Consider the following 223,217-nt stretch of genomic DNA (forward strand, 5'->3'; position numbering starts at 1 on the left):
AGGAGAGGAAGAATCAGCGGAGGAGTCCTCCGGAGAGGAAAGCACAGAAGAATCCTCTTCTGATGAGAGCCGCTCTGTAACGATTGAGGACGCTTCAGGAGAAAAGACGATTGAAGGCACTCCTGAGAAAGTGGTCGTATTAGAGTGGACCTATGCAGAAGATCTACAGGCGCTTGGCATGGAACCTGTCGGCGTTGCTGAACTGGACGCCTACGGGGACTGGGTGAACGTCGGGATTCCATTCAGCGACTCTGTTGAGAATGTAGGGACACGTCAGGAGCCGAATCTGGAAGCGATTTCCCGTTTGGAGCCTGATTTGATCATCGGTGTCCAGTTCCGTCACGAAGCGATTAAAGAAGAACTTGAGAAAATCGCTCCAACGGTCATGTTCGCTCCTTATTCTGAGGAAGCGGCTCAGGATCAATTTGCCAACATGAAGGAAGAATTCAATACGGTTGCAGAAATCGTTGGTAAACAGGATAAGGCTGAAGAAGTCCTCACTAATATGGAGGATACGTTCTCCGAGCAGCAGTCCCGTTTAGAAGAAGCTGGTAAAGAGGGCATGAACTACGTGCTCAGCCAGTCCTTCACCCTGCAGGATACGCCGACACTGCGTTTGTTTACAGACAATTCCATGGCCGCTCAAGTGATGAACAATATGGGCATGACGAATGATCATGAATCGGAAGAACTGGAAGTGTACGGGTACACGGAAACAACGGTGGAAACCCTGCAGAACTATCAGGACACGAACTTTTTCTACATCGTGCAGGAAGAAGACAACATCTTCGAAAACCAGCTGGCCGGCAACCCGGTATGGGAAGAACTGGCCTTCGTAAAAGAAGACCGCACCTATCAAATGCCGGGGGATGCCTGGACATTCGGTGGACCGCTGTCTGCGGAAGTGCTGGCTGAACAGGTCGTGAATGCGGCACTGGAAGAAGAATAAAGTGAGTGTGTGCACATGAACACAACGATGAAGAACACAATAATGGCGGTCTCCACCTTCGGGGGTGGAGCCGCATTGTTGTGTCTTTTAACTTTTATACATATCAATCAAGGAAACGTGGATCTTCCTTTTGCTACGGTGATGGATGCACTTTTCCGCCCGGAAAATACGTTGGAGCACCATACGGTAAGGACGCTTCGATTACCCCGGGCCGTTATGGGGATTCTTGCCGGTGGAGCTCTTGCTGTATCCGGTGTCATCCTGCAGACGGTCACGAAAAATCCGCTTTCTTCATCAAGTACGCTCGGCATCCACTCCGGTACGTACTTTGCTGTAGTCGTCACAACGATTTTTCTGCCGGCTGCATTGGTCGGTAATGGCATTCTCACGGCCTTTCTGGGCGGGATATTGACATTCGGTTTTGTCTACGTTCTATCCGGAGGTGGAGATGCGACTCCGGTGCGTATGGTACTGGCGGGGATGATTGTCACCTTCTTGTTTTCCTCCCTGACATCGGTCCTTCAAATCTTTTATGAGAATGAAACGCGTGGTCTCTTCCTGTGGGGATCAGGGACTCTCGTTCAGAACGACTGGGGCGGAGTGGTCTTTTCGCTTCCGCTTATAGCCGTGTGTGTGCTGATTGTTCTCGCTTTTTCAGGGAAATTAGACACACTGACTCTCGGCGATGACGTGGCGACGGCGTTAGGGCAGAATGTGAGAAACGTGAAGCTCATCACCATCCTGGCTGCGGTGCTGCTGACGAGTGTGACCGTCAGCATTGTCGGACCGATTGGATTTGTCGGTCTGATCGCCCCCCATTTAATGAAGCTGATCGGCTACAGGTCACATCTGCTGCTTATTCTCGGCTCCTTTTTGTGGGGAGGAAATGTGCTGCTGCTTGCAGATGTTCTCGCCCGTATCATCGATCCCTCTTTTTCTGAGCTTCCTGTTGGGGCGATCACGGCGCTTGTCGGTTCGCCATGGCTCATCTGGCTTGTCCTGCGGATGAAGCGCAGCAATTCTCAGGACAGCGGAGCGGTGATGGCCGGCCGGAACTCGATCAGCATGCCTCTTGGAAAAGTGCTTCCTGTTCTGGCAGCCATTATCCTGGTGACTGTTGGTGTCAGTCTCGTATCAGGGAACTACGGATTTGAGCCGCTCGTCGGTTTTCAGGCTTTCTTCGGGGAAGGCAGCACGTTTATGCAGGACATGATCGTGAACTTGAGGCTGCCGAGGGCCCTCGTGGCCTTGTTCAGTGGAGCGGTCCTTGCATTGAGCGGACTCATTTTTCAAGGGGTGCTGAGAAATCCACTCGCCGACCCGTCCGTCATCGGTATAACCTCTGGTGCCGGAGTAGGGGCGCTTATGACGATGTATTGGTTCAGTGTATCTGCCATCTGGATCCCTGTCGGAGCTATGGCCGGAGCGGTGGTCTTTTTCATCATCGTGATGGTTCTCGGCGCCAAAGCTGAGTTCCAACCGACGGTGCTCGCCCTGCTCGGCATCGGTATTTCTGCTTTCGGGTCTGCGCTTATCCAGATCATGGTCGTGCAGGCTGATCTTGGTGTGGCCTCTGCGCTTACATGGCTGTCCGGGACAACCTATGCAAAAGGGTGGGACGAGCTTATCCAGTATTTGATCTGGCCGATGCTGCTCCTTGTCCCTGTTCTTGCCTTTTCCATTAAAACGCTTGATGTTTTAGGTCTTGGGGATGATACAGCCAAAGGGCTGGGGCTGCGTGTAGTGAATGTGAGGTTCCAAATGGCACTGATGGCTACGCTTCTCGCAGCTTCCAGTGTGGCGGCTGTTGGTTCCATAGGTTTCGTAGGATTGATTGCCCCGCACCTGGCCCGGCTGCTGGTGGGTAGTGCCAATCAGAAGCTGCTGCCGGTCACCATGCTGATTGGCGGCGTGCTCCTGGTGACGGCGGACTTATTGAGCCGGACGCTTTTGGCACCTAACGAAATTCCATCAGGAATCCTGGTGGCCATCATCGGGGCCCCATACTTCCTTTGGTTGATGAAAAGAAGGTCTGCATGAGGGTATCATGCCTTCAATCAATCGTGAAGGATGGGTGGTTGAACAGCAGGAAGACAGGGGATCAGCGCCCCTGTCTTCTTTCTTACGTTCACCTCGGACTTTTTACAAAATTCAAACGCTCACGCTTCATTTCCGAATGAAATATGCTAAGATAGGGAGAAAAAAGAACGTGAAAGGGAGAGGATTATGAAGCTGCCATACATCAAATGCCACGGGTCAGGGAACGATTTCATCCTCATCGATGAAATCGAGCATGACTTTACATTTACCGAGGAAGAAAGAAGAGAGCTGTCGCTTTTGTTATGTGATCGAACGAATGGCATCGGCTCCGATGGCATTTTATTTGTCATGCCGAGTGAGAAAGCGGAAGGCCGGATGCGGATGTTCAACTCCGACGGATCGGAAGCGGAAATGTGCGGCAACGGTCTCCGTTGTGTAGCCCGCCATATGATCGAAAAGCTCGGACATACATCGATTGCGATCGAAACGCAGGAAGCGGTCCTGCCTGTAAGCCAGGTCGCTGAAATTTTCCCGGATATCGATACGTTTTCGGTTCAGATCGAGCCGGTATCGTTTGCCCCTGCTTCCCTTCCTATGATTCATGATGGAGAGCAGGCGGTGGACAGTGCTATCCCTGAACTTTCTGATAAGCGGACATTCACTGCCCTCAGTGTGCCGAATCCCCATATCGTCAGCCTGATGGATAACGTGGATCAGGTTGAGCTTGAACGAATCGGCCGCCGCGCCAACGAACTGCCTGAGGTTTTTCCGAAAGGGGTGAACGTCAGCTTTGTCCAGGTGCTGGAGAAAAATAAAATCTTCGTCCGCACGTATGAACGAGGCGTAGGACTGACGAATGCCTGCGGTACAGCCATGTCCGCCTCGTCGCTCGTATCCACCATCCTGGGTCCGAACGATCTTGATACACCGATTGTCGTCATTAATAAAGGTGGTCTCGTCAACTGTGTTGTTGAAAAGAACGACGGACGTTTCTCTATCCAGCTGCGCGGGAATGGAACGAATGTATACGAAGCTGTGGCTGATGTTGATCTTGAAAACAGCCGCTTCGGGGTAACAGGACAAACGTTTTTTGATAAGGAAAACGAAACGTATGAAAAACTGGAAGCTTATGCTGCTTCCGAAATTGGAGGGTAACCGATGTTGAAGACGTTTCATGTACGCACGGATCATCATGACCAAATGATTGATGTGACCAGCCAGGTGCAGGACTGGATCCGTGAAGAAGGTGTGAAGGACGGCGTCGTCATCGTCTCTTCCATGCACACGACCGCCGGGCTCACGGTAAATGAAAATGCCGATCCTGATGTGAAAACCGATATGCTCCGCCGTTTCCGCGAAGTGTACCCGTGGGATCAGGCCGAAGATAAACATGCAGAAGGCAACACAGCTGCGCATATGAAAACGAGCACCGTCGGTCATGCACAGACGTTGATTGTAGAAGACGGCCACCTTGTACTCGGCACGTGGCAGGGACTGTACTTCTGTGAGTTTGACGGCCCGCGCAGCCGTAAATTCGTAGCTAAAGTGTTATAAGTGAAAGAGCAGGCACTGCGCCTGCTCTTTTTTTAGGTAGAAAAGCCTGTCACATTCGGGCAGCAGGCCATGCTATAATTTAGAAAGGATAGTGGTTCCTGCCAGTTGAATAGGGTGTCGGCTGATCCCCATGTCTCAAAGATGGAGGGGGTGATGCCTCTGAGTATGTATGAATCGCTGATGGTGATGATCGCGTTCAGTTCCCTGATCGTGTCTTTGCTTGGTTTGATTGTAGCGATTTTACGCATAAAAAAATAGACTCCCTATTCTGACGTGAATGCGGGTGAGTCTATTTTTCATGTAGGCTGCGCCCTTTGGCAGGCCAGCTATCCGTAGAGGGGATCACAGTGCCAGCTGTGGTCCCTTTTCTTATGTGTATCCTTTATCTGCTTTTATCATACCACATTTTCCGGAAAAAGAAACCTGAACGAGCGTTCCTGTCCTTTGCCAGACTGCGGGATATCGGTCTTTTTTCGGTTATATCAGCCGAAACGGCGCTGATATCGGTCTTTTTGTGGATATATCGGTCACATCCGCAGCATATCAGTCAAACCGCGGATATATCGATTTTTTACCTCTGACGCAGCCATATAAAAATATCCAGCACGCCTGAACAAAGGCATGCTGGATAATCGATCAGCAGATCGAATCTTTCGGGTTCGGGTTTTTCAATCCGAACAATGGCCGCAGGAAGAGGGCGAGATACGTTCCGATCAGCGCCATAATCATCCACACCCAGCCGTGCAGGCTGAAGGAGGCAATACCGCCGAAATACGCACCTATGTTACAGCCGAAGGCCAGGCGGGCGCCGTATCCCATGAGGATTCCGCCGATGATGGAAGCGAAACCGATCCCCGGTTTGATTTTACCCGGCTTGAAGTTCCCCTGCGCACTGGCAGCGATAAAGGCACCAAGGATGATGCCGAAGTTCATGACACTTGTAGAGTCTGCAAGCACCGTCTGATTAAGGGGCGCTGGGTTCTCAGACCAATACTGCCAGCTCGCCACATCGACACCGAACATCTGGATGAACTGGGATCCCCAAAGTGCAAACGCAGATGTAATGCCCCACGGGTTTCCGCGGACAGCAAGGGTGATGGCGTTCAATACACCGAGGGCGACAGCGGCGGCGAGAAGCGGCCACGCGCCACGCCATAGACGTTTAAGCCCGGTGGTCGTTTTCAATGGTTCCATCCGCGGCGGGTTCTTTTTCCTGGCGAACTTCACCGTTACACCGTAAATGCCGAGGAAGATGAGAAGCTGGAGAATCCACCCTCCGAAGTAGCCGAGTCCTGTGGATTCAGCAAGAGAAATCGCAGGAAGGGCCGGAGTTTCCCGCCAGAATCCGATGTGATAGGCACCGAGGACAGACCCTGCGATAAAGCCGAGCAGAGTCAGAACCATGGAAGACTTTCCACCACCGACCGTGTAAAGAGTACCAGATGCACAGCCGGAACCCAGCTGCATCCCGATACCGAAGATGAAGGAACCGAATACAACACTCACGCCGACAGGGAAAACGTACCCTTGCGGAGTGGTTCCGGTGAAGCTGAAGCCTGTACCTAAAATGATGGCAAAGCCTGTCGTTGCGACAGCGAGCATCAGCATGTGTGACTGCAGTCCCTGGACGTTACCGACAGAAAGCAGCCGCCGGAAGGCTGATGTAAAGCCGAATCGTGCGTGAAGCAGCACGAGACCGAAGGCGAGTCCGATGATAAACAGAACCCCCTGCGTAACATTGGTCATGCTGATAATTGTTATGAATAAAAGCAGGGAAGCGATGATGCCAGCCCACATGAACGGCTTTTGGACCGGATCAAGCTGGGCAGGAATCGTAGACCGGCTGGACGCCGTCTGATGAACTGCTTGTTGCTGCATGTGCTATTCCTCCTAATTCCGATTTGTTTAATGAGCTTTAAACATTCTAACCGACCAGTCTTCTATTTGTAAACCAGTTTGCATACAATGGTTGTACAAAGAGAACACAGATCATTCTTTACGGAGATTTAACACTATATGGCAGATACAAGTGGTACACTCAAAGTGTGGACAGGAAGGTTGAATACAATTATTGGAGGGATGTCTTATACCTGTCGTTCGCTCATATGTCACTCGCTGGTTTTTCTTTGTTTGTATCAACTCAAACCGAAGAACTTCTTGGCGTACATCAGGCGCACCTCCCCCTACATAAAATATAATGAAAAGCGGCGCGTTACGCGTGGCTTTTTTTGCTTGATCTGCATAATTTTCATGCAGGAAAGGGAATTCTACGATTAGCAGACAAAAAAGCCGGGTATGGGTACATTAATAAGCCTACATAGGAAGGAATGAATGCAATGCCGAAGAAGAAGGAATGGCACGTAATTTTCCTGTTGGACAGCAAGAGGGTCGTCACCCACGATCTTGAATTGAGTGAGGAAATGGACGAAAAAGAAACCTCCGAATTTATTGTCAAACAGCTGGACCGTGGCACATGGTGGTTCCTTGAGGATGGCGTAGCGCTTCACACAAGCGGAGTGGAAAGCTTCTATCTTGACCGCTGTGCCCGACGCACACGTTTCAGCAGAGATTGACGCCCACCTTTCTAAATTATGGGGAACGATTGAGAAGTATGATAAAAAGACCGGATGATGTTCATCCGGTCTTTTTCATGTTTCCAGAAAAGGCTGGGAATAATGGACAGTGCCGTTGATGTCTTTCAGGACGCCGGGCTGCAGTTCAAGAGCCATGAACGACTCTCCCGGTACTTCAAATGGCGCTTCAATACCCCAGTGGGAGGCGGGTTGGAAACCGAACTTCGGATAGTAATCCGGGTGGCCGAGGACGATGACAGAAGAAAAGCCGAGCGCTCCGGCTTTTTTCAGGCCGTGTTGAATGAGCGATGAACCGATTCCCTCGCGCTGCCTCTCCGGGTCCACGGCTGCCGGTGCAAGGGCGAGGGATACGTTATCTCCAATCGTGATTTTGGTGAGCAGGAGATAACCGATGATTTCACCGTCATCAACGGCTGTTAAGGCCAGTTCAGGAATAAAAGCTTCAGAGGTGCGCAGTCTTTCGACCAGCAGGTGCTCGGTATGATCGCTGTGCTCTTCCAGCGCAAATGCACGTTGAATAAGTTTTCCGACGGACGTTACGTCAGACGGCTGTTCCTGTTGAATGAGTACAGGCATAAAAAAACTCCCTTCGTTATCTAAAAGGGAGTTTCTCACAATCGGTGTCTATTTAAAAGGATTATTCCAGAATTTCCACTTCGATCTGACGTCGCCCGTAATCAAAGGCATCTCTTTCCTCTGCCATAAATAAGTCGATCCGGTGACCTTCGATATCTCCCCCGATGTCTCCGGCTGTGGCTGTTCCGTAGCCGGGAACCCGGACGGTCGAGCCGAGCGGGATGACGGAAGGATCGACAGCAATGACTTTCTTGTCAGGATTGGCGCGAAGATCGATGCCGGTGTAGGTCGTTCCACTGCAGCCTTCACAGAAAGCGGTATAGGCTGTCGCTTCAACGGCTACCGTCCGTTTCACATCATCCTTTTTGTTTTGCGAAGCAAAGGAGGCTTCTTTTTCTTCTTTATCTTCAAAGCGGTTGTGCTGGTCTTCTTTTTCATCGAGGATGGTTGCTTTTTTATCAACAGGCTGGGCCGTCTTATCGGTTTCCTCAGCACTTGAAATATGGTCGATTCCGGAAAACAGGGTAAGCATGACAGCAAAGGATAGGAAAAATTTCATCATGTCATCCACCTCTTTCGCATTAGATCTGAGAGCAGTATAACAGGTGTGTCTGTAGATAAACAAATACAAAATACCTACAGATTGATTACAGTTCCATGACATTCGACGGACGCGGGTTTTCTTTTGGAAGACGGGACCGGGACGCAGGGAGCATTCGTGAAAAAAACGAAAAAAGGGACGATAGACGTTTACGAATCTATCAATGGTCATGCTATAATAGTTGAGGATTATGTACGATTCTGGATCACAAGAAAGCTGTGAAAAAAGGAGGACCAGACCATGATCACATGTCCTCAATGTAACCATGAAAACGCCGAGGGATCGCGTTACTGTTCCCAGTGTGGAGCATCCTTATCAGAAGAATCCCCGGCTGATGCTGAGAAGAAACGATCGTGGCTGCCCATTCTTACACCTGCGATAGTCCTTGTTGTGGTGGGGGCGGCCCTTTATTTTGTCTATGACCAGGAAACAGGGATAAATGAAGATGCAGCCTCGTGGAAGACGGAAGCAGAGGAAGCAGCCCTTGCCGGAGATTACCGGGAAGCAGAGAAGCTGCTTACGCGTGCCATCCAGGAACGTCCGGATGCAGAGGCGCTGCAGGAGGAGTTGACCCACGTACAAAGTGTGCTCCGTATGGAAAAGGAACTGGAAGAAGTGTCCAAGCTGCTCGAAGAAGGCAGCCTTTCAAAAGCGGATGACCAGCTGTCTGAAGTCCAAACAGCCTTAAGACAGGAAAACGGGCGGATCTATCAGACACTTGTACCAACAGTGAATGAGATGGATTCCAGATTCACTCTACAGGAAGTGAACGAGGAACTTTCCAAAATTACAGATGTGGATGAGCTGGCTGCCAAACTGAATACCCTTTCGGATTTGAATTTGGAAGAAGCAGCCAAGGTCCGGGAAAAGATTTATGAAAAAATCGTCAACCGTTCCACGAAAACGGCAGAGGCAGCGGCTGAGAACAAACGATACACTGAAGCCATCGCTCTGATTGATGAAGGTCTTCAGTACGTCTCGAACGATGAAAAGCTGATCCAGCTGAAAGAACGGGTGCAGCAGGAGAAGCAGGCGTTTGAACAGGCCGCTCAGGAACGTTTGGAAAGTGCGATGCAGCAGGCCGCCAAGGATGAGCTTCGTAATGAAACCGAAGCCTTGGAAGTAGTGGATATCCAAATGGAAAAAGATGAATTCGGTGATTATAAAATCAGTGGCGAATTGAAAAGTCTGGCCACCCAGGTGATCAGCACAATCAGTGTGAAATATGACATCAAAACACAGGACGGAGAAGTCGTCCGGTCAGAATCCGCCAAGGTGTACCCCAACTACTTAAATCCAGGCAGTACAGGCAAGTTTGAGAAAATGTACTACAACCTGGAAGAAGGGGAATACATGGTGGAAATGACAGAGCTGGAATGGTTAGTAGAATAGGAGGATGCGGCAATGAAACGCTCCTGGATGATCAGCCTGATCGTCTCTTTACTTATCGTCGGAGGCGGTACGGCGGGCGTTTTCTATATTCTGGACACGGTGCCGGAACAATTGGCGGTGTCGGCTGTACTCAATCAGCCTCCTGAAGAAGATGAGAAAAACGCAGAAGTGCCAAAAGAAACACAGGACATTATCTATGAATCTCAAAAGCTTGTCGTCCAGATTGAACTTCCGGACGGCACGATCGGCTCCGGGTTTTTATACAATGACAAGGGTGATGTGATTACGAATGCCCACGTCGTCGCCAACGCCGAAGAAGTCTCTGTTATTACGACGGACAGTAAAAAGATGCCGGGGGATGTTATCGGGGTGAGCCGCGATACAGATGTTGCGGTTGTCCGTGTACCCGGCCTTGAGGGGCGCGATCCGCTCCCGATCCGGACAGAGGGCTATGCCGAGCTGCTGGACGAAGTGCTGGCGCTTGGAAGTCCACTCGGTCTGCAGAATACGGTGACACGCGGTGAAATCAGCGGCGTGGACCGGACGCTGGATATCGAGCCGTTCCATTACGAAAACATGTATCAGATTTCTGCGCCGATTTCCCCGGGGAACAGCGGTGGTCCGCTGCTTGACCGGAACACGGGCGAAGTAGTCGGAATCAATTCAGCCAAGCTGGATGAGGAAACGATCGGTTTCAGTATCCCGATTGCGGATGTGCTGCCGATGGTGGAGCGCTGGAGCGAAACGCCGATGGAATCGCTGCCTGAATTCCCTGAGCTGAATGAACAGGTGCAGTCTCCGGTTACCGGTACAGATGCAGAACAGGCGACGTACATGGTGCAGTATTTTTATGACAGCATCAACCAAGGCGACTTTGTGACGGCCTATTCCCTGATCAGTTCAAGCTGGCAGGAGAAGACGTCGTTTGAAGAGTTCCGTTCAGGCTATTACAATACGCTGAGTGTATCCGTCGATAACCTTGTCGCTGATCCGAAGGACGATCAGGTTGTCGTGACCGCCTTCATCACTGCTGAAGAAACCGTGGATGGAGAAGTCAAGGTTAAGAAATATAAAGTGGTGTATCCGATTCAGAAGGAAAACCAGTCGGTGAAGATCATGCAGGGATCCGGCGAGGAAATCAGTAACGAATCCAAAGAAGAAGAATGACGAAACCACCGCTCATGATAAGAGCGGTGGTTTTTTTATCGGTTATGGATTTCTACAGCGCCCCGGATGCCTGATTCAATAGCCCCTTCAATCCATCCGTGGTAGGAGGAGGTGTGTTCGCCGGCGAAATGGATGCGGCCTTCCGGCAGAGGGATGATGTCCTCCAAATCCCTGCTCTGACCCGGAGTGAAAAGGGTGAAACAGCCCGCAGAGTATGGGTTTCGGCTCCAGTTGTAGACGATGCTGGTCATATACGTATCATAGACGACCCGTCCGTATACCTTGGCAAGGTCGCTCATCACTTCCTCTACGGCCTGCTTTTTACTGAGGCTGTTGAATAACAGCGCATTCTGTCCCCACGTGTAGCTGGCAAGCAGAATTCCCGGCCCAGGTTTTCCACCGTCATGGCTGGGCTGGTAAATGAAGCGGGAGGGATAATCGGTGATGATGTTCCCGACCGGATACTGCTCCCAGAATTTATATGAAAATTCTATGCCTATTTTTACAGCTGGAACATTGATGATTTCGTGGATCGCCGCCCATTTTTTTATGGAAATCGTGTCATACGGACGGACGTCGATCCATTGGAAAGTCGTAAAAGGAATGGTCGTCAGGACATAATCTCCGGTCCAGGTGGAATAGCCTCCGGTTTTTTCATTCTTTGACACGACCTGTACGCCATCTTTGTAATGATTGATTGCAACGGCCCGTTCGCAGAAGTAGATGGCGGAGGAGAGCTCCGGGTAAAAGGCCCATGGCAGCCGGTCATTCCCGCCTTTGATTTCCCTGAATTTCGTATCCCCTTGGAAGATTGGAAACGTAATGTCAGTGAGGATGTTCAGAAATGCGAATTCCGGGAAACCTTCAATTCCAAGCAGGACCTTGATTTTCCTCACAGCATTTAAAGACATGGAGGGGCCGTAGGGGTTGTTCCTTAAATATTCACTCATGGAAAGGTCCGAATAGCGGTCTCTGAGGTGTTCTTTTTCAGCATCACTGCTGTGGTTATAAACATCAAGAAACGGCTGGACGGCTGACAGAAACAGTTCTTTGGCCGTTTTGCCCTGCTCCTCCGAATCTACAGGAAAATCAAGAATGGCAGGGTTTTGTTCATAAATGCGGTGATACACTTTTTTTCCATTAATCAACAAGAGGTCATTTTTCCGCGTGTTTTGAAAAGGATTGGTTTCCAGTCCGAATTTGTCGACATACGCATATACAAGCTTATGATTGGTCGGTATCCGCATCGCTCCGACATCGAGGTAATTGCCATTCGTGAACGGGGCACGGACCGTATAGACTCTTCCGCCCAGACGGCTGTCAGCTTCAAGGATGGTCACCTTATGACCGGCATCCTTTAATAAACCAGCTGCCGACAGTCCGGCCATGCCGGCACCGATAATGATCACCCGCTTCTTTTGAGCAGACGGCGAAAGACCCTTATGGATGATACGGAGAAAATCATCTGGATATGTAAAGCCCTCGGATTGATAATTCGTCATGGAAAACACCCCCTTTTATGGTTATTCAGTCCATTTAATGAACAGTACGGTTCTATGGATGTAATTTCCAACGTGCATATTCATAGTGAGCCGCACATGAATTAGTAAAGGGGGGGGAATGGCCGATGTATCAATTATTCCGACAGGACGGATCTGACAGGCAGATCCGAGTCCAGGGATCAGGAAGTGTTAAAGTGAAGCCGGATACAGCCGTTGTTCAGCTCGGTGTTGTGACGGAAGGGACCGATCTCACCTCGGTTCAGAATGAAAATGCAGCGGTCACCAGCATGGTGAAAAATCAGCTGATGGCTGCAGGTGTGGACGAGACGAATATTCAAACATCCGATTATTCCGTGTTTCCGCAGTACGATTATGTGGATGGGAAACAGGTGTTCCGAGGATATCAGGTTTCCCATATGTTGACCGTGACCGTAGATGATATTGAACAGACAGGCGCAGTCATTGATGCTGCCGTCCAAAGTGGTGCCAACCGGGTGACGAACATCGAGTTTACGGTGAGTCAGTCTTATTACTATTATCAAAAGGCCCTTCAAATCGCCCTCGGGCAGGCTCTTGCCACAGCACAGACGATCGCGAATACGATGAATGTGAGGCTTGACCAGCAGCCGGTCCGTATTGTCGAGGAAAAAAGTCCGGACGTCTCTCCTCTTCAGCCTTATGCCAAAACACAGGCGCTCAGTGAGAGTGCTGTACCGATCGAGCCGGGGATGATGGAGATTACAGCCCGGGTGGATGTCTGGTTTCCATTTTATCCTTAAAACACAGGGACTTTGACTGTGTTTTTTTATATGGAGAAAAAGGTCTTGGTTTAAAATGTTGTGCCGAGGAAAAACATCCATTACAATGGGCAGTAACAGATGTTCGCAGGTAAGGAGAGGTCACATGGAAAACTTACTGCTCGCTTTCGGTCTCACCCTGTTTGCAGGGCTTGCTACCGGAGTAGGGAGCATACTCGCATTTTTCACATCAACAACAAACACACGATTTTTATCTTTGTCACTCGGTTTTTCGGCCGGAGTGATGATTTACGTATCCATGATCGAAATTTTCTTCAAGGCCCAGGACTCCCTCATAAGTGCGCTCGGAAATGAAATGGGCCAGTGGATTACAGTGGTGTCCTTTTTCGGAGGCATGCTGCTTATTGCTCTCATCGATAAAGTGATCCCGAAAGCAGGCAACCCTCACGAAGTGAAAAAGGTCGAGGATATGACACAGGACAAGCAGAAGGACCGCGATCTTTTGAAGATGGGAACGTTCACAGCCCTCGCCATTGCGATCCACAACTTTCCGGAAGGGATTGCCACCTTCACAGCGGCATTGAATGACCCGGCACTTGGCATTGCCATTGCCACCGCTATTGCGATCCATAACATCCCGGAGGGAATTGCGGTCTCTGTACCGATTTATTTCGCCACAGGGGATAAGAAAAAGGCGTTCAACCTGTCCTTTTTAAGCGGGTTATCCGAGCCGATCGGGGCCATTCTTGCCTATCTTGTGCTTATGCCGTTTTTGAATGATATGGTTTTCGGAATCCTCTTCGCCGGAGTTGCCGGCATTATGGTATTTATATCTCTTGATGAACTGCTTCCGGCCTCAAGAAGGTACGGGGAGCCGCACTTATCTATTTACGGCGTTGTCGCCGGAATGGCAGTCATGGCCCTGAGCCTGCTGTTGTTTATTTAATGGCTCTGTTATTGCTTGGTGTTGTTATTTAACATGTGAGCTCCTATCACCCCTTTCTGTCATGGGATTTGTATGAGGCGGCCTTGGGAATGACTCCCTTTCCGTGGGGTACCGTGAGCCTCCTCAGGCTGCGCCTTCCGGGGTCTCACGATGCACCTTCATCCCACAGGAGTCTCGCCATTCCCAAGGCCGCCTCTTCAAAGAAGGGTAGTTAGAAAGGATATAACCGAAGTCCGTTACACCACTACGAAAGGGATGGCAGGGAAAACAGGTAGACTCCTGCGGGAAAAAGGAACAAGGTGAGACCCCGGAGAACGAAGTTCGAGGAGGCTCATCGTTCCCCGCGGAAAGCGGACGGTTTTCCCTGCCATCCCATGCTCTGAGTAAATAGCGGACCGGACCCCTACCAGACGGAAACGATTTAGTAATCGTTTAAAATATCAACCACAGACTTTAACAAAGCTTATTTAATAAAAATCCCCCGGCTGCCTGATGGCGTCCGGGGGATTTTTTAATACGTCTTTCCTGTATAAAGATCTTCGATGACGCTTTGGATAGCCGCTTTTTTCCGCTGGATCAGCCGCCAGTTGATGGTGATGGATTCCTCCTGTCTGCTTCCAAGACGGGTAAGGTCATCCTCGACTTCGACCGTATGCGTGCTCAGTGCCTTGAATTTTTCAGCGGCTTTATCCTTGAGCCAGGCGGTCATGTGCTCATTCAATTGAGCAGTCTGCTCATCTTTGGAAGCGGGGGAGGTGCAGAATTTAAACTTTCCCTGCTGGAATGAAAGGGTCGTCTTTTCTGAGTCTGTCTGCTCAAATAACAGCTTATAGGAGCGGCCGAGATAGGTGATTTTCTGTCCTTCTTCCAATGAGAAAGGTCCAAGGTAGAGGTCTTCGTGCGTTTTCTGCCAATGATTGATGATCCAGTCGGCTTTCTTTTCTACAAACGCATGGACTTTCTCATCCGATTTCTCCTCAGGCGCCGTCACCTGGACCCCGTTCAGATCATCCAGGTAAATTTTCGTGAACTGCAGCTGCGGCTGTTTATGGACGGTATATTGGATCGTTGTCTGATTATGCTGTAGGAGCGGCATATCAAGACCTCCTTTACATGTCGGTGATGTTGTAAAAAAACAGTGCCCCTGAATAGAGGAGCACTGCTTGGAGATTACAGGGTGATTTTCGCTTCCCGCTTCTGAAAATCGACGTCCTGGTAATACGAGTTCTTCACAAGAACGTTTGGACCGAGGCATTCCACCGCCGGGCAGTGACAGTTGAGGCTTTTCGCCGTGTCGGTCTGCATCCACTGTTGGTATGCGTCTTCCAGGGAAGTGTCCTGAATGTTGCCAAGACCAGGCTCGTCCCCGAAGTCGGTGACGATAATGTCGCCGCTGAATATGTTGACATTCAAGCGGGAGCGCCCATCCGGGTCGTTCCTTACCGTCACATTTTTCGCGCTGTACAGGCGCTTCAGCATGTCCAGATCCTCATCATTGGTGCTGCATGGATAATAAGGCAGGGTGCCGAACAGCATCCACGTATCTTCATCGCGGTGATCAAGCAGACGGTTGATTCCTGTACGCATATCCTCAAGGCTCAGCGTTTCAAGAGCACTGGCGAAGTCCACCGGGTACATCGGATGGATTTCATGCCTTGCACACTTCATTTCCTTCACATGATCGTGGATCGCTTCCAGGTAAGGGAAGGTGCGTCGGTTCAGCATCGTTTCCGCGGATACCATCACGCCTTCATCCGCGAGACGCTGGGAGTTCTCCACCATCCGGTCGAAGAATTTCTTCCGGTTTTCCTCGGAAGGCTTGCGCTCCATGCGGGCGAATCCGGTGTGGATGAATTCTTCAAGCGTTCCCCAGTTATGCGAAATATGTAAAACATCAAGATAGGGGATGATCGGGATATAGCGCTCATAAGGAAGCGTCAAGTTGGAATTGATCTGTGTGCGTACGCCGCGTTCATGAGCGTATTTCAACAGGGGCAGCACATAGTTTTCGACGGATTTTTTCGACATCATCGGCTCCCCGCCGGTAATGCTCAAAGTCCTCAGATGAGGAATCTCGTCCAGTCGCTTCCGGATCAAATCCATCGGCAGCGCTTCGGGGTCCCTCTGCTGCAGGGTATATCCGACCGCACAGTGCTCGCAGCGCATATTGCACAGCGTCGTCGTCGTAAATTCAATATTGGATAACGTCATATGCCCGTGTTCCTTCACGTCCATGTAGGCTTCCCACGGGTCAAACTCAGGTGTAAGCTTCTGAAGCTTCATGTTGGTACTCATAAAATATGAAACTTCCTTTCTATTTAATTGATTCGGTCTTAACCTTTCCTATTCTAACATTATTCAAGCTCGAACTATACCATTCCTTCTTGACGAACGTGAAAAAGAAGCAGGAAACGCCTGCATATCGAAAAAGGAGTTTCCCCGTGTGACAACGAAAGGAAAAGGGTAGACGAATAGATAAAGGAGGACACCATCGATGCAGCCAACCGTTATGATTACCGGATCCTCCAGCGGATTCGGACAGCAGACCGCTGTGAAATGTGCAGAGAAAGGCTTCCGTGTCATTGCAACAATGCGGAATATGGAAAAAGCGTCGGTTTTCCAAAACGCAGACCTGACGGAAGACGTGAAGCAGAAGATTGAAGTGTGGCAGCTGGATGTCACGGATGATACCTCGATTGAACGTTTTAAGGAAAAAGCAGAACAACTGGAGCGGGTGGATGTGCTCGTGAACAACGCGGGCTATGCGGTAGGAGGGTTCCTGGAACAGGTCCCACTTGAGGAATACCGCCGGCAGTTCGATACGAACGTCTTTGGTGTTATAGCCGTCACGAAGGCTGTTCTGCCCGTCATGAGGCGCCAAGGGTCCGGAAAAATACTAAATGTCAGCAGTGTCAGTGGATTGATCGGTTTTCCGGGGCTATCGGCGTATGTATCGTCCAAGCATGCGCTGGAAGGACTTTCTGAAAGCCTGCGCTTTGAACTGCAGCCATTCGGCATTGATGTCGCGTTGATTGAACCAGGCTCTTTTCAGACGAATATCTGGTCGTCCGGTATGAAGCTTCCAGAGGAAGTACACAATCCTTCGTCGCCTTATGCTTCCTACATAAAAGGACTGTGGAGCGCTTTGAACGAAGAGTCACGGGCCCAGCCGGCTTCCGTCGCCGACCTCATGACAGGACTGATCCAAAAAGACAAGCTGAAAAAACTGCGTTATCCAGTCGGAGCGGGCGTCCGGACCAACGTGCTTTTGAAAAGGCTTCTTCCATGGGCATGGCTCGAAAAGGCGGTATTGAAACGGATATTAGGTTCCACCAAAACAAAAGGAGGAAAACCAGATGGCCGAGTACAGCATTCTTGATGGGGCAGAGGAAATCAAATACGAGGGCAATGAGGTGGGGATACTCGTCTCCCACGGGTTCACAGGGACGACCCAGAGCATGCGTCCGCTCGCAGAAGCATACGCACGCGAAGGCTATACCGTTTACTGTCCACGGTTGAAAGGACACGGCACAGCACCGGAGGATATGGAGACGACGTCCTATAAGGACTGGATCGAATCAGTGGAGAGCGCCTATCAATGGCTGAATGAACGGTGCAGTTCTATATTCGTCGTCGGTTTATCCATGGGAGGAACGCTTGCCCTTTATATGGCCGGTGAGCATAAGGACATCCAGGGGGTTATTCCGATCAATGCAGCAATCGACATCCCGGTGATGGAGGAGAGTGCGGCGACAGACGAACGTTTTCTTGATGCCATCGGCTCCGATATTAAAGACCCCGGCCAGGATGAACTGGCCTACGACAAAACACCGGTCAAATCCATTACCGAAATCACGGTCTTAATGGATCAGGTGAAAAAGCGGCTTGATACGATTCACTGCCCGATTCTGGTTTTCGTCTCGGATGAGGATCACGTCGTGCCGCCCAATAATTCAGAAGTGATCTTTGATTCGGTCTTTTCGGAGCACAAGGAGCTTGTCCATTTGGAAAACAGCTACCATGTCGCAACACTGGATCATGACCAGGATTTGATTGTTGAGCGCAGTCTGGAATTCTTCCAGATGTATACGAATACAAAATAGACTCCATTGCCCGGGAAATAAGTTTTGTCATCGGAGAGAAGTTTGATATAATAGAAGCATAGCAAGAAGAGTAATCGGTACAAAGCCTACAAGGGGAGCCTAGCGGCTGAGAGTGAACCTCGTTCAGACCCTTCGAACCTGTCAGTTAGTACTGGCGCAGGGATGGCGGCTTTTTTGATGGTGCAATGCATTCGGGATCCCTCCATCAGGAAGCGTCCCTGTCTGCATTGCTTTTTTTGTGTCTTTTTTTAAAGGAGGAATGCTGGAATGAGAAACCGCAGAGTCCTATTTTTAGTAGAAATTGCGATCTTTTCCGCATTAGCACTACTACTGGATATCCTTCCGTTTTTATCATTTAAATTATGGGCCCAGGGCGGTTCCGTTTCGTTTGCAATGGTGCCGGTCTTCATTATGGCCTTCCGCTGGGGCGTGAAGGGAGGCGCGGCGACTGGACTGCTGCTCGGCATCTATCAGATTTTGACCGGTGCCTATATCATCACCCCTTTGCAGACGCTGTTGGACTACATTGTGGCGTTTGCGGTGATCGGTGCGGCAGGAATCGTGGCCAAACCGCTTTGGAATGCGATCCGCTCCAAGGAAACGAAAGCTCTCGTCGGGTGGATCATCGCGGGGTGCTTTATCGGCAGTGTACTCCGCTTCTTCGGTCACTTCGCAGCAGGGATCATCTTTTACGGTGAGTTTGCGCCGGAAGGACAGCCGGTCTGGCTGTACTCCCTCGTTTATAATGGCGGATACATGCTGCCTGCGTTTATCTTAAGCGCCATCGTAATCAGCCTTTTGTTCATACAGCGTCCAAAGCTTGTGCTTCATTAAATGAGGAAAGTCTTCTGCCCCTGCGGTAGAAGGCTTTTTTTTCCATGTTTGAAACACCCCCGGGTAGTGAAAAGACAGGCAGAGACCAGGGGGGATAAGAATGAAAAAAATAAAGGGGTTATTAAAGAAGAAATGGGTCTGGCTGCTGCTTTTGATCGTGCTGATCCTTTCGGTCATGATTGCCTATCATACCTCATGGAAAGCGCTCCCGGAAGGCGTTTCCTACGAGGGCGGTGTCCATCAGATGGAGGATATCGAGTTTTTCCGTGACCTCTCCTATGAGAATCAAGAGGGGGATACGGTTCATGATCTTCAGGTTTTTGAGGAGATGTATGCCACTATAGGGGAAGCGGATGATTTTATTGTCGCTGATATGTTTCTTTTCAACGGCTACACGAACGGGAAAAATGAATTTCCCGAAATCAGCAGTCGTCTCGTGGACGCTGTATTAGAAAGAAAAGAAGAAGTGCCTGAGCTTGAAGTCGTGTTTATTACCGACCAAATCAATACCATTTACGGCTCCTATGAATCGGAAACAATCCGCCGCCTGGAAGATGGCGGGGTGAACGTCGTCTTAACCAATCTGGACAAACTGAGAGATTCCAATCCGTTATACTCGAGTGCGTGGCGTCTGATGTTTTCCTGGATGGGTAACGGAGGAGAAGGGTGGATCGGCAATCCGATTGCCAAGGAGGCCCCTGACGTGACGCTTCGATCCTACATGAAGCTGTTGAATATTAAGGCGAACCACCGGAAGCTGCTTGTGACTGAGGATTCAGCCGTTGTATCCACGGCTAACCCTCATGATGCCAGTGGGTACCATGAGAACGTCGCTTTCAAAATGGACGGTCCGATTATAGAGGATATTTTGGAAGCAGAAGAAGCGGTGGCCCGCTATTCCGGCGGGGAATTCATCGACTACAGCAGCTATGAATGGGAAGAGCAGGAAGGACCGCTTCAGACACAGTTCGTGACCGAAGGAAAGATCTATGACGCCGTGCTGGAAGAGCTGGAGGACGCTGGTAAAGGGGATGACGTATGGATCGGGATGTATTATTTAGCGGATAAAAAGGTGACCGCCCGGATCGATGAAGCGGCCAACCGCGGGGCTGAAGTACGCATCATTATGGATCCCAATAAAACCGCGTTCGGCCATGAGAAGCCGGGGCTCCCCAATTTGCCGGTGGCTGCCGAGCTGAAGAACCTCGGAAATGAGAACATCAAGCTGCGCTGGTATGACACGAACGTCGAGCAGTATCATACGAAAATGCTGTATATAGATGGGCCGGATGATGACGCCATCGTCGCCGGTTCCGCCAACTATACGAGAAGAAACCTGTCCAACCTTAACCTGGAAGCGGATGTCGTCATCCACGGGCCCGGGGAGGAGGAGGTCTTCCAGGAGGTCAACGATTACTTCACGAGGATCTGGTCCAATGAAGACGGCCATTATACAACCGACTATGAAACCTACCAGGACAATCTGACGTCCATCCGCTATGCTACGTATTATCTGCAGAAGTGGACATGGTTTACAACTTATTAAACAGAAGCCCCTGACGCATGTTTTGCGTCAGGGGCTTTTTTATCAGGAGAGAATTGCCTGAGCTTTTGCAGGATTGGTTATGATGAGAAGTACTTTTCCTTCATCCAGGTCTTCTTCATATTGTCCAGCTTCTTCTTTGGAGAATCCGATTTCCTGCATCTTTGTGCGGAGCTCATCGCCTTTTTTACTGAAGATATTCGTGATGACGCTTTTCGCATCCTGCTCGGAAGCACCAATCGTATTCGCATTCACACTCTTCGAAATCCGTTCGGTCCGGTCATCATCATGGGACAGGATGTAAATCTCTTCGTTATCAATGCCTTCGTTCTTCAGTTTTTCTACCATATCCTTCAACTGTTCATCATTTGTGTATTCACGTACAAGTGGTTTCATTTTTTCACCGCTCCTTTTTTTATATCATGTTCTACAGTGAAATTACCCGTTATTTTCTATTGTTAATCGGAATATGGGAAGAGAAGGAAATCTGAATGTGTTGTCGAATGGTAAGGATATTGGAGGGAAAAGAGATGAACAATCAGATCATTGCTACATTTTCGATCGCCGCCTGTGACCCCGGCCGTGAGGAATGGGGCGTGGCCGTACAGTCCAAGTTTTTAGGCGTCGGCTCCGTCGTTCCATGGGCGAAAGCAGGTGTGGGAGCGGTGGCCACCCAGGCTTTTGCCAACCCTGCCTACGGTCCGGAAGGGTTGAAACTCCTTGAGGCAGGGTTGTCTGCGGAGGAAGTCATCGAAAAGTTAACGGACGAAGACCTTCAAAAGGAAGACCGTCAAGTCGGAGTTGTCGACCGTTCCGGTCAGGCAGCGACTTTTACCGGGAAAGGCTGTTATGACTGGGCTGGGGGAATCACAGGGAAGCATTATGCGGCTCAAGGAAACATATTAGTAAATGAAGAAACGGTGACCCATATGGGACATGCGTTTGAACAATCGGAAGGCCCCCTGGCCGAACGTCTCATTAGAGCCATCCAAGCGGCGCAGGAAGCAGGGGGAGACAGCAGAGGAAAGCAGTCGGCGGCCGTGCTCGTCGTTCGTGATCAAGCAGGCTACGGCGGACTAAGCGATGTCGCTGTAGATCTCAGAGTGGACGATCATCCTGAGCCGATCAAGGAACTGGAGCGGATTTACCAGCTGCACCAATTGTACTTTGGTGAAACGAAGGAAGAGGATGTCCAGCTGATCGATGAAGATGTAAAAAGGGAAATGGTAGGCCATTTAGTCCGTCTTTGCTGCCTTGAAAGTAAGGAAGTTGATGACGAGGTGTTCTATGAATCCTGGACGACGTACCTGCATACCGAAAACTTCGAAGGTCGTGAGCTGGACCAGGGGAAAGTCGATCGGAAGGTGCTGGATTTTATGAAGAGTCAGCCAGGTAAAAGCGAAAGAAGATAAAGGAAGAGGGGATGGGGCATGGAGGTCGCAGCGATTACATCGGCCGTTTTATTTTGTTTCGTGGCTGTGTTTCAAGTGTTACTCGCGTCCGGTTTTCCGCTCGGGGAAGCGGCCATGGGGGGGTCCCACCGCGTCCTGCCGGCGAATTTGAGAGTCGCCAGCGCACTGAATGCCCTGCTGTTGGTTTTTATGGCCGGTATCGTTCTTCAGCATGCATTTCAATTCTCTGATCTGCTCCGATTTTTACCCACTACGATTCTCATGTGGGTAATCATCATTTTCATGGGCATCAACACATTGATGAACTTAATCTCAAGGAGTAAAAAGGAACGTCTGATCATGACTCCTGTTTCAGGCCTGTTGTTCATCCTATGTTTATGGGTGGTGTGATTTAAGGCGTCTCTTTGAGATAGGGAGAATGATCAACATAAGGGTTCCGGTTATTCTTACCAGCACCGGAACCCTTATTTTAAGAGAAAGCTACATAGCGATCCTTGTGGGGGATCAAATCAGGACGTCTCTTTGCGGATGTTTACGTATTTTTTTACATAGATCAACAAACTTAAAATAAACAAGGCTTGAATCAATCTAGTCAGCAGTCCGACTGAAATATGGGTGTTTATCGAGAATAGTATGAGGGGTTTTTGTATATTAAAGCCTAAAAAATATGGAGAAAGGTGTAGATTCCTGTCAGCCACATGAATACAAGCAGTGTTTTTTTCATAGTGGTCACCTTCCATCATGGTTTTATAAAAGAAAATTTGTCCTGTTTATATGGTAACATTACCCATTTTATGTATACTAGAGGAACGGCTGAAGGAAGCTCTGGATGATATTCATAACCTTTGGGAGGTGATTGAATGGGATTTTATTACTTTATTTTACTTGGCGTGGGGGTCGCGCTGGGAGTTTTGGGAGGAAAAAAACTCTTCCATTCCTCCACGAATCCTGCTGCTTGGGCTCAACTGGTCATTGGAGTCGTGTTCGCCGCTTCGTCTATCGTTTTGTTTCAGCCGGGCAGCTCAGATGTTATTTCACAGATGCTGCTGAAGCTGCAGGACTTTTTCTTTTGAAATACATGAAAAAAGAGAGGTTTTTCTTTGGAACTCATTGTATTTGGAGTTATCGCACTAACCAGTGTGTTCGTTATTATCCTTGGTCTTTTAAGCCTCAAGAGTGAAAAGGACACAAAGATCATCCGGCCGAGAACAATGGATATGGAAAATGCCCGTGTAATAAGAAGCTTCAATAAATTCTGTAAAGGATGATGATATGCCTTTCAGCCTTGATAAAGCAAGCTTCGGCATGAGGGTGCTGGCTGAAGTCATCGATGTCCTGCTTATCTATATTCCGATTGGAGTCTTTATACCATTCTTTTTTGGTATCCATAATGGTCCATATCAAGACATTTTGACAAGTGTCTTCTATATGATTTACTGCATCCTTTTACCAGTAGCGTGGCAGGGGTATGATGTTGGCAGAAGGATGATGTCGATAAAAGTGAAAAAAGAGAACGGGAATAAGCTGAACCTTCTTGACATGGTTTTTCGAGAGCTTTTAGGGAAGTATCTGCTTGGGGTGATAACGGGAGGACTCTCGATTATCATCAGTGCTCTGATGGTTGTGTTTCGTAAGGATAAAAAAGCTGTACATGACATGATCGCAGGAACTTATGTATCGAATGAAGGGTAGAAGCTGTTCCCAAGGGAGGGGTGCTTTTGAAATACACGTGGTGGTTTGTCATGGGAATTGTAGTTGGAGGGACCATTTCTTACATAGTAGGTCTTGAAGGTTTGGAGAGCATACAGGAAGCGCTCAAATCGTGGTGAATAGAGCAAAGAAGAAAAGCAGCGTCCTTCCGACGCTGCTTGTATTTTATTTTTTTATATGAACTTCTTAATTTCTGCACTGAATTCTTTCGGTGCTTCCTGAGGAACCCAGTGGGCGGACTCGTCAAATCTTACGAGTGTGCTGTCAGGCAGATCTTTAATGAGTTTTTCTGCTGTTTCCACCGGCTGCCACTCATCTTTTGTTCCCCATAGTAAAAGAACGGGCTGCTTGATGGTGGAAAGCTTCGACGTAATCGCAGTCGTTTCATTTGTATTCAATGCTGCGGCGTTACGTACGAGACTCAGTTTGCCTTCCTCGTGCAGGTAAGGGGCCATGATGCCCTGTAAAAAGGTTTCAGTCAGCTGTTCCGGATGAGCGAACACTTCTTTGTACGCTTTGGATAGAAAGGCTTCGAATTCCTGCGTGGACTCGTTCTTCTTGGAAGGGTGTCCCATCACGAGCATATCTTGAATCGGCCAGGAATCATAAGCGACGGAATTAGAAAGCACGAGCTTGTTAATACGTTCCGGTGCTTGAAGAGCAAGAAGCAAACCAACGCCTCCACCAATATCATGGGCAACAAGATTCACTTGTTCTAATTCCAATTCATCCATAAGCTTGAGTACCATATCCGCCTGTACATGAAGAGAGCGGTCGAACTGGTCACGCTGATCAGACTGTCCATAGCCGAGCAGGTCAGGTGCAATGACACGGTAATCCTCTTCAAGCTCCGGAATGACGCTCTGGTATAAGTAGGACCAGGTCGGGATGCCGTGTAAAAGCATTACAGGCGTACCTGAGCCCACATCCGTATAATTGACTTTAACCGGTTCCTCGACGATGCCTTCCAACATAACCGATTGTTGTCTTTGCTTAAACGTTTCTTCATTCATAGTTGCAGGTTGGTTCATTCTTATACCTCCCAGGATAATCGTATGATTGAGTTATTTATTTACGAATGTTTCTCGGCGATGCTGACAATTTCTTCTTTCGGTTTGAAACCGACTGCCTGATCGACAAGTTCTCCATCTTTGAAGAATAAGAGGGTTGGAACGCTCATCACACCATATTTCTGAGCAGTTTCCATATTTTCATCAATATCTACTTTTACAATGTTCATGTGATCTCCTTGTTCCTCATCAATTTCTTCCAGAACAGGAGCGATCATTTTACAAGGACCACACCATGGGGCGCCAAGGTCTGCGATAACGAGTCCGCTGCTTGTCTCCTGTGCAAATGTTTCATCTGTGGCGTTTCGAATAGCCATATTCCATTCCTCCTTGCATCGGTATAACCACTAAATAAATATTTAGTAGTTAGAAGGTTACATGATGCTGAAACTGACGTCAACTGATGAGGCATGGACTTTTTTAAGTATTTGATAAGATACGTCTGAATAGGGAGAATGGTTAAACGTACGATTTGTCTTCCACAGGCTTATCTGCTATTTTTTGTAAAAACAGAAATAATAAGAAAATGGCAGTTCAAATCGGTTAAGGTGGTGATTATTTGGTGGTTACAGAAGTGAATAGAAAACTTGGATTCTTGGTTATCAGCTTAAGTATTGCCTTGTTATTGCAGGGGTGCGGTATCGGTAATGGAAACTCGGCTCATGTAGATACCGCTGTTCAAAAAGTAAGCCATTTATACGAAACAAATGATTCGGAAAAGGTCAAGCAGGGAGAAGTTAGTAAGATTAAGCCATCGACAGACCAAGAAATGATAAATGAAGCTTTAGAAGCTATTGATAAGATTGACACAGGTGAGGGTGAGACTGATAAGAATGCTATAGTCGCTTTTGCACTCCGTTCTTCTGTTCAAAATGCACAAATCCAATTGAATGAACGAGAAGGTACTTCTAAATCCCTGGATAATCATTCAGGAAGTGGAGTATTAGAAAATGAATACCAACCAAGTAAGGAAGATGTGGTGTTGAAAGACAATCAATTGAAAAATAAAAATATATTGGAAGAATTCATGAATTCTGCTGGTGGTGAAAACGAAAACAATGACAGCGAAATCAGAGTAGTAAAGGATGAGGGGGACAAAGGTGTGCTGATTTATGATTTAGAGGCGAATTATGATGAAAATGCCGGTCAGAGCTGGATTTCAGTGAAACCTGATTTAAGTTATTACAGCGCTTCTGAAAATAGAGTGCAGGATGTTTTTAATACAAGACAACAATGCGGATATATGTCCAAAGACGAACAAAAAGGTTTTTATATATTGAATAATTGTCGTACACACTTGGCCTATCGATTTCTACCCATTGCAAATGGTGATGGATAGTCATGTATCTTAACCTAAATCTATGAAGCTGCGTTTTTACTGAGTAGGAATTTCTGTTTCTGTACTCTTGTGTAACGTAAAGAAGTACGATCTCCTGCTAAACGGAAGAACGTGCTTCTTTTTAACTTAAGATCTGTCTCTGATGAAGGGGATCTACTTATACACGACCCGTGACCATTATGAAAGGTACTCCATGACCCGTACTTTTTTAAAATTGGCTCTGTTATTGCTTGGTGTTGTTATGTAACATGTGAGCTCAGATCACCCCTTTCTGTCATGGGATTTGTAGGAGGCGGCCTTGGGAATGACTCCCTTTCCGTGGGGTACCGTGAGCCTCCTCAGGCTGCGCCTTCCGGGGTCTCACGATGTACCTTCATCCCACAGGAGTCTCGCCATTCCCAAGGCCGCCTCTTCAAAGAAGGGGAGTTAGAAAGGACATAACCGAAGTCCGTTACACCACTACGAAAGGGATGGCAGGGAAAACAGGTAGACTCCTGCGGGAAAAAGGAACAAGGGGAGACCCCGGAGAACGAAGTTCGAGGAGGCTCATCGTTCCCCGCGGAAAGCGGACGGTTTTCCCTGCCATTCCATGCTCTGAGTAAATAACGGACCGGACCCCTAATTCCAGACAGAAACAATTTAGTAATCGTTTAAAATATCAACAACAGACTTTAACAGAGCTTTTTAATTAAGTCTTTTCCACTACACCTGACATAACAGGGATGTGGTCATTTTCAAGGAGAAGTTATTAAATTATCCCTTGAGATATATAAGCATTTAATTATATAATGATGCTGTAATCTTTAAATGGTGATACTGAACAGAAGATGGAAGATCAAAAAAGCCGGCATCAGCATGCGTGGTTTAACATTTACGAACCCCTAAGGAGGTTTTACATATGAAAAAGGTAGAAATATTCGACCCGGCCATGTGCTGTTCCACAGGCGTCTGCGGACCGAGTGTCGACCCGAACCTGACACGAGTGGCTTCAGCCGTTTATTCATTGGAGCAAAAAGGTGTGAACATTACAAGGTTCAACCTGGGCAATGAACCAGAAGCTTTTGCTGAGAATGGAGCAGTGAACGAGGTACTGCAGGAAAAAGGAGCAGATGCTCTTCCTGTTACTCTTCTGGACGGTCAGGTTGTCAAAGCAGGCGAATACCCGACGAATGATGAGTTCAGTGAATGGCTTGAAATCAAAGGAGAAGAATTGACGCAGAAACCGAAAGTCCGTGTTTCTATCAATATGGACAAATAAAGGAGCCGTAGAAATGCAGACATCCTACCATCCACGTACACATGTTCAAACGCCGTACCTGTTTTTCACTGGAAAAGGAGGGGTTGGAAAAACATCCGTCGCCTGTGCCACAGCGATAAGCCTGGCGGATCAGGGGAAGAAGGTTCTGTTGGTGAGTACGGATCCAGCTTCCAATCTCCAGGATATCTTTAATATGGAACTGAACCGTGAACCTGTGGCCATTCCAAGTGTGAACAATCTGTACGCCAGTAACATTGATCCGGAAGAAGCAGCAAGAGCCTACCGGGAAAAGACGGTGGGCCCGTATCGGGACAAGCTGCCTGAATCGGTCGTCAACCAGATGGAAGAGCAGCTTTCCGGAGCGTGTACCGTTGAAATAGCAGCCTTTGATGAATTTTCCCATCTGCTCGCAGATGATGAGATATTCAAAGACTTTGATCATGTCTTGTTTGATACAGCACCTACGGGGCACACGTTAAGGCTTTTGACCCTTCCAACAGCATGGTCCGGATATTTGGAAGAATCCACACACGGAGCGTCCTGTCTGGGGCCATTGTCCGGACTCGGCGACAAAAAGAATATGTACCAAAAAGCCATGGATTCTCTTTCGGATAGAGAGAAGACGACATTGGTCATGGTAGCAAGGCCGGAGGCATCCACGATTTTTGAAGCTGAGCGGGCAGCCGTCGAGCTTGGCAAGATCGGGATTGAACATCAAATGCTGGTGATCAATGGTGTATTCCAGTCGTATGATGCCGGGGATGAAGTAGCTTCTGCGTTCTACAGTGAGCAGCAGGAAGCCCTGAAGGAGATCCCTCAAGCCCTGCAGAATATCGATACGTATGCTTTACCTTATGTTCCTTATTCCTTAACGGATATTCAGCACATGCGTCAGATTGTGAGTGAGTCTCCGCATGCTGAGGTGGAGAGCGCGGACGAAGGCATGGATCTGTCACCGCTCCCATCATTAAAAGAGGTCGTGGATGACTTCTCAGCGAAAAACACGCGTGTCATTTTCACCATGGGGAAAGGCGGCGTCGGAAAAACATCCACTGCGGCTGCGATCGCCGTTGGGTTGACTGAAAAAGGTCACCGCGTCCACTTAACGACGACAGACCCGGCTTCTCACGTAGCGGATATGTTCAAGGACAGCCGGGTCCATAGTAACCTCACCATCAGCAGCATCGATCCGGAAGTCGAAGTGGAAAAATACAAGGAAGAAGTCATAACGAAGGCTGGTGAGCTGAATGAAGAGGAGCTCGCCTATCTGAAAGAAGACTTGGATTCGCCCTGCACCGAAGAAATCGCCGTTTTCCGAGCCTTTGCCGATGTTGTAGATTCCGAGGAGGAAATCGTAGTCATTGATACGGCTCCTACCGGTCACACCCTGCTTTTACTTGATTCGTCTGAGGCCTATCACAAGGAAATGAGCCGCTCCACAGGTGACATTCCTGAGAGCGTAACGAAATTACTGCCGAGACTGCGGAACCCGGAAGAGACAGGTGTAGTCGTCGTAACTCTGCCGGAAGCGACTCCTGTATTTGAAGCAGGGCGTCTGCAGGAAGACTTGAAGCGGGCGGACATTACTCCGAAATGGTGGGTCATCAACCGAAGCTTCTATGCAGCTGGAACGAAGGACCCTGTTTTAGAGGCCCGCGCAGCAACGGAAAAACAATGGATCAGAAAGGTACAGGAAGAATTATCCGCACGAAGTGCGCTGATTCCATGGGGAGCCGGAAAACATGCGGCCTATGAACAATGGAAAGCTTACATTCAATCCTAATGAAGAGGTGATGAACATGAAAATTACAGAAAATGCAAAAAGTACACTACAGGGCATGATTGAAGAAAATGGAGCAGAAGGGGTCCGTTTTTATTCCATGGGGGACGGATGCTGTGGTCCACAACTCGGTATTTCTCTGGATGCACCAGAAGAAAACGACCTTGTTAAAGATATGGACGGCCTGAAGGTTTCCATTGATCAGGATGTCAAAGATACAGTGGATAGCTTAACGTTAGATCAGGAAGATACACCAGAAGGAGCACAGTTTGTCCTGCTCGGCATGGATCAGTGCTGCTAAGAAAAACATCAAGAGAAACCTGGAGGGTTGCACCCAAATGAAGATCATTATTATTGGATCCGTTGCAGCAGGTACATCTGTCGCTGCAAAGGCACGAAGAAACGATGAGAACGCAGACATTACATTATACAATGCCGATTACGATATCTCCTATTCCATCTGCGGGATTCCTTACTTTTTAGGAGGCGAAGTGGACGAACTTGAAACACTCACTCCTAGGAGTTCCGGATGGTTCAAAAAGCGCTACAACGTGGACATTCACACCCGTCATGAAGTTGTAGAGATTAACCCGGATCAAAAAGTGGTCACTGTGAAGAATCTGAACAACAATGAAATCATTGAAGATCATTACGATACACTGGTCTTTGCTACCGGGGCGGCTCCAACGACGCCGCAGGTGGACGGAGTGGAGATGGAGCATGTGTTCCATGTCCGAAATATCCAGAACACAGCATCCATCCATTCTTATATGGAAGCGAACCACCCGGAAAAAGTGACGATTATCGGTGCGGGCTTCATCGGACTAGAGATGGCTGAGCAGTTGAAGCATAGAGGACTGGATGTAACGATTGTCCAGCGCAGCAATCAAATTATGCCGCACTTGGATAAGGATATGGCCTTCCGGGTGGAAGAGCACTTGAGAGCAAACGGGGTCAACCTATTACTCCATGAAGAAGCGGCAGCCATTACAGAGACTTCCGTAGAAACAACCAAGGGAAGCGTCATCGATGCGGATATGGTCATTTTAGCGACAGGTGTACGCCCGAATACGAAGCTGGCTGAACAGATCGGTGTAGAATTAGGCGTATCCGGGGCCGTCCAGGTCAACGAAAAGATGCAGACGAATCTCCCTGATGTTTATGCCGTTGGAGATGTCGCGGAGAGTTATTCCATCGTTACAGGAAACCCGCTCTATCGTCCGCTTGGGTCGACAGCGAATAAAATGGGCAGGATTGCCGGAGATGTCATCACCGGCGGAGATCTGGCCCACCGCGGTATTTTAGGGACAGGAATTTTAAGAGTCTTTGACTTAGCTGTCGGCTATACCGGCTTAAGTGAAAAAGATGCGGTTATGGAAGGCTATGACATTGAAGTTCTTCACAACATTAAACCGGCAAGAGCCGAATACCTTGGTGGGAAGGAAATGGTGATCAAAGCGGTCGCCGATCGTAAAACAAACCGGATTCTAGGTGTACAGATTGTCGGGGAAGACGGCGTCGATAAGCGCATCGATGTGTTTGTGACGGCGATTTCCTTAAAAGCGAGTGCCGAAGATCTCTTCCATTTGGATTTAGCTTATGCGCCACCATTCAGTACCACTAAAGATCCGGTCATGTATACAGGTATGGCTCTTCACAATGCGATGGACAAAAAGAACCGGATCATCACGCCGCAGGAACTGACGAATCGAATCCAGAACGGGGAGAAGATTCAAGTCATTGATACACGTGCGCCGAAGCAGTACGAAGTATCCAATGTGGAAGGAGCGGTCAACATTCCATTGGCTGAATTGCGCGCGGAAGCGAAACAGCTGGACCCGAGCATCCCGACAGTGACTTACTGCAATAAGGGTGTAACGGGAAATGCTGCCCAGAACGTGCTGATCAACATGGGATTTGAGGAAGTTTATAACCTTTCCGGGGGAAATAAGAATTACCAGAGTTTCTCTAAATCCAATCAATAATGAGAGCATTCACGAGATTACAAGGTTCGTTCACGATACTATGATCACTTATCAAGGAGCAGCTGTTTGCATGCAAGCAGCTGCTCCTTTTGTTGTGCTTTTATCCATTAAATGGTTTTATTTGAAACCAATTTCCTTTTTGACCGTATAGGATGGAGGGTGATTTCTCAACCGCACTTCATGAAAACTCGCAGAGGAGAGAGGAGGACGTTTTATAGTGAAAAAGCTGATTAGTGTGGTATCTATTCTGATTCCAACCGTTTTAACGACTTTGATTGTAAACTTTTTGTTCGGTATCGTTCCTTTGAACATACAGGGACTGCCTCTCGTCCTTCCATTTGTCATCTGTCCAATAGGAGCAGCCCTTGGTTTGATCGGCTATAAAATGAACCGTGACAACCTGGCACGGGCAGGAATGATTTTTAACATTGGTCTCTTCTTGTTCCCGATTGCTTTTAACATCATCGGGACAGTGAGCGGAGGCGTTTGAAACGGTGAATTATAAACCAACAGCCGGCAAAGAAAGGGGTTCTTCATGGTTCTTATTTTAGGTGCAGTCCTCATCCTTTGGGGTGTCTTTATCCTGTATGCGTCCATATTCAAGATGAAAGAACAGAAAGATTATGTGGATGATGGGAGACTTGGATCAAGCGGATATCTGGAGTGGGAAAGTCTGATGAAACTCCTGAACAAGCTTCCTTATCCTCTGGCAAAGACGGTTGTCATGACTATCGGAAGTGGATTCATTCTACTGGGTGCGTGGGTCATGTAGAGAGTGATGGTCAGGCAGGAGACACAAGATCAATAGCCTGGATCTGTCCTTCAAAAATGAGCAAATGTATGACAGCCGATATTACGGATGTTCAGGAAAGGGGAGTCTTATGATAAAACCAAATGCATTACGTGCAGGCGACCGTGTTGCAGTCGTTGCACCTGCCGGGAAACCAGATCACGAACATTTAAAGCAGGGCATAAAAGTGCTGGAAAACATCGGGCTTGAGGTTACTATTGGTCCCCACGTCTTTTCAGATGAGGAGGGGACAGGAGCGATTGAACAACAGGTTAAGGACCTGCACGAAGCTTTTGCGGATCCGTCTGTACGGGGAGTTTTCTGTGCCACCGGAGGATTTGGATCAGCAAAAATTGCTTCTTTACTGGATTATGAAGGCATAAAAAAGAACCCGAAAATATTCTGGGGTTACAGTGACATTACATATCTATTGAATGCGATTCAAAAGAACAGCCGTCTAGTTACTTTTCACGGTCCCATGGTGGCGTCTGATTTAAACGATGAACTAAGGACTAAACAGACAGAGTCTTCGCTTTCCATGCCGTTTATTGAAAAAACAATGGTTTTTAGTGACCGGCACTCTTCCCTTCAGGTGTTGGCAGAAGGGGAAGGAAGAGGGCATCTGGCAGGTGGGAATTTAACATTACTTACCAATGGCCTGGGGACGCCTCATCAGGTCGATGCAGACGGAGCTGTACTCCTTATAGAAGAAGTCGGTGAGCCGGCCTTCCTTATTGACTTAAAACTTACACACCTAAAACAGGCTGGGGTTTTCGACTCCATACGGGGAGTTGTGTTAGGGAATTTCCAGGTGGAGGCTGATGAAGAGGAGAAAGTCAGCAAAGTCCTTCGTGATTTCTTTGCCGACGCATCATTTCCAGTCGTGAAGAATTTTCCTTTTGGACATAGGCAGCCGAACTATGGTGTACCATTGGGGGTAAACGTGAAGCTTACCACATCTCCACCTCAATTGGTTGTGGATTCCGGTGTGAGTCGTTAAACTTCTGTCTCACTTGGAGAGGAGGAGGATGGTTGGATCGTCATATCATTTCCTATGCAGTGATCAGCGGGGGGACAGCTCTTTGGATTTCCCTTCTTGAAGGAGGATTGTATGAAAACACACCTTTACTTAGTCCGGCATGCCCATTCGGTCTATACACCGGACGAGCATGGAAGACCCCTGTCAGAAAAGGGACAGAAGGATGTTGATAAAGTTACAGAACAGCTGATAAACGAAGGGATCGACGAGGTTGTATCCAGTCCTTACTTAAGGGCGGTACAAACAGTGGAAGGGATTGCTGCTGCTCTCGGAAAACCCGTACATCAGATGGAAGAGTTGAAGGAACGGAATTTTGATGGATGGATCGGCCCGCCATTTTGAAGAAGCTATCACGAAGCTGTGGGAGAACCCTGATTTTTCGTGGGAATGTGGAGAATCCAACCATAAAGCCAGGTATAGAGGCGTGCAGGGCATCCAAGCCCTCCTGGAACAATATCCCGGTCGTCGTATCGTCGCAGGCACGCATGGCAATATTATGGTGCTTATAATGAATTTTTTCATGAACGATACGATTTTGAGTTTTGGAAGCAGCTTTCGATGCCGGATATTTATAAGCTTTCTTTTGAAAATGGCCGGCTTATCGATTGCTGTAGGGTATGGATGGATGAGGAATGATTCCAGGTGCGTTTGAACCGGTGAAGCGGTTGGTCATATATCAGCTGTTTACCGGTCTTTGTTTTAGGCTCTGTTTGTTATTTAACATGTGAGCTCCTATCCCCCCCTTTCTGTCCTGGGATTGGTATGAGGCGGCCTTGGGAATGACTCCCTTTCCGTGGGGTACCGTTCCCCGCGGAAAGCGAACGGTTTTCCCTGCCGTACCATGCCCTGAGTAAATAACGGACCGGACCCCTAATTCCAGACGGAAACGATTTAGTACTCGTTTAAAATATCAACAACAGACTTTAACAGAGCTTTGTTTTAGAAAAAGCAGCAGTACCTTGAATGATAGAGAAGATGAAAGGGTGGAAGAATGGATCCATTGATGAAAAAGAAAGTGGAGTCATTGAGTGGAGAAGAAGTTCGTTCAATGGTTTTACACTCATGGTTGATGCTGGAGTACGTGGACAGCGGACATCTATCGCCAGATGAATATGTAGAACGGATAAAAACCGTGAAAAAAAGTGTGGATCAGGTGTATAAACAGCAAATGAACCCTTTATCCGGCGATCAGACAGATGTGAAAGAGGTCCATATCGTGTTTGGCCACTCCGCATATGGGGCGCTCAAAAATACGCTTGAAAATCTTAAAAGAGACAATGACATGGTCATCAACCTCCCTTTGATGTTTTCTATCGGGCCGGTCCGGAATCTTGATCAGCCAGAAGGGCTGCAGGAACGCCTGGACTGGCTCTATGATCGCATTCACATGGATGACGAAGAGATTTACACGTATGTTCAGGAAAACAAACAGGCAATGGAAGGCATCCGGAACATTCCTGATCATGTCCAGATGACCATCTGGGTTGGAAATAATGCCCATGAACAGCTTGGCCTGCGCTTCGTTCTGCAGCTACTGAAAGCATGGAACGGTCGTGTGAGGACAATCAACGTAAGTGAAAGCCATATGAAACGTTCCAAAGGATATCCCATCCATACAGGTGAAATCTCCCCTGACCAGTTCGGGGAGATGATTCATCACGCTTCAAATGAGCCCATTCCTTTTGAAGCGAGGAATCGTTTGGAGAAAGACTGGCTGCGGTTATCCTCGGAAAACAGCGAGCTGAGAATATGGAATGAAGGAGTCTTTTCAAAAGCGGTCGACTACTTTGATTCCTTCATTCTTCAAAGCGTAAGAAGCCTTCATGAAGATGCCGGATGTGTTGATTTCATCCCAGCAGCCAGGATCATAGGAGAAGTGATCGGGCATTCGAGGCAGGGAGTCAGTGATGCTTTTATAGAGTACCGATTGATTCAGCTGGTTCTTGAAAACAGATTGGATATCAAGGGGATTCCGAGAGGCATGCGGTCCTTTTCCGTGAAAGTCAAAGAGGAACCGGAAAGATCATGTTGGTAAAAAGTGGACATCAGGGTATAGAAATATAAAAGGAGAGTGGATCAATGATGCGTGCGTCTGTATCTTTACTCTGTATCGTGACTGCCTTCATCCTGATGATCATCAATCCTGAAGCTCCCCCGGGTTCTTTCATCGTGGAGTACCGTCTGATTTTTATCATGACGATGCTGCTGCCGGTCATCGGGTTGTTGATTGGCCTGAAGGCTCGGCGGTGGAAGACGTTTGTTCTTTTAGCGAACATCCTCGGCATTTTGACGATTACCGTTGTCCATGTCATGACTGTTCTTTCCTTTGCATGAAAAGGATAGAATCAAAAAGTTTCGTATCGAAGGGAAGTATGTGGAACCAAAAGGAGGTGATGACTATCAAAGTTTTCGAGGTTGTGCTGCTCCTCTCCGCTATAGCTGCCGTTTGTACATATCTTTTTTATCGGGCAGATTTTCTAGTATACACAGCCCTGGCTGGTGGCATCGGTTATTCGGTCCTTCACCTCATCCGCACCTATGAAAGAAGGAAAAACGCTGTATTAGGACATCCGGACGCCAAATACTACAATACTTTTAATTCCTATGATGACGATCTTATTACGGGAGATCTTTTTGACGATATCAGCGATCATGACGGTTCTTGATCCTATATATGGAGGTGAGTCTATGTCCAACCATTCCAACGATGATTCATCTTTTAATGATGCTATCGATCATCAAAAGAAAATCGAAGGGTATCCAAAACCGAGTGAGGGCGGACTGCCCGGCCCGATTAAATGGATTGGGTATGTTTTGTTCGGAGGTATTGCCTTGATGATGCTTTTTGCCCTTATTGGAAATGTCATATGGAACTGAAGGAGTTAGGAACATGTTCAGCTTTACAAAAGTGCAGGAGGCTCATATCCAAAAAGAGTGTAGGGTTCACAACTCAAGTCCTGCCTACAATAAAATCGCTTATGACAAGGAATTTCTAGCAGCAGATGACATAAGAGCGCAGTGGAGAGAAGCGGATGAACTCGGGAATGAGAGATATTTGGTTGGTCATGGTGAAAGTTTCATCGGAATCATTGAATACGGCATGCAGTCGCCGAACTCCGGAAATCCATGGCTGAGTCTGCTGCTGATTGACAGCACCTATCATGGTCAGGGTTTTGGGGAAAAGGTGTACAGGGTTTATGAGGAACTTATGAAAAAGCGGCAGGCGGACGTGATTGAAATGGCTGTTCATGCGGACAATCTCCCTGCCGTAACGTTCTGGACTTCTCTTGGTTTTCTTATATACAGAGAGAGGATCTATGAAAAGAAACGGATGTATAGTTACCATAAGCCGCTGAATGGTAGAGGGGGAACTCGGTGTGAGTGAGGAAAGGAACGCTGTTTTAGAAACTCCGCGCTGTTATGTAAGACCTTTTACTTCCGTGGACATCGAGGCGTTCATGAGCTACCGGAATGATCTGGACTGGATGAAATACCAGGGGTTCAAAGGATTCACCCGTCAGGTCTATGAAACGACCCTGCTGAATCCGCAGAGAGTGGAAGATGGTTCTCAGCTGGCTGTGATAAGAAAAAAAGACCAAGTGCTCCTCGGTGATGTATTTCTGCTGAAGAAGCAGGATGATTTCTGGGTGGGCTATACGATTGATCCTTCGTATAAGCGGCAGGGCTATGCGTATGAGGTTGTCCAAGCCCTGACTCACTGGATCCGATCCAAAGGGGATTACGTGATCAAGGCCGGTGTGGAAAAAGAAAACCTTCCATCGATCAACCTGCTGGAGAAATCAGGGTTTCAGAGGATGGAAGAGGAAGACGGCGAATTCGTCTATGTATGGAACGGCGGTTAAGGAGTATCCATCATCATCCAGGCGAAGACGATAAAGATGATACTGTAGAAAAAGGCCAGTACAGCAAAACCCGTGATAAGCAGATCTTTCTTATTCTGCGACTTTGAGAACGAGACGATGGATAATGCGAGAGCGGATGCCGGCAGCATCCAGTTGAACAGGAATAATACATTCTCGTGGAAGGAAACGACATCCAACAGGCTGAGATTCTGGACGAGCAGAGACAGTAAGATACATAGAATGGCCAAGTATCTGAATCCTTTGTGATTGCCAGTCATGGATATAACCTCCTTTTCTCTATTCATGTTAGCAGTGGGCGTTTGTCGAGGCAAGAAGGGGTCAATTCCATTGACCTGTTCATAAACGGCTTCCGTGTCTGTAAAGGAGGCCGCTGTTTTCTTTTCGTAATTCTTATATCAAATTCCTATTCCTGCTATATCAGTAATGGAAGCGCAGTCGGAGGCATGTTCAATAACCCCTCTTAGCTTCGAGATGTTTTGTGTAGAGCGTTAGCGGTAATACATGATTAAACAAAGCAAACTACACAATTCTTATAAAGGAGAATTTGAATATGCGTACGATTTTGAAGCATTACATTAACGGTGAATGGGTTGAATCCACGGGAAATGACACCGAGGATGTCATAAACCCTGCCACGGAAGAACCGATGGGTCAAATTAGTTTAGGTACGAAGGAAGACCTGGATAAAGCTGTTAAAGCCGCCCGCGATGCTTTCCCGAGTTTCTCTCAAACTTCTAAAGAAGAGCGTATTGAAATGCTTGAGAACATAGCCGAAGCCTATGCACGACGCAAAGATGAATTCATCGATGTGATGACGGAAGAGCTGGGTGCACCTCTTGAAATTTCGGAGAAGATTCACTACAGCATGGGCTACAATCATTTTGCTCAAGCGGCTGAATCTCTTAAAACTATTGAATTCATGGAGCACCGCGGCAACCATACGGTAGTCAAGGAATCTGTCGGGGTCAGCGGCTTAATCACCCCATGGAACTTCCCGACCAACCAAGCTTCAACAAAAATTGCCAGCGCATTTGCAGCCGGTAGCCCTGTTGTATTAAAACCTTCTGAAATGACGCCGTTCGCTGCCATCATGTTGGCAGAAATCTTTGATGAAGTAGGCGTACCTAAAGGAGCGTTCAACTTGGTTAATGGTACAGGCGAAACGATTGGTGACGGCATCAGTTCACACCCTGATATTGACTTTGTATCATTCACCGGTTCCGGGGGCGTTGGAACGAAAATTATGCAGAATGCTTCTGAAACGATTAAAAACGTCGCTCTTGAGCTGGGTGGTAAATCTCCATTGATTGTTCTGGAAGATGCGGATATGAAAGATGCGGCCCGAAATGCAGTAAGCAATATCGCCACGAATACCGGGCAGGTTTGTTCTGCTGCGACCCGGATGATTGTTCCAGCTTCCAAGAAGGAAGAATTTGAACAAGCCGTCTTAGATGTGCTTCCTGAATTCCCGGTTGGCCATCCTCGTGAAGGAAATTATGTCGGACCCCTTGTATCCAAGAAGCAGTGGAACACCGTTCAATCCTATATTGAAAAAGGGATGGAAGAAGGTGCAAACTTAATTGCCGGTGGTACAGGACTTCCAGAAGGACTGGATAAAGGGTATTACGCTAAACCAACCATTTTCACGGATGTAACGAATGATATGGTCATAGCACAAGAGGAGATCTTTGGACCTGTGATGAGTATCATTACGTATGACACCATCGATCATGCGATTGAAATCGGGAATGATGTTGTCTATGGTTTAGCAGGGTACGTCTATGGTAAAGATCCGGAAACCCTTAAAAAAGTTGCCACATCCATCCGTGCCGGGCGCATCAAGGTCAATGATGCCTCTCATGATTTCAATGCCCCATTTGGCGGCTATAAGCAGTCTGGTATTGGTCGTGAGTGGGGCGATTATGGAATTGAAGAATATCTTGAGAAAAAAGCGATTCTTGGATTCCCGTCTTAATTGGTCATGGCTTATAAAAGAGCTGTTCTCTCTTCCAGGAGGACAGCTCTTTTTTTTAGTAGGGTCTACACCGAATTTTATCAGAATCTTTATAAAAGAAGTCTTGAGCCGTCTGAGCTTAGGGCTTCTTTTTATTTCGGTTCCCGAAAAAAGTCGGAAAAAGTAGTTGCAAAATGGTCATTTTGTGCTAGTATCATTAGTAATCATAAAATTCAGAATATTGGTTCGATTATAGAACCACTTAGAAAGCGGTGAAGCCGAGTGAGTTCAAAAACCGTCGATAAGGCGCTGCAGGTCCTTGATATGTTCACGCTGGAACATCCGAAGTGGGGACTACGGGAATTGTCCCGGGCGCTTGATATGAGTCATACCATTGTCCACCGGATGCTGACCACCCTCGAAGAACGGGGGTATGTGTACCGCAGCGTGGATACGCAGAAATATGAGCTCGGCATTAAATTCCTTGAGCTCAGCAACATCGTCGAACAACATTTTCAAATCTCTGAGATCATCCATCCCATCATGCATAAGATTGCTTCCGAAACCGGGGAAAGTGTCGTTATGACACTTCTGGATAACGAGGAAGGAGTCTTCTCCAAGATTGTAGAAAGCAGCCGCCTTGTCCGTTTCGCGGGCTCAGTCGGCCGTCGTTCCCCACTTTATATCGGGGCTTCCCATAAAGTCATCCTTTGTCACCTGCCTAAAGAAGTACAACGAAGAATTGTTCATGAAGGGGCTGTCCAACACCCCGGCCTCATCCCATCAGAAACCGATATGCTGGAAAAACTTGAGGACATCGAAAGAAAGCGGTGGGCGTATTCCTCCGGTGAAACGATCAGTGATGTAGCTGCGGTTTCTATTCCCTTGTTTGATTACGGACACATGGTCCTCGGATCGTTATCGATAGCCGGCCCCAGCTACCGTCTCACAGAAGAAGTAGCGGAACAGATTTTACCTGATCTCATTCGTCACAGAGGAGAGCTTGATTCTGTTTTAAGCAAAGTTTGTTTTCCGACCAGAAGGAACTATCTTCTTGAAAGTCTTCATTAAAGGAGGGGATCACACATGTTGAAGGTGGAAGGCCTCGTGACGGGATACCAGGGAAAGGAAGGGTTTGTCCGGGCGGTCGACGGGGTGAGTTTTGATATTGAAAAAGGAGAAACCGTCTGCATCGTCGGGGAATCCGGCAGTGGTAAAAGTGTCACATCGATGTCTGTGATGAGACTGGTCGAGTTTGAAAATGGGGAAATCGTAAGCGGATCGATTGAGTATATGGGAGAAGAACTGACAACCAAGACGAATGAGGAAATGAGGAAAATCAGAGGAGTAGAGATTTCAATGATTTTCCAGGAGCCGCTGACCGCTTTGAACCCTGTCTTCACCATCGGGCAGCAGATTGTTGAAGCGATCCGTTACCATGAGCCGCTGAAGAAAAAGGAAGCGATGGACAAGGCGGAGGATTTGCTGACCCTTGTCGGGCTTTCTGAACCGAAAACAAGATTGAAGCAGTATCCCCACGAATTGTCGGGAGGGATGAGGCAGCGGGTCATGATTGCCATTGCGCTCGCTTCCAAACCGAAGCTTCTCATTGCAGATGAACCGACAACAGCGCTTGATGTCACAATCGAAGCGCAGATCCTCGAGCTGCTCCGAAAGTTGAGGGATGAAGAAGACATGTCCATCATGCTCATTACCCACGATATCGGGGTAGCGGCAGAGCTTTCCCACAGGATCATCATCATGTATGCCGGGAAGGTGATGGAGATTGCAGAGACCAGCGATTTGTTTGACCTCCCGCATCATCCTTATACAAAAGGGCTGCTTGAATCGATTCCGAAAATGAGCGGTGCCAGAGGGGAGCTTCTTCCGACCATTGAAGGAACGATTCCAGGCGTGAACCAGATGCCTGAAGGCTGCCGGTTTGCGCCGCGCTGCAGCTTTGCCACAGAAAAGTGCCATCAGGAAGAACCCCCGCTTCAAAAAATGGGCCGGCGTGACGTCGCGTGCTGGCATGTGGAAGAGTTCACTGCCTCGCAGCTTGACCTTTTTCATAGAAAGGAGGATCCCGTTGAATCAAAATCATAAAGAAAAGCTGTTGGAAATTCAGCATTTGAAGAAATACTTTGAGATTAAAGGAGGTGGGGCCTTAGGGAAACGGAAGCAGACGCTGAAGGCGGTGGATGATGTTTCTTTTGATATTTATAAAGGAGAGACTCTCGGACTTGTCGGAGAATCCGGCTGCGGGAAATCGACACTCGGCCGGAACATTTTAAGACTGCAGGATCCGACGGACGGTCAGGTGCTTTATGGTCAGAGTAATATTCTTGAATATTCGAAGAAAGACATGCGCAGACTCCGCAAGGACATGCAGATCATTTATCAGGATCCATTCGGCTCTTTGAACCCGCGTTTCACAATCGGGCAGATTATCGGGGAGATGTATGAGATTCACGGTCTTGCCAAAGGCGCGGAAAAAGAAAGAAAGGTTAAGGAATTGTTGGAGCTTGTAGGATTGGATGCGAGCCGTTATCACAGCTACCCCCATGAATTTTCCGGAGGACAGAGGCAGCGGGTGGGTATAGCGAGGGCGCTTGCGCTTGAGCCGGAATTCATCGTTGCGGATGAACCGGTGTCCGCTTTGGATGTGTCGGTCCAGTCCCAGGTCATCAATCTGTTGATCCAGCTGAAGCGTGAAATGGGATTGACACTGTTGTTCATTGCGCACGGACTGAACGTTGTGCGTCATATTTCCGACCGGGTGGGTGTGATGTACTTAGGAAAACTCGTCGAACTGTCCGATACGGATTCGATCTTCAATGATCCTGCGCATCCGTATACAGCAGCACTCTTGTCGACTGTACCAGAAGCCGATCCCGAAGCAAGAAAAGAACGCATCGTTCTTAAAGGGGAAGTGCCTTCACCAGCATCTCCACCTTCAGGGTGCAATTTCCGGACGAGGTGTCCACTTGCAACAGAACGATGCAGTCAGGAAGTTCCAGCATGGCAGGAAACGCGAAACGGCCATTTCACAGCCTGCCATTACCCTTTGGAAAAAGGGCAGACGTTAAAAGAAGCTGTCGCTCAACGTCAGAAACCATCTGACAACAAAACTAACAACCTTATTATGGCATAAACAGTAAATAAAAGGAAGGGGAATATCCTTTGGCTGAACTCATTCAAAAAGGCAACCAAAAAGTCTATGACGGCTATAAGTCTTTTCAATACCTGGAAGCGGGCGTCGATTATAAATCTTACACCCTCGCAAAAGAGGTGGACCGTGTCCCGAGCTTTTCCTATCCTGTGACGAATGAGCAGGAAAACGAGGTCCAGACGATCCTGGAAGAGGACTTGATGATCTCCATGCATGAACACACATTCATCGCACCGGAAGATCTTAACCAGTTTTACGAATTCCGCCGGCAGGGCAGGGACTTTACAGCGTTTGAAGCGCTGAGCCATTCCGGACTTGATGTCATCTTTGAGAACTTCATGGACGGAACAGCGATGATCACCTCACTCGCAGGGTGGAAATGGTCGGATGTCATTCACGACCTGGGCATCCGCTTCAGCGACATCGCTCATCAGGATATGGTGATCAAAGCCGAGCGTATCGAGGATTTGTCCAGGGCGAAAAGAGAAGGGAAAATCGCTTTTGTCGGAGCTTTGGAATCGGCATCCATGATTGAAAATGAGCTGGACCGGCTTGATGTGCTGTATGGATTCGGCATCCGCACGATGGGCGTGTGCTACTCTGAATCGAATATGCTGGGCTCGGGCCTTCGTGAACCGAAGGATGCCGGTCTTTCCGTTTTTGGAAAACAGGCGGTCGAACGGATGAACAAGCTCGGCATCACTGTGGATGTTTCTCACGCTGGTGACCAAACGGCGCTTGACACGATTGAAACGAGTACAAAACCGGTCACCATCAACCATGCCGGTGCTCGTGGTGTATGGGATACGAAGCGTATGAAGCCGGACAGTGTCATCCGAGCCTGTGCTGAAAAAGGCGGGGTGATAGGAATTGAGGCAGCTCCGCATTCCACCATATCGGAAAATCATCCGCACCATAATATCGATTCGTTCATGGAACACTTCGAATATACGGCGAACCTGGTAGGGATCGAGCATGTAGCCTTTGGGCCGGACACCTTATTCGGTGACCATGTCGGCCTTCATGATACACTGGCCGGTCAATTATCCATCAAAAGTGCACAGAAATCCTCGATGGAGCGTGTCGATTATGTCAAAGGGCTGGAAAATCCGGCGGAATGTTTTCCGAACATTGTCCGCTGGCTTGTCGCTAAAGGATACAGCCGGGAACACATCCGTAAAGTCACCGGCGGAAACATTATGCGTGTGCTGAAAGAAACGTGGGCGAAATAATAAGAGAGGGACGATGACGATGAATAAAAAATGGTGGGTCTTTTTATCAGCTGCACTAATGGCGTTGTTCCTGGCCGCCTGTTCCTACGGAGGGGAAGAGGAGGCAGAGGGAGAAGCGACGGCGTCTTCTGAAGAGGCCGTTTCCGGCGGAAAGGTATCGATTCCGATTGTCGCCGATCCAACCTTTAATCCGTGGCACCCGAGTGCCTATGCAGAGTCCAATGTCATTAACCGTGTCATATTCGACGGGTTGACGAAACCTGGGAAAGACCTGGTGCCTGCACCGGATCTGGCTGAATCGTGGGAAACGTCCGAGGATGGCCTGACCTGGACCTTCCAGCTCCGTGATGATGTCACATGGCACGACGGCGAACCGTTCACATCAGAAGACGTCGTGTTTACGTTCAATGATATTACGTTGAATGAAGAGCTTGGAGCGAACAGTGCCTCCTATTTCGGACAGGTGGAAAGTGTGGAAGCAGATGGTGACTACACCGTTATGTTCAACTTATCGAGTCCGGTTGCCGCGCTTCCGGCTTACCTGAGCTTTAACACAGAGATTATTCCTGAACACATTTTTCAAGGAGAAGACCCATGGGATCTAACAAGCTTTAACAAGGAGAACCCTGTAGGAACAGGACCTTTCAAGCTTAAATCCTACACTTCCGGCCAGAGCGTCGTGCTGGAGCGGAATGAGGAGTACTTCGGAGATGCCGCGAATCTGGACGAAGTGGAATACAAAATCCTTCCTGATGCCAACACCCATGTGGCGCAGCTGTTGAGCGGAGAACTTTCCATTTTCGCTTTGGATGACACCTCTGCTGTCGATCGGATTGAAAGTGCGGACGGTGTGGATGTGAACGGGCGCGATACGAACCGTTTCTTCTGGCTGATCGTCAACCAGCAGGAAGAAAGGTTCCAGGATGTGAAGGTACGCCAGGCGATGGAACATGCGCTTGACCGTCAGAACATCATCGATACCGTCCTTCAAGGCTATGGAACGATTGCAGATGCAGGAATTACGCCGGCGTTGTCGGAGTATTACACCGATGATGTGAAGCAGTATCCCTTCGATCCGGAAGAAGCGAAAAAACTCCTTGCTGAAGCAGGGTGGGAGGATACGAACGGTGATGGATTTGTCGATAAGGATGGAGAAAACTTCGAAATCATCTTTGATATCGGTATTCAAGGGGATTTAGAAGCGATCGCCCAGCTTGTTCAGCAGTACTTGATTGATATCGGGCTGGATGTACAGTTGAACACGATGGACTGGAATACGATGATTGACAAAGTCGTCATCCAAAGGGATTATGCGATGACCTTGAACTGGTGGCGCTATCCGCCGGATCCGGATTTGAAGGCGTACATGCACTCCGATTTTGCTGAGCAGGGGAACAACATCCCGGCTTATCGAAATGAAGAAATGGACAAGCTTTTGGACGCTGGTGCGGAAACGAGCGATGTAGAGGAGCGGAAGGAAATCTACACAGAAGCCCAGAAGCTGATGGCTGAAGAACTTCCTTACATGTTCCTCTGGTACCCGCAGGAAGTACAGGTGAAGCGCTCGGATATCGACGGCGTACCTGAACTGGCCTTCGGAGATACGCTTCACTATATCCAGGAATGGTATATGGCGGAGTAAGTCATGGGAGAAGTGCACCACCGCGTGCACTTCTCTTTTATAAAAAGGGGGGACCTGTGTGATTCGATTTTTACTCAACCGCTTTGGACAAAGTATCATTTTATTGTTCATTGTGACCGTCATTACCTTTTTTCTTATCAATCTCGCGCCAGGTGGGCCCACAGGGGTCATGCGTATGGATGCATCACCCGAGGAGCGTCAGGCGGTAATCGAACGTCTCGGCCTGGATCAGCCGGTAATCGTCCGCTATTTTGAGTGGGTGGGGAATGCTGTCACCGGTGATCTCGGCACATCATTTAACTCCAGTGAAGCGGTCGTGGAAAGGATTGCAGAACGTCTGCCTTATACGATGGAACTGACCGTATTCACGATCATCTTTTCAGTCATTGCAGGCATCATCCTTGGAGTCATCTCCGCCTTGAAACGAGGAAAAGCAGCGGATCACGTGATCAACTTTTCGAGTGTCATCGGTTTGTCGGTTCCTTCCTTCTGGCTCGGGCTGATGCTGATTCTCTTATTTTCTGTTGAACTTGGCTGGCTGCCATCGTCCGGTGTCGGACCGAGGGGCGCGGACTTTGACTTTTGGGGCTGGATGGCTCATTTAGCCATGCCAGTACTGATTTTATCGACGACCGTGCTTCCGAATATCGTCCGCTTCACGAGATCATCGATGCTGGAAGTCATTTCACAAAACTATATCCGTACCGCCCGTTCCAAAGGGACGAAGGAATTTGTCGTTTTGTATGTGCATGCGCTTCGGAATGCGATGATTCCGATCATCAGCATCATAGGCGTGCTGATTCCGAGACTGCTGAGCGGTGCTGTGATCACCGAAGCGATTTTTGGATGGACAGGAATCGGGACGTTGATTATTGAAGCAGCCAATGGCCGTGACTATCCATTGATCATGGGCATTACCGTTGTCATTACGCTTGTCGTTATCATCAGCAATCTGCTTGTCGACATCATTTATTCTCAAGTCGATCCGCGTGTGAAAAACATGGCATAGGAGGGGACCGAATGTTAGGAGCTTCTATAAAAGAAGATATGGAAGAGCAGCACCGGAAAAAGGAAAAGCGGCGCTTCGTATTACTTACAAGGTTGAAGCAGAACAAAGTGGCGTATCTATCGTTATGGTTTTTAGTCGTTGTCCACGCCGTTGTCTTTCTCGGTCCTGTCCTGTGGCCGATTACTCCGGATGAACTGACCGATGCAGGGGCCCTTGCCGGCTGGACGCTGCAGCACCCCTTCGGAACGGACGACCTGGGCAGGGATGTTTTCGCACGCATGCTTCACGGCGGGCGTGTGACACTCTTAGTCGGGTTATGTGCGATGCTTTTCTCCTTGATCATTGGCACGATCATAGGCGCCTGCGCCGGATTTTTTGGAAAAGTGGTCGAAGCGGTCCTCATGCGTATTACAGAAGCGATGATGGCGATTCCGAACTTTTTCTTCGTCCTTGTTGCTCTTACGGTGCTTGGGACGACGCCATTCATGGTCGTAATCGTCATTGCACTGACCGGCTGGGTGGAAATTGCCCGTGTCGTTTACGGAGAAACGTTGAAGTGGAAAGAATACGAGTTTGTTGAAGCGGCCAATGCGGCCGGGGCTTCTGCGAAAAGGATTCTCTTAAAATATGTCGTTCCGCAGATTCTTCCCTCGATCATTGTCTCCGGAACACTCGCTATTGCCTGGGCCATTCTCACGGAAAGTGCGATCAGCTATCTCGGTCTCGGCATCCAGCCACCAACGCCGACATGGGGGAACATGCTCCAGAATTCCCAGCAGTACATCTGGACGGCTCCAATTTTAGGTGTGCTTCCGGGTGTAGCGATCACCATCGTTGTACTGGCCTATAATTTTCTTGGTGATGGACTGAGGGATGCCCTGGACCCGCGTTTTGCGAAAAAATAAAGAGGAGGAAGCGCCTTGTTCATGAACGTGAATGATAATGAGTTGTATTATGAAGTCCATGGAAATCCCGAGGGAGAGGTGATTTTCTTCATCCACGGAGCTCCTGGTCTGGGAGACTGCCGTGGTGATATCAAAGCCTTTTCCGCCTTGGGAGATACGTACAAGCTCGTTTTTATGGATATGAGAGGTTCAGGAAGATCGGAGGGCCGTCCCCCTTTCACTCATGAACAGTGGACGGCGGATATTGAAGCTGTCCGCCTGGAGCTTGGCGGAGGTCCGATCACCATTTTAGGCGGCTCGTACGGCGGATTTCTAACGCTTGAATATTCCATCCGCTACCCTGACAGTGTCACCCGCGTGCTGTTGAGAGATACCGCAGCAAGCAGTGACTTTGACTACCTTTCCATCGACCGTGCTCTTGAGAGTGGAATTGACGGCATTACAAAAGAAAACATGACCCGCCTTTTTGAAGGGGAGGTACACTCCGATGAGGATTTGAAAGAGCTGTTCACTTTGATCCAGCCCCTGTATACCGTTGAATACGATGAAGAAGCCGTGCGTCAGCGCCTCGAGCAGATTTACTACAGGCACGAAACCCATAACTTCGCTTTCCGGCATAATAAACCCGCGTTTAATCTGGTTGATCAATTGGCAGAGATCCACGTACCGACGCTTGTGACAGTCGGAAGGCATGACTGGGTCACTCCTGTGATCTGTTCGGAGACCATTGCATCGTGTGTGCCGAATGCTGAGCTTGTTATCTTTGAAAACAGCGGTCACTCTCCCCAGCTGGAGGAGAATGAAAATTACTTAGAACTGGTCCGTCGTTTTCTCCATAAACATAGAGCTGTACAGACTCTTTAAAAGAAGCATGAGACGACTGTAAAAAATAGAGATGAAAGATTGTCAGATTACATCCGGCACTCTTTCTTTTTTTGAAGTCTACAAGGGTTTGGGGCCGGAGGTTGGAAGATAAATGGGCATGAGTACATCGCAGGCGGCGGTATTTTCAGCAACCTTCGCATCCGATTCTTTTCATTTTTATATCCCCGATTGCAGCGGGGATTCTCTCAAGGTTGATGTTTTTACAATATCCTCCATATTCTGAAACTTTTTCGGGTAGGAACACGTATAGATGGTGGAGGTGATGGACGTGTATTTTCCGTCCAGAAAAGACTTGTTGTTTGTGCTTATGTACGGAGGAATCATTGGAAGCATTGTTCTACTCTATTTATTTGGGGGAGAAGCGGCCGGTTGGCAGTTGATTACATATAAAAGCGTGCCTGGGTACCTTCTTAGTGCAGGTATCATAGGAGTCCTTTTATGGATCTGGTTTTCGACCGGATACAAAATCATACATGGCTGTCTGCACATTCAATTTGGTCCGATGAGAAAAAAGATCCGCATCGAAGATATTCATAGAGTGGAGCAGAGAAACAGTCCGTTTGCCGCTCCTGCACTCGCGGTAAGGCGTCTCGAAATCCATTCGTCCGACCATGCCATTACACATATTTCTCCCAAAGATGAGAAGGCTTTCCTTCGCCTTCTGCAGAGGAATAATCCAGGGATTGATATCAGCCGGACGTTGAGGGAGGCGGGGACATGAGTTTGAAGAAGAGAATCATGTCCGTCCTTCTGATGTGGGGCATACTGGGCCCGTTTTCTGTTATCCTGGGATACATAAATGATGGTGCGATCGACTGGAATCATTTAATAGGAATGCTGGTTGCCGGCTTTGTCATTGGCTTCTGGATTGCTCCTCTCAGTGATCGGAAAAAAACAAAAAAAGGCAGGCATAAATGATCAATTAGTCATCCTGAAAGAGGTGCTTGAACTTCCTTTTTTCACCATGATTGGAATGGAAGTTGTTTGGAGGAAGAATATCGCGGGTAAAGTCATACTTATGTGAAACTCACATTAATCTGATCCGGGAGGTATGGAATATGCAGAAGAAAACAGCTGTCGTTGCCGGAGCTACAGGAGTGATCGGCAGTTACATTGCCAGGCACCTGAGTAAGCTGGAGGGCTGGGATGTTATCGGCATTGCCCGTCATATCCCTGATGATCCATCGGATATCACTTATGTTTCAGCGGATATGATGGATGGTCAGAACGTCCAGGAGAATCTGGAATCGTTCTCAGAAGTGACCCATTTCATTTATGCGGCATATCAGGACTATGAATCTGATCCTCAAAAGCAGGTGGAGGTCAATCAGACGATGTTTGAAAATACATTAAATGCCGTAGAAAAAAACGCGGACCACTTGGAGCGTGTGATTTTGATGCAGGGGGCAAAAGCCTACGGCGTGCATCTCGGACCTATTAAAACGCCAGCCAAGGAAACGGACGCCCGCCATATGCCGCCGAACTTCTACTTTACACAGGAAGACTATATGCGCCGGGCACAGGAAGGGAAAGATTGGAGCTGGACAATCCTCCGTCCAGATGTCGTCTGCGGGTATTCAGTCGGAAAGCCCATGAACCTTTCTATGGTGATCGGCGCCTACGCTTCGATATCCAAGGAACTGGGTCTGCCTCTTCGTTTTCCTGGAAAAGCGCATCCGTATCTTGCTCAGGTAACAGATGCGACCCTTCTCGCTCAGTGTGTGGAGTGGGCTGCGGTTGAGGAATCCTGCGCATTTGAAATATTCAATGTGACGAACGGGGATTACTTCCGCTGGGAGCACATGTGGAAGACGATTGCCGACTATTTTGATATGGAAGCAGCAGGAGCAGAGCCGCCAATCCAACTCTCTGAGATGATGGCCGACAAGCAGGAGTTATGGGAGCAGATGAAAGAGAAATACCACCTGCAGGACATTCCTTATGACAAATTGGCCTTATGGGGCTTTGGAGACTTCATTTTCAATTGTGATTATGATGTGATGACATCTACAACAAAACTCAGAGAATATGGATTCCACAAATTTGTAGACAGTGAAGAAATGTTTACCCGCCTGTTCCGTGAATTCCAGCAGGAAGGCGTTCTTCCGGATTTCTCTAAGCAGTAAAGGCTTAAGATCCACTCGACATCCGGGTGGGTCTTTTTTAATAACCGTTTTTAAGCAGTAAGGCTGTTTTTGTGATAAATGGAATATATGCATTGCATTATGTAACTTATATGTTACATTGATGAGGAAGGGATAGATAATTATGGAAAATAAAGTGAAGATCGCGCGTGTCACCCTCGATTTAACTCAGCAGGAACTTGCAGAGAAGGTCGGTGTAACGCGTCAGACAATCAGCTTGATTGAGAAAGGCCGTTACAACCCAACGTTGAAGCTGTGTCTGGAGATCTGCTATGCCGTTAACCAAACGTTGGATGAAGTATTCTGGCAGGAACGAAAGGAGTGAAAATAATGGAAAAAATTAAAGATGAACGTCTGCAGTTGAAAAATTTAAAGAACATCAGGATTACTTTTATTGTCCAGACTTTAGGAATTATCGGAATCCTGCTTTATGTTCTGATTAACTATGGGATGGACGGGATGACGGATAACCCTGTCTGGTTTGTTTTCATTATGACAGGAGTGATTAATGCCTACCTTTCCATGAGTATCAGTGTGGAGCATGAGAAAACAAAACGGTCCCCCGTGACACGGTTGTACATATCTCTCGGTGTAATCACATTGATTTCTCTTTTATTTGTCACTTTCACCGCCTTGACGAATGGGTACAACGTGATGGACGGTCTGCTGGTTGGAGGAATCGTTTTTGTCTGTTCGGTCCTCCCCGCTTTTTATATGTACGGTCTCCGGCAGAAAGAGCGCAACGAATAGTCTTTTCTTGTACGGTTTTTCCAAAAAGGATTGAGGTTCCAGGGAGGTTTTGGAATAATAGGGCCGTAAAGGAGGATGGTCATGAAAGAATTAACGACCAACATGTCATTATTAATTGTAGGCGCCTGCATCTTGTCAGGAGCGATTATTCTTTCCAATGCCCTCACGCAGAGCTCCCATGAGGCTGGTGAACAGGTTATAGTCCGCGAACAGCCTGAGGATCCTCAGCTGATGAGTTATTTGGAACTTCAGGATTACCTGGGTCTCAGTGACGAGCAGATAGAAAAGGTTCTTCCGAAGAAAGAGGGCGATGTTGTGAAGAGTCAGATCCCTTATGTGAAAATCGGCTACGAATATTATTTCCCTGTCAAAGCTGTCGATAAATGGCTGGCCGAAACCGAAGCCGCTAGTTTTCCTTGATTGAGATCTCGGTGGTTCATTCGAAACAAAATGGAGCGGAGGAAATCGATGAGAATACATAAAGAGCTGCAGGAAGTGATCCACGATAAATGTAAGGAAATTAACTTTTCCGGAGTCGTCTATGTAAAGGACAGGGAACAGGTGCTTTTGAAGAAGGCCTATGGTTATGCAGACAGAGCGGAGAAAAGGCTGAATACATACAACACCCGTTTCGGGACAGCCTCCGGATGCAAACTGTTCACCGCTGTGGCCGTCTGCCGGCTTGTGGAAAAAGGACAGCTGGAGTTCGATACACCACTGGCCGACTGTCTGGCGATTGAATTCCCTTATTTTGATAAGGATGTAACCATTCATCACCTGTTAACACATACGTCCGGCCTGCCGGATTATTTTGATGAAGAAGTAATGGAGGATTATGAGAATTTATGGAAGGATGTGCCTGTCTATAAAATCGAAAAACTCAAGGATTTTCTGCCCCTTTTTCAAAAAAAACCGATGAACGGCAGGCCTGGTGAGCGGTTCCACTACAACAATGCGGCCTATATTCTGCTTGGGTTAATCATTGAGGAACAAACAGGACGGACGTATACGGATTATGTTCAATCAGAGATTTTTGATCACTGCGGGATGTATGACTCCGGGTATTTTTCTCTCGATCAGCTCCCGGTCAATACAGCGATCGGCTATATCGATGACAAGGAAAAGGGTACATGGCGGACGAATGTTTATTCGATACCCAAACAAGGCGGTTCAGATGGCGGCGCGTTTTTATCAGCTCCGGATATGGCGAAGATCTGGGAAGCTTTATTCCAATATGAACTGCTGAGCGAAGAGATGACCAATGAGCTTCTGCATCCTCACGTGCAGGTGAATGAAACGATTCATTACGGGTACGGGATTTGGATGAACCAAAAAGACGGGCATATATACAACTACCACGTCACGGGCTTTGATCCCGGTGTCAGCTTCCGTTCCTCCTATTATCCGGATGCAGGCCTCATCACAGTGGTTCCTTCCAATCAGCAATCCGGACCGTTCGAAGTTACGAATGTTATCGAGGAATTCCTGCTGGGTTGGAATAGCGGATCGTAAAACCATGCTATAATACTGATACAGATCCTGTTAAAAGGAAGGTGTCGTGGAATGACCAAACATAAAATCTACAGTATGAGCTTTGCCAGTGTCTATCCTCATTACGTCGCAAAAGCTGAGAAAAAAGGACGCACCAAAGAAGAAGTGGACGAAATCATCCGCTGGCATACCGGGCTGTCCCAGGCACAGCTGGAGGAGCACTTGGAGGAAAAGACGGATTTTGAAACCTTTTTCGAGGAAGCGCCTGAGCTTCACCCGTCACGTAAGCTGATCAAAGGGGTTGTCTGTGGTGTCCGGGTGGAAGACATTGAAGAACCCATCATGCAGGAAATCCGCTATTTGGATAAGATGGTGGATGAACTGGCGAAAGGCAAGGCTATGGAAAAAATCCTGCGCGGGTAACAGGCAGAAAGAGAGACATCGCTCTTCTAACAGAGCTGGTGTGTCTCTTTTTTATTTACTTTAGACTTTAAGTCTGCGTTCCACAATAAATCCAACGATTAAGCCGATAACAATCGGTGATATTTCAATATCCACATCGAAAAAAAACCCATTTTCCAGTGGTTCATTTAATTCGAATGAAAACCTGAAAAGAGATACATGAAATAGATCTCCAATCCAATATAATAGAGCCATTGTCCCAACGGATGTTAATAAAGGGAGCCATATTCTCCTCAAATAAACACCTCTTTCCATTACTTGTAACTGAATCAACCTGTTCTCTCAATGGTTACATCGTGAAAGTAGATAATCCAAGGGTATCATAGGTTTCATCACTTGGAAATAAATTCCTGGCTGCCGTCGTATCATTCATCGTCACTCCATTCTAATACCTGAGAACAGGTCAGGTAATGATTGAGATTCTTCGCTGCCACTGTATGAAGGAAAAGACACTCCCTTTGAGGAAAAAGCGTAAAAAGCCTGTAACCAGTTAGAGTTGTCCATCTGTTGTGTAAAGGGTCACACTCCGCTTGTTGGTGGATGAATGCCGGGGGCACACCCTCCCCTGACTTGGTCAGGAAGCTCGGGCGCTCGTCCGCGGAAAGGGAAGGGGCTTTCGCTCCTGGCGGTAAGGAAGAAAAAAGCTCGTAAAGAAACAGGAATTTCTATACGAGCTGACACTCTTTTTGATGAAAAAGAGTGTTTGATCTGTCGGAATATTATGTGAAAAGATGTATAGTAGAAATGGTGACGAGAATAAATGGAATCGAGGGACGGGGACCGAGCTGATACACGCAAAGGAAGCATGCGTACATACTCAAACACAGGGCCGAGGGCCGGATAAAAAGAAGAGGAGGTTTTGCTATTGAATTTTGACTACTACTGCCAGACTAAAATTGTGATGGGACCTGGACGTTCCAAGGAAGTACCGGGACTGCTGAAGGAGATGACAGAGCCGGGGACAACCGTGATGGTCGTGAGCGATCCAGGTGTGAAAAAGGCTGGAATCGTAAAGCCTGTTTTAGATTCTCTTGAAGATGCGGGCTATCGTGTGGTGGATTTTGACCAGGTATCTCCGAACCCACGCGATACGGAATGCCTGATGGGAGTGGAAGTGTTTCAAAAAGAAAAAGCTTCGGCTGTCATTGCGATTGGCGGTGGAAGTCCCATCGATACGGCAAAAGCGGTGGCGCTTCTTGGCCCGAACGGCGGCCGTCCTGAGGACTATGTAGAGGGGAAGAGGGCTTATATGAATGCAGCACCGATCCTCTGTATTCCAACGACGGCGGGAACCGGATCAGAAGTCACCCGCTCTTCGGTCATTACACTCGCGGACTCGTACCGGAAAATCACGCTGAAGCACGCGATGCTCCGTCCGGTAACAGCCGTACTGGACCCGGAACTGACGTTGACGGTACCAAAGGACGTAACGGCAGCAACAGGAGTCGATGCCCTTGTCCATGCTATCGAGGGGTATTCGTGTAAGGTGACGAACCCTGTATCACAGGCGATGGGAGCAAGAGCGATGGAGGTCATTGTCGAGCATCTTCCTCAAGTGTTTGAACACGGAGCAGATCTTCAGGCACGGGCGAAAATGCAGGAGGGAAGCCTGCTTGCGGGTCTATGCTTTGGGTCAGCGGATGTAGCGGCTGTCCACTGCTTGGCGGAAGCGCTTGGCAGCCTCTATGATACCCCGCACGGCGTAGCGAATGCCATATTCCTTCCTCATGTCATGGAATTCAATGCGCAGGAAAACGTGCCGCTGCACGCGGAAATGGCCCGGCTTATGAAGATGGCAGAAGATAACGATTCGGATGAGGAGGCCGTAGAGAAATTCGTCCGTCAAATCTATGCGTTCACAAAACAGCTGGACATTCCTCTTTTGAGTGAAATACCTGCGGTTCAGGAAGAGGACTTCGAGCGGATGGCTGAACTTGCGGAACGCAATAACTCGACCCCGAGCAATGCCCGGACGATTACGAAAGAAGATTATCTTCAGATTCTAAATGCTGCCTTTCAGTCTCCAATTCTTTGAGAAATACAGCACAGAAGGATAGAATAGGAGAGAAGGGAGTTGGTAGCATGAACGAAGAACAAATCTTTCAACAAATAGCATTAGTGAGAAAAGCAACATTGAAAATGTTAGATGGAATCACGGAAGAGCAGGCGGATCTCCAACCGAAAGGATTTGCCAACAATATCCGATGGAATCTCGGCCATATTGTTGCTGCTCAAAATGGGATGATAGCCAAGTTCGCCGGTACACAGGTCGACACGCCTCCGCGCTTTTTCCAGCTGTTCGCTCCGGGAACGAAGCCGGCGGATTGGGAAGGCAGTGTTCCTACTCTTGATGAATTGAGAAAACATCTCGAACACCAGCCGGAACTTCTGAAGGAAGCTCTCACAGGAAAACTTGATGACGAGGCAGCAGAGGAGTTTCTATCCATGAAAACCGTTGGTGAAATTTTGAATTTCACGCTGTATCACGAAGGGGTACATACGGGCACAATAAAAGCGATCAAAGCACAGACCGATCAAAAGTAAGAAGCAGACCGGCCGGATTTCCGGCCGGTTTTTTAAATAGGAATGGAGGTGGAAATATGGACGACAACGTATTCGAACAATTAGCGGCAACTTACGATTCGCCCGAGAGGAAAGAAACGGCCGGTTATATCGTTCAAGAAGTAAGAAAAGAACTGGAAGACAGTTCTACCAAGTTCCTTGTAGATTATGGAGGAGGGACAGGTTTGGTGGGGCTGGCATTGGCGGATCTAGTGAAGTCCGTCCAGCTTATCGATTCTTCTGAACAGATGCTGAAAATCGCTGAAGAGAAGATCAAACGCAGCGGCATCACCAATGCCTCTGTTCTTTGTGCAGATTATACTAAAGAAACACCGGAACCACAGGCGGATATCGTACTGGTCTCTCTTGTGCTGCTCCACATCCCGGACACCAAGGACATTTTACAGAAGCTGTTCCACCTCTTGAACAGGGGCGGGAAGCTGCTCATAGTCGATTTTGATAAAAACGAACAGATCAACCACCCTAAAGTGCATAACGGTTTTTATCACGAAGATCTACAGAATCTTCTAAAGGAAGCAGGCTTTGTGTCTTCCCATGTTCACACGTTTCACCACGGGGAGAAGATATTCATGAAGCAGGACGCTTCAATGTTCCTGGCTGCGGCTTTTAAAGAAGACTGATCTTTTGAAGGTCGGCTCACATATGGATATCGGTTTTTTTCTGCGTATATCGATTATTTTTCGGATATATCGACTAAATCTGCAATATATCGATCTTTTTCTGAATATATCAGTCAAATCTGCAATATATCGGTCAATTCCTGCATCCACCCTGAAGAATTAAACGAAATCAGGTTAGCGGCGACCGTTCAAGGGAAGGAATTAGAAGAATTCCAATACTCTAGAACAGAATGGTGTGCCGCTTATGGGTTTCTTCTACTATATAAAGAAATATTTTAACATGTCCAAACGTCAGCGCAGGAGTGAGCTGAAATCGACGCTGTGGTTTATGCCTTTTTGGTATATTCTCGGGGCGGTCGGATTGTCCGCCTTCACTTTTTACCTCGACTACATCGTGGATGTCAGTTTATATCTGCCACCGGCAATCGGGTTCAGCGGGCAGACGCTGCAGGTGCTGCTGAGTGCGCTCGTCGGAGGCGTCCTTACACTGAGCGCCTTTACAATCAACTCTCTGCTCGTCGCTTTAACAACGTTCAGCGGGCAGTTTTCATCAAAAATGCTTGTCAACTTCGTGAGTGACCGGGCGACCCAGCACGTGCTCGGTATTTTTAACGGAAGCTTCATTTATGTGCTGCTGAACTTCCTGTATGTGACGCATGAGGAAGAGGAGTACATTGCCGCAACGCCGGTCCTGTCAATCCTGACTGCGATTATAGCTGCCGTCACCTTCATCTATTTCATCAACCATACGACGACATGGATGCAGGTTCATAACATCAGCTACAATATGAACGCCAAATCTCAATCAGTCCAGACGGCTTTGGAAAAGGAGCTGGCTCCTTTTCACCTTGATAAAGACGTCGATCCTGACTCACTCCCGCCTGAAGAGGATAGGAAAGTCATAACCTCCCCTCAGTCCGGGTATCTGCAGGTGGCCGATTTTGCAAGGCTCGTCAAGCAGGCTTCCAGAGATGAAGGGATCCTGCGGTTCGATGTCCGGATTGGTGAATTTGTGGTGGAGGGGACACCGGTGTTCAGCTACTGGGAATCCGGTTCTAAGGTTGATCCGGAACGGTACTTCAAGTCGATTGAAATCGGTGTGAAACAAACGGAGATTCAGGACCTGGAGTATGGTTTAATCAAACTTGCAGAAGTCGCCATCAAAGCGCTCGGTCATAACGACCCGCTGACGGTGACCAATACCATCCACCAGATCACAGATCTTTTGAAGCGGATCGGTCAGTCGACCAATTTTTCCCCTTATCTCTTTGATCAGGAGGAAAGCCTCAGGGTCATTTTGAACCAGAAGGACTTCCGCTACTACCTTCATAAAGGGTTCGCATCCATCAGGGAATATGCGGACCAGAATTCGACGGTCATGACGGAACTGCTGACGATGGTTTCTCTGCTCAGTAAAACGATGGAGAAGGACGTCCACGAAGATTTATGGGAGTTTGCGCGCCAGACGATCCTCGGTTTTGATAATTACAGCCTTTATGAAAATGACTGCCTGTATATTATTGAACAGCTGTCCGAGCTTTCGAAGAATACAGGACATCAACAGGATTACCTGTTTCTGCTTGAATATATGCTGCAGCGGGTCAGTTCGAAAAGTGCGGCCACTGTACCCGTGAAAGAATCATTACAGAATGAACAGGATTTTTCTTCATAAGAAAAAGGCTTATCCATGAGTGGATAAGCCTTTTTCAAGTTGCGCATCATTGTTCATTTTGAAATAATTGGAATTTGAAGCGGGATGTATTATAAAGGGAGGGGACTGCCGGGAATCCCGCGGACCCCCGGTATGCCCAGGTCATGTAGTAAGGAAATAAGTTTGCGAATGGTGTTGGTCTGAACAAATTAAGTACGGATTTCTTTCCATGGGAAAGTACTTTACTGTCGTTGGTTTTAATCTCATAAAGAGTAAAAGCTGCTCGTTAGAGGTCAACGCCCCCAGGTCACAGCAGACAGGATTGTTATGTTCGTTGTGAAAACTTATTCCAGTATACATTTCCCCCCTAAGGAATTGGAGTAATTCCATTTTGAATTCCCCCTCAGAACATACTTTCCCGTCACTTGGTTTAGTAAACGTTTTTGGAATATAATTTTTTGTTGTTTTCCTATAACAAGTGACTGTTTATAGAAACGATCATCTGAAGAGGTTCCCGGTATTTTATCTATATCTTGGTGATGAAATCATCGAATCTCTTACAAGGGGGAAGATGTCGTGGAGACGGTTATTTCAGCGATTATTATAACATTCATCGTTGTCATCGGATGGGGAGTGATCATGTTGAACGATCTGCCTGTGAAAATCCATGGGCATTGGATGTATGTGGCCATTGGTGTATTGAGCGGACCTCTTTTGATTTTAATTGCTTTCCATTTTTAGTAGATTTATCTCTTTGATGAGGAAAACAATTCCAATTTGTATTACAATGAAACCATTGCATCTACATATAGGATATCTATGAATCTTCTACAAAAGTGGAGGGATGCCTATCGATAAATTTTTCGATTTTTTGGACTGATTGTGTTGTCTATAACTGCTGATCTTTTTCTGATTGACTTGTTTATAGAGCATGATTTCCTTGACTACCGGGGAGGTGGCGTCATCTTTATAACTTCACTAGCGGCTGTCGCAACAAACTTGTAGAAAAAAGAAAATGGCTGGGACTGATTATTATAGGGAGAATCGTCCTGGTGTTCGGACCTTTCCTCATCCACCAACCGGCCTGAGTAGTGGGCCCTTTTAATGGACCAGAAAAAAACTGACTGAAAAGCGAAAGGCAGGATACTATGACAAAAGCCATTATTTTTGATATGGACGGAACACTATTTCAAACCAATCAAATTCTGGAAGCCTCTCTTGAAGATACTTTCCAGGAACTGAGAAAAATCAACAAATGGAAAGGAGCAGCTCCGCTGGCTGAATATCAGCGGATTATGGGCGTGCCTCTTCCGAAAGTGTGGGAGACCCTGCTGCCTGAGTTCACTACGTATGAAAGAAACGAAGTGGATGCGCTCTTTTTAGACAGGCTCATCAGCAATATTCAGAATGGCAGGGGATCCTTGTATCCAGGGGTGGAGGAAACGATGGAAGACCTGAAAGGTCAGGAGGTTTCGGTATACATAGCCAGTAATGGTTTGAAAAGGTACCTGAAGACCATTGTAGAATATTATCACCTTGACCGGTGGGTATCGGAGACATTCAGCATAGAACAAATCGACTCTCTTGATAAATCCAGGCTCGTTCAGGAAATTATCCAAAAGCATGCTATACAGGAAGGGGCAGTCGTCGGTGACCGACTGTCTGATATCCGGGCAGCCAAGGAAAATGGATTTACAGCCGTGGGATGCCGCTTTGATTTTGCGCGGGAGGAAGAACTGGCACAGGCGGATGTTGTCATTGAAGATCTACGTGATTTAAAGCGGGTCATGCCTTTACTGGAAGGAACCCCCTATCAATAAGTACCGGGATAAGAGTGAGGCTGTACATACAAATGTAGTACAGCCTTTTTATTTCTTGAAGGGGGAGACCTTTGGACAAAAAAACGCGTGCTACCGAGGTGTCAGGATGGTGTTGGTCAGTGCTCCCAATGTTGTGGTAATGGTTATCTTTATCGGGACCGCATCTGGAGGAAAGATGATAATTGAACATAACCAGGGGAGAAAAAGATCGTTCTTAAGGACCGTTCTTTTTTTGTTATTCACTTAACTATCACGAGAGAATGATGAAAGGAAAGCGATGAGAGGGTGTGACAAAAACATCCATAACTTATAGAATTTAGGTATATATCTATTGAGGAAAGAGAGGCTCATCATGAAATTCAATGAAAACAAGACGTGGAAAAGGAAGCTAGGCTATATAGGTTTTGCACTGGCTGCCTTCGGTCTTTCCTTCCTCCTCGCTTATTCGCTCCACTATTATCCACTCGGCTACGACACAGTCGGAATGAAAATGGTCAATGAAGATTATACAGCTCTCACTTTGGAGAAAAACAACGCTTACGGAGTGGCGGAGGAAACGGTGGTGTATGAGCCGCCTGAAGAGGATCAATGGAAAGTCAGTATGCTTGTGGATTTGGTGAACGACCAGTCCATCCACTACTGGGTGTTTTTTACTTCCATCTTCGCAGCGTTGTACTGGATTGCCGTTGATGTAAAAAAAGGGGAGAGTGTTCGGAAAACCATCCTTTACAGTTCTTGGGGGGTTGTGCTGACAGGTCTTTCTTTAATGGATCATCTGTATGATATTAAAGACATCCTGCCATAAATAAGATAAGGAGGGGGAGTCCACATGTACGGATGGCTGACAGGGATATCGATTCTTTTACTTGCTTTCATGCTGTATCTCAATCGCAGGACGATGTTTAGGGATGTGGAAAACGTGAAGGTGCTGATCATGATTTTTGTTTTCCTCCCTCTTCTTGTCTTATTGATTGTGGGGGCGGCGTTTTTATAAGAAATAGAAGGGGTGGAAGCGGATGTATCGGTTCAAGGAGACGATTTCGGATGAAAAAGAGCTTCAGAGTCATGTCGGAGATCCAAGTGATCTCGTGGTAAGTAAGGTTATTTCCTTCCTTGATGACGGCTGTATGGATTTTATCTCTAAATCTCCGTTTCTAGTACTTACGACCTCAGGTGAAAAGGGGCAGCCGGACGCATCGCCAAGAGGGGATCATCCCGGCTTTGTCCATATCTTAAACGAAAAACAGTTTGTGATACCGGAAAGACCCGGGAACAAGCGAGTTGATTCCCTGCGTAATATTATCACCAATCCACGTGCCGGTCTGCTCTTTTTCATCCCGGGACTTGGAGAAACACTCCGAATCAAAGGGCATGCGCAGATTATAAAGGATAAGGATATGCTGAAAAAAATGGCGGTCAAAGGACGTCCGCCTGAGCTCGGCATTGCAGTGGAGGTGGAGGAGTGTTTTATTCACTGTGCCAAAGCCCTCATACGCTCAAAACTCTGGCAGCCGGAAGCTTGGATCGCAGAAGGGGAACGTCCTTCTGCCGCCCGCATGCTGTTTACACATGCCAAGCTTCCGAACTCCACGGTGGATTCGATTCAGGACCGGCTCGATGAGAGCTATAGAAACAAACTCTATTAATTGGAGGAGGGCGTACGTATGGATGTAGTCATGAACATATTGATCGGAGTAGGCCTTGTGTATTTTGTTTTCTTTCTTATAGCTGTCATTTCCGGAGTGAAAAAGGAATAAAATTTAATAGATATAAAAAAAGCCGTCCAGTAACTGGATCGGCTTTTTTTGGATTCAATCTTGAGCCTGTTTAAAGGAAAGCAGCGTGATCGTCATCAGGATAATAACCATGCCGGCACCTTGGATGAGCGATAAGCTGTCACTGAGGATAAGGACGCCGAAAATGGAGGCTGTGACCGGTTCCACCATAGCAACAATGGAAGCTGTAGTAGGAGCTGTCCGTTTAATCCCGTATACATAGAGGACGAAGGAAATACCTGCACCGATCAATCCGAGTACGATGAACAGAGGCAGATCCTCTGATGTAAGAACAGAAGCTGCTTCCTGAATATCCATATAGAAAAACAACAGGATGCTGAAAACGATGAAGGAAATCGTCAGCGTCGTTGGTGCGCTTCCTTCTGCGGCCGCTTTTTTAAAGGCGAAAATGAACAGAGCGTAGGACAGGCCTGAGCCCAGTCCAGTGAGTGCTCCGGTCAGATTGACGGATGCCCCGCTGCTGCTATAGGCTCCGGTAAGCAGTACGATCCCGATCAATACGGAAACGATACAGCCCCATTTCAGCCAGGAAGACCGTTCGATTCCGAGAAAGAAAGAAGCAAGCAGCACAAACACAGGTGCGGTGTACATGAGTGTTGCCGCTACCGCAATACTGGATGATTCTATACTAAGAAAATAAAGTGTGAAGTTCCCAGCGACGCCGACACCAGCGAGAGCTGCCCATAAAACGAGCGAATATGTGCGTGGCATATGCTGGCGCGGCTTGATGATAAACCAAATGAAAACACAGACGAGACCGATGGCTCCCCTGTAAAAGGAAATGACCCCAGGGCTCCATCCTTTATCCATTAAAATGTCTGCCACACCACCGGTCATACCCCATAAGACAGCGGCGGTCAAAATGAATGTGACACCGATATATTTCATAAGCTTCCTCCTCTATTTACCAGATCTATTTAGGGCATATTCCATCAGGAAACCTTTATTAAACGTAGAATCATCAACAACTATAACAATCGGTATAATGGAGTAGGGACTTTGGGGGATGAAGATATTCTGAGATAACATATTGGATTGATTTTTTAGATTTTTTAATGCGTGCAATACCTGTAACGATTCCTTTCCATGGAGGTCCGAGATTAAGAAGTCCTAATCGGTCCGACGTTGATAGGAACTTCCTTATGATACGAGAGGAGCTCAGTTTGCCTTGTAAACGGGCAAAAGGATAGCTTGGATAAAAATGGAGCGTATGCATTGCAGAAAACATGCCCTTGCTGTACATTGGTCCCAAGGTGGTGGATGAAGATGGATGTGAAGCAGCGGTGTGCGGAGAAGGCACTGGAATACATAACCGAAGGCAGCATCATTGGGCTTGGTGGAGGAAGTACAATCAAGCACTTGATTACGCTGATTAATGAAAACAAGATGTATGTGAAAGTAGTGACGCCGTCGTGGGAGACGAAACAGCACTGCATCGACGCCGGCCTGGAGGTCGTTTCCATCACAGACGTTAGTAAGATCGATACAGCATTTGACGGCTGTGACCAGGTCGATGAGGAGTTTCACGCCTTGAAGAGCGGGGGAGGCATTCATTCGATGGAAAAACTGGTCGCTGGACTCTCAGAGGAATATATTCTGCTTGTCGATGAGACAAAGGTTGTCCCTTTATTAACCTATGACCATCCGGTCGTTTTGGAAGTGCTGCCCCAGGCGCTGCATTTTGTAAATCAACAGTTGAAATCGTTTCCGGCCCGCGCATCTCACGTCCGTCAAAGCAGCGGACAGGATGGACCGGTATATACCGGGAATGGAAACCTCTTAGTAGACGTTTATATGGAAGCGGGGCAGGACAGTGCTGATCTGGAAAGCCGTTTCAAAGGGGTGACCGGTGTGGTCGATACCTCGCTGTTTACGTCTGTCGTTACCAAGGTACTGATGGCCGGAGAAACAGGAGTACAGGAAATGAAAAGAGGAGGAGATGTAAGATGAGACAAGTGAATTGGGGAATTGTAGGACCCGGCGGGATTGCCGGCAGCTTTGCCAGAGCGATCCAGGAGGTGAATGGAAGCGTATACGCAGTATGGGGCCGCAATCCTGAGAAGACCCGAGCCTTTGCCGATGAATATCAAGTGGAGCACGTCTATGAAGAAACGAAGCAGCTGATGCTGGATGACAACGTGGATGTCGTGTACATAGCCACCCCACACAGCATTCATTATGATTATATTATGGACGCATTAAAGCACGGCAAGCACGTTTTCTGTGAAAAGGCGATTACGATGAACGGAAAACAGCTTGAGGAAATTGTCGAGGTTGCAGAAGCTGAAAACCTCATCGTCGCAGAAGCGATGACCCTGTATCATATGCCTTTGTATCAGAAGCTGGACGAAATCATACAATCTGGAAGAATCGGGAAGGTGAATATGGTCAACGTGACGTTCGGAAGCTGTAAGGAGGATGATCCATCCAACCGTTTCTTCAACCCTGATCTGGCCGGCGGCGGAATGCTGGATATCGGCACCTATGCGCTGTCGTTTGTCCGGTTCTTCCTTTCCAGCCAGCCGACAGAGCTTCATACGACCGTGAAAAAATATCAAACGGGCGTCGATGAACAGTCCGGCATCGTCATGAAAAATGATGATGACGAAATGGCCGTCGTCTCCCTTGCGATGCGTGCGAAAATGCCGAAGCGCGGGATTATCGCTGGTGATGAAGGCTTCATTACCGTGGATGATTTCCCGAGAGCCGAAAAAGCGGCGATCACGTATACAGCAGATGGCTCTGTTGAAACGATCGAGGCCGGTGAAACGAAGCAGGCCCTGCAGTATGAGGTCGAGGCCGTGAACCGTTTGATACTGGAAAAAGGGGAAAACTGGACCCTTCCGCTTTCCCGCCAGGTGATGGAGTTAATGGATGAAGCCCGCCAGCAGTGGGAGTTAACGTACGACTTTGAATAAAGGAAAAAGGCAGCGCTCCACGTGGAGCGCTGCCTTTTTATGATCAGTACGCGTCAAACAAATCCTGCTGATCCGGAATGTTTTCGAGGTAGGTGATTTTCCCATTTTCATTGAGCATCGCCTTGTCGATGCCGGTCTGGGTGTAGACTTTGCCGGAAGCGAGTTTTCCGCAGACGGCCCATCTCGTTATATATAAATCCGTCCCCTCGTGCTTTCTCCAGCCTTCATACATATGCTTCAAATCCACGTTGTTTTCATAAATGCTGCGGACGAAGGCTTTCCAGTTCTCCAAGCCTTCTTTACGGTCACCGTTCAGAACGAAAATGATATCTTCACTGAACAGCTGGTGAAGCTCTTCTTCCGCTTGTTCACTCGTTCTGGAGCGGTCGAATAAGTCGAAATACAAATCCAAATTTTTCATGATGTCTCTCCTTCAGTAGATCAATGGGATACGGGTTTAAACATATAGAAAAAGAAACCCCCTTGTCAAAAAGCCGGCCTGTTTTTCCGCTTTTTCCTCTGGGTCTGTGTGGTAAAATGGACGGTATATGGTTCGATCACAAAGGGGACGTACGTATGATTTCATTTCTATTAACATTGAAGAGGCTGTTAAGCGCCTTATTCCGGAGTATGAAGGAGCCCGTCTTCCGCTCGCTGCTGACGACACTAGCTTTCATTCTGCTGTCCGGTACGTTATTTTACAGAGGGGTGGAGGGCTGGACGTATCTGGATGCCTTTTATTATGCCTTCAGCAGTCTGATTCCAACCAGCGGCAATACCGGCCTTGTCCCGCAGGAGGATTTGAGTAAATGGTTTACGATGATCTATCTGTTTGTCGGGATGGGCGTCATGGCTATGGTGTTAATCAAAGTGGGATTGGCGGTTGCGGATTTCGAGAAGCATGATGAAAACCAAACCCAGCGCAGAAAGACATTATAAAATTTTTGTTGACCGGACAACCGTCTCTGCTTACAATAGAAAACAATATCTTAAAACACAACTTCAGAACGACTCGTATAACGTTGGAAATAAGGTCCAAAAGTCTCTACCAAACTACCGTAAATAGTTTGACTACGAGGAAGAAATGAGAGGGGAACGTCTATCTATGGACAGGTTCCCGTTTATTCATTACTCCTTAACGTCAAACTCCAGGTCTGTTTCCTGGAGTTTTTTTATATCGATGACCAGCCGGCGGTACGTGCTTATCTCGTTCGAAGAAAGGGGCAGAAGCATGGATCAACACAAAGAGCAGTTACGAAAACGTATAGAGGTGTCAGCCGGAAAACGCTCCGCTGACATGGTCATCAAGAATGGCCGGGTGATCGACGTCTTTAACCAGCGGGTGGTGCAAAAGGACGTCGCCATCGTGGATGGTCTCATTGTCGGTCTGGGTTGCTATGATTCGGCTGCAGAAATCGTGGATGCCGCTGGAATGTACGTCGCGCCCGGCTTCATCGACGGACACGTTCATATGGAATCGTCCATGGTGAGACCGAGTGAATTTGCCAAAGTCGCTCTTTCCTGTGGTGTGACGTCTGTGGTGACGGATCCTCATGAAATCGCCAACGTCTGTGGAAAAGAAGGGATCCAGTTCATGATGGATGATGCCGCAGACTGCCTGCTGGATGTTTATTTTATGCTGCCGTCCTGTGTGCCCGCTGCAAGCCTTGAACAGAACGGAGCGCATCTTACAGCTGATGACCTCGAGGGCTTTTATAAACATAAGCAGGTGCTCGGACTCGCTGAAGTCATGGACTTCCCGGCTGTCGCATCAAGAGCAGAGGATATGATGGACAAGCTGCTTACCGCTTCCCGTCTCGGTGTTCCGATTGACGGCCATGGTGCAGGATTTGATGAGAGGGCCCTGAACATTTATAAGGCCGCCGGCATCACGACGGATCATGAATGCAATACAGGCGAAGAAGCCCTGGAGCGGATTGAACGGGGCATGCATGTCCTCATCCGGCAGGGATCGGCCTCCAAGGATCTTTCATCTATTGTTCCTGTCGTAAACGAGCGCAATGCGCACAGGTTCCTTTTCTGTACGGATGATAAAGGTCTTGACGAATTGATGGAGGAAGGCAGCATCGATGATAACGTCCGGTTGAGCATAAAACATGGGATCGACCCGATTCAGGCCGTGCAGATGGCGACAATCAACGCCGCGGAATGCTACGGCCTGGAGCAGAAGGGAGCAGTCGCCCCGGGATATGAGGCGGACCTTGTTTTCTTTGAGGATTTAGAGAACATAAAGGTTCAAACGGTCTATAAAGCAGGAGTGAAGGTGGCGGAGGCAGGGGCCTATGCCGGTGATCCGCGTGAAGCTGACCCTGTCGTTCCATCGGTCTGTGACACCGTTCGTATTCCTGAAATGAAAGAAGGCTCCCTTGATATCCCTGTCTTTCACAAGCAAGGTGCGGTCATCGAAGTCATCCCCAACCGGCTGCTGACACATAAACGAATCGAACGTGTGGATGTCGAAAACGGGCTGTTTGTCCCTTCACAGGAACGTGATCAAAGCAAACTCGTCGTGGTCGAGCGTCATCAGAACACGGGAGATACAGGTCTTGGAATCGTAAAAGGGCTGAAAATGAACAATGGGGCCATCGCATCGACAGTCGCTCACGACTCTCATAACCTGGTCGCGGCAGGAACGAGTGACAAGGATATTCTGACTGCGATCCATCATCTCCACGACATGGGCGGAGGTCTCGCCGTCGTTCAAAACGGGAAGGTTCTGGCTTCCGTGGAGCTTGAAATTGCCGGACTGATGTCCAAGCAGGACGCACCAGCGCTTTATGACGGTTTGAAAAAAATCGATGTTGCGTTGGAACGCGTGTTAAAGAATGATGTCGATATCCATCCGTTTTTGACCTTATCGTTCTTAACCCTCCCCGTCATACCGGAGTTAAAGCTGACAACGAAAGGATTGTTTGATACGACCCAGCAGAAGCATATCCCCGTCAGTTCACACTGAACACGCACGAAAAGCTGAAGAAGGACGTGTCTTCAGCTTTTTTTCTTTTTTACAGAGAGGATATTGAGGATTGTGAGGGATTCTGAAATAATTATCATAACCTGGGTTTCATCTTTTGCAGACATCGCTTCCTCTGCAAACTATATAGAAAGAAGGGGTGTTATGAAAAAGAAGGGATGGGTCATGACGGCCCTTCTCGGTTTACTCATTCTGAGCAGCTGTTCCAATCAGGAACGCTATATTTATGAAGGGGATAGTGAACATTGGCATGGAGAAATGGAAGTGAATGTGACGGAGAAGGAAACGACTGAAGATTTTGCTTTGATATTCAACGGAGATGTTGAGCAGCTGGGGGAAGCTGGTTATTTAGAATACGAGTATGAAATGATCACGTCTAAAGGGCGTGGAGAAATCAACTTCGAGAATACCCCGGAAAGCAGAACATTCACACACCATTCCGGCAGTAACTCTTCCGTGTTCACCAGTGATCAGACCATCCGAGTGACCGTCGAATGGGGAGAAAACAAAGAAGAATTCGTATTGAAAAAATGACGGCTGAGCCTTTGTTCCTCAGCTGAAAAACAGGTTTATCTATGGATCTTGAAGTGAATCATTTACAGATCCGTCTTTTCTATTCGCTTTTTATAAAAGAGTCTGTTTAGAAAAGGTGGATGACATTTTGGTTGGAGATGGGAGGAAAATCTATGAAAAACACCCTGTACATTATTATTGGATCTCTTTTATTTGCGTTGGCAGTGACGCAGCTGGCGATGCCGAACTCCATCGCTGAGGGCGGTATTGTCGGTGCTTCTCTTTTGATTTACTACGGCACCGGAATCTCCCCCGGAATTACGACACCAATCATATTCGTCGCCCTGCTCGGTGTCGGCATAAGGTATCTTCCGAAGCCGATGGTAATCAAAACCGTTTTTAATGTGGCCTTATTTTCCTTTTTTCTATGGTTTTTCGAACACATCTGGGCGTATCCGATCGAAGATGCCCTGCTTGCCGCCATTTTTGCCGGGGTTATTACCGGAATCGGTTTCGGCTTCATTTATCAGGCCGGCAGTTCGGTCGGAGGGACCTCTATTATCGCCCGGATGCTCAACCATCAGCTCGGGTGGGATTTGACCGGAGTGACGTTCGCGCTTGATGCGATGGTCGTTGTTGCAGGTATCTTTATTATCGGTCCCATCTCCACCATGTACACGCTGATCACCTTGTACGTCGGAAAGATCGTGACAGACTTTGTGCTCGGTGGCTTTGACTCGAAAAAAGCCATCAATATCATTTCTCCAAAGACAGAGGAAATTTCTCAACGGATTACGACGGAGCTTGCTTCCAGTGCGACGCTGTTCTATGGAACAGGTGAATATTCCAAGGAGGAGCGCCGGGTGCTGTACATCATTGTCCATACCCACCGTCTTCTTAAGTTGAAGCGGGTTGTAAAAGAAACCGACCCTGACGCCTTTATTGTTGTGCACAACGTGAAAGACGTGTCGGGTGGATTTATTTCATAGGTTCGTAGAAGAGCAGTTATTCGTTTTGAATAGCTGCTTTTTTTATGCCATAGTTCTTATCAGCTGTTATTGGTATGGATGTTTACTTATAATACACAACTCCCCGTAGAATCAGGAAATTTACATTCCCCATATTTAAGTTGAATAATCGAACTGTGTCAGACCACGTGAATATGATATTTTCTAAGTTTCATACTTTCTTGGAATCAGGAAGGTGATTTTGATTCTTTGTCGAAGAGGAGCGTAAGAAGAGAAAGGATATAGGGTAAACAAGGAAGCATGGAAAAAAGACCAGATCCAGCTCACGACCATTGGGGTCACGTTAAAAAGGTTTGTGAACCAATACGGGTGAACGATGCCATTTAAGGCCATTCCGATCCGTTTCTGCAAGCGTACATTTTTCCCCAGCGTTGAGTGGGAGTCAGAAGCACGAATTCCTTATCTTTCTGTCAGTACCCGGAAGATCAAGGGCAGGAGAGAGTTACCTGTATACGGAGGAATGGTGAGTAAAAACAATGAAACGATTTACTATGAAAATCGTAGAATGAATGGAACAAGCTTATATGTTAGACAACATCTAAAGATAAGGAGAGGGGTGTCATCAATTTCGCTCTTTTATTTGGTGTGCTGCTGACCTTGTTTTCGCTCGTTACCATTCGGAAGGTAAAAAAGAAGAAAATACGTTTCAACGGATCATTCACATCGGATGTCTGGTTACAGGGATCGTTTTATTAAACGGTTTTAGCATTCAGTTCCAAGAATTTATTGGAAAGTATTAAAAGGAGGCTCATGCTTGATTACCATTGCTTTAGCATTCATCGCTATCGTTCTTATTGTCATTGCCCGCAACCTGCAGTTTATTGGGAAACAGTTGAAAAAGATTGCGGAAAGTGATCATCAGGATGGATAAAGGATCCTTCCGTGTCTTCGTCTGTCCTGATCACCCGGCCTCCTATTTGGGAAAAGGGGAGCACTGAATTTTGGACTGCGATAGGATCGGAACAAAGAAACGTTAAAGGAGGAAAAAGCATGTCTAAGGAAAAGCTTTTATCTCAAGAGGAAAGCGATCAACTTCGATCTTCATTGAAGCAGCGTTTTGACAAGCACCCGGAACGTCATCAGGGAATTCAGTGGGCTGATGTAGAAAGAAAGCTGAACACTCACTCTGAAAAAAACGCTGTGCTTTATCGTATGGAAGAGACGGGCGGTGAGCCGGATGTGGTTTTTTACGATGAAGAGAAAGATGAGCTTGTCTTTTTTGACTGTGTGAAGGAAAGTCCAAAAGGACGGAGGAGCGTCTGCTATGATCGGAAGGCGCTGGAAGCGAGAAAGAAATACAAACCGGAAACATCAGCAGTGGACCTGGCCGGGGACATCGGCATCGAAATGCTTTCTGAACAGGAATACCGTTTTCTTCAGGAAACGGGAGAGTATGATACGAAAACATCCAGCTGGGTAAAAACGCCGGATGACGTCCGCTCCAAAGGCGGGGCGATTTTCTGTGATTTCCGCTACGGGCGTGTATTCACCTATCATAATGGGGCGGAATCCTACTATGCCGCCCGCGGATTTAGAGGGTCACTCCGGTTTTAAAAGAGAAAGGGGATTCGATGAAATACGCCGTATCTGTAACCGACACATCCCATGTACAATCCATCGAAAAAAGCGGGAAGCTGATGCTGGAAGAGCTTGAAAGGTTTTCTGAACAGCTCAGGACAATTTCCTCGTATGAATCACCGCGGGGCATCGTTTTTCATGATGTTCCATCAGCAACAGAACTTTATTCGACCATTCCACTTCCGGCGTATACCTCCAGGGATCTGATTCACCTTCATCCTGTGGTAGAGACGTGGAAAGAGTTGTATAGACCAAGTGCAGCAGGAGTACCGGAAGCGGAGAGGTATTATGACAGCCTGACCGTAAAAGATGTGGCTGTAATTGCCGCTCATGAACTTACTCACCACGCCGATGTTTTTCATTCTGAGTTTGAAACATGGGAGGATGAAGATGCCCGGGATATGTGGTTTGAAGAGGGTCTCTGCTTTTACATACCAAGAACACTGATGTTGAGTAAAGACCGGTGCCAGACCATCAAGGAAGTCGAACGCTTATTGATCGACAAATATAAGGAAGAATACGGAACATATCCGCTTGATCAATTTGGTGCGGCGGGATACCGGGGAGGAAGCAGTGAAGCGCTATCCGCCGCTTTTTATGATTATTGGAGAAGTACCCACGTCGTTTCCGAGCTCGTAGAAAAATACTGCGGAGGAAGTGTCCATACATTACTGGATATCTATCGTGAATGGGTGGAGGGGACTTCGGATGAGAGTCTGCAGCAGTTTTTTGTGACGTACTTCTCTTTTACAAAAGAAGAAGGGAAAGCGCTGTGGCTGATGTAGATCAGACGATATCTTTGATAAAAGTGCCGGCGGCGATGGCCCTGACAGGGAATTTGACTGCTTTGTCCATAGCGTGGGAAATTGCCCCTGGCATTCGTTCATTGTTAACATCTGTTTGAGGTAGAATGATTAAAATCATTAAATTGTTACATTTGGAAGGTAGGAGGGCTGTAATGGCGAATAAATACATACATATGATAAATATAATTATAGGCGTATTGGCTGTAGGTTTTAGCGTTTTCTTAGCCTGGGCTGTCGCAGCATTTGCTCCTGAAGAAAATGCTGCAGTAATTATGATTCCAATACTGGTAACGGTAGTTTGGGGTATAGGTTATTTGGTGCAGCTTAAATATCATACATTAAAGAATGTGTTGATTATGGTCCCTGTTGAAGCCATCATATTTTACCTGATCATAACAAAAACCTCGTCACTTATGAATTAAATGTGAACGAAAACCCAACCTCATGAAAGGGGGGCCTTTAGCTCGCGGGCTTGCATGGCAAAGATAGATTCAAGAAGTCAGAGGTCCTGCAGGATAAAAGATGATTGATAATATTGTTCTTTTTAATCTTGTAAACAACGATCTACTTAACATTTAATTTAGCAGCTTTGGAAACACTGCCTTCAAACTTTCCATTTTCATATTCCCATTGTGCTGTTAAAAGAATACTGTACTCCCCCTGACTGCTAATTACGAATGAATGACCATCGACAACCTCCTCCGAAATAGATGCAGTATCGTTCTTTAGCGTTTTTGTTATATAACTTATTTTTTGGGGTTGTGGGCCGTCAATGTTAACGATGATTTCTTCATCTTCTTTAACAGGAGTGATCCTTACATTTTCAGTCATTTCATTTAAATGAACATTATTTAATTCTCGCTTTACAGTTTCTTCAGAGCATTTGTTTGATGAGAAACAGTTTAGAACTGATTCAGAGGTAATGTTCTGCTCATTTTGGGACAATGAAACTTTAACATTGTCTGGAGTTATTGAGTTCTTTTCATTTTCTTCATACGCTTGTTCATTTTTTGTTATGTTTTCGGTATTATTCCTAAAACTAAAGAAAGACGCATCATAAAAAGTATTTTCTTAAGCATCCTATTCATCGTTTTTTTTAGGCGGCTGCTACTTGTTATTCCGATAATCTAATTATTGTATTTAGAAGAAGTCATGGAGAAGTTGACCAAAAAATTCTTAAGCATAAGAGCAGGTTGGTGCCATTGATGCCAAAGGACGAGCTGCGAGTTTTTAAGGGAACGAATCCTTTGAATCGATGGTGTCCTTTTCAGTAGCAAAAAACGCACGTTCTTAGGAAGAGCATGCGTTTTTTTGCTTAGTTTACCGATAGATCATGGATAGATGTTTTCATGTGTTTGGATAGTTCCTCGAACATGTCATGATCAAATTCCTTCATAGGGAGAATCTTGAAATCCTGATCATTTGCAAAGTCTACATACGTAAGTTTAAACCGTGGTTCCCTTATATCGATGGATGTTCCCTCTATACCTTTCACTTTCTGCACAGTCACTCCAGCTATGCCACCCATCCGCCGGTATTTTTCCTCCTGGCCGGAGAGAAAATTACCGAGAGAATAAAAAACGAGACTCTGAGACCCATCTGTATTTTCAATCCATTCCGGTGGCTGCAGCACGTGCGGGTGATGCCCGAGTATAATATCTGCTCCTTGTTCGGCCGCAAAGGCTGCCAATTCCTTCTGATCTGTACTCGGGTTTCTTTCATATTCATTGCCGAAATGTAAACTCATGACGACGACATCAGATTCTCCGGCGGCCTTCTCAATGTCAGAGGCAATCAGATCTTTATCAATCCTGTTCACCAGGTATGGTTTTCCATCAGGGGTCGGGATTCCATTTGTTCCATAGGTGTAAGCCAGAAAGGAGAAAGTGATGTCATTCTTTTTGATCGTTGTGATCCTATCTCTTTCCTCCGGTGACAAGTAGCCCCCCACCTTTTTAATTCCCAGTGAATCCCATTGATTAATCGCGTTTTCAATCGCAGGAACTCCCCGGTCCAGCGTATGATTGTTGCTCATGGAAATAATATCAATGCCGTTAGCTTTTAACGCATCCCCTAATTCAAAGGGGGTGTTGAATGAAGGGTAGGTGGATACGCCGATGGCCGCACCGCCCATGATGCTCTCTGAATTTGCAAAGGTAATGTCGGCATTGGAAAGATGGGGGGAGACCTCTTGAAACATCGGATTAAAATCATAGCCTGAAGAAGTTTTCGCATCATTGTATACTTCTTTATGGATTAACAGATCCCCCACAGCAGCGAGTGAAACTTCCGTCACATCGGTCTTGTTCGTTGGTTTGTTGAGCGTTCTCATATTGGATGACACACGTTTTTCCGTGTCTTCTTCGTTCGGTTGGGAGAAGATGGTGGAAGCGCCAATGAAACTAATAACCAAAATGATCGCTGAAATGATAAGCAGGCTTTTCCTTTTCATCAAACCCTCCTGTTGTCGATATTTTGATTGCTTGGTCCCATAAACCACCACTCATACCTTTAGAATAATGATAAAGCGTCATTACAGGACCTAGATAAGCAGGCCTGTGAGGTTTGTTGGACATAAGCGGAATAGTTTCGACATCATATGACTTTTATTATAAAATAATTGTTAAATCCAGGCAAATCTCCCCATTGAAATTTATGGTTTTTAATGTGTAAAGAAACCCTTGCTTTAGGAGGAGATTTCTTCACGCCTCTTTAGTAAGGTCGTGTACCTATCCTTTTGAATGATGAAAGGAAGGTTCTACTGGAAAAGATGATGAAGCAGAATAATGGTGAAATATAGTGCTGTTCGTGTTTTCTCATTGCTCACTTTAAGGAAGTTAAAGAAGGTGGAGAAACTTCGGAGAGAGTTAAGAGAACAACTGGAACCGGCCAACGATTTCCATAGAATATGAGGAATAACAAAAATAGGATAGCGGCGATTTTTCAATAGAGTATCCACCTTTTAGTAAAGGGGCAGAACAATCACAAAGGATGGCCTCCCATACAATAATATGGAATACTATACCTATAAGGAAATGGGAAGAATCTCTTGATAAAAAGGAAAAACAGGTTCATAGACTCGATAGTTTAGGAAGTGATTACGATTATCCTACATACGATTTTACTCTTTGTCCTTGCAGGTATAGCGGAGATAGGGGGAGGGTATTTGATCTGGCTGTGGCTGAGAGAAGGTAAACCGCTGTATTGGGGATTGGGCGGAGGTGCAGCTTTAGCGTTGTATGGTGTGATTGCTGCATTCCAAGCTTTTCCGTCCTTCGGGAGAGTTTATGCGGCATATGGGGGAGTGTTTATCATTCTCTCTGTTTTATGGGGATGGGGCGTAGATAAAAAAACACCTGATTTATATGATTGGATTGGTGCAGGAATATGCATGGTCGGTGTAGCGGTCATGTTACTCGCCCCACGGGAGTAGTTCCATATATTCGAAAAGAAAAATGGCTGGAGTTTGTGTTATCCGTGTTTAAAAAAGAGGAACGTCCAAAAGTGGAGGTTCCTCTTTTTTAGTAAGAGTCTTTAACAAAGTCTATCGGTTAAAATACGTCAAGCACATCCAGCATGACGATGATAATCAGAAGCGGCGCCACATAGCGGAGCAGGATAAACCATGTTTGGAACAACCCTTTTTTCATCCGGCTGCCGCTTTGCAGTTCTTCATACAGCGCTGACTTTTTCATTTTGTTCGGTACATACAAGGCGATCAAAAGCGACCCGATCGGGAACAGGATGTTGCTGACTACATAATCCATGTTGTCAAAGAACGTCCGTCCGAACAGGGTGGCGTCTGCCAGGACTCCGTAGGACAATGTCGATGGGATCCCGACAGCGAAGATGGCGAGGCCGATGATCCACGCCCATTTTTTCCTCTTCGCCTTGTCGCCCTTCGAGAGCACGGATACGATGATCTCAAGCATAGAGAAAGCCGAGGTCAACGTCGCAAACAAGAACAACAGCAGGAAGCCGGCAAAGAAAATCATGCCGCCCGGCAGCTGGCTGAATACAGTCGGAAGCACCTGGAACAACAGGACAGGTCCGGCATCCGCCTGGAGGTCAAATGCGAACACTGCGGGGAAAATGGCCAGTCCCGCAAGCAGAACGATGAAAATGTTCATGCCACCGATGGATAAGGCAGCGCGGGGCAGGTTTTCTGTTTTAGGCAGGTATGAACTGTACGTTACCATAACGGAAACTCCGACACTCAAGGTGAAGAAGGACTGCCCCATCGCCTCTAGAATCGTCTGCGAGGTTACTTTGGTAAAGTCAGGCATCAACAGGAAGGTGATGCCTTCCAACGCGCCATCAAGAGACACGGCCCGGATGACAAGCAGGATAAACAATACAAACAAGGCAGGCATCATGATTTTACTGGCTTTTTCAATGCCCTGCTGGACACCCCGGGAGACCACAAGAATGGTCATGACCATGAAGATCAGCTGGACAAGCACACTTCCGAACGGATGGGAAATGGTGCTTCCGAATATCTCTGCGTAGGAGGAGGCATCCACGGACGCCAGCTGCCCGGTGAGTGTTTTATACAAATAAGCGACGATCCAGCCGCCGATCACACTATAGAACGACAAAAGCAGGAAGGATGTGATCATCCCCATGATGCCGATCCAATGCCATTTCGTTCCTGGTGAGATCGTTTTGTAGGATTCTACAGCATTTTTCTGAGCGGTGCGTCCGATGGAGAACTCTGCTAACAGCAGGGGCAAACCGAGAAACAATGTAAAGATAATGAATAATAGAAAGAATGCTCCGCCTCCGTTCTGGCCGGCGATATAAGGGAATTTCCAGATGGCGCCGAGTCCGATGGCGGAACCGGCGGCAGCTAATATAAATCCGATCTTGGATGTCCACTGCTCTTGTTGTTTCATAATGACATAAGCTCCTTTACCTTCTTTTTTACTTTGACGCATCTATGCGCCAAAGGGCTGACAAATAAAAAAACCGCCCCTACATGACGTAGGGACGGTTGGACCGCGGTACCACCCTTGTTATGAGCATACACTCATCACTTGTGCGTATAACAGTCGCCACTGTTTCCCACCACGGTGGAAAAAGCTCCAGAAGTGAAATTCACAGTCAGGATGTGTGCCGGTTTTCACCACGCACCGGCTCTCTGGGACAGGGATCCTGACGGCTACTTGATTTCTCTCTCAGCCGTTCTTTTTATTAACAGTTGGATACTATTTTAATCATGGGTCATTCTTCTTGTCAATGTAAAAAATATGAAATTACCCGATTGAACGCTTCTCTTCCGGGTATACCTTTACAAAAGGGGGGAAGTCATATGACGACAGGTGCTGTCATTGCTTTTGCTGCTGCGCTCATTCTGGCCGCGGTCGGATGGAAGAAATGGAAGTCCTTGACACATGGGCGTTCGGTTATTTTGACGCTGCTGTTTGTTACTTTTGGCATCGGCGGGGCTATCCTGCTTCTGTTCTACCTCGGATCCTCCGGTGTTCCGGGCGCGCTGGTCATCACGGTTGCTGTGTTTGCTATTGCGGTGCTGGGGGCCAGTGAATACTTAAGCAGACGTACATGAAGAGGGACAGCCTGAAACCTATGAAACTTTTTCCATTGCAGAACGTATAGATGATTAAAGAGCGTCATCGTTCTAATTTGGCGAAGGGAATGATTGGTTGATCTGGTTTCAGGCTTTTATCCACCTCGTGCTGCCCGTACTATTGTTTGTCCATTTATTGAAATCAGCGTATTCGAAACGTACATACCTCTTGATAGACTGGGCTGCGGTTCTCATGTTCATGGCATTTATTTTTGTCATCGGGCCGTGGCACATGTTTACCCACTACATGCGCTGGCTTCTGCCTCTCAGCTTTCTCATAGTAAGCGTTTTTGTCTACAGGCGTTGGCGCAGTCTGCCTGAGAAATCGGAAAAGAAGAGGAAAGGGGCTGTATTTTCCATGGTCATCAGCCTTCTTCTTATCCTTTATTTTGGATCCATTGCGGTCTCCGGACTGTCGGGATACGCCCTGCCGGAAGAAGACAAGGCCGTCGACATGGAATTTCCAATGAAGCACGGGGTCTATGCATTGGGTCACGGGGGAGCCAGTACGTCGATCAACTATCACTATGAATCCAAGACACAGGCCTATGCTTATGACATTCTTAAAGTCAATGCGCTCACCGTCCGTGCTGACGGCTTATCTCCCGCCAGCCTGGAAGACTATGAAATCTACGGTGAGCCGCTGTACAGTCCGTGCACAGGTGAAGTGACAGCAGCGGTGGACGAATATGAAGATATTCTCCCGCAGGCGGAGCCGGACAAGGAGCAGCATCCCGCTGGTAACCACGTCATTCTTTCCTGTCAGGGCGTGGACGTTCATATCGCCCACATGAAACCGGGCGCAGTCCATGTCCAGGAGGGAGATGCGGTTGAGGCGGGCCATCTCTTAGGGGAAGTGGGAAACACAGGAAATACGACGGAGCCGCACCTTCACATTCATGCAGAAAAAGATGGAGAAGGCGTGCCTCTGACGTTCCATGACCGATTCCTGAAACGAAACAGCCTCGTATTTCAGTGAGGACATCCGGAATGGAGCCATCTTTGATGGCCTGCACCGGACGTTTTGGCCTGAGACAGCACACTTCGTGCTGTCTTTTTTTATTTTTGTAAAACTATTTCCAGACCTGTATCGTTTAATGGGGCAGGAGGGGACAATGTGGAACACTCAATGAATACACCGATTGAACATGAAAACAGAGAAGCAATCATCCAGGAACTGATGGAAAACTACGGAACAGCCATCCTCCACCTTGTCTATTCCTACGTCAAGGATGCGGCACTGGCGGAGGATTTAACGCAGGAAATTTTCGTGAAGGGCTATCACCACCTGCATACATACAATGGAACGTCGAAAATGACAACGTGGCTGTGGCGGATCGCCATCAATCACTGTAAGGATCACTTGAAAAGCTGGTACAACCGGAAGGTGACCGTCTCCGAGCAGGAACAGCTTGAACAGACAAAAGATGCTTCCAGTACAGAAGACACGGTTATCCAGAACCATGTCGACCACGAACTGGCCGCAGCGGTGATGGACCTGCCTGAGAAATACAGGGAGGTCATCTATCTTCACTACTACGAGGACTTATCGACGAGAGAGATGGCCGATGTTTTGAAGAAAAATGAAAATACATTAAAGACACGATTGAAGCGAGCAAAAGTTCTACTTAAACATCGCCTGGGAGGGACACTTTGATGGAAAACCGAATAAGAAAGTTGAAGCAGGCACTCGATCATACATCATTCAAGCCGTTGACATTTGATCAGGCGCGTCGAAATGAAGTGATGGAGAAAATAGCCGAACAGGAATGTAGCCCGGAACAAATCCGCCTGTCTATTTTACAGCTCCTCGTACAGGAGGAGACAGGCTATACGCTGGCTGGTAAAATCCGGGCAAGAGGGATTAAAACGTTTGAAAGCGATCAAGGTGCGCTGTATACGACGCTTCACATTCTTGAACAGAAGCGGTGCATCCAGTCGGAGTGGAGAGAAGAAGAGCAGAAATATTATCAACTGACGAGAAAGGGAAGGAAACTGCTTAAGAAATATGAGTCCTCCCCCGACAAACCGCAGGTGCTGCGAACGCTCGTGGAGGCGGGACAGATATGAGATCACGAAGCGATTACCTTCAAACCGTCCAGTCCTTTATTAAAGACAAAGAAACCGGGAATAGGATTGCCTGTGAGTTGAACAGCCATATCCAACAGGAAAAAGAAAGCCTGCTGAACAAGGGGTTCAGTCCGGAAGCGGCTGAGGCGGAAGCAGTCCGCCGGATGGGGAGTGCACCGGAAACCGGCCGTCATTTCCAGGACGTGTACAAGGAAAAAATCGACGGATGGCTGGTCTTTCTTCTGGCTGCATTGATGGCCTGCGGTTTTCTGACGGCCCTGATCTTCAGCTGGGAAAACGGCTACTCATTCAACGGGAAAGTCTTCTTCACGGCAGCCGGTGTCGTGGCAGCAGGGGGCCTTCTGTTTGTTGACTATAGGAAGCTAAGGCCGCTCGGGTGGCTGTTTTACGGGCTGGGTCTGGCAGGAGCCATGTTTCTGACGTGGGGACCGATGTCGATGACCACGCTTATTCTGGGAAGCGTAGGTGTGCAGGTCGGCCCCTTTCATGTGACCAGCATCGATTTTATTCCGATGCTTCTCGTTGGTCTTGCTGCCATCGGCAGTAACGGACCGATGAAGGTGTGGAAGGGGATCGTGTTGTATATGCTTCCTGTCTACTTTTTCATGGGAGCTGCGGATCCGAATGCTGCGTTCATTTATACCCTGCTCTTTACAGCCCTGTTCCTCCATAAACAGGTGAACAAAAAAATCCTCTGGTCGTTGGTTTCGTTAGCCATCATCGGAGCTGTATATGCTGGCTGGTGGTTCTTTGCAGCTGCTGCCAGCTATCAAAAGGATCGGCTGCTGTCGTTTTTATCCCCGGAGAAATTCTCGAATGGGGGCGGGTCTATGTATCTGCGGATGGAGGAAGTCATCAGTCATGCCGCATGGATAGGGGAGAGCTCACAAGCGGAGCCGCTGCCTTCCGGCCACACCGATTTTGTCTTTCTTTCAATAGTGAATCAGCTGGGCTGGGCCGCTGCCCTTATTCTCCTGACCCTTCTGATACTTGTGATTGGCCGCCTGTTCTGGATGACAAGGGAGATTAAAGAACCCTTTGGTCAGCTGCTTGTAAGAGGGAGCCTGGTTTTCTATGCTGTTCCAGTCCTTTACCATGTACTGATGTCTATAGGAATCCTTCCAACCGCTTCCTTTCCGCTTCCGTTTCTCAGCTACGGGATGGACGCTACTGTTCTTCATGCGGTTTTATTCGGGCTGGTGCTGAGTGTATACAGAAAGAAAAACCCCGCTTCCTTTGCTGCCCATGGGAAAACGAGGCTTCAATAATCACACCAGTCAGACGGCTCCCTTGTAGAGGGAGGTCGTCTTTTTTAGGCTCAATGGCTGAGGAAAGGGAACCATGCAGAGTTAACGAAACCGGTTTACTAAAATTACATAAAACTATTATAAAAACAGAAAAAACCTGTTGAAAACGGATACATTTGTCGTTATAATCAAGCTAACCTTACAAATCAATTGATTTTTTTTAGGTATTAACGAAACCGGTTTCGTTAATCGGAGGGAAGCAACTAAATTGATGGATACGAAAGGGATGGTCAATGTGAAAAAGAGGTTCACACTCGTTCTGTTACTGGTCTTATCTATGTTTCTTTCTGCCTGCAGCAGTGATGATGAAGCGGCATCTGGAGAAGGGAAAGTAACACTGGACTTCTGGGTATTTGGAGCAACGAACTATGAGACGCTTGCTGATGAATATGAAAAGGAAAACCCGGATGTTACGGTCAACATTAAAAATTCTGAGCTTGGCGATCACCACGACAGCTTGTTTACAGCCATCTCTGCCGGAACAGGCGCCCCGGATTTGACAATGATAGAAGTCGATCAGCTGGACCGTTACCGCGAAGCGCAGGGTCGTTTCGTAAACTTGTATGAGTTAGGAGCGGATGAAATTCAGGATCAATACTTAGATTGGAAATGGAAGATGGCAGAAAACGGGGGAGGCGATTTCCTCTTTGGTCTTCCAACCGATATCGGACCTAAAGCGATGTATTTCCATACCGATGTGTTTGAAGAGGCCGGCCTGCCGACAGATCCAGATGAGGTGAGCACCATGATTTCCTCTCCGGATGAATTTTCAGAGGCTGCGGAGACAGTTTTGGAGGAAACTGGCAAGCCGATGGTCGACAGCATGGAAATGGCTTTTCGTGCCAATATGGATGCCCTGCAGGTAAGCTATTTCAATCGTGATGGAGAGCTTCTTATCAATGAAGCTGATAATGGAGTGAAAGAAGCCTACGATTATGCGGTGGATCTCCAGGAGAAAGGTGTCGTCGGATCCTTTGAAATGTGGACGCCGGAATGGGCCAACGCCTTGAATAAAGGAGAGTTTGCTGTAGAAATGGCACCCGCCTGGCTGAAAGGCTACATGACCGAAAATGCGCCGGAGGGCGAAGGGAAATGGAAAGTGACCACACTTCCAACGGATTTTGCCGGTAACTGGGGCGGTTCTTATGTGGCCATTCCATCTGAAACGAAAAACAGTGAAGAAGCCTATGCCTTTGCTCAGTGGATGCTTTCTCCTGAAAACCAGTTGAAGTCTTTCACAGAAAGCGGTTTATTCCCATCTGCTCCTGAAGTGTATGAAATGGAAGAGTTCGTGAACAATTCCGACGAGTATTTCGGTGGACAGAATACCGCGGCTTATTTCGCAGAGGCTGCTCAGGAAATACCTGAAGTCTACAAAGGGCCGAAATACGTTACGGTAAACAATGAAGTGTTGACGGCTCTGCGCAATGTGCAGGAAGGGGCCGACCCAGAGGAGGAATGGGAAGGGGCTGTCAAACGAATCGAAGATCTTATGAACCGCTAAAATGTCACGGGGCTGGGTGGGGAACATCCGGCCCTCCTACATAAAGGAGGGAAAGAAGTGGAGAGTGTACAGAAGCGTCAGCATGCATCCAAAGCCGCAGCGAAGACACCGATGTCTGAGAAAAAGAAAGATATGCTGTCCGGTTATTTGTATATCGCACCCTTTTTCATCATATTTGCCATCATCGGTCTCTATCCAGCTGTTTTCAGCATCGTCCTCGCCTTCCAGAAATGGAACGGCCTCGGGGCCATGGAGTTTGTCGGGTTCAGCAATTTCGTTGTCGTCCTTCAGGATCCGTTGTTTTGGAAGTCGTTGTATAACACAGTCATCATCGGTTTAATGGGAACGGCTCCTCAGCTGGTTGTCGGCATTATTCTTGCTTATTTTCTTAATATGGCGGTCATCCGCTTTACGAATTTTTTCCGGGTCACCATCTTTATGCCTTACATTACATCGATGGTAGCTGTCGCATTAGTATTCGGTGTGTTTTTCAGCAGCAGTGAAACCGCGCTTGCCAACTATGTCATCGGTTTGTTCGGTGTTGATCCGGTCAGTTGGAAAACGTCGGAATGGGGAGCGAAAATTGCTATTTCCCTCATGGTTTTCTGGAGATGGGTCGGCTACAATACGATCATTTATTTAGCTGGTCTTCAAAGCATACCGAAGGATTTGTACGAAGCCGCAACGATCGACGGCGCTGGAAAAGTCCAGCAGTTTCTTCACATCACCATTCCATTGTTGAAGCCGTTTATCGTCCTTACGGTATTCATGTCGACGGTCGGGGCGCTTCAGTTGTTTGCTGAACCGGCTGTATTCCTCGGTTCCTCCGCTTTCAACAGGGATGAGGCGATGACTGTAGTCATGTACCTGTACCGTGATGCGTTCAACCTTGGCTCTTTCGGAACAGCGTCCGCAACGGCGGTGCTTCTGTTGATCATTATCGTGGCGGCTGCCGCAATCAATACGTGGCTCACGTCCGGATTCGGTCGTAAGCAGAAGAGGAGGGCGTTTACCAAATGAATAAAATGAAACGTGCTGCAAAAGGAACGCTCCCTGTTTATATCGCCCTTGGGTTTGCGTCACTCGTTTCGATCTTTCCATTTTACTGGATGTTTGTAATGGCCACACAGCCAAGTGCGGCCTACAATTCCATTCCACCGACGCTTCTTCCCGGTGATCAGCTGGTGGAGAACTTCATGAAAGTGCTGGATACGATACCATTCTTCCAGGCGATGTGGAATACGATCGTACTGTGCTCGACGGTGACCTTGGCTGTCCTGTTTATCAGTTCACTGGCGGGTTTTGCCTTTGCGAAATTTCAGTTCCCGGGGAAGAACTTCTTTTTCATTCTGATTCTCTTAACGATGGTGATTCCGCCGCAGCTCGGCTTGATTCCTCAGTTTTACCTGGTTTCTCAGCTGGGATGGCTCGATACGCTGTTAGGGGCGGGCGTGCTGTTTTTACTCAACCCTCTCGGGATTTTCCTGATGCGGCAGTACATCAGTGAATCGGTTCCTGATGAGTTGATGGAAGCGGCGAAGCTGGACGGCTGTTCCAACTTCAGGATTTACAGGAGCATCGTGCTCCCAATCATCAAACCCGCCTTTGCGACGCTCGGCATCATCGTGTTCACGCTCGTCTGGGGTGAATTTTTGTGGCAGTTTACGGTTCTGCGTGATCCGGCTTCCTATACGCTGCAGGTGGCGCTTGCTTCCTTAAACAATGCCTTCCGTGTGGACTTCGGGATGCTGTTGAGCGGTGTCTTCTGGGCGACGGTTCCACTTATTCTCATTTTCCTGATTTTCAACAAATGGTTCATTTCAAGTATCACAGAAGGATCCATCAAGTAAATCTGTCCCGCTTCTCCAAATTGTTGATACAATAGATGGTAATGACATGGAGGCTGATTTTGAAGGAGAGAAAGAGATATGGATTTGACAATACGTGACATAGCTAAGATGGCCGGAGTGTCTCCAGCCACGGTTTCCAAGATTATCAACAATTATGGAGGCATCAGTGAATCGACACGAAAGAAAGTCTATAAAATCATTGAAGATACGAAGTACCAGCCGACGTTTTCAGCAAAGTCGCTGGCGACGAAGAAATCGAATTTGATCGGACTTATCTATGCGGGGAAAATCAATGTTGATTTCACCCACCCTTTTTTCAACGAAGTCGTCAATTCGTTCAAAAAAGCGGTCGGATCGCTCGGGTATGACCTGCTGCTGTTCTCGAATGAAAAGATTTACCAGGGAGAAAGCAAGTATTTGGAAAGGTGCAAGCATTTCCACGTGGACGGGTGTCTGATCATCGCAGGGGATGAAATTGAAGAGGCCGTTCATGACATTGCCCAAAGTGACATTCCAAGCGTGGGCATTGATTTGAAACTGGAAGGTCCGCAATCCAGCTATATTATGACCGACAATGCGAAAATCGGAGCCAAAGTGGTGGAGCACCTGTACTTGAACCAGGTCCGTACCATCGCCTATATCGGAGGAAAACAGGACTCGCTGGTGTCCAGTATCCGTAACATCGGTTTTATCGATGCGATGAATCAGTTTGGTCTTCCTATTGAAAAGGACTGGCTCTATTACGGGGACTTTTTCGAAGAAAGCGGCTATGAAGGAATGAAGGAGATTCTGAAAGCCGATCGTCTTCCGGAAGCTGTCTTCGCAGCGTCTGATATGATGGCACTCGGTGCGTTGAAGGCGATCAAGGAAGAAGGATTATCCGTTCCTGAGGATATCCAGCTGATCGGCTGTGATGATATTGAAGCATGCCGGTACAGCGATCCACCACTCACAACAGTCAAACAGGACAAACAAAAGCTCGGAAAGCTGGCTGCTTATATGCTGGAGGATTTGATCAAGGATGACCATGATATCCAGGATATGAAAGTAGACCCTGAGCTTGTGCTCAGAGCTTCTACGAAGGAAAGCTGAACGTTAAAAACTGGAGGTATCGCTTATGACAACTATTCAATTTCCAGAACAATTTAAGTGGGGGGCGGCCACCGCGTCCTACCAAATCGAAGGGGCAGCAAAGGAGGGAGGCAGGACTCCTTCGATCTGGGACGTCTTTGCTCATACCCCCGGCAACGTAAAAAACGGGGATCATGGAGATGAGGCCTGTAACAGTTATCATATGTACAAGGAAGACGTGCAGCATTTGAAAAGCCTCGGTGTCGATCTTTACCGCTTTTCGATATCATGGTCCCGGGTCATTCCTGATGGGACCGGAGATCTGAACGAAGAAGGAGTGGCCTATTACCGTCATCTGATTGATGATCTGATCGAAAACGGGATCGAGCCGATGATCACCCTTTATCATTGGGATCTTCCCCAGGTGCTTCAGGAAAAGGGCGGATGGGAGAACCGCGACACGACAGACGCGTTCTTATCCTATGCCGAAGCAATGTTTCAGGCGTTCGGTGGACAGGTGAAAAAGTGGCTGACCATCAATGAACCGTGGTGTGCCTCCTTTTTATCCAACTACCTCGGCATTCATGCGCCGGGAAAAACAAGCCTGCAGGCCGCCGTTGATGTTTCCCACCACCTGCTGCTTGCTCATGGCAAAGCAGTCCAATCGTTCCGGAATTTTGTGCCGGACGGGGAGATCGGGTATGCTCCGAATGTTGGCTGGCTGGAGCCCTTTACTCCGGATGAAAAAGATGTGGAAGCCTGCCGCAGAGGGATGATGTGGCAGAAGGAATGGTTCATGGATCCTGTGTTCAAAGGTACATACCCAGAGACGCTGCAGAGCATCTTTGCTGAACAGGATGCCGTGCTGCGTATGGAAGAAGGAGATCTCGATATCATCTCCCAGCCAATCGATCTTATGGGAATCAACTACTACACAGGAAGCCTCGGCCGCTACAAGGAAGACGGAGGCATGTTCCAGGTCGAGGAGATTCCCGTGGACGACCGCCGCACAGATATCGACTGGCCGATCTATGCAGAAGGCTTCTACAAAACGTTAAAGGATCTTCATGAAACGTACGGTGACTTGCAGCTGTACATCACAGAAAACGGGGCCTGCTACAACCACGACGTAGAAGAGGATGGAAAGGTGCATGATCAGGAACGAATCGAATACTTGAAACAGCACCTCACATCGCTGAGCCGGGCCATTGAGGCCGGCGTCCCGATTGCCGGGTACATCGTCTGGTCGCTTCTTGATAATTTTGAATGGGCGGAAGGCTATGACAAGCGCTTCGGAATCATCCACGTCAATTTTGATACGTTTGAGCGTACACCGAAAGACAGCTACTACTGGTATAAGGAAACGGTGGAAAACCATACGTTTGATCTATGAATCTAAATAAAAGACAAGCCGCGCTGTCAAGAGGCAGCGTGGTTTGTTTTATGGATAACGCCCAGACCACACCTTCTCGCCCGGCATAGGCTAAGGTTGAAGCAAACGGAAGGGGCGATCGTTGTGGAACGGATTTATCATCATGGACACGGCACCTACGTACCCGGCGGAGGATACCATCACGGACATGGGACTTATATCCCGGGGTATGGCTATCACCATGGACATGGCACCTATGTCCCGGGCTACGGGTATCATCATGGGCAGGGAACGTATGGAGGATCCGGTTTCGAGCACGGACACAGCAGCTATGCACCCGGCTACGGGTACCATTACGGCCAGGGAAATTATTATCCGTGGGGCGGCGTTCATCACAGCCACGGTGGATGGTACTCTTAATCAATCAAAGAAAGGCCCTCAAGGGGTCTTTTTTTCTGGTCATAAACAGGAGTGTATGCTGAACAAAAAGGATAAAAAAGGAAATGTGTAGAACTAATCTTTATAAAGGGGCGGTAAGCAGAAGAGGGTGAGGATAGATGAAAGATCTAAAAAACCATCTCAGGGAATTAGAAGGAGCACATATCAGTCTGGACGTCAGGTCTTCCGCTGAAAAACTGGATCAGATCCTTGCAGATGATTTTTGGGAGATTGGCAGTTCCGGAATCATCTATACGAAAAAAGACTGCCTGAATCTTGGGGTCGTTCTGTCAGAAATGACGCTGCATCATTATGAGATTCAGATTCTGGCAGAGGATACGGTCCTGAGTACATATAAAGTCAAGGATACGACGCGGAAGCGGAACACATGGAGGAGCTCAGTCTGGAAGAAAATCCATGGCAGATGGCAGCTGTATTTCCATCAAGGAACAATCATCCCGGGTCAGTAACAAAGGAGGTGTGCTTGTGGAACCTGTATGGAAAGTCTATGGATATATCACCCGCTTTTATAAAGAAAAGCCCCAGGTGCTTGTTTTTCAACATTCGGTTCCTGAGGCCGGCATTCAAATTCCTAAAGGAACTGTGAACCCGGGGGAAGATCATCTTCATGCTGTTGTAAGGGAAATGGTGGAGGAAACAGGGCTGAATTCCGTCTATGTAGAAAAATTACTGGCGGTGGATACGTGGATGAATGAGGGCAGAAAGCCGCATAAGCGGTATTTTTATCAGCTCCACACCCCGGAGGTGAAAGGCAGCTGGCTGCAGGAACCGTCCGGGGGGAGAAGAAGAAAAGGGCTGATCTTCCACTTCTTCTGGATTTCGTCCGTAGAGGAAGTGGATTTGATCAGAGGACATGGGGATTATCTCCATTTAGTCCTGGACGGCCTCTGAGGCAATCTTTTTTCTGTTTGTTTGTACAGGTCTATCCCATAAGCATGCGGAGACCAGAAGAGAGGTCGCAAGCCCACACCCGATAATGGCAATGAACGATGAGGGATACGCATATTGAATGGCTTGAAAAGCGTCTATTCCCCATAGAAATGGAAACAGAAGAGACACGTAAAACCAGTCATTGGATGCTTTTTCAGATGCTTTGGCTGCGAAACGCTTCCCTGTAAGGGCTGTGATCAGAATAACGATGGCAGAAATGATAAACGAAAGCGCATGCTCTTTGGATGCTGTTCCTTCAAAAAGAATAAACCGATACATCCCTAAACCGAATAATCCAGCCAACGTACTATTGTATAAGAATCCAATCATTTTACCTCTCCCTTTTGATGAGGAGTAATAGAAATACCTTCGTATTCCTGGATATTTTTACATATTTTATCTCATAAATCAATGTTGAAAAGGAGTGCTGCTTATGAAACAGATCATCGCTGTAGGTGGAGGAGGATTTTCGATGGATCCTGAAAATCCGCTGTTGGATACGTACCTGCTGGAACAGTCATCGAAAACAAAGCCCCACATCTGTTTTATACCGACCGCCAGCGGAGATTCCGGCAGCTACACGGCCAGATTTTACAACTTTTTCGAAAACTATGCCTGTCAGCCTTCCCACCTTTCATTATTTCACCCACCCACAAGAGATCTGGACAGTTTTCTACTGGAAAAGGATATCATCTTCGTCGGCGGTGGAAATACGAGGAATATGCTGGCGTTATGGAGAGAATGGGGAGTGGATGTGATCTTGAAGAAAGCGTGGGAGCAGGGCGTCATCCTTGCAGGTGTCAGTGCCGGATCGATCTGTTGGTTTGAAGAAGGCGTCACGGATTCCTTCGGAGGGGAGCTGGAACCGCTGCAAGGGCTGGGCTTTCTTTCGGGAAGCCACTGTCCGCATTATGACGGCGAACCGAAACGGAGGCCGGCATATAAGAAATTAATGGCCGAAGGGAAAATCAAGACCGGACTGGCCGTTGATGATCATGCGGCCGCCCACTATATTGATCACCATCTGCACAGAGTGGTGAGTTCTAAGCCGAATGCAAGGGCTCACCGGCTTTATCATAACCATGGTATACAGGAAGAGGAGCTGGAGACGCATTACTTAGGAATGGATGAATGAACATACATCAAAAAAATTTGATGCATTCAATTGACATCCTTCCTGAGGGATGAATATAATGCAGTTAGATCAAAAAAATTTGATGTAGAGGTGAGACGATGGAAACGGTCGATCAACATGCAGGAACCGGGAAGGAACTTTCCTTTGAAGGGTACGAAAAGAAATTCAAGGCACTCGCAGATCAGCTTCGTCTTAAAATCATGTATGAACTGAATCAGCAGGGACAGCTGTGTGTCTGTGATCTGACAGAGCTTGTCGGACTCCCGCAGTCCAAACTGTCCTACCATTTGAAAATCCTTCATGATGCCGGTTTTATTCAGAGGGAAAAGAAGGGGACCTGGAACTATTATCAGCTGAACGATTCGGAAGTTAAATCCATCCTATCCCCGGAACTCTGCTGCATCTTTTACCCTGGTCAGTAGTCAGGGTAAATCTATACATTATACATCAAAAAAAATTGATCTACTGTGATCATTACATCAAAAAAAGTTGATGCAGGGAGGGATCTTATGAATGATTTTCTCGAGTTTATGAAAACATTCCTCATTTTGTTTGCGGAGTTGACCGCATTGTTCATTCTCATCAGCTTCCTCGTCAGTCTTCTGCAGCAGAAGGTGACAGAGGAGCGGATTAAACGGGTGTTGGAACGACCGAATAAATGGAGCGGCTACCTGTATGGAACGGTGCTCGGGGCACTGACGCCCTTCTGTTCATGTTCGACGATCCCGATTCTGGCGGGGCTGCTTTCTTCTAAAGCACCGTTTGGACCGTCCATGTCCTTCTTAGTAGCCTCGCCATTATTGAACCCCGTCATTGTCCTTCTGCTGTGGACGCTGCTCGGGTGGGAATTGACGTTGTCCTATGTTCTGATTGTCGGTGCTTTCTCCATCCTGATTGGAGTGGTATGGGATCTGCTCGGGCTTGAAAAGTTCGTGAAAAATGTAAGGGTCCGGAAAGGAAGCACTACTGCTGAAGCGGATGAGCCGAAATGGAAGGTGGCGCTGCGGGACGCCTGGGGCTTCTTTTACCCTGTCCTGCCGTTCCTTCTACTTGGGGTATTCATCGGAGCATTCATCCATGACTTCATTCCTCAGGAGATGATTGCCAGGTTTGCAGGTGGAGATCAACCATGGACGATTCCGGTGGCTTCTGTCATTGGTATCCCCATGTACATCCGAGCGGAAGCGATTCTGCCGATTGCCGATGCACTCGTTAGTAAGGGCATGGGGATCGGTGCCATTATCGCCTTGGTCATCGGTGGTGCGGGCGCGAGTATTCCTGAGGTGGTTTTGTTGAATAAACTGTTCAAACCGAAGCTCGTCACCGCTTTTGTTGTCTCCATCCTCGTCGTGGCGGTATCCACAGGGTTTATCGTGCAGACGGTACTTTAAAGGAGGTGAAATCCATGGCTGAAAAAAAGAAAGGGCTCCGCGGTTTGTTTTCCAAGTCGGATAAAAACTGCTGTCATGTAGACATTGAAGAGGTAGAGGAAAAAGAATCAAAGGAAAACGATAGCGAAGAGGGACAGGAGGAAAACCGTCAGGAAAACGCATAGAGTCTGCCGGGGGAGTCTTCAAGGAAGGCTCTCCTGCTTCTGTAATGAAGAATGGAGGAGGGAATGACGCATGCTGCATCAATCGGGCGCATTGACCAAGGAATATTTTAAGTCTTATATAAAGCTCGTGTTAAACAGTGGAGACCTCTCTATCGAACAAGCGCAGGAAATCGTCCTGCAGCGATTGTTCGGCGGTGACAGGTCTGCTTTAGGAAAAGAATCACTGGAAAACTTCCAACGAGCCTGCGAGGAAATAAAGCAGATAAAGCCTTCTTTATAAAAAAGGAGGCAGCTTGTAGAGAAACCCCTGTTTCTTTACAAGCTTTTTTCGTTCTTACCGCCAGGAGCGAAAGCCCCTTCCCTTTCCGCGGACGAGCGCCCGAGCTTCCTCGCAAAACCCACGCTCGGCGATCTCGGACCACTCGTTCTTCCGCAGGAGTGGAAGGGGCACCGCTCCTTGGGAGTTATTTAACATCGAAAAAGATTCTCCTTCACCCCGCTCCCCCTTGCTGGATGGCCATCTTTTTCATATTCCGGCAGGCAGCCGTTATCAGCGCCTGTGCTTTCCCTTTTTCTATTCCACGCAATCGGCAATCGCGCAGCCCATGCCGTTCTTTTGAATCTGCGAAGTTACGCTCGACTTTTTCTTTTCTCATACGGTATATCTACTTTCCTTCATTTTATCGTAGCGTAAAGTTGTTTGCCACAGGGACCGGCACGAAGAGCGTTCGGTGGTGACGCCTGCGGGAACAGCGCGAGCCGAAGATCCACTTGGTCCAATGGTTTCTTGACCAAGTTAGCTGAGGCCGTGCCCGCGGCAAGCATCCGCCGATAAGCGGAACGTGCCCTCTCAACACGACATGCGGACAACTCTAATTGGATAGGGCGAACTTTTTATACAGACTGCCTTCTTTATAAAAAAAGAAGGTTTTTTTAATGATTGAGTTCAGGGGAATCTTTTGAAATAATTGGAATCGTAGAAGAGGAGGAAAACATATGTTTACGATGCATGTGGATGATGACGTAGAGCTGTCCATCCTGGAACCAAGACACGCGGATGCCTTGTTCAAGCTGGTCGACAAAAACAGGCACCACCTCGGGGTGTGGCTTTCCTTCCCAAACAAAACGAAGGAAGCGGTCGATTCTGCTGCCTTTATAAGCAGGTCCCTGACAAGGATGGCCGATGGAAAAGGTTTCTGGGCCGGCATCCTGTATAAAGGAGAACTGGCCGGTTCCACTGGATTTCTATACATAGATGAGGAAACGGGAAGAACGGAAATCGGCTACTGGCTCGGAGACGACTTTACGGGCAGGGGGCTGGTAACGAAAGCGGTCCGGAAGATGGTCGATTACGCATTTTTTGAGCTCGGTTTAAGAAAAGTGGACATTCAGACGGCCGTAGGAAATGGGAAAAGCAGAGCGGTTCCCGAACGGCTCGGATTCACGAAGGAAGGAGTCCTGCGTGAGTATGAATATTTGAACGGAAGCCATCACGACAGGATCGTTTATGGTTTGTTGAAAGAGGAGTGGGGGGGATTTTAACGAACGATTATAAGCTGAAAAAGATTCTGCGGATGGTCGTATTAGGAATGGGTCTAATGGTCATAACAGCCGGCATTTATCAAATCATTCATCCACATTCATCTTCTCCTTTTCGGTTTCTTTTCCCACTTCAAATGGCAGCCTTAGCTGTTTATTGGAGCGTCCAAAGGAAGCTGGAAAGGTTTGGAGGTGATCAGTCATGAGTTATTCCATCAATCCGAAGAGGATCAGGGATACGGTCACACTTCTCTTTCCCCTTCTGTGGTTACTCCTCTCCAGCGCATTCGGTGCATCGATTCAACTGTTCCTGGTGATTCTATTATTCTTAGCGATAGGAAGTTTATTTCGATTTCAAATTGATATTCAGGATCAGCGATTGATTTATACCGTTACCTATCTGAAGAAGCGGGTGTTAAAGAAAGAACTGGTACCTGCGCATATCCAAACGCTTAAATTCTTCCGGACCGGCTGGAAAAAGAAAGCCGCTGCCATTCAAACCTATAAGGGCTTGAACATCCCGTTAGTGGTGATGACAGAGCCGGAGGGGTATGACGAATTACTGGCTTTTGGCAGGAGAAATCAAATCGATGTAGAAAAAACAAAGGACTACATGCTTTTGGAACGGATGGATTCCTAAAAGGAAATGAAAGAGGAGGAGTTCTATGTATCGATCCTTTGTCGTATGTGTTCTTCTTTCCGTTGTTTTCATTTTTTCTGCCCTTGTTTCCTGGTATGAAGGAAGTGCGCTTCTGGATAAATCATGGGAATGGGCTCATTCCACTCCTTTTTCCCAAATGATCAACGGAGAGGTAAGGGGAGAGGAGCAGATCATCCAGCTGGATTACTTTGTATATGCCGCTAAGTTCAGTCCGCTGTTTCCGATGCTGATGTTCAGCAGTTTCATTTTATTGCTTTTGACGGTGGGCTCCATCCTGACGAATGGCCGGTGGAAAGGGTCGATGGTTTTACTGGCTTTGTTAGGGGCGGGGCTGTTCGCTTTCAGTTACCTCAGCTATGCTTCCTCCACAATTGGCGGACATCTCTTTTTTTACTTTGGAATAGCAGCCGGGATGTTTGCCGTGGGAAGTGCCCTGTTGATGTATGTCCGGTTCGGCCGGAGAACTGTGTAACAAAGGAGGATGTTCATTGGTACACCATATAGCAGCGGCGATCTATTTTTCTTTTTCCATGCTGCTGTTTGTCATCATAGAAATGGCGCAGAGCTTTCCGGGAATGTCATTCCGGTATGATTCCAGCGCTGTGCCCTGGCTGCCCTGGCTTCTTTTTGTGACAGGGCTGTTTTATTTAGGATGGAAGAAGATGAAAGAAGAGTAGAGGTTACGTTTAGGAGGTCGCGACGTATGAAAACCTATGTGATTTTGTTTGTGCTTTTATTAATTACACATACCATGACACTTGTGAACATTACAATTTTTGATGGTCAATGGAACGGCATGGTTCTGTTTTTCTCCAGCATTCTTTTTCTTATGGGAGCCGTGTTCTTTGGGACAGAATTCAATGCCCGAAGAAAAATGAACACCTAAGGTCAGGAAAAGACTCCACCCCGCCATTATGGCGGGCTTTTTTATGGTTAATCTCTCACGATCTGCTGGTTTTTTTACAGGTAATGACCTGCCTCTCTATCAACTGGAAGAGAGTATCCTTCAAAGAGATTAGCATTGAGAAATATGTATAAATTTGGAATAATAGATAGAGAGAATAATAGAAAAGGGATGAAGGGGATATGGCAGGAAGAAAACCACTGATCAAACGGATTAAATGGCCTGGCTGGGTCGTTCTTCTGCTGATTGCCGGTCTAATAGGAACGGGAATGGTAAAATGGCTCACGCCTGTATCTGGTCAAAGCAGCAGCGCCCCCTACCTCTATTTCCAGGAGGAGACGGAGGAAGCGGATACCTACACGCTCTCCATCAGCACCGCCTCCATGAAAGAGGATGAACAGAACGAGGCTGTCCAAGCGTGGATTGAACAGGAAAAAGAAAGCTTTTTCAACAAAGTGGAAAAGTATAACGGGGAGCTCGGTGACGGCCGACGTGCGCATTTAACCATTGAGGTTGATGCTCATCAGGGGCGCGGGGATACATACAGCTTTATTTTCCGCTCCCACAAAAGGGTGGAGGAAAAGCAGTCCGAGTCCAAGGTACGGGTCTTTACACTAAACAGGGAAAATCAAAGCGTCACGCTTACGAACCTGCTGGATAACCCTGAAGCCGTCCGAGGGATTCAGGAAGGTGTGGAGAAGCAGTTGAAAAAGGAGAACCCTGATGGGGAGGCGCTTGCAGATATGATAAACCGGCCGGATGATTGGAACTGGTCCATACAAGGGAAAGATTTGACCGCTTATTTCAATCCGGAAGACCTTGGAATAGACAAGGAAGATTTTGTTCAAGTGAACGTATCGTTGGAAAGGATTCTTTCTTTTACAGACTCCGGACAAAAAGTGGTGGCGCTTACCTTTGATGATGGTCCAGACCGGAAAGTGACACCGGAAGTTTTGGATATCTTAAAGCATCACCATGCCAAAGCCACTTTTTTCATGATGGGGGAACAGGTGGATAAATGTCCCGACCTTGCCAAAAGGGTGGCTGAGGAGGGGCATGAGATCGGTAACCATACCGACCAGCACAAGGATTTAACGAAGATTGGGATGCCGGCCGTCAAGAATGAAATGCAGGCGTCCCGTAAGAAAATTTCAAACGTCACAGGGCAGCAGCCGTCGGTTTTCCGCCCTCCTTACGGTGCTGTCAATGAAACCGTAGAGGAAGCGGCAAGGCACTTTGGGTCATCAGTCGTATTATGGTCCGTGGATTCCCACGACTGGAAAAGCAGAGATCCGGAGGCCGTGAATAAAGTGATCAAGGAAGAAGTCGTACCCGGCTCGATTGTCCTGCTGCATGATGTGCATAAGGAAACAGCCGAAGCTCTGCCGACGCTGCTGGACTATTTGGAGAAGGAAGGTTATCAGTTCGTGACAGTGTCTGAACTGCTTTCCATTCAAGGGTGAGAAGGAGAATGGTATGAAAAAGTTAGGGATATTTATGATACTCGGTCTTCTGTTGGCCGCCTGCTCGAATGAAGAAGGAGAACCTGAACAGAAGGAAGCATCGAAGGATACGCTGGCAGTTAAGCCGGCAAAATTGTCGGAGCGTGAAGAAACAATCATTTCCCATCTGGGCAGCGGATTCGAACGTTTTTACACTATAGAGGGGGAAATACCTGAGGGAGAGGGCTTAAAGACTACGACTTATGTAATCGAAGATGGAAGCGAACCGGAAGAACGGTTTTCATCATTCTCCGGAGAAGAAGGGGAGGAAATCTATAAAAAAGACCTCTTCAGCTTTCACCTCGGTGAAATGGAAGAACAAACGTCTGTGAGCGTCGGAACGATGGGGGGCCGGTCAGGAGGAACGATTCAGCTTCCGGACTCGTTAACCGGGTATTCATTTACTGGAATCGAGCAGGCCTTCAACATGGAAAAAGGGGTTTCCTATTATCCTGCTTATATGATTGCCGGTAAAGAGGATATGTTGCGTGTGCCGGGAATCGAAGATGCCCGGCAGATGCCGGATGCTGTGAAAGAGGCGGATTATGCGATCGTCTTTCAATTGGAATGGATCGATGATGAAACGTATGAGCCGTCCGGGACGTAAGGAGTAATGGGGCTTAGTTACAGAAAGAGCATGACTATGCCCCCGATCAGTAAAAGGATAGACACGAAGAGCAGGGCCATTTTCTTTGGACGGTCGAGTTTGTGAAAGAGCCGGAAGAACATGCTGTTCACCTCCATAAGGAAATCAGTCTTTGTTATACATACGCTGACCAACTTGATTAGGTTTCGGAATCATCTGGGTGAGGAAAAATATAGCAGATGCTTACTTCTTGGGAGGGGATTTGCTGTATGCAGACGATTGAGGAAGTGAAGGCTGAAGGATGGGACGTTAAACATATCCGGCGTTTGAAAAAGCGACTGCTGCTTCAACAGAATATTGTTATGTTATTCATCGTTATTTTCTTCAGCATATACGCAATTAACGGCTGGCCGGTTGCTCACTTTTTAGTTCTGTGTGCGGTCGTGCTTTCAGGGATCGGGTTTTTTGCTCTTCTGTCTTTATGGAAAGGAGAGCCCCAAGGGACGAAAATGGTCAGAACTATTCAGGCCTACGAAAAAGATGTGAAAGGGACTCAAAGGTGGCGGAGAAAGAAGTGGATGGAGTCTATTTTTATTTTCCTTTTCGTTTCTGCCATCATAGCTTTTCTTATTTTCCTTAATCATGATGCAATTCAACAATCTCAACAGGGTTTTCCGGGTGACGTTATTCCTTTACTGGGAGCTTGGATAGGTATGAATATTGGATCTTTTGTGCGCATCAAAGATTTGCCAGAATGAATATTGAAGAAGTGCTTCGATTCATGAACAAAGGGGAGCGGATCATTTATGACCCAATCAGATAAAGCTTATGATAGAGAAAAGCTGAGGCAGGAGGATTTAAAAAGAAACAGTCCCGGCCGGGAACACGGCGGCGGACTGATGGATTTAGTCGGCAGCCTCGGCTGGAAAGGAACAGGACTGATTCTTGTCGGTTTGATTCTGGTCTTCATTCTTTTTTCGATCTTTCTTCGCTGACAAAGAACGGTGTTATACAGAAGAGGTTGCCTGCGACTGTCCAGGCAGCCTCTTCATTTTTTAAAAAACAGGGAAGGGCGCCTGCATGAAAATCAGGGTCCGTCATACACGCCTGGAGCCCATCTTGTTTGTTCTAGGGTGATTCAAGCCACGTAACCAATGTTTTGATAATAATGTCCTGCTGTTCTTGAACAGGAATATCCGCTGGATTGTCCCCCTTTTGCTCTCCGTACCAGCCGAATTGGGCGTGGTTGCCACCCTTGACTTCATAGAGGACAGCCATATCTGAAAGAAGCGGACTCTTTTCCTCGATATCTGTGAGCGTAGTCAGGCCATCCTTTTCTCCGTAGATGGACAGCATCGGGAAGTCGGAGTCCGAAAAGTCATTTTGATCAGCCGGGTAGGAAGCCAGGAAAAACAAGCCGTCCAGTTGTTCTTGATTGTCATCGGCATAAGAGGCAGCGGCAACACCACCAAGGGAATGTCCTCCAATGAACCATTCATCAAGGGGGGAGTTTTCCAGCATTTCATCCGCTTTTTGTGCTTCTAGGATGGGAAAGTTGAACCTCGTGGACGGAATTGCCGTCAGGTATCCCTGTTCCCGCAGTTGATTCCCAATATAGCTGTACGCTTCGGGTTCGACTTTCGCTCCAGGATATAGCACAACCCCGGCCTTCGGCTCCCCGTCCGGTTCAAAGATTACCCAGTCTTCCTGACGCTCTGGAATGTCTGATAGATGGTCCGAGGGTTCGTAAGTCTGCTCCGCCCATATATAGAAAGCTCCAAAGGCAAGCAGAGCGAGGGTGAACATACCAGCAAGGATATACAGAAGCCATTTTTTCATAAGCTGTCTCCTTCTCTACATCTGTTGTTATTCTATTCTACTAAAGACTTTACAAAAAAGCCGCTTTGATGAATGGCGGATCCTGTGTTGTGTGTTTTCTACAAAAGAAGGAAGACCTGCACGAGGCAGGTCTTCCTTTATTCGTGTGCTGATTTCATCAGATCTTCTGTTACGGAAGGACCGACCGCTCCTGTTCCGCCTAAAATGGTGAAGTGACGGATGCCGAGCTCCTCTGCTGCTTCTGCAATGGAAGCATCAAGGTAATCAGGAGGAACAAGCAGGAACGTGCTGTTTTCTTTAGCCGCCAGGATCGATCCTGTCAACGCATCGGCGAAATCTGAACCGGTGGCTATAAATGCCCGGTCTGCCGGATTCAACTCCTTAGCGATCAAGGCTGAAGTTTCATAGCGATTTTCGCCGCCGTAACGGACGGCTGAAGGGAGCGCTTGAAAAACTTCATCAGAGATTACACGCGTGCCGCCGACCGCTATCGACGCATCCACATCGGTAAGGGCCAGGGCCGTCACGTCGGGGAGTTGGGTGTCTTTCGTAAGTAAGATTGGGTGGCCCTCTCCAGCAGCGTAGGAGGCGATGGCCAGGGCATCAGGGAAATCCATACCATTCGTCACTACTGCTTGTTGAGGATTTCCGTTCAAGACAGCAGCAATATTAGCTGCCGTTACAAACCGGTCTTTACCACCAATACGCTGAACGGTAAGGCCGATGCCCTTTAACTGACTTTCAACAAAAGGAGAGACCGCTTCTGTACCGCCGAGAATAACGGCTTTGTCCGCTCCGAGTCGCTGGATTTCTTCCCTGACCTCAGCTGGCAGGCGTTCCTTTGTCAGCAGGATGGGCGCATCCATATGGTAGGCAAGTGGCGAGCCTGCCAGTGCATCTGGGAAATGATCCCCCCTGGCAAGGACGATGGTGTCTGATTCGTCCCAGCCCTGTTTAGAGATTTCAACAGCTGTTTCATAACGGTTCTCTCCGGCAATCCGGTCTGCAGCAACAGGGACGAATGGTTTGACCGCTTTCCAGAACTCCTCAGCGATCCGTTCATAGCCCTTTTCACCAGGATGGACGTTCTGCGGGTTCGGGAGATAGGCGTCATAATTCTCAGCCACTGCCTCAAACGTAGCGACATAGTCACTTCCTGATGCAGACGCCACCTTCTGGATGGTTTGGTTCAATGCGTCCATCAACTGAATGAACTGCTGCTGGTCTTCTTCAGGGTAGGCAGGAAACGAATTGTAGTAGCCCATAAGGAAGATCTTCGCATCCGGATTGACGGTTCGAATCTGACGGACGACTTTTCCATAATTCTCGCCCACATTCTGCAGGATTGATTGAACGACTTCCGGATTTTTAAGCTCGTCAGGGTCTTTACTGAATACCTGTAAAAAATCGTTGGCTCCAATACTGATCGTAATCAGGTCGGCTTCAGAGGCTGATTTGAGAGCCTTCTCATTGGTCTGCATCTGACTGAGCAGCCCTTCCGAGGTGAGGCCGGGGACAGCATAGGCCTTCGTGAACGTTTCCAGCCTGTCGACGTTTTCCAAATCGTTGGCTAAAAAGTCGGCATAGCTGAGTCCTGCAGAACCGTCGGATTGAATACCGTAGGCGAGGGAATCACCAAGCGCCGTGTATCTCCATTTTCCGTTTTCCGTTGATTCTGCTGCCCATCCTTGGGCAGGGAAAATCAGCAGGGACACAAGGAAAAGGATGGACCATAACCAACGCCGCTTCTGTTTGCTTCTATACACTTGCTTTCCTCCTTCTCACGTGATCTTTATAGAAAGAACGTGTGTTTTATATATTTGCGCTTTTTTCCTTTATACCTGCAAACCGTCGAAAAGAAAACCCGTTTTTGTTCTCAGTCACAATGGAATATATTGGTTGTTTTATGATAAGGTGAACGTAATGGAAGGAGGGAGGCCGATGATACCAGCACTCCTGATTATTATGATCTCAGTGGCCGTTGATTATTTCTGGCTTGATGTGGACAGAAAAAGGTGGGGTTGGATGAAATCGTGGAGCCGCTCCAAGAAAGCGTTGTTTCTCTCCGGGTTCCTGTTCGTTTCCATCCTTATCTATACTGGTATGGGCTGACCTCGGGAAATGGGATAACCCTCAGCTTTGGAGGGACGGTGTGGGAAGATTGATTTTGGAATAAAAGGGGAGGATCCAATGACTTCTGTTCCTATCCGGTGGATGCTTGTGTTTGTCCTTAGTTTATTGGCGACGCTGGGCATCTATTATACGATGAATTTCAGTTATTTGGATTATAGTGTAACCGATAAAGATCAGCTCGTTATCCATGAAGGATGGAAAGAACCCGGGCCAATCATGAATTCAAACGTTTCCGGTGAAGAGGCTGGTTTAGGTAAGCTTGGCACACATATGGAAGCCTTTAACCAATGGGTTCTCGTGGCAGCGGTTCTCCTCCCGGTTTTCATAGCAACATACGCCGTATTGACGAGTAGGAAAGCCCTTGGCAGACATCCCAGGAAAAAGGGGCTGTTGTGGGTAACAGTTGTTGTCCATACAACTGTCTGTGTGTTTTTCCTCATCCAGTGGATCCGTTATGCGGACCTGATCAATACGACCGTACATAACGTCATGTTCAAGTAACCCCTCTGAAAACAGGGCTGAAGGGTAAAGAAAGCATCGCAACTATCGGTGGAACCCTTTCATAAGATGGCAGCTCTCTATCCATAGCAGCGATTTTTCTCGTAATGGGAAGGTCCTGGCAAGGCCATAGAGAGGTCCGGTGCCATGATCGTTTAGAAAAAGAGAAAAAGGGGGCGTGAAGAGTGCCTGTATGCAGAAATTGTGGGCATGAATGGCCTTGGAAAGATACCCAGAGGCTGTCCATACGCAGGGATCGCGGAGCGGTCTGCCAGTTCTGCGGCGAGAAGCAGTTCCAATCCCGGAAAAGCATGCGCAAAGTATCGCTTTTTCATATGATGCCATTATCGGTCCTGCCGTTTGCCCTTGTGATGGATGTCTCGATAGCTGTTGGACTGGCTCTGCTTTTTACAGCGGAAGCCGGCTTTTTAACCGCTTTTCCATGGATGGTGGAACTGACGAATAAAGAAGAAGCGCTTTGGTAAAGTAAACGTCTGTTGGGAAGATCCCCCGCAGACGTTTCTTTTTTCTTTCTTCAAGTGGGGAGGATGTGTGTCGTGCTGATGGTCACGTTCCGCTTATCGGTGGATGCTTGCCGCGGGCACGGCCTCAGCTAACTTGGGCAGGAAGGGCATCTGCCCAAGTGGATCTTCGGTCCGTGCTGTTCCCGCAGGCGTCACCACCGAACGCTTCTCGTGCCATCGCCAAATGAACAGGTTCGAGGATAGATCTTGGCAACGCGTATTCAGTGGATAAGAGACATCTCAAATTCACTTGGAAAGGGACGAATGAGAAAAGGAGTGTCATTTTTGTTCTTGGAGGCAAGGGGCATATCAACGTTTTTCAACACATGAAAAGACCTGCCGATATGGCAGGTCTTTGCTTAGTCAGCTTGCTTTCCGGCTGCTGTGATGAGGTTTCATCAGATAATCGTTAAAGAACGAATCGGTTTCTCTGACAATCACTTTATAAAGTAGCAGGAGCGCGATTAAGTTCGGAATCATCATAAGCGCGTTGGCCATGTTGGCGAAGGCCCAGACAAGATCCAGCTGCATGACAGCCCCCATGAAAGTGGCCCCGACGTAAACAAGACGGTAAGGCACGATATACTTCAATCCAGCCAGGTATTCAAAGCATTTCTCCCCGTACATATACCAGCCTACAATCGTTGAGAACCCGAAAAAGATCACCGAAAAGGCGACGATATATTCCCCGACAGTTCCCAGCGCATGACCGAAGGCTGCACTGGTAAGCGCACCACCGTCAAGGCCGGACGCGTGCTGGACGCCTGAAATATCTCCGCCGGACGGGTCCCAGAATCCGGTCATGAGAAGGACAAGTCCTGTCATTGTACAAACGATGATCGTCACAATAAACGTACCGGTCATCGCTACAAGCGCCTGTTTTACCGGGTGGTCGGTTTTGGCATTCCCCGCAATCAAAGCAGCTGTACCAAGTCCTGCTTCGTTGGAAAAGATTCCTCTGGAAACCCCGCTCCGGACAGCTTCCATAACGACGACACCAGCAAAACCGCCGACCGCAGAAATAGGTTGGAAAGCGTAGGTGAAGATCATCTCAAACGCCGGTATGATCGCATTGTAGTTCATCGTAATTATCAGCAGGGCTCCGCCTATGTACAGAAAAGCCATGACCGGTACAAAAAATCCGGCCACCGTACTGATCCGCTGAATCCCGCCGAAAATGATCAGGGCCGTAAACAGGACGAGCACCGTTCCCGTAATCCAGCCATTGATATGAAAACTTTCGTTCATCACATCCGCAATGGTGTTGGACTGCACACTGTTGCCGATCCCGAGTGCAGCAAAGGCACCGAAGAAGGCGAAAGCGACAGCGAGCCATTTCCACTTGCTTCCAAGCCCGCGTTCCACGTAATACATCGGTCCCCCGGAGTATTCGCCATTTTCATTTTTTACGCGGTATTTCATGGCAAGCAGGGCTTCAGCATACTTGGTAGCCATCCCGAGAAGACCGACAATCCACATCCAGAAGATCGCTCCAGGCCCACCGAGTGTCAGTGCCGTAGCCACACCGGCAATGTTTCCATTTCCGATTGTCGCCGATAAAGCCGTCATCAGCGTTTTGAAGTTACTGATATCTCCTTCGGCACTTTCGGTTTGATCCGTTTTTTCCTCTTTTGTGAAGGCGAGCTTGAAGGCATATAAAAGCTTTCGGAACTGCAGTCCCCGCAGCATCACCGTTAAAAATAAGCCTGTCCCGAATAATAGTATAAGACTGGGTGTTCCCCATAGGACATCGTTGATTTGATTTAATAGTTCCAGCATGAAATCCCCCCTGAAATCGGTTGCTACATTGTTGTGTGGTGGATGTAAACGGTTTCTCCTTTCACACTTTACCATTCCTGTTTCTATAACTATTTGTGTAGATGTGAAATTCTAAGCGCTTACATTTGTAAAAAAACACAAAAGTTTGTAGAAAAGAGGAGAACGGAGGGAACCGACCATTTGGAATCGCTTTAAGTTTAAATATTCTAATAATTTAAACTGGTATAGACAACTATAAGGGGATGGTGGTACGATAGCTTCAATGAAACGTTTTCATATATTAGAGGAGGTACACCATCATGTTGAACTTTTTACAAAGAATCGGAAAGTCGCTCATGTTTCCGATTGCTACGCTGCCGGCTGCTGCCCTGCTTGTCAGGCTCGGGATGGAGGATTTTCTCGATCTTCCGTTTATTACAGCAGCGGGAAACGGAATTCTAGGCAACCTTGCCCTTATATTCGCCATCGGAATTGCGATGGGTTTGTCGAAGGATGGAAGCGGAGCCGCCGCTTTGGCGGGTGCCGTCGGGTATCTGGTTCTTGATAATGGAATCGGTGCCATAAATGAAGATGTAAAGATGGGCGTTTTTGCCGGGGTGATCGCCGGGATTGCGGCTGGTTTGCTTTACAACCGCTACAATGATGTGAAGTTCCCGGAATTTTTATCATTTTTCGGAGGAAAACGATTTGTACCCATCATTACGTCCGCGGTTATGGTTGTCGCCGCTTTTGTTCTGGGTTATGTCTGGGTCTATCCGCAGGCCTTGTTGGATTCAACAGCGGACTGGATATTAAATGGTGGAGCCGCTGGTGTCGGTATTTACGGATTCTTAAACCGTCTGTTGATTCCAGTCGGACTGCACCATGTGATGAATACATTGATCTGGTTTGATTTTGGTACGTTCACAACAGAAAGCGGAGAGGTCGTGCGCGGGGAGATCAACCGCTTCTTGAACGGCGATCCGTCTGCAGGAAGCTTCCTGGCCGGCTTCTTCCCTGTCATGATGTTCGGTCTGCCTGCAGCTTGTCTCGCTATGTATGCCGCAGCGAAAAAAGAACGCAAGGCAGCCGTCGGGGGGATGTTCCTCAGTATCGGTCTGACATCGTTCCTGACAGGTGTAACAGAGCCGATCGAATTTTCCTTCATGTTCCTGTCTCCACTCCTTTATGTTGTACACGCTGCTTTAACAGGAGTATCGATGATTCTGGCCTACCTCTTTGATGTTCGTCACGGTTTTGGATTTTCTGCCGGGTTGATCGACTACGTATTGAATTACAATATTGCCCAAAACCCGTTCACTCTTATTTTGATCGGCTTGTTCATGGCTGCCGTCTATTTCTTTGTTTTCTACTTCCTGATCATCAAATTAAACTTGAAAACACCAGGTCGTGAAGACGAAGAAGAAGTGCAGACAGAGGTGGAAGAAGGAGCAGACGAATATGAAGCCAAAGCTTATCATTATTTAGAAGCTCTTGGTGGTAGAGATAATATTGAAACGCTCGACTATTGTACAACCCGTCTACGTCTTGAAATGAAGGACCGTGACATTGTCAATGAACCCGCTTTGAAGCGTTCCGGCGCCCGCGGCGTAATGAAGATCGGCCGTAACAACCTGCAGGTCATCGTTGGAACGACGGTGGAGTTTGTAGCGGAAGCTATGAAGAAACAGATGCAGAACCCAGGAATGACGGTTTCCTCTGCTCCAAGGGCCGAAAAGGAAAAAGCTCCTGGATCTACCGGACGAACATTGAACAAAGAAGAGTTCGCCATGCCGGTCAATGGACGAATTCTACCGCTTGAAGAAGTACCGGACCAAGTCTTTGCAGAAGGCATGATGGGGCCGGGTCTTGCAGTGGAACCTTCCGATGGCACCATCACTTCTCCGGTCAAAGGAAAAGTAGTCCAAGTCTTCCCGACGAAGCATGCGGTTGGTCTGGAAACAGATAAAGGTCTTGAACTGTTGATTCACGTTGGTCTGGATACGGTGAAACTTCAAGGGAAAGGATTCGAAGCTCTTGTTGAAGCCGGCGATCTTGTCGATCAAGGAACGCCGTTATTGCAGGTGGCTCTTGATGACGTGAAGAAGGAAGCACCGTCCGTCATTACACCGATTATTTTCACGAACCTGGAGAATGAAGTCGTCCATGTGCTCAAGCAGGGAACAGCAGATCGTGGAGATAAAGAGATTGTGGAAGTCACCAGTGAAAAGGAGGACGATGGCAATGAATGAAATGGTCATGACGAATGTGGACATCGTTTTCACTGACCGTACCATCTCATCCGGCTCTGTGCGGATCCAAGAGGGGAAAATCGCTGAAGTTTCGACTGGGACACTGAAAAGCTCTGGAACAGTTGTTGATGGGAAAGGCCGGAGGATGCTCCCTGGGTTCATTGATGTACACATCCATGGAGCGGCTGGGCATGACGTGATGGATGCTGTGCCGGAAGCAATCCATGGCATGAGTGTACAGCTGCCGGAAGAAGGAACGACCAGCTTCCTTGCGACGACGATGACCCAGTCACGCGAAAACATAACGAAAGCTATCAGAAACGCTGGGGCATTCAAGGAATCCCAGGTCCCCGGCGAGGGTGCCGAAATGCTCGGCATCCACTTGGAAGGTCCGTTCATTTCAGAGAAAAAGGCCGGCGCCCAGCATCCGGATCACATTATCAAACCATCCGTCGAGTTGTTTCACGAATGGCAGCAGGAAAGCCGCGGTCACATCAAGCTTGTTACGGTTGCCCCTGAAACCGAGGGGGCCTCTGCTTTCATTGAAGACGTGAGCCGGACAGGTGTGGTCTGCTCGCTCGGTCACAGCGATGCGCGTTTCGATCAGGTAACAGAAGCCGTCGAAAAAGGAGCGCGTCATGTCACGCACTTGTACAACCAGATGAGCGGCCTGCATCACCGGGAGCCCGGACTTGTAGGCGCCGCCTTTATGAATGACCGTCTGCTCGTGGAAATGATTGTCGATCATATTCATGTCCATCCGGATGCCGTCAAATTAGCGTATCAGAATATCGGAAGCGAACGGTCGGTTTTGATCACAGACGCGATGCGTGCCAAATGTCTTCCGCCGGGGACGTATGATCTTGGCGGGCAGGATGTTTTTGTAGAAAACAATGAAGCCAGGTTGTCCGATGGAACCCTTGCCGGCAGCATTTTAACGTTGGAGGAAGCCGCTAAAAAGATGAAACAGGACGCTGGATTGTCATGGCAGGAACTGGTCAGTATCACTTCCTGGAACGCCGCCGTCCAGCTTGGTGTCGAAGACCGTAAGGGGAGCATCGAACAAGGAAAGGATGCCGACCTTGTGCTGTTGGATGAACAAGGAAATGTCACCCTTACCATGTGCAGAGGAACGATCAGCTACAACGCAGAGGAGGGGCAGTAATGGAAATCATCGTTACGAACAACTATGAGGAACTCAGTAGAAAAGCGGCAGAGATCATTGACAGCCAGGTGAAGAAAGACCCTGCTTCTGTCCTCGGTTTAGCTACAGGCAGCACACCCCTTGGAACGTACAGGGAGCTTGTAAAGAGTTATGAAAAAGGAGAGACGGACTACAGCCAGGTTTCTACGTTGAACCTGGATGAATACGTCGGCTTGAGTCCGGATCACCATCAAAGCTACCGCTGTTTTATGAACGAGCATCTCTTTGACCTGGTGAACATCCAGAAAGCCAACACCTACATTCCTGATGGCAAGGCAGGGATCCTTACTGAGGAGTGTGAACGGTATGAGCAGGTCATTGATGAGATCGGCCCGCCGGACCTGCAGCTGCTTGGCATCGGCGAAAACGGCCATATCGGTTTCAATGAGCCGGGAACGTCATTTGAGAGCGGCACCCATGTCGTGGAATTGACGCCTTCTACGCGTCAGGCGAATGCCCGTTTTTTTGATACAATGGAGGAAGTACCGACGCATGCGGTTACGATGGGGATTCAATCCATTCATAAAAGTAAAAAAATCATTCTGCTGGCCTCCGGAAAGCGCAAGGCTGAAGCGATCCGTCAGCTGATTTACGGGGAGAGGGATGAGCAGTTTCCGGCTTCCTCCTTGAAAGAGCATCATGATTTGACGCTGATCGTCGACCGTGAGGCTTATGCGTTAGTAAACGAGAAAGGGTGAGGGATTGTGCTGAAAAAGAATCATCCGCTCCCGATGTATTATCAAATTGAAGAGTTTTTAAAGCAGGAAATCAAGGAAGGAACGTTCCATCCGGGAGATATGATCTCTTCGGAAAGAGAGTTGTCGGAACGCTTTCAAGTGAGCCGGATGACCGTCAGACAGGCCGTATCCAACATGGTCAACGACGGCATCCTGTACAGGGAAAAGGGAAGAGGAACGTTCGTCGCAGAAAAGAAAATTGAACAGCCTCTGAAAGGGCTGACAAGCTTTACCGAGGACATGAAGCTGCGCGGCATGAGTTCATCCAGCCGTCTGTTATCGTTTGATGTAATACAGGCCCCTCAGGACATTGCCTTTAAATTGAACCTTGAAGATGGCGGGGATGTGTATGCCGTCAAACGTATCCGATTCGCTGACAAACAGGCGATGGCAGTGGAAACGTCTTTTCTTCCTGTTTCTCTGCTTCCGGATCTTACAGAGGAAATCGTCCAGGGATCGATGTATGAGTATTTGGAGAACGTGCTTGATTTTAGAATCAGTCATGCGCGTCAGGAGATTGAAGCCCGTGCGGCCGATGAAAAAGACAGTGGAGATCTTCATATTGAAGCCCACTCGCCTGTTCTCCATATTGAGCGTTGCAGTTATCTTGATAACAAAGTTCCGTTCGAAGTCGTCAAATCCACCTACAGGGCGGATCGCTATAAGTTCATCAGTGATATTGAGCGGTAAGGAGGATGTCATGAGTTACTTATTGGATGTGACCCGCCGCCTTCAGTCATTGGCAGGGCGCCAGTCAGAGGCTTTTGAAGCCATCAGTCGTCGGTTTGCGGAAGTAATCAGCAGGGGCGGTGTGATTCATACGTTCGGTTGTGGGCATTCCAGTTTGATTGCCCAGGAAGCGTATTACCGGGCCGGCGGTCTCGTTCCGGTCCGTCCGATACTCATCGAGCCGCTCATGCTTCACAAGGGCGCCGTGCAGGCAAGCCAATATGAAAGAACCCCCGGTTTTGTCGGTCCGTATCTGGAAAAGGAAGACGTACAGCCTGGAGATGCGGTACTGATCATCTCCACCTCAGGCCGAAATCCGGCTCCAGTGGAAGCAGCGGAATTTTTCAGGGAGATGGGTGTGTACACAACAGCTCTGACATCGCTCCGTTATGCTGACTCCCAGCCTTCCCGGCTGGATTCCGGGAAGCGGCTGGAAGATAGGGCTGAGGATGTGATTGATATGGAAGTTCCGGTCGGTGACGCAGTCATGAAAGGGAAGGAAACGGATCATTCCCCCGTATCCACGGTACTTGGGACGGCTATCATCCACGAGCTTTTGACCCGCACCATTCATCACTTGGAGGAGAGCGGTAAGGAAGTGCCGATATTCAAAAGCGGGAATGTGGATGGCTCTGACGAACATAACCAAAGAATGATGAAGCATTATACCCAGATTCGTTTTTAACGTGAAAGCACGTTCTTAGTATGCATGGCGGTTCGTGGAATAAGGAAAATCAAAAATCCCGTCCGGTGAACAGGTTTCGTTCACCGGACGGGATTTTTGTGTTCAGCCTTTTAAGTTGCTGCGGATATACTGGATGATTTTCCTCAGTTCTGTCGGTGCCGGACGACCGAATGGACTCGTCTGTCTCTGCTGGTACAACACCCGTCCCTCAGCATCGGTCAGAAAGTAGGCCGGGTCTCCGTGCGTGCCGTGGTCTTCGTAAAGCGCATCTTCATCGTGGAAGTGCACCTGGTAGTCTTTTAAAAACTGGAAGTCCGTATCATTCAGCACAGGAAAACTGAATTGATGCTCCTCCTGCATTTTTTCAAGATCGGCTTTTTCGTCGTGAGTCACAGTAATCAGATGGATCTTTTTATCGTTGAAGTATCCCTGGTCCTTTTCCAGTTGATCGAGCTCGTTCATGCAGGCAGGGCACCACGATCCACGGAAAAATATAATCAAATGCCAGTGATCCTCGTCATGGCTTTTTAAATCCTCAGAGAAACAGAATTCCCCGCCGGTAATTTTCGGAAGGGTGAAATCAGGCGCTTTGTCATTCAATTTGAACATTCATACACACTCCTTCATCCATTCTTCTCTCCTAAAATGCCCATATTCAAATGTAAACATGTGTAAAGATTTTGTCATTTACCTTACAAATTGGAAAAAGCAGGATTAAAATAAAGGCAGAAGGGAAAAAGGATTCAATATACTTATAAGGAGGTTTGAAACGATGGCAGATTTGAAAGCGCTGATCTTGAACTGCAGCTTAAAGAAAACATCGGATGAAACATCCCATACCGAAGCTCTCGGGCGGGAGGTACTCGATATTCTGGAGAATGAAGGGGTACATACGGAAACGGTCCGTCTGGCGGATTATCATATTCCAAACGGCGTGGCGAAGGACCTCGGGGGCGGAGACCAGTGGCCGGAGATTTTTGAAAAGGTCAAAGAAGCGGACATCCTTCTGATCGGAACACCGCTCTGGCTCGGGGAGAAAAGCAGCATCGCAAGCGTGGCGATGGAACGTTTGTATGGAAGCAGCAGTGAAACGAATGAAAAAGGGCAGGCGGTCTACTACAACAAAGTCGGAGGCGTCGTCATTACCGGGAACGAAGATGGAGCGAAGCACGCCGCTGCCTCCATTATTTACGGCCTTTCCCATATCGGTTTCGTCATTCCGCCGAATGTGGATGCCTACTGGGTCGGAGAAGCCGGTCCCGGCGCGTCTTATCTGGATGAAGGCGGCGGACAGGAGAATGAGTTTACAAAAGGTCATGTGAAGATGCTTGCCTACAATACGCTGCACCTGGCCCGTATTTTCAAGGAAAACCCTATTCCTGCTGTTGGAAATACCACAGAGTAAAAGGAGCTGCTATATGGAAACGACCCATCAAAGTGTATTAAGTGTCTATACAGAAACGAGAACATTCACAGAGAAGCTTGTTGAAACGCTGAAGACGGAAGACTTTGTCGTCCAGGCGGCTAAGCATGTGAGTCCGGCGAAATGGCACCTGGCGCACACGACATGGTTTTTCGAGAAATTCATTCTGGAAGTGTACATTCCTGATTACCGGCATTATAACGAGGCGTTCCTATTCCTCTTCAACTCCTACTATGAAACCGTCGGAGAATTCCACCCGCAGGAGAGGCGTGGTTTGATTACCCGCCCGACGGTGGAGGAAACGATGGATTACCGCCGTCATGTGGATCAGGAAATGAGCCGCCTGCTTGCCGGACGTGTCGGTGACGCAGATATTGACGGGCTTGTGGAAATCGGTCTGCAGCACGAACAGCAGCACCAGGAGCTCATCTTAATGGACATCAAATACAACTTTTCCTATAACCCGCTTTATCCGGTATTCAAGGAGCAGGTGGATGCTTCCTATGGCCGTGCTCCTGAGCTTTCGTTCTTTGAATTCGAAGAAGGGGTCGCGGAAATCGGTCATAACGGGGAGGGGTTTGCTTTTGACCATGAAGGTCCGCGCCACAAAACGTACCTTCATCCGTACCGCATTGCCAACAGGCCGGTAACAAACGGGGAGTTCATGCAGTTTATGGAGGCAGGTGGCTATGAACAGCCCGAGCACTGGCTTTCGGACGGCTGGGGAACGGTGAAGGAACATCAGTGGAAGCATCCTCAGTACTGGGTGAATAAAGACGGGGAATGGCACATGTTCACACTTTCCGGTCTGCAGAAAATTGATCTGGATGCTCCGGTCAGCCATGTCAGCTTTTACGAAGCCGACGCGTATGCGAGATGGTCCGGGCACAGACTTCCGACAGAACAGGAGTGGGAGCATGCCATGGAAGCGCTTGAGGTGGACGGTCACTTTATGGAGCATGAGCAGTATCAGCCGCATTCCATTTATAAGGGAGATGGAACGATCGAAAAGGCATACGGCGATGTGTGGGAATGGACACAGAGCCCATACGTTCCCTACCCGGGAAATAAACCACTGGATGGAGCTCTTGGTGAATACAATGCCAAATTCATGGCGAACCAGATCGTTCTCCGTGGAGGCGCCTGTGTTACACCGCAGTCCCACATCCGGGCGACGTACCGGAACTTTTTCCATCCGCAGATGCGCTGGCAGTTCAGCGGTATCCGATTGGCGGAGGATGTATGAAGACGCATTTGAATGTAAAGGCGCCATCCAATATTCTCACCGGTCTTTTAGAAGAAAAGAAATGGATTTCCTCTAAATTTTTATACGATGAGCAGGGGTCACAGCTGTTTGAACAGATTACAGATCTGCCGGAGTATTACCAGACACGGACAGAAGCGCAGATTCTTCTGGAAAACCTGAGTGCATGGAAATCCGTTTTCCATGAACCATCCGCCCTGATTGAGCTGGGCAGCGGCAGCAGTAAAAAGACGAAAATTCTGCTGGATCATGTGAAGAACATTGAAAGCTATATTCCCATCGATATTTCTGAAGAATTTCTGGCGGATACGGTGACTCAGCTGCAGACATCGTATCCGGGGATTCATATTCAAGGCGTCAGTGCGGACTATACACAGCCGTTTACACTCCCTGATTTGAAGGGGAAGAAGAAAGTCGTTTTCTTCCCAGGCTCTACGATCGGAAATTTTGAACCGGAGGAGGCAGAGCGTTTTCTCGGAAATATCCGAAGCCTCCTGCAACCCGGCGATCAGCTGATCCTCGGAGTTGATCGCAAAAAAGACGAAACGATCATAGAAGCCGCTTATGATGATGCGGCAGGGGTGACCGCAGCGTTTAATAAAAACTTGATCACAAGGATGAATCGTGAACATGGAGCATCGATTGATGTGGAGAGTTTTTCTCATGTGGCTCTTTATAATTCAACTGCCGGGAGAATTGAAATGCACCTGGAAAGCGTCAGGGATCAGGTTCTTTCCGTCGGCGGGTATACCATTGAGATGAAAAAGCAGGAAAGAATCCATACAGAGAACTCCTATAAATATGATCCGGAAGATATGATTCAACTGGGCAGATCGAGCGGTTTTCTGCTTCAGCGTGTCGTATCAGATGAAAGAGAGTATTTTAGTGTCTGTCTGATGGAAGTGGTTTAGGTGGAAGGCCCGGACTCTGTCAGCAGGGTCTGGATTTTCTTTTTAATAAAGGCTCTGTTATTGCTTGGTGTTGGTATTTAACATATGAGCTCAGATCATCTCTTTCTGTTATGGGATTTGTAGGAGGCGGCCTTGGGAATGACTCCCTTTCCGTGGGGTACCGTGAGCCTCCTCAGGCAGCGCCTTCCGGGGTCTCACGATGTACCTTCATCCCACAGGAGTCTCGCCATTCCCAAGGCCGCCTCTTCAAAGAAGAGTAGTTAGAAAGGACATAACCGAAGTCCGTTACACCACTACGAAAGGGATGGCAGGGAAAACAGGTAGACTCCTGCGGGAAAAAGGAACAAGGGGAGACCCCGGAGAACGAAGTTCGAGGAGGCTCATCGTTCCCCGCGGAAAGCGGACGGTTTTCCCTGCCATCCCATGCCCTGAGTAAACAACGGACCGGACCCCTAATTCCATACGGAGACGATTTAGTAATCGTTTAAAATATCAACAACAGACTTTAACAGAGCTTTAATAAAAGATAAAGGGAGGAAAAGAAGGGTGATTTTGATCAGTTCCTGTCTGGCTGGTATGAAAGTGCGCTACGATGGCACCGACTGCCTCCAGGAGAAAATTCAAAAATTAATATTGGAAAAGAAAGCGGTTCCCGCCTGCCCGGAACTGCTGGGAGGATTCATGGTCCCGCGCCCTCCGGCAGAGATTATCGGCGGTGATGGAGAGGATGTCCTGAAAGGCCGGGCCCGTGTAATGGAAAAGACAGGAACCGATGTAACAGAGTCGTACATAAGAGGGGCTTATTTGACGTTGGAAACGGTAAGAGATCTGCAGATTGATACGGTAGTGTTGAAGGAGGGAAGCCCGTCCTGCGGCAGTACCCTCGTCTATGACGGCACGTTCAGCGGGAGACAGGTTACCGGAAAAGGGGTCACGGCGGCCCTGCTTGAACGGAACGGCATACAGGTGATGAGTGAAATTGATTTTATCCATACGTTGGTGTAAAGAGCCCTCTCCAGGGGCTCTCCTCATGTAGAAAAAGCTTTTCTCCTCGAGGGGGGGGACTGCGATTGTCACGCTCCGCTGATCGGTGGATGCCCGCCGCGGGCACGGCCTCAGCTGACTTGGGTACGAAAACCACCTGCCCAAGTGGATCTTCACCTCATGCTTTTCCGCAGGCGTCACCATCGAACACTCCACGTCGCCTTCCCTTATGCGGTCTAGGATGTTTAAGTCGCGTTTGCAGGAATAGGGATCTCATCTAAAGGGACTCTTATTATTGGATGAATCCGGCTATGGAAGTAAACAGACAGAAAACAGAGACCGCATAATAAATGGAGGCACGCTTTTTAGTTGTTTCTTTTTGTTCTTCAAGGCCAAGGATAACCATAAGAATGGCTAAACCTGCGAGAGTGAAAGACAAAAGGTCTCCTGATTTATCTGTCCATAATCCGTAGCCGGACAAAAGGATGATTATGACTGATAAGAGGATTCGAATCTTTTTTAACATATGTATCCGCTCCTTATAAGTGGATGATTCTCTTTAAATGCTGCCTTCCCTTAGAGGACATAAAACAACAAGACAAGACTGACAGCGGTAAAGCCGAAGTTTAAAATGGCATGCTTATTTTGGCGGATCAAGTGATACCTCCAGGCGTCCAGTCCGCTTTTCACTGTCCAGAAGGATAAGAAAGAGGGATCCCGTGTAGGTGTTGGATGGATTGTCATCCAACAGAAACCATCCGGCAGTGATCAAAAGCGCAGCGGGAAGGATGTTCCACGCCGAAAGGACTTTCAGTTGTGTCATTGTTTTCCTCCTCTCCGAGCCATATTTTACCTGAGATGAGCATAAAAAAACACCCGTCCTGAAAAGGGCGGGTGTTTTTAGAATGAAATGAAATGACTTGTCCTTCCCTGCAGAGGACCATTATCGTGGATATCCAGCGCTTTGGTAAGGTGGAAGAAGGAGCAGGTGTCGTTGTCTACCTCGCTTCCCTGAAGGCTTCTGCCATTAATGGAGCGATGCAGAAAGTCAAAGACGTTATTATCCGTTCTGTGTAACGGTTTATAATAAAGAGACACAATGAATATGCTCAAAAATCTTTTCTTCATGAAGGGGAGGAGTTTGAAGCGGTGTGTCGAATTTGGTGGGGGAAGGAGTTTGTATATGTCGTATTCTTATATCATAAACGTAGAAGCGGCCATTATGAAAGAGGACCATATTCTACTTATTCAAAGGTCACCGGAAGAGGAGCACGCGGGAGGATTGTATTCGCTGCCTGGAGGGAAAATGGAGTTCAGTCCGGATTCCCTTGATGTGCTGGAAGATAACGTCCGCCGTGAAATTAAAGAGGAGATCGGCCTCACTTTGGATGGGGACCTTACCTATGTACACAGCAATTCTTTTTTAATCGGGGATATCCAGGTTCTGAATATCGTGTTTCTGACTACGGATTTCACAGGAGAGCCCTATATAAAGAGTCCGGAAGAAGTGGCGGACATGGTCTGGGTTGAGCCGGGTCTGAACGAGAGTCCCGTCCCGATTTCTCCCTGGACCGCCAACAGTATCCAGAAAGCCGTGGAACGGCAGTCGAAAATCTGTTTTTGACAAAAAATTCTAACGTGTTACGATGAAAGGGAATTGAATAACGAGCGATCCACTAGGGGTGCCTTCTCAAAGGCTGAGATTAAAGTGATGCTTTAAGACTCTTGGAACCTGATCTGGTTTATACCAGCGTAGGGAAGTGGCCGATACCTATACATGTCTATGAAAATAAATGTATATCAGCCACTTTTCCTATGCCGGGGAAAGTGGCTTTTTTAGTGGAAAAAATCAGTAGCGTATCGTTCAACAAAGGAGAGAGTGGATATGACATTTTCAGAAGAAATCAGAAAGGCCGTGGATGAGATTTGGGAGGGAAGTTTTCACCATCCTTTTGTAACAGGGATTGGAGAGGGAACGCTTCCTCTCGAAAAGTTCCGTTATTATGTGCTTCAGGATTCGTATTACTTGTCTCATTTTGCCCGTGTCCAGTCACTGGGAGCTGCAAAGTCTGAAGATATGGCTGTTATGGCCAATATGGCGTCTCATGCTCAAAGTACGTATGAAGCAGAGCTTGGGCTTCATGAGAACTTTTCGAAGCAGCTGGGCATTACGCAGGCAGAGCGGGAGCAGTTCAAGCCGTCGCCGACAGCCTATGCGTATGCGTCCCATATGTACAGAGGAGCGTATAACGGGGATTTAGGGGATGTGATTGCGACGATTCTTCCATGCTACTGGCTGTATTATGAAGTCGGCGAACATTTGAAAGAATCGTCACCGGAAGAACCGGTCTATCAGGAATGGATTGCGGCTTACGGAGGGGATTGGTTCCGGACGCTTGTAGAAGAGCAGATCCAGCGCCTTGATGAACTGGCTGAAGCGAAAACAGATGCCGGCAGAGCCCGGATGAAGGAATTGTTTATCATCAGCAGTCAGTATGAATATATGTTCTGGGAAATGGCTTACCGTATGGAGGAATGGCCGTTTGATTTAAAACAGTCGATCGCAGCCGGACGTGAATGAAACTGCACGTCATTTCCACAGGGCGGCAGTCCAGGGAGGAACTGTGCACAAGGGTGACTGCGATTGAACCGATGATTGATTTCTTCCATCTTCGTGAAAAGCAGTGGTCCGCAAGTGAAGTGGCGGATACTGTAGATGCTTTGACAGACCTTGGGTTTCCAACCGAAAAGCTCGTCATCAATGACAGGGTGGATGTAGCAGTGGCAAAAGCAGTGCCTCACGTGCAGCTGGCCGGACACAGTCTTCCGGTCGAAGAGGTTAAGCGGGCTTTTCCTTTTTTAAACGCCGGGTGTTCGGTCCATTCTGTAGAAGAAGCTGTTACTGCAGAAAAACGGGGAGCAGATTTTATTTTGTTCGGACATGTCTTTGAGACAGCATCCAAGCCTGGATCGGCGGGACGCGGGCTCGAGGCTCTGCAGAGGGTCACACAGGCAGTCTCGCTGCCTGTCACCGCGATAGGGGGATTGACACCGGAAAATGTCAGCCGCCTTCAGCCCTTTGGAGCGTCGGGAGCGGCTGTACTATCCGGCATTCTATTAGCAGACGATGCGGAAAAGGCGGTCCGCCGTTATCAATACCGACTGGGAAGGAGATGAAGGGATGTTTTATGACGCAATTGTTGTGGGTGGTGGAGTGATTGGAAATTCTATTGCGTATCAGCTGGTTAAGCGGCAGAAAAAAGTCCTCGTCATCGACCGGGGGAAAACCGGACAGAAAGCATCAAGCGCCGCCGCCGGCATGCTTGGGGCTCAGTCCGAATGGAAAGGGGACGATCCGCTTTTTCAAATGGCGAGAACGAGCCGGGCGATGTTTCCTTCTCTTGCAGCTGAATTGAAAGAACTCAGCGGGGTGGATATCGGGCTCCAGCAGAAAGGGTTGTATAAAATTGCCCTTACGAATGAGGAAAAGGAAGCGTGGAAGCAGCTGGGGAAATCGCAGGAAGCGGTCGGTGAAACAGCCCGGTGGATCGATTGTGATGAAATGTGTGATACAGAGCCGTCTCTTTCCGACAGGATTACAGGAGCATTATACCTGCCGGAAGACGGACAGGTAGACGCACCAAAGCTGACAAAAGCATATGCGGCTTCGGCCGCAGCGCTCGGCGCGGATTTTCTGGAACACACGGACGTCACCGGTTTGGTGGAAGAAAACGGTCGGATCATTGGAGTCAGCACCATCGGAGGCACGTATACAGGGGATGCGGTCATCGCAGCGGCCGGGGCGTGGAGTGCTTCGCTGTTGAATGCTGAACGCACCATTGTGGAAACGTACCCGGTCAAAGGGGAGTGCTTTTCTGTCCGGACGAAACGGCCGCTCATCACAGGGACCCTTTTCACAAAAGGCTGCTACATCGTTCCGAAGGCGGGAAACCGCCTCGTTATCGGCGCCACTGAACAGGTGGGTTCCTTCGACGAGTCCGTTACCGTAGAGGGCCTTTTTCAATTGATGGAAAAAGCCCGCCGCCTCATTCCTTCACTTCGGGAATCCGAAATGGAAGCTACGTGGGCCGGAATCCGGCCGCAGACGAAAAGCGGCATTCCCTATGTCGGTCCTCATCCTGAAAAAGAGGGGCTGTGGCTGGCGACAGGCCATTACCGGAACGGCATCCTGCTTTCGGCGGTGACTGGAACGCTGGTGGCGGACCAAATCGAAGGGAAGCCGGTGGAGCCGGACTGGGTGACGAGTGGACAAAGCTTCATCACGTTATAAAGGAGGATCATCATGAATGTGAAAATAAACGGCGAGTGGCATGAGATTCCTGACCATCTGGATGATGTCCGTATGCTTCTGAGTCACTTCCAATTGGATAACCGGGTGGTGATGGTGGAACTGAACGACACCATATTAGAAAAAAGCGAGCACGGCCATTCACAGCTGCATGAAGGCGATCAAATGGAACTGGTCCAATTCGTAGGAGGAGGATAATCATGCTTAAGATTGGAAATTTCACGTTTAACTCACGACTGCTGTTGGGGACAGGGAAATATCCTGATTTTGAAACGCAGAAAAAGGCTGTAGACGTATCGGAAACCGATATCCTTACCTTTACCGTCCGGAGAATGAATATTTTTGAACCGCAGCAGCCGGACCTGCTTCAACAGCTCGATGTCGGCCGTTATACACTTCTGCCTAACACAGCAGGGGCGGAAAATGCTGAAGAGGCGGTGCGGCATGCAAAATTAGCCAAAGCTTCCGGACTTTGCGATATGATTAAGGTAGAAGTGATCGGCTGTAAAAAAACGCTTCTGCCCGATCCGGTCGAAACGTTGAAGGCGACGGAAATGCTGCTGGAGGAAGGCTTTACGGTTCTTCCTTATACGTCGGATGACGTCGTCCTTGCAAAACGACTGGAAGAAATGGGAGCCCACGCCGTAATGCCAGGGGCGTCCCCGATTGGGTCAGGGCAGGGGATTCTCAATCCGCATCAGCTGGATTTGATCATTGAACAGGCCGAAGTGCCGGTCATTGTGGATGCGGGCATCGGTTCACCAGCCGATGCAGCAGCGGCGATGGAACTTGGCGCTGATGGTGTGCTGTTGAATACTGCTGTATCTGCTGCCGATGATCCTGTGAAAATGGCGGAAGCGATGAAGCTTGCCATACAGGCCGGACGGCTCGGATTTGAAGCAGGGAGAATTCCGAAAAAGCGTTATGCTGCGGCCAGCAGTCCAATGGAGGGAATGAGCCGAACATGAACGACCGATATTCAAGACAGACTCTGTTCCAGCCCATCGGGGAAAAGGGGCAGGAGAAAATCAGCAGCAAACATGTACTGATCATCGGGGCAGGTGCCCTCGGAACCGGAGCCGCTGAAAATCTTGTGCGCGCCGGGGTGGATAAACTGACGATCCTTGACAGGGATTATGTGGAATGGAGCAATCTTCAGCGTCAGCAGCTGTATACAGAAAAAGACGCAGAGATTCGGCTTCCGAAAGCGGTCGCTGCCCGGCAGAGGCTGGAGCAGGTAAACAGTGAGGTCATCATTGATGCAAAAGTCGTCGATGCGACACCGCTTGAACTGGAGCCCCTTTTGGAGGGCGTTGATGTCATCATTGATGCCACTGATAATTTTGATATCCGGATGATCATCAATGATCTTGCCCAAAAGCATCAGATCCCGTGGATTTACGGGGCCTGTGTCGGAAGCTATGGCATCAGCTATACCATTCTTCCGGGAGAAACGCCGTGCCTGCACTGCTTGATGGAGCAGGTGCCGCTTGGAGGATTGACATGTGACACCGCAGGTATTATCAGTCCAGCGGTCCAGATGGTGACCGCTCATCAGACAGCAGAAGCTATGAAACTGTTAGTCGAAGACTGGGACGCTGTCAGGAAGAAACTCGTTTCTTTTGATCTATGGACGAACCAGCATTCAGCCATCGGCGTCTCCAGCGTGAAAAAGGATGACTGTCCGTCCTGCGGCCGGGAGGCATCCTATCCGTTCTTATCCTATGACCAGCAGATGAAGACAGCTGTCCTCTGCGGGCGCGACTCTGTGCAGATCCGCCCGGCATCGAAGCAGGAATGGAACCTGACCGTGCTCGCCGAGACCCTGTCCGGTCAGGAGGGCAAGGTGGAACAGAACCCGTACCTGCTTTCGTTTACGACAGGGGATAAGCGGATGGTGTTCTTTAAAGACGGACGTGCCCTCATTCACGGAACCCAGAGTGTAGCCGAAGCCAAAACCCTCTATCATCGGTATACAGGATAAAAAAAGCTCAGAGACCCTGTCTCTGAGCTTTTTTCCATTTGTAGAGAGCACGTGTTCTTTTCTAATGCCTCCTGAAGCTCCGGCAAACCGCTTTAAGCTGATGAGCGTTCAAGTCAACCCATCTCTATTTACATCTCGTCATTTAGTAAGGTCTCGTGAAGTGTTTGGTGGTGACGCCTGCGGGAACAGCGCGGATCGAAGATCCACTTGGGCAGGTGGTTTTCCTGCCCAAGTCAGCTGAGGCCGTGCCCGCGGCAAGCATCCACCAAAAAGCGGAACGTGACCACTCTGCATAATATAGGGAGCAGTTCTTCCAATAGGTAAGCACATCGTTATCCCAGCGCGACATCGAGCGTCATCATGATGGCGAAACCGAGCATGAGACTGATCGAAGCGAGGTTCACGTTCCCTTTTTCATGAGAACCCGGGATGATTTCCTTAGCCACGACAAAAATCATCGCTCCGGCAGCAAAGCTTAAGGCATAAGGAAGAATCGGTTCGATGAAAATCACAGCAACGGCACCAATGACGGCCGCAATTGGTTCGACCATGCCGGAAAACTGCCCGAACATAAAGCTTTTCTTCTTGCCCATCCCGTCACGGTGGAGCGGCATGGATACGGCTGTACCTTCCGGGAAGTTTTGAATACCGATACCAAGCGCCAGGGCGACCGCTCCGGCAAGCGTCGATTCCGTTCCGCTCGAGGCAAGCGCACCAAAGGCTACACCGACGGCAAGTCCCTCCGGGATGTTGTGCAGCGTCATGGAAAAGACGAGCAGGGCGGTCCGGTTTTTGGCTTTGTTGTCCTTGATATCTCCTAAATATTTATCAGTGTCCATCTGGGGCAGAAGACGGTCAATCCAGAGGAGCATCACTCCTCCAAGAAGGAATCCGACAACGGCCGGTACCCAGTTTGGTACGGGTCCTTCTGCTGACATCTCAATAGCCGGTGCCAGCAGAGACCAGTAACTAGCCGCAATCATCACACCACCCGCAAACGCCATCATGCTATCAAGAAACTTTTGATTGGCACCCTTGACGAAAAATACAAGAGAGGCGCCTAAGGCCGTCATGCCCCATGTGAATAATGTACCAATAAATGCCTGCATCACAGGATTCATTTCCTTGAATATGTCAATCATGATTCATCACCTTTCTAAAAGTTGCCTTCGTGCAAAATTTGTTTATGCGGTCATTTTACATACGTTAAGAAAAAACGTCAAAAATACAGCCTGCGTTCCTTTAACCTTTCTGGTGTCTTTAAAAACCTTCCGAATCTTTTGTTATTTTTCCGTGAGCGCTTTCAAAGAATGGAAGAATACAGTAAACTGAAATTAAAAGATAGGGTTGGGGGAAGTGGCGTGGAGTATAAACAGATTCGGAGAAAGAAAATTTATGAACAGGTAGCGGATTCGTTATTGGAATCTTTAAAGGAAGGTCGGTTGAAGCCGGGGGATAAGCTGGACAGTGTGGAAGCTTTGGCCAAAAGCTTTGATGTCGGCCGGTCAGCGATCAGGGAAGCGCTCAGTGCGCTACGGGCCATGGGTATTCTTGAAATGCACCAGGGCGAAGGGACGTATGTCAAAACGTTTGATCCTGCCCGGTTCACCGTTCCTGCATCTGTCGCGTTTCTAATGAAGCCGGAAGATATGAGAGAACTGCTGGAAGTCCGGCAGATCCTTGAGGTGGGGGCGGCAGGAGCGGCAGCTTTATCACGGACAGATGAAGACCTTCAAGCCATGGAAGCGGCTCTTTTTGAGATGGAAAGAGCGAAGGGAAATGGGGACATCGGGGAGCAGGCGGATCTGGCGTTTCACATGGCGCTGGTAAAAGCTGCTCACAATCAAATGCTGTTTCACCTCATGCAGAGCGTGTCGGAAATCATGATGCAGGGCATGCGGGAGACAAGGAAGCTCCTTCACACCGAAGAATGCACACGACAGCTGCTGGACCAGCATCAACGGATTTTTTCTGCTATAAAGGAAGAAAAAACCGAGGAAGCGCAGGCATTTATGGTGGAACATTTGAATCACGTCAGAGAATCGCTCAGTGGAATCATTTCGTGATGAAAGGGTTCTACTCCAGTCATCAGATGACCTTATGATCAAAAGGGAGGATGAATCATGAACGTTTCGTTATTTATCACTTGTTTGTGTGATACCTTTACGCCGGATGTGGGGAAGGATACGGTACAGCTGTTGGAGCGTTTCGGATGCGAAGTGGATTTTCCAGCTGGTCAGACGTGCTGCGGACAGCCCGCCTACAACAGCGGGTACACGACCCAGTCCAAACAAGCCGTCAAGCAGATGATTGCCGCCTTTGATGCGTCCGAGTATATCGTTGGTCCATCAGGTTCCTGTGTGCAGATGATGAAAGAATATCCACATATTTTGAGGGACGAACCGGAATGGCAGAAACGCGCAGAACATGTAGCCGGAAGAACCTACGAGCTGAGGCAGTTCATCGTAGACGTTTTAGGCATCGAAGACGTTCGCTCTACTTTTCAAGGTACAGCTACCTACCACCCCTCCTGTCACATGACGAGGCTGCTGGGAGTAAAAGATGCGCCGCGCCGCCTTTTGGAAAATGTCGAAGGACTCACCTTGATCGATCTGCCTCAAGAGGAGGACTGCTGCGGGTTCGGCGGGACATTTGCTGTGAAAAATGCGGCCATATCCGCACAGATGGTCGAGGAGAAAACGTGCCACGTCACGGAGACAAAAGCGGAATACTTAATTGGCGGCGATATGGGCTGCCTCATGAATATCGGCGGACGTTTATCACGGAACGAAGATGACGTGAAAGTGCTGCACATCGCTCAAGTTCTGAACAGCCAATAACGGGGAGGGCGGACAAATGAGTATAAAGATTGGAACGAAAACGTATGCGGACCGGATTCAGGAAGGGATTGACAATACGTTTATGCGCCATGCCGTCAGCTCAGCGCAGGGCCGTTTCCGGACAGGGCGGCTGAAAGCGGCAGAAGAGCTCGGAGACTGGGAGGACTGGCGTACGCTTGGGGAGGAGATCCGCAGGCATACAATGGAAAACCTCGACTCCTACTTGCATCAGTTGAGTGAGCAGGTGGAAAAAAGAGGCGGAACGGTGTTTTTTGCTGAGACGGCCGAGGAAGCCAACGCCTATGTGAAGAAGGTCGCTGCGGAAAAACAGGCCCGGAAAGTCGTCAAATCGAAGTCAATGGTGACAGAGGAAATCGGTTTGAATGAAGCCCTTGAGGAAAGTGGGTGTGAGGTTGTGGAATCGGATCTTGGCGAATGGATTCTGCAGCTGGATGAAGACCCCCCGTCCCATATCGTTACGCCCGCCCTTCACAAAAATAAAAGCCAGATCAGAGAGACGTTCGTCACGAAAAAAGGCTATACGAAAACCGATGACCCGGAAGAACTGGCGGCTTTTGCCCGCGAGCAGCTCCGGCAGGATTTTCTGGAAGCGGATATCGGTGTAACCGGCTGTAATTTTGCCGTAGCCGAATCGGGTACCGTGACGCTCGTCACCAATGAAGGAAACGCCCGTATGGTCAGTACACTCCCGGATACACAGATTGCTGTGATGGGCATGGAACGGATCGTACCGACATGGGAGGAGCTGGAGGTGCTTGTCAGCCTGTTGACCCGCGCGGCGGTCGGGCAGAAACTGACGAGCTACATTACGTCGCTGACGGGCACTCGTCTGGAAAATGAAGTGGACGGCCCGGAAGATTTTCATCTGGTCATCGTCGATAACGGCCGCTCGAAGATTTTAGGAACGGAATTCCAGTCTGCCCTCCACTGCATCCGGTGCGCGGCATGTATCAACGTGTGTCCGGTTTACCGCCATGTCGGCGGACATTCGTACAATTCCATTTACCCGGGACCGATCGGGGCTGTCCTTACGCCGCTGCTGGATGGGTATGAAGAACATAAGGAGCTGCCTTACGCTTCCAGTCTTTGTGCGGCCTGCACCGAAGCCTGTCCGGTGAAAATCCCGCTTCATGAACATTTGATCCGCCACAGGGAAATCATCGTGGAAAAGGAACAGAAAACGACCAAAGCGGAGCGGCTCGCTATGAACGGTTTTGCACAATGGGCCTCGACGCCTGCTGCTTACAAACTCAGTACGAAAATGGCGGGAACGGTATTGAAACCGTGGACGAAGGACGGGTCGATCAAGAATGGACCGGGTCCGATGAAAGCGTGGACGGCAGCCCGGGATTTTCCGGCACCAGCGAAAAAGAGCTTTCGAACGTGGTTTGATGAACGGGAGAAAAGGAGGGAGAAAGATGACCGTCTATAATCGGGAACGCTTCCTGGATCGACTCGCCGGACAATTGGGAAGGGACCGGAGAACAAGGGCTGAACGACCAGCCTACTCCGTACAGCCTCAGGAGCGAGTCTTTCAAGGAGCAGACCAGGACCAGCTGCTGGAAAAACTAAAGGAGCAGTGTAAGGTTATTCATACGAAGTGTCTCGTAACGACGACTGAAGAGCTTGAAGAAATCCTGAGGCATGTATGGGAGGAGGATCACATTCAAACCATCGTCAGCGCCGGCGGTCCTCATCTGGAAGCGTACGGTCTTTCTGATGTCTTTGAAACAATGAGACAGGATGGTTACCATGTTCATGTGTGGGATGAGCAGGAAGGACAGAAGAACGTGACGACCGCAGAAAAGGCCGGGGCCGGCATCGTGTTCAGCGATGTGACCCTTGCTGAATCAGGGACCGTCACCCTTTTCAACGACCGTTGGAACGGAAGGTCAATCAGCCTGCTCCCGGAAACCTTCGTAGCGGTTATCCCGAAAAGCACGCTCGTCCCGAGGATGACGCAGGCAGCAAAAATCATTCATGAGCAGGAGAAAAAAGGGGTGCCTGTTTCCTCATGTGTGAGCTTTATTACGGGTCCGAGCAACAGCGCGGATATTGAAATGAACCTGATTGTCGGGGTGCACGGTCCGGTGAAGGCGACCTACATCGTCGTCGATGATAGGTAAAGTTGAACGAAAAAAAAGGCCGTACACGGAACAGGCACGGCCTTTTTCAATCAATCGTGAGTTTTTGCCCGGTAATAGGCGAAGGCACAAACCACGTATAAGACAGGACCAATGGTAAAGAACAACAGTCCTGAAGTTAAGTAATGGTGATGATGGTAATAGTCCCAATTAAAGAAGAAATGAAGCAGTCCGGACGCCAGGGCAGCGATGGCGATGATGTAATGGAACCATTCATCCTTTTTCAATTTGTCTTTCATAGCGGCTTCCTCCTGTCAATCACGTTGTCCTGCTGGTTGTCTTGGCAGGGGCTGTTCCTATCTTACCATATCCACTTGACAGGTCATAGAAAACAGAACACTTTACATAAGAATAGACAATGAGTATGGGGGAATAGGTATTTTTCATAGAAGTCTGGCCGCTTTTTTAGCTGCTATCAGTTATAGTATCATTTGGAACAACATAAGAAGCCCGGGATATGACAATTCGGTCATGGTTTTCGGCTTTACATTCCCGCTCTTTCTAATCGGAGGAACACTGGCTGACAAGATCATTACATCTATTCACAAAAGCTTTCCGATACGCTCACCGCTTCGTCTTGTTATTTGGTCCCTGGCGGGAGGTGCTGCCGGATGCATCCTGGGTGTTTGCTTTGTGAAATCGGAGGAAGACCTCCTGTTATCAGGCTTAGGGGCGGGCAGTGCCCTGCTTTATGCAGCAGTGCTGAACATGATTAGGTTGTTGAGCTCCCTCATGAACGAAAAGGAGGAGAACTATGAAGACAGCCGGGCGTAAGCTGGAAAAGTTCCGCCGGACGTATGGCGCTCTCCTTGTTTCCTATCCTTGTTTTTATACGTTCGTACATACATGGGGAGAAGGGGGTCTTTTCCTGCCTTGGTTTTTCCTTGCCGGCGGTGTTATCTGCGGTTTGTTCGGCTTTTTTGATCTCCGTCGTGCTATTCCTGGAAGATAATTGTCCACAAAACGGTTTCTGCTTTTAAGCGGGAGCTGTTTTCTTTTTGATGATTCTTATTGAAAATGATTCTCACTTTCACTATAATGTGTGTAACAGATCAAAAAAGGGAGCGGATACATATGCACGATGTGACGATTATCGGCGGAGGACCAGCCGGGCTTTTCTCAGCTTTTTACAGCGGTTTACGAAACATGAAAACGAAAATCATCGAAAGCCACCCGTTTCTCGGCGGCAAGGTGCATGTATACCCTGAGAAAATCGTCTGGGATGTCGGGGGTCTTCCGGCTGTCACCGGACAGCAGTTGATCGATCACCTCGTAAAGCAGGGAACGACGTTCGATCCGGATATCGTGCTGGGAGAAAAGGTAACGTCCATCGAGAAGGTCGACGGTACATTTAAGCTCACCACCCATAACGGACAAGTGCACTGGTCGCAATCTGTGATTGTCGCAGTCGGCGGCGGCATCATCGAACCGAAGAAACTGGATATCCAGGGAGCGGAGAAATTTGAAGTCAGCAACCTTCATTATACCGTGCCGTCCTTTCAGCGCTTTGCCGGCAAGCGTGTGGTCATTTCGGGAGGAAGTCATTCAGCCATCGACTGGGCGAATGAACTGGCTCCCATTGCAGAACGTGTCCATCTCGTTTACCGCCGGGAAGAACTGAAAGGTCATGAAGCGAGTATTGACCTTCTCATCGAACAGGGCGTTGAGCTGAATGAGCAGTCCGCCATCCAGGCGTTGACCGCCAATGAAGCAGGAACGGAGATCAGTCAGGTTACGCTCACCCATCCGGAACACGGGGTAAGAACGCTGGATGTCGATGAAGTCATCATCAGCCATGGCTTCAACCGAGACGCATCCCTTCTTGACCAAAGCCCGATCCCGCTGGAGCGGGTGGATGACTTTTTCATAAAAGGCTCTGCCCAGAGTGCCTCCTCGGTCCCGGGCTTGTTCGCTGCCGGTGACATCCTTCATCACGAAGGAAAGCTTCACTTGATTGCCGGGGCCTTCCAGGATGCAGCCAATGCCGTGAACCTGGCCAAGCAGTATATCGATCCAGAGGCCAGTGCCCGTGCGATGGTCTCCTCCCACAATGAGCGTATGGATGAATACAATAAAAAATGGAAGGAAGAACAGCTGGTTTCTTCCTGACCGAAAAGCCTCTGCTTAAAGCAGGGGTTTTTTCTTTTTCCGAACAGGGAAATGCTTCGTTGGCGTGGAAAGAAGAAAAGGGAGTGCTATTTTACATCATTGAAACAAGACAGGAGGAGTAACAAATGAATACAGTCCGATGGGGAATCATAGGATGCGGCAATGTCACAGAAGTCAAAAGTGGTCCGGCATTTCAACTTATCGACAACAGCTCGCTCACAGCGGTTATGAGAAGAGACGGGGAGAAGGCTGAAGACTACGCCCGGCGTCACGGTGTTCCGAAATGGTATGACAAAGCGGAAGCACTGATTCATGATCCTGAAGTGGATGCTGTCTACATAGCCACACCGCCTTCCTCTCATAAGGAATATACGCTTATGGCAGCAGAAGCGGGCAAACCCGTTTATGTGGAGAAGCCGATGGCAGACCGTACGGAAGCTTGTGCCGAGATGGTGGAGATTTGCGAAAAGCATGGCGTACCTCTGTTTGTCGCCTATTACCGTCGATCACTTCCGAGGTTTTTAAAGGTTAAAGAGCTGCTCGACAATGGAGCTATCGGGGATGTCCGGTTTGCATCCATCCAACAGACGCAGCGTTTAACTGAAAGAGACCAGCAAGGGAACTGGCCGTGGCGCGTCATGCCTGAAACGAGCGGCGCCGGGTTGATTTATGATGTGGGGGCCCATACCCTCGACCTTTTTGACTATCTTCTGGGTCCGCTGAAGGACGTAAAAGGCACCGCCTGTAACCTCGCTGACGTGTACCCGGCAGAGGATACGGTCAGCGGAACGTGGCGGTTTGAATCTGGAGCGGCAGGCACAGGCGTGTGGAACTTCTCCTCTTACAAACATGAAGATAACAACAAGATCGTCGGCTCAAAAGGAGAAATCCAGTTTTCCACGTTTGATGACAAACCGGTGAAGCTGCTTACAGAAGAGGGAGAAGAAGACTTTACTATTGAACATCCCAAGCATATCCAGCAGCCTCATATCGAGTCGATCGTTCATGAGCTTACAGGCAAAGGGACGTGTCCGAGTACAGGGGAAACGGCTCTTCGCACCAACCGTGTGATGGATGAATTGTTAAAAGACTATTATGGAGGTTGAGTTGTGTTTGTCATTATCTCGAAATTGAGTCTTCAGTGAAAGGGCAGGAGACTCAGTTTCGAGATATGAGGCGGAATTGGATGATTTTTGAAAATTTAAAGTAAGCTGCTCGTAATATATAAAGAAAGGCGGTGTGAAACATGTCTCAAGAGGTGCTGTTTCTCTTAGTTATCATATCTATGGCTGTATGGGTTATGGTGTCTAAAGAAGCTGTAAAACCTTCAAATAAAATAAACCGGTGGAAAATGATAACATTATTGTCTGCTGGTTGTTTATCTAGTTTATTTATAACGATCACTCTTTTCCAAAGCCTGTCGTAGTTTCAATAAATGGATTGTAGTAATTGATTCGCACACACCTCGAAATCAAGTCTTCTATAAGTGGAGGCTGAATTTTAAGAGGTAATGTTCATGCGGTGTTTTTTTATAATATACTTAAAAAAATAAAGGAACATTCTGGTGGAAAAAATTATGGAGCAAAATAAAGATGAAATAATGATGAAGTATATTGTAGTTAGTGTTTTTTCATTGCTGACTGTAAGGAAGTTCGAGAAAGTAGAGAAATTAAGAAAAGATTTAAAAGAACAGAAAGAACTAAACCATGATTCTAATAGAATATAAGGAATAACATAATATGGAAGATCTCATTTTCCAAAAATAAAAGACGCCCTAAAAAGGGCGTCTTTGCGTATTGCGGCGAGTGACAGCACTCCACATTAGTGCCTTGCCATAAAGGCGCGTCAATCTCGTCTTATGCAATTCAGCTCATCGCTGGATAAGTGTAACATAAGGCAGCTGTTAAATTCAATAGAAATTTTCCTTAATGAATTGATGTCTTTATTAATCAAAGGTTACTTAGACATACCTTGACCCTAAGATTTAATTTATGCGGGTGATTATTCATTACGAATAACTGCCTTTTCTTTAACTAATTATACAAGAAGAGTTGAGAAGGACGCGGTTTCGAGGTATTGCATTAGCTGAGAGAGATAAATGCTTATTTTGTCAAATAGGAAGTTGCGTGTAAATCATCGTTTATCTGCAGCCTGAAAAAAGGTTCCACGTTTAAGACGTGGAACCCTTTTGGTTTTATTTGGCGTTCGTGAAGCCGCCGTCGATGCGGACCACTTCGCCATTGATATACTGAGCTTTCGATGTAAGCAGGAAATTGACAAGCTCGGCCACTTCTTCTGGTGTTCCGAGCCGCTGCTGCGGAATTCCTGCTTCTGCGCTTTTCTTCATTTCCGGGTTCGCCTCAAAGTAGGAAGCGACCATTGGTGTTTCGGTCGGACCTGGGGCTACGGCGTTGATCCGCAGACCGTCTTTGGCATATTCGGCCGCCATACTCTTCGTAATTCCTACAAGGGCGTGTTTCGTGGCGGAGTATGTGACAACCGTTGTCTGTCCGATGACTCCGGCACTGGAAGCGGTGTTTACGATAGCGCCTCCGCCGTTTTTAATCATCACATCGGCTACATAGCGGATGCCGTACATGCTTCCCATTAAGTTAATATTGATGATCTTTTCAATCTCTTCGATATCTGTATCTAAGTAGTATTTTCCGCTCCCGGAGATGCCGGCGTTGTTGAAGAAGTAATCGATGGTACCGAACTTTTCGACGGTTTCATCGACATATTTTTTCACTTCTTCCGCTTTGGAAACGTCAGCCTGTACAAAAATCGCATCAGGTCCGATTTCTTTTACCAGTTTGACGGTTTCCTCTCCCGCTTCCTCGTTGACATCAACGACGGAAATGTTGACACCTTCTTCTGCCAGTCTCAGTGCAGCGGAACGGCCCAGGCCACTGCCGCCTCCTGTAACAATTGCAACTTTACTCATCATGATAACCTCCTATGTCAATAGTAGAAATGATGTGTTTCCGGTGTTTCATGTTTATTATAGAAGTCCTTGATGAAAAAAGAGAAGCAAACTGCTCAGAGTTATACGTGGTTAAATTTTCCTATAGAAATATATGGGTGAATACCGGTTCGTTTGCCAGGGTTATCTTGTAATAAACAACTTAATTGGTAAACTATGTTATTATTTTCATAAGAATGATAAAGCAGGTTTTATTCTTTATCGATGGGGATGAGAGAGGGAGGAGGGGCGTTATGATATTGCATTCGATCATAGAAGGGGAGGGAGATCCTGTCGTTTTTCTTCACGCAGGGCTTCAGACGGGGGAGAGAGATTTTGTGGAACAGCGGGAATCGCTGAAATCTACCATGTGTGTCATTGCTCTGGATTTAAGAGGGCATGGAAAATCAAAGAGTGATGATCTGGGTCATTATTTTGAAGCATGCGCGGAAGATATCAAGGATACGCTCGATCACTTAAAGCTGAAGCGCGCCCATCTCATCGGTGCCTCTATGGGAGCCTTGGCTTCGGTAGTCTTTGCGAAACGGTTTCCGGAGTATGTGGCTACGTTAACGACTTCAGGGATCATGGCGGACAAGCCGGATCACTGGCTGGAAATCCATGAAAAAGAAGCGGCTTCTCAAAGACAGCTGCGTAATGATAAAGACATAAATCAACATTTCACAGAACTGCACGGACCAGGTTGGGTGAAGCTGCTGGACCTTGCACAGGATGAGAATTGGTATCCATTTTCTTACACAGAAGACTTGGACGGGGGAAGTATTCCTGTTCTTTGTATCGCCGGTGAAGAAAATGAGTTTGAAACAGCCACTGTTTTGAAATATAAAAGAAATCATAAGCATGTTCACGGAGCGGTGGTCCCATTTGCCTCCCATTTGGTCCATCAGGAGAAGCCGGAGGAATTCAATCGTTTCCTCCATCAGTTTTTAGAAAGCTATCCGTTAAAAAGATTCCAAGAGGTGGATGGTTTAGGTTTATAGATGATCCATCCATGGGAAAGGAAGTCCTTTATGGGTTTAGTGCTTATTTTTATTATTATTGTAACGGCCATATCCATTGAACTGCAGCTGCGGAAATTGAATAAAACCAACGAACAGATTTTGAAACACCTTCAAGAAGGGAATAGAGAAGGAAAAGAACTTACGTAGTCAGGCTTACAGGTAAAACCTATTCACAAAAAGGATGATGAATCATGAGAAGGCTGCAGGCAGCAGCGCTTGTAGGACTGATCATCTGTCTCGTGCTTTATCTGACGGGGTATAAGAACACCTTGATATACGAAATGGCTTTCTTCATTACTATTGGACTGACACTATGGTGGACGGTGGTCAAATGGAAGTGGAGACGCAGAGAAGTAGAAAGAAACCGGACTTGATGGGTAATCAAGTCCGGTTTTTTCATGCTGCCTGGTCAGCGTTCTTTTCTTTTTTATCAACGACGGCGGATCCGACGATATCACCAAGCACGTTAGAGGCTGTGCCGGCCATGCCGATCAGTACATCCACGCCGGCGATGAGGGCGACAATTTCAAGCGGCAGGTTGAACATCGTCAATACCGCAGACAGGGTGACGAGCCCAGCCGCCGGGATGCCTGCTGTTCCGATGGAAAGCAGCGTGCCGACAGCGACGATGGTAATAAAATCGACGGCAGAAAGATCGAGCCCTGTGATGTTGGCGGCAAAGACGATAGAAACCCCCATGCGCAGTGCGCCTCCATCGGAATTGAAAACCGCTCCGATCGGGAGGGAGAAGTGGGCGGTTCGTTCGGATATGCCTGCTTTTTTAGCCGCTTCAACAGCTACCGGCAGGGATGCAATACTGCTGGAAGTGAAAAAGGCGGTCACGTAGGCATCTTTTGTCCGGCTGAAAAATTGTCGGATGTTCACTTTGGCATACATCAGAAAACCGGTATAGACGAAAATCCAGAGAAGTGCGACGCCTAAATAGAAAACACCGGTAAAGGCGAACAGAGACTGGAAGGTTTCCCATCCTTGTGTGGCAAATGTAGAAGCTCCAATAGCGAAAATCCCGATGGGTGCATAAAGCAGGATTCCTTTTAACAGAAGGAAAAACATTTCATTAGCGGCACGGAAAAAGCGGTATAGAAGATCGCCGTATTCCTTATGCTCCTCTGTTCCACGGAAACGCATTATGGATAACGTCAACCCGATGATGACAGCGAGGAAAAGGATGCCCATCAGTTCACCTGAGGAGAACGCCTGGAACAAGTTGTTCGGGACGATATTCAGCAATACATCAGAGAATCCCGGTGTCTCCGGCTTCTCAACATCAGCAGCAGGGAGGGTGAGGCCTGTGCCCGGGTTGATCCAAAGCGCAAGTCCGACCCCGATTAAAACAGCGGCCGCTGTCGTTATGCCGTAATAGCCGAGCAGCTTACCACCAAGCCGGCCGAGGTGTTTCGGACTGATTTCATTGATAGCCAGGACGACGGTCAGGAAAATGACGGGAACGGCGATCAGATTGAGAAGATTGATAAGGATGGTTCCCAGCGGCTGGACGATTTCCATCTCGGGTCCGACGACAATGCCCGCTGTAATACCAAGGACGAATCCGATGGTCATTTTTAATAGAAAAGAAGAATGTTTGTATAACTGCCAGATTTTTTTCATAGGTTACCCCTTTCTTTCTTGTACAAAAGTACATTATAACAGCAACTCATCCAATCCGGTAATCATTCATCCTTGAAAGATTGAAACCCGTATATTTCCTGAAACGTACAATAAATGGAAGGGAGAGTTTTCATGATTGCCGATATGTATAAAAGAAGAGAGCGGACCGCGTACAGTCTTTTAATCCTTGTGCTGCTCATTACAGCTGGGGTGATTATTTTTATGAGGCCGTCAGGAACAGAAGAGTGGATGGAAACGGGATTCTTTCTCTTTCCGATCCTCCTCCTGATTTTCATTTCGCTTTCAAGCCGGAGGAAATACAACAAAGTCCGAAATATGGCTATCGAAGATTCCACTCGTTCATTAAAGGAACTGGATCATCTCGTTATCCAGCCGGATGCAGGCTTGTACCCGAGGCTTCTCGCTTTTGAGAAAAACGGAGCATATGTAGGAATGTTGAAAGTGGATGACCTGCCATGGTGGAGCCGCCCGCTCGTTGCCTTCCGTTCCTCTTTTCTGTCTTTTATTCCCTGCACCTTTCGTTTTTACTCCAATGAAGGGAGACCGTTGTTTTCCCTGCATAGGAAAGGGTTTAAGGAAACGGTGGTGGCAATTGATAATGAGAAGGAGGAAAAGGTGGGCTCTTACATACAAAAGGAATTCAAAAGCCTTATCCATATGAAGGGGATGATAAAGAATTCACGGGGGGAGGAGGTCTTATTCGTGCAGGCTTCCGGGTTATCCGGGGATTTCACATACAAGGATGAGACCGGTCACACCTGGGCCCATTTTTATAACGGACGCTTTCCTATCGAATATACCCGGATCTTCCGTGATATAGACAATGATATGGTAGAGTTATCGGATACGCTGACAAAGGAAAACAAGACACTGCTGCTTGGAACGATCAGCTTTTTATTCATCGAGCGCCTTTTACGGAAATAAAAACGCTTTCGTCCTGTGAATTAAGAAAATAGGAGGGAGCTCCTCAGATGGTTCCTCCTGCAAATGACCCCGCTGCTCTTCATGAAGCAACGGTTTTTTGTAACTATAGTCCTGTATAAAGTAGAAGAGAGGGATGATGAGTCAACATTTTGTTTCTTTTAAATTTTGCAAATATTCATAGGAACTTATATACTATACAACATCCATTTTAGGAAATCTTTACGTTTCATAGGCAGGAAAAAGAAACTATGAATACAAATTCAGGAGGATTGTATCGTATATGAGTGTACCAGCAGAGAAGACAGAGATGCAGCATGAGAAAAAACGCCGGTGGGAGATGCCGGATACGTACGTCATTTTATTTGCCGTTCTCCTTGCTGCAGCCATTGCTACCTATTTCGTCCCCGCCGGAACGTTTGAGCGGGAAACCGTCGATGGGGTGGAACGTGTGGTTCCGGGCACCTTTAGTGCCGCTGACGGATCCCCGGCCGGATTTATGGACATTTTCATGGCGCTTCAGGAAGGAATGATCCAGTCCGCCGGGATGATCTTTTTAGTCTTGTTTGCCGGTGGAGCCTTCGAAGTGGTTGAACGTTCAGGCGCGGTCAAGGGAGGAATCCTGAGAGCGGTCCATTTGACCCGGGGGAAAGAGTTCTGGCTCATCGCTGTCGTCTCCACGTTATTTGCCATTGGTGGAGCGGTCGGTGTAATTGCGAACGCTGTCATTCCGTTCGTAGCAATCGGAGTCATCATTGCCCGGGCGTTGAAGCTCGATGCGATTGTGGCGGTATCGATTACGTTCGGAGCGACGTTTGCCGGGTTTAACGTAGGTTTCCTGAACCCTTACACCGTAGGAATTGCTCAGTCGATTGCTGACATCCCTTTGTTTTCAGGGATGGCGCTGAGAATGACTGCGTTCGTCGTGATCGTCGGGGTGACCATTGCTTATACGTGGAGATATGCGAAAAAGTTGTTACAGGATCCGTCGAAAAGCTTGATGGGTGTCTTGGATGAAGGGGAGGAAAAAGGGGGGTTAAAAGCACCGTTCACCACCCGCCATAAATGGCTGCTCGGTTTTGTCGGGGCTTGCCTTGCCTTTTTCATTTACGCTACAATCCAGTTTTCCTGGACGATCAATCATATGTCCGCCTTCTTTATCGTCATTGGTCTTGGAGCGGGCATCATCGCTGGTATGAACTACAATAAACTGGCACTGACGTTTCTCGATGGATGTCAGAAGCTGGTGTACGGCGCTCTGATCATCGGTGTTGCCCGGGCTGTGCTTATTGTGATGGAGAACGCCAAGATCCTTGATACAGCTGTACACGCCCTGTCGGTTCCTCTGCAGGAACTCACCCCTGTCACAGCTGCGCTCGGTATGTTTGCGGCGAATGGAGTCCTGAACTTTCTCGTCCCATCCGGAAGCGGTCAGGCGATGATCGCCATGCCGATTCTATCACCGCTGGCGGATATGGTCGGGATTACCCGCCAGGTTGCCGTTCAAGCGTATCAATTCGGGGACGGGTTTACGAACAGCATCTTCCCGACGTCAGGCCCGCTGATGGCCAGTCTGGCCGTTGCAGGAGTTCCGTGGATCAAATGGGCGAAATGGATGCTTCCCCTGATGCTGATCTGGGTCGTCATTGCTGTCGTGATGCTCTCCATCGGGGTTGTCATCAACTGGGGACCTGTATGATCACAGGATTTTGAAAAGGAATTTCTCTTCTTCATGTCGAATAAATAAAAGAGCAGGACAAGGTCGTCCTGCTCTTTTAGAAACTCAAGTATGATGGAGGAGGAATGCATCATGTCCGGGGTATTTTCTATGGAACAGACGGTTGATGTACTAAAAAATAAGGGGCTGTCCAATCGGGATATTCTCTCCAACGTCGACAGCAGTCACTTTCCATTTGAACAGGAAGATATCGTTATGGCCTTCATTGATCTGCAGATTGAGTGTTCTTCGGACGAAGATTATGACAAGCTTGTGAATTACTTATATGGATTTAAAAACAACGCCTCCTAACTTCAGCCTCCGGCACCAGCTGCCGGGGGTTTTCCTATGCCTTTTATGAAAAATTAAGTTGAGGGTGTGGTATTTTTTTGAAATAATGGATAGGTCTGATTCAGGAGGTGTCAGTGTGAAGGAATATATCCGATTCTTTATATGGATGATCGTTGGCCTGACGATCTTTCAGGTTCTTTTTTCAACGTTTGAGGACGGATGGATGGGGATTGCAGGGACAGCTGTTGCTGCTACCTTCTCCAAGTGGGCCATCGATAATTTCATGAAGAGTCGAATGAAAACATCAGAGAATCACTAAATGAGAAGGAAAGAAGTGATCATTCATTGTTTACCAGCCACAGCAAACTGGAAGTTAAGCCGCAATCTCTCTATAAAAGTCAGAAGCAGCAGTTTTCGATTCGGGCAGGTGGGGCGTTGATCGGGATGATCGAAGAAACAGCTGAGTCGGCGTCCAGCTGGAAGGATCAGCTGCTTCAATGGGTCAGCTTACATTTTATATGCAGTAAACATTTTCGTATGACCAACCCTAAAGCTGAGCCTGTGGCTGTCTTTAGTAAAAAGAGAGGACTGAATCAGCAGATCGATATTTTTGGCCGGGATGGGAAGCGGGTGGCCGTCCTTGAGCAGAAATTAAAATTCAGTTCTCAACGGTTGAGCGTCCGGGATACAGTTGGCCGCCTGTTGCTTTCGGCGGAGGGAAAGAATGGGTCACTGGATTTTGTGGTATATGAAGAAGGTGATCCTTCCTCAAAGCTCTCGACTATCAAAAAACGGTCGATTCCATATCCGACAACAAAGGAAGCTTTAGTGTCCATGGATCATTATGAGGTCAACAACCGTAGTGATCTTTCTGAGTTTCAACAGCTGTTGATCCTGATGATCCCGGTCATCGTCTTTGATCAGTTACATAATGCTTGAAACGGACTTGGAGTCCCAATCTATAAATCTGTCAGGGTGGTGTGTGTATGTATGGGTTCGAGCATGTGCCTCAATGGTACTATTGGAGTGCCATCGTTGTCTTTATTCTTTTCTTTATTATAGCGAAGTGGTGGATGGATAGAGATTAGAAGGGTTGGATGAGAAATCAACCGCCGGAACCAATATCAATGGGGTGAAAGTGGATTCAGAATGTGAACGACTATAAGAGGTGAAACTTTCATCCGTATCCATTGTCGAAAGGGAAGTTGTATGGAGAACATAGAAACAGAAGTTCAAGGGGTATTAACGTTTAAGGATGTCCACACGTTTATGCGGTTGAAAATGCAAAGATCAATAAAGCGTGTGGTCTTATTCTCTTTTTTAATATTAACGGGATTCTTTATCTCATGGTCTCAGGGACACTGGCTGGTCAACATTGTGTTTTCTGTAATGGAAGCTTTATTGTATACCTTTTTCCTCTGGCTGTTATGCCGGTTATTCGTCTATATGACCACACGTCTAACTTATGCGAAAAACCGGCATTTACAATCACCCATCACTTATCAATTATCTTCAGAAGGTGTTATTCAGAAGGGAAAAAACGCGTATTTATTACTGGAGTGGGATGAACTCACCTCTATAATGGAAAGAGAAGAGCATTTCTTCTTATCCGTTTACCGCACGAAAATTTTTATTGTGCCGAAGCATTTCTTTTCATCTAAAGAGCAGGTGGTTAATTACCGCAAGGCTTTGGATCAGTTTGCGGGAAGCAGAACGAAAGTGGATCTGAAAAAAGGATAGATAGGAAAGTATCGACTGGATCGGTTTCGCATATGAAGGACGAATCCGTGAGGCAGAGATGCTCGGGAAGACGCACGTGGATCATGACATTTATGCCCTCCTTAGATGAGGAGTTAACAACTTAGTAATGAGTGTAAATAAGAGGATAGTAGGATCAATAAATTTTTAATGTTATAACCTGATACGTGTCATAAGGACCATAGACCTAACACAAAAGCCCCCTTAACTTAAAGAAAAGGGAGCTTTTGTGTAGGAGGTGTTTTTGGCATACCTTATTTCAGAATATACTACATAATATCTGATATGTTGATGTTTATTTTATTAGCAAAATCTTGTACCTTCTGTTTTTCTAAAATAGAAATTTGGACACCTACAGGTTGACCTGCTGTATTACTAATAACCAATGTACTAGTATAGGAATTTAATAGAGGGATTGCTCCAATTATAGTCAAAAATAAACCACCAAATATTGAGTTGTCAAATGAGCTCAATCCTATTAATACTAGTATTAGTCCGAAAATTAATCGTCTTAAATGAAGTTTGGTTGACACTCCAACACTTGCAATATTTTTTAATGGATATGTAATTTCTTTGCTGCCAAGGGGGATCATCCCAAAAAGGGTATTGGGTGTTTTCCCCATTATTCTTTTATTTGTTAGTGAGAAATCGGACTTCAACCAAGACAAAACTAGGTTCTGCGTGAAATCTTCAGATACTTGGACGTTTTCATCCTTACCTAAGGGTAAACTCATTTAAACACTCCTTATAATTTTATGTAATCTATTATACCTAATAATTATCCAAATGTATTCTTTATTTGAAAAAAATGTATAAATGTTTTATGTCTCATTTCTATTTGATCTTTTCTTCTCATGGTACGATAGGGGATAGACAGGAGGAAGAACGATGACAAAGAAATTGTATTACGAAGATGCGTACCTTACGATTTTTCATACATATGTAAAAGAAACCGGAATGGATGACCGCGGAACGTACGCGGTTCTTGAGGAAACGGCCTTTTATCCGACAGGAGGAGGTCAGCCTCACGATACCGGCACATTGAACGGGACTAGGGTTGTTGATGTCGAGGAAATCGATGGGGAGATCCGTCATTACCTGGCTGAAGCCCTGCCGTTGGAAGACACAAGTGTCCATGGCGTCGTGGACGAACAGCGGCGGAATGACCATCGGCAGCAGCACAGCGGACAGCACATCGTATCCGCCATTTTCCATGATGATTACCAGATTCCAACGACAAGCTTTCATTTGGGTGACGATACGGTTACCATCGACCTGGATACCCCTCAACTCAGTGAAGCCGTCATGAAGGAAGCAGAAGCGAAAATCAATAAGGTCATCCGCGCTGGTTATCCGATTGACACGAAATGGGTGACGGTGGAAGAAGCAGACACCTATCCACTTCGCAAATCGTTAAGTGTGGAAGGGGACGTGCGTCTTGTCATTATTCCGGAGATCGATTACAGCGGCTGCGGCGGTACACATCCATCATCGACTGCGGAAGTGGCAATGGTGAAATTCCTCGGCTGGACGAAGAACAAAGGGCAGGTCCGTCTGGAATTTGTCTGCGGCGATCGTGTTTTGAAGCAGCTTGAAAACAAACATCAGGTCATCCAAGGAGTCAAGCAGCTGATTTCGCGTCCGGAAGCGGAGCTGGTAGATGAGGTGAAGTCTCTCATCCAAGGTGACAAGGCAAAAGATAAAAAAATCGCTGAACTGGAAGAAGAGCTGTTATCTTATGAAGCTTCAGAGCTGGCAGCCGCTCATCGGGAGGAAAAGCTCATTGTGAATGTGTACAAGGATCGTTCCATTAAGGCTCTGCAGTCTCTGGCGCAGGCCGTGCTCAAGAAGACCTCTGACCATCAGGTTGTCTTTGTGAGTGAGCAGGAAGATCAGCTTCAATTTGTTATGGCAAGAGGAGAATCCCTCGATGGGAATATGAATGCGGTCGCCAAACAGGTGATGCCGCTGATTGAAGGCAAGGGAGGCGGACGGCCTCACTTTGTTCAAGGGGGCGGCCGGAAGCTGATGTCCGGCGAAGCATTTGCTCAAAAAGTGAAGGAACACCTCCTTGCTCCTGCTGAATAAATAAAAAAGAAGCGTACCTGAAAAAGATCAGGTACGCAGTTTGTAGAGAAACCCCTGTTTCTTTACAAGCTTTTTATCTTTCTTACCGCCAGGACCGAAAGCCCTTGGAGGTTCTTTAACATCGACAAAGACTTTCCTTCACCCAGCTCAACCTTGCTGGATGGAGGAGAGTCTTTTTTATATTCCGGCAGGCAGCCGTATCAGCGGCTGTTCCTTCCCTTTTTCTTTTCCACGCAAGTGCGCAACAGCGCAGCCCATGCCGTTCTTTTGAATCTGCGAACCTGCTTCGTGCACAACCTCTCCTCTATATTCTAATGTCGGCACGAGGAGCGTTCGGTGGTGATGCCTGCGGGAACAGCACGGGCCGAAGATCCACTTGGGCAGGCGACCTTCCTGACCAAGTTAGCTGAGGGCGTGCCCGCGGCATTCATCCACCGATAAGCGGAAAGTGACCCTTCCCACGACAAATGGATAACTCTACCTGATTAGCACAGGCCTTTTCTACAGCCATCGTACCTGGAAAGGATCAGGTGCGCTTCTTTTTATGATTGAATCGTTTCTGTCTGCATGTTCTTCGAAGGCTGGACGTGCTGATTCTTCCAAAAATAACCGACCAATCCTCCGATCACGGCCGGCAGTATCCAGCCAAGGCCGATATCGTAAAACGGCAGGTAGGCAGCATAGAGGGTGTTGACTGATTCCAGCCAATCGGCTGCAATTGATGGGATCGTTCCCACGAGGGCATTGTATCCATCGATGATGCTGACGAAAAAGGTGAGCCCCATGGCTCCAGCATAAACGGTCTGCTTATGGTTGAACATTTTAGAGCTGAGACCGAGCAGAATAAGAACGATGGCCAGCGGATATAAGAACATCAGTACAGGCACTGCATACTCGATGATATTCGTCAGCCCAACGTTTGCTACGATAAAGGAAAACAGGGATAACACAAGGACGAACGTCTTATAGCTGACTTTCGGATAGATCGTATGGAAAAATTCACTGCAGGCAATGATCAGACCAATGCACGTTTTCAAACAGGCCAGGATGATGATCAAGGCAAGCAGAATGGAACCATAGGAACCGAAGTAGAACTGAGAAACCGCTGCAAAGGTCAATCCGCCGTTTTCAAACTGGCCGACGGCTGCTGTACTGGAGGCCCCCATATACGTAATCAATCCGTAAATCAGCGCCATCAAACTCATGGCAAACAAGCCGGATTTCCACGTTGTACTCGCAATCGCTTTGGAGTCGGTGATCCCGAGACGGCGGATCGCATGAATGACCACAATCCCGAAAGCGAGGGCGCCGAGCGCATCCATCGTGTTGTAGCCTTCCTTGAAGCCGGTCATGAACGGCATGGCTTCATAAGCTCCGGTCGGGGCACCGAAGCTTCCCATCGGCTTGATGATGGCTGTAACGATAAGAATGGATAAGAACAGTAAAAAGGTCGGAGTCAGATACTTTCCGACGATATCCATCACTTTTGCCGAATTAAGAGAAAAGTAGTAGGCCGCCGCAAAAAAGATAAAGGTGAAAACGCCGAGCCAGATAGCCGCTGATCCTTGGTCAAGGAAAGGTTCGAATCCAACGACAAATGGGACGGTAGCTGTCCGGGGAATCGCAAAAAACGGTCCAATGGTTAAGTATAATAAAAGAGCAAATCCCGTGCCGAATAATGGATGGACCCGGCTGGCCAGGTCATGCAGTCCGCGGCTTCCGGATAAGCCGATGGCAAGGATACCCATGAACGGAAGTCCGATGGCTGTGACGAGAAAACCGATCAAAGCCGGCCAGAAGGAAGTTCCAGCAAGCTGTCCAAGCTGAATCGGAAAAATCAAGTTCCCGGCCCCGAAAAATAACCCGAACAGCATGGTTCCGATCATGATGTAGGTGGAAATGGAAGTTCGTTGTTGCATATGCATGTTCCTTTCTTCGATGTAGTCGTCATTCGCTGAACGAATAAAGATTATCCTACCAAGAAACGGTGGAAGGAACAATAGGCTTACCGCAATTCGTTGAAATTATTTGTCTTTTTCAAAAATGGCATCGTTTTCTTTGGAACGATCTGGATAGAGACCCGTTTCCACCCTTGCTATTAGATGATTTTTTTGACTTTCCCAGAGTGGTCATGCATGATATTTCCGTAGGAGATTTTTCCGGCTGTACGGAAAATGGGGGATCGTCCAGGCGGGTCATCGTGGTTGAATGGCCGAAGCCTGAAATCGTACACAGGGAGGAAACATACATGAAAAAAACGTGGATCTGGATGGCTGTTGCAGCCGCCGTTGTCATTGTGATCGGCGCCATAGCTTTATTAAGCGGGGGCCAGTCAAGTGAAGATACAGCGGATCGTTATGAAAGCCAGCCTTACTTAGGTGAGGAGAGCGCAGAAGTAAATATTGTGGAATTCGGGGATTACAAGTGTCCGTACTGTAAGGATTTTGAGTCTGGATTCTTTCCATTGATTGATGAACAGCTGATTCAAACCGGAGATGTGAAATTTTACTTTATTCAATATCCATTCATCAATGCGGATTCCGACCGCTCTGCTGAATTTGCTGAAGTCGTTTATGAGGAGCTTGGAAACGACACCTTCTGGGAATTTCATGAATTGATGTATGAAAAGCAGGAACCGGGAACCGAGCAGCAGGAAGTTTACACCGAAGATTACTTATATGACACACTGGCAGAAGTCGTCAGTGAAGAAGAAGCGCAGTCTGTTCTTACCGCCTATCAGGATGGTGCTGGAGAAGAAGCGCTGGATCGTGATCTTGACTGGGCTGGTGATTGGGATGTCACTGGAACGCCGACGCTCTTCGTTAATGGTGAAAAGTTTGAAGGCAGCTCTATCGATGACCTCGTTCAAATGGTTGAGGAAGCAAAATCGGAATAAAAAGAAAAACCTGCAGCAGGCTAAGTTCAGGCCTTGCTGCAGGTTTTTTTATGGTTCCAAATCTCCATAGGTGGTTCCCCACTTATGCATCTGTTCAAGAATCGGCATCAGCGTTTTTCCCATATCTGTAATGGAATACTCGACTTTTGGAGGAACAGTATCATATTGGAAGCGGATGATGAATCCATCCTCCTCCAGTTCCTTCAACTGCTGACTCAACACCTTATGCGAAATGCCGGGAAGCAGGTTCCTCAAAGCGTTGTAGCGAAGCGTGCCGTCTACGCTCAAGTGCCAGAGGATGACGGTTTTCCACTTGCCGCCGATCTTTTTCAATGTATATTCAATGGAGCATTTAAGCTTTCCATTATCGTCCATCGGTGCCTTCATAAACGGGCTCCTTTCTAACTTTTTGGTAAGCCTCTTACTTTAAAGTGCGTTCTTCTCAAACGTCTAAATCTAACTATAATGGAATTTGTAAAGGAAATAAAACAAGGAGGAATAAATAATGATGACTTTTCCAAGATCTTTTTCCCATATTGGACTTTCTGTCCCGAATTTAGATGAAGCCGTTAAATTTTACACGGAGGTATTTGGCTGGTATGTCATTATGGAGCCTTCAGAAGTGAAAAATGATGACACAGCCATCGGCCAGATGTGCCGTGACGTCTTCGGAAACGAGTGGGAGCAGTTCCGCATTGCCCACCTCGCTACAGGTGACCGTATCGGTGTCGAGATGTTCGAATTTCCGGAGAACGAGCAGCCGGAAAACAATTTTGAATACTGGAAGACAGGCATCTTCCATTTCTGCATCCAGGACCCGGATGTAGAGGGCATGGTTGAAAAAATTAAAGCCCACGGTGGAAAGCAGCGCATGCCGATCCGTGAATACTATCCTGGAGATAAGCCGTACCGGATGGTTTATGTTGAAGATCCGTTCGGCAACATTTTTGAAATTTACTCCCACAGCTATGAGCTGACGTATTCTGACGGAGCTTATTAATAAACGAACGCCCTTGTCCTTGCAGACAGGGGTGTTTCTTTTTATGGTAGGGAGAAAGGAGGGAGCTGGATGAACGTGATGGAACTATTACGCACAGGGTCTGAGAAGCAGCGGCACGTCCTGCGGTTGTTTCACAAACTGAACATCGCTGCACAATTCAAGGAAAACCACCCGGTCATCTGTGGAACCATTCCACTCGGGATTGATTTGGAGGACTCCGACGTTGATATCATCATGCAGACAGAAAACCATTCCTTTTTATTGGAAAGATGGGAGAGATTGTATGGAGACTTTTCCAATTTTAAAACTGTAGAAAAATACATACGAGGGCGTAAGGTCGCAAAAGCCAATTTCCGGTACGGGGGACTGGAGTGGGAATTGTTCGCTCAGAACCAGCCGGTGACCGAGCAGCATGCCTGGCTTCACATGTTTATTGAATACCGTATCCTCCGGGAGGATCCTGCTCTCAAACCCATCATTCTTCAGAATAAGAAAGACGGCTTTTCCACGGAAGCCGCATTCTGTGATCCATTAGAAATCGAAGGGGATCCATATGAAGGGCTGCTTGCTTATGGAAAAAAGAAGGGGTGGATTTGAAAATAGTCTGTTTATTATGCGGGCGTTCTGTTTTATAATTATATCAAATAGATATATATCATATTGATATAAAAGGAGCAGCCTATGAAGGAGAATCATACCCCTTATGCCCTGCTTGGCTTGATGACAGCAGGATTTCACACAGGCTATGAGATGAAGCGGATGATGGATGGGAGCTTGAATCACTTTTGGAAGATCAGCTACGGACAGATTTACCCGACGCTTAAGAAACTGGTGGAGGAGGGAAATGCAGAGGTTCATGTCACCTCACAGGAAGGCCGGCCGGATAAGAAGGAGTACATCATCACTCCGTCCGGTGAGGAACAGCTCCGGTCCTGGCTGATGAAACCGGTGGAGGATCTCCCGGTGGAGAAAAATGAACTGTTGCTGAAGCTGTTTTTCAGCCGGAATCAGCAGAAATCCGTCATTCTTCATCAGTTGGAAAGCTACAGAAAAAAACTGTATGAGAAGCAGCATACGTACCAGAGCATCAAAGAAATGCTGCTGAGCGAGGAGTGTCCGTCGGAAGACGCGCCGTTCTGGATCATTACCCTGGATTACGGACTCGCTACGACGGAAGCGGCTGTCGAATGGTGTGAGAAAACGAAATCCCGTATCGATGAAATGAAGGAGGAGTAACGTGGGGAAACAAGTGTTTCAAGGACGTTATACGACACAAGCGGCAGGAGAGCAAGGGTTTGTCGTTTTTCTCATCGGGATGCGGATCAATAAATGGCGGGCGGTACACAAATGGCTTCCTGTGCTCCGGGCGATGCCGCCGATGATCAAGGAGCTTTATACACATAAGGACATGGGATTTCTTGATATGGAGAACTTCTTTACAGGCCGGACGGTGCTGATGGTGCAGTACTGGAAATCTGAGGAGGCCTTGATGGACTATGCCCGTGGGAAAAAGCATCGGCAGGCGTGGAAGAAGTTTTACCAACTAGCCGGGGATACAGAAGAAGTCGGCATCTATCATGAAACGTATCTTCAGAAACCGGGGCAGTTTGAATCGATCTATGGAAACATGCCGAAATTCGGGCTGGCTAAAGCCATCGGTCATACAAAAATCAGCCCGCAGACCGTTTCAGCGCGCCGGCGGTTGAAAAGGCAGGAGGCTGTGAAAATGGATGAATCCTCCCGCGGCCGGTTGTGAAGAAAACGGATGTTTTTTTGTAATTCAGGAGTCCAGCGATTCTTCTATCATGTTTATGGAAAACAGGGAGGAGCTTCTGTCTGACAGAAGCTCCTCCCTGTTTTCTTTTTTGATTTGGTGATGTTACGAATTTTGTCCGGTCCTTTCATGGCTTTTCATTATACATCATTACAAAATGGAGGACGGCCGGCTCATCGTAGGGGTTATGATACCCGTGGAGCTGATCAGCACTGAATTTAATCGCATCATACGGTTTTAGATCATAGAAGTCGTCCTGGATCTGAATACGGGCACGTCCTTCCATCACTGTGATGTATTCGACCACTCCGGATTGGTGGGCATCGGTGACATATTCGGTTCCCGGCTTCAAAAAGGCGCGGTGCGTCTCGATTGCGTCAAAGCCGCGGGTGGAAAACATCGGTTCAAGTGTTAAGGACTCATCTGCACTCAGAACTTTATTTCCTTCATGTTTTCTTGATATGACAATTTCCTGCTCCTCGGCAAGCAGCGTGGAAAGTGGGATCTGCAGACCGTTGGCAATTTTCCACATGACGGTAAGGGATGGATTGGCTTCTCCGCGCTCGATGTTGCCAAGCGTCAGTTTACTGACATTCGTGAGGTCGGCCAGGTCCTGCAGACTGAGCTGCTTTCCTTTTCGCAGGCGCCTGAGCGTCACTCCGGCCTGTCTGGCCATTTTTTCAGCATCGTTCTTTTGGGGATCGCTCATCATTTTTCCTCCTGTAGATGGTTTTCATTTGATCATTCTTTTGGTATATTATGATGTATCATCAGTTAAATATAATATATAAAGGTGTGGTGGAGATGAGAGAGATTTTGCTCGGTGTAACGGCCTCGATGTTTTTTGCTGTCACCTTCATTCTGAATCGGTCGATGGAACTAGCCGGTGGAAGCTGGATGTGGAGTGCATCCCTGCGCTTTCTATTTATGGTCCCGTTCCTGCTTCTCATTGTACGTGTAAGAAAGAATGGGAAACAAGTGTTTATGGAATTGAAAAAGCATCCGGCCACCTGGATCGGATGGAGCTTTGTCGGATTCGTTCTGTTTTACGCTCCCTTAACCTATGCCGCTGCCTACGGTCCTGGATGGTTGATCGCCGGGACGTGGCAGGTGACTATTGCGGCCGGTATCCTCCTCACTCCGTTTTTCCACACGACGGTGTACATCGGGAATCGTCCTGAAAAAAGGCGGGAGCGGATTCCGATGCGCTCGCTGCTTATTTCCTTTCTTATTTTAACAGGAGTCTGTCTGATTCAACTCCAGCATTTGGAGAAGGTCACACCACTGGAACTAACAGCAGGGATTCTTCCTGTTCTTATCGCTGCCTTCTGTTATCCTCTTGGAAATCGGAAAATGATGGCCTTCAGCAGTGATCGTCTGGATACCTTTCAGCGCATTCTAGGCATGACGCTTGCCAGTCTCCCGTTCTGGTTGATTTTAAGTACGACGGCTTTGGTCACAGCAGGACCGCCGGCGCAGGGGCAGGTACTCCAGTCCTTCATTGTCGCCGTCTGCTCCGGTGTGGCAGCCACAACCTTATTTTTCATAGCAACAGACCGCGCCAGGCATCAGAGCGGAAAGCTTGCGGCTGTCGAAGCCACGCAGTCCACCCAGGTTCTGTTCGTCCTTCTAGGAGAAGTGCTTCTATTGTCTGCGCCCCTTCCTGGTTCAACGGCCTTTCTGGGAATGGGGTTATTAATCACAGGAATCATTCTGCACAGCCTGTCCGTTAAAAAAGGGAGTGCGCCGGTACAAAGCGGCGTACAGATGAAAAGAGCTTGAATATCCAGAAACCCGGATCAGCTGTTCCGGGTTTTTTCATTTTGTTCTTGCCTTTCTTGAAACGTTTATGCTATGTTCTATGTAACCGGTTACACAATGCAGGAGTGAAGCTATGGTAACGATAAAAGATGTAGCGAAACATGCGGGGGTGTCCGTGGCTACGGTATCACGCGTGTTGAATAATAATGGCTATGTAGGCACAGAAACACGGAAGAAAGTGATGGCGGCTATTGAAGAGCTGAATTACAGCCCGAACGAAGTGGCACGGTCGCTGTATAAGCGGGGCTCCAGATTGATCGGCCTGCTTCTTCCGGATATAACAAACCCGTTTTTCCCTCAGCTGGCCAGAGGAGTGGAGGATGAGGCCGGCCGCCAGGGCTTCCGTCTTCTACTCGGAAACAGTGATGAGGATATCGAAAAGGAAATGGACTACATTCAAACCTTTGTCCAGAATAATGTGGTTGGTATGATTACAGCGACGAACCACGTGGATTATGATATGTACCAGTCGCTCGATCTCCCGCTGGTCCTGCTTGACCGTACGTCAAGCAGTTATCCCGCTGTGTACGCAGACGGCCGGGAAGGAGGAAGGCTCGCAGCAGAGACCCTCATTAAAAAAGGGGCGCAGCGGGTGACGCTCGTCAAAGGCCCTGCCCACGTTAAACCCGCAGTTGATCGCTACCGGGGTGCCATGGAGGTTCTTGGGGAAGCGGACGTGGATTTTTCCGTCATGTCAACGACCTCCTATGCCTTTGAGGAAGCTTTGAACTGGGCCGAGGAGCTGTTTCAGAAATTTCCTGAAACCGACGGCATCATTGCCAGTAATGATATTGTCGCCATCGCCATCGTCCATGAAGCGTTGAAGCGGGGGAAAAACATCCCCGGGGATCTGCAGATCATCGGCTATGACGATATCCCACAAAGCCGTCTGTCCTATCCGCCGCTGACGACCATCCGCCAGCCGGCTTATGAAATGGGTAGAAAAGCGGCTGAACTGTTAATACAAAGAATTGGACAGCCTCAACAAGAGCACCGGTCCATTCAAATGCCGGTGGAATTGATCGAACGACATACAACACGAAAGGATGATCAAGAATGAAAAAGCCGACCATCGCTGTCATTGGCAGCTCTTCCATGGACCTTGTCGTCTCCTCTGACAAACGGCCGGAGGCAGGTGAAACCGTATTAGGTAAAGCATTTGATACCGTGCCCGGGGGCAAGGGGGCGAACCAGGCGGTCGCAGCCGCCCGTCTGGGAGCTGATGTCTATATGATCGGATGTGTAGGGGAAGACACTTACGGAGAAGAAATCACAGCCAATCTGAAGAAAAACGGTGTACGAATCGACTATGTGGAACCGGTTACACATGAAAGAAGTGGAACAGCCCACATCATCTTAGCAGAAGGCGATAACAGCATCGTCGTCGTCAAGGGAGCGAACGACCATGTCACTCCGCAGTATATTGAAAAAGCAGAAAAACTTTTGAAGAACAGTGATCTTGTCATGATTCAGCAGGAAGTGCCGGAAGCAACGGTTGTTCATGCCGCAGAGCTGTGCTCCCGTTATGGCGTGCCTTTGTTGTTAAATCCAGCTCCGGCAAGACCTGTACCACAAGTGGTCCTGGATCAAGTCAGCTACGTCACACCGAATGAACATGAAGCCGCTGTATTATTCGGAGGCCTGGCTTTATCAGAGGCGCTCCAGGCACACCAGAATAAATTGTTCATCACCGAAGGCGCAGCCGGCGTCCGTTACCATAATGGAAGGGAAGAAGTTCTCGTACCGTCCTTCCCGGTCAAGGCTGTCGATACGACGGGAGCGGGGGATACGTTTAATGCCGCCTTTGCTGTCGCTGTTGCCGAAGGAAAAGAGATGGAAGAAAGCCTGCGTTTTGCCAACCGGGCGGCCAGCTTGTCTGTCACCGGCTTCGGAGCGCAGGGGGGAATGCCGTCCCGTGAGGATGTTGAGGAGGCGATGAAGCCATGAAGAGACACGGCATCTTGAACAGCAGCATTAGTAAAGTGCTCGCCGATCTCGGTCACACCGACCGGATCGCCATCGCTGATGCGGGCCTTCCGATACCGGCAGGAACATTGAAGATCGACCTTGCCTTAAAAGAGGGAGTACCCGGGTTTATGGAAGTGGTACAGGTCGTGCAGGAGGAGATGTGTGTAGAAAAAGTGACCACAGCGGAAGAGATGATATCCAACCCGGCTGTTCATCGAAAAATGAAAGAAATGTTCACGGATATCGGGATGGACGAACGTTCCCATGAAGCGTTCAAGCAGGAGCTGACAGATGTCAAAGCTGTCATCCGCACAGGTGAAATGACGCCTTATGCCAACTGTATCCTGCATGCCGGGGTCATTTTCTAAAAAGGGGTGAGACGATGCATATTACGATGAATCAAATTCATAAAGCGTTTGGAACGAACAAAGTGCTGGAAGGCGTGGATATCGAAATCAAGGAAGGGGAAGTCCATGCCCTCATGGGAGAGAACGGGGCAGGTAAATCAACGCTCATGAATATCTTGACCGGCCTTCACAAAAAGGATCAGGGGACGATCCAGATTGACGGTCAGGAAAAAACGTTCTCCAACCCAAAAGAAGCGGAAAACTACGGCATCGCTTTTATTCATCAGGAGATGAATGTCTGGCCGGAGTTGACCGTTCTGGAGAACCTGTTCATTAATCGGGAACCGGTTACATCTTTTGGGATTATCCATACGAGAAAAATGAAAGCGGTTGCGAAGGAACAGTTTGAAAAGCTCTCCATTTCCATCCCGCTTCATAAGGATGCCGGACAGTGTTCGGTCGGGGAGCAGCAGATGATTGAAATCGCCAAGGCGCTCATGACCGATGCCAAGGTGATTATTATGGACGAACCGACAGCAGCCTTAACCGACAGAGAGATTGAAAAGCTGTTCGGCGTGATCCGTTCCTTAAAAGCCTCGGGGGTTTCTATTGTTTATATTTCCCACCGGATGGAGGAGATTTTTGACGTCTGCGACCGTATCACCGTCATGCGGGACGGCCGTACCATTGATACGACACCGATTCCGGACACGAGCTTTGATGAAGTGGTCCGCAAAATGGTGGGGCGTGAACTCACCGATCGTTTTCCAGAAAGGCAGGCCGATCCGGGAGAAACCGTCCTTGAGGTGAAAAACCTGACACGTCCGGGCGTATTCCAGGACGTCAGTTTCCAAGTGAAATCTGGTGAAATTGTTGGGGTTGCTGGATTGATGGGGGCGGGAAGAACAGAGATCATGCGGACGATTTTCGGACTGGATGGAAAATACGAGGGAGACATCCATGTGAACGGTCAGCGTGCCGTTATGAAGAATCCGGGCCAGGCGATCAAACTCGGACTTGGGTTAATTACAGAAGACCGGAAAGACGAAGGACTCGTGCTTGATTTTCCTATTAAAGATAACATCGCTCTCCCCAGCCTGAAAAGCTTCACAAAGCGTTCGCTCATCCAGGATGGCAGGGAGCTGGAATTCGTGGAGATGTTGATCAAGCGCCTGACAATCAAAACCGAATCCGCCCAAACCGAAGCGAAGAACTTATCCGGCGGGAATCAGCAGAAAGTGGTCATTGCCAAATGGATCGGCATCGGGCCGAAAGTGTTGATTCTTGATGAACCGACACGTGGAGTGGACGTCGGGGCAAAACGGGAGATTTACCAGTTGATGAACGAGCTGACCGACCGTGGAGTAGCTATCCTGATGGTGTCCTCTGAACTGCCGGAAGTACTCGGCATGAGCGACAGGATTCTCGTCGTCCACGAGGGCACCATTTCCGGTGAACTGGACCGGTCGGAAGCGACACAGGAAAAGATTATGACATTTGCGACAGGAGGGAACGTCCATGATGAACGCCATTAAAAAAACGAACAGCATCGGCCAGTCACTGCAGAAGCTGGGGCCGCTGGTCGGGCTTCTTGTACTTATTACCGTTGTATCCATTATAAACCCAAGCTTTCTGGAACCTTTGAACCTATTAAACCTGCTACGTCAGGTTGCCATTAACGCCCTCATTGCCTATGGGATGACCTTCGTCATTCTCACCGGCGGCATCGATTTGTCCGTCGGATCGATTCTTGCTCTATCGAGTGCCCTGATGGCCGGGATGATGGTATCCGGCATTGATCCGATTTTAGCTATTCTGATCGGATGCCTGCTTGGTGCGCTGATGGGAGCTGTCAACGGACTGTTGATTACAAAAGGAAAGATGGCTCCGTTTATTGCTACATTGGCAACGATGACGATGTTCCGTGGTCTGACTCTTGTCTATACCGACGGAAACCCGATTACAGGACTTGGCGACAGCTATGCGTTTCAGCTGTTCGGCCGCGGCTATTTCCTCGGCATCCCTGTACCTGCGGTGACCATGCTGCTCGCTTTTGCTGTTCTTTGGGTGATTCTTCATAAAACACCGTTCGGACGTCGGACGTATGCGATTGGTGGTAACGAAAAAGCGGCGTTCATCTCAGGAATCAATGTTTCCCGGGTGAAAGTCCTTGTCTATTCTTTAGCCGGTCTATTGTCTGCACTTGCTGGGGCGATTCTTACCTCACGCTTGAATTCAGCACAGCCGACTGCCGGTACATCCTATGAACTGGATGCGATTGCTGCCGTTGTGCTTGGCGGGACGAGCTTATCCGGAGGGCGTGGTTTGATTGTCGGTACATTGATTGGCGCCTTGATAATTGGAACGTTGAACAATGGACTGAATCTGCTCGGGGTCTCCTCCTTTTTCCAAATGGTTGTTAAAGGTGTCGTCATTATTATTGCCGTCCTCATGGACCGGAAGAAATCAGCGTAGGAGGGATGAACATGATCAAACGATTGTTACTTATCATCGGTGCAGTCCTGCTTTTTCTTAGCGGATGTTCTCTGCAGCCGCCGGAATGGGCCAAACCGAACAATAATAAAAATCCGGAAGATATTAAAATAGGATTGTCTGTGTCGACTTTGAATAACCCATTTTTCGTTTCCATGAAGGACGGGGTGGAGAAAGAAGCAGAAGCCCAGGGGATGGATGTTGTCGTCGTTGATGCACAGAATGATGCAGCTAAACAAGTCAGCGACGTGGAAGACTTGATCCAGCAGGGGGTCGACGTCCTGCTGATCAACCCGACCGACTCTTCGGCGGTTTCAACGGCTGTCCAGTCTGCCAACAGCCTCGGCATTCCCGTCGTTACGCTGGACCGTTCTTCTGAAAAAGGAGAAGTGGCCACTCTCGTCAGTTCGGATAACGAAAAAGGCGGGAAGATGGCCGCTGAATATATGGTGGAACAGCTGGGAGAGGACGCCAAAGTGGCAGAGCTTGAAGGTGTTCCCGGAGCCTCTGCAACGAGGGAGCGGGGAAGCGGCTTCCATACGGTAGCTGATGAGCAGTTGAATGTGACGGCTAAGCAGACCGCGAACTTCGATCGTACAGAAGGCTTGAATACGATGGAGAACATTCTTCAGGGAAATCCGGATTTGGAAGCAGTCTTCGCCCACAATGATGAAATGGCTCTGGGCGCCTATCAGGCCATTCAAAGCTCCGGCCGTGATGTACTAGTCGTTGGTTTTGACGGAAATGAAGATGCAATGACGAGTATTCAGAACGGCAATCTTTCCGCAACCGTCGCCCAGCAGCCGGAACAGATCGGCTCGCTGGCTGTCCAGGCAGGCGCAGATGTACTGCAGGGAGAGGAAGTAGAGGAAACAATTCCGGTTCCTTTGAAACTGGTAACCACAGAGAACATCGGCGAATAACTGGAACTCCTGCATATTCGTCAGTGGGATTGATCAGTATCCGTACTCACGTTCCATTTATTGATGAGGTTCTGTTCCCGCAGACGTCACCAGTGTACGCTGTGGATCCCCGTAAAGCCTGCCGTGAATTTTCGAACCACTTTGAAGAGACAGCCATAGAGCTGTCTCTTTCTGTTTTTACTTGTGTTTTACCATGTGGTTTGTAATACTGACAGGACATAGGACGAAGGTAGGATTGATGACAACCGGCCCCGGTTTGACGAAAACCCGGATTCTTGAAACTATTGGACCTGGCTTCCGAAAGCAGAGGGGGGCAGGGCCGTTTTCTTTCCTTCAGCTTGCGAAACGATCGATCTTTATTTACGCGCGTTTCAATTTTTCAATACGAGAAATAATCTATGAAACGATGCACAACAGAGATAGGAGGGAGTCCTTTGCGTAATATTCTAATCAAATTTATCCGCCTTGATAAAACGACGCTGCTGATCGGCTCTTTCCTGATTATTTTCGGCAGTACGTTCACCATCATGTGGATCGAGCCCGAAACCTTCACGAGTTTTCACGACAGCCTCTGGTGGGTAATGACGACGATATCGACCGTCGGTTATGGAGACATCTCCCCACAAACAACCGCCGGTAGAAATTTTGCCATGCTGCTTTACCTTGTGGGTATCGGTGTGCTGGGTGTTGTCATCAGCCTGATTGCCAATGCGATGGGGATTTTTAAAAAGCGGAAGGAGGAAGGGAAATTGAGTTATCACGGTAAAGGCCACATTGTCATCGTCGGCTGGTCCAAAAAAGCGGCGCTGGCCATTGATGAAATCCTGCTGGCCGATAAAGAGACAGAAATTGTCCTCATCGATGAGGTAGAAAAAGAACCTCTCAACATGAAGCGTGTCCATTACATAAACGGCAGTCCGATGAAAAAGGATGTTCTTGACAAAGCCAATCTTGAAGACAGTAAAAGTGCGATTGTTTTTGCGACAGACTGCTCGGACAGTTCGAGGCTTGTCGACGGCAACTCGCTGCTCGTTGCTGCAGCGTTGGAAAAGAATGCCCCTCACGTCCATACAACGGTCGAGGTGCTCGACCGCGACCACGTTCCGATGTTCAAGCACAGCAAAGTAGATGAGGTCGTTTTATCCGATGAGTTTGTCTCCCGAATGCTCGTCCGCTCTTCATTCCAAAAAGGCGTTTCCGGGTTATTCAATCAGCTTATCAGCCGGGAGTCCGGTTATGATCTTCGCCAGATTGAAAGAAAAGAAGAATGGAAGACCTACCGCGATGTTGTCGAGGATGTCACGTCGCAAGGGGGCAATGTCATCGCCGTCGGAGAAAACATGGACATCTATAAACACTTGGATGAGCCGCTCCCTGAAGGGGCGCATATCCGTGTCGTCTGTGATAAACAAACGTATGATGCGCTCTGCTGATCCCTTAGAGTATTGAAAAATCCGGCTGAGTACGGGATAATGGTCCGGGATTTTCCGTAAGAAAGGGGGGGAGGAATGTTACCTGTACTAAACCATTCCGGTCTAATGGTCATGGTCGTTGTCCATCTGCTGACAGCTGTCATTCTATTTGCTGTGTCGTATACATATGAAAAGTCAATCATTACCGATCGGAAAAACAAGTGGCTGTTTTTCATCATCAGTCTGATCTACAGCTGGATGGGGACAATGATTATTGTAGACAGCCTGTTTGATCTGCATAGAGACCATGAACTCTCTGTTTTTATGTACCGTAATAGTCTGGTGCTCTTATGGATCGGCTTTATTCTGGTACAGCTCCTCGTGTACAAATGTTTAAACCAGGTGGAAATCGCAGAGGAATAAATAAAAAAGGAGAGGGCCCTGAGGTCCTCTCCTTGTCTGTAGAAAAAGCCTGTGTCAACCCGTTAGCGTTGTCCATTTGTCGTGGGAAGGGTCACACTCCGCTTATCGGTGGATGAATGCCGCGGGCACGCCCTCAGCTAACTTGGTCAGGAAGGTCGCCTGCCCAAGTGGATCTTCGGCCTGTGCTGTTCCCGCAGGCATCACCACCGAACGCTCCACGTGTCGACGTTAGAATATAGAGGAGAGAGACTGCGCCCTATGCAGGTTCGCAGATTCCAAAGAACGGCATGAGCTGCGCTATTGCCGCCTGCGTGGAAAAGAAGGGAAAGAACAGGCGCTGATGACGGCTGTCTGCCGGAATATGAAAAAGATTGTTCTCCATCCAGCAAGGGTGAGCGGGGTGAAGGAGAGTCTTTGGCGATGTTATAGAACCCCCAAGGGGCTTCGCTCCTGGCGGTAAGAAAGAAAAAAGCTTGTAAAGAAACAGGGGTTTCTCTACAAGCTGAGGAGAGGACCCCGGGGCCCTCTCCTTTTCTATGATTCCGATCCGGTTTTTATAGGAGTGACTGTCCTCTCCAGCTCCTTTGTCACCTGATCCTTATATTTGGATTCCACTAGAATATAAAGGAAGTCTCCAGCTTTGATTTCTGTTTCACCATAAGGGGTGATGACCTGATTATCACGAATGATGGCATTAATGTTCGCATGGTTCGGGAAAGACAAGTCCCGCAGCCGGCTTCCCACCACCGCTGATTCCTGGCTTGTCTGATACTGGATCATTTCCACAGCCACCTTCCCCATCGATATCAGCTCGATGGAATGGTGCGGGGTATCCTTTTTCGGCCCGACAAGGTTTAAGCGGTCCGCCATCCATGAGATCGTCGAGCCCTGGATCAACGCTGACGTCAACACGATAAAGAAGACGATGTTGAATAAGGTCTGACTGTTGTTCAATCCATCTACGACCGGAAAAGTAGCCAGGACGATTGGAACGGCTCCCCGCAGTCCGGCCCATGAAATGAACAGTTTTTCCTTGAACGTATAGTTGAGGCGGATCAAGGAAAGGAAGACAGCGGCCGGCCGCGCAACAAAGATGAGCAGCAGAGACAGGATGATGCCGTCATACATCACTTCGGATGAAAACAGCTGGTCCGGAAAGACGAGCAGCCCGAGGATGATGAACATGAGAATTTGTGCCATCCAGGCAAAGCCTTCATTAAATTGAAATATGGAATACCGGTATGTCAGTTCCCGGTTTCCAATAACAAGCGCGGCAATGTAAACGGCCAGGAAGCCGCTTCCGCCGACGAACGCGGTGATTCCGTAGGTCAAGAGCGCAAATGCAATCGATAAGATTGGATAAAGGGCACTTGATCCGAGTCGGATGCGGTTGATAGAAAAGGAGGCTGTCCATCCGAACAGGACACCTAACACGAGGCCCAGGCCCATCTGAAGGAAAAATGTGGGGATGAGCATCCAGATGGAGCTCCCTTCATTGGAAATCAATTCAATGAAAGAAAGCGTCAAAAAGACGGCCATAGGATCGTTGGTGCCGGATTCCGCTTCCAAGGTCGCTCCCATTTTCGCTTTGATGTTCCGTTCTTTTAACACAGAAAATACAGCGGCGGCATCGGTCGAACCGACAATCGCCCCGAGCAGCAGTCCCTCCATCAAGCTTAAGTCAAGCAGAAGAAAAGCCGCCGCCCCAATTAACGTCGATGTAAGGACAACGCCGATGGTAGCGAGGGACAGAGAAGGGAGGGCCACCGAGCGGACGGTCGACCATTTTGTGTGAAGCCCGCCTTCAAACAAAATCAGAACAAGGGCGAAGACCCCGAACAACTGAGCCACTCCCGCATCATCGAAATAGATGATCCCAAGGCCGTCACTCCCGATAATCATTCCGACAATCATAAACAGAATCAACGCCGGCAGCCCCCAGCGGCTGGAAAACTTGGCGGCCACGATGCCGCTGAAAAGTAAAAACGCGGTAATAAGTACAAACGCATCCGTTCCAAAAGCTTCAATAAACATTCCATAACTCCCTTATTCAATGTGTAGATGAAGGACCATGCCTGCAGCTCCAAGCATGGTCCCGTTTTTACAAACTTATGATCTGCTTCAGCTCTTTCGTATTGACCATGTCCCAGGAAAAATCGATCCACCAGGAGGACCAGTCCGCTCCGTTTAGAGCACCGAAGAACCAGACAGACCCGAAAAAGCATAGATAGATAAATAGAACGACCACGGCATAAAGCCCTGTGTCTTTAGAATTTTTCAACGCGCTGTCTCCTTTATATGGAATCGTGTGGATCCATGAGAAAGGAGCATTTATGTATAGGTTGAATTCGCATGCCTGGCAATGAGAAATCCTCTGTTTTCACCCTGATAACCAAACACCTGGTTCTCAACTAGTTCATGGAACTGGACAAAAGAGAAAAGGGGAGCGTTTAAAAACGCAGAAGGTCCCTCATCATCCTGGTCCGGAGGCAGAGGAAAGGATAGAGGCTGGAAAAAGACGGCCGCGCCGTCCGACAACTGAACAGATGACGCGATATTCAAATCGTCAGACCAGCTGTAGGCAAGCTCCTGAAATTTTCCATGCGGACTTAAAACCGCTGCAAACAACAGCATGCATCCTGCGATAAAGAGACGCATCTTTTCCCTCCTTCCAAACAGGTGATCTTTCTATTATATCAATCGATCCAATTAAAGTCATTGGAGAAGAACGTGGGAAAAACAATGGCGAAAGTGAAACGTCCGCCGGCTTCAATCGTATAGAAAGGCAGAGAAAAAATGTCCGGGGGGAATTCATATGCTGAGATGGCTGATTTATTCGTTCGTAATCATCATGAATGGCTCGTTTCTGCTTGCGGTTTTTAACGTGTGGGCGGATCGAACCGCTTTTGGGGTGATGATCACAGGGGCAGTAGTCATCATAGGAACCTTTGAAGTCCTGCATCGGCGGGGAAAACTGACAGATCTGAATAAGGGAGCGTCTTAAATGCGTCATCTACTGCCGGTGATTTTAGTTATGGCAGCTATAGGTCTTCTGATTAAGGTTATAGATATATTTCCAGCCGGTTACACCGTATTTATTGGAGTCGTGTCAATCTTTCTAATGTATGACAGCGTTAAAGCGTGGAAGGATCGCTCATTCATAACAGCAGTGAGTAAGATGCTGATGTCGGTGCTGCTGTTTATGATGATGGTCACACGTGTTTTTTAACAACAAGGGAGGTGGACGGACGTGGGTTTTGCTTCCTGGTTTATATTGTTGTTCACCTTATTTATGGCGGTCGGTGGTTTTAAAAAGAAGAACAAGAAGAGATGAGAATAGAGAAAGCCGCTGATTATGAAGCGGCTTTCTTTTTTTGGGAGCGTCGGAACCACCTGTCTCCGGTTTCATTGACAACGATGGAAAAGAGAATCAGGCCGATGCCCGCCCACTGCAGGAGGGTCACCTGTTCCCTCAACACCACCATAGCCGATACAATGGCGACCGGCAGTTCTACAGAGCTGAGAATATTGGCCAGCCTCGCAGAAATGTGCGGGGCCCCTCCAGCGAAAAACAATGGGGGAATCACAGCACCAACCATCGCAATACCGAGACTGATCAGCCAAAGCTCTCCTTCGAAGACAGGGAACGTTGGAATGTCCCTGGAAAAAACAATCAGTACGAGCAGGAGTGAGCCTGTGATCATCCAGGAGCTGCGGAGCACGGAATTCACTTCCGGTGCGGCCTGTCCACTCGTATAAATAAACGCCGCATAGGAAAGTGCAGATAAAAGGCCGAGGATCAAGCCGGCAGGAGGGAGTTCACCCACGCCTCCCGAAAGCACCTCGGACGCCAGAATGACACCCGACAATGTAATCGCAAGGGAGACGAAATGCACTTTTTCCGGTGATTTCTTTAAAAAGACCCATTCAATCAGCATTCCGATCCAGACAAATTGGAAAAGCAGGAGTATGGCCATGGAAGCGGGAATATACTGCATCGCTCCGTAATAAAAAATACTTGTTAAGCCTACGGACGACCCGGCGCCCATCACCTTGAGCCGGTCAATGTACTTCATTTGCCGGATCTCCTTCCAATGCGGGAAGGACAACAGCCACAGCAGAATGAACGCGATCATCATCTGTGCGATGTTCAACTGACCGAGCGAATATCCCTCAGCAAATCCATGCTTCACAAAAATCGGGGTGAAACCGAAACTTGCTGCTCCGGTAAATACCAGCAAGGCTCCTTTCTTTTTCATACCGTCACCTTCTTTCTTTATCCATCCTCCACTTTATCATGAACGAGAAAAGACGGCATCCGGGATAAATAGTTCTGTCCATGAATCTGCTGAATAAGATGAAGATGGGGATTTCTTGAAAGGGGAGTGGCACGATGTATCCAAACGAAAATCCGGAGCAGCTGGCGTGGCAGGCGATGAAATATGATATGCTTTCGAATTACTACAAGTATATTGACCCGAATAAGCATATCCACTATTACCATAAGCACCTGCAGTGCATGCAGCAGTGGGTGATGTGTGAACGCAGTGAAGGGATGGGCATGGGCGGAGGCGGCGGTGGAACAGCAAAAGTAAGAGTTCTTCATGCTTCACCGGATGCACCGAACGTGGATGTCTATGTGAACGGTCAGAAAATATTGGAAAACGTCCCGTATAAGCAGCAGAGTGAGTATTTGGAAGTTCCTCAAGGGCAGTACCGCATAGATATTTATGCCACTGGTGACACTTCGCAGCCTGTTCTGACCCAGACTGTAGCTGTTGAGGCAGATCAATCCTATACGGTGGCCGCAGCTGGAAAAGTCAATCAGCTTCAGCTCATCCCGGTTGTCGACAACGATCACACCGCGTACGGCAATGCCAAGGTCCGTTTCTGGCACCTGTCTCCAAACGCACCGGCTGTAGATGTAGCTGTCAAAGGCGGAGATGTCCTGTTCAGAAATGTGCCGTTCGGCCGGGCGACCCGCTATATCACGGTTCCACCGACGACAGCTGATTTAGAGGTCCGGATAGCGGGAACGAATCAGGTCGTTCTTGAAGTGCCGGGGGTAACCTTGAACCCGAATGAAGCTTATACGGCTGTTGCGGTCGGATTAGCTGGTGAGCAGCCGCCTCTCGAAGCGATTTTTCTACAGCCATAAAAAAAAGGAAGCGTTCATGATGAACGCTTCCTTTTTTATTCAGAAGCCTGGCCGGCTTTCTTCTTGCTGTAATGCTTTCTTGCTTTCATCCGGTTGCCGCAGACGTCCATGGAACACCATTTGCGCCGTCCTTTTTGGTTCACGAACAACGCCAGACAGTCATCGTTCTGGCATGCAGAAATCTTTTCCCAGATGCCGCCTTCCTTGTGATGGAGCATTTGATAGGCAAGGAGTGCCAGCAGCCCGTCCGAACCCCCTTTTAAAGGGACGGGTACAAGCGCACCCTGTTCGAACATGAACTGCAGCGTTCCTTTCGTCCATTCACTCAGCATGTGTGTGAATCCTTCTTCATTCTCTTTCCTGTAAAAATAAGAACGGCTTCGATCACGGAAATCGCGGAGTTTATCAGTGTGAAAGGCTTCCTGTTTGAGAGCTTTCATCTGCTGATCCGAGAGGAGTCCGTGGTAAGACATGAGGTCAAGCCATTGATACACCTCTTCTTCTGTCGTTAAATAATCATTCGCCTGATCCCAGTGGCTGTTTATCGTATTGAAAAAGTTAATAAATACATAAGAGGAAAATTGGGACAGTGTCATCCGATCCTGCATCATAAAAACCTCCGAATCCTTTCTATTGACTTATAGTTTAACATACCTTATCATTCTAACCGTAATAAAATTATTTACAGGTTAGAAAATAACCGGCAAATGGAGGAATATATCATGGCAGTTACAAACGTAACCGATGCAGACTTTGCAAATGAAACCAAAGAAGGCCTTGTCCTTGCGGATCTTGGTGCCCCATGGTGCGGACCATGTAAAATGATCGCCCCTGTTCTTGAGGAACTGGATGCTGAAATGGGCGAACAAGCGAAAATCGTAAAACTGGACGTTGACCAAAACCCTGAAACTGCGCAGGAATATGGAGTAATGAGCATCCCGACACTTCTTTTCTTCAAGGACGGAGAGCTGGTTGATAAAAAAGTCGGCTTCAAATCAAGAGAAGAACTTGCTGAAACATTGAATCAACACCAATAATGAGTAACGGAGGCTGCGGCCTCCGTTTTTTTTTATGGGGAAAATGGAGAAAAATTGATATATCGCGAAATTAATTGATATAGACTGGAAAAAATCGATATATCACAAATTTAGTTGATATATTCTAAAAAAATCGATATATGTGGAAAAAGACTGATAGCCCCGCCTGACCGACCGATATCACCTCCGGCAAAAAAGTTTTCGCTTTGACATCTTCCTGACTTATTTCTTTTTTATGATGAACATGTACCAAATACATGAAGTCTACAGGAGGACGTAAAGACATGAAAAACCTACTATCGAAAAAAGCGCTGACAGGGGCTCTTGCATTGGCGATTGCCATCCCGGGTATCTCTTATGCGGCGACAGATGCAGAAACAGATACGGGTTCAGAAGCCGCGCAGGAATCGGTGGAAAGCGGGGAAACGGAAATCCGCAGCCTGCTCCAGCAGTTTAAAAACGGGGAGCTGAGCGAAGATGAAATTCTTGAAAAGCTGCAGGAGCAGAAACGCTTTTTCTTCCAAACAGGCGGCCACCATTTTGAGGACGTAGATGAAGAAACCAAAGAGAAACTGGAAGAGATCAGGTCCAAAGTGGAAGCAGGCGAATGGACGAAGGAAGAAGCGAAAGCAGAACTGGAGGAGCTCGGGATTGAGCAGCCCCGTCATCGCGGTGGAAAAGGTCATCGCATGGGCGCAGACCTGACTGAGGAAGAGCGCACCCAGGTGAAGGAGATCCGTGAGCAGGTCAAAAGCGGTGAACTGACACAGGAGGAAGCACAGGCCCAGCTCGAGGAACTTGGCTTGGACATAAAACCTCGCGGTCAGGCCCCGGATACAGAGGATAGTGAAGAAGCAGAACCTACGGATTCCGCTGTATAATCTCCTCTTACGAGTAAAGAAGGCTTTTCCCACAAAGCCTTCTTTTTTTATGATTTTTTCTCACCGGCCCTGGTTACCCTTTATAATGGAAGCAAAGGAGAGCTGAAACGATGAACAAAGTATTGATTGTAGAAGACGAACCGACCATTTCCCGTGTTCTCCAAGCCTATTTATCCAAAAATGACATGATCACTGAACAGGCGTGGACGGGGAATGAAGCCATGGAAAAATTCACTGCACAGCGCCCGGATCTCGTTCTGCTTGATGTGATGCTTCCGGACAAGGATGGATGGACGGTGCTGACGGAAATCCGTGAAAAAAGTGCCTGCCCCGTCATCATGCTGACGGCGCTCGGCGAAATCGATCATAAACTGAAAGGGTTTGAAACAGGGGCAGACGATTACATAGCTAAACCATTCATCGGTGAAGAAGTGGTGGCAAGAGTGAAAGCGGTCCTGAGCCGCCCTGCGGCAAGAGTGGAGGACCAGCTTCTCCGCATAGGATCACTGGTCGTCGACCCGGCTGCTCATACCGTCCATAAAAATGGAGAGGAAATTGAACTGTCTCCAAAGGATGGCAAGCTGTTTATTTTTCTTACCCGTCATCCGAACCAGACCTTCACACGGGAACAGCTGCTTGACCAGGTATGGGGCTACGAATATGAGGGGAGTGACCGCGCGGTGGATTTGTCGATCAAGCGTATCCGTAAGGCGCTGGGAGATTCAAAGGAAGAGCCGTATGACATCAAAACACTGCGGGGATTGGGGTATCAGTGGAGTGTACAAACCTGAGAAGCGTAAAACGATTTTCCATTATTGGTCCAGAAGATACTTAGCTACGCTTCTCATCGGACTGATTCTCATAGCCGCAGGGTCCGTCTGGTGGATCAAGAAGACGACCGTTGATCACCGGTTGAATCTCATGCACATTGTCGGACAGGAAATCGCTGATAGAATTGTGACGACAAATGGCCGGATTCTTTCGGGGCCGTTGTTTGAGGAGATTTTAAGAAACCGCGCAGGAGAATTGGATGTGGATGAATCTCCGGCCGCACTGATAGTCACCGATCAAGGAGAAATCCTCGTTTCGAATCAGCGCGGAGGCCAGATCAGGAATGCCGGCGATTATGTCGATGAATCGTTGTATCAGACGACCGAGTCTGTAATTTCGCTGGATCAGAATCAGCGGGCGTACGTCATCAGCGAGCCGATTGTCAGCGGAGAAGAAACGCTTGGGTATGTCGTTTTAGTCAATGATAAGGAAACGCTCAGCCGCCTGAATCAGGAATACGGACTGCTGGCTCTGCTGCTCGGTGGTGTCGGTCTGCTCGGCTGGGGGGTCATCTATTATTTGACAAGACAGCTGTCGAAGCCGTTGAAAGAGACAGCCCGTGCAGCCCGGATGGTCAGTGAAGGCAGCTATGATATCCAAATGTCTTCGCCGCCGAAGGAAAAAGAACTGGCCGAATTGATGGATTCCTTTACGGATATGGCCGCCAAGCTGAAGCAGTTGGAAGAGATGCGCACTGAACTCCTGGCGGGGGTGACTCACGACTTGAAAACCCCTGTCACTTCGATGAGCGGTCTGATCCAGGCGGTCAAGGATGAGATTGTCGAAGGGGAGGAAGCCAAAGAATATCTTGATTTATCTCTGCAGGAGGTGGAACGCCTCCAAGTCATGATTCAGGATCTATTGAGCTTTAATACGTACGCCGCAGGAGCCCTGCCGATGTACAAAAAGCATCAGCCGCTTCGTCCTATTCTGACCCAGTTCCAAAAACAGTGGCAGTCAGATCCGGATCACATACCCTTGGACGTGCGGTTCCCAGCGGAGGCTGTCCCTCTTTCTGTTGATGATCACCGGCTGAAGCAGATCTTATTCAATCTTGTTCAAAATGCCGATCAAGCGGTCGAGGAAGGAAAAGTCACTATAGATGTCAGCCGGGACGAATCCGATCTGATCATGAAAATTTCCGATACCGGAACAGGCATTCCGGATGACGAGCAGACGCTCATTTTCGAACGTTTCTACCGAGGGAAAGACAAAAAGCTGAAACAGAGAGGCCTCGGACTCGGTCTTCCTCTCAGTCGTATGCTTGCCGAGGCGCACGGAGGACGTCTTGAGCTGACTGAATCATCGGAGAACGGCACAATTTTCACGTTGAAGCTTCCTCTTCTGGAGGAGTAGGCGTACGATAGTTTCCTATTTATATAAGCCCCTGATCAACACCTGACATCCAAATGCTGTCAGGTGTTTGTTTTGTCGAAAGAAAGGGAAAGGATTGGTAACGTTCGAGGGGGGATAATTTTGGAAACCCGTATGTGGAACATTCAACGCTACAACGAACAGTACGGGCAGGAGGAAGAAGACATCGTAGCTGTCGAATACCCGTTGACCATCGTTGTCAATGGAGAGGAATTCGCTACGATGGTCTGCACACCGATGAATATGGAAGACCTTGTCATTGGTTTTCTTGCTTCGGAAGGTGTCATTCTTTCGTATAGGGAATTGACGAGCCTGACGATCGACGAGGAGCGCGGCTTTGCCTATGTGGAAACATCCCGCAGCGTTCCGTTTGTAAAAGAAGGGCAGAAACGCTGGCTTGGAAGCTGCTGCGGAAAAAGCCGCGCCTTTTACTTTCAAAGTGATGCGGCTACCGCCAAGACGGCCGTGGATACGACGTCGTTTTCTCCAGAAAAGTGTTATCAGCTGATGGAATCCTTTCATCAGGAAGCGGGCATGTTCAAACAGACTGGAGGCGTCCACCAGGCTGCCATTGCTGGTGTTTCGGGCATTTTGAAGGCGTATACAGATATCGGCCGTCATAATGCTCTTGATAAATTATATGGGTGGATGCTGCGAAAGCAGGTAAGTCCAAAAGAAAAGATCGTGATTTTCAGTGGCCGGATTTCTTCGGAGGTTCTTTTGAAAGTATCCAAAATGCGTTTCGGACTGCTTTTGTCAAAATCGGCCCCCACAGATCTGGCGCTGCAGCTGGCTGATGATCTGAATATTACAGCCGCCGGGTTTGTCAGAGGAAACCGGATGAACGTGTACACCCATCCCGGCCGTGTAAAGGAAGAAAGTAGAGGAGGAGTTATGATTGAATGAACATACCGTCGTAAAAATAAACGGCACAGAATACCTTGCTGATCATCCGGACCAGACACTCATCCAATTAATGAATAAAGTCAATGAGCAGGTCCCTCAGATTTGTTACAACGAATCCCTTGGACCGATCCAGACCTGCGATTCCTGTATCGTTCAGGTCGACGGAGAGCTTGTCCGGGCGTGCGGGACCAAAGTCAGGGCGGGGATGAAAGTGCAGACGCAGCTTCCACATGTACATAAAGCACAGAAGGAAGCACTTGACCGTGTTCTGGAAAAACATGAACTGTACTGCACGGTCTGTGATTATAACAATGGATCGTGTGAAATCCACAATACAATGGCAGAATTCGGCATTGAGCACCAGGAACGTCCATTTCAGCCAACAAGCTATGAAAAGGACTACTCCGGCACGTTTTACCGTTACGACCCTGACCAGTGTATCCTGTGCGGCCGCTGTGTGGAAGTTTGTCAGGACGTTCAGGTAAATGAGACGCTGACGATAGACTGGGAGCGTCAGGAGCCGCGCGTCATCTGGGATAATGATGTTCCGATTGATCAGTCTTCCTGTGTCAACTGTGGGCAGTGCTCCACCGTCTGTCCGTGTAACGCCATGATGGAAGTCGGCATGGAGGGAGAGGCCGGATTTTTGACGGACACCGAGCCTGGAATCCTGAAATCGATGATCAACTTAACGAAGAAGGTGGAAACCGGTTATGGTCCATTGTTCGCTGTATCTGATTCTGAAGCAGCGATGCGTGAGGAAACGATCAAGAAGGAAAAAACCGTGTGTACCTACTGTGGTGTCGGATGTTCCTTTGATGTATGGACGAAGGACCGCCAGATTCTGAAGGTGGAACCGAGTGCCCAGTCACCGGCCAACGGCATATCCACATGTATTAAAGGGAAATTCGGCTGGGACTATGTAAACAGTGAAGACCGTCTTCAGAAACCTCTCGTCCGCCGCGGTGATCATTTTGAAGAGGTGGAATGGGACGAGGCGATGCAGTATGTGGTCGATCGTATGAAGAAGATCCTTGCTGAAAAAGGACCGGATCACCTGGCCTTCATCGCATCCTCCAAAGCGACCAACGAGGAATCCTACCTGATGCAGAAGCTGGCCCGTCAGGTGATCGGAACGAACAACGTGGATAACTGTTCCCGTTACTGCCAGGCACCGGCAACGAAAGGGTTGTTCCGTACGGTGGGGTATGGCGGCGATTCCGGATCCATTGATGATCTCGGAGACAGTAAACTTGTCATTACCATCGGCTCCAATACAGCGGAGTCCCACCCAGTTCTTGCTTCGCGCATCAAACGTTCCCAGAAACTGTTGGGACATAAGCTGTTCGTCTTTGATTTGAGAAAGCATGAAATGGCGAAGCGTGCGGATCGTTTTTATCAGCCGAAATCAGGAACCGATCTTGTCTGGCTTTCCGCTGTTACGAAATACATTCTTGATCAAGGCTGGGAAGATAAAAACTTCCTGGACGACTGGGTCAACGGCTTTGATGAATACCGGGAAAGCCTGGAGCCGTTTACGATGGAATATGCATCTGACCTAACCGGTATCCCTCAGGAGGAACTGAAGCAGGTGGCGGAAGAAGTGGCCACATCGGAAACGGTAGCGATCTGCTGGGCGATGGGCGTGACGCAGCATATGCTTGGCAGTGATACAAGTACAGCGATCAGTAATCTGCTGCTTATTACCGGAAACTACGGGAAGCCGGGTACAGGCGCTTATCCACTGCGCGGCCACAACAACGTACAGGGATGCAGTGACTTCGGAAGTATGCCGAACTTCTTCCCCGGCTATGAATCGACAGAGGATGAGGAAGTCCGGGCCCGTTATGAAAAAGCCTGGGGAACAGAGCTTCCGAAAGAAACCGGCATGGATAACCACGAGATGATTGAAGCCATTCATGACGGGGAGCTTTCCATGATGTATGTCATGGGTGAGGACACAGGAATTGTCGATGCCAATATCAATTATGTAACAGCCGCCTTTGAAAAGCTCGATCTGTTTATCGTACAGGACTTGTTCCTGACCAAGACCGCTGAATATGCCGACGTTGTGCTGCCGGCCTCCCCAAGTCTTGAAAAGGACGGCACGTTTACGAATACGGAACGACGTATCCAGCGTCTTTATAAGAGCTTTGACCCGCTGGAAGGCACAAAGCCGGACTGGGAAATCATCCAGCTGATGGCCAAACATTTTGGTGTGGACTGGGGCTATGAGCATCCATCTGAAATTATGGCAGAAGCGGCCGGACTGGCACCGTTATTTGCAGGTGTTACGTATGACCGTCTGGAAGGGTACAATTCCCTGCAGTGGCCTGTAGCCGAAGACGGAACAGATGAACCGCTTCTCTTTACGGAAGGGTTCCCGTTTGAGGATAAAAAGGCGAAGCTTTATCCACTGACGTATGAGCTGATGTACGACACCAATGAAGAGTATGACCTTCATGTGAACAACGGCCGGCTGCTGGAGCATTTCCACGAAGGCAACATGACTTACCGAACATCGGGCATCCAGAGGAAAACACCGAATGCCTTCATAGAAGTTTCCGAGGAACTCGCCAAAGAGCGGGGCATTGAAGAAGGAGCGGAAGTGAAGCTGATTTCTGAATCAGGAGAAGCGACCGGACAGGTGACGGTTACTGACCGTGTCCGTGGAAAAGAGATCTTCCTGCCGTTGAACAGCAATGGTAAATCAGCCATCAACTATCTGACTGATAACCGTGTCGATAAAGATACCGATACACCGGCGTATAAGGAAATTGCTGTGAAAATGAAAGTGCTGAAGAAGAAAGGGAAGTCGCCGATTCCGAAAAATAACCACCGGAATGGAAACCCGGTGCCGCAGATTAGTGTGAAGGTCCAGAAAAAATGGCAGCGGGAAGATTACACATTCCCAGGCAGGGGGGCTCATTAATGGCACGGGCGATTACCGATATCAAACGGTTGGAAAAATCGCGGGAAGAAGTCATTGAAGAAAATGTCCAGGAGGTCAAAGAAGCGGTCGCAGACAACAAGGATGCGATCCTGGAAGGCATCGAACTGCTCAGCGCCCTTCAAAAAGAAGGAACGCTCGAAACGCTTTCGGCTTTTGTGAAGGCGAAGGATGAAACCCTCGCCAATGTTGTCAGGGAAATTGACAAGGAACAGTATACACCACTGTTGAACAATCTTCCTGAGCTTGTTTTCCTGCTTGGCGACTTGAACGTCAGTGGCATCCGCAGCTTGAGCAGCCGCCTGAATAATGGTCTGGAGCGTATGGAGGATGAAGGAACGACGAAAAAGATGAACATGCTTGATTTTGCCAAAGTATTGAAAGATCCGGAAATCAACCGGAGCCTGACAATGCTGATGTCCTTTTTAAAAGGGATGGGACAGAAGTAATCAGCAAATAGAAGCCTGAACCAACATGTGGTTCAGGCTTCTTTGTTCAGATTCGTCATCGGGAGGAGAGGATGAACTATGTTGAATCAAACCATTGCCATTGTTACAGGAGTGGGGAGGGAAAAAGGCATCGGTACAGCGGTATGTCACGCACTGGCGTCTGCTGGAGTGGATATTTTCTTCACTTATTGGTCGGCTTATGACCGGTCGATGTCTTTTTATGACAGAGATAAAGATGAAGGATGGCCGGATAAACTGGAAGCGCAGATTCAACAATCCGGGGTCCGCTGTGCGTCACTGGAGCTGGATTTATCGGAAAAAGAAGCCCCGGAAAAATTGATCGATGAGGTGGAAGAACGCCTCGGGAGTCCTTCCATTCTTATAAACAATGCGGCCTATTCCATTGACGCAGACTTTAAATCTATGAATGCAGCTATCCTTGATGCCCATTACGAGGTGAATGTCAGAGGCACCCTTTTATTAACGACGGCTTTTGCAAGGAGAATCGAAGGCAGACACGGAGGAAGGGTGGTTCATATGGTTTCCGGACAGGATCAATCGCCGGAACCGGGAAACCTTGCCTATGTATCGACGAAAGGGGCTGTCTCTGCCTTCACGAAATCTGCAGCGGTTGAACTGGCGCCGCTGAATATTACTGTGAATGCTGTCGACCCGGGCCCGACGAACACGGGGTGGATGACCGGGACGCTTAAAGATGAACTGAAGCCAAGATTTCCAATGGGACGGATCGGTGAACCTGAGGACGCGGCCCGCCTGATCTGTTTTCTAGTCGGAGAAGATGCCGGGTGGGTGACGGGGCAGATCATCCATTCCGATGGAGGCTTCCGTTCATAAAAAACCACCCTTGGAAGCTGACAGGGACGGTCACGGCTTTTCTTATGAAAGACGGGCCGTTTCTTTTACATAATCCCGCGACATTGAAATGAACTCCCGCGCTGAAAAGGCGAGGTACTTATTCTTCTTCCATACCAGCCCGAGCTCCAGGCGGAGGTTGGGATGCGACAGAGGAAGAACAGCGATATTTTTGTCAGCCGCTTCCCGTGCAATCTGACTTGGAAGCAGGGCGGCGCCGACTTTTGCCTCCACCATCTCCATCATAAAGTCACGGTGGGAGCTGTGGCAGACGATATTCGGGTGAAAGCCGGCTGCCCGGCACTCTTCAATGATGCGGTCGTGAAGAGTAAAATCCTCCCGGTATAGAATGAAAGGTTCATCCTGGAGTTCACCTAGATGGACGGTTTCCTTAGCAGCCGTAGCTGTATCTTTATGGACAAGAAGCATCAAAGGATCGTCCACAACCTTTAACGTATGAAATTGCGACGATTCCACAGGCAGGTTGCATACGAGTCCAAAATCCAGTGAACCGTCTTCAACGCCCTGCTTGATCATCTTCGATCCGACTTCACTTAAGAGAATGTCCACTTCGGGATATTTGTCACGGTAATAACGGATGATTTTTGAGAAAAAAGCTGCCCCTGTGATCGGTGGAATGCCGATACGAATCTTCCCTTTTTTCACGTTCGTAATATCATCCAGCTCCGCCGTCAAATTGTGAAGGGCATCCAGTACTTGAATGGCATGGGCGAGTACAGCTTCTCCGGCATCGGTCAGCTGCAGGACCTTGGATCTGTAAAACAGCGGCACACCAAGCTCTGTTTCCAGCTGCTTGACCGTTTTACTTAACGAAGGCTGGGACACATGCAGGGTAGAAGCGGCTTTTGTGAAGCTCATTTGTTTAGCGACTTCTGCAAAGTATTGCAAATGACGAATATCCATATCCATTCCTCCCTGTAAAAATCAGGTCATTCAAATGTCCTGGTATAACTAAATGGAATAATAGTGATTCCAAATATGTATTTTAGATATGCTCACATCTATTATATGATAGAAAGTAACCAATAGATAGAAATTTCCGACAATTATTGGAAGCGTTTTCTGTCGGATGTTCTTTCCATTTATGAAGGAGGAATAAAGAATGCAGGACTATGTGAAAGTGGGAAACATTCAGGTCGCTCCTGTGCTGTATGAATTTATTAATAAACAGGCGGTGCCGGAAAGCGGCATCTCCAGTGATGACTTCTGGTCCGGTCTTGAAGCCATCCTGGACGACCTCACTCCAAAAAATAAGCAGCTGCTGCAAATCCGTGATGAGATGCAGGAAAAAATCGATGATTGGCATCTCAACCATGATCTATCCAACAAAGAGGCCTATACGTCGTTTTTAAAGGAACTGGATTACATCGAGCCGGAAGTCGGGGACTATTCCATTTCCACAGAAAATATTGACGATGAAATCTCCCGTCAGGCAGGTCCTCAGCTTGTGGTGCCTGTAAACAATGCCCGATATGCCATCAATGCTGCCAATTCCCGGTGGGGAAGCTTGTATGATGCGTTATATGGGACGGATGTGATCAGTGAAGCAGATGGAGCCGAACCTAAAGGGGACTACAATCCCATACGCGGCGAAAAAGTCATCACCTATGCAAAATCGTTTCTTGATCGGACATTCCCACTTGCTGAAGGCTCACATGAAGATGTCGAAGGTTACAGGATATTTGACGGCCGTTTGCAAGTGAAAACGTCAGCAGAACCGACGGAGCTGAAATATCCGGAGCAGCTGGCTGGATTCACTGGAGGACCAGATGCACCGGCGGGTGTGCTGCTTGTCAACAATGGTCTCCATGTCGAGATTCAAATCAACCGTAATCATCCGATCGGTCAGACGGACAAGGCTGGTGTGAAAGATGTGCTTGTGGAATCAGCAGTGACGACGATTATGGATTTTGAAGACTCCGTGACGGCCGTTGATGCGGACGATAAGGTCGAAGTCTATCAAAATTACCTCGGTCTGTTAAAAGGCGGTCTTTCTGTCACTTTTCAAAAGGGAGACCGTGAGATCAAGAGAGAGCTGAACCCGGACCGGACGTATACGACGCCGGACGGAAGTTCCCTGATTCTATCCGGGCGCTCTCTTATGTTTGCAAGGAATGTCGGGCATCTCATGACGACCGATGCGGTTCTTGATCAGAACGGGGAGGAAGTGCCGGAAGGAATCCTCGATACCGTTGTCACCGGACTGCTGGCGAAACATGATTTGTTGAAAAATGGGCCGTATCAAAACTCCGCCAAAGGGTCTGTGTATATTGTAAAACCGAAGATGCATGGCTCCAAGGAAGTGGCGTTCGCCAACGAGTTGTTCAACCGGACAGAGCAGCTGCTTGGCTATGAAAAAAACACATTGAAAATCGGCGTCATGGATGAAGAACGGCGCACAACCTTGAATTTGAAGGCCTGTATCAATGAAGTGAAGGAGCGCATCGCATTTATTAATACCGGATTTCTTGACCGGACCGGCGATGAAATCCACACATCTATGGAAGCGGGGCCTGTCATCCGCAAAAATGATATGAAAGATTCGCCGTGGCTGCAGGGCTATGAAAAATCGAATGTCCTTGTCGGCGTCCATGCCGGATTCCGAGGCCGCGCGCAGATTGGAAAAGGAATGTGGGCGATGCCGGATCGAATGGCAGAGATGATGGCTGTGAAGGACGGCCAGTTGAAGGCGGGAGCGAACACCGCATGGGTGCCTTCCCCGACAGCTGCAACTCTTCATGCCCTTCACTATCATGAAGTAGATACAGCCGATGTACAAAAAGAAATTTCCGGGGACCCTGCCGTTCTTCAGCAGGACATTCTGAAGGTTCCTGTATCAAAGGACAGAGACTGGAGGGAAGCGGATATCCAGCATGAACTGGATAACAATGCCCAGGGAATTCTCGGCTATGTCGTCCGGTGGGTCGAGCATGGCGTCGGATGTTCGAAAGTACCGAACATCGACGACGTTGAATTGATGGAAGACCGGGCGACGCTTCGGATTTCCAGCCAGCATATGGCGAACTGGCTCCACCATGGTATCGTCCAGGAAGATCAGGTCATGGAAACATTGAAGCGGATGGCGAAGGTCGTGGACGAACAGAATGCGGATGACCCTGAGTACAAAGCGATGTCCCATAACTATGAGCAAAGCGTGGCCTTCCAGGCGGCCTGTGATCTTGTGTTCAAAGGAAAAGAACAGCCGAACGGCTATACCGAGCCGATTCTTCATAGACGACGCCGCGAAGCGAAACAGAAACAATATGCCAGCCATTAAGAAAAGGGAGCCGGAATTCCGGCTCCTGTTCTCTTTCCGGCAGGGCCTGGTGGGAAACCAGAAGGGAGGAGCCTGATGGACACTCAGGAACATGTGAAGCTTAAGGATATCTATGGAAATAGAGGAAGCCTGCTTCATGAACCCGTAACGGAGGAAGGAATCAGGGAACTGCTGACACAGGCCCATAAGGAAGGGCTGCACGTGGCTGTTGAATCCGGAGGCACGAAGCGGTTAGCCTACGGATCCGGGCGTGATCTCGTCATCGGACTGCGTGTGGTCTATCCTGATGGACGGATCATCCGTACAGGTGGAAGGTCGTAAAAAATGTTGCCGGTTATGATATGAATAAACTGTTGAAGGCATCCGTGTCTGGAAGTTTGCATTATTTGCTGCTTTTGCCATGACCATTCCGTATACCATCGTTGCAAACCTTCTCGGAACTGAATTTCCGTCTATGATTGGCGGATTGGTTGGACTGGCCATCGTCTGGACGGCTGAAAAAGGGATCTTCAATCTTGGCTCTATATTAGCCGCCATGATTATGACCGCGGCCGTCTATGTAATCGCCACCCATCATAAACGGCTTCCGGAAAGCCGGCTTCGGAACCAGAAAAACGTACGTGCAGTTAAATAAAACTACGCCCGGGATGCAGGCTGCATCCCGGGCGTGTTTTTAAATATCGATGAAGAACCAAATGACCATGATTAGTGTGATGACAATTTTAGCCGCGGTACCACTAAGGAAGCCGAATAAAGAGCCGATAGCGGCCTTGAAGGCATCCTGGCTTTCCCTCTTTTGAACAAGTTCTACAATGATGACAAGAACAAAAGGGACGACTAAGATTCCAAATGGCGGGATAATAAACGAGCCGATAATGACGCCGATGGCCGCTGCCCGCTCGCCCCATTTGCTTCCCCCATACCGTTTCACAAAATAACTATTGGCGATGATATCGGATATGATAAGTAGAATCGTAAGCACAACCGCACCGATCCAGAAAAAGACCGACAGTTCGTTCCCATCTACAAAAAAGAAATAGATCAGAAATCCAATCCATAAAACCAATGGTCCTGGAATGATCGGGAATATGACACTGGCAAAACTCGCCACGAAACTTGCAATGATGAATACCCATATTAGAATTTCCATTGTTCCATCCTCCTCATTTACACTACGCTTCTATTACGATTCACAACAAAAAAGGTTTCTAAACTTTTCTTTCTTCAATGCTTAGGTTTTGTTTGAAAGAGCAAAGTGAGCTCTCATAAGGGACCATAGCTAAGGAAATTCCGTCTCATCACCTTGTGTGTACGGGCGTCCAAGGTGTCTTGGCAGCACGAACTAAGGGATTTAAGTCGTTCCAGCGGTTCTGTAATCTTCATATTTTGCAAGAAGATAGGCCTGTATAATGACGGTTTTGAAAAACTGTCGAGGTTGTGTGTACGATAGACTTTTTCCGCAGAAGATTTCTTAGATTTTCTATAAAAAAAAGGCGGCCTTCTATTATTTAGAAGGCCGCCTCTTTTCCCGCTCATCATTTGGTAAGGTCACGAGGAGCGTTCGGTGGTGACGCCTGCCCGAGTTAGCTGAGGCCGTGCCCGCGGCAAGCATCCACCGATAAGCGGAACGTGACCATCTGGACATATGGTCACGTTCCTACGATTTGAATGATCGTATTTCTGAAATTTACAGACCTGTGTAAGCATCCGACTTTAAAGGTTTATTTTAGACCTAGTTCCTGGCGGTCCGGTGGAGCCATGAATTCAGGACCGACCGGGTCGTTGACATGCTTCAATAAAATCTCATCAATATCATGCATCGTCTGCTCGTCGATCTGGAAATCACTGATACCTTTGACAGGATTGAGCTGGTCCGGACGACGTCCGCCCATTAGAGCAATACCGGAGCCGGGCTGATCAAGCACCCAGCGCACCGCAAGCTGAAGGACCGATTTTCCGAACCGTTTCTCAGCAAGCTGTTCCAGTTCCTGTACAGCGTTTAAATACTGCTTGAACCGCGGCTGGTTGAATTTCGGATCATTGTTTCTCAAATCATCGCCTTCAAATTCCCGATCGGTGGACATTTTTCCGGAAAGGAGTCCGCGGCAGAGGGAACCGTAGGAGATCGTTGTGATCTCATGATCCTGCACGTATGGCAGTGTTTTGGATTCAATATCACGTTCAAATAAATTGTAAGGGGGCTGGAGCGTGTGAAGCGGTGCAGCTTCACGGAATATATCCATCTGCTCCGGCGTGAAATTACTCACTCCGATGGCACGGATTTTTCCCTGCTTATGCAGGTAGGCCAGCGCTTCAGCGGTCTCATGGATCGGTGTGACCGGGTCCGGCCAGTGCACCTGATAGATATCGATGTAATCCGTCTGCAGGCGTCGGAGGGAATCTTCCACTTCCTGGTGGATCCGCTCTTTGCTTGCATTACGGAAGACCGTTTCCTCGTCTTTCCAGTCCATGGCTACCTTCGTCGCTAAAAGAAGATCTTCGCGGCGTCCATACTGGCGGACGGCTTCTCCGACAATTTCCTCTGATTTACCAAACCCATATACAGGGGCTGTATCAATTAAGTTAATGCCTTGATCGAGAGCGGCATGAATCGTTTGGATGGATTCCTTTTCATCTGTGCCGCCCCACATCCAGCCGCCGATGGCCCATGTGCCGAGGCCGATGCGGCTGGCTTCCATTGATGTATTACTAATTCTTACTTTTTCCATTATTTCTTCACCTCCACAATCAAACACATTATGGTCTGTACCCGATTTTTGCAGAAGTTAACCACACCCATTTGTAACTTTTCCAGCCGAACCTATCCACTTTCCAGCTGGCAGGTTATAATGATGGTAATGACGAAAGGGGCTGGGGGAGTGGAAACAGCGGGAAAGTTTCATACAGAAAAACAAAAACACCGGAAAAAATGGAAAAGGCCTGTATTTTGGACGCTTGGAATTACGATTTTTTTAATGATTGCTGTCGTTATTTTTGTAAACGCTTACACTTTGAGGAGCCTTCCTGAAACAGAAGGTGACGTTTCGCTGCAGGGGTTAAACGGACAGGTTGAGGTGCTCCGTGACGAAAATGGTGTGCCTCATATTGAAGCGGAAAGCCTGGATGATTTATTCATGGCCCAGGGCTATGTTCAGGCGCAGGACCGGATGTTCCAGATGGAGCTGGCCCGCAGGCAGGCGTCCGGCCGGTTGAGTGAAGTGGTTGGCGAAGCAGCCATTGAACAGGACCGGTATTTCCGGACATTGGGACTTAGACGGGCGGCGGAGAAATCGCTGGCTGTATATCCAGAGGAAACGATGGAACTGTTGCAGGCTTTCGCAGACGGAGTGAACGCTTATATGGAAACAGAGCCGCTCCCACCCGAATTTGCCATGATGGCCATTGATCCCGAGCCCTGGACACCGCTTGATTCATTAACAATTGGAAAATATATGGCTTTTGACCTGGGCGGGCACTGGGAACGCCAGGCGTTCAACTATTATATTCTGGATAATTTTTCTGAAGAGGAAGCCTATGAATTGTTTCCCGCTTATCCGGAAGGAGCTCCAACCGTTCTAGCGGATGCGGAAGGGCTGGACGTGGAAGAAAGTCTGGCTCATGCGGTTATTCCACACGAATTCAACGGCAGTAACAACTGGGTGGTCAGTGGCAGCCGGACGGCTTCCGGTTCGCCGATGCTGGCTGATGATCCTCATCTCGGAATGGCCACCCCGTCCATTTGGTATCAGATGGATTTAATGGCTGATGATTACCAGGTTTCCGGTGTCATTTTTGCCGGTATCCCGGGAATCATCCTCGGCCACAACAAATCGGCAGCCTGGGGGGTGACGAACGTCGGCCCGGATGTGCAGCAGTTGTACATGGAAAAAAGAAATCCGGATAATCCGGAGGAATTTTTATATGAAGGCCGGTGGGAGCAGGCGGATGTGATCGAAGAAACCATTGAGGTGAAAGATGGAAGCGATGTTCAGATGGATGTACTGGAGACAAGACATGGTCCTGTGATCAGCGAGTTCAGTGAAGGAGCAGAGGGGGATACGGTCCTGTCGCTCCGGTGGACAGCACTGGATGCAACGACAGAGCTTGATGCGATACTGGAAATCAACCAGGCGGATGACTGGGAATCGTTTGAGAAAGGCCTGGAAAAATTTTTAGCTCCTGCACAGAATTTTGTTTTTGCCGGGAAGGACGGTACGATCGCCTATAAAGCGAACGGCCGTATTCCGATTTATGACAATCCGGATGATGCCCTGCTGCCATTAAGAGGATGGGAAGCAGAGGATGAGTGGCAGGGCTATATCCCTTTTGATGAGCTGCCTACGGTCATCAATCCTGAGGAAGGGTTTGTGGCTACAGCCAACAACAAAGTCGTTTCCGATGATTATCCTTATCACATCAGTCATAACTGGGCTCAGCCTTACCGGTATAACAGAATTGCTGAGATGCTTGAAAATCATGAAGCGGTAACTTTGGCTGATATGCAGGACATGCAGATGGATGTCAAAAACCTGCAGGCTGAAGAATTTCTGCCTTATCTGTTGGAACATACGGAAGCTGAAGGAAACTTGGAAAAGCAGGCGGTCACCCTGTTGGAAGAATGGAATTTTGAAGATGATCGGAATCTCCCACAGCCGCTTCTATTCCATCTCTGGATGGCCGGCATCGAAAACGAATTGTATGAATCATCCATTCCCAAGTCCATTCAAAGTCTTTTTCGAGGTTCAGCTCAAACGACAGATGAGCTGTTGAGAATGGACAGGGACGGTGGAAATTCTTTATGGATGGAGAAAGCCGGAGGAAGTTCAAAGGTGATCACGACGGCTTTTGAAACCACGGTTCGGGAATTGGCTGAGGAATATGGGGAAGATCCTTCTGCGTGGAAATGGGGAGAGTATCACGCCGTGGAATTTACTCATCCGTTATCCAGTATTGGTTTTCTGGAGCGTTTCTTAAATCCAGGCGATCCTTCCCCTGTCAGTGGAAGCCGGGTAACCGTCAGAGCCGCGGGTTTTAATGAGAACGGCCTCGTCAATCACGGCGCCTCCTGGCGTTTTGTCATCGATATGGCCGAGTCACAGAAAGGATACCATCTCGTTGGTCCCGGGCAGTCCGGGCATTTCCGAAGCGCCTGGTACCATGATCAGCTGGAGGACTGGGTTGAAGGCGACTATCATGTAACAAGCCTGGATGAACAGGAAGGCGGAGTGCTTACGCTTAGCCCGTAACATGAATGCTTAGTCCATCCGGGTTTGGGGAATGACTAAAGATGTCATTTTCTAATAAGGGGGCATCCTGTTGTGCATGGGTTTCATGATGTTTTCATCCAGATTTTAATTTTATTAGCGATTTCCATTACCGTTATCGCGATTGCCAAATTGTTAAAGGAGCCGGATTCGATCGCGCTCGTCCTTGTCGGTCTTGTGCTGGGATTGACGGAACTTCCGGTGATCGAGGAAGCAGAACGGTACATCACACAATCGGAAGTGTTCCAAGCGACGATCATCTCTTTGTTTCTGCCGATTTTACTGGGTGATGCAACGTTGAAGCTGCCGTTTCATCATTTGTTTTCCGAAAAGAAAACCGTCATGGGACTGGCCTTTATGGGAACGTTCATTTCAGCGATTTGTATCGGGACTGCGTCCTATTTCTTCCTGGACCTTCCTTTGGCTGTTGCTTTCACGTTCGCTGCGCTCATGAGTGCGACGGATCCCATCAGTGTCCTGTCCATTTTTAAGTCGCTCGGAGTACCTCAGAAGATGTCGACGATTATGGAAGGCGAGTCTCTATTCAATGACGGGATTGCGGTCGTATTATTCAAAATCGCGAGCATTTATCTGCTTACCTACATTGAAATGGGATGGTCTGGCCTTGGCAGCGGAGTTTTCATGTTCCTGAAATTCGCCATTGGGGGGGCGCTTGTCGGTCTTGCCCTTGGATTTTTCTTCTCGCAGATCATTCGTTTCTTTGATGATTATCCGCTCGAGGTGGCCTTCAGCGCCCTCTTGTTTTTCGGAAGCTATTTCATTGCCGAGCATTTCCATACATCCGGAGTTATCGCTGTCGTTGTAGCAGGGTTTGTTTTTGGAGATTACGGGGCGAAAGTCGGCATGTCCAAGCAGACAAAAACGAACATCAACACGTTCTGGGATTCGATCACACTCCTTGCGAATGCGTTGATCTTCCTTATGGTCGGTCTGGAAATCCGGAACATCAATCTATCGGAAAACTGGGCCTATATCGCAGGGGCTGTCGTGATTGTACTGATCGGCCGGACGATCGCTCTTTATATCAGTACGGGTTGGATCAAGGAACTGAATGCCAAGGAGCGTCTGCTGATCAACTGGGGCGGTCTGCGGGGAAGTTTGTCTGTCGCCCTTGCGCTCAGTCTGCCGATGGATTTTTCCGGGAGGGACCAGGTGCTGCTGTTAACCTTCTCAGTCGTGCTGTTTTCATTGATTGTCCAAGGGCTGACATTGAAGCCGCTGATCAAAAAGCTTGGTCTTGTCTGAGTCCCGAACAAAGACGCCGTTTTCCGGCGTCTTTTTTTTATGTCTAAAAGTTATAACCCCATGTTAAATGAGCATTTTCGGAACGGTTCGAACTGGTTTTATACTGAACCTGTACCAAACACATGCCTGAGTCGTTGAAAGGCAGAAGGGGAGGCTGCCGCAAGATACATGTCTCTGAAGAGGGGGCGTCCTTCAATGGGGAGAAAAGTAATGCCTCTGTATTCCATATGTTTTGCCATCCATTCAGGAAAATAAGCGATTCCCATGCCCTGGGAAACAAAACCGGAGTGGGCATGTTCATGCACCGCCGTGCTTTCGTAAGAGCCTCCCATTTCTTCAGCAAGGGACTGGAAGCGGCTTGTGAACCGCTGGTTTTCAGCAGGCAGAATCTGATGCTCCTTCAAGCATTCCTCCAGGGATACGGTCTCCAGATCAGCAAGAGGAGAGTCATTGGAAACCGCAGCGACAAAGTGATCCCGGAATAGAAACGAAGCGTACAGCTCTTCCCATTCCCCGGGACCTTCGACAATCGCAGCGTCAATGACATGGTTTTTTAATAGCGGTAGAAGCTCACGGCTGTTTTCCCTGACTGCTGTAACGAAGAGATCAATGGTATTTAATGACGGCATATAGTCATTCATGTAATACGTACTGATGTAGGGGGTAGAGCCGAAGCGGATGCGCCCATCCGTCTGGTAGTGCTCGATGATATGACTGATCTGGGTGAAGAGAGGAGCCAGTTCCTCGTGGAGTGCTCTCGATTTCACAGTCAGTTCGATGCCTGAGCGTGATGTCACGAATAAAGGAAACCCGAGCTCTTCCTCCAGCTTCTTCATCTGCCTGCTTAAGGCTGGCTGGGAGATGAGCAGGGACTGGGCTGCCTTTGTAAAGCTCTGATAACGGGCAATTTCAATGAATGATTGAAGCCGCTGCAAATGCATGGTCGATAACCTCCTGTGTCTGGAATAGCAGGGAATGAAAGAAAGGGGTGGCAGCAATGAAATGGAACAGATTGGTTTATTATATCATGGGAATCTTTACGGTGTATTTCGGCACAGCGCTTGTCGTCAAAGCATCTCTCGGGGCTGGGTTCTGGACGGCTTTGTTTGTCGGGTTCAGTGAACGCTTCGGCATGTCAGCAGGGTTTTGGTTCGGGATCACACAGGTGGTGGTTATTTTTGTTAACGCCGTTCTGAAGAAGACGAACCCGGATATCTTTGCGTTTATTCCGATTCTTCTGGAAAGTGTGATTCTGGATTTCTGGCTCCTCGTCGTGATGGGGGCGTGGGACTTCAGTATGCTGGCTCTCTGGGTGAAAGTGTTGATTTTTACAGGAGGGCTCCTTGCTGCTACTTTCGGGATATCGCTTTATATTCAAACAGGCTTCCCAAGGGCGCCGGCGGATGATCTATTTGTCTCGATCAGTGAACGGTTCCAAATGAGGCTCGGCAGTGCGCAAGTGGTTGTTGCCGTGACGGCTGCGCTGCTTGCCTATGGGGTCGGCGGACCGGTGGGGATGGGGACGATCCTGTCTGTCCTCCTTGCCGGGCCTTGTATCGAACTCTGGTCCACCAAGACAGCCGTGCTCCTATCTTCATAAAAAAACGACCAGCGCAAACTGGTCGTTTTCTTTTCTACGTTATGCTCGTCAGGATCTTTGGATAGGCTTTAAGGAAAGTCTGTTTGTTGTGTGAATGTGCTGTATTCACGAACAGCTTATTGGTGGTGACGGCTGCAGCAGACATCCACCGATTATCAGGTCCCCATTTTAAAGAAGCTCTTGAAGCTGTTGGACGGCACAGGAAAGATCCTCATGGAGAACGATATCAAACCAATTGTCCTTGTCCGTAGGTTCATTATTGATCAGGATCGACGCCGCTCTGCCGTGTTCCCGTGCGAAATAAGGAAGAAGACTGAATGGCGTAACCTGCAGGGAAGTTCCCATAACGAGAAGCAGGTCAGCCTCCCTGATGATCCGCTCGGCTTCGTCATGAGCTGTAATCAGGTCCCCGAACAGCATGACGCCGGGTTTCAGCGTCGTCCCGCACTCCCTGCACATAGGAACCATCTTCTCCATCACACTTTCCAACGAATAAGAGCGTCCGCAGTCCTGGCAGAACGATTGGTTCAACGTTCCGTGATACTCGAGAACAGATGAGCTGCCTGCGAGCTGGTGAAGACCGTCGACGTTCTGGGTAATGACAGACACATTACGGCGCTCCGATTCAAGCTCGTGAATGAATTGATGGACGTCGTTTGGACGATACTCCTGCAGAAGCTTTAAACGGAAGATGGCTTTGTACTTTTTCCAGAAGTCATCCGGATGCCTTTGGAAATAATCGCTGGACATGTAGTATTCCCGCGCATGATCTTCTGTCCACAATCCTTCACTGGAGCGGAAATCAGGTATTCCGCTTGCCGTTGATACACCCGCCCCAGTGAGAACGACGATCCGCTCTGCGCGTTTTATCCGGCGGGCTGCTGCTTCATAGGACATGAGGATCTCTCCTTACTGTTTATTGAATCCTTTTCTCTTCACGATACCGGTCACATCCATACGCATCGGTTTTGAGAAACGACGCCGCATCTGATCCGTCCATGAGTCGCTTCGGTTGTTCGTCTGACGGGCCTCGTAATAAGAAGCAATTTCCTTATCAAAAGCAGCAAGCTCCTCTTTGTGGTCCCGCTTGTAGCTGTTTTCAAAATAGACAGCCTGTTTTGGCAGGCGTGGTTTAAGATCGGGCTCGTGATCCGGGACGCCGATGACCATGCCGAATAAAGGCAGGACATGCTTAGGCAGGTCAAGGATTTCATCGACTTTATCGAGTTGATTCCGAAGGCTTCCAATATAGCAGATGCCCAGTCCCATCGCTTCAGCGGCAATGGCGGCATTCTGGGACGCAAGCGCTGCATCGATGGCGGACACGAGAAAGTGTTCGCTGTTTTCCAAGTTGGACAGCATCTGCTCATACTCAGATGGTGTGGCGTACAATGTATGGCGGTATAAATCCGCACAAAAAACCAACAGGTGTCCGTTGTTTTTCACATAACCCTGGCCCGAAATTTCGGCCAGCTGGGATTTCTTCTCCTCATCCGTCACACCGATGATGCTGTAAGCCATCAAGTAACTGGATGTGGAAGCCTGCTGGGCTGCTTCAATAATGGTGTTCAGCTGTTCGTCTGTCAACTTTTCATCTTTGAATTTACGGATGGAGCGGTGGTTCAACAAAGTCTCTATCGTCTGGTTCATTTTCCTGCCTCCTCAAAAGTGCTGCACATGGATCTTTTTCATTTTCTTCCTTTAAGGTAACAAAATCGACAGGAGAATGGTAATGATATGGCTGTTTATATTCTTACAGGAATAGAAGGAATCCGTTAGAGGGGTGCAGAATCTTAAGGTATAGGAAAAAGACGAGGTGGTAAAAGTGGCGGAACTTTACAGCTTCCATTCTTTTAAAAAAAGGAAGGAAACAATAGAACTGATCCCGGATAAAAGGCTCCCCGTAGCGGTCTATCAGAGTGTGCTTCATTATATTCATCTGGATGTCACGGAACTTCAGCAGCCGGCATTTGAATACATGTCCACCCAGGGCAGTCTGCAGGAAATTTATCATGATAACCGCCTGCTTTTTCTGCATACCTTTCAATCGCTGCTGGTCCATTGGAAACTCATCTATACACCGCATGTTCTTCCGGAAAACCCGTTTGCTGTTTTTGGGACCGTCGGAGATTTATGCGCGTATATCGAAAAAAGGGTGAAAGCTCTATAAGACGATGATTACTCATGTCTTACAGCTTTCACCCTTTTTACATTGACGACTCCTAAGTATATCTGGGTAAGTCCGACACCGAACAGGACGGGAGCGGCTCCAGTGACAAGGTAGGTGCTGATCATTGTCTGGATGATTCCCATGCTCATCATAAGTAGATACTTTTCCTGTTTAAAACTGAAGTAGGTCCCGATGAGGGAAAGAATGGCTAGTCCGACAAGCAGCGGTGCTGCCCATGGATAAAGGTATAAAGCTTCCATAATTATTTGTACCTCCTGATTGTTTTCTGAATTTTATAAAAGTTTATCATCTGAGTGTAATGGCTTCAACAGTGAAAAACGTCTAGTTTTGACGCTTTTCTGTTGTTTGAGGTATGGATAGGTATTCCCCTGCTGCTGTTTATTTAAACTTGTTCGTACAACATTTTTTTACATAGAGAGGGTGTTGGAAGGATGAATGGAAAGATTGTCGTTGATCATTTATCTAAAACATTTAAAAAAGGCGGGGTTCAAGCTGTCAAGGATGTTTCTTTTAACGTGGAAGAGGGAGAGTTCTTTGCCTTTCTCGGTCCAAACGGAGCTGGGAAATCAACGATTGTGCAGATTTTGACTACCTTGATGAATGCAACGTCTGGATCGGCTTTTGTTGCAGGCTTTGACGTAATCAAGGAACCGGAAAAGGTGAGGCGCCACATAGGTGCAGCCCTTCAGGAAACAGGGGTCGATCCGGATCTGACCGGCCGGGAAATGCTTGAGCTGCAGGCATGGATTTTCGGGTTCGGTAAAAGGGAGGGGCGTCTTCGGGCAGAAGAGCTTCTGAATATTGTGCAGCTGACCGAAGCTGCTGAGCGAAGAATCGGACGGTATTCCGGAGGCATGCGCCGGCGTCTCGATCTGGCGCTTACCCTTGTACATGAACCTGCCGTCCTTTTTCTGGATGAGCCGACAACAGGGTTGGATCCCTCCAACCGTATGGCCGTGTGGGAGGAGTTGAGGCGGTTGAATAAAGACAAGGGAACGACCATTTTTTTAACCACCCAGTATTTGGAGGAAGCCGACAGTCTGGCTGACCGGATCAGCATCATTAATGATGGAGAAATCGTGGCTTCCGGAACACCCAGAGAGCTTAAGGCTCGAATAGGGAGTGACCTTATCGCCCTCACTCCTGTAGATGGAGGAGATGAAGACAGGACGCTCCACCTGTTGAAATCCGGTCTGATCGATGCGGATGTTATTAGAAAACAGGAAAAGATTTTGATTTACGTTGAGGAAGGGACGAGACAACTGTTGGAAGTGACACGTATTCTCGATCGGGAAAATATTGAAGTCGAGGATATCCAATTATCCTCTCCGACCCTGGATGATATTTTCCTGAAGATTACAGGAGAGGGGAAGAAAAGCTATGAGCAGTAATGTGTGGAGAGATACGTGGCTGATGACAAGAAGAAACGTGAAAACGACCTTAAGAAATCCGTTTTCTTTTATTCCCAATCTGATGATTTCCGCTTTTTTTCTATTGGTCTATGAAGGAGGGTTGAGCGGGATATCTCAGCTTCCAACGTTTGAGGGAGCCAACTACTTAGCTTTCATTCTGCCTGTATCCATCGTTTCGGCAGCCATTGGTGGAGCCGGTGGGGCGGGGCAGAGTATTGTGAAGGATATTGAAAACGGGTTCTTTTCCCGGCTGCTGCTGACGCCTGCCTCGCGTCTTTCGATTGTCCTTGGTCCGATTATTGCGGGGATGCTCCAGCTTTTTGTGCAGACGCTGCTTATCATCGGGATAGCTTTTTTGCTGGGTCTTGAAGTCCGGACAGGCGTGGGAGGCGTCCTGTTTGTCCTTCTGATCGCCATCGGATGGGGACTTGCCTTTGCCGGGTACTCTGCCGGTGTTGCTTTACGGACAGGGAACGCGCAGGCTGCTCAGGCCGGAACGTTTATCTTTTTTCCTCTTATATTTTTAAGCACTACGTTCGTTCCCTATGAGCTCATTGACGCGCAGTGGCTCAAAATTGCTGCGGTCATCAACCCGACCACCTATATTTTTGAGAGTATGCGGACAGTTCTGATTGATGGGTGGGTCTTCTGGGATATGATGCAGGGGGTCATCGCCATTACCATCGTCAGTACATTGACCATTACTTTTGCGGCAGTCTCAGCGAAGCGGGCGGTTTCCCGTGGATAATTAAGGAAAAAGGGAGATTCTGGCCTTCCTCGTATGGTAGACTAAGGATAATAATGAAGCAAGGAGTGGTGTTTATGTCAAATAACAGACGATTCATAACAAATAGCATCCAACAAAACAGAGGAGGACACCACTCGTAGCGTCCTCCACAAATTCAGGAGGAATGGAATGAAACGTAAGGATTTTACAACATATTTTAAAGAACAGCTGCAGGATGGAGAAAAGGCCGGCAGGGTGACGACATCCACCCACGGCATTTACACAGTGGCCGACGATGAAACGGAGCGCTTCGGTGAAGTATCCGGACGCTTCCACTACCATACGGTTGAAGACAGCGGTTTTCCTGCTGTAGGGGACTGGGTTGTCATTAAGCCCTGTGATCAAAGCAGGCGTGTGAACATCCAGCGTGTATTAAACAGGAATACGGTCTTATCCCGGAGTGCTCCTGGACAGACCCACAAAGAGCAGGTGATAGCGGCCAATGTGGACGTTGTCTTTATCGTCACAGCTTTGACTCAGGAAATGAATCCGAGAAGAGTGGAACGGTATATAGAGCAGGTGTATGAGAGTGGGGCACGTCCAGTTATCGTTTGTACGAAAAAGGATGTATCTGCGTCGCTTCATAAACAGCTGCTTCAGGTTGAACAAGCAGCCCCGGGAGTCCCTGTGTATCCTGTGAACAGCCTTCTTGGAGAAGGGCTGGAGCCATTGAAACAAGAATTAACACCTGGATTGACCGTTTCTTTGATCGGTTCTTCGGGGGTAGGGAAATCCACGTTAATGAACGCTCTGCTTGAACAAGAAGTACAGGAGACACAGGCCGTCAGGGAAGAAGATGATCGCGGGCGTCATACGACGACACATCGAGAGTTGTTCGGCCTGCCTGACGGCTCTTATATGATCGATACGCCGGGAATGAGGGAGCTTCAGCTCTGGGGAAACGGTGAAGGGAATCTTGATTATACGTTTTCTGATATTGAAGCTTTAAGCGCCGGGTGCAGGTTTCGAGACTGCCGTCACGAAGAGGAGCCGGGGTGTGCGGTCAAAGCGGCCATTCAAAGCGGAGAGATGGAAGCGAGCCGGTTGAAAAGCTACTATAAATTGAAGCGTGAACGGAGACGTCTGGAGTTGAAGGATCAGTACGGAACTCATCGGACGAATCGTATGCTGCATGGTCCCAACGCTGTCAAAGAATAAAGACATCGGTATCAACAAACGCCCCCTGAGAACAGGGGGCGTTTGTTGATACCATATAAGAAAGCATCTCCCGATAGGAGATGCTTTTTGTCGTTCTTATTTATTCATATACTTTTCGATTTCCCATTTACTGACCTGCAGGGAATACTCTGTCCATTCTTTGCGCTTTTCTTCAATATAGGCACCGGATGTGTGATCACCAAGGGCTGATAGAAGAAGCTCGTCTTTCCCAAGGGCGCCAAGCGCTTCTTTCAAGTTTGTTGGAAGTGTTGGAACACTATCGTCCTCGACTTCATACAGGTTACGGCTTTCTGCTTCACCGGCGTCCATTTCTTTCTTGATTCCGTCAAGACCCGCCTGGATCAGGACAGCAAGCGTCAAGTAAGGGTTGGCAGTCGGGTCCGGGTTCCGGACTTCGAAGCGTGTTCCTTTTCCACGGGTTGTTGGTACTCGGACCATACAGCTGCGGTTGGAGTGGGACCATGCCACACTCACCGGCGCTTCATAACCTGGTACAAGACGCTTGTAAGAGTTTACGTTCGGGTTCGTAATCGCAGCGATTCCACTTGCGTGGTGAAGAATACCCGCAATGAACTGCTTCATTGTTTTGGAAATGCCGTCAGAAGCATCCTCATCAAAGAAGGCGCTGTCTCCGTTTTGGAACAAGGATAGGTGACAGTGCATTCCAGAACCGTTTTCACCGGAAATCGGCTTCGGCATGAAGGTTGCATGATAGTCATGGTTGGTGGCGATATCTTTGACCACGTTTTTGAATGTTTGAATGTTATCGGCTGTTTTCACCATGCTGTCAAAACGGAAGTTGATTTCGTGTTGTCCCATAGCTACTTCGTGGTGGGACGCTTCCATTTCGAATCCGTATTTCTTAAGGGTACGCACGATGTCACGGCGCACTTTATCTCCTTTATCTTTAGGAGAAGCATCGAAGTATCCGCCACGGTCGTTCATTTCGCGGATTGGGTAGCCGGCGTTGTCCAGTTTGAATAGGAAGAATTCCGGTTCAGGACCAACGTTAACGGTATAGCCCATGTCTTCCGCTTCCTGCATCGCACGTTTAAGAATGAAGCGTGGATCGCCTTCAAATGGCGTTCCGTCCGGCTTGTAGATGTCACAGATGAAACGTGCACTGCGATCTTCGTCCACAAGGGAAGGAAGAAGCAGGAAGGTGTCGAGATCAGGATAGAGATACATGTCACTTTCCTGAATATCCGAGAATCCGGAAATGGAGGAGCTGTCAAACATTGCTTCATTCTCAAGAACCATTTCAAGCTCTTCAACTGGAAGTTCTACGTTTTTCGTATCCCCAAGCATGTCCGTGAATTCCAAGATAAGAAATTCAATATTGTTTTCCTTTACTTCATGAATGATCTGTTCTTTCGTGTATCCCATTGATTTACCCTCTCTCTTTATAATTTGTAAGTTTTGTATCCATTTCACTTTGGATATGTAGCTCTTTTTTCTTTATGTAAGGAATTCTAACATAAAGTGTAGAGTAATCTCAAACCCTTTTAGGAAATTCCCCAAAAAAATATTCTGAAACTTGTGTAAAGCAAGAAAATAAGATGGGAATCATAAACTTAAAGGGAAAGGGGATGGCCTGTCATGATAAAATTCATCCATTTATGGAAGGTTTTTTTCTGTTTTTTATACCTGTTCCTGCTCAGCGGCATGCAGCCGTGGCTTCAGGAAACGGCATCCGAGGGGCACATTTACAGGTATCTGCTTATGATGCAGACCGCCTATATTCCCGTGGGGATGATCCTTGCCCTTCCGGTGAATTTCTCTTCCTTTCATTTATCAAAGTCGGCCTTTACTCTGCTTACCTTCTATGTCATACCCTGTTTTCTGTTTCTTTATGTACCTTTTTTATTTCCAGGGTTCATGATCTTTCCAGAGGTTCTTCATGCCGACCCTTATGCAGGTATGATGGTGCAGGTGCTTCTTGGGTATGGAATGCTCTCCGTCTTGAAGGAGTGTGGCCCGTCAAAAAATGGAGGCCGTAATGGACGCGGGCGTTAATCTATTTTATAATCGTATCGGACAAGCAAACTTACATAGAAAGGATGATTTTAAATGAGTAAGACATTTATTTTCGGTCATAAAAACCCGGATACCGATACGATTACGTCTGCACTTGTGTATGCAGATCTGAAAAAGGCTCTTGGCGAGGACGTGGAACCTGTCCGCCTTGGTGAAGTGAACGGGGAAACACAATACGCACTGGATCAGTTTAACGTAGAAGCGCCGCGTCTTGTCGAGCGTGTATCTGATGAGGTGGAACAGGTGATCCTTGTCGATCACAACGAGCGGCAGCAGAGTGCAGCAGACATTGACGACGTTACGGTTCTTGAAGTCATTGACCACCACCGTATTGCCAATTTCGAAACGAAAGGCCCGCTTTACTACCGTGCAGAACCGGTCGGTTGTACAGCAACGATTCTTCTTAAGCTATATAAGGAGAAAGGGCAGGAGGTTTCCAAGCCGATGGCAGGGCTGATGCTTTCAGCAATCATCTCTGATTCCCTTCTGTTTAAATCTCCGACATGCACGGAAGAAGACCGTCGTGCAGCGGAGGAGCTTGCTGAAACCGCCGGTGTCGATACAGAAGAGTACGGCTTGAACATGTTGAAGGCCGGCGCGGATATCAGTGATAAAACAGCGGAGGAATTGATTTCCCTTGATGCCAAGGAATTTGATATGGGCGGCAGGAAAGTTGAGATCGCCCAGGTGAATACCGTCGATACGAATGATGTCCTTTCCCGTAAAGCAGAACTCGAAGCGGCAATGGATATAAATGTGTCTGAAAAAGGACTGGATTTATTCGTGCTTGTCGTTACGGACATTCTTGAAAGTAACTCCACTGTCGTTGCTGTCGGTAGTGAAACAGCAGCTGTCGCCGAAGCTTTTGAAACGTCCCTTGATGGAAACCAGGCGGTCTTGAGCGGCGTTGTTTCCCGTAAGAAACAGGTTGTACCACCGCTTACTACGTATTTTGGATAAGGAACACAGAACTCCCCTTTCATAAGGGGAGTTTTTTTATGTCATTGACAGCCTGTGCAGAAAACTCTATAATTTGCGATAATGATAATCATTTTCAATAAGGGGTTGAACATGTTGACCATCACGGACATAAAAATTACCGAACAGGAAAAAACAGAAACCTTTACGTTCCGGCCCTTGAGTGAAAAGGATACCGATACGCTGTTTGAATGGATGCATCAGAGGCACATTGCCCCTTTCTGGAAGCTCGATCTTCCGATGGAATCGTTTAAAGAGTGGGTGCGGGCATCCATCACTGCAGATCACAAAGACTGTTATCTTGTAGACTGGAATGGGGAGCCGGCGGGATATCTCATTGCTTACTGGGCGGGAGAGGATCCTGTTCACATCCATTATGACCACGAGGCGGGAGACCTCGGCATGCATGTACTTGTAGGTCCGGAGAAATTTTTGAACAAGCAGGCAGGACGGCAGCTGCTGCAGTCCATGATTCAGTTTTTGTTTTTTACCTATCGTACAGAACGGATCATAGGAGAACCGGATATCCGCAACCGGATCATTATTCCCATTATGAAGGGTCTGGGAGGAAAGGTTCTTCACCGGATTCAACTCCCACATAAGCGGGCAGTTCTTATAGCAGGAGAGAAGCAGGCGGTTGAACATGTCCGTAAAAGCCAGGGGATCCAAGTTGCCTTCCGGATTTCAGAAGAAAAGGAGGGTGTATATGGAAAAGACGCATCAAGTAGATGAACAGGTGCTTGAATTATTACATAAAATCGGCCGGAAAATGCAGCAACTCCAGCATCCACCTTTAGATCTGTTGACAGCCCGACAGTCGCGCGAGTACTACAAAGTCGCGCGTGCGTATTTCCCTGACCTCCCTGCCCAGGGTGTGAAAACAAGAGAGGACAGGGTTTTGTCTTTCGATGGGCATGACATTCCTGTCCGCATCTATACGCCTTCAGATAAAGAAGAACTTCCTGTACTTGTCTATTTCCACGGCGGGGGATGGGTGTTCGGGGATATTGACAGCGCTGATTCGGTCTGCCGTTATCTCTCCTCCCATTCAGAGGTCACCATCGTTTCTGTCGGATACAGGCTTGCACCGGAGCACAAGTTCCCGGCAGCATATGATGATGCACGTGCCTCCGTTTTATGGGCCCGGCAGCAATGGCCGGACGCTCCGGTCTATTTAGGGGGAGAAAGCTCCGGTGGTAATCTGGCCGCAGCCGCTTCTGGATATTTCAGGGATAATCACGAGGTTTCTATTGAAGGGCAGCTGTTAATTACGCCGGTCCTTAATTACGATTTTTTGACGTTCAGCTATCAGGAAGACTTCCGCTATAACTTGACAATGGAAAAGATGAAATGGTTTTTCAATCATTACTTACATATGGAGGAAGAGGGAGAAAAAGAAGAAGTTTCTCCCCTTCGCCTGAAGAATAAACGCGGGCTGCCTGAAACACTGCTTGTTACAGCCCATTTCGATCCCCTGCGTGAGGAGGCCGCTGCCTATCACAGACAGCTGCAGGAGTCCGGTGTCCAGGCTTCAAGGCTCCATTTCGAAGATCTGGTTCACAGTTTTATCAATATGGCGGGCGCGGTGGATCGTGCCCAAGAAGCCCTTGGGGACATAGCCGCTTCTTTCAAAACCATGATTCATCAAAACAAATCCTGACAGGAAGGACCAGGAGAACACGGCACTGCTTCGCACATCCCATGGAGAAATCCTCTTTCGGTGATCCGCATCGTTTATTCATCACCGGCGGCTTTTTTCATACACTAATAGTCGAGGTGAGGATATGCCGAGAATTCAATATAATAATTCCGACGTTGACTTGATGGCCCGTATGATGAGGGCGGAAGCGGTAGGAGAAGGAAAACAGGGGATGTTGTATGTAGGGAATGTCATTGTGAACAGGGCCAAGGCAGATTGTCTGGATTTTAGAAATGTGCGGAATATCAATGACGTCATTTATCAGGTTCAAGGCGGGAACTATTCGTTTGAAGCTGTTCAAAAAGGCAACATGTTTTATAACCGGGCACGTTCTACAGAAAAAAGACTGGCAAAAAAGAATCTGGATTACTGGCGGCAGCATCCGGCTAAATATTCCCTCTGGTATTTCAACCCCTACGCCCCATGTCCAGACACATGGTACGGCCAGCCCTTTGCAGGACAATACAAGAAGCACTGTTATTATGAGCCGGCTCCTGGGTCATGTGACAGTGTGTATATCGGAAGTTGAGCAGCAAACATGCAATGAGGCCCTTGAACGGGTCTCTTTTTTCTATAGCAAAGGGGTGGATGGAATTGCCAGTCAAGAGTTTTTTTGAAACAATAGAAGCAGGGTGCAGCCTTACATATATCCTTTAGAGGTCATGAAAGCTGATTTGGCAGTTTTTCCTTTTTATTCCATAGTTCATGAACGTTTGATAAGGACTCATTTAGGAAAGACAATCGGAGTGCGCTTCTGCAGGCTTCCGGAGTACGAATCCGGCTTCGACCGTAAGGAACGAGGAGGGGAAAGGAATGAATACAATAGAGAGCTTGTACGAGTTTTCCATCGCTGTCCTGCTTCTATGCAGTCTGCTTTCCATCCTGCAGTTGAGAAAAACGAAAAAGGAAAGAAAGCTGTCTCTGTTTGAAACCGGTCTTTATGCGGCTATGCTGGGTGCCGCTGCCTTATGGGTCGGAACCTTTCTTTATATTTATTATATCGGGTAGGGCCCCGGATCGTTTCGAAAATCTCAGCGCGCGGTTCATATGAAAACCTGCTATACTTTTTATAAAAGATTTCGAACCTGCCAAACCGGCGGGAGAGGAGGAGCCATCGTGTTAAAGGATAAATACTTAGAACTGCTTGCCAAGGAATACGATAGTGAAGAAAAAGTGATTACCGAACTGATCAATCTGAAAGCTGTCCAGAATCTTCCCAAAGGAACGGAGCACTTCGTCAGTGATCTGCACGGCGAATACCAGGCCTTTCAGCACGTACTCCGCAATGGGTCAGGCAAAGTCCGTGAAAAAATCAGTGACTTGTACAAAGGCATTCTATCTGAACAGGAATTGAACGAATTCGCTACGCTGATTTATTATCCTGAAGAAAAAATGCAGCGGATTAAAAATTCCTTCGACCGCAGGGAGGATCTTGAGCTGTGGTATGAGGTCATGATTGAGCGGATGATCAAGCTGATTTCTTATGCCTCTTCCAAGTACACACGCTCCAAGCTCCGCAAAGCCCTTCCAGAGCCTTTTGTTTATATTGTGGAAGAACTGCTGTACAAAACCGAGGACTTTGCGAATAAGGAATCCTACTATAACAAAATCGTCCAGCAGCTGATCTCCCTCGATCAGGCTGATCAGCTGCTTATCGGGCTTTCGTATACAACACAGCGGCTCGTCGTCGATCACCTGCATGTTGTCGGGGATATCTATGACCGTGGCCCGGAGCCGGATAAGATCATGGAAACGTTGATGGACTACCATTCCCTTGATATCCAGTGGGGGAACCATGACGTTCTCTGGATCGGCGCATATGCTGGCTCACAAGTGTGTCTGGCTAACATCATCCGTATTTGTGCGCGCTATAATAACCTCGATATTATTGAAGATATGTACGGCATCAATCTGCGTCCGCTGATGACCCTTGCCGAAAAGTACTATGATGATAACGTGCCTTTCCGGCCGAAAATCCAATCCGGTTACCAGCCGTCGGAGGATGAAATTGTCCAAATTTCAAAAATCCATCAGGCCATAGCCATGATCCAGTTCAAACTCGAGAGTCCAATCATTAAACGGCGCCCATATTTTAATATGGATGAACGCCTTCTACTGGAAAAAGTCGACTATGAGCGGCAGGAGATTACGCTGCAGGGAACCACGTATCCGTTGGAAAATACCTGCTTTGCGACCATTGATCCGGAAGACCCGTCCAGGCTGCTGCCAGAAGAGCAGGAAGTCATCGACAAACTGTTGTTTTCTGTCCAGCATTCTGAGAAGCTGGCGAGACATATGAAATTCTTAATGAAAAAAGGCAGTCTTTATTTGAAATATAATGGCAACCTGCTTATCCACGGGTGTATACCTATCGATGAAGATGGAAATATGGAAGAGATGAAGATTGAAAACCAGACATACGCGGGAAGGGAACTTCTTGATCAATTTGAAAAATTCCTGCGTCAGGCCTTCGCAAATCCGAATACCATCGATGACCTCGCCACTGACATGGTGTGGTATTTATGGACGGGAGAACATTCCTCCTTGTTCGGGAAACGGGCCATGACTACGTTTGAACGTTATTTCATCAGTGACAAGGCGACTCATAAAGAGAAGAAAAATCCTTATTATTACCTTCGTGAGGATGAAGAGATCTGCAGGAAAATTCTAAAGGAGTTTGATATGAACCCAGACCAGGGTCATATTATTAACGGTCATACACCTGTAAAGGAGATTGAAGGGGAAAATCCGATCAAGGCCAACGGGAAAATGGTCGTCATCGACGGTGGTTTTTCAAAAGCCTATCAGCCTAAAACCGGAATCGCCGGTTATACGCTCCTTTACAATTCTTACGGGATGCAGCTCGTCGCCCACCAGCACTTCAACTCGAAGGAAGAGGTTCTTCGTGACGGAACCGATGTATTATCCGTGAAACGCCTCGTAGACAAGGAACTGGAACGGAAAAAGGTGATGGAAACGAATGTAGGACAGGAGATTCAGGAAGATATCGATAACCTGAAGCAGCTGTTGAAAGATCGTTATTTGAAGTAAGGGAGAAGATATAATGAGTGAAACAGGGTTACTCGGGGCAGGGAGTATTCTCGTAGGAGACCTGCTTGTCCAGGGCTTGTTTTTTCTGATTCTCGCCGCTGCTGTCGTTGGTGTGGTTTCTTTTTTCATTACATCGAGAAAAAAGAAGGATGGGATGGACCGCATAGAAGAAAAGCTGGATCTGCTCATCCAGGAATGGAAGGACAAAAAATGATAACCAAAGGAAGGCTGTTTACCAGCCTTCCTTTCAGTCTGTAGAAAAAGTTCGTCCTATCCAGTTAGAGTGGTCCGTATGTCCTGTTGAGAAGGCACGTTCCGCTTATCGGTGGATGCTTGCCGCGGGCACGGCCTCAGCTAACTTGGTCAAGAAAACCCTTTTGACCAAGTGGATCTTCCGCTCGCGCTGTTCCCGCAGGCGTCACCACCGAACGCTCCTCGTGCCGATGCAGCTATACCCTATGATAAAAGAGAACGTTGAGCATCGCTCCTTCGTCGTTTCAAATGAACAGGACAAGCTGCGTTACGGCCGCTTGCGTGGGGAAAATCCTATTCATGACCAAGTATTGGTGATCGTTCCTTTGGAGTCACTAGAAAAAAAGTTTCTCTACAAGCTGAAAAGGAAGGCTGTTTACCAGCCTTCCTTTTTTAATGGTGTCCTTCATGGGTTGTCATGTCGGCAGGGGCCTGATCTTGAAGATACTGAATGTCTTCAGAAGTCAGTTCACCTACTACAACCTGGGTCATCGGTGAAATGGTTGAGCCTTCATTGGAGGCATGAACCTTTACAAAGTACAGGCCTTCGGTTTCCAAGCTTTTTTCTGAACGCCATGATCCCTCTTTATGATGGCTCATGGCGTTCATTCCAGATGACGTTCCATCCCGATTTGTCCATTCGATATGTACGAAATCAGGGTCTGTTACCGGCTGTCCGTCTTGAGTGAGGGTGACAGTTGTAACAGCTGATCCACCTTTAACTAAATCTTGAGGTATGGAAATTTCCGCTTGGAGGGGGTGTGTAACCTTATACATGGATGCAGCATCTTCCTTCAACTGACATCCCGACAATAACAGCAAAGCTCCAATGATGATGGATATTCCATTAAGCTTCATGGAAAAACCTCCTTAAGGTTCCCACTCGTCTAATGATCAGCTGATCAATGAGAAGGGCGGCCAGCAGGGACAACCCCGCCAGTGGAAAGAATAAGCCGAGAAGAAGCAGTAAGGTGAAGAATGGCTTCACGCTTCTTTCTTTTCTCTCTCTTGGCGCACCCATGCTGTGACTGGGCTTCTTTTTCAACCATAGGTAAACGCCGCTGACAACTACCAGAATAATTCCAAGGCAGATGAAGAGGCTTAGAAGCTGGTTGACTATGCCGAACTGAGTTCCTTTGTGAAGGGTGATCCCCAGAGCGACGGTCTTTCCGATCCAGCCATAATCTTCAAACTGATAGTTGGCAAGAACGGCATTGGAATATTGATCGATGTGAACCGTTGCTTCATCTTGAGCACGTGGTGGAAAAGCGGATAAGGTGTACACGCCTTCCGGGGTGCTTGGGTAGTAAACACTATACGTCGGGTGAATATCCAGCCGTTCCGCTTTTTGAACCACATCATTTATGGAAACAGGCGTCAGCCCCTGGACAGCAGAAACGGGAACATCCAGGGTTTCTGCGGCCCATGGCACTTCCGCAATATCCTTTGTTTCCATATTCGAGGTCGGAGCGCTGCCTGTCCAGACGGAAGGGGGATAGCCTTCCCCAGTATTTGTGGCCATGTTTTGGAAGTTGGTGCCCCAAAGCCCGGACCAAGGAAGACCGGTCATTATTAAGAAAAGCATGCCGGCAGAAATCCAGAAGGCAGGAACCGTGTGCAGATCCCGCCGGAAAATATTCTTCCCTTTATTGAAACGCGGAATCCATATACCCCAGGGGCCTTTCCTTTTCCGGGGAAACCATAAGTATATGCCTGTCACGATTAACACAACACCCCAGCTCGCGGCTAATTCAACAATTCTGTCGCCCGTTGTGCCAGCCATCAGCTCTCCGTGAATTTCTTCTATTTTATCCATAATGCGGTCTTCATCTTTTAAAGTTCCCATGGTTTCGCCTGAGTAGGGATCAACGAATACCGTAAGTCCATCCCCTTCAGTCTGTAGGTTGACTTCACTGGAGCGGATGGGAGATTCTCCTGGGCGGAATGCAGTAGTAGTTCCTTCTGGATATTCAGCTTCCGCTGCCTGCACCTGTTCGGATGCTGGTACCTTTTGGCCTGTTTCTGTTACCTCATGATACTCACTGTAAAGAACAGCTTCAATCTGGGGTTTGAACAGGTAAACAGCTCCTGTAACGGCCAGTATCAGAAGAAATGGGGCGAAAAGGATACCTGCGTAAAAGTGCCATTTCCATATCGTCTGGTAGAGGGTCGCTCTTTTTTTCTTTTTTGACTGCTTATCTGCTGGAAGGGGATGATGGCTCATGTGTCCGGCTCCTTTAACATTGGGATGGTTTGGTTTTTAGTCGGCATAAAGATTACGAATGAACGATCCAACTGGATCAATATGCATAGATAGATTTTGAGGATGGAGAAAAAAGCTCCATCTATCAGGGTATAAAAAAAGGACAACCCCTTCAAATAGAATTGGATAAGGAAGAAAATTACGAGATGATTGTGCGATTCTTGTCATGAAATAGTCACAGAACAGACAAAAAAAGCTCTCCATAAGGAGAGCTTAAGAGTGTATTCATGTTCAGACCTTTAAAGGGAGCGGCGTTTTAGTAGTTTTCATTAAACTGCTGGATGGTTGTGGTCAGCTTGTCGAGCTGCGATGGGTTTTGTATGGAAAAAGAAGGGTCGTTTACCAACGTTTTGATTTCTTCCTTCAGCGTTCGTAAGGAAGACGCCAATGCTTTATTGTCTGCATCTGTCTCCTGTTCGAAGGAATGGTGGGTGATGATTCCGTTCAGAGTGAACAGGGCGTTATTGTACTCGTTGAACCATCCCTTTTCAAGCAGGGCTGAACGCTCGGCCGTATTTAAGAGGCGTTGGTTTCCCGTCAACCGCTGCAGACTTTTGGTCAAAAGGGCCGTCTTCATTTGGGCTCCAGCCTCTCCAGAGTCCTGGTTGTGGTAGGATTCATAGCTGATCGCTACATCTTCCAACATAAAGGGGAGTTCTTTAATGATGGATTCAGAGGCGGCCACTGAAAATTCATCCACATCATCCGCCCGGCTGAAATCAAATGCCAGATAGGAAGAGAGGAGTGTTGTGAAAAGAAGAACGGCACTGATCAGTTTCCATCGATTCATGTTTGGTGCTGCCACTCTTCCCGAAGAACCCCCATGCGGATAGAGTCATAATAGTCACCCTGATAGATACGGACTTTCCGCATCCTTCCTTCAATTTTCATCCCCAGCTTCTCCCCGACACGCATCATTCGTTCATTCCGCGACCACGTCGTAAGCCCTATCCGGGCCAGTGGGAGGTTTTCGAATAAATGACCGATCCAAAGCTTGAGCGCTTCTGACCCATAGCCGCCGTTCCAGTAGACAGGGTCGTATATCCCGATGCCGACCTCGAGCCACAGCGAAGGCTTGTGCTCCCAGTAATAGGAAACGGTGCCGATGATGACTCCGTTCACTTCGATGATCAATCTTGAATCGGGTTCATCGGGGGCGAGCCTGCGCTTTCTGGCGTACTCATGACTTCGATAGCTGTCCATTGTATGAGGCTCCAGAGGATAATAAGGAGCATCCCATTTTTTCCATTCCGCGTTTTTTCCATAAATTAAAGGATAAAGAATGGGTATATCTTCTTCTTCAATACTTCGTAGTGTAACGAGCTGACTGGTCAATTTTAGTGCCTTATTCAGTTTTTGCAAGCGCATCCCCCTCCGTTCACACTTTTTTCCATCGTACCATAATTGAAGAGGGTTGTTTGAAAAAATGGAAGTGTGGAATTAAAATAAGGAAACGTACATAAGCAGGGCAGGTGAGAAGATGATTCATGTTATGGCCTATTCAAAAGAAAACGGCCTGAAGGAAGGTTTATCGGTGGGTGACCTGCATAACCAGCAGTGGGATTGGTACTGGGTGGATTTTGAAGCCCCGACCGAAGATGAAGTGAAACGGTTGGAAACAGATTTCCATTTTCATCCGCTCGCCGTGGAGGACTGTCTCCATGGATTGCAGCGGCCGAAGCTGGATTATTATGATGATCACACATTTCTCGTCATCCATTCAGTCGACAGCACGACATTGGAACGGAAGGAAGTGGATATCTTTCTCGGGGAATGTTCCATCGTCACCTTTCATAAGGAAAAGAACGCCCCCCTGGATCAAGCGCATACTATCGTAAAACGGACGCGCGATTTCACCCAGGTGGATGAATATTATATTTTCCATCAGATTCTGGATAAAGTGGTCGATAACTATTTCCCGATCATTTACGGAATTGAAGATCATATCAATGATATTGAGGACAATACGAAAAACCTGTCGATGGAAAAGCTGCTGGAGCAGTTGTTTGACAGGAGGGGGGAACTGTTGACATTAAGGCAGACGGTTCACCCGATGCGCGATCTTTTGTATCGGATTTTGAACTCTCATCATTTGGAAGGGGTGTTCGAGCGGAGGGAATACTTTGCGGATATCCATGACCACCTGATCAAAGTGGCAGATATGATTTTGTCCAACAGGGAAATGACGCAGGATATCCGGGACAGCTATATGTCTTTAAACTCCCATGAGACGAACCGGACAATGCAGATTTTGACCGTCATCAGTGTCATCTTTATGCCTTTGACATTCATCGTCGGGGTGTATGGCATGAACTTTCAACATATGCCGGAGCTTGGATTCCAATACAGCTACCTGATCGTCTGGATCATTATGATCGGTGTTGCTGCAAGCATGTTCTTCTGGTTCAAAAATAAAGGATGGTTTGATTAAGGAAAAGGCGGAGAATGAATCTCCGTCTTTTTTCCGTCTTAAGGAGGAGAAAAGTTCACTCGTCCGGCCGTTATGGAAATGAGGGGGGCGTTCTATACTGGAGATAACTACAAAACAAAGGAGATGAAAGCATGTGGAACCCTTTGGAAATCTCCATTGATATGGAAGAACGCCGGCCTCGATAAACGAAAAAAAGCGCCTGGAGATCACCTCCAGGCGCTTTTGACTTTAATCTTCCTGATCAAACCAGAGCAGTTCGTCGTCGTCGACGAAACCATTATAGTTAATGAAGATTTCTTCATCCGCTTTGATATCTGTATAAGCATAAAAGTCAAACGTATGCGTATCAAAATTAATGACATAATTCGCGTTCGGTTTATAGGAATGATTGAACATCATCCCGTATCCAAGAACGAAGGCGGTATGGTTTTCCCCGTATTCAAAGGCATAATCGGCAAGCATTGTTTTTTCAATATGCTCGTGTTCTTCGTTCGGATAAGGAATAACCGGTGCCCTGTGGATCAATTCGTCCTTTTGAATATTACGGACAGCAAACATTCCGCGTCCCAGTTCGTCGTCTTCCAGTGTGGAAGTCCGTACTTCGATCATTTCGTTCACCTGCACTTTCTGTTGAGCGGTCTTCTTCCCTAGTCTGACAGGTTGAAGGGAAAAATACAACTTTCCCTTTCGAAAGAATAAGAAAAACAAGCGGTTGGATACTATACGTGACTCATCAAATCAAGGGAGGAGCATTCCCGTTGCTGAAAAAATACAACATGGTGTTTAAAGTATCCGCTGCTATTATGCTTGTGCTGGTCGTGTTCGGGGTCATATGGCCGGACGCGCTTGAACAGACGACCTCATCCATAAAAACACTCATTGCCAACACCCTCGGGTGGTATTACTTAATTGTTGTCACCTTGTTTCTTCTCGTTTGTTTATCTTTTTTAGTCACACCTTTGGGAAGGATCAAGCTCGGAAAGAAGGACGATAAGCCTGAATTTTCCCGTCCGACATGGATTGCGATGCTGTTTAGTGCAGGTATGGGAATTGGGCTTGTGTTCTGGGGAACAGCGGAGCCGATCAGTCATTATGCTGTCAGTTCACCGACAGGGCAGACAGGAACTGAGCAGGCAATTAAAGATGCTATGCGCTTTACGTACTTTCACTGGGGCATCCATGCGTGGGCAATTTATGGCATCGTTGCTCTTGTGCTCGCTTATTTCAATTTCCGTCATGAACAGCCGGGGCTGATCAGTGCGACACTGAAGCCGCTGATCGGTGAAAAAGCAGCGAAGGGCGCGTTCGGCCAGGTCATCGATATTCTGGCTGTGATCGCTACTGTAATCGGGGTTGCAACCACCCTTGGGTTTGGAGCCGTTCAGATAAACGGAGGTCTTTCGTACTTGTTTGACCTTCCATCCGGCATTCTTGTCCAATTTATCATTATTGCTGTCGTGACGGTCTTGTTCATGATTTCCGCCTGGTCAGGACTTGGAAAAGGAATTAAAATTCTCAGTAATGCCAATATGGGACTGGCGAGTCTGCTGTTTCTGCTCGTCTTCATCCTTGGGCCGACCATGTTTATTTTGAACTTATTTACGAACTCAATTGGTACGTATGTGCAGAATCTGCCGATGATGAGCTTCCGGATTGCTCCGTTAAATGCCGAGACGAGAGACTGGATTGACGCGTGGACATTGTTCTACTGGGCCTGGTGGATTGCCTGGAGTCCGTTCGTCGGTGTATTCATCGCAAGGGTTTCCCGAGGCCGGACCATCCGGGAGTTTGTCTTTACAGTCCTCGTTGTACCCTCGATTATCGGGTTCCTGTGGTTTTCCACATTCGGGGGGACAGCGATTGACATGGAGCACAGCGGTCTTCGTATGATATCGGAACTGACAGCTGAAGAATCCCTGTTCGGAGTATTTGAAAATCTCCCCCTCAGCTGGCTGGCTTCCATTACAGCCATGACGCTTGTGGCAACCTTCTTCATTACCTCTGCGGATTCCGGGACATTTGTCCTCGGGATGATGACGACAGGGGGATCGGAGACTCCGGGAACTTCTATCAAACTGACGTGGGGCGTGCTTCTTTCCGCAACAGCGGTTGCTCTTCTATACACGGGAGGCCTGCAGGCTCTGCAGAACACGATGATCATTGCTGCGCTGCCGTTTTCCATTATTATGCTGCTGATGGTTATCAGCTTTATCAAGGCGATTTATAAGGAAGGAAGGGAACTGGGCGTCGGCCGGTTCAACCCGCCACATAAAGATAAATAGAAGAACCCCACGGCCGGTACAGGGCTGTGGGGTTCCGTTTTGTTCAGTTCTTCAGGATATCGTGATCGACATACCGTTTTCCGTTCAATTCGCTGATGATATTGACGGCTGTTTCTGCACCGTGGCCGGCTGTTATGATGGTGTGTACACTTTTTCCAGCAACTGTCCCGGCTGCCCAAGCTTTCGGGAGGGATGTACGCCCATGCTGGTCTGTTTCAATGATTTTAGCGACCCGTGGTTCGGTGCCATCGGTCGTCTTTACGCCAAGCTGTTCAGCCGCCTTCACGGACATTCCGGTAGCAAACAGGAGATGTTCCGACTCATAGCTGCCTTCCGTAGTTGTGATTTCATAATAGGCGCCATCCTTAAAGGAAAGGTTAGTCACTTCTTCAGACTTTAACTCCGCTCCGAATTTTTTCAGCTGCTGATGTCCCGTTTCAAGAAGGGCCGGACCTTCGATCGCGTCCACCCCATAATGATTCTCGACCCAGGCTTTTGCGGTTATACTCTTTCCGTGATCGAGTACGAGCGTTTTTTTACCTGCTTTCGCTGTAAATAGACCAGCTCCGGCCCCGGCTGGACCGGCACCAATGATTGCAATATCGTACATGCCTGTCACTCCTCTACATGAAATTGGTAGACAATTCAATTATATCGGAATGATTAGAAAAAATAAATTTCATATTTCGTGAGCAACCCCGTTGCTTTATCCATAGATGTCACGTATGATTCATTTCGGAATGCGAAATAAAAGGAGGAGAGATCATGAGTGAAGAACAAACGGTCCGCAATCCGAGGGGATTACTGATCTCTCTTTGTGCGGTCATGATGATGTCTGTGATGAACGGGACAATGTTCAATATTGCCGTTCCGGATATCGCTAAAACGTACCAGCTGATGCCGTCAGAAGTCAGCTGGGTAATGACTGGATATATTATGGTTTATGCTGTAGGGGCTCTTACTTACGGCAAGCTTGCTGACTATTATCCGTACAGAACGCTCATTACGTTCGGACTAACGGTTTTTGCCGTGGGGTCTCTGTTCGGTTTCTTTGCCCAGAATTATGCCATGGTCCTCATGGCCCGTGTTATTCAAGCTCTTGGAGGTGCGATGATCCCGGCGCTTGTTTTCCTGGCTCCCATCCGGTATTTTCCGAATGAACGCGGAAAAGTACTTGGGATTGTATCTTCAGTCATGGCTTTTGCGTCGGGGATCGGTCCGATCGCCGGAGGATTTATCGCTGGCTTTCTTGACTGGCGCTATTTGTTCCTGACATCAGCGCTGATCATCATAACCCTGCCGTTTCTGAGGAAGAATCTGCCTCAGGAAGAAGCGAAGAAGGGATATATCGATTACATGGGTGCTGGTTTGATCGGAGGTTTCATCTCTACCCTTCTTCTGGCGATTACACTCGGAGTGACGTGGCTTTTTGCCGTGTCCGCCCTGTTTTTTGCCTTGAACCTTTGGCGGATGAAGATGATTGATGAACCGTTTATCCCGCCTCATCTGTTTAAGAATGTCAAATACACAGCGACGATCGTTACGAGCTTTTTAGGTGTTGTGTGCTTGTTCGGAATGATGTTTATGCTTCCGATTATGTTCAGGGATGCCTACCAGATGGATACGATGACCATCGGTCTGATTCTTTTCCCTGGTGCAATCAGTGCGGCCCTGATGGGGCAGAAGGGCGGAAACCTTGTTGATTCCAAAGGGAATACCTTTGTCCTTTATCTTGCTTTAACGCTGTTGATCACGGGATTTGCCGTTCTGTCCACCCTCGTCGGTGCCCATCCGTATGTGTTGAGTGCCGCTATCATTATTTCATACATGAGCTTCCCGCTCGTTCAGGCTTCTTCTGCCGATATTCTGGCCAACCTGCTTCATAAAAATGAAACAGGGGTCGGGATGGGTGTGTTTAATCTATTGAACTTTGTCTCAGGAGCTTTAAGTGGAGCGGTCATCGGAAAAGCATTGGATCTGTATGACCCTTTCCAACCTATAAATGTGCTTGGATTTAACGGGAACACAGCCATTTACAGTAACGTCTTTTTAGTTTTTGCTGTCATCATTGCCGTTGGTTTCATTCAGTTCAGGCTGAACTACAACAAAACGACAAAGCCGGCAACACAAGAAGAACCCGCCTCCTTATAAGGAGCGGGTTCACAGCTTGTAGAGAAATCTCTGTTTCTTTACAAGCTTTTTTCTTTCTTGCCGCCAGGAGCGAAAGCCCCTTCCCTTTCCGCGGACGAGCGCCCGAGCTTCCTCGCAACACCCACGCTCGGCGATCTCGGCCCACTCGTTCTTCCGCAGGAGTGGAAGGGGCACCGCTCCTTGGGAGTTCTTTAACATCGACAAAGACTCTCCTTCACCCAGCTCAACTTTACTGGATGGAGGAGAGTCTTTTTTATATTCCGGCAGGCAGCCGTATCAGCGGCTGTGCTTTTCCTTTTTCTTTTCCACGCAAGCGGAAAGTGACCCTTCCCACGACAAATGGAAAACTCTAACTGGTTAACACACGCTTTTTCGACAGCCAAAGAACCCGCTCCTTATAAGGAGCGGGTTCTTTTTCATTTCGTATGATAAAAGAGTGATGATTGCGTAAAGCGGTAAGTATGCCTGTTAAACAGGGATGGATGTTTCGTCCGTGACCATGGAAGAACTGTATTTCCTGCGGCAGACACTGTTTACGATGGTGTCGTCAAGAAATGCGGTGATCTCCTCGTATACATCTTCTACACAGCGGCCGTCAATGATCAGCACGAATGGGTCATCTATATTCATGAATAGGAAAAAAGACAACATTTTGGGAAGGTGTCCGGCATCTGCAATCAATTGATTCTGATGGATGTATAAGTCGCATCCATGCTGTTTGACGGTATGGTGCACCTTCATGATTTCATTCGTTTTTAAAGGACGGTTCAACTGAATCTGGTAAGATGACAGCTCATTCACTGTCGTCACCTCCGTATTAGTTTGTTGATATAACGTTACCCCGGTGCTGTTTATACTAAACATCGACGCATTTACTCTTCATATATCATTTTCCGTGTCATTCCACCATCGACCACAAGGTTTTCCCCATTCACAAAATCGTTCTCCGGATCGGTCAGGTAAAAGCAGGCTTTCGCCACATCCATCGTCCGGCCTGCACGATTGGATAAATGCTGGAGGTGGTCACCTTCTGTCAACTCCTCGGAGCCTGTGTGGATCCAGCCGGGGCTGATGCAGTTGACCCGGATGGACCACGGAGACAGGGAAGAGGCCATGGCATGAGTCAGCGCTGTAATGCCGCCTTTGCTGGCTGCATAGGCTTCTGAATCCGGCTCACTCATCAAAGCTCTCGTGGAAGCCATATTTACGATTCTTCCGTTCGTCCCATTCTTTTTCCACAGTGCTGCAGCGAGCTTGGAAAAGAGAAATACGCTGCGGAGGTTGGTATTCAGTATCCGGTCCCAATCTTCCACAGACAACTCGAACATGGATGTAAAGGTGCTTTCTCCGGCATTATTGATAAGGATCGAAAAGGAACGGCTGTCTTCATTCAACTGTTGAAAAAGCTCCGCTGTACTATCCGGGTCACTGACATCACAATAATAAAAAGCGCCTCTTCCTCCGGGAAGGCTTTCAAGTGCTTCTTTTCCTTTTTCCCGGTCCTTATCCACCCCGATGACCTGAAAGCCTTTTTCTGCATAAAATCTTGCTGTCCCAAAACCAATTCCATCTGCCGCACCTGTGATCAGGACGGTTTCATTGCGTTCGCTCATGGGTTGCCCACCTTTTTTTTCTAGATTGGAATAGCTTTTCAGCCTTGTTCAAAAGCAAGCCTCATGATAAGCTTTTTTTTAACAAAAGGATGCACGTTCTCTCCCGTAGAGCCCACCATATCAGGGAGAGACGGGAAATCAACGGAGGTGATCGTATGGCTCGTGTTACCCTGGTAGATGTATTTAAGCACAGAATAACACAAAAGTATCTTCAACGCTCAGGCATTCATCACGCGGTCACCGTGGCAGGTTATGCGTTTGATATGGCGGTTGAAAAAGGAGTGGATCCAGATCTTGCAGCGAAATCAGCCCTGCTTCATGATATGGGGCACTATGAATGGTACAGGGATGGGAAATGGGATTATGATGAATACCGCCGACATGACATCCATGCCATCAAAGGAGCAGAGAGGGCTCATAAACTGCTGATCCGGCTTGGGGAAGACCGGCTGACTGCGAAGGATGTATCCGTCGCTGTTCTTCTGCATACGGACAGCTACCTTCCGTTTGGACTGGATGAAAAAAGAACCCCGCTCCAGCATGTGGTCGCCAAGGCCGATGAAAAAGATGAACAGCCGATGGGGCTGCATCATTATAAGGAAATGGATAAAAGTGAAGCATTGAAACGTCTGCACGAACTGGACCAGAAAATCGAAGCCTTTTTCGATGAGAAGGATCCTGAATCTGTATGAAGCGTTTCAGAAAAGTCAAATGATTTACACAAAAAGGTTTACAATTGGAAAAAAGCCCTATATACTTTCCATTGTAAGAAAAAATTCTCAGAAAGCGAGGTCGGAAATCATGAAAAACACAAAAACGGTTTTCCTGAACAATTTCATACCATCGACCTGCGCTCGGAATAATTTCTGAGACCAACGACTATTTTACCTACAATGAATCATGATAGCCGCAGGAGGTGCATATTGTATTCCTGTGGCTTTTTTAATGGATTTGAATGTTGAAAAGCCGCAGACCTCCTGCGGCTTTTTCTTATGCTGTCAAAGAGTAATTTTACTCTTTTGATATAAAATTACACTATATTTATGAAGGAGTTGACACGTATGACGATTCATTTTTTCCTGTTTACGATTCATGTGACCAAAAAGAAGCAGCAGCGTCTGCAGCCGGTTCCCGGGTACCAACCCACAGTCAAAGACGAATGGCTCGACCGTAAATCATCCGCTTTTAACCGCTACGTGTAAATACAAGAAGGAGGAGAATAAACAATGACACAAACATTCAAGATGGTCTTTATGAGCTGGTTCAATGCGGAGAAGGATACGGATTAGCCTCATTACAAAGAGGAGGTAGAACGATGAGATTGAATATGCTGATGTTTACGATTGTTATTGAACGGACCAGTCGTAAAAACATGGATCACTCCATCCAGCGTGCCCGCGCGATTGGGAAGAAGATCAATGATGTGAAATCCAAATACCACATATGATGCAAACCCCTGCTGTGCAGGGGTTTTTCTTTGGCGTATCCTGATTTTGGTATCATATTGAAATGTAGAGCGGTGAAGAATAAGGACGAGGGGAGGGAGTCGAGATGGCTTCAGGGAATAAAAAACTTGCTGAAACCGGCAGAAAGAAACCAGCAGAACGTAAACGAGGACATGGTAAAGACCAGGGTGAAACAGCCGTGAACCACGTCGTCAATGTCTATGACCCCATCTAACTGAAAAATGACAGCAAAAGCTGTCCGGAGGGTGTCGGGAAATTTTCCGACATCCTTTTTACTAATGGATAAACAATACAAACAAGGCTGTCGAGAAAGTCTCGACAGTCTTGTTTTTTTCTGATTTCTTTTATTTTTCACCTTGTTCATTTGATATCCTAAAAATAAGAATCTGTATAGGTTGTGATTTTTTGTTTCTTCTTCACATTGACGAACCTGGTGCATTCGCACGGGGCAGGGGCAACGAACCTTGGCCTTACTCCGTAGGATCAACCAATACATAGATTTCTCTTGTATCCCCCGAAAAAGTACGACCCCGCTATTCCGAAGACAATGGGATTCCTTCCCTTGATCCTCATGTATTACTCAAAATGGTGTTCATCGGTTATTTTTATGGCATCCGTTCCGAACGTGATTTATAATAACAGATTTAAACTAATGTTGCTTATGGATAGTTCGTAGGGTTGAACCTCACAGACGCCCGCCAGAATATGGAAAAAATTGTCCTCCATCCAGCAAGGATTAGCTGGGTGAAGGAGAGTCTTTTTCGATGTTAAATAACTCCCAAGGAGCGGTGCCCCTTCCCCTCCTGCGGAAGAACGAGTGATCCGAGATCGCCGAGCGTGGGTTTTGCGAGGAAGCTCGGGCGCTCGTCCGCGGAAAGGGAAGGGGCTTTCGCTCCTGGCGGTAAGAACGAAAAAAGCTTGTAAAGAAACAGGGGTTTCTCTACAAGCTGCCAAGGGATTTTGTTAATCTTCTGTGAAGTCTGGACAGGCGTGCCTCATCGTACACGTTATTGATGATCCCTTTGAATTTTTATAGGTGAAGGGTAACCCTTTATGGAACACCTTTCTCCGTATCCTGTCCGGGGGGCTTATCGGTGGATACATCCGAAGCAGGCCCGTCACTCCAAAACGCTTCCATATTCGATTCTTTGCGTAACGTCCATGAGAAGAACATGTGCTGTCCTTATGTTTCAGAATCGTCTGTAAAGGGAAAAAATGATTACATTCGACAACCTTTGAAAAAGTTGGAAAAATGCTTTATGTTCTAAGAAGCGTATCCATTTTACCGGATCACAGAAAGGAAAGAAATAGATGGCACATTTACATAGAACACCTCTTCCCGTCCTGGATGCTGTGGAAAGGGTCATGCAGTATAAACGAAAGGGCGGGGTGGAAAAGAAATTCCTTCATGAAAGTGGTGGACGAGTGCTGGCAGAAGATGTATCTGCCACTCATGCCGTACCTCCTTTTCATAAATCTCCTTACGACGGTTTTGCTTTGTCTTCAGCGGATACAAAAGACCTGTCCCGCGAAAATCCGGGAACGTTCCAGGTTATAGAAACGGTGGCTGCAGGACACCGGGCTTCAAGGGAGCTGCGGCCGGGGGAGGCCGTCAGAATAATGACAGGTGCTGAAATCCCACAGGGGGCGGACTGCGTAGCTATGTTTGAAATCTGCACCACGGGAGAAGATCAAACAGGGCAGCCGGTTATGACGCTTAAGAGGAGGATGGATGCAGGGCAGAATGTAATTCAGAAAGGCTCGGAAGCAGAGCAGGGAGAAGTGCTCGTACCGGAAGGAGCTAAAATAAATCCGGGGGTCCAAGCCCTGCTGGCCACGTTCGGTTATTCTGAAATCAGCGTATATAAAAAACCCAGGGTAGGTGTTTTTGCCACAGGTACAGAACTGATGGAAGTGGATGAACCTCTGGAACCTGGGAAGATCCGCAATTCCAATGCATCTATGATTCAGGCTCAGTTGCAGAGGTCCGGGGCAGCGTGTACATATTTAGGAAAACTGGATGATGATTTTGATTCCTGCTATGAAGCGGTCTCCAGCGCTCTTGGAGATTACGATGTATTGGTGACAACAGGGGGCGTCTCTGTCGGGGATTATGATCTGATGCCGGATATTTACGAAAAGCTGGATGCGGAAGTCTTATTCAATAAGGTGGCGATGAGACCGGGGAGTGTCACAACGGTCGCAGAGCATCACGGAAAACTGCTGTATGGACTGAGCGGAAATCCTTCGGCCTGCTATGTCGGGTATGAATTATTTGTCCATCCGATCCTTCAGCATTTTATGGGGAACACACGTCCCTATCACACCCGGGTGCAGGCTGTTCTTGGTGAGGATTTCAAGAAAGCCAATCCATTTATGAGGTTCGTCCGTGGGAAACTGCACTACGAAGAGGGGAAAGTCGTCGTTTATCCCGCCGGCATGGATAAATCAGCCGTTGTGACCTCACTGGCCCATACAGATGTTTTCATCGTCTTAAGAGGCGGTACAAGGGGATACAGCAAAGGGGACATGGTGGAAGCCGTCCTTTTGGAAGACCAGACGGGTCAAACACAATTTTAAAGGGGTGATCCTATCGATTCCCGTATCATAGACCGACTAGGAAGGCCGATTAAAGATCTGCGGATATCTGTTATTGATAAATGCAATTTCCGCTGCAGCTATTGCATGCCTGCCGAGATTTTTGGACCGGATTATTTATTTATGCCGGAAAAAGAGCGGCTCAGCTTTGATGAGATCATACGTCTTGTCCACATCTTTGCCCAGTTCGGTGTCGAAAAAATCCGTCTGACCGGAGGGGAACCTCTGCTCAGAAAGGATCTGGATGTACTCATCCGGCGTATCCGGGAAATTGACGGAATCAAAGATATCGCTTTGACGACGAATGCGGTGATGCTTGTAAAGCAGGCAGAAAAATTGAAGGCCTCGGGACTAGACCGGGTGAACATCAGTCTTGACGCCATTGAAGATGAAGTGTTCAAGAAAACCAACGGCCGAGGAGTTCATACGGATCCGGTCCTGCGTGGAATTGAAGCCGCGAGAAAGGCTGGACTGGGAATTAAAATAAATATGGTCGTAAAAAAAGGAATGAATGAGGATCAGATTCTTCCGATGGCCCGTTACTTTAAAAAGACGGGGGACAACCTTCGATTCATTGAGTTTATGGAAGTCGGTAACCATAATGGGTGGAATATGGATGCCGTCGTATCAAAAAAAGCCATCGTTGATGCTATTCATGAGGAAATGCCTTTAATTCCGGCAGATGCTAATTATTACGGAGAAGTGGCCTCCCGTTATCAATATGAAGATGGGTCTGGGGAAATCGGCATCATTTCATCGGTTACTGAAGCATTCTGCTCCAGCTGCACGAGAGCCCGTTTGTCAGCAGACGGGCAGCTGTATACCTGCCTGTTTGCGGATTCAGGATACGATCTGCGTGGACGTCTGCGGGAGAATTGGAGTGACGAGGACCTGACCGATTATTTGATGGCTGTATGGGAAGGACGTGCCGATCAATACTCGGCTGACAGAGCCCGGGGAAAACCGATGAAAGAGCGGAAAATTGAAATGTCCTACATCGGAGGATAGAAAAAAGTAAGATTCAGGCTTTTCTCACCCCCTCCTTTTCCTCTATAATGAGTTATAATGATGAATCCCGGAGGTCATTCGGATGAAAACCTTTAAATTGATTTCATTGGACATTGTCGAAGAGAAGAACGAAGACATTACGCAGCGGAGAATCAAGCTGCAGGATGGTTTAATCATCAACCGTGAAGATGATCACGGGCGCTGGGTGATTGAGGCCTACATGGATAACAGCTACCGTTCCTTTTTTGAGGATATGTACCGGAACGGGGATGAGATTATTATCCAGGCGAAGATTACGAAACAGACAAACCGTCCCGCTACGTTTATGGTCAAACCGATCGATTTTAATGAAATTGGTGGTTCAATGAATGTCATTTTCATGGGAACGATGATGGATCGTCAACAGGAACAGGTTGAAAAAGTGCTCAAACAGCTGCTTGATGAAGGATATCAAGGGGAGGATCTGTTGGAGCAGTTCAAGCAGAAAGGCAGCGAATCGAAAGCTTAATTGAACGGACAGAGGCGTCTGGGATCCCCCCCAGACGCCTTCTATGTGCTTCTTTTATCAGCTTTTGTAAATTCATAAATCATGGAAGTATTATGTCGATTATCCTGCTATACTATGAATGATGGTCATCATCGAACAGAAAAAGCAGCATCAAAAGGAGTTTTAGTATGTGGGTGAGAAGAAAAGGCCTGCGGTGGCTTAACGATTTAACACCATTTCAGTTGATTGCAGTGTATTACCTGCTCGCTGTGACCATATCTTCCATCTTGATCGCTCTGCCTGTAGCTCACCAGGACGGCGTGAAGTTGGATTTTATTGATATATTATTTACAGCTGTCAGTGCTGTCAGTGTAACAGGGTTGACAACGGTCCCTACAGCCGAGACTTTCAGTACACCGGGCATATTCATCCTCGCTATCGTCCTGCAGCTTGGCGGGATTGGCGTCATGACGCTTGGAACACTGATCTGGCTTGTCCTCGGGAAGAAGATCGGCCTGAAGGAACGGCGTTTGATCATGACCGATCAGAATCAGACCTCCTTCCAGGGAATGGTACGGCTTGTGAAGGAAATTGTCCTCGTAGTGCTTTTAATCGAATTGATTGGATTTTTAGTGCTGGGTACGTACTACCTCCAGTATTTCGATCCCGGGGAAGCTTACCTTCAAGGATTTTTCGGGACAATCAGTGCCATGACCAACGGTGGTTTTGATATTACAGGACAGTCGCTCGTCCTCTTTAAGGATGACTACTTTGTCCAGTTCATTAATATGATTTTGATTATCGCAGGGGCGATCGGCTTTCCCGTCTTGATTGAGGTGAAGCAGTATCTCCTCCAAAATCAGGAGGAGAAGACGATTCGTTTTTCCTTGTTTGCCAAGCTTACAACCCTGACATTTTTTGTCCTGGTTGTGTTCGGGACGATCATGATTGTCCTGCTTGAGTTCAATCATTTCTTTGCTGATAAGACCTGGCATGAAATATTCTTTTATGCGCTTTTTCAATCCGTCACCACACGGAGCGGCGGCTTATCCACGCTGGATATCAACCAGTTTACAGAGCAGACCCAGTTGTTCATGTCCTCGCTGATGTTTATCGGGGCGTCTCCAAGCAGTGTCGGAGGCGGGATTCGAACGACAACTTTTGCTCTTGTGGTCATTTTTGTGCTCACTTTTGCCCGCGGAGGAAATAACATCCGCATTTTCCGTCGTGAGGTTCATCCGGAAGACTTGAATAAAGCCGTTGTCGTTTTAATTGTTGCTCTATTTGTCTGTCTGAGCGCTGTAATTACATTAACGATTACAGAACCATTTACTTTGAATGAACTTGTATTTGAAGTAACATCTGCATTCGGAACCGTCGGGTTATCCCTGGGGATCACCCCTGGAATGACAACATTCGGGAAGTGTGTGTTAATGCTCCTTATGTTCTTAGGAAGAATAGGTCTGTTGACATTCTTGTTTACGTTCCAGAAAAACGATGCCAGGGGTAATTACCATTATCCGAGAGAAAGAATCATCATTGGATAAACAACAGGAAGAATAGGTTCAAAGCCGGATTCAGGATCTACTCCTGTTCCTTATGGTAACCGTGGAAATCGTCCACGGCGCCGATCATGCAGCGGGCAGCTATTCCCAACGCACACGGTTTTGATGCTGCAGATAAAGACAAAGAACACAGCGCTTGGGCTGTGTTCTTTTTTAATAAGGTATAGGATGAGTCTGTAGAAAGGGGACAGGGAGATGACATACCCTCCTGTTCCCGAATTTTCTTTTCAGACCGGCCCGGCCGCCTGATCTCACTGCGGCAGTTTATGACCAACCCATCAGCAGTAAAATGCTGCACCTACAATTATAAGCAGGATGAACAATACGACGATTAAAGCAAAGTTGTTGCGGTAGCAAGGTCTGTGGCATTGTCTTCCTCCGTAAGGATAGCCTCCGTACATAAGCTCACCTCCTGTTGTTACATTCGTAGCCTATGCAGAGGGAGGCTGTTGTGTATGGTCATTCACCCAGAAAGATCAGTTCATAAATGTTGGTGGAGATAACTTCGTAATGCTGCTCCTTTGGTGAAGGGCATCAGCCTGCTGCTTCTGCTGATGGCTGCATTGGTCGAGCTCTTCGCACCAGTGGTTTATCTGTTCATTGTTATACTGGTTATGGGGCGGATGCTGAGTCGAATGAGAAGGGTAATAAGGTCCCGAAATTCTTTGGTTTGCATACATAGACAGTCCTCCTTCGGCTGTATTTTTCCCATAATTCATGATTTTATCCCGTTAAAATCGGTAGAGGAGAAGGTTTTTTGACACATGTGTCGAAAATAATTAATGTGAATGCTCTTATGTAGGTTATAGAACAACGAAGAAGGGTACATCATGTGTATAGGAAAAAAGACCGGCACATTGAGGAAGTACATTGAATAGCCGGCTTTGTACATATTTTGTATAATGATTGCACAATAGATGTCACATAAGAGAAGGTGAACGTAATGAAAAAGATCGCTGTGATTGGTGCCGGCCCCGGAGGGCTTGCATCGGCTATGATTTTAGCCGCAAAAGGGTACGACGTAGACGTTTATGAAAAACAGCCGTTTGTAGGAGGACGAAACGGTCATTTTTCTTTAGGAGAATATACGTTTGATATTGGACCGACATTTTTAAGTATGCCGCAGATCATGGAGGAGATCTTTGAGATGTCAGGGAGGAACGTCCATGATTATCTCGATTTAAAAGAACTGGCACCAATGTATGAGCTGCAGTTTGATGGGATACGCATCCCGATGTATCGCGATCGGCAGAAGATGGTGGAAGTCATCCAGAAACATTTCCCTGGAAATGAACACGGGTATGAGCGGTTTATGGAGGAGACAGGGGAGAAGATGCAGGCGCTGATGCCGCTGCTGCAGACGAAACATAACCGTCTGACGGACTATGTTTCCAAACGGGCGTTGAAAGCCCTGCCGAAGTTGTCACTGGGTAAATCCGTGTACGATGTCCTCTCCGACTACTTTACGGATGAGAAGTTGAAAATAGCCTTTACATTCCAGGCTAAATATCTCGGCATGTCTCCGTGGGAATGCCCGGGAGCTTTTTCCATTCTCTCGTACATGGAACACGAATGGGGCGTGTTTCATCCCATTGGAGGCGTCAATCAGCTTTCCAAGGCGATGGCCGCAGTGACAGAAGAACACGGTGGGAAGATCCATTTGAACAGTGGAGTAAAACGAATCCATACAGATCATCAGGCCATTTCGAGCCTGGAACTGGATTCCGGCGAAATTGTGAAGGCGGACGAATACATCATCAACGCCGATTTTGCAGAGGCCATGACGAAACTCGTTGATGACGGCGTCCTCCGCAAGCATTCGAAGAAGAAGCTGGAGAATAAAAAATTCTCCTGTTCCACTTTTATGATCTATGTCGGCCTGGACAAAAAGTATGAAATGCCCCATCACACGATCCTGTTCGCCGAAGATTATAAGAAGAATGTGGAGGAAATGACCAAAGACCTCGTTTTATCCGATGAACCCTCCATCTATATTCATAACGCCAGTGTCACGGATGATACACTGGCACCCGAAGGTCATTCGGCTGTTTACATTCTGGCCCCTGTACCGAACAATTATTCTGAAATCGACTGGGAGGATAAGGAAGATACTTTTAAACAATTGGTCTTTGACGAAATAGAAGCGAAAACCGGCTTTTCAGACATTCGGGATCATATCGTCGTCGAGAAAGTTCTGACACCGAAACAATGGGAAACGGACCATTTTGTTCATCAGGGAGCTACGTTCAGTCTTGGTCACCAACTGTCACAGATGATGTACTTCCGCCCTCACAACCGATTCCAGGAGCTGGATCACTGCTGGCTTGTGGGAGGAGGAACGCACCCGGGAAGCGGTCTTCCTACGATTTTGGAATCGGCACGAATCACCACCGGATGGATTACCGAGAAAGAGGTGGAGCCGGTATGAGACGTACAGCCATTGTCGGAGGAGGAATAGGCGGACTTGTGACCGCTTTGTACTTGTCCAAACAGGAAGGACGACACGTGTCGATTTTTGAGAAGAACGATTTTCTAGGCGGGCGTTTAACTTATGAGCGTCACGGCAGTTTCAAGATTGACCAGGGTCCGACCATCGTCCTTCTGCCCGAAATGCTGCTCACCATTATGGAGGAGGCGGGAATTCCGAGAGAGGAAATCCCTATGGAACCGTGTGATCCGTTATATCATATTCATTTTAAGGATGGGTCCATCTATACGAAACATAGAAATCCAGCTCTTCAGAAGGAAGAACTGGAAGCGAAATTTCCAGGGAACGAACAGCATTTCGACGGGTTCCTTCAGGACATGAAAACGAGGTTCCTGCAGGGGAAAGCACAGTTTCTTGAAAAGTCTTTTGTCGAAAAACGGACGTTCTTTTCGGGGAAGAACATCAAAACGCTGATGAAACTGAAAGCTTATCAAAATGTGAAGAAGATGATGCGGACGTACTTCGATGATGAACGTCTTGTAGAAGCGTACACACTCCAGACGCTGTACATCGGCGGTCACCCCGAGCAGTCTCCGGCGATGTATTCGCTCGTTTCCTACAGTGAGCACGAACACGGGATCTGGTATGTCAAAGGAGGGTACGCCCACCTTGTGGAGATCATACAAAAGGAATTGGAACGCCGCGGCGTTTCGATACACACGAATGCGGAAGTGAGCCATGTGGAGGTGGAGGGGGGAGAAGCTTCTTCCATTACCGTCAATGGAGAAACACGTTCTTTTGATGAATATATCCTGAATGGTGACTTTCCATTAATGGATAAACTGATGCCCGAGAAGAAGCGTCTGAATCGAAAATATACGGCTTCCTCCGGATGTCTCCTCCTCTATATGGGTCTTGACCGTATTTATGAAAACAACACGATGCACCAGTTTTTCATGACGTCTGATTTCGACCATCATATGAAACAGGTATTTATGGATAAAGTGCTTCCTGATGAACCATCCTTTTACACGTTCCACCCATCCATTATCGACGGCTCCCTGGCTCCGGAAGGAAAAGGGGTATTGTATACGCTGATTCCAGTACCAGCTGGAAAAGACGTGGACTGGAACGGAAAAGAAGCATTGATCGAGCACGTCCTGGATGAAATGGAAGCCCGCGGTTTCCCTGAACTCCGAAACCATATCGAATGGATGCATGTCCGTTCTCCGGAGGAAGCGGCAAGAGACGGTTTGTTTGAAGGCGGCAGCTTCGGGATTGCCCCCACCCTGTTCCAATCCGGTGTCTTCCGACCACAGCTTCAGCCTTATCCGGTCAGGAATGTATATGCTGTCGGAGCGTCTGTTCACCCCGGCGGTGGCGTCCCTATTGTTATGCAGGGAGCAAAATTGTTGGCAGATTATTTGCAATATGGGTCTAAAAAAAGGCATAATTACAAGCGAGGTGTTTAATGATGACGGATTTGAATCAAGCATACCATCATTGTCGAAGGATTATTGAAGAACATTCCAAGACATTTTCCAAAGCATTCGCTATGCTGCCCAGGCAGCAGAAAAGGGCTGTCTGGGCCATTTATGCTTTCTGCCGGCGTGTGGATGATATTGTTGATGAAGGGACGAACCCGAAAGCAGAGCTGGAGGCGTTCGCCTTTGAATTTGACCAATTCCTTGAGGGAAAGCTTGAACTGAATGATCCGTGCTGGCTCGCTCTGGACGACGTTTTCCGACGTTTTTCTATAGATCCGGACCCATATTACGATATGATCAAGGGGCAGCGGATGGACCTGTATCCGACTTTGATTGAGACGAAGGAAGATCTTCTTGACTACTGCTATCATGTAGCGAGTACCGTTGGTCTGATGCTGCTGCCTGTCATTGCTCCCGGTCGTACGGCTTCTTTAAGGCAGGGGGCTGTTGAACTCGGTTATGCGATGCAGTTGACCAACATCCTGCGGGATATTGGAGAAGATGTGGAAATTGACCGTGTATACTTACCGACACAAGTCATGGAATCCTATGGTTATACCTCTCGGGATCTGCAGAATGGAAAAGTAAATACCGCCTTCATACAAATGTGGGAGGACCTGGCTCATGACGCAGAAACCTATTACGAGAGGGCTTTGAAAACCATTCCCGATTATCCGGTGTATTCCAGAGCTCCTGTGGGGGGAGCGGCGAAGATGTATCGTGCGATCCTTCCCACCGTTCGAAAAAATGATTACCAAGTGTTCGGCCGCCGGAATTACGTTTCGGACAAGCAGAAGAAGCAGATCATTGCAGAAATGCAGTGATGCTGCTTCTTTTTTTATGTAGGAAAGGATCCTGTTCTGCCCGCATAAGCTGATAGAGGGGAATACGAGTGAGAATATTATCGATAGTCAGTGCCCTGCTTCTCATTTGCTGGGGAATCGGTTTATGGATGCAGAAAAAACAGGATGGGCATGAAAAGAAAAGCCGAGGTCTGCGGTGGTTGGAAAAAGTACGTCTGATGGAACAGTTGTGGGAACCGGTCAAGGAAATTAAAGGGGTGTCAGTTGCACCGCCTTTAAGAATTGTTGCCGTACACACCCGTCTTACCGACACAGAAGCTATCCGAAGGCTGAAAACAGCATGGCTGATGGACTGGCGGTACGAAGGAAAAGGACTGGTGACAGAGTCAAACTCTGTGCTTTTTTACTATGAAGATGGACGTCCATACTGGGCCTTTCATGAGCTGTGGAATAAACCAGGATCTGGTAAAACAGCAGAAGGCTATCACGATTAGCAGCGGGCGGAGGAATGACCGCTGCTTTCTTTATAGGACAAGACCGGGGCGGCATAGAAAAAGGAGGAAGCTATATGACGCTTGTGTTATGGATAGCAGGAGGCTTATTCGTGTCAGGACTGTGCTTGAATAAGATATTGAAGAATGTTCTAGTTTTATGGATCTCTGCTATCGGAATCGGCTCCGCATGCGGAGCCGTTGTTTCTTCCGGTATTCCGGGACCGCTCCTGCTGGCCTCCTATGGGATGATCTTTCTTGCCGGAGCGGGGGTGTCAGGCGGGATTCGTTCCGCAGTCGATTGGACAAAAAGGGAAAGCGGATGATTCATGCGCCGGGGCGTCCACAGGTATAGTTTTCTATAATATAGCAGATACTTGTAACTACGATCTGTTGTTTATAGAAAGGAGCGTCCTGATGCAGGAGAAGTATTTGATCTACTATCAGGCAAAATCTGGTGTAGTCAAACGTGTTCCCGTGTTTGCTGCTCACCGGGAACAAGCCCGGGAAAGCCATTTGAGAAAGTTTCCTGAAACAAAAATTACACACATCCGATTACTTTAGAAAAGAGACGAATAGCATCCGTCTCTTTTTTTTATGGGTGGTGAAGGGAATAAAAGGGAACACAACAAGGAACAAAAGGACTAGACAGGAGGGATTGGATAATGACGAAGGATGAAGAGATGATTCAGCGGGCGCTTATCATAGCCCGCCGTTCTAAAAAACAAGGAAATGCGCCGTTTGGTGCCCTTCTCGTGAAAGAGGGTGCTGTTATCATGGAGGAAGGAAACCAGGTGCATACAAACAGCGATCCCACCCATCATGCAGAGCTTGCCTTAATCAGGCGTTTCTGCCGGGAAACAGGGGGGACAGACTTGAGTGACTATACGTTGTACACAAGCTGTGAGCCGTGCGTCATGTGCGCCGGTGCTATCGTGTTTTCCAGCGTCCGCCGGGTGGTATACAGCGTTTCAAATAAGCAGATGGCTGAGAAGACAGGCTCGGGAATCATGGTGCCCTGTCATGACGTTTTCAAAAACAGCCCCCATCAACCATCGGTGAAAGGGAACGTGTTGAATCGGGAAGGAATAGAGCTTTTTAGTTGAAAACCGCTGGAAAATCCAGCGGTTTTTTGCATCCCTTTTTGTCGAACACCGGCTGTTTTGCCGAGGAATCGAGGGATTCTGCGGTTTGAAATAATATTTCATAGTTCGTTTTCCTTCTTGAAATTATTCCTTTTTATTGGTAAAGTTATGAGAAAATTAGAAATATTAACACATAATGACTAGGGAGGAAAGAACTGTATGAAGCTGTATCTTTCTGTCGACATGGAGGGAATTACTGGGGTTCCCGATCACACCTTTGTCGATTCGTCCAAACACAATTATGAACGCGCTAGAAAAATCATGACACAGGAAACGAATCATGTGATTGAAGAAGCATTTCGAAATGGGGCCACTGAGATTCTCGTCAACGACAGTCATTCTAAAATGAATAACCTGCTTATTGATGAAATCCATCCGGATGTGTCGCTTATTACTGGAAGTGCGAAACCTTATTCAATGGTTCAGGGACTTGATGCGGGCTTTGACGGCGCGGTGTTTATCGGCTATCACGCAAGAGCGGCCCAAAAAGGGGTGCTTTCCCATTCCATGACGTTTGGAGTGCGTCACTTTTTCATTAACGACAAACCCGTTGGAGAACTGGGGTTCAATGCTTTGATGGCCGGCTACTACGGCGTGCCTGTCCTGATGGTGGCTGGTGATGATTGTGCAGCAGCTGAAGCCGAAGACCTGGTGCCGAACATCGTGACGGCACCTGTGAAAGAGACCATCTCCCGTACAGCCGTGAAAAGCCTCACACCGAAAAAAGCCGGTGAGCTTCTCCGGGAGCGAACCGCACTTGCCATAAATAGACGGGGGGAAATAAAGCCGCTCACGACAGCAGCACACCCTGAGCTGAAAATTGAATTCATGAACTATGGACAGGCAGAATGGGCCCATTTGATGCCGGGAACCACACTTGAACCAGGTTCAACAACGGTTCATTTTAAGTCCGTCGATCTACTGGAAGCCTACCAGGCGATGCTCGTCATGACAGAACTTGCGATGCAGGCGACATCAAGCTGAGGGGAGGAAAAACGATTGGTTACATACATAGTGAAACGTTTGGTTTACATGGTTGTTACCGTTTTTATTATCGCTACGTTAACATTCTTCCTGATGAACTTGATTCCAGGATCACCGTTTAACGAAGAAAGGACCACTAATGCAGCGGTTCAGCAGAATCTGGAGGAGCATTACCACTTGAATGAACCGCTCGCTGTCCAGTATGTGCTTTATTTAAAATCCATCATCACTCTTGATTTTGGTCCTTCGATCAAGCAGCCGACCGAAACGGTGAATTCTCTGCTTGGCCGTGGTTTTCCTATCTCAGCTGAACTCGGAATCTGGACGGTTCTGATCGCGCTGGTATCCGGGGTGGCTCTCGGAGTGTTTGCGGCTTTAAAACATAACCATCTGATTGATTACATGGCCATGACTATCGCCGTTCTCGGCATTTCCATTCCAAACTTTGTCCTGGCTACCATGCTGATCCAACAGCTGGCTGTACAGCTGGAATGGCTTCCGGCAGCGACCTGGAGTTCTCCTGCTCATATGGTTCTCCCTGTACTCGCCCTTGCAACAGGGCCGATGGCGATTATCGCCAGGCTGACACGATCGAGCATGTTGGAAACCTTGACCCAGGACTACATAAAAACAGCCCGTGCCAAAGGGCTTTCTCCCTATAAGGTCGTTGTGAAACATGCATTGAAAAATGCCTTGATGCCGGTCGTGACCATTATGGGGACCCTCCTTGCAGGAATTTTAACAGGCACTTTTGTTATCGAAAAAATCTTCGCTATTCCAGGTATGGGCAAATATTTCGTAGAAGGGATCAACCAGAGGGACTATCCAGTCATTATGGGAACGACCGTATTTTACAGCGCTTTTCTCGTATTCATGCTGTTCCTTGTTGATATTGCCTATGGCTTTTTAGACCCGCGCATCAAACTTCATAAGGAAGGGGGGAGCAGCTGATATGTCTGCTTTAAAAGAAAAGCAACGGGATGATTCCCATTCATCGATTCCGGATGAGTGGTTCCGGCCAAAAGAGAAAAACATCGATGAGGCTGAGTCTGTGGTCCGTCCTTCCCTTTCATACTGGGAAGATGCCTGGCGCAGGCTCCGCCAGAACAAATTAGCCATGGCAGGGTTTGTTTTCCTCATTCTGCTTGCCGTCATGGCGGTGATCGGCCCATGGATTTCCCCGTATACCGTGTCCGAAGCTTCCCTGGCTGATCAAAACCAGCCCCCGTCTCTCAGTCACTGGTTCGGGACGGATGAACTCGGCCGTGATGTGTTTACAAGAACGTGGTATGGAGCGAGAATTTCTTTGTTTGTCGGTTTGATGGCCGCCCTGATTGATTTCTTTATCGGAGTCGTTTATGGAGGGATCTCCGGTTATAAAGGCGGCCGTACGGACAATGTGATGATGCGGATCATTGAAATATTGTACGGCCTTCCTTACCTGCTCGTTGTCATTCTTCTGTTAGTCGTTATGGGGCCGAGCCTTTTGACCATCATTATTGCTCTTACAGTAACCGGATGGGTGGGGATGGCAAGGATTGTCCGTGGGCAGGTGCTGCAGTTGAAGCACAACGAATTTGTGATGGCTTCTCAGTCCTTTGGTGCCAAAACGAAACGGATCATCCAGAAAAATCTGCTGCCTAATACGATGGGGCCCATCATTGTACAAATGACGCTGACCGTTCCGACGGCGATTTTCGCCGAAGCCTTTTTAAGTTTTCTCGGTCTCGGCATCCAGTCTCCCTATGCCAGCTGGGGAGTCATGGCGAACGATGCCCTCGGCGTCATTTTGTCGGGGGACTGGTGGCGGCTGTTTTTCCCGGCCTTCTTTATTTCAGCAACGATGTTTGCATTTAATGTGCTCGGGGACGGGCTGCAGGATGCGCTCGACCCACGCTTAAGGAGGTGAGGATGTTGAACAAGATTCTTGAAATTCATGACCTGCATATCTCCTTTAAGACGTTCGGAGGAGAAGTGCAGGCGGTGCGCGGAGTCAATCTCGACTTGTACGAAGGAGAGACGCTTGCAATTGTCGGAGAATCCGGCTGTGGAAAAAGTGTAACAGCCTCAAGCATTATGCGCTTAATCCCGACCCCTCCGGGACAGATCAAAGAGGGAAGCATTCTCTTTAAGGGAAAGGACATGACGAAACTGTCCGACAAGAAAATGAGAGGGATCCGTGGTGTCGACATATCGATGATCTTCCAGGATCCGATGACAGCCTTGAACCCGACGTTGACTGTCGGTGATCAGCTTACAGAAGGGCTCAGACAGCACCGGCGTGTGACGAAAAAAGAAGCGGAAGGCCAGGCTGTGGACATGTTGAACCTCGTCGGCATTCCGAATCCTGATGAACGGATGAAGCAGTATCCGTACCAGTTTTCCGGCGGAATGCGGCAGCGGATTGTCATTGCTATGGCTCTTATCTGTGAACCGGAGCTCTTGATAGCCGATGAACCGACGACTGCCCTTGACGTAACGATTCAGGCGCAGATTCTCCAGCTGTTTAACAAAATTCAAAAGGAAACCGGAGTCTCGATCATCCTGATCACACACGATTTGGGTGTGGTTGCGAAAGTGGCGGACCGGATCGCGGTCATGTACGCAGGGAAAGTCGTCGAAACAGGTACAAGGCGGGAGATCTTTTATGAGCCGCAGCATCCCTATACAAAAGGGCTTCTGCATTCCGTTCCCCGTCTGGACCAAAAAGGAGAAAAGCTGATTCCGATTGACGGTACGCCTCCGGATTTGTTTTCACCACCGGAAGGCTGTCCATTTACCGCCCGGTGTCCGGCTGCTATGGAAGTGTGCAGCAGGATTTATCCATATCCAACGGTCCGCAGCGAAACCCATGAGGTGGACTGCTGGCTTCAAGATGAGCGGGCGGAGAAATACTCAGCAACCATTCAATCATGATCAAAGAGAGGGGTAGTACGATGAAAAAGTGGCTGCATGTTTTATGGGGGATTGCAATTATTGCTGTGCTGGCGGCCTGTACAGCCAACAGTTCTAGTGAAGAGGACAATGCGGAAGGGGAGCAGGCAGAATCAGGAGACACTAAAACATTACTGCTCAATAATGGGGAAGAGCCGACGTCCTTTGACCCTCCGATGGGATTTGATTCCGTTTCCTGGAACGCTTTGAACAACCTGATGGAAGGAATGACCCGGCTCGGGAAGGATCATCAGCCTGAGCCTGCAGCGGCAGAGGAGTGGGAAGTTTCTGAAGATGGTAAGGTTTACACGTTTATGATTCGTGAGGATGCCAAATGGTCCAATGGTGACGACTTAACAGCAGGAGATTTTGAATTTGCCTGGAAACGTCTTTTGGATCCTGAAACGGCCTCTCCGGCTGCGTTTCTCGGCTATTTCATTGAAGGTGGAGAAGCGTTTAACAATGGTGATGGATCAAAAGAAGATGTGATGGTCGAGGCCGTAAGCGAGAAGGAGCTGAAAGTGACCCTCTCCTCACCAACCGGTTACTTCCTGAATATTATCTCCAACCCGGCGTTCTTCCCGATTAATGAAAGTGTGGCGGAAGAAAATGCCGAATGGTATGCGGAAGCGGACAGCTTTGTAGGAAACGGACCGTTTACGTTGGACGAGTGGAAGCATGACAGTGAAATGACGTTTAAGAAAAATGAAAACTATTGGGACAAGGATACAGTCAAGCTGGATGAAGTTCACTGGGCCATGGTCAATGATACCAACACAGAATACCAGATGTATGAAAGTGGGGAACTGGACACGACGAACATCCCGGCTGATATGTCCGAAGAGCTGATGGAACATGAACAGCTGAAAGTTCAAGACCAGGCGGGCACCTATTTTTATCGTTTTAATGTAAACGAAGAGCCGTTCCAGAACAAGAAAATCAGACAGGCGCTTGCGATGGCTGTCAATCAGCAGGACATCGTTGATTATGTAACGAAAAACAAAGAAGAACCTGCTTACGGATTCGTTTCCTATGGATTCGAAGGCCCTTCCGGGGAAGATTTCCGTGAACAGAATGGAAACCTTGTAGAGTTCAACGCTGAAGAGGCGCAAAAGCTGCTGGAGGAAGGGATGAAGGAAGAAGGCTATGAAGAACTGCCTCCAATCACTCTTTCCTATAATACAAGTGAGTCACATAAAAAGGTTGCGGAAACGATCCAGCAGATGTTCAAGGAAAACCTGGATGTTGACGTCACCCTGGAAAATGCAGAGTGGAACGTATTCCTCCAGAATCAAAAAGATTTGAAGCACCAGTTGTCACGCAGCTCCTTTATCGCCGACTATGCCGATCCGATCAACTTCCTGGAAAGTTTCGTCACCGATTCATCCATGAACCGGACGGGCTGGTCCAATGACGAGTATGATCAATTCATTGAACAGGCGAAAAATGAAACCGATGAAACGAAGCGGTGGGAGCATATGTATGAAGCAGAGAAGATTTTATTTGAAGAGATGCCGATCTTCCCGATCCATTTCTACAACTTCGTTCTGCTCGAAAAAGAAGGCATATCCGATGTCATCCGTCATCCTGTCGGCTATCTGGAATTGAAATGGGCAGATAAGGAGTAACAACCAAAGGGGCACCCGGCTGAGCCGGGCTTGCCTCTTCTCTATGGAGGAGTCTATGCAGAAACCAAACCGATTACAAAAAGGAGATACGGTTGGAGTGATTGCTCCAGCCAGCCCTCCGGATCTAACGAATTTAACAAATGCGCTGCCGTTCCTGCATGCGCTGGGATTGAACGTTATGATCGGACCAAACGTTAAGCGGACATACGGCTACTTGGCTGGCACAGACCGTGAACGACTGAACGACCTGCATCAGATGTTCAGAGATCCAGCCATTAAAGGGATTTTCTGTGCCGGAGGGGGGTATGGGACCAGTCGTCTGGCTGCTTCCATCGATTACAGCATGATCCGCAGAAACCCCAAAGTATTCTGGGGCTACAGCGATATTACTTTTTTACATACCGCCATCCAGCGTCAGGCAGGTCTTGTCACATTTCACGGACCGATGTTGAGCTCGGATGTCGGGAAGCCCGGCTTTGATGATCGTTCAAAACAGCGGTTTACCCAGCTGTTTCATCCGGATACATTTACGTACACCAATAAGACATCACCGTTACAAGTAATCTGTAAGGGGACGGCTTCGGGCAGACTTGTGGGGGGAAACCTTTCCCTTCTTGTCAACTCCATCGGTTCCCCTTATGAAATAGATACGAAGAACCGGCTTCTGTTGATCGAGGATGTCGGTGAGGAACCTTACCGGATTGATTCTTTCTTAAGTCAATTAAAGCTTGCAGGTAAACTCGACGACGCTTCCGGTATCGTCGTTGGTGATTTCAGTGAGACCGATCCTAAAAAGAAAAAAGAAACGATCGAAGTTCAGGAAGTATTCCGTCATTATTTTGCTGATCTTCAAAAACCGGTCCTGTCAGGATTTAGAATCGGTCATTGTCTGCCTCACTATGCTGTGCCTCTCGGGGTGGAGGCGGAGCTGTGCAGCAACGCGGAATATTTGAGGATTGCCGGAGGTGTTCAATAACGAAAGGGGGGGAAAGCGATGAAAATCCAGTCCGTAGAAACAATGAGGGTGGCCGTTCCACTACACAAACCATTTATAACCGCTCTTCGTACGGTGACCGTCGCCGAATCGATCTATGTGAAAATTGAATTTGATAATGGTCTGACAGGCTGCGGGGAAGCCCCGCCCACACATGTCATCACAGGGGAATCGCTCGGAGGTATTGAGCACACGATCAAGGAGATTTTGACACCGGTGTTAATTGGCTCCGACATATTGCAGAGAGAAGCTGTATTTGAGTCTCTCCATAGGAGCTGTGTAGGAAACACCAGTGCCAAAGCAGCCGTCGATATGGCATTGTATGATGGGCTTTCTCAA

General features: G+C 48.0%; 253 protein-coding genes, 5 pseudogenes, 3 riboswitches and 1 other annotated feature (2 of these 262 running past the window's edge). Of the genes and pseudogenes, 204 read left to right on the forward strand and 54 right to left on the reverse strand.

The window, feature by feature from the left end; genetic code table 11:
• The 5 genes from ACXAGL_RS14690 to ACXAGL_RS14710 form a co-directional block, all read left to right on the forward strand.
• A protein-coding gene (locus ACXAGL_RS14690) for an ABC transporter substrate-binding protein (protein ID WP_474968086.1) crosses the window boundary here: on the forward strand, positions 1-949 show its 3' portion. 62 nt of this gene lie to the left of the window's left edge; only the last 949 of its 1,011 coding nucleotides appear in the window; its start codon lies beyond the left edge, outside the window; the stop codon is at positions 947-949.
• Between the two features lie 15 nt (positions 950-964).
• Entirely contained in the window at positions 965-2,989 is a 2,025-nt protein-coding gene (locus tag ACXAGL_RS14695) for an iron ABC transporter permease (protein ID WP_474991570.1), read from the forward strand.
• A 186-nt stretch (positions 2,990-3,175) separates the two neighbouring features.
• Complete coding sequence (gene dapF, locus ACXAGL_RS14700) at positions 3,176-4,144, forward strand: diaminopimelate epimerase (protein ID WP_474971710.1); 969 nt, start codon at positions 3,176-3,178, stop codon at positions 4,142-4,144.
• Positions 4,145-4,147: 3 nt separating this feature from the next.
• A complete protein-coding gene (locus ACXAGL_RS14705; RefSeq protein WP_474968089.1) occupies positions 4,148-4,543 on the forward strand; it encodes a secondary thiamine-phosphate synthase enzyme YjbQ in 396 nt (131 codons plus the stop codon).
• Between the two features lie 165 nt (positions 4,544-4,708).
• On the forward strand, positions 4,709-4,801 hold the full coding sequence (locus tag ACXAGL_RS14710) for a putative holin-like toxin (RefSeq protein ID WP_422875628.1): 93 nt from the start codon (positions 4,709-4,711) through the stop codon (positions 4,799-4,801).
• Positions 4,802-5,179: 378 nt separating this feature from the next.
• Here ACXAGL_RS14710 and ACXAGL_RS14715 read toward each other — a convergent pair whose 3' ends face one another.
• Entirely contained in the window at positions 5,180-6,421 is a 1,242-nt protein-coding gene (locus ACXAGL_RS14715) for a YeeE/YedE family protein (RefSeq protein ID WP_474968090.1), read from the reverse strand.
• A 458-nt stretch (positions 6,422-6,879) separates the two neighbouring features.
• Here ACXAGL_RS14715 and ACXAGL_RS14720 point away from each other — a divergent pair, with 458 nt between their 5' ends.
• Positions 6,880-7,116 (forward strand): hypothetical protein, encoded by a 237-nt coding sequence (locus ACXAGL_RS14720; RefSeq protein ID WP_027953760.1) that lies wholly within the window; start codon positions 6,880-6,882, stop codon positions 7,114-7,116.
• Positions 7,117-7,191: 75 nt separating this feature from the next.
• Here the strand turns inward: ACXAGL_RS14720 and ACXAGL_RS14725 are convergent, their stop codons facing one another.
• Both ACXAGL_RS14725 and ACXAGL_RS14730 read right to left on the reverse strand, forming a co-directional pair.
• A complete protein-coding gene (locus ACXAGL_RS14725; RefSeq protein WP_474968091.1) occupies positions 7,192-7,713 on the reverse strand; it encodes a GNAT family N-acetyltransferase in 522 nt (173 codons plus the stop codon).
• 61 nt (positions 7,714-7,774) lie between these two features.
• The gene (locus ACXAGL_RS14730) at positions 7,775-8,275 is read right to left on the reverse strand and encodes a 3D domain-containing protein (protein WP_474968092.1); all 501 of its coding nucleotides are present in this window, start codon (positions 8,273-8,275) and stop codon (positions 7,775-7,777) included.
• Positions 8,276-8,554: 279 nt separating this feature from the next.
• Between ACXAGL_RS14730 and ACXAGL_RS14735 the strand changes: the two genes are divergently transcribed.
• Positions 8,555-9,706: a zinc ribbon domain-containing protein gene (locus ACXAGL_RS14735; RefSeq protein WP_474968093.1), complete on the forward strand. Its 1,152-nt coding sequence runs from the start codon at positions 8,555-8,557 to the stop codon at positions 9,704-9,706.
• Between the two features lie 12 nt (positions 9,707-9,718).
• A complete protein-coding gene (locus ACXAGL_RS14740) occupies positions 9,719-10,873 on the forward strand; it encodes a S1C family serine protease (RefSeq protein WP_474991571.1) in 1,155 nt (384 codons plus the stop codon).
• A 35-nt stretch (positions 10,874-10,908) separates the two neighbouring features.
• Here ACXAGL_RS14740 and ACXAGL_RS14745 read toward each other — a convergent pair whose 3' ends face one another.
• Complete coding sequence (locus ACXAGL_RS14745) at positions 10,909-12,375, reverse strand: flavin monoamine oxidase family protein (protein WP_474968095.1); 1,467 nt, start codon at positions 12,373-12,375, stop codon at positions 10,909-10,911.
• A gap of 125 nt (positions 12,376-12,500) precedes the next feature.
• On the opposite strand from ACXAGL_RS14745, the gene ACXAGL_RS14750 reads away from it, so the two are divergent.
• Positions 12,501-13,154, forward strand: coding sequence for an SIMPL domain-containing protein (locus ACXAGL_RS14750; RefSeq protein ID WP_474991573.1), 654 nt, complete (start codon positions 12,501-12,503; stop codon positions 13,152-13,154).
• 124 nt (positions 13,155-13,278) lie between these two features.
• A complete protein-coding gene (gene zupT, locus ACXAGL_RS14755) occupies positions 13,279-14,079 on the forward strand; it encodes a zinc transporter ZupT (protein WP_474968098.1) in 801 nt (266 codons plus the stop codon).
• 511 nt (positions 14,080-14,590) lie between these two features.
• On the opposite strand, the gene ACXAGL_RS14760 is transcribed toward zupT, so the two are convergent.
• Together ACXAGL_RS14760 and yfkAB are read right to left on the reverse strand one after the other, a co-directional pair.
• The gene (locus ACXAGL_RS14760) at positions 14,591-15,175 is read right to left on the reverse strand and encodes a YgjP-like metallopeptidase domain-containing protein (protein ID WP_474991574.1); all 585 of its coding nucleotides are present in this window, start codon (positions 15,173-15,175) and stop codon (positions 14,591-14,593) included.
• Positions 15,176-15,249: 74 nt separating this feature from the next.
• Positions 15,250-16,374 carry a radical SAM/CxCxxxxC motif protein YfkAB gene (gene yfkAB, locus ACXAGL_RS14765; RefSeq protein WP_474968100.1) on the reverse strand — a complete coding sequence of 375 codons (1,125 nt, stop codon included), beginning with the start codon at positions 16,372-16,374 and terminating at the stop codon, positions 15,250-15,252.
• 199 nt (positions 16,375-16,573) lie between these two features.
• On the opposite strand from yfkAB, the gene ACXAGL_RS14770 reads away from it, so the two are divergent.
• The 4 genes from ACXAGL_RS14770 to ACXAGL_RS14785 all read left to right on the forward strand — a co-directional run bounded on the left by ACXAGL_RS14770 (position 16,574) and on the right by ACXAGL_RS14785 (position 20,562).
• Entirely contained in the window at positions 16,574-17,458 is an 885-nt protein-coding gene (locus ACXAGL_RS14770; RefSeq protein WP_474968101.1) for an SDR family oxidoreductase, read from the forward strand.
• Positions 17,436-18,182 (forward strand): alpha/beta hydrolase, encoded by a 747-nt coding sequence (locus ACXAGL_RS14775; protein ID WP_474968102.1) that lies wholly within the window; start codon positions 17,436-17,438, stop codon positions 18,180-18,182. The genes ACXAGL_RS14770 and ACXAGL_RS14775 overlap by 23 nt, the downstream gene beginning before the upstream one ends.
• Positions 18,183-18,263: 81 nt before the next feature.
• Positions 18,264-18,362, forward strand: a riboswitch (TPP riboswitch).
• A gap of 87 nt (positions 18,363-18,449) precedes the next feature.
• Positions 18,450-19,016: an energy-coupled thiamine transporter ThiT gene (gene thiT, locus ACXAGL_RS14780; RefSeq protein WP_474991576.1), complete on the forward strand. Its 567-nt coding sequence runs from the start codon at positions 18,450-18,452 to the stop codon at positions 19,014-19,016.
• Between the two features lie 100 nt (positions 19,017-19,116).
• Positions 19,117-20,562 (forward strand): phospholipase D family protein, encoded by a 1,446-nt coding sequence (locus tag ACXAGL_RS14785; protein ID WP_474971704.1) that lies wholly within the window; start codon positions 19,117-19,119, stop codon positions 20,560-20,562.
• A gap of 42 nt (positions 20,563-20,604) precedes the next feature.
• Here the strand turns inward: ACXAGL_RS14785 and ACXAGL_RS14790 are convergent, their stop codons facing one another.
• Positions 20,605-20,955: a YflT domain-containing protein gene (locus tag ACXAGL_RS14790; RefSeq protein ID WP_474968105.1), complete on the reverse strand. Its 351-nt coding sequence runs from the start codon at positions 20,953-20,955 to the stop codon at positions 20,605-20,607.
• A 134-nt stretch (positions 20,956-21,089) separates the two neighbouring features.
• On the opposite strand from ACXAGL_RS14790, the gene ACXAGL_RS14795 reads away from it, so the two are divergent.
• From ACXAGL_RS14795 to ACXAGL_RS14810, 4 genes are all read left to right on the forward strand, one after another.
• Entirely contained in the window at positions 21,090-21,971 is an 882-nt protein-coding gene (locus tag ACXAGL_RS14795; RefSeq protein WP_474991577.1) for a DUF1028 domain-containing protein, read from the forward strand.
• An 18-nt stretch (positions 21,972-21,989) separates the two neighbouring features.
• A complete protein-coding gene (locus ACXAGL_RS14800) occupies positions 21,990-22,361 on the forward strand; it encodes a hypothetical protein (RefSeq protein WP_474968107.1) in 372 nt (123 codons plus the stop codon).
• Between the two features lie 470 nt (positions 22,362-22,831).
• Positions 22,832-23,044 carry a hypothetical protein gene (locus ACXAGL_RS14805; protein WP_474991578.1) on the forward strand — a complete coding sequence of 71 codons (213 nt, stop codon included), beginning with the start codon at positions 22,832-22,834 and terminating at the stop codon, positions 23,042-23,044.
• Between the two features lie 199 nt (positions 23,045-23,243).
• Positions 23,244-23,663 carry an RDD family protein gene (locus tag ACXAGL_RS14810; RefSeq protein ID WP_474991579.1) on the forward strand — a complete coding sequence of 140 codons (420 nt, stop codon included), beginning with the start codon at positions 23,244-23,246 and terminating at the stop codon, positions 23,661-23,663.
• Positions 23,664-23,854: 191 nt separating this feature from the next.
• Here the strand turns inward: ACXAGL_RS14810 and ACXAGL_RS14815 are convergent, their stop codons facing one another.
• Both ACXAGL_RS14815 and trxA (ACXAGL_RS14820) read right to left on the reverse strand, forming a co-directional pair.
• A complete protein-coding gene (locus ACXAGL_RS14815; protein ID WP_474991581.1) occupies positions 23,855-24,712 on the reverse strand; it encodes an alpha/beta fold hydrolase in 858 nt (285 codons plus the stop codon).
• A gap of 41 nt (positions 24,713-24,753) precedes the next feature.
• Positions 24,754-25,068, reverse strand: coding sequence for a thioredoxin (gene trxA / locus ACXAGL_RS14820; RefSeq protein ID WP_474991582.1), 315 nt, complete (start codon positions 25,066-25,068; stop codon positions 24,754-24,756).
• 245 nt (positions 25,069-25,313) lie between these two features.
• Here trxA (ACXAGL_RS14820) and ACXAGL_RS14825 point away from each other — a divergent pair, with 245 nt between their 5' ends.
• The 15 genes and pseudogenes from ACXAGL_RS14825 to ACXAGL_RS14895 all read left to right on the forward strand — a co-directional run bounded on the left by ACXAGL_RS14825 (position 25,314) and on the right by ACXAGL_RS14895 (position 36,805).
• Positions 25,314-26,090 (forward strand): hypothetical protein, encoded by a 777-nt coding sequence (locus ACXAGL_RS14825; RefSeq protein WP_474991583.1) that lies wholly within the window; start codon positions 25,314-25,316, stop codon positions 26,088-26,090.
• Positions 26,091-26,988: 898 nt separating this feature from the next.
• Positions 26,989-27,348, forward strand: a complete 360-nt coding sequence (gene arsD / locus ACXAGL_RS14830) for an arsenite efflux transporter metallochaperone ArsD (RefSeq protein ID WP_474968115.1) — start codon at positions 26,989-26,991, stop codon at positions 27,346-27,348.
• A 13-nt stretch (positions 27,349-27,361) separates the two neighbouring features.
• Entirely contained in the window at positions 27,362-29,131 is a 1,770-nt protein-coding gene (arsA, locus tag ACXAGL_RS14835) for an arsenical pump-driving ATPase (protein WP_474991585.1), read from the forward strand.
• A gap of 16 nt (positions 29,132-29,147) precedes the next feature.
• Positions 29,148-29,429, forward strand: coding sequence for an adhesin (locus tag ACXAGL_RS14840; RefSeq protein ID WP_474968117.1), 282 nt, complete (start codon positions 29,148-29,150; stop codon positions 29,427-29,429).
• Between the two features lie 37 nt (positions 29,430-29,466).
• Positions 29,467-31,113 (forward strand): FAD-dependent oxidoreductase, encoded by a 1,647-nt coding sequence (locus ACXAGL_RS14845; protein ID WP_474991587.1) that lies wholly within the window; start codon positions 29,467-29,469, stop codon positions 31,111-31,113.
• Between the two features lie 217 nt (positions 31,114-31,330).
• A complete protein-coding gene (locus ACXAGL_RS14850; RefSeq protein WP_474991588.1) occupies positions 31,331-31,603 on the forward strand; it encodes a hypothetical protein in 273 nt (90 codons plus the stop codon).
• A gap of 45 nt (positions 31,604-31,648) precedes the next feature.
• Positions 31,649-31,885 carry a hypothetical protein gene (locus tag ACXAGL_RS14855; RefSeq protein WP_474991589.1) on the forward strand — a complete coding sequence of 79 codons (237 nt, stop codon included), beginning with the start codon at positions 31,649-31,651 and terminating at the stop codon, positions 31,883-31,885.
• A gap of 109 nt (positions 31,886-31,994) precedes the next feature.
• Positions 31,995-32,903 (forward strand): S66 peptidase family protein, encoded by a 909-nt coding sequence (locus ACXAGL_RS14860; protein ID WP_474991591.1) that lies wholly within the window; start codon positions 31,995-31,997, stop codon positions 32,901-32,903.
• A gap of 111 nt (positions 32,904-33,014) precedes the next feature.
• Positions 33,015-33,594, forward strand: a pseudogene (locus ACXAGL_RS14865) (histidine phosphatase family protein).
• A 339-nt stretch (positions 33,595-33,933) separates the two neighbouring features.
• Positions 33,934-34,977: a DUF1835 domain-containing protein gene (locus tag ACXAGL_RS14870; protein WP_474991592.1), complete on the forward strand. Its 1,044-nt coding sequence runs from the start codon at positions 33,934-33,936 to the stop codon at positions 34,975-34,977.
• A gap of 44 nt (positions 34,978-35,021) precedes the next feature.
• Complete coding sequence (locus ACXAGL_RS14875; protein ID WP_474991593.1) at positions 35,022-35,276, forward strand: hypothetical protein; 255 nt, start codon at positions 35,022-35,024, stop codon at positions 35,274-35,276.
• Between the two features lie 59 nt (positions 35,277-35,335).
• Positions 35,336-35,608, forward strand: a complete 273-nt coding sequence (locus ACXAGL_RS14880; RefSeq protein ID WP_474991595.1) for a hypothetical protein — start codon at positions 35,336-35,338, stop codon at positions 35,606-35,608.
• A 22-nt stretch (positions 35,609-35,630) separates the two neighbouring features.
• Positions 35,631-35,819 carry a hypothetical protein gene (locus tag ACXAGL_RS14885; RefSeq protein ID WP_474971685.1) on the forward strand — a complete coding sequence of 63 codons (189 nt, stop codon included), beginning with the start codon at positions 35,631-35,633 and terminating at the stop codon, positions 35,817-35,819.
• Between the two features lie 13 nt (positions 35,820-35,832).
• A complete protein-coding gene (locus ACXAGL_RS14890) occupies positions 35,833-36,327 on the forward strand; it encodes a GNAT family N-acetyltransferase (RefSeq protein ID WP_474991597.1) in 495 nt (164 codons plus the stop codon).
• Positions 36,320-36,805: a GNAT family N-acetyltransferase gene (locus ACXAGL_RS14895; RefSeq protein ID WP_474991598.1), complete on the forward strand. Its 486-nt coding sequence runs from the start codon at positions 36,320-36,322 to the stop codon at positions 36,803-36,805. The genes ACXAGL_RS14890 and ACXAGL_RS14895 overlap by 8 nt, the downstream gene beginning before the upstream one ends.
• Here the strand turns inward: ACXAGL_RS14895 and ACXAGL_RS14900 are convergent.
• A complete protein-coding gene (locus ACXAGL_RS14900; RefSeq protein WP_474968129.1) occupies positions 36,802-37,083 on the reverse strand; it encodes a hypothetical protein in 282 nt (93 codons plus the stop codon). The two genes, ACXAGL_RS14895 and ACXAGL_RS14900, sit on opposite strands and share 4 nt — an antisense overlap.
• Positions 37,084-37,376: 293 nt before the next feature.
• Between ACXAGL_RS14900 and ACXAGL_RS14905 the strand changes: the two genes are divergently transcribed.
• The 26 genes from ACXAGL_RS14905 (at position 37,377) to ACXAGL_RS15030 (ending at position 60,792) form a co-directional block, all read left to right on the forward strand.
• The gene (locus ACXAGL_RS14905) at positions 37,377-38,801 is read left to right on the forward strand and encodes an aldehyde dehydrogenase family protein (protein WP_474991600.1); all 1,425 of its coding nucleotides are present in this window, start codon (positions 37,377-37,379) and stop codon (positions 38,799-38,801) included.
• 261 nt (positions 38,802-39,062) lie between these two features.
• Positions 39,063-39,851: an IclR family transcriptional regulator gene (locus tag ACXAGL_RS14910; RefSeq protein ID WP_474968131.1), complete on the forward strand. Its 789-nt coding sequence runs from the start codon at positions 39,063-39,065 to the stop codon at positions 39,849-39,851.
• A gap of 15 nt (positions 39,852-39,866) precedes the next feature.
• Positions 39,867-40,886, forward strand: coding sequence for an ABC transporter ATP-binding protein (locus ACXAGL_RS14915; RefSeq protein ID WP_474991601.1), 1,020 nt, complete (start codon positions 39,867-39,869; stop codon positions 40,884-40,886).
• On the forward strand, positions 40,870-41,934 hold the full coding sequence (locus tag ACXAGL_RS14920) for an ABC transporter ATP-binding protein (protein WP_474971682.1): 1,065 nt from the start codon (positions 40,870-40,872) through the stop codon (positions 41,932-41,934). The genes ACXAGL_RS14915 and ACXAGL_RS14920 overlap by 17 nt, the downstream gene beginning before the upstream one ends.
• Positions 41,935-41,963: 29 nt before the next feature.
• Positions 41,964-43,184: a dipeptidase gene (locus tag ACXAGL_RS14925; RefSeq protein WP_474971681.1), complete on the forward strand. Its 1,221-nt coding sequence runs from the start codon at positions 41,964-41,966 to the stop codon at positions 43,182-43,184.
• Between the two features lie 13 nt (positions 43,185-43,197).
• Positions 43,198-44,826, forward strand: a complete 1,629-nt coding sequence (locus ACXAGL_RS14930) for an ABC transporter substrate-binding protein (protein WP_474971680.1) — start codon at positions 43,198-43,200, stop codon at positions 44,824-44,826.
• Positions 44,827-44,884: 58 nt separating this feature from the next.
• Entirely contained in the window at positions 44,885-45,835 is a 951-nt protein-coding gene (locus ACXAGL_RS14935) for an ABC transporter permease (protein WP_474991603.1), read from the forward strand.
• Between the two features lie 11 nt (positions 45,836-45,846).
• Positions 45,847-46,740, forward strand: a complete 894-nt coding sequence (locus ACXAGL_RS14940; protein ID WP_474971678.1) for an ABC transporter permease — start codon at positions 45,847-45,849, stop codon at positions 46,738-46,740.
• A gap of 21 nt (positions 46,741-46,761) precedes the next feature.
• Positions 46,762-47,604 (forward strand): alpha/beta fold hydrolase, encoded by an 843-nt coding sequence (locus ACXAGL_RS14945; RefSeq protein ID WP_474992388.1) that lies wholly within the window; start codon positions 46,762-46,764, stop codon positions 47,602-47,604.
• Positions 47,605-47,875: 271 nt separating this feature from the next.
• Positions 47,876-48,346 carry a PH domain-containing protein gene (locus ACXAGL_RS14950; RefSeq protein ID WP_474968138.1) on the forward strand — a complete coding sequence of 157 codons (471 nt, stop codon included), beginning with the start codon at positions 47,876-47,878 and terminating at the stop codon, positions 48,344-48,346.
• Positions 48,343-48,543 carry a hypothetical protein gene (locus ACXAGL_RS14955; RefSeq protein ID WP_474991605.1) on the forward strand — a complete coding sequence of 67 codons (201 nt, stop codon included), beginning with the start codon at positions 48,343-48,345 and terminating at the stop codon, positions 48,541-48,543. The genes ACXAGL_RS14950 and ACXAGL_RS14955 overlap by 4 nt, the downstream gene beginning before the upstream one ends.
• A gap of 140 nt (positions 48,544-48,683) precedes the next feature.
• Positions 48,684-49,751, forward strand: coding sequence for an SDR family oxidoreductase (locus tag ACXAGL_RS14960; RefSeq protein ID WP_474968140.1), 1,068 nt, complete (start codon positions 48,684-48,686; stop codon positions 49,749-49,751).
• A gap of 142 nt (positions 49,752-49,893) precedes the next feature.
• A complete protein-coding gene (locus ACXAGL_RS14965; protein ID WP_474968141.1) occupies positions 49,894-50,094 on the forward strand; it encodes a helix-turn-helix transcriptional regulator in 201 nt (66 codons plus the stop codon).
• Positions 50,095-50,099: 5 nt separating this feature from the next.
• The gene (locus tag ACXAGL_RS14970; protein ID WP_474991606.1) at positions 50,100-50,519 is read left to right on the forward strand and encodes a hypothetical protein; all 420 of its coding nucleotides are present in this window, start codon (positions 50,100-50,102) and stop codon (positions 50,517-50,519) included.
• An 81-nt stretch (positions 50,520-50,600) separates the two neighbouring features.
• Positions 50,601-50,939, forward strand: a complete 339-nt coding sequence (locus tag ACXAGL_RS14975) for a MerR family transcriptional regulator (RefSeq protein ID WP_474991607.1) — start codon at positions 50,601-50,603, stop codon at positions 50,937-50,939.
• A gap of 48 nt (positions 50,940-50,987) precedes the next feature.
• Positions 50,988-52,031: a serine hydrolase domain-containing protein gene (locus ACXAGL_RS14980; protein ID WP_474991609.1), complete on the forward strand. Its 1,044-nt coding sequence runs from the start codon at positions 50,988-50,990 to the stop codon at positions 52,029-52,031.
• Between the two features lie 51 nt (positions 52,032-52,082).
• Positions 52,083-52,433 (forward strand): DUF2200 domain-containing protein, encoded by a 351-nt coding sequence (locus ACXAGL_RS14985; RefSeq protein WP_474968145.1) that lies wholly within the window; start codon positions 52,083-52,085, stop codon positions 52,431-52,433.
• A gap of 940 nt (positions 52,434-53,373) precedes the next feature.
• Positions 53,374-54,507, forward strand: coding sequence for an iron-containing alcohol dehydrogenase (locus ACXAGL_RS14990; protein ID WP_474992390.1), 1,134 nt, complete (start codon positions 53,374-53,376; stop codon positions 54,505-54,507).
• A gap of 47 nt (positions 54,508-54,554) precedes the next feature.
• Complete coding sequence (locus ACXAGL_RS14995; RefSeq protein ID WP_474991611.1) at positions 54,555-55,016, forward strand: DinB family protein; 462 nt, start codon at positions 54,555-54,557, stop codon at positions 55,014-55,016.
• A 56-nt stretch (positions 55,017-55,072) separates the two neighbouring features.
• On the forward strand, positions 55,073-55,675 hold the full coding sequence (locus ACXAGL_RS15000; RefSeq protein ID WP_474971670.1) for a class I SAM-dependent methyltransferase: 603 nt from the start codon (positions 55,073-55,075) through the stop codon (positions 55,673-55,675).
• 280 nt (positions 55,676-55,955) lie between these two features.
• On the forward strand, positions 55,956-57,347 hold the full coding sequence (locus ACXAGL_RS15005) for a DUF2254 domain-containing protein (RefSeq protein ID WP_474968149.1): 1,392 nt from the start codon (positions 55,956-55,958) through the stop codon (positions 57,345-57,347).
• A 555-nt stretch (positions 57,348-57,902) separates the two neighbouring features.
• Complete coding sequence (locus tag ACXAGL_RS15010; protein WP_474991612.1) at positions 57,903-58,067, forward strand: hypothetical protein; 165 nt, start codon at positions 57,903-57,905, stop codon at positions 58,065-58,067.
• A 407-nt stretch (positions 58,068-58,474) separates the two neighbouring features.
• Positions 58,475-59,146: an HAD family hydrolase gene (locus tag ACXAGL_RS15015; RefSeq protein WP_474991614.1), complete on the forward strand. Its 672-nt coding sequence runs from the start codon at positions 58,475-58,477 to the stop codon at positions 59,144-59,146.
• A gap of 352 nt (positions 59,147-59,498) precedes the next feature.
• A complete protein-coding gene (locus ACXAGL_RS15020) occupies positions 59,499-59,951 on the forward strand; it encodes a hypothetical protein (RefSeq protein WP_474991616.1) in 453 nt (150 codons plus the stop codon).
• Between the two features lie 24 nt (positions 59,952-59,975).
• Positions 59,976-60,140, forward strand: a complete 165-nt coding sequence (locus ACXAGL_RS15025) for a hypothetical protein (RefSeq protein ID WP_474991618.1) — start codon at positions 59,976-59,978, stop codon at positions 60,138-60,140.
• A 22-nt stretch (positions 60,141-60,162) separates the two neighbouring features.
• Positions 60,163-60,792 carry a pyridoxamine 5'-phosphate oxidase family protein gene (locus ACXAGL_RS15030; protein ID WP_474991619.1) on the forward strand — a complete coding sequence of 210 codons (630 nt, stop codon included), beginning with the start codon at positions 60,163-60,165 and terminating at the stop codon, positions 60,790-60,792.
• A gap of 165 nt (positions 60,793-60,957) precedes the next feature.
• On the opposite strand, the gene ACXAGL_RS15035 is transcribed toward ACXAGL_RS15030, so the two are convergent.
• Positions 60,958-61,830 (reverse strand): DMT family transporter, encoded by an 873-nt coding sequence (locus ACXAGL_RS15035; RefSeq protein WP_474991621.1) that lies wholly within the window; start codon positions 61,828-61,830, stop codon positions 60,958-60,960.
• 378 nt (positions 61,831-62,208) lie between these two features.
• On the opposite strand from ACXAGL_RS15035, the gene rpiA reads away from it, so the two are divergent.
• The gene (rpiA, locus tag ACXAGL_RS15040) at positions 62,209-62,892 is read left to right on the forward strand and encodes a ribose 5-phosphate isomerase A (RefSeq protein ID WP_474991623.1); all 684 of its coding nucleotides are present in this window, start codon (positions 62,209-62,211) and stop codon (positions 62,890-62,892) included.
• On the forward strand, positions 62,889-63,860 hold the full coding sequence (locus tag ACXAGL_RS15045; RefSeq protein WP_474968162.1) for a Gfo/Idh/MocA family protein: 972 nt from the start codon (positions 62,889-62,891) through the stop codon (positions 63,858-63,860). Before rpiA ends, ACXAGL_RS15045 begins: the two co-directional genes overlap by 4 nt.
• Positions 63,861-63,903: 43 nt before the next feature.
• On the opposite strand, the gene ACXAGL_RS15050 is transcribed toward ACXAGL_RS15045, so the two are convergent.
• A complete protein-coding gene (locus tag ACXAGL_RS15050) occupies positions 63,904-64,281 on the reverse strand; it encodes a nuclear transport factor 2 family protein (protein WP_474991625.1) in 378 nt (125 codons plus the stop codon).
• Between the two features lie 155 nt (positions 64,282-64,436).
• On the opposite strand from ACXAGL_RS15050, the gene ACXAGL_RS15055 reads away from it, so the two are divergent.
• From ACXAGL_RS15055 to ACXAGL_RS15090, 8 genes are all read left to right on the forward strand, one after another.
• Positions 64,437-64,799 (forward strand): potassium channel family protein, encoded by a 363-nt coding sequence (locus tag ACXAGL_RS15055; RefSeq protein ID WP_474991627.1) that lies wholly within the window; start codon positions 64,437-64,439, stop codon positions 64,797-64,799.
• A gap of 53 nt (positions 64,800-64,852) precedes the next feature.
• A riboswitch (purine riboswitch) is annotated at positions 64,853-64,954 on the forward strand.
• A 137-nt stretch (positions 64,955-65,091) separates the two neighbouring features.
• Positions 65,092-66,837 carry an adenine deaminase gene (gene ade / locus ACXAGL_RS15060; protein WP_474991628.1) on the forward strand — a complete coding sequence of 582 codons (1,746 nt, stop codon included), beginning with the start codon at positions 65,092-65,094 and terminating at the stop codon, positions 66,835-66,837.
• A gap of 162 nt (positions 66,838-66,999) precedes the next feature.
• Positions 67,000-67,389: a hypothetical protein gene (locus ACXAGL_RS15065; protein ID WP_474971659.1), complete on the forward strand. Its 390-nt coding sequence runs from the start codon at positions 67,000-67,002 to the stop codon at positions 67,387-67,389.
• Between the two features lie 152 nt (positions 67,390-67,541).
• Positions 67,542-68,357 carry a YitT family protein gene (locus ACXAGL_RS15070; RefSeq protein WP_474968167.1) on the forward strand — a complete coding sequence of 272 codons (816 nt, stop codon included), beginning with the start codon at positions 67,542-67,544 and terminating at the stop codon, positions 68,355-68,357.
• A 1,029-nt stretch (positions 68,358-69,386) separates the two neighbouring features.
• Positions 69,387-69,950: a DUF4256 domain-containing protein gene (locus ACXAGL_RS15075; RefSeq protein WP_474968169.1), complete on the forward strand. Its 564-nt coding sequence runs from the start codon at positions 69,387-69,389 to the stop codon at positions 69,948-69,950.
• Between the two features lie 17 nt (positions 69,951-69,967).
• Positions 69,968-70,759, forward strand: coding sequence for a hypothetical protein (locus tag ACXAGL_RS15080; protein WP_474991630.1), 792 nt, complete (start codon positions 69,968-69,970; stop codon positions 70,757-70,759).
• Positions 70,747-70,878: a hypothetical protein gene (locus tag ACXAGL_RS15085; protein ID WP_474968171.1), complete on the forward strand. Its 132-nt coding sequence runs from the start codon at positions 70,747-70,749 to the stop codon at positions 70,876-70,878. The genes ACXAGL_RS15080 and ACXAGL_RS15085 overlap by 13 nt, the downstream gene beginning before the upstream one ends.
• Before the next feature lie 54 nt (positions 70,879-70,932).
• Positions 70,933-71,202, forward strand: coding sequence for a hypothetical protein (locus ACXAGL_RS15090; protein WP_474991632.1), 270 nt, complete (start codon positions 70,933-70,935; stop codon positions 71,200-71,202).
• A gap of 142 nt (positions 71,203-71,344) precedes the next feature.
• Here the strand turns inward: ACXAGL_RS15090 and ACXAGL_RS15095 are convergent, their stop codons facing one another.
• Complete coding sequence (locus ACXAGL_RS15095) at positions 71,345-71,725, reverse strand: hypothetical protein (RefSeq protein WP_474991633.1); 381 nt, start codon at positions 71,723-71,725, stop codon at positions 71,345-71,347.
• 370 nt (positions 71,726-72,095) lie between these two features.
• Entirely contained in the window at positions 72,096-73,232 is a 1,137-nt protein-coding gene (locus ACXAGL_RS15100) for a CapA family protein (protein ID WP_474991634.1), read from the reverse strand.
• Between the two features lie 654 nt (positions 73,233-73,886).
• Between ACXAGL_RS15100 and ACXAGL_RS15105 the strand changes: the two genes are divergently transcribed.
• The gene (locus ACXAGL_RS15105) at positions 73,887-74,213 is read left to right on the forward strand and encodes a YnfA family protein (protein WP_027953838.1); all 327 of its coding nucleotides are present in this window, start codon (positions 73,887-73,889) and stop codon (positions 74,211-74,213) included.
• Positions 74,214-74,331: 118 nt separating this feature from the next.
• On the opposite strand, the gene ACXAGL_RS15110 is transcribed toward ACXAGL_RS15105, so the two are convergent.
• On the reverse strand, positions 74,332-75,675 hold the full coding sequence (locus tag ACXAGL_RS15110) for a sodium-dependent transporter (RefSeq protein ID WP_474991636.1): 1,344 nt from the start codon (positions 75,673-75,675) through the stop codon (positions 74,332-74,334).
• Positions 75,676-75,762: 87 nt separating this feature from the next.
• Positions 75,763-75,968: a binding site (T-box leader), on the reverse strand.
• 123 nt (positions 75,969-76,091) lie between these two features.
• On the opposite strand from ACXAGL_RS15110, the gene ACXAGL_RS15115 reads away from it, so the two are divergent.
• The 13 genes from ACXAGL_RS15115 (at position 76,092) to ACXAGL_RS15175 (ending at position 86,912) form a co-directional block, all read left to right on the forward strand.
• Positions 76,092-76,346 (forward strand): hypothetical protein, encoded by a 255-nt coding sequence (locus ACXAGL_RS15115; RefSeq protein ID WP_474991637.1) that lies wholly within the window; start codon positions 76,092-76,094, stop codon positions 76,344-76,346.
• A 97-nt stretch (positions 76,347-76,443) separates the two neighbouring features.
• Complete coding sequence (locus ACXAGL_RS15120; protein WP_474991639.1) at positions 76,444-77,346, forward strand: M23 family metallopeptidase; 903 nt, start codon at positions 76,444-76,446, stop codon at positions 77,344-77,346.
• Between the two features lie 138 nt (positions 77,347-77,484).
• Entirely contained in the window at positions 77,485-78,024 is a 540-nt protein-coding gene (locus ACXAGL_RS15125; RefSeq protein ID WP_474991641.1) for a sigma-70 family RNA polymerase sigma factor, read from the forward strand.
• A complete protein-coding gene (locus ACXAGL_RS15130) occupies positions 78,024-78,437 on the forward strand; it encodes a PadR family transcriptional regulator (RefSeq protein WP_474991642.1) in 414 nt (137 codons plus the stop codon). The genes ACXAGL_RS15125 and ACXAGL_RS15130 overlap by 1 nt, the downstream gene beginning before the upstream one ends.
• Complete coding sequence (locus ACXAGL_RS15135) at positions 78,434-79,726, forward strand: FtsW/RodA/SpoVE family cell cycle protein (protein WP_474991643.1); 1,293 nt, start codon at positions 78,434-78,436, stop codon at positions 79,724-79,726. Before ACXAGL_RS15130 ends, ACXAGL_RS15135 begins: the two co-directional genes overlap by 4 nt.
• 265 nt (positions 79,727-79,991) lie before the next feature.
• Positions 79,992-81,269, forward strand: a complete 1,278-nt coding sequence (locus tag ACXAGL_RS15140) for an ABC transporter substrate-binding protein (protein WP_474972317.1) — start codon at positions 79,992-79,994, stop codon at positions 81,267-81,269.
• Between the two features lie 111 nt (positions 81,270-81,380).
• Positions 81,381-82,289 carry a carbohydrate ABC transporter permease gene (locus ACXAGL_RS15145; RefSeq protein WP_160836443.1) on the forward strand — a complete coding sequence of 303 codons (909 nt, stop codon included), beginning with the start codon at positions 81,381-81,383 and terminating at the stop codon, positions 82,287-82,289.
• Entirely contained in the window at positions 82,286-83,119 is an 834-nt protein-coding gene (locus tag ACXAGL_RS15150) for a carbohydrate ABC transporter permease (protein WP_474968180.1), read from the forward strand. The genes ACXAGL_RS15145 and ACXAGL_RS15150 overlap by 4 nt, the downstream gene beginning before the upstream one ends.
• Positions 83,120-83,197: 78 nt before the next feature.
• Positions 83,198-84,211: a LacI family DNA-binding transcriptional regulator gene (locus ACXAGL_RS15155; RefSeq protein ID WP_474968181.1), complete on the forward strand. Its 1,014-nt coding sequence runs from the start codon at positions 83,198-83,200 to the stop codon at positions 84,209-84,211.
• A gap of 25 nt (positions 84,212-84,236) precedes the next feature.
• Positions 84,237-85,583: a GH1 family beta-glucosidase gene (locus tag ACXAGL_RS15160; protein ID WP_474991644.1), complete on the forward strand. Its 1,347-nt coding sequence runs from the start codon at positions 84,237-84,239 to the stop codon at positions 85,581-85,583.
• Positions 85,584-85,706: 123 nt separating this feature from the next.
• On the forward strand, positions 85,707-85,982 hold the full coding sequence (locus ACXAGL_RS15165) for a hypothetical protein (protein WP_474971650.1): 276 nt from the start codon (positions 85,707-85,709) through the stop codon (positions 85,980-85,982).
• Between the two features lie 137 nt (positions 85,983-86,119).
• Entirely contained in the window at positions 86,120-86,470 is a 351-nt protein-coding gene (locus tag ACXAGL_RS15170) for a nuclear transport factor 2 family protein (RefSeq protein ID WP_474991645.1), read from the forward strand.
• A 16-nt stretch (positions 86,471-86,486) separates the two neighbouring features.
• Entirely contained in the window at positions 86,487-86,912 is a 426-nt protein-coding gene (locus tag ACXAGL_RS15175; protein ID WP_474991646.1) for an NUDIX hydrolase, read from the forward strand.
• On the opposite strand, the gene ACXAGL_RS15180 is transcribed toward ACXAGL_RS15175, so the two are convergent.
• Complete coding sequence (locus ACXAGL_RS15180; protein WP_474971647.1) at positions 86,892-87,281, reverse strand: hypothetical protein; 390 nt, start codon at positions 87,279-87,281, stop codon at positions 86,892-86,894. The genes ACXAGL_RS15175 and ACXAGL_RS15180 overlap by 21 nt on opposite strands.
• A gap of 103 nt (positions 87,282-87,384) precedes the next feature.
• Between ACXAGL_RS15180 and ACXAGL_RS15185 the strand changes: the two genes are divergently transcribed.
• The 5 genes from ACXAGL_RS15185 (at position 87,385) to ACXAGL_RS15205 (ending at position 89,921) form a co-directional block, all read left to right on the forward strand.
• Positions 87,385-88,086 carry a Type 1 glutamine amidotransferase-like domain-containing protein gene (locus ACXAGL_RS15185; protein WP_474991647.1) on the forward strand — a complete coding sequence of 234 codons (702 nt, stop codon included), beginning with the start codon at positions 87,385-87,387 and terminating at the stop codon, positions 88,084-88,086.
• Between the two features lie 98 nt (positions 88,087-88,184).
• A complete protein-coding gene (locus ACXAGL_RS15190) occupies positions 88,185-88,508 on the forward strand; it encodes an ArsR/SmtB family transcription factor (RefSeq protein ID WP_474991649.1) in 324 nt (107 codons plus the stop codon).
• Between the two features lie 87 nt (positions 88,509-88,595).
• Complete coding sequence (locus tag ACXAGL_RS15195; RefSeq protein WP_474991650.1) at positions 88,596-89,477, forward strand: permease; 882 nt, start codon at positions 88,596-88,598, stop codon at positions 89,475-89,477.
• Positions 89,478-89,491: 14 nt separating this feature from the next.
• A complete protein-coding gene (locus tag ACXAGL_RS15200) occupies positions 89,492-89,641 on the forward strand; it encodes a hypothetical protein (protein WP_474991651.1) in 150 nt (49 codons plus the stop codon).
• Positions 89,642-89,711: 70 nt separating this feature from the next.
• Positions 89,712-89,921 (forward strand): hypothetical protein, encoded by a 210-nt coding sequence (locus ACXAGL_RS15205; RefSeq protein WP_474991652.1) that lies wholly within the window; start codon positions 89,712-89,714, stop codon positions 89,919-89,921.
• Between the two features lie 211 nt (positions 89,922-90,132).
• Here ACXAGL_RS15205 and ACXAGL_RS15210 read toward each other — a convergent pair.
• A pseudogene (locus ACXAGL_RS15210) lies at positions 90,133-90,306 on the reverse strand (transposase); the annotation flags it as partial.
• Positions 90,307-90,637: 331 nt separating this feature from the next.
• Here ACXAGL_RS15210 and ACXAGL_RS15215 point away from each other — a divergent pair.
• The 9 genes from ACXAGL_RS15215 (at position 90,638) to ACXAGL_RS15255 (ending at position 95,828) form a co-directional block, all read left to right on the forward strand.
• Entirely contained in the window at positions 90,638-91,183 is a 546-nt protein-coding gene (locus ACXAGL_RS15215; RefSeq protein WP_474991653.1) for a GNAT family N-acetyltransferase, read from the forward strand.
• 199 nt (positions 91,184-91,382) lie between these two features.
• Positions 91,383-91,820, forward strand: coding sequence for a hypothetical protein (locus ACXAGL_RS15220; protein WP_474991655.1), 438 nt, complete (start codon positions 91,383-91,385; stop codon positions 91,818-91,820).
• Positions 91,821-91,845: 25 nt separating this feature from the next.
• Positions 91,846-92,313, forward strand: coding sequence for a YjdJ family protein (locus ACXAGL_RS15225; RefSeq protein WP_474991657.1), 468 nt, complete (start codon positions 91,846-91,848; stop codon positions 92,311-92,313).
• A gap of 16 nt (positions 92,314-92,329) precedes the next feature.
• On the forward strand, positions 92,330-92,518 hold the full coding sequence (locus ACXAGL_RS15230; RefSeq protein WP_474968195.1) for a hypothetical protein: 189 nt from the start codon (positions 92,330-92,332) through the stop codon (positions 92,516-92,518).
• Positions 92,519-92,544: 26 nt separating this feature from the next.
• Positions 92,545-92,727, forward strand: coding sequence for a hypothetical protein (locus tag ACXAGL_RS15235; RefSeq protein WP_474968196.1), 183 nt, complete (start codon positions 92,545-92,547; stop codon positions 92,725-92,727).
• A 200-nt stretch (positions 92,728-92,927) separates the two neighbouring features.
• Entirely contained in the window at positions 92,928-94,208 is a 1,281-nt protein-coding gene (locus ACXAGL_RS15240; RefSeq protein ID WP_474991658.1) for a polysaccharide deacetylase family protein, read from the forward strand.
• 13 nt (positions 94,209-94,221) lie between these two features.
• On the forward strand, positions 94,222-94,854 hold the full coding sequence (locus ACXAGL_RS15245) for a hypothetical protein (protein ID WP_474968198.1): 633 nt from the start codon (positions 94,222-94,224) through the stop codon (positions 94,852-94,854).
• A 248-nt stretch (positions 94,855-95,102) separates the two neighbouring features.
• Positions 95,103-95,591 (forward strand): hypothetical protein, encoded by a 489-nt coding sequence (locus ACXAGL_RS15250; protein WP_474991660.1) that lies wholly within the window; start codon positions 95,103-95,105, stop codon positions 95,589-95,591.
• Positions 95,592-95,639: 48 nt separating this feature from the next.
• Positions 95,640-95,828 carry a DUF6366 family protein gene (locus ACXAGL_RS15255; RefSeq protein WP_474991662.1) on the forward strand — a complete coding sequence of 63 codons (189 nt, stop codon included), beginning with the start codon at positions 95,640-95,642 and terminating at the stop codon, positions 95,826-95,828.
• 133 nt (positions 95,829-95,961) lie between these two features.
• On the opposite strand, the gene ACXAGL_RS15260 is transcribed toward ACXAGL_RS15255, so the two are convergent.
• Both ACXAGL_RS15260 and ACXAGL_RS15265 read right to left on the reverse strand, forming a co-directional pair.
• A complete protein-coding gene (locus ACXAGL_RS15260) occupies positions 95,962-96,672 on the reverse strand; it encodes an alpha/beta hydrolase (protein WP_474991663.1) in 711 nt (236 codons plus the stop codon).
• A 137-nt stretch (positions 96,673-96,809) separates the two neighbouring features.
• Positions 96,810-98,438 carry a cell wall-binding repeat-containing protein gene (locus ACXAGL_RS15265; RefSeq protein WP_474991664.1) on the reverse strand — a complete coding sequence of 543 codons (1,629 nt, stop codon included), beginning with the start codon at positions 98,436-98,438 and terminating at the stop codon, positions 96,810-96,812.
• Between the two features lie 175 nt (positions 98,439-98,613).
• On the opposite strand from ACXAGL_RS15265, the gene ACXAGL_RS15270 reads away from it, so the two are divergent.
• The 3 genes from ACXAGL_RS15270 (at position 98,614) to ACXAGL_RS15280 (ending at position 99,788) form a co-directional block, all read left to right on the forward strand.
• Positions 98,614-98,784 (forward strand): hypothetical protein, encoded by a 171-nt coding sequence (locus ACXAGL_RS15270; RefSeq protein WP_474968203.1) that lies wholly within the window; start codon positions 98,614-98,616, stop codon positions 98,782-98,784.
• A 78-nt stretch (positions 98,785-98,862) separates the two neighbouring features.
• A complete protein-coding gene (locus tag ACXAGL_RS15275; RefSeq protein WP_474991666.1) occupies positions 98,863-99,306 on the forward strand; it encodes a hypothetical protein in 444 nt (147 codons plus the stop codon).
• A 182-nt stretch (positions 99,307-99,488) separates the two neighbouring features.
• Positions 99,489-99,788 (forward strand): TIGR04104 family putative zinc finger protein, encoded by a 300-nt coding sequence (locus tag ACXAGL_RS15280; RefSeq protein WP_474991668.1) that lies wholly within the window; start codon positions 99,489-99,491, stop codon positions 99,786-99,788.
• A 402-nt stretch (positions 99,789-100,190) separates the two neighbouring features.
• Here ACXAGL_RS15280 and ACXAGL_RS15285 read toward each other — a convergent pair whose 3' ends face one another.
• The gene (locus ACXAGL_RS15285; protein WP_474991669.1) at positions 100,191-101,606 is read right to left on the reverse strand and encodes an alanine/glycine:cation symporter family protein; all 1,416 of its coding nucleotides are present in this window, start codon (positions 101,604-101,606) and stop codon (positions 100,191-100,193) included.
• Positions 101,607-101,905: 299 nt separating this feature from the next.
• Between ACXAGL_RS15285 and nagE the strand changes: the two genes are divergently transcribed.
• Genes nagE through ACXAGL_RS15310 form a run of 5 tightly spaced genes read left to right on the forward strand, consistent with a single transcriptional unit; the run spans position 101,906 to position 107,192 of the window.
• Positions 101,906-103,837 (forward strand): N-acetylglucosamine-specific PTS transporter subunit IIBC, encoded by a 1,932-nt coding sequence (gene nagE / locus ACXAGL_RS15290; protein WP_474991671.1) that lies wholly within the window; start codon positions 101,906-101,908, stop codon positions 103,835-103,837.
• Positions 103,830-105,002: an N-acetylglucosamine-6-phosphate deacetylase gene (gene nagA, locus ACXAGL_RS15295; protein ID WP_474971629.1), complete on the forward strand. Its 1,173-nt coding sequence runs from the start codon at positions 103,830-103,832 to the stop codon at positions 105,000-105,002. Before nagE ends, nagA begins: the two co-directional genes overlap by 8 nt.
• Positions 105,002-105,739, forward strand: a complete 738-nt coding sequence (nagB, locus tag ACXAGL_RS15300; RefSeq protein ID WP_474991673.1) for a glucosamine-6-phosphate deaminase — start codon at positions 105,002-105,004, stop codon at positions 105,737-105,739. Before nagA ends, nagB begins: the two co-directional genes overlap by 1 nt.
• A gap of 6 nt (positions 105,740-105,745) precedes the next feature.
• Positions 105,746-106,468, forward strand: a complete 723-nt coding sequence (locus tag ACXAGL_RS15305; RefSeq protein ID WP_474991675.1) for a GntR family transcriptional regulator — start codon at positions 105,746-105,748, stop codon at positions 106,466-106,468.
• Positions 106,469-106,478: 10 nt separating this feature from the next.
• Positions 106,479-107,192, forward strand: a complete 714-nt coding sequence (locus ACXAGL_RS15310; RefSeq protein ID WP_474991677.1) for a sugar isomerase domain-containing protein — start codon at positions 106,479-106,481, stop codon at positions 107,190-107,192.
• Between the two features lie 102 nt (positions 107,193-107,294).
• Here the strand turns inward: ACXAGL_RS15310 and ACXAGL_RS15315 are convergent, their stop codons facing one another.
• On the reverse strand, positions 107,295-107,801 hold the full coding sequence (locus ACXAGL_RS15315; protein ID WP_474991678.1) for a peroxiredoxin family protein: 507 nt from the start codon (positions 107,799-107,801) through the stop codon (positions 107,295-107,297).
• 163 nt (positions 107,802-107,964) lie between these two features.
• Between ACXAGL_RS15315 and ACXAGL_RS15320 the strand changes: the two genes are divergently transcribed.
• The 4 genes from ACXAGL_RS15320 to ACXAGL_RS15335 all read left to right on the forward strand — a co-directional run bounded on the left by ACXAGL_RS15320 (position 107,965) and on the right by ACXAGL_RS15335 (position 111,795).
• On the forward strand, positions 107,965-108,597 hold the full coding sequence (locus ACXAGL_RS15320; protein ID WP_474968213.1) for a flavodoxin family protein: 633 nt from the start codon (positions 107,965-107,967) through the stop codon (positions 108,595-108,597).
• Between the two features lie 13 nt (positions 108,598-108,610).
• Entirely contained in the window at positions 108,611-109,861 is a 1,251-nt protein-coding gene (gene egtB / locus ACXAGL_RS15325; protein WP_474991680.1) for an ergothioneine biosynthesis protein EgtB, read from the forward strand.
• On the forward strand, positions 109,858-110,790 hold the full coding sequence (egtD, locus tag ACXAGL_RS15330) for an L-histidine N(alpha)-methyltransferase (RefSeq protein WP_474968215.1): 933 nt from the start codon (positions 109,858-109,860) through the stop codon (positions 110,788-110,790). Before egtB ends, egtD begins: the two co-directional genes overlap by 4 nt.
• 546 nt (positions 110,791-111,336) lie before the next feature.
• Positions 111,337-111,795, forward strand: coding sequence for a 2-thiouracil desulfurase family protein (locus ACXAGL_RS15335; RefSeq protein ID WP_474968216.1), 459 nt, complete (start codon positions 111,337-111,339; stop codon positions 111,793-111,795).
• Positions 111,796-112,066: 271 nt separating this feature from the next.
• On the opposite strand, the gene ACXAGL_RS15340 is transcribed toward ACXAGL_RS15335, so the two are convergent.
• Positions 112,067-112,300 (reverse strand): hypothetical protein, encoded by a 234-nt coding sequence (locus ACXAGL_RS15340; protein WP_474968217.1) that lies wholly within the window; start codon positions 112,298-112,300, stop codon positions 112,067-112,069.
• A gap of 114 nt (positions 112,301-112,414) precedes the next feature.
• On the reverse strand, positions 112,415-112,597 hold the full coding sequence (locus ACXAGL_RS15345) for a hypothetical protein (protein WP_474991682.1): 183 nt from the start codon (positions 112,595-112,597) through the stop codon (positions 112,415-112,417).
• Positions 112,598-112,689: 92 nt separating this feature from the next.
• Between ACXAGL_RS15345 and ACXAGL_RS15350 the strand changes: the two genes are divergently transcribed.
• The 8 genes from ACXAGL_RS15350 (at position 112,690) to ACXAGL_RS15385 (ending at position 118,067) form a co-directional block, all read left to right on the forward strand.
• Entirely contained in the window at positions 112,690-112,851 is a 162-nt protein-coding gene (locus ACXAGL_RS15350) for a hypothetical protein (protein ID WP_474968219.1), read from the forward strand.
• A 106-nt stretch (positions 112,852-112,957) separates the two neighbouring features.
• Positions 112,958-113,398 (forward strand): NUDIX domain-containing protein, encoded by a 441-nt coding sequence (locus tag ACXAGL_RS15355; protein WP_474991684.1) that lies wholly within the window; start codon positions 112,958-112,960, stop codon positions 113,396-113,398.
• 44 nt (positions 113,399-113,442) lie between these two features.
• Positions 113,443-113,550: riboswitch (TPP riboswitch) on the forward strand.
• 109 nt (positions 113,551-113,659) lie between these two features.
• Positions 113,660-114,355 carry a thiaminase II gene (tenA, locus tag ACXAGL_RS15360; protein ID WP_474991686.1) on the forward strand — a complete coding sequence of 232 codons (696 nt, stop codon included), beginning with the start codon at positions 113,660-113,662 and terminating at the stop codon, positions 114,353-114,355.
• Entirely contained in the window at positions 114,352-114,951 is a 600-nt protein-coding gene (gene tenI / locus ACXAGL_RS15365) for a thiazole tautomerase TenI (RefSeq protein ID WP_474991687.1), read from the forward strand. The genes tenA and tenI overlap by 4 nt, the downstream gene beginning before the upstream one ends.
• 4 nt (positions 114,952-114,955) lie before the next feature.
• Positions 114,956-116,065: a glycine oxidase ThiO gene (thiO, locus tag ACXAGL_RS15370; RefSeq protein ID WP_474991689.1), complete on the forward strand. Its 1,110-nt coding sequence runs from the start codon at positions 114,956-114,958 to the stop codon at positions 116,063-116,065.
• A gap of 12 nt (positions 116,066-116,077) precedes the next feature.
• Positions 116,078-116,281 carry a sulfur carrier protein ThiS gene (gene thiS, locus ACXAGL_RS15375; protein WP_474991691.1) on the forward strand — a complete coding sequence of 68 codons (204 nt, stop codon included), beginning with the start codon at positions 116,078-116,080 and terminating at the stop codon, positions 116,279-116,281.
• 2 nt (positions 116,282-116,283) lie between these two features.
• A complete protein-coding gene (locus ACXAGL_RS15380) occupies positions 116,284-117,051 on the forward strand; it encodes a thiazole synthase (RefSeq protein ID WP_474991693.1) in 768 nt (255 codons plus the stop codon).
• On the forward strand, positions 117,048-118,067 hold the full coding sequence (locus ACXAGL_RS15385; RefSeq protein ID WP_474991695.1) for a thiazole biosynthesis adenylyltransferase ThiF: 1,020 nt from the start codon (positions 117,048-117,050) through the stop codon (positions 118,065-118,067). The genes ACXAGL_RS15380 and ACXAGL_RS15385 overlap by 4 nt, the downstream gene beginning before the upstream one ends.
• 332 nt (positions 118,068-118,399) lie before the next feature.
• Here the strand turns inward: ACXAGL_RS15385 and ACXAGL_RS15390 are convergent, their stop codons facing one another.
• Positions 118,400-119,209, reverse strand: a complete 810-nt coding sequence (locus ACXAGL_RS15390; RefSeq protein ID WP_474991697.1) for a ZIP family metal transporter — start codon at positions 119,207-119,209, stop codon at positions 118,400-118,402.
• 219 nt (positions 119,210-119,428) lie between these two features.
• Here ACXAGL_RS15390 and ACXAGL_RS15395 point away from each other — a divergent pair, with 219 nt between their 5' ends.
• From ACXAGL_RS15395 to ACXAGL_RS15410, 4 genes are read left to right on the forward strand one after another with little or no spacing between them, the layout of a single operon-like run.
• Complete coding sequence (locus ACXAGL_RS15395; RefSeq protein WP_474991698.1) at positions 119,429-120,133, forward strand: FadR/GntR family transcriptional regulator; 705 nt, start codon at positions 119,429-119,431, stop codon at positions 120,131-120,133.
• A gap of 57 nt (positions 120,134-120,190) precedes the next feature.
• Positions 120,191-120,907, forward strand: coding sequence for a (Fe-S)-binding protein (locus tag ACXAGL_RS15400; protein ID WP_474991700.1), 717 nt, complete (start codon positions 120,191-120,193; stop codon positions 120,905-120,907).
• Positions 120,908-120,923: 16 nt separating this feature from the next.
• Positions 120,924-122,360, forward strand: coding sequence for a LutB/LldF family L-lactate oxidation iron-sulfur protein (locus tag ACXAGL_RS15405; protein ID WP_474991702.1), 1,437 nt, complete (start codon positions 120,924-120,926; stop codon positions 122,358-122,360).
• Positions 122,347-123,054 carry a LutC/YkgG family protein gene (locus ACXAGL_RS15410; protein ID WP_474991704.1) on the forward strand — a complete coding sequence of 236 codons (708 nt, stop codon included), beginning with the start codon at positions 122,347-122,349 and terminating at the stop codon, positions 123,052-123,054. Before ACXAGL_RS15405 ends, ACXAGL_RS15410 begins: the two co-directional genes overlap by 14 nt.
• A gap of 50 nt (positions 123,055-123,104) precedes the next feature.
• Here ACXAGL_RS15410 and ACXAGL_RS15415 read toward each other — a convergent pair whose 3' ends face one another.
• Complete coding sequence (locus ACXAGL_RS15415) at positions 123,105-123,311, reverse strand: hypothetical protein (protein ID WP_474968232.1); 207 nt, start codon at positions 123,309-123,311, stop codon at positions 123,105-123,107.
• A gap of 394 nt (positions 123,312-123,705) precedes the next feature.
• On the opposite strand from ACXAGL_RS15415, the gene ACXAGL_RS15420 reads away from it, so the two are divergent.
• The 4 genes from ACXAGL_RS15420 to ACXAGL_RS15435 all read left to right on the forward strand — a co-directional run bounded on the left by ACXAGL_RS15420 (position 123,706) and on the right by ACXAGL_RS15435 (position 126,287).
• Complete coding sequence (locus ACXAGL_RS15420) at positions 123,706-123,846, forward strand: hypothetical protein (RefSeq protein WP_474971612.1); 141 nt, start codon at positions 123,706-123,708, stop codon at positions 123,844-123,846.
• A complete protein-coding gene (locus ACXAGL_RS15425; RefSeq protein WP_474991706.1) occupies positions 123,827-124,024 on the forward strand; it encodes a hypothetical protein in 198 nt (65 codons plus the stop codon). The genes ACXAGL_RS15420 and ACXAGL_RS15425 overlap by 20 nt, the downstream gene beginning before the upstream one ends.
• Positions 124,025-124,146: 122 nt before the next feature.
• Positions 124,147-125,181 carry an NAD(P)/FAD-dependent oxidoreductase gene (locus ACXAGL_RS15430; RefSeq protein ID WP_474968234.1) on the forward strand — a complete coding sequence of 345 codons (1,035 nt, stop codon included), beginning with the start codon at positions 124,147-124,149 and terminating at the stop codon, positions 125,179-125,181.
• A gap of 125 nt (positions 125,182-125,306) precedes the next feature.
• Positions 125,307-126,287 (forward strand): Gfo/Idh/MocA family protein, encoded by a 981-nt coding sequence (locus ACXAGL_RS15435; RefSeq protein WP_474991708.1) that lies wholly within the window; start codon positions 125,307-125,309, stop codon positions 126,285-126,287.
• A gap of 1,088 nt (positions 126,288-127,375) precedes the next feature.
• Here ACXAGL_RS15435 and ACXAGL_RS15440 read toward each other — a convergent pair.
• Positions 127,376-128,125 carry an SDR family NAD(P)-dependent oxidoreductase gene (locus ACXAGL_RS15440; protein WP_474968236.1) on the reverse strand — a complete coding sequence of 250 codons (750 nt, stop codon included), beginning with the start codon at positions 128,123-128,125 and terminating at the stop codon, positions 127,376-127,378.
• A gap of 272 nt (positions 128,126-128,397) precedes the next feature.
• Between ACXAGL_RS15440 and ACXAGL_RS15445 the strand changes: the two genes are divergently transcribed.
• The 3 genes from ACXAGL_RS15445 to ACXAGL_RS15455 are packed head-to-tail and all read left to right on the forward strand — an operon-like array spanning position 128,398 to position 129,539.
• The gene (locus tag ACXAGL_RS15445) at positions 128,398-129,144 is read left to right on the forward strand and encodes an alpha/beta fold hydrolase (protein ID WP_474968237.1); all 747 of its coding nucleotides are present in this window, start codon (positions 128,398-128,400) and stop codon (positions 129,142-129,144) included.
• A 30-nt stretch (positions 129,145-129,174) separates the two neighbouring features.
• A complete protein-coding gene (locus ACXAGL_RS15450) occupies positions 129,175-129,312 on the forward strand; it encodes a hypothetical protein (protein ID WP_156896435.1) in 138 nt (45 codons plus the stop codon).
• Between the two features lie 44 nt (positions 129,313-129,356).
• Positions 129,357-129,539: a hypothetical protein gene (locus ACXAGL_RS15455; protein WP_027953909.1), complete on the forward strand. Its 183-nt coding sequence runs from the start codon at positions 129,357-129,359 to the stop codon at positions 129,537-129,539.
• A 22-nt stretch (positions 129,540-129,561) separates the two neighbouring features.
• On the opposite strand, the gene ACXAGL_RS15460 is transcribed toward ACXAGL_RS15455, so the two are convergent.
• Positions 129,562-130,794: a dicarboxylate/amino acid:cation symporter gene (locus ACXAGL_RS15460; RefSeq protein ID WP_281657844.1), complete on the reverse strand. Its 1,233-nt coding sequence runs from the start codon at positions 130,792-130,794 to the stop codon at positions 129,562-129,564.
• Positions 130,795-130,926: 132 nt separating this feature from the next.
• Between ACXAGL_RS15460 and ACXAGL_RS15465 the strand changes: the two genes are divergently transcribed.
• From ACXAGL_RS15465 to ACXAGL_RS15490, 6 genes are all read left to right on the forward strand, one after another.
• Entirely contained in the window at positions 130,927-131,739 is an 813-nt protein-coding gene (locus ACXAGL_RS15465; protein WP_474991710.1) for a hypothetical protein, read from the forward strand.
• A gap of 280 nt (positions 131,740-132,019) precedes the next feature.
• Positions 132,020-133,435: a YfcC family protein gene (locus tag ACXAGL_RS15470; RefSeq protein ID WP_474991711.1), complete on the forward strand. Its 1,416-nt coding sequence runs from the start codon at positions 132,020-132,022 to the stop codon at positions 133,433-133,435.
• 111 nt (positions 133,436-133,546) lie between these two features.
• Positions 133,547-133,765: a hypothetical protein gene (locus tag ACXAGL_RS15475; RefSeq protein WP_027953913.1), complete on the forward strand. Its 219-nt coding sequence runs from the start codon at positions 133,547-133,549 to the stop codon at positions 133,763-133,765.
• Positions 133,766-133,880: 115 nt separating this feature from the next.
• Positions 133,881-134,063: a hypothetical protein gene (locus ACXAGL_RS15480; protein ID WP_474991713.1), complete on the forward strand. Its 183-nt coding sequence runs from the start codon at positions 133,881-133,883 to the stop codon at positions 134,061-134,063.
• A 26-nt stretch (positions 134,064-134,089) separates the two neighbouring features.
• The gene (locus tag ACXAGL_RS15485) at positions 134,090-134,683 is read left to right on the forward strand and encodes a hypothetical protein (RefSeq protein ID WP_474971599.1); all 594 of its coding nucleotides are present in this window, start codon (positions 134,090-134,092) and stop codon (positions 134,681-134,683) included.
• A 270-nt stretch (positions 134,684-134,953) separates the two neighbouring features.
• A complete protein-coding gene (locus tag ACXAGL_RS15490) occupies positions 134,954-135,484 on the forward strand; it encodes a YcxB family protein (RefSeq protein ID WP_474991715.1) in 531 nt (176 codons plus the stop codon).
• Between the two features lie 287 nt (positions 135,485-135,771).
• Here ACXAGL_RS15490 and ACXAGL_RS15495 read toward each other — a convergent pair whose 3' ends face one another.
• Positions 135,772-136,236, reverse strand: a complete 465-nt coding sequence (locus tag ACXAGL_RS15495; RefSeq protein ID WP_474991717.1) for a hypothetical protein — start codon at positions 136,234-136,236, stop codon at positions 135,772-135,774.
• 154 nt (positions 136,237-136,390) lie between these two features.
• On the opposite strand from ACXAGL_RS15495, the gene ACXAGL_RS15500 reads away from it, so the two are divergent.
• A complete protein-coding gene (locus ACXAGL_RS15500; protein ID WP_474991719.1) occupies positions 136,391-137,590 on the forward strand; it encodes an alanyl-tRNA editing protein in 1,200 nt (399 codons plus the stop codon).
• Positions 137,591-138,132: 542 nt separating this feature from the next.
• Here ACXAGL_RS15500 and brnQ read toward each other — a convergent pair.
• Positions 138,133-139,509, reverse strand: a complete 1,377-nt coding sequence (gene brnQ / locus ACXAGL_RS15505; RefSeq protein WP_474968246.1) for a branched-chain amino acid transport system II carrier protein — start codon at positions 139,507-139,509, stop codon at positions 138,133-138,135.
• Positions 139,510-139,838: 329 nt separating this feature from the next.
• Here brnQ and ACXAGL_RS15510 point away from each other — a divergent pair, with 329 nt between their 5' ends.
• Positions 139,839-140,486 carry a DsbA family protein gene (locus ACXAGL_RS15510; protein WP_474968247.1) on the forward strand — a complete coding sequence of 216 codons (648 nt, stop codon included), beginning with the start codon at positions 139,839-139,841 and terminating at the stop codon, positions 140,484-140,486.
• Between the two features lie 48 nt (positions 140,487-140,534).
• Here ACXAGL_RS15510 and ACXAGL_RS15515 read toward each other — a convergent pair whose 3' ends face one another.
• The gene (locus ACXAGL_RS15515) at positions 140,535-140,873 is read right to left on the reverse strand and encodes a winged helix-turn-helix transcriptional regulator (protein WP_051254583.1); all 339 of its coding nucleotides are present in this window, start codon (positions 140,871-140,873) and stop codon (positions 140,535-140,537) included.
• A gap of 121 nt (positions 140,874-140,994) precedes the next feature.
• On the opposite strand from ACXAGL_RS15515, the gene ACXAGL_RS15520 reads away from it, so the two are divergent.
• The 4 genes from ACXAGL_RS15520 (at position 140,995) to ACXAGL_RS15535 (ending at position 143,242) form a co-directional block, all read left to right on the forward strand.
• Entirely contained in the window at positions 140,995-141,486 is a 492-nt protein-coding gene (locus ACXAGL_RS15520) for a lactoylglutathione lyase family protein (protein WP_474970374.1), read from the forward strand.
• A gap of 69 nt (positions 141,487-141,555) precedes the next feature.
• A complete protein-coding gene (locus tag ACXAGL_RS15525) occupies positions 141,556-142,083 on the forward strand; it encodes a DUF4269 domain-containing protein (RefSeq protein WP_474991721.1) in 528 nt (175 codons plus the stop codon).
• Positions 142,084-142,167: 84 nt separating this feature from the next.
• Positions 142,168-142,722, forward strand: a complete 555-nt coding sequence (locus ACXAGL_RS15530; protein WP_474991722.1) for a PadR family transcriptional regulator — start codon at positions 142,168-142,170, stop codon at positions 142,720-142,722.
• 1 nt (position 142,723) lies between these two features.
• On the forward strand, positions 142,724-143,242 hold the full coding sequence (locus tag ACXAGL_RS15535; RefSeq protein ID WP_474968250.1) for a DUF4188 domain-containing protein: 519 nt from the start codon (positions 142,724-142,726) through the stop codon (positions 143,240-143,242).
• A 145-nt stretch (positions 143,243-143,387) separates the two neighbouring features.
• Here ACXAGL_RS15535 and ACXAGL_RS15540 read toward each other — a convergent pair whose 3' ends face one another.
• Complete coding sequence (locus ACXAGL_RS15540) at positions 143,388-143,969, reverse strand: helix-turn-helix domain-containing protein (RefSeq protein WP_474991723.1); 582 nt, start codon at positions 143,967-143,969, stop codon at positions 143,388-143,390.
• 95 nt (positions 143,970-144,064) lie between these two features.
• On the opposite strand from ACXAGL_RS15540, the gene ACXAGL_RS15545 reads away from it, so the two are divergent.
• The 9 genes from ACXAGL_RS15545 to ACXAGL_RS15585 all read left to right on the forward strand — a co-directional run bounded on the left by ACXAGL_RS15545 (position 144,065) and on the right by ACXAGL_RS15585 (position 152,647).
• On the forward strand, positions 144,065-145,042 hold the full coding sequence (locus ACXAGL_RS15545; RefSeq protein ID WP_474991725.1) for a DMT family transporter: 978 nt from the start codon (positions 144,065-144,067) through the stop codon (positions 145,040-145,042).
• Positions 145,043-145,154: 112 nt separating this feature from the next.
• Positions 145,155-146,141, forward strand: coding sequence for a LacI family DNA-binding transcriptional regulator (locus ACXAGL_RS15550; RefSeq protein ID WP_474968253.1), 987 nt, complete (start codon positions 145,155-145,157; stop codon positions 146,139-146,141).
• Positions 146,138-147,028 (forward strand): ribokinase, encoded by an 891-nt coding sequence (rbsK, locus tag ACXAGL_RS15555; protein ID WP_474968254.1) that lies wholly within the window; start codon positions 146,138-146,140, stop codon positions 147,026-147,028. Before ACXAGL_RS15550 ends, rbsK begins: the two co-directional genes overlap by 4 nt.
• Complete coding sequence (gene rbsD / locus ACXAGL_RS15560) at positions 147,025-147,417, forward strand: D-ribose pyranase (RefSeq protein ID WP_474968255.1); 393 nt, start codon at positions 147,025-147,027, stop codon at positions 147,415-147,417. The genes rbsK and rbsD overlap by 4 nt, the downstream gene beginning before the upstream one ends.
• A gap of 14 nt (positions 147,418-147,431) precedes the next feature.
• Entirely contained in the window at positions 147,432-148,931 is a 1,500-nt protein-coding gene (locus ACXAGL_RS15565; RefSeq protein WP_474968256.1) for a sugar ABC transporter ATP-binding protein, read from the forward strand.
• Positions 148,915-149,871, forward strand: a complete 957-nt coding sequence (gene rbsC, locus ACXAGL_RS15570; RefSeq protein ID WP_051254585.1) for a ribose ABC transporter permease RbsC — start codon at positions 148,915-148,917, stop codon at positions 149,869-149,871. Before ACXAGL_RS15565 ends, rbsC begins: the two co-directional genes overlap by 17 nt.
• Before the next feature lie 11 nt (positions 149,872-149,882).
• Positions 149,883-150,812 carry a ribose ABC transporter substrate-binding protein RbsB gene (gene rbsB, locus ACXAGL_RS15575; RefSeq protein ID WP_474971589.1) on the forward strand — a complete coding sequence of 310 codons (930 nt, stop codon included), beginning with the start codon at positions 149,883-149,885 and terminating at the stop codon, positions 150,810-150,812.
• Positions 150,813-151,246: 434 nt separating this feature from the next.
• Positions 151,247-152,245, forward strand: coding sequence for a potassium channel family protein (locus ACXAGL_RS15580; RefSeq protein WP_474968259.1), 999 nt, complete (start codon positions 151,247-151,249; stop codon positions 152,243-152,245).
• A 75-nt stretch (positions 152,246-152,320) separates the two neighbouring features.
• Positions 152,321-152,647, forward strand: a complete 327-nt coding sequence (locus ACXAGL_RS15585; protein WP_474968260.1) for a hypothetical protein — start codon at positions 152,321-152,323, stop codon at positions 152,645-152,647.
• Between the two features lie 534 nt (positions 152,648-153,181).
• On the opposite strand, the gene ACXAGL_RS15590 is transcribed toward ACXAGL_RS15585, so the two are convergent.
• The 3 genes from ACXAGL_RS15590 to ACXAGL_RS15600 form a co-directional block, all read right to left on the reverse strand.
• Complete coding sequence (locus ACXAGL_RS15590; RefSeq protein ID WP_474968261.1) at positions 153,182-154,681, reverse strand: potassium/proton antiporter; 1,500 nt, start codon at positions 154,679-154,681, stop codon at positions 153,182-153,184.
• Positions 154,682-154,748: 67 nt separating this feature from the next.
• Positions 154,749-154,928 carry a hypothetical protein gene (locus ACXAGL_RS15595; protein WP_474971587.1) on the reverse strand — a complete coding sequence of 60 codons (180 nt, stop codon included), beginning with the start codon at positions 154,926-154,928 and terminating at the stop codon, positions 154,749-154,751.
• Between the two features lie 50 nt (positions 154,929-154,978).
• Positions 154,979-155,305: a hypothetical protein gene (locus tag ACXAGL_RS15600; protein ID WP_474991727.1), complete on the reverse strand. Its 327-nt coding sequence runs from the start codon at positions 155,303-155,305 to the stop codon at positions 154,979-154,981.
• A gap of 157 nt (positions 155,306-155,462) precedes the next feature.
• Here ACXAGL_RS15600 and ACXAGL_RS15605 point away from each other — a divergent pair, with 157 nt between their 5' ends.
• On the forward strand, positions 155,463-155,651 hold the full coding sequence (locus ACXAGL_RS15605; protein WP_474991729.1) for a hypothetical protein: 189 nt from the start codon (positions 155,463-155,465) through the stop codon (positions 155,649-155,651).
• A complete protein-coding gene (locus ACXAGL_RS15610; RefSeq protein ID WP_474968265.1) occupies positions 155,652-155,876 on the forward strand; it encodes a hypothetical protein in 225 nt (74 codons plus the stop codon).
• 124 nt (positions 155,877-156,000) lie between these two features.
• Here ACXAGL_RS15610 and ACXAGL_RS15615 read toward each other — a convergent pair whose 3' ends face one another.
• Positions 156,001-156,906, reverse strand: coding sequence for an EamA family transporter (locus ACXAGL_RS15615; RefSeq protein ID WP_474991730.1), 906 nt, complete (start codon positions 156,904-156,906; stop codon positions 156,001-156,003).
• A gap of 134 nt (positions 156,907-157,040) precedes the next feature.
• Between ACXAGL_RS15615 and ACXAGL_RS15620 the strand changes: the two genes are divergently transcribed.
• A complete protein-coding gene (locus ACXAGL_RS15620; protein WP_474991732.1) occupies positions 157,041-157,805 on the forward strand; it encodes a DUF4397 domain-containing protein in 765 nt (254 codons plus the stop codon).
• A gap of 35 nt (positions 157,806-157,840) precedes the next feature.
• On the opposite strand, the gene ACXAGL_RS15625 is transcribed toward ACXAGL_RS15620, so the two are convergent.
• Positions 157,841-158,413, reverse strand: coding sequence for a CGNR zinc finger domain-containing protein (locus tag ACXAGL_RS15625; RefSeq protein ID WP_474991734.1), 573 nt, complete (start codon positions 158,411-158,413; stop codon positions 157,841-157,843).
• Between the two features lie 114 nt (positions 158,414-158,527).
• Between ACXAGL_RS15625 and trxA (ACXAGL_RS15630) the strand changes: the two genes are divergently transcribed.
• The 8 genes from trxA (ACXAGL_RS15630) to ACXAGL_RS15665 all read left to right on the forward strand — a co-directional run bounded on the left by trxA (ACXAGL_RS15630) (position 158,528) and on the right by ACXAGL_RS15665 (position 167,088).
• Positions 158,528-158,842, forward strand: coding sequence for a thioredoxin (trxA, locus tag ACXAGL_RS15630; RefSeq protein WP_474968269.1), 315 nt, complete (start codon positions 158,528-158,530; stop codon positions 158,840-158,842).
• Positions 158,843-159,126: 284 nt separating this feature from the next.
• On the forward strand, positions 159,127-159,723 hold the full coding sequence (locus tag ACXAGL_RS15635) for a hypothetical protein (RefSeq protein WP_474991735.1): 597 nt from the start codon (positions 159,127-159,129) through the stop codon (positions 159,721-159,723).
• 110 nt (positions 159,724-159,833) lie between these two features.
• Positions 159,834-160,514 (forward strand): response regulator transcription factor, encoded by a 681-nt coding sequence (locus ACXAGL_RS15640; protein WP_474991737.1) that lies wholly within the window; start codon positions 159,834-159,836, stop codon positions 160,512-160,514.
• On the forward strand, positions 160,462-161,910 hold the full coding sequence (locus ACXAGL_RS15645; RefSeq protein WP_474971583.1) for a HAMP domain-containing sensor histidine kinase: 1,449 nt from the start codon (positions 160,462-160,464) through the stop codon (positions 161,908-161,910). The genes ACXAGL_RS15640 and ACXAGL_RS15645 overlap by 53 nt, the downstream gene beginning before the upstream one ends.
• A 120-nt stretch (positions 161,911-162,030) precedes the next feature.
• The gene (fdhD, locus tag ACXAGL_RS15650; protein ID WP_474991739.1) at positions 162,031-162,834 is read left to right on the forward strand and encodes a formate dehydrogenase accessory sulfurtransferase FdhD; all 804 of its coding nucleotides are present in this window, start codon (positions 162,031-162,033) and stop codon (positions 162,832-162,834) included.
• Positions 162,827-165,766 (forward strand): formate dehydrogenase subunit alpha, encoded by a 2,940-nt coding sequence (gene fdhF / locus ACXAGL_RS15655; RefSeq protein ID WP_474991741.1) that lies wholly within the window; start codon positions 162,827-162,829, stop codon positions 165,764-165,766. The genes fdhD and fdhF overlap by 8 nt, the downstream gene beginning before the upstream one ends.
• Positions 165,766-166,233, forward strand: a complete 468-nt coding sequence (locus tag ACXAGL_RS15660; RefSeq protein ID WP_160835348.1) for a helical membrane plugin domain-containing protein — start codon at positions 165,766-165,768, stop codon at positions 166,231-166,233. The genes fdhF and ACXAGL_RS15660 overlap by 1 nt, the downstream gene beginning before the upstream one ends.
• A 78-nt stretch (positions 166,234-166,311) precedes the next feature.
• A complete protein-coding gene (locus tag ACXAGL_RS15665; RefSeq protein WP_474991743.1) occupies positions 166,312-167,088 on the forward strand; it encodes an SDR family oxidoreductase in 777 nt (258 codons plus the stop codon).
• A 42-nt stretch (positions 167,089-167,130) separates the two neighbouring features.
• On the opposite strand, the gene ACXAGL_RS15670 is transcribed toward ACXAGL_RS15665, so the two are convergent.
• Positions 167,131-168,030 (reverse strand): LysR family transcriptional regulator, encoded by a 900-nt coding sequence (locus tag ACXAGL_RS15670; RefSeq protein WP_474991745.1) that lies wholly within the window; start codon positions 168,028-168,030, stop codon positions 167,131-167,133.
• A gap of 199 nt (positions 168,031-168,229) precedes the next feature.
• Between ACXAGL_RS15670 and ACXAGL_RS15675 the strand changes: the two genes are divergently transcribed.
• From ACXAGL_RS15675 to ACXAGL_RS15685, 3 genes and pseudogenes are all read left to right on the forward strand, one after another.
• The gene (locus tag ACXAGL_RS15675) at positions 168,230-170,404 is read left to right on the forward strand and encodes a malate synthase G (RefSeq protein ID WP_474991746.1); all 2,175 of its coding nucleotides are present in this window, start codon (positions 168,230-168,232) and stop codon (positions 170,402-170,404) included.
• A gap of 219 nt (positions 170,405-170,623) precedes the next feature.
• Positions 170,624-170,757: pseudogene (locus ACXAGL_RS15680) on the forward strand (FAD-binding oxidoreductase); the annotation flags it as partial.
• A 2-nt stretch (positions 170,758-170,759) separates the two neighbouring features.
• Positions 170,760-170,909 (forward strand): annotated as a pseudogene (locus ACXAGL_RS15685) (L-lactate permease); the annotation flags it as partial.
• 168 nt (positions 170,910-171,077) lie between these two features.
• On the opposite strand, the gene ACXAGL_RS15690 reads toward ACXAGL_RS15685, so the two are convergent.
• Both ACXAGL_RS15690 and ACXAGL_RS15695 read right to left on the reverse strand, forming a co-directional pair.
• Positions 171,078-171,554, reverse strand: coding sequence for a DUF456 domain-containing protein (locus ACXAGL_RS15690; protein WP_474968278.1), 477 nt, complete (start codon positions 171,552-171,554; stop codon positions 171,078-171,080).
• Positions 171,555-172,125: 571 nt separating this feature from the next.
• Positions 172,126-173,133 (reverse strand): aldo/keto reductase, encoded by a 1,008-nt coding sequence (locus tag ACXAGL_RS15695; protein WP_474968279.1) that lies wholly within the window; start codon positions 173,131-173,133, stop codon positions 172,126-172,128.
• Positions 173,134-173,256: 123 nt separating this feature from the next.
• Here ACXAGL_RS15695 and ACXAGL_RS15700 point away from each other — a divergent pair, with 123 nt between their 5' ends.
• Together ACXAGL_RS15700 and ACXAGL_RS15705 are read left to right on the forward strand one after the other, a co-directional pair.
• Positions 173,257-175,650: a penicillin acylase family protein gene (locus ACXAGL_RS15700; protein WP_474991748.1), complete on the forward strand. Its 2,394-nt coding sequence runs from the start codon at positions 173,257-173,259 to the stop codon at positions 175,648-175,650.
• A 72-nt stretch (positions 175,651-175,722) separates the two neighbouring features.
• Positions 175,723-176,934, forward strand: a complete 1,212-nt coding sequence (locus tag ACXAGL_RS15705) for a cation:proton antiporter (protein WP_474991750.1) — start codon at positions 175,723-175,725, stop codon at positions 176,932-176,934.
• A gap of 98 nt (positions 176,935-177,032) precedes the next feature.
• Here ACXAGL_RS15705 and ACXAGL_RS15710 read toward each other — a convergent pair whose 3' ends face one another.
• Positions 177,033-177,875: a LysR family transcriptional regulator gene (locus tag ACXAGL_RS15710; RefSeq protein WP_474991752.1), complete on the reverse strand. Its 843-nt coding sequence runs from the start codon at positions 177,873-177,875 to the stop codon at positions 177,033-177,035.
• A gap of 56 nt (positions 177,876-177,931) precedes the next feature.
• Between ACXAGL_RS15710 and ACXAGL_RS15715 the strand changes: the two genes are divergently transcribed.
• The gene (locus ACXAGL_RS15715) at positions 177,932-178,534 is read left to right on the forward strand and encodes a YczE/YyaS/YitT family protein (protein WP_474991754.1); all 603 of its coding nucleotides are present in this window, start codon (positions 177,932-177,934) and stop codon (positions 178,532-178,534) included.
• Between the two features lie 168 nt (positions 178,535-178,702).
• Here ACXAGL_RS15715 and ACXAGL_RS15720 read toward each other — a convergent pair whose 3' ends face one another.
• Complete coding sequence (locus tag ACXAGL_RS15720) at positions 178,703-179,431, reverse strand: NAD-dependent protein deacylase (protein WP_474991756.1); 729 nt, start codon at positions 179,429-179,431, stop codon at positions 178,703-178,705.
• 12 nt (positions 179,432-179,443) lie between these two features.
• Entirely contained in the window at positions 179,444-180,184 is a 741-nt protein-coding gene (gene nfsA / locus ACXAGL_RS15725) for an oxygen-insensitive NADPH nitroreductase (protein ID WP_474991757.1), read from the reverse strand.
• A gap of 175 nt (positions 180,185-180,359) precedes the next feature.
• Here nfsA and ACXAGL_RS15730 point away from each other — a divergent pair, with 175 nt between their 5' ends.
• Complete coding sequence (locus ACXAGL_RS15730) at positions 180,360-180,704, forward strand: hypothetical protein (protein ID WP_474991759.1); 345 nt, start codon at positions 180,360-180,362, stop codon at positions 180,702-180,704.
• Between the two features lie 8 nt (positions 180,705-180,712).
• Here the strand turns inward: ACXAGL_RS15730 and ACXAGL_RS15735 are convergent, their stop codons facing one another.
• The gene (locus ACXAGL_RS15735; RefSeq protein WP_474968286.1) at positions 180,713-180,964 is read right to left on the reverse strand and encodes a hypothetical protein; all 252 of its coding nucleotides are present in this window, start codon (positions 180,962-180,964) and stop codon (positions 180,713-180,715) included.
• Between the two features lie 192 nt (positions 180,965-181,156).
• Here ACXAGL_RS15735 and ACXAGL_RS15740 point away from each other — a divergent pair, with 192 nt between their 5' ends.
• From ACXAGL_RS15740 to rsgA, 3 genes are all read left to right on the forward strand, one after another.
• Complete coding sequence (locus tag ACXAGL_RS15740) at positions 181,157-182,116, forward strand: ATP-binding cassette domain-containing protein (RefSeq protein ID WP_474991761.1); 960 nt, start codon at positions 181,157-181,159, stop codon at positions 182,114-182,116.
• The gene (locus ACXAGL_RS15745) at positions 182,106-182,885 is read left to right on the forward strand and encodes an ABC transporter permease (RefSeq protein ID WP_474968288.1); all 780 of its coding nucleotides are present in this window, start codon (positions 182,106-182,108) and stop codon (positions 182,883-182,885) included. The genes ACXAGL_RS15740 and ACXAGL_RS15745 overlap by 11 nt, the downstream gene beginning before the upstream one ends.
• Positions 182,886-183,053: 168 nt before the next feature.
• Positions 183,054-184,082 carry a ribosome small subunit-dependent GTPase A gene (rsgA, locus tag ACXAGL_RS15750; protein ID WP_474991762.1) on the forward strand — a complete coding sequence of 343 codons (1,029 nt, stop codon included), beginning with the start codon at positions 183,054-183,056 and terminating at the stop codon, positions 184,080-184,082.
• Positions 184,083-184,178: 96 nt separating this feature from the next.
• On the opposite strand, the gene glnA is transcribed toward rsgA, so the two are convergent.
• Positions 184,179-185,489, reverse strand: a complete 1,311-nt coding sequence (glnA, locus tag ACXAGL_RS15755) for a type I glutamate--ammonia ligase (protein WP_474968291.1) — start codon at positions 185,487-185,489, stop codon at positions 184,179-184,181.
• 213 nt (positions 185,490-185,702) lie between these two features.
• Between glnA and ACXAGL_RS15760 the strand changes: the two genes are divergently transcribed.
• The 8 genes from ACXAGL_RS15760 to ACXAGL_RS15795 all read left to right on the forward strand — a co-directional run bounded on the left by ACXAGL_RS15760 (position 185,703) and on the right by ACXAGL_RS15795 (position 192,082).
• The gene (locus ACXAGL_RS15760; RefSeq protein WP_474991764.1) at positions 185,703-186,119 is read left to right on the forward strand and encodes a hypothetical protein; all 417 of its coding nucleotides are present in this window, start codon (positions 185,703-185,705) and stop codon (positions 186,117-186,119) included.
• A 54-nt stretch (positions 186,120-186,173) separates the two neighbouring features.
• A complete protein-coding gene (locus ACXAGL_RS15765) occupies positions 186,174-187,100 on the forward strand; it encodes a manganese-dependent inorganic pyrophosphatase (protein WP_474991765.1) in 927 nt (308 codons plus the stop codon).
• 111 nt (positions 187,101-187,211) lie between these two features.
• Positions 187,212-187,850 (forward strand): GNAT family N-acetyltransferase, encoded by a 639-nt coding sequence (locus ACXAGL_RS15770; RefSeq protein ID WP_474991766.1) that lies wholly within the window; start codon positions 187,212-187,214, stop codon positions 187,848-187,850.
• On the forward strand, positions 187,825-188,778 hold the full coding sequence (locus ACXAGL_RS15775) for an alpha/beta hydrolase (RefSeq protein WP_474991768.1): 954 nt from the start codon (positions 187,825-187,827) through the stop codon (positions 188,776-188,778). The genes ACXAGL_RS15770 and ACXAGL_RS15775 overlap by 26 nt, the downstream gene beginning before the upstream one ends.
• Positions 188,779-188,902: 124 nt before the next feature.
• Entirely contained in the window at positions 188,903-189,346 is a 444-nt protein-coding gene (locus ACXAGL_RS15780) for a cell wall hydrolase (protein WP_474968296.1), read from the forward strand.
• A 284-nt stretch (positions 189,347-189,630) separates the two neighbouring features.
• Complete coding sequence (locus ACXAGL_RS15785) at positions 189,631-189,825, forward strand: hypothetical protein (RefSeq protein ID WP_474991770.1); 195 nt, start codon at positions 189,631-189,633, stop codon at positions 189,823-189,825.
• A gap of 108 nt (positions 189,826-189,933) precedes the next feature.
• Complete coding sequence (locus ACXAGL_RS15790) at positions 189,934-191,868, forward strand: fructose-1,6-bisphosphatase (RefSeq protein ID WP_474991772.1); 1,935 nt, start codon at positions 189,934-189,936, stop codon at positions 191,866-191,868.
• Positions 191,869-191,881: 13 nt separating this feature from the next.
• On the forward strand, positions 191,882-192,082 hold the full coding sequence (locus ACXAGL_RS15795; protein ID WP_474991773.1) for a hypothetical protein: 201 nt from the start codon (positions 191,882-191,884) through the stop codon (positions 192,080-192,082).
• Between the two features lie 431 nt (positions 192,083-192,513).
• Here ACXAGL_RS15795 and ACXAGL_RS15800 read toward each other — a convergent pair whose 3' ends face one another.
• The 4 genes from ACXAGL_RS15800 to ACXAGL_RS15815 all read right to left on the reverse strand — a co-directional run bounded on the left by ACXAGL_RS15800 (position 192,514) and on the right by ACXAGL_RS15815 (position 195,736).
• Positions 192,514-192,978 (reverse strand): FixH family protein, encoded by a 465-nt coding sequence (locus tag ACXAGL_RS15800; protein ID WP_474968300.1) that lies wholly within the window; start codon positions 192,976-192,978, stop codon positions 192,514-192,516.
• Complete coding sequence (locus ACXAGL_RS15805; protein WP_474968301.1) at positions 192,968-194,344, reverse strand: PepSY-associated TM helix domain-containing protein; 1,377 nt, start codon at positions 194,342-194,344, stop codon at positions 192,968-192,970. Before ACXAGL_RS15805 ends, ACXAGL_RS15800 begins: the two co-directional genes overlap by 11 nt.
• 295 nt (positions 194,345-194,639) lie before the next feature.
• Positions 194,640-195,173 (reverse strand): hypothetical protein, encoded by a 534-nt coding sequence (locus ACXAGL_RS15810; protein WP_474968302.1) that lies wholly within the window; start codon positions 195,171-195,173, stop codon positions 194,640-194,642.
• Entirely contained in the window at positions 195,170-195,736 is a 567-nt protein-coding gene (locus tag ACXAGL_RS15815) for a GNAT family N-acetyltransferase (RefSeq protein ID WP_474970375.1), read from the reverse strand. Before ACXAGL_RS15815 ends, ACXAGL_RS15810 begins: the two co-directional genes overlap by 4 nt.
• A gap of 127 nt (positions 195,737-195,863) precedes the next feature.
• On the opposite strand from ACXAGL_RS15815, the gene corA reads away from it, so the two are divergent.
• Entirely contained in the window at positions 195,864-196,814 is a 951-nt protein-coding gene (corA, locus tag ACXAGL_RS15820) for a magnesium/cobalt transporter CorA (RefSeq protein ID WP_474991775.1), read from the forward strand.
• A 228-nt stretch (positions 196,815-197,042) separates the two neighbouring features.
• Here corA and ACXAGL_RS15825 read toward each other — a convergent pair whose 3' ends face one another.
• Complete coding sequence (locus ACXAGL_RS15825) at positions 197,043-197,423, reverse strand: SET domain-containing protein (RefSeq protein ID WP_474970376.1); 381 nt, start codon at positions 197,421-197,423, stop codon at positions 197,043-197,045.
• Positions 197,424-197,575: 152 nt separating this feature from the next.
• On the opposite strand from ACXAGL_RS15825, the gene ACXAGL_RS15830 reads away from it, so the two are divergent.
• Complete coding sequence (locus tag ACXAGL_RS15830; RefSeq protein ID WP_474970377.1) at positions 197,576-199,096, forward strand: glycine betaine uptake BCCT transporter; 1,521 nt, start codon at positions 197,576-197,578, stop codon at positions 199,094-199,096.
• Between the two features lie 43 nt (positions 199,097-199,139).
• Here the strand turns inward: ACXAGL_RS15830 and ACXAGL_RS15835 are convergent, their stop codons facing one another.
• The gene (locus ACXAGL_RS15835) at positions 199,140-199,706 is read right to left on the reverse strand and encodes an FAD-dependent oxidoreductase (protein WP_474968304.1); all 567 of its coding nucleotides are present in this window, start codon (positions 199,704-199,706) and stop codon (positions 199,140-199,142) included.
• A 155-nt stretch (positions 199,707-199,861) separates the two neighbouring features.
• On the opposite strand from ACXAGL_RS15835, the gene ACXAGL_RS15840 reads away from it, so the two are divergent.
• On the forward strand, positions 199,862-201,247 hold the full coding sequence (locus ACXAGL_RS15840; RefSeq protein WP_474991777.1) for an MFS transporter: 1,386 nt from the start codon (positions 199,862-199,864) through the stop codon (positions 201,245-201,247).
• A 468-nt stretch (positions 201,248-201,715) separates the two neighbouring features.
• Here ACXAGL_RS15840 and ACXAGL_RS15845 read toward each other — a convergent pair whose 3' ends face one another.
• Together ACXAGL_RS15845 and ACXAGL_RS15850 are read right to left on the reverse strand one after the other, a co-directional pair.
• Positions 201,716-202,048, reverse strand: coding sequence for a hypothetical protein (locus tag ACXAGL_RS15845; RefSeq protein WP_474968306.1), 333 nt, complete (start codon positions 202,046-202,048; stop codon positions 201,716-201,718).
• Positions 202,049-202,119: 71 nt separating this feature from the next.
• Positions 202,120-202,860: an SDR family NAD(P)-dependent oxidoreductase gene (locus tag ACXAGL_RS15850; RefSeq protein WP_474968307.1), complete on the reverse strand. Its 741-nt coding sequence runs from the start codon at positions 202,858-202,860 to the stop codon at positions 202,120-202,122.
• Between the two features lie 155 nt (positions 202,861-203,015).
• Between ACXAGL_RS15850 and ACXAGL_RS15855 the strand changes: the two genes are divergently transcribed.
• The 9 genes and pseudogenes from ACXAGL_RS15855 to ACXAGL_RS15895 all read left to right on the forward strand — a co-directional run bounded on the left by ACXAGL_RS15855 (position 203,016) and on the right by ACXAGL_RS15895 (position 209,966).
• Positions 203,016-203,552, forward strand: a complete 537-nt coding sequence (locus ACXAGL_RS15855) for an HD domain-containing protein (protein ID WP_474968308.1) — start codon at positions 203,016-203,018, stop codon at positions 203,550-203,552.
• Between the two features lie 369 nt (positions 203,553-203,921).
• On the forward strand, positions 203,922-204,062 hold the full coding sequence (locus ACXAGL_RS15860; RefSeq protein WP_474968309.1) for a hypothetical protein: 141 nt from the start codon (positions 203,922-203,924) through the stop codon (positions 204,060-204,062).
• Positions 204,063-204,175: 113 nt separating this feature from the next.
• Positions 204,176-204,307 carry a hypothetical protein gene (locus tag ACXAGL_RS15865; RefSeq protein ID WP_474968310.1) on the forward strand — a complete coding sequence of 44 codons (132 nt, stop codon included), beginning with the start codon at positions 204,176-204,178 and terminating at the stop codon, positions 204,305-204,307.
• Positions 204,308-204,411: 104 nt separating this feature from the next.
• Positions 204,412-204,540, forward strand: a complete 129-nt coding sequence (locus ACXAGL_RS15870; RefSeq protein ID WP_474991779.1) for a hypothetical protein — start codon at positions 204,412-204,414, stop codon at positions 204,538-204,540.
• 256 nt (positions 204,541-204,796) lie between these two features.
• Positions 204,797-204,959 (forward strand): annotated as a pseudogene (locus ACXAGL_RS15875) (transposase); the annotation flags it as partial.
• Positions 204,960-205,637: 678 nt separating this feature from the next.
• Positions 205,638-206,906, forward strand: a complete 1,269-nt coding sequence (locus ACXAGL_RS15880; RefSeq protein WP_474991781.1) for a molybdopterin molybdotransferase MoeA — start codon at positions 205,638-205,640, stop codon at positions 206,904-206,906.
• Between the two features lie 12 nt (positions 206,907-206,918).
• The gene (gene moaA, locus ACXAGL_RS15885) at positions 206,919-207,932 is read left to right on the forward strand and encodes a GTP 3',8-cyclase MoaA (RefSeq protein WP_474992392.1); all 1,014 of its coding nucleotides are present in this window, start codon (positions 206,919-206,921) and stop codon (positions 207,930-207,932) included.
• An 82-nt stretch (positions 207,933-208,014) separates the two neighbouring features.
• Complete coding sequence (locus ACXAGL_RS15890; protein ID WP_474968313.1) at positions 208,015-208,440, forward strand: YwpF-like family protein; 426 nt, start codon at positions 208,015-208,017, stop codon at positions 208,438-208,440.
• 167 nt (positions 208,441-208,607) lie between these two features.
• Entirely contained in the window at positions 208,608-209,966 is a 1,359-nt protein-coding gene (locus ACXAGL_RS15895; protein WP_474968314.1) for a TrkH family potassium uptake protein, read from the forward strand.
• 296 nt (positions 209,967-210,262) lie between these two features.
• On the opposite strand, the gene ACXAGL_RS15900 is transcribed toward ACXAGL_RS15895, so the two are convergent.
• Positions 210,263-210,385 carry a YjcZ family sporulation protein gene (locus ACXAGL_RS15900; RefSeq protein WP_084162986.1) on the reverse strand — a complete coding sequence of 41 codons (123 nt, stop codon included), beginning with the start codon at positions 210,383-210,385 and terminating at the stop codon, positions 210,263-210,265.
• A 75-nt stretch (positions 210,386-210,460) separates the two neighbouring features.
• Entirely contained in the window at positions 210,461-210,664 is a 204-nt protein-coding gene (locus ACXAGL_RS15905) for a hypothetical protein (RefSeq protein ID WP_474968315.1), read from the reverse strand.
• Between the two features lie 263 nt (positions 210,665-210,927).
• On the opposite strand from ACXAGL_RS15905, the gene ACXAGL_RS15910 reads away from it, so the two are divergent.
• The 14 genes from ACXAGL_RS15910 to ACXAGL_RS15975 form a co-directional block, all read left to right on the forward strand.
• Entirely contained in the window at positions 210,928-212,412 is a 1,485-nt protein-coding gene (locus ACXAGL_RS15910; protein WP_474991783.1) for a phytoene desaturase family protein, read from the forward strand.
• Complete coding sequence (locus ACXAGL_RS15915) at positions 212,409-213,884, forward strand: phytoene desaturase family protein (RefSeq protein ID WP_474991785.1); 1,476 nt, start codon at positions 212,409-212,411, stop codon at positions 213,882-213,884. Before ACXAGL_RS15910 ends, ACXAGL_RS15915 begins: the two co-directional genes overlap by 4 nt.
• Before the next feature lie 2 nt (positions 213,885-213,886).
• Positions 213,887-214,723, forward strand: a complete 837-nt coding sequence (locus ACXAGL_RS15920; RefSeq protein ID WP_474968318.1) for a phytoene/squalene synthase family protein — start codon at positions 213,887-213,889, stop codon at positions 214,721-214,723.
• A gap of 68 nt (positions 214,724-214,791) precedes the next feature.
• The gene (locus ACXAGL_RS15925; RefSeq protein WP_474968319.1) at positions 214,792-215,196 is read left to right on the forward strand and encodes a hypothetical protein; all 405 of its coding nucleotides are present in this window, start codon (positions 214,792-214,794) and stop codon (positions 215,194-215,196) included.
• Between the two features lie 74 nt (positions 215,197-215,270).
• On the forward strand, positions 215,271-215,519 hold the full coding sequence (locus ACXAGL_RS15930) for a hypothetical protein (protein ID WP_474968320.1): 249 nt from the start codon (positions 215,271-215,273) through the stop codon (positions 215,517-215,519).
• Between the two features lie 91 nt (positions 215,520-215,610).
• Entirely contained in the window at positions 215,611-215,757 is a 147-nt protein-coding gene (locus ACXAGL_RS15935) for a hypothetical protein (protein ID WP_474971566.1), read from the forward strand.
• Positions 215,758-215,858: 101 nt separating this feature from the next.
• A complete protein-coding gene (locus ACXAGL_RS15940) occupies positions 215,859-216,299 on the forward strand; it encodes a nucleoside deaminase (protein ID WP_474971565.1) in 441 nt (146 codons plus the stop codon).
• A 198-nt stretch (positions 216,300-216,497) separates the two neighbouring features.
• The gene (locus ACXAGL_RS15945) at positions 216,498-217,322 is read left to right on the forward strand and encodes a M55 family metallopeptidase (protein ID WP_474971564.1); all 825 of its coding nucleotides are present in this window, start codon (positions 216,498-216,500) and stop codon (positions 217,320-217,322) included.
• 15 nt (positions 217,323-217,337) lie between these two features.
• Positions 217,338-218,273 (forward strand): ABC transporter permease, encoded by a 936-nt coding sequence (locus tag ACXAGL_RS15950; protein WP_474968323.1) that lies wholly within the window; start codon positions 217,338-217,340, stop codon positions 218,271-218,273.
• A gap of 1 nt (position 218,274) precedes the next feature.
• On the forward strand, positions 218,275-219,231 hold the full coding sequence (locus ACXAGL_RS15955; protein WP_474971563.1) for an ABC transporter permease: 957 nt from the start codon (positions 218,275-218,277) through the stop codon (positions 219,229-219,231).
• A 5-nt stretch (positions 219,232-219,236) separates the two neighbouring features.
• Entirely contained in the window at positions 219,237-220,238 is a 1,002-nt protein-coding gene (locus ACXAGL_RS15960) for an ABC transporter ATP-binding protein (RefSeq protein WP_474970379.1), read from the forward strand.
• A gap of 20 nt (positions 220,239-220,258) precedes the next feature.
• Positions 220,259-221,884: a peptide ABC transporter substrate-binding protein gene (locus ACXAGL_RS15965; protein ID WP_474971562.1), complete on the forward strand. Its 1,626-nt coding sequence runs from the start codon at positions 220,259-220,261 to the stop codon at positions 221,882-221,884.
• Between the two features lie 55 nt (positions 221,885-221,939).
• A complete protein-coding gene (locus tag ACXAGL_RS15970) occupies positions 221,940-222,860 on the forward strand; it encodes a S66 peptidase family protein (RefSeq protein WP_474991787.1) in 921 nt (306 codons plus the stop codon).
• An 18-nt stretch (positions 222,861-222,878) separates the two neighbouring features.
• Positions 222,879-223,217: the start of a dipeptide epimerase gene (locus ACXAGL_RS15975; protein WP_474968327.1), read on the forward strand. The gene runs 759 nt beyond the window's last position; only the first 339 of its 1,098 coding nucleotides appear in the window; it begins with the start codon at positions 222,879-222,881; the stop codon falls past the right edge of the window.

The sequence above is a fragment of the Halobacillus sp. ABA4_118 genome (genome assembly GCF_056160205.1).

Excerpts from the sequence above, each read along its gene's own strand:
- ACXAGL_RS14695 (WP_474991570.1), top strand. The coding sequence starts at position 965 with ATGAACACAACGATGAAGAACACAATAATGGCGGTCTCCACCTTCGGG.
- dapF (WP_474971710.1), top strand. The coding sequence starts at position 3,176 with ATGAAGCTGCCATACATCAAATGCCACGGGTCAGGGAACGATTTCATC.
- ACXAGL_RS14705 (WP_474968089.1), top strand. The coding sequence starts at position 4,148 with ATGTTGAAGACGTTTCATGTACGCACGGATCATCATGACCAAATGATT.
- ACXAGL_RS14710 (WP_422875628.1), top strand. The coding sequence starts at position 4,709 with ATGTATGAATCGCTGATGGTGATGATCGCGTTCAGTTCCCTGATCGTG.
- ACXAGL_RS14715 (WP_474968090.1), bottom strand. The coding sequence starts at position 6,421 with ATGCAGCAACAAGCAGTTCATCAGACGGCGTCCAGCCGGTCTACGATT.
- ACXAGL_RS14720 (WP_027953760.1), top strand. The coding sequence starts at position 6,880 with ATGCCGAAGAAGAAGGAATGGCACGTAATTTTCCTGTTGGACAGCAAG.
- ACXAGL_RS14725 (WP_474968091.1), bottom strand. The coding sequence starts at position 7,713 with ATGCCTGTACTCATTCAACAGGAACAGCCGTCTGACGTAACGTCCGTC.
- ACXAGL_RS14730 (WP_474968092.1), bottom strand. The coding sequence starts at position 8,275 with ATGATGAAATTTTTCCTATCCTTTGCTGTCATGCTTACCCTGTTTTCC.
- ACXAGL_RS14735 (WP_474968093.1), top strand. The coding sequence starts at position 8,555 with ATGATCACATGTCCTCAATGTAACCATGAAAACGCCGAGGGATCGCGT.
- ACXAGL_RS14740 (WP_474991571.1), top strand. The coding sequence starts at position 9,719 with ATGAAACGCTCCTGGATGATCAGCCTGATCGTCTCTTTACTTATCGTC.
- ACXAGL_RS14745 (WP_474968095.1), bottom strand. The coding sequence starts at position 12,375 with ATGACGAATTATCAATCCGAGGGCTTTACATATCCAGATGATTTTCTC.
- ACXAGL_RS14750 (WP_474991573.1), top strand. The coding sequence starts at position 12,501 with ATGTATCAATTATTCCGACAGGACGGATCTGACAGGCAGATCCGAGTC.
- zupT (WP_474968098.1), top strand. The coding sequence starts at position 13,279 with ATGGAAAACTTACTGCTCGCTTTCGGTCTCACCCTGTTTGCAGGGCTT.
- ACXAGL_RS14760 (WP_474991574.1), bottom strand. The coding sequence starts at position 15,175 with ATGCCGCTCCTACAGCATAATCAGACAACGATCCAATATACCGTCCAT.
- yfkAB (WP_474968100.1), bottom strand. The coding sequence starts at position 16,374 with ATGAGTACCAACATGAAGCTTCAGAAGCTTACACCTGAGTTTGACCCG.
- ACXAGL_RS14770 (WP_474968101.1), top strand. The coding sequence starts at position 16,574 with ATGCAGCCAACCGTTATGATTACCGGATCCTCCAGCGGATTCGGACAG.
- ACXAGL_RS14775 (WP_474968102.1), top strand. The coding sequence starts at position 17,436 with ATGGCCGAGTACAGCATTCTTGATGGGGCAGAGGAAATCAAATACGAG.
- thiT (WP_474991576.1), top strand. The coding sequence starts at position 18,450 with ATGAGAAACCGCAGAGTCCTATTTTTAGTAGAAATTGCGATCTTTTCC.
- ACXAGL_RS14785 (WP_474971704.1), top strand. The coding sequence starts at position 19,117 with ATGAAAAAAATAAAGGGGTTATTAAAGAAGAAATGGGTCTGGCTGCTG.
- ACXAGL_RS14790 (WP_474968105.1), bottom strand. The coding sequence starts at position 20,955 with ATGAAACCACTTGTACGTGAATACACAAATGATGAACAGTTGAAGGAT.
- ACXAGL_RS14795 (WP_474991577.1), top strand. The coding sequence starts at position 21,090 with ATGAACAATCAGATCATTGCTACATTTTCGATCGCCGCCTGTGACCCC.
- ACXAGL_RS14800 (WP_474968107.1), top strand. The coding sequence starts at position 21,990 with ATGGAGGTCGCAGCGATTACATCGGCCGTTTTATTTTGTTTCGTGGCT.
- ACXAGL_RS14805 (WP_474991578.1), top strand. The coding sequence starts at position 22,832 with ATGGGATTTTATTACTTTATTTTACTTGGCGTGGGGGTCGCGCTGGGA.
- ACXAGL_RS14810 (WP_474991579.1), top strand. The coding sequence starts at position 23,244 with ATGCCTTTCAGCCTTGATAAAGCAAGCTTCGGCATGAGGGTGCTGGCT.
- ACXAGL_RS14815 (WP_474991581.1), bottom strand. The coding sequence starts at position 24,712 with ATGAACCAACCTGCAACTATGAATGAAGAAACGTTTAAGCAAAGACAA.
- trxA (WP_474991582.1), bottom strand. The coding sequence starts at position 25,068 with ATGGCTATTCGAAACGCCACAGATGAAACATTTGCACAGGAGACAAGC.
- arsD (WP_474968115.1), top strand. The coding sequence starts at position 26,989 with ATGAAAAAGGTAGAAATATTCGACCCGGCCATGTGCTGTTCCACAGGC.
- arsA (WP_474991585.1), top strand. The coding sequence starts at position 27,362 with ATGCAGACATCCTACCATCCACGTACACATGTTCAAACGCCGTACCTG.
- ACXAGL_RS14840 (WP_474968117.1), top strand. The coding sequence starts at position 29,148 with ATGAAAATTACAGAAAATGCAAAAAGTACACTACAGGGCATGATTGAA.
- ACXAGL_RS14845 (WP_474991587.1), top strand. The coding sequence starts at position 29,467 with ATGAAGATCATTATTATTGGATCCGTTGCAGCAGGTACATCTGTCGCT.
- ACXAGL_RS14855 (WP_474991589.1), top strand. The coding sequence starts at position 31,649 with ATGGTTCTTATTTTAGGTGCAGTCCTCATCCTTTGGGGTGTCTTTATC.
- ACXAGL_RS14860 (WP_474991591.1), top strand. The coding sequence starts at position 31,995 with ATGATAAAACCAAATGCATTACGTGCAGGCGACCGTGTTGCAGTCGTT.
- ACXAGL_RS14870 (WP_474991592.1), top strand. The coding sequence starts at position 33,934 with ATGGATCCATTGATGAAAAAGAAAGTGGAGTCATTGAGTGGAGAAGAA.
- ACXAGL_RS14875 (WP_474991593.1), top strand. The coding sequence starts at position 35,022 with ATGATGCGTGCGTCTGTATCTTTACTCTGTATCGTGACTGCCTTCATC.
- ACXAGL_RS14880 (WP_474991595.1), top strand. The coding sequence starts at position 35,336 with ATGACTATCAAAGTTTTCGAGGTTGTGCTGCTCCTCTCCGCTATAGCT.
- ACXAGL_RS14885 (WP_474971685.1), top strand. The coding sequence starts at position 35,631 with ATGTCCAACCATTCCAACGATGATTCATCTTTTAATGATGCTATCGAT.
- ACXAGL_RS14890 (WP_474991597.1), top strand. The coding sequence starts at position 35,833 with ATGTTCAGCTTTACAAAAGTGCAGGAGGCTCATATCCAAAAAGAGTGT.
- ACXAGL_RS14900 (WP_474968129.1), bottom strand. The coding sequence starts at position 37,083 with ATGACTGGCAATCACAAAGGATTCAGATACTTGGCCATTCTATGTATC.
- ACXAGL_RS14905 (WP_474991600.1), top strand. The coding sequence starts at position 37,377 with ATGCGTACGATTTTGAAGCATTACATTAACGGTGAATGGGTTGAATCC.
- ACXAGL_RS14915 (WP_474991601.1), top strand. The coding sequence starts at position 39,867 with ATGTTGAAGGTGGAAGGCCTCGTGACGGGATACCAGGGAAAGGAAGGG.
- ACXAGL_RS14930 (WP_474971680.1), top strand. The coding sequence starts at position 43,198 with ATGACGATGAATAAAAAATGGTGGGTCTTTTTATCAGCTGCACTAATG.
- ACXAGL_RS14940 (WP_474971678.1), top strand. The coding sequence starts at position 45,847 with ATGTTAGGAGCTTCTATAAAAGAAGATATGGAAGAGCAGCACCGGAAA.
- ACXAGL_RS14945 (WP_474992388.1), top strand. The coding sequence starts at position 46,762 with ATGAACGTGAATGATAATGAGTTGTATTATGAAGTCCATGGAAATCCC.
- ACXAGL_RS14950 (WP_474968138.1), top strand. The coding sequence starts at position 47,876 with ATGGTGGAGGTGATGGACGTGTATTTTCCGTCCAGAAAAGACTTGTTG.
- ACXAGL_RS14955 (WP_474991605.1), top strand. The coding sequence starts at position 48,343 with ATGAGTTTGAAGAAGAGAATCATGTCCGTCCTTCTGATGTGGGGCATA.
- ACXAGL_RS14960 (WP_474968140.1), top strand. The coding sequence starts at position 48,684 with ATGCAGAAGAAAACAGCTGTCGTTGCCGGAGCTACAGGAGTGATCGGC.
- ACXAGL_RS14965 (WP_474968141.1), top strand. The coding sequence starts at position 49,894 with ATGGAAAATAAAGTGAAGATCGCGCGTGTCACCCTCGATTTAACTCAG.
- ACXAGL_RS14970 (WP_474991606.1), top strand. The coding sequence starts at position 50,100 with ATGGAAAAAATTAAAGATGAACGTCTGCAGTTGAAAAATTTAAAGAAC.
- ACXAGL_RS14975 (WP_474991607.1), top strand. The coding sequence starts at position 50,601 with ATGAAAGAATTAACGACCAACATGTCATTATTAATTGTAGGCGCCTGC.
- ACXAGL_RS14980 (WP_474991609.1), top strand. The coding sequence starts at position 50,988 with ATGAGAATACATAAAGAGCTGCAGGAAGTGATCCACGATAAATGTAAG.
- ACXAGL_RS14985 (WP_474968145.1), top strand. The coding sequence starts at position 52,083 with ATGACCAAACATAAAATCTACAGTATGAGCTTTGCCAGTGTCTATCCT.
- ACXAGL_RS14990 (WP_474992390.1), top strand. The coding sequence starts at position 53,374 with ATGGGACCTGGACGTTCCAAGGAAGTACCGGGACTGCTGAAGGAGATG.
- ACXAGL_RS14995 (WP_474991611.1), top strand. The coding sequence starts at position 54,555 with ATGAACGAAGAACAAATCTTTCAACAAATAGCATTAGTGAGAAAAGCA.
- ACXAGL_RS15000 (WP_474971670.1), top strand. The coding sequence starts at position 55,073 with ATGGACGACAACGTATTCGAACAATTAGCGGCAACTTACGATTCGCCC.
- ACXAGL_RS15005 (WP_474968149.1), top strand. The coding sequence starts at position 55,956 with ATGTCCAAACGTCAGCGCAGGAGTGAGCTGAAATCGACGCTGTGGTTT.
- ACXAGL_RS15015 (WP_474991614.1), top strand. The coding sequence starts at position 58,475 with ATGACAAAAGCCATTATTTTTGATATGGACGGAACACTATTTCAAACC.
- ACXAGL_RS15020 (WP_474991616.1), top strand. The coding sequence starts at position 59,499 with ATGAAATTCAATGAAAACAAGACGTGGAAAAGGAAGCTAGGCTATATA.
- ACXAGL_RS15025 (WP_474991618.1), top strand. The coding sequence starts at position 59,976 with ATGTACGGATGGCTGACAGGGATATCGATTCTTTTACTTGCTTTCATG.
- ACXAGL_RS15030 (WP_474991619.1), top strand. The coding sequence starts at position 60,163 with ATGTATCGGTTCAAGGAGACGATTTCGGATGAAAAAGAGCTTCAGAGT.
- ACXAGL_RS15035 (WP_474991621.1), bottom strand. The coding sequence starts at position 61,830 with ATGAAATATATCGGTGTCACATTCATTTTGACCGCCGCTGTCTTATGG.
- rpiA (WP_474991623.1), top strand. The coding sequence starts at position 62,209 with ATGGATGTGAAGCAGCGGTGTGCGGAGAAGGCACTGGAATACATAACC.
- ACXAGL_RS15045 (WP_474968162.1), top strand. The coding sequence starts at position 62,889 with ATGAGACAAGTGAATTGGGGAATTGTAGGACCCGGCGGGATTGCCGGC.
- ACXAGL_RS15050 (WP_474991625.1), bottom strand. The coding sequence starts at position 64,281 with ATGAAAAATTTGGATTTGTATTTCGACTTATTCGACCGCTCCAGAACG.
- ACXAGL_RS15055 (WP_474991627.1), top strand. The coding sequence starts at position 64,437 with ATGATTTCATTTCTATTAACATTGAAGAGGCTGTTAAGCGCCTTATTC.
- ade (WP_474991628.1), top strand. The coding sequence starts at position 65,092 with ATGGATCAACACAAAGAGCAGTTACGAAAACGTATAGAGGTGTCAGCC.
- ACXAGL_RS15065 (WP_474971659.1), top strand. The coding sequence starts at position 67,000 with ATGAAAAAGAAGGGATGGGTCATGACGGCCCTTCTCGGTTTACTCATT.
- ACXAGL_RS15070 (WP_474968167.1), top strand. The coding sequence starts at position 67,542 with ATGAAAAACACCCTGTACATTATTATTGGATCTCTTTTATTTGCGTTG.
- ACXAGL_RS15075 (WP_474968169.1), top strand. The coding sequence starts at position 69,387 with ATGTCTAAGGAAAAGCTTTTATCTCAAGAGGAAAGCGATCAACTTCGA.
- ACXAGL_RS15080 (WP_474991630.1), top strand. The coding sequence starts at position 69,968 with ATGAAATACGCCGTATCTGTAACCGACACATCCCATGTACAATCCATC.
- ACXAGL_RS15090 (WP_474991632.1), top strand. The coding sequence starts at position 70,933 with ATGGCGAATAAATACATACATATGATAAATATAATTATAGGCGTATTG.
- ACXAGL_RS15100 (WP_474991634.1), bottom strand. The coding sequence starts at position 73,232 with ATGAAAAGGAAAAGCCTGCTTATCATTTCAGCGATCATTTTGGTTATT.
- ACXAGL_RS15110 (WP_474991636.1), bottom strand. The coding sequence starts at position 75,675 with ATGAAACAACAAGAGCAGTGGACATCCAAGATCGGATTTATATTAGCT.
- ACXAGL_RS15115 (WP_474991637.1), top strand. The coding sequence starts at position 76,092 with ATGACGACAGGTGCTGTCATTGCTTTTGCTGCTGCGCTCATTCTGGCC.
- ACXAGL_RS15130 (WP_474991642.1), top strand. The coding sequence starts at position 78,024 with ATGGAAAACCGAATAAGAAAGTTGAAGCAGGCACTCGATCATACATCA.
- ACXAGL_RS15135 (WP_474991643.1), top strand. The coding sequence starts at position 78,434 with ATGAGATCACGAAGCGATTACCTTCAAACCGTCCAGTCCTTTATTAAA.
- ACXAGL_RS15140 (WP_474972317.1), top strand. The coding sequence starts at position 79,992 with ATGGTCAATGTGAAAAAGAGGTTCACACTCGTTCTGTTACTGGTCTTA.
- ACXAGL_RS15145 (WP_160836443.1), top strand. The coding sequence starts at position 81,381 with ATGTCTGAGAAAAAGAAAGATATGCTGTCCGGTTATTTGTATATCGCA.
- ACXAGL_RS15150 (WP_474968180.1), top strand. The coding sequence starts at position 82,286 with ATGAATAAAATGAAACGTGCTGCAAAAGGAACGCTCCCTGTTTATATC.
- ACXAGL_RS15155 (WP_474968181.1), top strand. The coding sequence starts at position 83,198 with ATGGATTTGACAATACGTGACATAGCTAAGATGGCCGGAGTGTCTCCA.
- ACXAGL_RS15160 (WP_474991644.1), top strand. The coding sequence starts at position 84,237 with ATGACAACTATTCAATTTCCAGAACAATTTAAGTGGGGGGCGGCCACC.
- ACXAGL_RS15170 (WP_474991645.1), top strand. The coding sequence starts at position 86,120 with ATGAAAGATCTAAAAAACCATCTCAGGGAATTAGAAGGAGCACATATC.
- ACXAGL_RS15180 (WP_474971647.1), bottom strand. The coding sequence starts at position 87,281 with ATGATTGGATTCTTATACAATAGTACGTTGGCTGGATTATTCGGTTTA.
- ACXAGL_RS15185 (WP_474991647.1), top strand. The coding sequence starts at position 87,385 with ATGAAACAGATCATCGCTGTAGGTGGAGGAGGATTTTCGATGGATCCT.
- ACXAGL_RS15190 (WP_474991649.1), top strand. The coding sequence starts at position 88,185 with ATGGAAACGGTCGATCAACATGCAGGAACCGGGAAGGAACTTTCCTTT.
- ACXAGL_RS15195 (WP_474991650.1), top strand. The coding sequence starts at position 88,596 with ATGAATGATTTTCTCGAGTTTATGAAAACATTCCTCATTTTGTTTGCG.
- ACXAGL_RS15200 (WP_474991651.1), top strand. The coding sequence starts at position 89,492 with ATGGCTGAAAAAAAGAAAGGGCTCCGCGGTTTGTTTTCCAAGTCGGAT.
- ACXAGL_RS15205 (WP_474991652.1), top strand. The coding sequence starts at position 89,712 with ATGCTGCATCAATCGGGCGCATTGACCAAGGAATATTTTAAGTCTTAT.
- ACXAGL_RS15215 (WP_474991653.1), top strand. The coding sequence starts at position 90,638 with ATGTTTACGATGCATGTGGATGATGACGTAGAGCTGTCCATCCTGGAA.
- ACXAGL_RS15220 (WP_474991655.1), top strand. The coding sequence starts at position 91,383 with ATGAGTTATTCCATCAATCCGAAGAGGATCAGGGATACGGTCACACTT.
- ACXAGL_RS15225 (WP_474991657.1), top strand. The coding sequence starts at position 91,846 with ATGTATCGATCCTTTGTCGTATGTGTTCTTCTTTCCGTTGTTTTCATT.
- ACXAGL_RS15235 (WP_474968196.1), top strand. The coding sequence starts at position 92,545 with ATGAAAACCTATGTGATTTTGTTTGTGCTTTTATTAATTACACATACC.
- ACXAGL_RS15240 (WP_474991658.1), top strand. The coding sequence starts at position 92,928 with ATGGCAGGAAGAAAACCACTGATCAAACGGATTAAATGGCCTGGCTGG.
- ACXAGL_RS15245 (WP_474968198.1), top strand. The coding sequence starts at position 94,222 with ATGAAAAAGTTAGGGATATTTATGATACTCGGTCTTCTGTTGGCCGCC.
- ACXAGL_RS15250 (WP_474991660.1), top strand. The coding sequence starts at position 95,103 with ATGCAGACGATTGAGGAAGTGAAGGCTGAAGGATGGGACGTTAAACAT.
- ACXAGL_RS15255 (WP_474991662.1), top strand. The coding sequence starts at position 95,640 with ATGACCCAATCAGATAAAGCTTATGATAGAGAAAAGCTGAGGCAGGAG.
- ACXAGL_RS15260 (WP_474991663.1), bottom strand. The coding sequence starts at position 96,672 with ATGAAAAAATGGCTTCTGTATATCCTTGCTGGTATGTTCACCCTCGCT.
- ACXAGL_RS15270 (WP_474968203.1), top strand. The coding sequence starts at position 98,614 with ATGATACCAGCACTCCTGATTATTATGATCTCAGTGGCCGTTGATTAT.
- ACXAGL_RS15275 (WP_474991666.1), top strand. The coding sequence starts at position 98,863 with ATGACTTCTGTTCCTATCCGGTGGATGCTTGTGTTTGTCCTTAGTTTA.
- ACXAGL_RS15285 (WP_474991669.1), bottom strand. The coding sequence starts at position 101,606 with ATGCTGGAACTATTAAATCAAATCAACGATGTCCTATGGGGAACACCC.
- nagE (WP_474991671.1), top strand. The coding sequence starts at position 101,906 with ATGTTGAACTTTTTACAAAGAATCGGAAAGTCGCTCATGTTTCCGATT.
- nagA (WP_474971629.1), top strand. The coding sequence starts at position 103,830 with ATGAATGAAATGGTCATGACGAATGTGGACATCGTTTTCACTGACCGT.
- nagB (WP_474991673.1), top strand. The coding sequence starts at position 105,002 with ATGGAAATCATCGTTACGAACAACTATGAGGAACTCAGTAGAAAAGCG.
- ACXAGL_RS15310 (WP_474991677.1), top strand. The coding sequence starts at position 106,479 with ATGAGTTACTTATTGGATGTGACCCGCCGCCTTCAGTCATTGGCAGGG.
- ACXAGL_RS15315 (WP_474991678.1), bottom strand. The coding sequence starts at position 107,801 with ATGTTCAAATTGAATGACAAAGCGCCTGATTTCACCCTTCCGAAAATT.
- ACXAGL_RS15320 (WP_474968213.1), top strand. The coding sequence starts at position 107,965 with ATGGCAGATTTGAAAGCGCTGATCTTGAACTGCAGCTTAAAGAAAACA.
- egtB (WP_474991680.1), top strand. The coding sequence starts at position 108,611 with ATGGAAACGACCCATCAAAGTGTATTAAGTGTCTATACAGAAACGAGA.
- egtD (WP_474968215.1), top strand. The coding sequence starts at position 109,858 with ATGAAGACGCATTTGAATGTAAAGGCGCCATCCAATATTCTCACCGGT.
- ACXAGL_RS15340 (WP_474968217.1), bottom strand. The coding sequence starts at position 112,300 with ATGTTAAAAAAGATTCGAATCCTCTTATCAGTCATAATCATCCTTTTG.
- ACXAGL_RS15345 (WP_474991682.1), bottom strand. The coding sequence starts at position 112,597 with ATGACACAACTGAAAGTCCTTTCGGCGTGGAACATCCTTCCCGCTGCG.
- ACXAGL_RS15350 (WP_474968219.1), top strand. The coding sequence starts at position 112,690 with ATGACTTGTCCTTCCCTGCAGAGGACCATTATCGTGGATATCCAGCGC.
- ACXAGL_RS15355 (WP_474991684.1), top strand. The coding sequence starts at position 112,958 with ATGTCGTATTCTTATATCATAAACGTAGAAGCGGCCATTATGAAAGAG.
- tenA (WP_474991686.1), top strand. The coding sequence starts at position 113,660 with ATGACATTTTCAGAAGAAATCAGAAAGGCCGTGGATGAGATTTGGGAG.
- tenI (WP_474991687.1), top strand. The coding sequence starts at position 114,352 with ATGAAACTGCACGTCATTTCCACAGGGCGGCAGTCCAGGGAGGAACTG.
- thiO (WP_474991689.1), top strand. The coding sequence starts at position 114,956 with ATGTTTTATGACGCAATTGTTGTGGGTGGTGGAGTGATTGGAAATTCT.
- thiS (WP_474991691.1), top strand. The coding sequence starts at position 116,078 with ATGAATGTGAAAATAAACGGCGAGTGGCATGAGATTCCTGACCATCTG.
- ACXAGL_RS15380 (WP_474991693.1), top strand. The coding sequence starts at position 116,284 with ATGCTTAAGATTGGAAATTTCACGTTTAACTCACGACTGCTGTTGGGG.
- ACXAGL_RS15385 (WP_474991695.1), top strand. The coding sequence starts at position 117,048 with ATGAACGACCGATATTCAAGACAGACTCTGTTCCAGCCCATCGGGGAA.
- ACXAGL_RS15390 (WP_474991697.1), bottom strand. The coding sequence starts at position 119,209 with ATGATTGACATATTCAAGGAAATGAATCCTGTGATGCAGGCATTTATT.
- ACXAGL_RS15400 (WP_474991700.1), top strand. The coding sequence starts at position 120,191 with ATGAACGTTTCGTTATTTATCACTTGTTTGTGTGATACCTTTACGCCG.
- ACXAGL_RS15405 (WP_474991702.1), top strand. The coding sequence starts at position 120,924 with ATGAGTATAAAGATTGGAACGAAAACGTATGCGGACCGGATTCAGGAA.
- ACXAGL_RS15410 (WP_474991704.1), top strand. The coding sequence starts at position 122,347 with ATGACCGTCTATAATCGGGAACGCTTCCTGGATCGACTCGCCGGACAA.
- ACXAGL_RS15415 (WP_474968232.1), bottom strand. The coding sequence starts at position 123,311 with ATGAAAGACAAATTGAAAAAGGATGAATGGTTCCATTACATCATCGCC.
- ACXAGL_RS15425 (WP_474991706.1), top strand. The coding sequence starts at position 123,827 with ATGAAGACAGCCGGGCGTAAGCTGGAAAAGTTCCGCCGGACGTATGGC.
- ACXAGL_RS15430 (WP_474968234.1), top strand. The coding sequence starts at position 124,147 with ATGCACGATGTGACGATTATCGGCGGAGGACCAGCCGGGCTTTTCTCA.
- ACXAGL_RS15435 (WP_474991708.1), top strand. The coding sequence starts at position 125,307 with ATGAATACAGTCCGATGGGGAATCATAGGATGCGGCAATGTCACAGAA.
- ACXAGL_RS15440 (WP_474968236.1), bottom strand. The coding sequence starts at position 128,125 with ATGAGTAAAGTTGCAATTGTTACAGGAGGCGGCAGTGGCCTGGGCCGT.
- ACXAGL_RS15445 (WP_474968237.1), top strand. The coding sequence starts at position 128,398 with ATGATATTGCATTCGATCATAGAAGGGGAGGGAGATCCTGTCGTTTTT.
- ACXAGL_RS15450 (WP_156896435.1), top strand. The coding sequence starts at position 129,175 with ATGGGTTTAGTGCTTATTTTTATTATTATTGTAACGGCCATATCCATT.
- ACXAGL_RS15455 (WP_027953909.1), top strand. The coding sequence starts at position 129,357 with ATGAGAAGGCTGCAGGCAGCAGCGCTTGTAGGACTGATCATCTGTCTC.
- ACXAGL_RS15460 (WP_281657844.1), bottom strand. The coding sequence starts at position 130,794 with ATGAAAAAAATCTGGCAGTTATACAAACATTCTTCTTTTCTATTAAAA.
- ACXAGL_RS15465 (WP_474991710.1), top strand. The coding sequence starts at position 130,927 with ATGATTGCCGATATGTATAAAAGAAGAGAGCGGACCGCGTACAGTCTT.
- ACXAGL_RS15470 (WP_474991711.1), top strand. The coding sequence starts at position 132,020 with ATGAGTGTACCAGCAGAGAAGACAGAGATGCAGCATGAGAAAAAACGC.
- ACXAGL_RS15475 (WP_027953913.1), top strand. The coding sequence starts at position 133,547 with ATGTCCGGGGTATTTTCTATGGAACAGACGGTTGATGTACTAAAAAAT.
- ACXAGL_RS15490 (WP_474991715.1), top strand. The coding sequence starts at position 134,954 with ATGGAGAACATAGAAACAGAAGTTCAAGGGGTATTAACGTTTAAGGAT.
- ACXAGL_RS15495 (WP_474991717.1), bottom strand. The coding sequence starts at position 136,236 with ATGAGTTTACCCTTAGGTAAGGATGAAAACGTCCAAGTATCTGAAGAT.
- ACXAGL_RS15500 (WP_474991719.1), top strand. The coding sequence starts at position 136,391 with ATGACAAAGAAATTGTATTACGAAGATGCGTACCTTACGATTTTTCAT.
- brnQ (WP_474968246.1), bottom strand. The coding sequence starts at position 139,509 with ATGCAACAACGAACTTCCATTTCCACCTACATCATGATCGGAACCATG.
- ACXAGL_RS15510 (WP_474968247.1), top strand. The coding sequence starts at position 139,839 with ATGAAAAAAACGTGGATCTGGATGGCTGTTGCAGCCGCCGTTGTCATT.
- ACXAGL_RS15515 (WP_051254583.1), bottom strand. The coding sequence starts at position 140,873 with ATGAAGGCACCGATGGACGATAATGGAAAGCTTAAATGCTCCATTGAA.
- ACXAGL_RS15520 (WP_474970374.1), top strand. The coding sequence starts at position 140,995 with ATGACTTTTCCAAGATCTTTTTCCCATATTGGACTTTCTGTCCCGAAT.
- ACXAGL_RS15525 (WP_474991721.1), top strand. The coding sequence starts at position 141,556 with ATGAACGTGATGGAACTATTACGCACAGGGTCTGAGAAGCAGCGGCAC.
- ACXAGL_RS15530 (WP_474991722.1), top strand. The coding sequence starts at position 142,168 with ATGAAGGAGAATCATACCCCTTATGCCCTGCTTGGCTTGATGACAGCA.
- ACXAGL_RS15540 (WP_474991723.1), bottom strand. The coding sequence starts at position 143,969 with ATGAGCGATCCCCAAAAGAACGATGCTGAAAAAATGGCCAGACAGGCC.
- ACXAGL_RS15545 (WP_474991725.1), top strand. The coding sequence starts at position 144,065 with ATGAGAGAGATTTTGCTCGGTGTAACGGCCTCGATGTTTTTTGCTGTC.
- ACXAGL_RS15550 (WP_474968253.1), top strand. The coding sequence starts at position 145,155 with ATGGTAACGATAAAAGATGTAGCGAAACATGCGGGGGTGTCCGTGGCT.
- rbsK (WP_474968254.1), top strand. The coding sequence starts at position 146,138 with ATGAAAAAGCCGACCATCGCTGTCATTGGCAGCTCTTCCATGGACCTT.
- rbsD (WP_474968255.1), top strand. The coding sequence starts at position 147,025 with ATGAAGAGACACGGCATCTTGAACAGCAGCATTAGTAAAGTGCTCGCC.
- ACXAGL_RS15565 (WP_474968256.1), top strand. The coding sequence starts at position 147,432 with ATGCATATTACGATGAATCAAATTCATAAAGCGTTTGGAACGAACAAA.
- rbsC (WP_051254585.1), top strand. The coding sequence starts at position 148,915 with ATGATGAACGCCATTAAAAAAACGAACAGCATCGGCCAGTCACTGCAG.
- rbsB (WP_474971589.1), top strand. The coding sequence starts at position 149,883 with ATGATCAAACGATTGTTACTTATCATCGGTGCAGTCCTGCTTTTTCTT.
- ACXAGL_RS15585 (WP_474968260.1), top strand. The coding sequence starts at position 152,321 with ATGTTACCTGTACTAAACCATTCCGGTCTAATGGTCATGGTCGTTGTC.
- ACXAGL_RS15590 (WP_474968261.1), bottom strand. The coding sequence starts at position 154,681 with ATGTTTATTGAAGCTTTTGGAACGGATGCGTTTGTACTTATTACCGCG.
- ACXAGL_RS15600 (WP_474991727.1), bottom strand. The coding sequence starts at position 155,305 with ATGCGTCTCTTTATCGCAGGATGCATGCTGTTGTTTGCAGCGGTTTTA.
- ACXAGL_RS15605 (WP_474991729.1), top strand. The coding sequence starts at position 155,463 with ATGCTGAGATGGCTGATTTATTCGTTCGTAATCATCATGAATGGCTCG.
- ACXAGL_RS15610 (WP_474968265.1), top strand. The coding sequence starts at position 155,652 with ATGCGTCATCTACTGCCGGTGATTTTAGTTATGGCAGCTATAGGTCTT.
- ACXAGL_RS15615 (WP_474991730.1), bottom strand. The coding sequence starts at position 156,906 with ATGAAAAAGAAAGGAGCCTTGCTGGTATTTACCGGAGCAGCAAGTTTC.
- ACXAGL_RS15620 (WP_474991732.1), top strand. The coding sequence starts at position 157,041 with ATGTATCCAAACGAAAATCCGGAGCAGCTGGCGTGGCAGGCGATGAAA.
- ACXAGL_RS15625 (WP_474991734.1), bottom strand. The coding sequence starts at position 158,413 with ATGCAGGATCGGATGACACTGTCCCAATTTTCCTCTTATGTATTTATT.
- trxA (WP_474968269.1), top strand. The coding sequence starts at position 158,528 with ATGGCAGTTACAAACGTAACCGATGCAGACTTTGCAAATGAAACCAAA.
- ACXAGL_RS15635 (WP_474991735.1), top strand. The coding sequence starts at position 159,127 with ATGAAAAACCTACTATCGAAAAAAGCGCTGACAGGGGCTCTTGCATTG.
- ACXAGL_RS15640 (WP_474991737.1), top strand. The coding sequence starts at position 159,834 with ATGAACAAAGTATTGATTGTAGAAGACGAACCGACCATTTCCCGTGTT.
- ACXAGL_RS15645 (WP_474971583.1), top strand. The coding sequence starts at position 160,462 with ATGACATCAAAACACTGCGGGGATTGGGGTATCAGTGGAGTGTACAAA.
- ACXAGL_RS15660 (WP_160835348.1), top strand. The coding sequence starts at position 165,766 with ATGGCACGGGCGATTACCGATATCAAACGGTTGGAAAAATCGCGGGAA.
- ACXAGL_RS15665 (WP_474991743.1), top strand. The coding sequence starts at position 166,312 with ATGTTGAATCAAACCATTGCCATTGTTACAGGAGTGGGGAGGGAAAAA.
- ACXAGL_RS15670 (WP_474991745.1), bottom strand. The coding sequence starts at position 168,030 with ATGGATATTCGTCATTTGCAATACTTTGCAGAAGTCGCTAAACAAATG.
- ACXAGL_RS15675 (WP_474991746.1), top strand. The coding sequence starts at position 168,230 with ATGCAGGACTATGTGAAAGTGGGAAACATTCAGGTCGCTCCTGTGCTG.
- ACXAGL_RS15690 (WP_474968278.1), bottom strand. The coding sequence starts at position 171,554 with ATGGAAATTCTAATATGGGTATTCATCATTGCAAGTTTCGTGGCGAGT.
- ACXAGL_RS15695 (WP_474968279.1), bottom strand. The coding sequence starts at position 173,133 with ATGGAAAAAGTAAGAATTAGTAATACATCAATGGAAGCCAGCCGCATC.
- ACXAGL_RS15700 (WP_474991748.1), top strand. The coding sequence starts at position 173,257 with ATGGTAATGACGAAAGGGGCTGGGGGAGTGGAAACAGCGGGAAAGTTT.
- ACXAGL_RS15710 (WP_474991752.1), bottom strand. The coding sequence starts at position 177,875 with ATGCATTTGCAGCGGCTTCAATCATTCATTGAAATTGCCCGTTATCAG.
- ACXAGL_RS15715 (WP_474991754.1), top strand. The coding sequence starts at position 177,932 with ATGAAATGGAACAGATTGGTTTATTATATCATGGGAATCTTTACGGTG.
- ACXAGL_RS15720 (WP_474991756.1), bottom strand. The coding sequence starts at position 179,431 with ATGTCCTATGAAGCAGCAGCCCGCCGGATAAAACGCGCAGAGCGGATC.
- nfsA (WP_474991757.1), bottom strand. The coding sequence starts at position 180,184 with ATGAACCAGACGATAGAGACTTTGTTGAACCACCGCTCCATCCGTAAA.
- ACXAGL_RS15735 (WP_474968286.1), bottom strand. The coding sequence starts at position 180,964 with ATGGAAGCTTTATACCTTTATCCATGGGCAGCACCGCTGCTTGTCGGA.
- ACXAGL_RS15740 (WP_474991761.1), top strand. The coding sequence starts at position 181,157 with ATGAATGGAAAGATTGTCGTTGATCATTTATCTAAAACATTTAAAAAA.
- ACXAGL_RS15745 (WP_474968288.1), top strand. The coding sequence starts at position 182,106 with ATGAGCAGTAATGTGTGGAGAGATACGTGGCTGATGACAAGAAGAAAC.
- rsgA (WP_474991762.1), top strand. The coding sequence starts at position 183,054 with ATGAAACGTAAGGATTTTACAACATATTTTAAAGAACAGCTGCAGGAT.
- glnA (WP_474968291.1), bottom strand. The coding sequence starts at position 185,489 with ATGGGATACACGAAAGAACAGATCATTCATGAAGTAAAGGAAAACAAT.
- ACXAGL_RS15760 (WP_474991764.1), top strand. The coding sequence starts at position 185,703 with ATGATAAAATTCATCCATTTATGGAAGGTTTTTTTCTGTTTTTTATAC.
- ACXAGL_RS15765 (WP_474991765.1), top strand. The coding sequence starts at position 186,174 with ATGAGTAAGACATTTATTTTCGGTCATAAAAACCCGGATACCGATACG.
- ACXAGL_RS15770 (WP_474991766.1), top strand. The coding sequence starts at position 187,212 with ATGTTGACCATCACGGACATAAAAATTACCGAACAGGAAAAAACAGAA.
- ACXAGL_RS15775 (WP_474991768.1), top strand. The coding sequence starts at position 187,825 with ATGGAAAAGACGCATCAAGTAGATGAACAGGTGCTTGAATTATTACAT.
- ACXAGL_RS15780 (WP_474968296.1), top strand. The coding sequence starts at position 188,903 with ATGCCGAGAATTCAATATAATAATTCCGACGTTGACTTGATGGCCCGT.
- ACXAGL_RS15785 (WP_474991770.1), top strand. The coding sequence starts at position 189,631 with ATGAATACAATAGAGAGCTTGTACGAGTTTTCCATCGCTGTCCTGCTT.
- ACXAGL_RS15795 (WP_474991773.1), top strand. The coding sequence starts at position 191,882 with ATGAGTGAAACAGGGTTACTCGGGGCAGGGAGTATTCTCGTAGGAGAC.
- ACXAGL_RS15800 (WP_474968300.1), bottom strand. The coding sequence starts at position 192,978 with ATGAAGCTTAATGGAATATCCATCATCATTGGAGCTTTGCTGTTATTG.
- ACXAGL_RS15805 (WP_474968301.1), bottom strand. The coding sequence starts at position 194,344 with ATGAGCCATCATCCCCTTCCAGCAGATAAGCAGTCAAAAAAGAAAAAA.
- ACXAGL_RS15810 (WP_474968302.1), bottom strand. The coding sequence starts at position 195,173 with ATGAATCGATGGAAACTGATCAGTGCCGTTCTTCTTTTCACAACACTC.
- corA (WP_474991775.1), top strand. The coding sequence starts at position 195,864 with ATGATTCATGTTATGGCCTATTCAAAAGAAAACGGCCTGAAGGAAGGT.
- ACXAGL_RS15825 (WP_474970376.1), bottom strand. The coding sequence starts at position 197,423 with ATGATCGAAGTACGGACTTCCACACTGGAAGACGACGAACTGGGACGC.
- ACXAGL_RS15835 (WP_474968304.1), bottom strand. The coding sequence starts at position 199,706 with ATGTACGATATTGCAATCATTGGTGCCGGTCCAGCCGGGGCCGGAGCT.
- ACXAGL_RS15840 (WP_474991777.1), top strand. The coding sequence starts at position 199,862 with ATGAGTGAAGAACAAACGGTCCGCAATCCGAGGGGATTACTGATCTCT.
- ACXAGL_RS15850 (WP_474968307.1), bottom strand. The coding sequence starts at position 202,860 with ATGAGCGAACGCAATGAAACCGTCCTGATCACAGGTGCGGCAGATGGA.
- ACXAGL_RS15855 (WP_474968308.1), top strand. The coding sequence starts at position 203,016 with ATGGCTCGTGTTACCCTGGTAGATGTATTTAAGCACAGAATAACACAA.
- ACXAGL_RS15860 (WP_474968309.1), top strand. The coding sequence starts at position 203,922 with ATGACGATTCATTTTTTCCTGTTTACGATTCATGTGACCAAAAAGAAG.
- ACXAGL_RS15865 (WP_474968310.1), top strand. The coding sequence starts at position 204,176 with ATGAGATTGAATATGCTGATGTTTACGATTGTTATTGAACGGACCAGT.
- ACXAGL_RS15870 (WP_474991779.1), top strand. The coding sequence starts at position 204,412 with ATGGCTTCAGGGAATAAAAAACTTGCTGAAACCGGCAGAAAGAAACCA.
- ACXAGL_RS15880 (WP_474991781.1), top strand. The coding sequence starts at position 205,638 with ATGGCACATTTACATAGAACACCTCTTCCCGTCCTGGATGCTGTGGAA.
- ACXAGL_RS15890 (WP_474968313.1), top strand. The coding sequence starts at position 208,015 with ATGAAAACCTTTAAATTGATTTCATTGGACATTGTCGAAGAGAAGAAC.
- ACXAGL_RS15895 (WP_474968314.1), top strand. The coding sequence starts at position 208,608 with ATGTGGGTGAGAAGAAAAGGCCTGCGGTGGCTTAACGATTTAACACCA.
- ACXAGL_RS15900 (WP_084162986.1), bottom strand. The coding sequence starts at position 210,385 with ATGTACGGAGGCTATCCTTACGGAGGAAGACAATGCCACAGACCTTGC.
- ACXAGL_RS15905 (WP_474968315.1), bottom strand. The coding sequence starts at position 210,664 with ATGTATGCAAACCAAAGAATTTCGGGACCTTATTACCCTTCTCATTCG.
- ACXAGL_RS15910 (WP_474991783.1), top strand. The coding sequence starts at position 210,928 with ATGAAAAAGATCGCTGTGATTGGTGCCGGCCCCGGAGGGCTTGCATCG.
- ACXAGL_RS15915 (WP_474991785.1), top strand. The coding sequence starts at position 212,409 with ATGAGACGTACAGCCATTGTCGGAGGAGGAATAGGCGGACTTGTGACC.
- ACXAGL_RS15920 (WP_474968318.1), top strand. The coding sequence starts at position 213,887 with ATGACGGATTTGAATCAAGCATACCATCATTGTCGAAGGATTATTGAA.
- ACXAGL_RS15930 (WP_474968320.1), top strand. The coding sequence starts at position 215,271 with ATGACGCTTGTGTTATGGATAGCAGGAGGCTTATTCGTGTCAGGACTG.
- ACXAGL_RS15935 (WP_474971566.1), top strand. The coding sequence starts at position 215,611 with ATGCAGGAGAAGTATTTGATCTACTATCAGGCAAAATCTGGTGTAGTC.
- ACXAGL_RS15940 (WP_474971565.1), top strand. The coding sequence starts at position 215,859 with ATGACGAAGGATGAAGAGATGATTCAGCGGGCGCTTATCATAGCCCGC.
- ACXAGL_RS15945 (WP_474971564.1), top strand. The coding sequence starts at position 216,498 with ATGAAGCTGTATCTTTCTGTCGACATGGAGGGAATTACTGGGGTTCCC.
- ACXAGL_RS15955 (WP_474971563.1), top strand. The coding sequence starts at position 218,275 with ATGTCTGCTTTAAAAGAAAAGCAACGGGATGATTCCCATTCATCGATT.
- ACXAGL_RS15965 (WP_474971562.1), top strand. The coding sequence starts at position 220,259 with ATGAAAAAGTGGCTGCATGTTTTATGGGGGATTGCAATTATTGCTGTG.
- ACXAGL_RS15970 (WP_474991787.1), top strand. The coding sequence starts at position 221,940 with ATGCAGAAACCAAACCGATTACAAAAAGGAGATACGGTTGGAGTGATT.